Origin of the sequence: Haloplanus salinarum (genome assembly GCF_009762275.1) — an archaeon.
Classification (GTDB): Archaea; Halobacteriota; Halobacteria; order Halobacteriales; family Haloferacaceae; genus Haloplanus; species Haloplanus salinarum.
Genome location: NZ_CP034345.1, coordinates 2,446,238 through 2,671,303 on the forward strand (window position 1 = coordinate 2,446,238; position 225,066 = coordinate 2,671,303).

228 protein-coding genes, 5 tRNA genes and 3 rRNA genes (2 of these 236 only partly in view) are annotated in these 225,066 nt (G+C 67.4%); 127 read left to right on the top strand and 109 right to left on the bottom strand.

From position 1 onward, the window contains the following. From nucS to EI982_RS13990, 4 genes are all read left to right on the top strand, one after another. Nucleotides 1–517, top strand: the 3' portion of a protein-coding gene (gene nucS, locus EI982_RS13975) for an endonuclease NucS (RefSeq protein ID WP_157690275.1). Its footprint begins 230 nt before the window's first position; the window shows 517 of its 747 coding nt (coding positions 231–747); its start codon lies off the left edge, out of view; its stop codon occupies nt 515–517. 100 nt (nt 518–617) lie between these two features. Then, the gene (gene ppc / locus EI982_RS13980; protein WP_157690276.1) at nt 618–3,311 is read left to right on the top strand and encodes a phosphoenolpyruvate carboxylase; all 2,694 of its coding nucleotides are present in this window, start codon (nt 618–620) and stop codon (nt 3,309–3,311) included. A gap of 72 nt (nt 3,312–3,383) precedes the next feature. Next, the gene (locus tag EI982_RS13985) at nt 3,384–3,914 is read left to right on the top strand and encodes a 50S ribosomal protein L16 (protein ID WP_157690277.1); all 531 of its coding nucleotides are present in this window, start codon (nt 3,384–3,386) and stop codon (nt 3,912–3,914) included. Between the two features lie 42 nt (nt 3,915–3,956). After that, a complete protein-coding gene (locus EI982_RS13990; protein WP_157690278.1) occupies nt 3,957–4,820 on the top strand; it encodes an ATP-grasp domain-containing protein in 864 nt (287 codons plus the stop codon). Between the two features lie 12 nt (nt 4,821–4,832). On the opposite strand, the gene EI982_RS13995 is transcribed toward EI982_RS13990, so the two are convergent. After that, nucleotides 4,833–5,213 (bottom strand): Hsp20/alpha crystallin family protein, encoded by a 381-nt coding sequence (locus tag EI982_RS13995; protein WP_157690279.1) that lies wholly within the window; start codon nt 5,211–5,213, stop codon nt 4,833–4,835. Between the two features lie 127 nt (nt 5,214–5,340). Between EI982_RS13995 and EI982_RS14000 the strand changes: the two genes are divergently transcribed. Beyond that, entirely contained in the window at nt 5,341–6,543 is a 1,203-nt protein-coding gene (locus EI982_RS14000) for a phosphoglycerate kinase (RefSeq protein ID WP_157690280.1), read from the top strand. Between the two features lie 13 nt (nt 6,544–6,556). Here EI982_RS14000 and EI982_RS14005 read toward each other — a convergent pair whose 3' ends face one another. The 3 genes from EI982_RS14005 to EI982_RS14015 form a co-directional block, all read right to left on the bottom strand. Beyond that, complete coding sequence (locus tag EI982_RS14005; RefSeq protein WP_199243642.1) at nt 6,557–6,877, bottom strand: hypothetical protein; 321 nt, start codon at nt 6,875–6,877, stop codon at nt 6,557–6,559. 71 nt (nt 6,878–6,948) lie between these two features. After that, nucleotides 6,949–7,968, bottom strand: coding sequence for a type II glyceraldehyde-3-phosphate dehydrogenase (locus EI982_RS14010; protein ID WP_157690281.1), 1,020 nt, complete (start codon nt 7,966–7,968; stop codon nt 6,949–6,951). A gap of 49 nt (nt 7,969–8,017) precedes the next feature. Beyond that, nucleotides 8,018–8,767: a response regulator gene (locus EI982_RS14015; protein ID WP_157690282.1), complete on the bottom strand. Its 750-nt coding sequence runs from the start codon at nt 8,765–8,767 to the stop codon at nt 8,018–8,020. A gap of 105 nt (nt 8,768–8,872) precedes the next feature. On the opposite strand from EI982_RS14015, the gene EI982_RS14020 reads away from it, so the two are divergent. After that, nucleotides 8,873–9,823, top strand: a complete 951-nt coding sequence (locus EI982_RS14020) for an aminopeptidase (protein ID WP_157690283.1) — start codon at nt 8,873–8,875, stop codon at nt 9,821–9,823. A 67-nt stretch (nt 9,824–9,890) separates the two neighbouring features. Here EI982_RS14020 and EI982_RS14025 read toward each other — a convergent pair whose 3' ends face one another. Continuing rightward, nucleotides 9,891–10,385: an Lrp/AsnC family transcriptional regulator gene (locus EI982_RS14025; RefSeq protein ID WP_157690284.1), complete on the bottom strand. Its 495-nt coding sequence runs from the start codon at nt 10,383–10,385 to the stop codon at nt 9,891–9,893. A gap of 224 nt (nt 10,386–10,609) precedes the next feature. Between EI982_RS14025 and EI982_RS14030 the strand changes: the two genes are divergently transcribed. From EI982_RS14030 to EI982_RS14055, 6 genes are all read left to right on the top strand, one after another. Next, nucleotides 10,610–11,065, top strand: coding sequence for an NAD-binding protein (locus EI982_RS14030; protein WP_157690285.1), 456 nt, complete (start codon nt 10,610–10,612; stop codon nt 11,063–11,065). Further along, complete coding sequence (locus tag EI982_RS14035) at nt 11,062–13,236, top strand: amino acid permease (RefSeq protein ID WP_157690286.1); 2,175 nt, start codon at nt 11,062–11,064, stop codon at nt 13,234–13,236. The genes EI982_RS14030 and EI982_RS14035 overlap by 4 nt, the downstream gene beginning before the upstream one ends. 73 nt (nt 13,237–13,309) lie before the next feature. Continuing rightward, nucleotides 13,310–13,972 carry an HVO_0476 family zinc finger protein gene (locus EI982_RS14040; protein ID WP_157690287.1) on the top strand — a complete coding sequence of 221 codons (663 nt, stop codon included), beginning with the start codon at nt 13,310–13,312 and terminating at the stop codon, nt 13,970–13,972. 8 nt (nt 13,973–13,980) lie between these two features. Next, nucleotides 13,981–14,625: a protein-L-isoaspartate(D-aspartate) O-methyltransferase gene (locus tag EI982_RS14045; protein WP_157691232.1), complete on the top strand. Its 645-nt coding sequence runs from the start codon at nt 13,981–13,983 to the stop codon at nt 14,623–14,625. A 104-nt stretch (nt 14,626–14,729) separates the two neighbouring features. Then, nucleotides 14,730–16,199, top strand: coding sequence for a methyl-accepting chemotaxis protein (locus EI982_RS14050; RefSeq protein ID WP_157690288.1), 1,470 nt, complete (start codon nt 14,730–14,732; stop codon nt 16,197–16,199). Nucleotides 16,200–16,278: 79 nt separating this feature from the next. Continuing rightward, a complete protein-coding gene (locus tag EI982_RS14055) occupies nt 16,279–17,052 on the top strand; it encodes a protein-L-isoaspartate O-methyltransferase family protein (protein ID WP_157690289.1) in 774 nt (257 codons plus the stop codon). A gap of 18 nt (nt 17,053–17,070) precedes the next feature. On the opposite strand, the gene EI982_RS14060 is transcribed toward EI982_RS14055, so the two are convergent. Next, nucleotides 17,071–17,514 carry a DUF7382 domain-containing protein gene (locus EI982_RS14060; RefSeq protein ID WP_157690290.1) on the bottom strand — a complete coding sequence of 148 codons (444 nt, stop codon included), beginning with the start codon at nt 17,512–17,514 and terminating at the stop codon, nt 17,071–17,073. Between the two features lie 76 nt (nt 17,515–17,590). Between EI982_RS14060 and EI982_RS14065 the strand changes: the two genes are divergently transcribed. The 4 genes from EI982_RS14065 to EI982_RS14080 all read left to right on the top strand — a co-directional run bounded on the left by EI982_RS14065 (nt 17,591) and on the right by EI982_RS14080 (nt 22,591). Continuing rightward, nucleotides 17,591–18,697, top strand: coding sequence for an ATP-binding protein (locus EI982_RS14065; protein WP_233255239.1), 1,107 nt, complete (start codon nt 17,591–17,593; stop codon nt 18,695–18,697). Between the two features lie 1,236 nt (nt 18,698–19,933). Continuing rightward, nucleotides 19,934–20,494: a hypothetical protein gene (locus EI982_RS14070; RefSeq protein WP_157690291.1), complete on the top strand. Its 561-nt coding sequence runs from the start codon at nt 19,934–19,936 to the stop codon at nt 20,492–20,494. Between the two features lie 211 nt (nt 20,495–20,705). Beyond that, complete coding sequence (locus tag EI982_RS14075; protein WP_157690292.1) at nt 20,706–21,248, top strand: SHOCT domain-containing protein; 543 nt, start codon at nt 20,706–20,708, stop codon at nt 21,246–21,248. Between the two features lie 146 nt (nt 21,249–21,394). After that, nucleotides 21,395–22,591 (top strand): DUF8743 domain-containing protein, encoded by a 1,197-nt coding sequence (locus EI982_RS14080; RefSeq protein ID WP_157690293.1) that lies wholly within the window; start codon nt 21,395–21,397, stop codon nt 22,589–22,591. Nucleotides 22,592–22,612: 21 nt separating this feature from the next. On the opposite strand, the gene EI982_RS14085 is transcribed toward EI982_RS14080, so the two are convergent. After that, on the bottom strand, nt 22,613–22,912 hold the full coding sequence (locus EI982_RS14085) for a hypothetical protein (RefSeq protein ID WP_157690294.1): 300 nt from the start codon (nt 22,910–22,912) through the stop codon (nt 22,613–22,615). Between the two features lie 398 nt (nt 22,913–23,310). Here EI982_RS14085 and EI982_RS14090 point away from each other — a divergent pair, with 398 nt between their 5' ends. Beyond that, a complete protein-coding gene (locus EI982_RS14090) occupies nt 23,311–27,150 on the top strand; it encodes an Eco57I restriction-modification methylase domain-containing protein (protein ID WP_157690295.1) in 3,840 nt (1,279 codons plus the stop codon). Here EI982_RS14090 and EI982_RS14095 read toward each other — a convergent pair whose 3' ends face one another. The 3 genes from EI982_RS14095 to EI982_RS14105 form a co-directional block, all read right to left on the bottom strand. Next, nucleotides 27,151–27,405, bottom strand: a complete 255-nt coding sequence (locus EI982_RS14095) for a DUF8139 family protein (RefSeq protein ID WP_157690296.1) — start codon at nt 27,403–27,405, stop codon at nt 27,151–27,153. Between the two features lie 578 nt (nt 27,406–27,983). Next, entirely contained in the window at nt 27,984–28,127 is a 144-nt protein-coding gene (locus EI982_RS14100) for a hypothetical protein (protein WP_157690297.1), read from the bottom strand. Nucleotides 28,128–28,819: 692 nt separating this feature from the next. Then, nucleotides 28,820–29,413 carry a hypothetical protein gene (locus EI982_RS14105; protein ID WP_157690298.1) on the bottom strand — a complete coding sequence of 198 codons (594 nt, stop codon included), beginning with the start codon at nt 29,411–29,413 and terminating at the stop codon, nt 28,820–28,822. Nucleotides 29,414–29,759: 346 nt separating this feature from the next. Here EI982_RS14105 and EI982_RS14110 point away from each other — a divergent pair, with 346 nt between their 5' ends. Together EI982_RS14110 and EI982_RS14115 are read left to right on the top strand one after the other, a co-directional pair. Beyond that, a complete protein-coding gene (locus EI982_RS14110; protein WP_157690299.1) occupies nt 29,760–29,987 on the top strand; it encodes a helix-turn-helix domain-containing protein in 228 nt (75 codons plus the stop codon). A gap of 176 nt (nt 29,988–30,163) precedes the next feature. Further along, nucleotides 30,164–31,702 (top strand): pentapeptide repeat-containing protein, encoded by a 1,539-nt coding sequence (locus EI982_RS14115; RefSeq protein ID WP_199243643.1) that lies wholly within the window; start codon nt 30,164–30,166, stop codon nt 31,700–31,702. Between the two features lie 63 nt (nt 31,703–31,765). On the opposite strand, the gene EI982_RS14120 is transcribed toward EI982_RS14115, so the two are convergent. Both EI982_RS14120 and EI982_RS14125 read right to left on the bottom strand, forming a co-directional pair. After that, entirely contained in the window at nt 31,766–32,902 is a 1,137-nt protein-coding gene (locus EI982_RS14120) for a tyrosine-type recombinase/integrase (RefSeq protein ID WP_157690301.1), read from the bottom strand. Nucleotides 32,903–33,062: 160 nt separating this feature from the next. Further along, nucleotides 33,063–33,135 (bottom strand) — tRNA-Asp (locus EI982_RS14125). Nucleotides 33,136–33,387: 252 nt separating this feature from the next. On the opposite strand from EI982_RS14125, the gene EI982_RS14130 reads away from it, so the two are divergent. The 6 genes from EI982_RS14130 (at nt 33,388) to EI982_RS14155 (ending at nt 41,707) form a co-directional block, all read left to right on the top strand. Continuing rightward, complete coding sequence (locus tag EI982_RS14130; protein ID WP_157690302.1) at nt 33,388–33,618, top strand: DNA-directed RNA polymerase subunit H; 231 nt, start codon at nt 33,388–33,390, stop codon at nt 33,616–33,618. After that, nucleotides 33,615–35,174 (top strand): DNA-directed RNA polymerase subunit B'', encoded by a 1,560-nt coding sequence (locus tag EI982_RS14135; RefSeq protein ID WP_157690303.1) that lies wholly within the window; start codon nt 33,615–33,617, stop codon nt 35,172–35,174. The genes EI982_RS14130 and EI982_RS14135 overlap by 4 nt, the downstream gene beginning before the upstream one ends. 1 nt (nt 35,175) lies before the next feature. After that, nucleotides 35,176–37,002, top strand: coding sequence for a DNA-directed RNA polymerase subunit B (gene rpoB / locus EI982_RS14140; protein ID WP_157690304.1), 1,827 nt, complete (start codon nt 35,176–35,178; stop codon nt 37,000–37,002). Between the two features lie 8 nt (nt 37,003–37,010). Next, nucleotides 37,011–39,998 (top strand): DNA-directed RNA polymerase subunit A', encoded by a 2,988-nt coding sequence (locus EI982_RS14145; protein ID WP_157691234.1) that lies wholly within the window; start codon nt 37,011–37,013, stop codon nt 39,996–39,998. Continuing rightward, nucleotides 39,991–41,205 carry a DNA-directed RNA polymerase subunit A'' gene (rpoA2, locus tag EI982_RS14150; protein WP_157690305.1) on the top strand — a complete coding sequence of 405 codons (1,215 nt, stop codon included), beginning with the start codon at nt 39,991–39,993 and terminating at the stop codon, nt 41,203–41,205. Before EI982_RS14145 ends, rpoA2 begins: the two co-directional genes overlap by 8 nt. 76 nt (nt 41,206–41,281) lie before the next feature. Further along, nucleotides 41,282–41,707 carry a NusA-like transcription termination signal-binding factor gene (locus tag EI982_RS14155; protein WP_157690306.1) on the top strand — a complete coding sequence of 142 codons (426 nt, stop codon included), beginning with the start codon at nt 41,282–41,284 and terminating at the stop codon, nt 41,705–41,707. Here the strand turns inward: EI982_RS14155 and EI982_RS14160 are convergent, their stop codons facing one another. Further along, nucleotides 41,708–42,898, bottom strand: coding sequence for a PQQ-binding-like beta-propeller repeat protein (locus EI982_RS14160; RefSeq protein ID WP_157690307.1), 1,191 nt, complete (start codon nt 42,896–42,898; stop codon nt 41,708–41,710). It lies immediately after the preceding gene. Nucleotides 42,899–43,114: 216 nt separating this feature from the next. Between EI982_RS14160 and EI982_RS14165 the strand changes: the two genes are divergently transcribed. Genes EI982_RS14165 through EI982_RS14175 form a run of 3 tightly spaced genes read left to right on the top strand, consistent with a single transcriptional unit; the run spans nt 43,115 to nt 45,397 of the window. Continuing rightward, on the top strand, nt 43,115–43,543 hold the full coding sequence (locus EI982_RS14165) for a 30S ribosomal protein S12 (protein WP_092635289.1): 429 nt from the start codon (nt 43,115–43,117) through the stop codon (nt 43,541–43,543). Next, nucleotides 43,543–44,163: a 30S ribosomal protein S7 gene (locus tag EI982_RS14170; RefSeq protein ID WP_157690308.1), complete on the top strand. Its 621-nt coding sequence runs from the start codon at nt 43,543–43,545 to the stop codon at nt 44,161–44,163. Before EI982_RS14165 ends, EI982_RS14170 begins: the two co-directional genes overlap by 1 nt. A 40-nt stretch (nt 44,164–44,203) precedes the next feature. Continuing rightward, nucleotides 44,204–45,397 (top strand): iron-containing alcohol dehydrogenase, encoded by a 1,194-nt coding sequence (locus tag EI982_RS14175; protein WP_157690309.1) that lies wholly within the window; start codon nt 44,204–44,206, stop codon nt 45,395–45,397. Here EI982_RS14175 and EI982_RS14180 read toward each other — a convergent pair. After that, nucleotides 45,394–46,158, bottom strand: coding sequence for a DUF5781 family protein (locus EI982_RS14180; protein ID WP_157690310.1), 765 nt, complete (start codon nt 46,156–46,158; stop codon nt 45,394–45,396). The genes EI982_RS14175 and EI982_RS14180 overlap by 4 nt on opposite strands. A 164-nt stretch (nt 46,159–46,322) precedes the next feature. On the opposite strand from EI982_RS14180, the gene EI982_RS14185 reads away from it, so the two are divergent. From EI982_RS14185 to EI982_RS14215, 7 genes are all read left to right on the top strand, one after another. Continuing rightward, complete coding sequence (locus EI982_RS14185; RefSeq protein WP_157690311.1) at nt 46,323–48,512, top strand: elongation factor EF-2; 2,190 nt, start codon at nt 46,323–46,325, stop codon at nt 48,510–48,512. Nucleotides 48,513–48,610: 98 nt separating this feature from the next. After that, on the top strand, nt 48,611–49,804 hold the full coding sequence (locus EI982_RS14190; protein WP_157690312.1) for a sensor histidine kinase: 1,194 nt from the start codon (nt 48,611–48,613) through the stop codon (nt 49,802–49,804). 169 nt (nt 49,805–49,973) lie between these two features. Continuing rightward, nucleotides 49,974–50,561: an amino acid-binding protein gene (locus tag EI982_RS14195; protein ID WP_199243644.1), complete on the top strand. Its 588-nt coding sequence runs from the start codon at nt 49,974–49,976 to the stop codon at nt 50,559–50,561. Further along, nucleotides 50,558–51,511 carry a homoserine dehydrogenase gene (locus EI982_RS14200; RefSeq protein WP_157690313.1) on the top strand — a complete coding sequence of 318 codons (954 nt, stop codon included), beginning with the start codon at nt 50,558–50,560 and terminating at the stop codon, nt 51,509–51,511. The genes EI982_RS14195 and EI982_RS14200 overlap by 4 nt, the downstream gene beginning before the upstream one ends. A gap of 143 nt (nt 51,512–51,654) precedes the next feature. After that, the gene (gene tuf / locus EI982_RS14205; protein WP_157690314.1) at nt 51,655–52,920 is read left to right on the top strand and encodes a translation elongation factor EF-1 subunit alpha; all 1,266 of its coding nucleotides are present in this window, start codon (nt 51,655–51,657) and stop codon (nt 52,918–52,920) included. Beyond that, nucleotides 52,921–53,229: a 30S ribosomal protein S10 gene (gene rpsJ / locus EI982_RS14210; protein ID WP_157690315.1), complete on the top strand. Its 309-nt coding sequence runs from the start codon at nt 52,921–52,923 to the stop codon at nt 53,227–53,229. A gap of 81 nt (nt 53,230–53,310) precedes the next feature. Next, nucleotides 53,311–53,382 (top strand) — tRNA-Ala (locus EI982_RS14215). A gap of 609 nt (nt 53,383–53,991) precedes the next feature. Here the strand turns inward: EI982_RS14215 and EI982_RS14220 are convergent. The 8 genes from EI982_RS14220 to EI982_RS14255 all read right to left on the bottom strand — a co-directional run bounded on the left by EI982_RS14220 (nt 53,992) and on the right by EI982_RS14255 (nt 63,820). Beyond that, a complete protein-coding gene (locus EI982_RS14220) occupies nt 53,992–54,642 on the bottom strand; it encodes a DUF7344 domain-containing protein (protein WP_157690316.1) in 651 nt (216 codons plus the stop codon). Between the two features lie 68 nt (nt 54,643–54,710). After that, on the bottom strand, nt 54,711–56,900 hold the full coding sequence (locus EI982_RS14225; RefSeq protein ID WP_199243645.1) for a bacterio-opsin activator domain-containing protein: 2,190 nt from the start codon (nt 56,898–56,900) through the stop codon (nt 54,711–54,713). A gap of 168 nt (nt 56,901–57,068) precedes the next feature. Beyond that, entirely contained in the window at nt 57,069–57,380 is a 312-nt protein-coding gene (locus EI982_RS14230; RefSeq protein WP_157690318.1) for an ASCH domain-containing protein, read from the bottom strand. Nucleotides 57,381–57,454: 74 nt separating this feature from the next. Beyond that, nucleotides 57,455–57,940: a peroxiredoxin family protein gene (locus EI982_RS14235; protein ID WP_157690319.1), complete on the bottom strand. Its 486-nt coding sequence runs from the start codon at nt 57,938–57,940 to the stop codon at nt 57,455–57,457. Between the two features lie 88 nt (nt 57,941–58,028). Continuing rightward, nucleotides 58,029–58,373: a hypothetical protein gene (locus tag EI982_RS14240; RefSeq protein ID WP_157690320.1), complete on the bottom strand. Its 345-nt coding sequence runs from the start codon at nt 58,371–58,373 to the stop codon at nt 58,029–58,031. A 121-nt stretch (nt 58,374–58,494) separates the two neighbouring features. Further along, nucleotides 58,495–61,479 carry an HVO_2072 family ArtA-dependent S-layer glycoprotein gene (gene csg / locus EI982_RS14245; protein ID WP_157691238.1) on the bottom strand — a complete coding sequence of 995 codons (2,985 nt, stop codon included), beginning with the start codon at nt 61,477–61,479 and terminating at the stop codon, nt 58,495–58,497. Between the two features lie 173 nt (nt 61,480–61,652). Next, a complete protein-coding gene (locus EI982_RS14250; RefSeq protein ID WP_157690321.1) occupies nt 61,653–63,257 on the bottom strand; it encodes a GTPBP1 family GTP-binding protein in 1,605 nt (534 codons plus the stop codon). Between the two features lie 74 nt (nt 63,258–63,331). Then, nucleotides 63,332–63,820, bottom strand: coding sequence for a J domain-containing protein (locus EI982_RS14255; protein ID WP_157690322.1), 489 nt, complete (start codon nt 63,818–63,820; stop codon nt 63,332–63,334). A 92-nt stretch (nt 63,821–63,912) separates the two neighbouring features. On the opposite strand from EI982_RS14255, the gene EI982_RS14260 reads away from it, so the two are divergent. Continuing rightward, the gene (locus EI982_RS14260; RefSeq protein ID WP_157690323.1) at nt 63,913–64,641 is read left to right on the top strand and encodes a DUF7847 domain-containing protein; all 729 of its coding nucleotides are present in this window, start codon (nt 63,913–63,915) and stop codon (nt 64,639–64,641) included. A 25-nt stretch (nt 64,642–64,666) separates the two neighbouring features. After that, nucleotides 64,667–64,804, top strand: a complete 138-nt coding sequence (locus EI982_RS18495; protein ID WP_199243646.1) for a hypothetical protein — start codon at nt 64,667–64,669, stop codon at nt 64,802–64,804. Here EI982_RS18495 and pyrF read toward each other — a convergent pair whose 3' ends face one another. From pyrF to EI982_RS14280, 5 genes are all read right to left on the bottom strand, one after another. Next, nucleotides 64,805–65,617 carry an orotidine-5'-phosphate decarboxylase gene (gene pyrF, locus EI982_RS14265; protein ID WP_157690324.1) on the bottom strand — a complete coding sequence of 271 codons (813 nt, stop codon included), beginning with the start codon at nt 65,615–65,617 and terminating at the stop codon, nt 64,805–64,807. Nucleotides 65,618–65,654: 37 nt separating this feature from the next. After that, entirely contained in the window at nt 65,655–67,184 is a 1,530-nt protein-coding gene (locus EI982_RS14270) for an amidohydrolase (RefSeq protein ID WP_157690325.1), read from the bottom strand. Nucleotides 67,185–67,221: 37 nt separating this feature from the next. Next, nucleotides 67,222–67,347, bottom strand: coding sequence for a hypothetical protein (locus EI982_RS18950; RefSeq protein WP_257627797.1), 126 nt, complete (start codon nt 67,345–67,347; stop codon nt 67,222–67,224). 64 nt (nt 67,348–67,411) lie between these two features. Beyond that, nucleotides 67,412–69,241 carry a ribosome biogenesis/translation initiation ATPase RLI gene (locus EI982_RS14275; RefSeq protein WP_157690326.1) on the bottom strand — a complete coding sequence of 610 codons (1,830 nt, stop codon included), beginning with the start codon at nt 69,239–69,241 and terminating at the stop codon, nt 67,412–67,414. Nucleotide 69,242: 1 nt separating this feature from the next. Then, a complete protein-coding gene (locus EI982_RS14280) occupies nt 69,243–69,557 on the bottom strand; it encodes an EMC6-like membrane protein (RefSeq protein ID WP_157690327.1) in 315 nt (104 codons plus the stop codon). 117 nt (nt 69,558–69,674) lie between these two features. On the opposite strand from EI982_RS14280, the gene EI982_RS14285 reads away from it, so the two are divergent. Beyond that, complete coding sequence (locus EI982_RS14285; protein WP_157690328.1) at nt 69,675–69,959, top strand: winged helix-turn-helix domain-containing protein; 285 nt, start codon at nt 69,675–69,677, stop codon at nt 69,957–69,959. Here the strand turns inward: EI982_RS14285 and EI982_RS14290 are convergent. Beyond that, nucleotides 69,956–71,830, bottom strand: coding sequence for a PINc/VapC family ATPase (locus EI982_RS14290; RefSeq protein WP_157690329.1), 1,875 nt, complete (start codon nt 71,828–71,830; stop codon nt 69,956–69,958). The genes EI982_RS14285 and EI982_RS14290 overlap by 4 nt on opposite strands. Nucleotides 71,831–71,930: 100 nt before the next feature. Here EI982_RS14290 and EI982_RS14295 point away from each other — a divergent pair, with 100 nt between their 5' ends. Next, nucleotides 71,931–73,007 carry a M20 family metallopeptidase gene (locus EI982_RS14295; RefSeq protein WP_157690330.1) on the top strand — a complete coding sequence of 359 codons (1,077 nt, stop codon included), beginning with the start codon at nt 71,931–71,933 and terminating at the stop codon, nt 73,005–73,007. 95 nt (nt 73,008–73,102) lie between these two features. Continuing rightward, complete coding sequence (locus tag EI982_RS14300; protein WP_157690331.1) at nt 73,103–74,533, top strand: glycosyltransferase; 1,431 nt, start codon at nt 73,103–73,105, stop codon at nt 74,531–74,533. 23 nt (nt 74,534–74,556) lie between these two features. On the opposite strand, the gene EI982_RS14305 is transcribed toward EI982_RS14300, so the two are convergent. Both EI982_RS14305 and EI982_RS14310 read right to left on the bottom strand, forming a co-directional pair. Beyond that, on the bottom strand, nt 74,557–75,126 hold the full coding sequence (locus EI982_RS14305) for a hypothetical protein (protein WP_157690332.1): 570 nt from the start codon (nt 75,124–75,126) through the stop codon (nt 74,557–74,559). A gap of 6 nt (nt 75,127–75,132) precedes the next feature. Continuing rightward, the gene (locus EI982_RS14310; protein WP_157690333.1) at nt 75,133–76,455 is read right to left on the bottom strand and encodes a divalent metal cation transporter; all 1,323 of its coding nucleotides are present in this window, start codon (nt 76,453–76,455) and stop codon (nt 75,133–75,135) included. A 98-nt stretch (nt 76,456–76,553) separates the two neighbouring features. Here EI982_RS14310 and EI982_RS14315 point away from each other — a divergent pair, with 98 nt between their 5' ends. The 4 genes from EI982_RS14315 (at nt 76,554) to EI982_RS14330 (ending at nt 80,877) form a co-directional block, all read left to right on the top strand. Further along, nucleotides 76,554–78,056: a carboxypeptidase M32 gene (locus EI982_RS14315; RefSeq protein WP_157690334.1), complete on the top strand. Its 1,503-nt coding sequence runs from the start codon at nt 76,554–76,556 to the stop codon at nt 78,054–78,056. A gap of 66 nt (nt 78,057–78,122) precedes the next feature. Then, nucleotides 78,123–78,308, top strand: a complete 186-nt coding sequence (locus tag EI982_RS14320; protein ID WP_199243647.1) for an HVO_0416 family zinc finger protein — start codon at nt 78,123–78,125, stop codon at nt 78,306–78,308. 51 nt (nt 78,309–78,359) lie between these two features. Continuing rightward, on the top strand, nt 78,360–80,204 hold the full coding sequence (locus EI982_RS14325) for a UvrD-helicase domain-containing protein (protein WP_157690336.1): 1,845 nt from the start codon (nt 78,360–78,362) through the stop codon (nt 80,202–80,204). A gap of 4 nt (nt 80,205–80,208) precedes the next feature. Continuing rightward, the gene (locus EI982_RS14330) at nt 80,209–80,877 is read left to right on the top strand and encodes a M24 family metallopeptidase (protein WP_157690337.1); all 669 of its coding nucleotides are present in this window, start codon (nt 80,209–80,211) and stop codon (nt 80,875–80,877) included. Here the strand turns inward: EI982_RS14330 and EI982_RS14335 are convergent, their stop codons facing one another. Continuing rightward, nucleotides 80,878–81,123: a DUF7533 family protein gene (locus EI982_RS14335; protein ID WP_157690338.1), complete on the bottom strand. Its 246-nt coding sequence runs from the start codon at nt 81,121–81,123 to the stop codon at nt 80,878–80,880. It lies immediately after the preceding gene. A gap of 83 nt (nt 81,124–81,206) precedes the next feature. Between EI982_RS14335 and EI982_RS14340 the strand changes: the two genes are divergently transcribed. Next, on the top strand, nt 81,207–81,785 hold the full coding sequence (locus tag EI982_RS14340; protein ID WP_157690339.1) for a riboflavin synthase: 579 nt from the start codon (nt 81,207–81,209) through the stop codon (nt 81,783–81,785). Here the strand turns inward: EI982_RS14340 and EI982_RS14345 are convergent. Beyond that, nucleotides 81,782–82,792, bottom strand: a complete 1,011-nt coding sequence (locus EI982_RS14345; RefSeq protein WP_157690340.1) for a PrsW family intramembrane metalloprotease — start codon at nt 82,790–82,792, stop codon at nt 81,782–81,784. The genes EI982_RS14340 and EI982_RS14345 overlap by 4 nt on opposite strands. 112 nt (nt 82,793–82,904) lie before the next feature. Here EI982_RS14345 and EI982_RS14350 point away from each other — a divergent pair, with 112 nt between their 5' ends. The 3 genes from EI982_RS14350 (at nt 82,905) to EI982_RS14360 (ending at nt 86,942) form a co-directional block, all read left to right on the top strand. Continuing rightward, entirely contained in the window at nt 82,905–84,140 is a 1,236-nt protein-coding gene (locus EI982_RS14350; protein ID WP_157691240.1) for an MFS transporter, read from the top strand. A 114-nt stretch (nt 84,141–84,254) separates the two neighbouring features. Continuing rightward, nucleotides 84,255–85,649 carry an FAD-dependent oxidoreductase gene (locus EI982_RS14355; protein ID WP_157690341.1) on the top strand — a complete coding sequence of 465 codons (1,395 nt, stop codon included), beginning with the start codon at nt 84,255–84,257 and terminating at the stop codon, nt 85,647–85,649. A 153-nt stretch (nt 85,650–85,802) separates the two neighbouring features. Further along, nucleotides 85,803–86,942 (top strand): geranylgeranyl reductase family protein, encoded by a 1,140-nt coding sequence (locus tag EI982_RS14360; RefSeq protein WP_157690342.1) that lies wholly within the window; start codon nt 85,803–85,805, stop codon nt 86,940–86,942. Here EI982_RS14360 and ygfZ read toward each other — a convergent pair. Then, nucleotides 86,930–88,018, bottom strand: a complete 1,089-nt coding sequence (ygfZ, locus tag EI982_RS14365) for a CAF17-like 4Fe-4S cluster assembly/insertion protein YgfZ (RefSeq protein ID WP_157690343.1) — start codon at nt 88,016–88,018, stop codon at nt 86,930–86,932. The genes EI982_RS14360 and ygfZ overlap by 13 nt on opposite strands. Before the next feature lie 99 nt (nt 88,019–88,117). Beyond that, a complete protein-coding gene (locus EI982_RS14370; RefSeq protein WP_157690344.1) occupies nt 88,118–88,417 on the bottom strand; it encodes a DUF6432 family protein in 300 nt (99 codons plus the stop codon). Nucleotides 88,418–88,525: 108 nt separating this feature from the next. Between EI982_RS14370 and EI982_RS14375 the strand changes: the two genes are divergently transcribed. Together EI982_RS14375 and EI982_RS14380 are read left to right on the top strand one after the other, a co-directional pair. Next, a complete protein-coding gene (locus EI982_RS14375; protein WP_157690345.1) occupies nt 88,526–89,482 on the top strand; it encodes a DUF7093 family protein in 957 nt (318 codons plus the stop codon). A gap of 52 nt (nt 89,483–89,534) precedes the next feature. Then, a complete protein-coding gene (locus tag EI982_RS14380) occupies nt 89,535–89,927 on the top strand; it encodes a DUF5611 family protein (RefSeq protein WP_157690346.1) in 393 nt (130 codons plus the stop codon). Here the strand turns inward: EI982_RS14380 and EI982_RS14385 are convergent. The 4 genes from EI982_RS14385 to EI982_RS14400 form a co-directional block, all read right to left on the bottom strand. After that, entirely contained in the window at nt 89,924–90,661 is a 738-nt protein-coding gene (locus EI982_RS14385; protein WP_157690347.1) for an SDR family NAD(P)-dependent oxidoreductase, read from the bottom strand. The two genes, EI982_RS14380 and EI982_RS14385, sit on opposite strands and share 4 nt — an antisense overlap. Nucleotides 90,662–90,707: 46 nt before the next feature. Beyond that, nucleotides 90,708–92,108 carry a ribonuclease FAU-1 family protein gene (locus EI982_RS14390; RefSeq protein ID WP_157690348.1) on the bottom strand — a complete coding sequence of 467 codons (1,401 nt, stop codon included), beginning with the start codon at nt 92,106–92,108 and terminating at the stop codon, nt 90,708–90,710. Between the two features lie 100 nt (nt 92,109–92,208). Continuing rightward, nucleotides 92,209–94,887 (bottom strand): hypothetical protein, encoded by a 2,679-nt coding sequence (locus EI982_RS14395; protein ID WP_157690349.1) that lies wholly within the window; start codon nt 94,885–94,887, stop codon nt 92,209–92,211. Beyond that, on the bottom strand, nt 94,884–96,584 hold the full coding sequence (locus EI982_RS14400) for a PGF-CTERM-anchored ABC transporter substrate-binding protein (RefSeq protein ID WP_199243648.1): 1,701 nt from the start codon (nt 96,582–96,584) through the stop codon (nt 94,884–94,886). The genes EI982_RS14395 and EI982_RS14400 overlap by 4 nt, the downstream gene beginning before the upstream one ends. Nucleotides 96,585–96,676: 92 nt before the next feature. Between EI982_RS14400 and EI982_RS14405 the strand changes: the two genes are divergently transcribed. Beyond that, the gene (locus EI982_RS14405) at nt 96,677–97,807 is read left to right on the top strand and encodes a serine hydrolase domain-containing protein (protein WP_157690351.1); all 1,131 of its coding nucleotides are present in this window, start codon (nt 96,677–96,679) and stop codon (nt 97,805–97,807) included. 9 nt (nt 97,808–97,816) lie between these two features. Here EI982_RS14405 and uvrA read toward each other — a convergent pair whose 3' ends face one another. Together uvrA and EI982_RS14415 are read right to left on the bottom strand one after the other, a co-directional pair. Continuing rightward, nucleotides 97,817–100,801 carry an excinuclease ABC subunit UvrA gene (uvrA, locus tag EI982_RS14410; protein ID WP_157690352.1) on the bottom strand — a complete coding sequence of 995 codons (2,985 nt, stop codon included), beginning with the start codon at nt 100,799–100,801 and terminating at the stop codon, nt 97,817–97,819. 197 nt (nt 100,802–100,998) lie between these two features. Continuing rightward, nucleotides 100,999–101,352 carry a cell division protein SepF gene (locus tag EI982_RS14415; RefSeq protein ID WP_157691242.1) on the bottom strand — a complete coding sequence of 118 codons (354 nt, stop codon included), beginning with the start codon at nt 101,350–101,352 and terminating at the stop codon, nt 100,999–101,001. A gap of 89 nt (nt 101,353–101,441) precedes the next feature. Between EI982_RS14415 and EI982_RS14420 the strand changes: the two genes are divergently transcribed. Beyond that, nucleotides 101,442–102,116, top strand: a complete 675-nt coding sequence (locus EI982_RS14420) for a DUF1028 domain-containing protein (protein ID WP_157690353.1) — start codon at nt 101,442–101,444, stop codon at nt 102,114–102,116. Here the strand turns inward: EI982_RS14420 and EI982_RS14425 are convergent. After that, nucleotides 102,098–102,577 carry an RNA-binding protein gene (locus EI982_RS14425; RefSeq protein ID WP_157690354.1) on the bottom strand — a complete coding sequence of 160 codons (480 nt, stop codon included), beginning with the start codon at nt 102,575–102,577 and terminating at the stop codon, nt 102,098–102,100. The two genes, EI982_RS14420 and EI982_RS14425, sit on opposite strands and share 19 nt — an antisense overlap. A gap of 79 nt (nt 102,578–102,656) precedes the next feature. Between EI982_RS14425 and EI982_RS14430 the strand changes: the two genes are divergently transcribed. Next, nucleotides 102,657–102,851 (top strand): YgaP family membrane protein, encoded by a 195-nt coding sequence (locus EI982_RS14430; RefSeq protein WP_157690355.1) that lies wholly within the window; start codon nt 102,657–102,659, stop codon nt 102,849–102,851. Nucleotides 102,852–102,877: 26 nt separating this feature from the next. Here EI982_RS14430 and EI982_RS14435 read toward each other — a convergent pair whose 3' ends face one another. Next, nucleotides 102,878–103,279 carry a DUF302 domain-containing protein gene (locus EI982_RS14435; protein WP_157690356.1) on the bottom strand — a complete coding sequence of 134 codons (402 nt, stop codon included), beginning with the start codon at nt 103,277–103,279 and terminating at the stop codon, nt 102,878–102,880. A 113-nt stretch (nt 103,280–103,392) separates the two neighbouring features. Here EI982_RS14435 and EI982_RS14440 point away from each other — a divergent pair, with 113 nt between their 5' ends. After that, nucleotides 103,393–103,704, top strand: coding sequence for a DUF7562 family protein (locus tag EI982_RS14440; protein ID WP_157690357.1), 312 nt, complete (start codon nt 103,393–103,395; stop codon nt 103,702–103,704). 60 nt (nt 103,705–103,764) lie between these two features. After that, nucleotides 103,765–105,087: a ribonuclease catalytic domain-containing protein gene (locus EI982_RS14445; protein ID WP_157690358.1), complete on the top strand. Its 1,323-nt coding sequence runs from the start codon at nt 103,765–103,767 to the stop codon at nt 105,085–105,087. A 402-nt stretch (nt 105,088–105,489) separates the two neighbouring features. Here the strand turns inward: EI982_RS14445 and EI982_RS14450 are convergent, their stop codons facing one another. From EI982_RS14450 to EI982_RS14460, 3 genes are all read right to left on the bottom strand, one after another. Continuing rightward, entirely contained in the window at nt 105,490–106,323 is an 834-nt protein-coding gene (locus EI982_RS14450) for a DUF7537 family lipoprotein (RefSeq protein ID WP_157690359.1), read from the bottom strand. Between the two features lie 24 nt (nt 106,324–106,347). Then, entirely contained in the window at nt 106,348–106,680 is a 333-nt protein-coding gene (locus tag EI982_RS14455; protein WP_157690360.1) for a hypothetical protein, read from the bottom strand. Between the two features lie 82 nt (nt 106,681–106,762). Continuing rightward, on the bottom strand, nt 106,763–107,521 hold the full coding sequence (locus tag EI982_RS14460) for a hypothetical protein (RefSeq protein ID WP_157690361.1): 759 nt from the start codon (nt 107,519–107,521) through the stop codon (nt 106,763–106,765). Between the two features lie 77 nt (nt 107,522–107,598). Between EI982_RS14460 and EI982_RS14465 the strand changes: the two genes are divergently transcribed. Next, the gene (locus EI982_RS14465; RefSeq protein WP_157690362.1) at nt 107,599–108,924 is read left to right on the top strand and encodes an MFS transporter; all 1,326 of its coding nucleotides are present in this window, start codon (nt 107,599–107,601) and stop codon (nt 108,922–108,924) included. A 63-nt stretch (nt 108,925–108,987) separates the two neighbouring features. After that, a complete protein-coding gene (locus EI982_RS14470; RefSeq protein ID WP_157690363.1) occupies nt 108,988–109,803 on the top strand; it encodes a hypothetical protein in 816 nt (271 codons plus the stop codon). A gap of 6 nt (nt 109,804–109,809) precedes the next feature. Here EI982_RS14470 and EI982_RS14475 read toward each other — a convergent pair whose 3' ends face one another. Further along, complete coding sequence (locus EI982_RS14475) at nt 109,810–109,959, bottom strand: hypothetical protein (RefSeq protein WP_157690364.1); 150 nt, start codon at nt 109,957–109,959, stop codon at nt 109,810–109,812. Nucleotides 109,960–110,049: 90 nt separating this feature from the next. Between EI982_RS14475 and EI982_RS14480 the strand changes: the two genes are divergently transcribed. After that, the gene (locus EI982_RS14480) at nt 110,050–110,289 is read left to right on the top strand and encodes a hypothetical protein (protein ID WP_157690365.1); all 240 of its coding nucleotides are present in this window, start codon (nt 110,050–110,052) and stop codon (nt 110,287–110,289) included. 589 nt (nt 110,290–110,878) lie between these two features. Here EI982_RS14480 and EI982_RS14485 read toward each other — a convergent pair. After that, entirely contained in the window at nt 110,879–111,517 is a 639-nt protein-coding gene (locus EI982_RS14485) for an IS6 family transposase (protein WP_157690366.1), read from the bottom strand. Nucleotides 111,518–111,620: 103 nt separating this feature from the next. Here EI982_RS14485 and EI982_RS14490 point away from each other — a divergent pair, with 103 nt between their 5' ends. Together EI982_RS14490 and EI982_RS14495 are read left to right on the top strand one after the other, a co-directional pair. Next, nucleotides 111,621–111,911: a DUF433 domain-containing protein gene (locus EI982_RS14490; protein WP_157690367.1), complete on the top strand. Its 291-nt coding sequence runs from the start codon at nt 111,621–111,623 to the stop codon at nt 111,909–111,911. A gap of 4 nt (nt 111,912–111,915) precedes the next feature. Next, nucleotides 111,916–112,260, top strand: coding sequence for a DUF5615 family PIN-like protein (locus tag EI982_RS14495; protein WP_157690368.1), 345 nt, complete (start codon nt 111,916–111,918; stop codon nt 112,258–112,260). Here the strand turns inward: EI982_RS14495 and EI982_RS14500 are convergent, their stop codons facing one another. The 8 genes from EI982_RS14500 to EI982_RS14535 form a co-directional block, all read right to left on the bottom strand. Further along, nucleotides 112,261–112,839, bottom strand: a complete 579-nt coding sequence (locus EI982_RS14500) for a tyrosine-type recombinase/integrase (protein ID WP_233255240.1) — start codon at nt 112,837–112,839, stop codon at nt 112,261–112,263. 510 nt (nt 112,840–113,349) lie between these two features. Beyond that, nucleotides 113,350–113,661, bottom strand: coding sequence for a hypothetical protein (locus tag EI982_RS14505; protein ID WP_157690370.1), 312 nt, complete (start codon nt 113,659–113,661; stop codon nt 113,350–113,352). Nucleotides 113,662–113,993: 332 nt separating this feature from the next. After that, nucleotides 113,994–115,034, bottom strand: coding sequence for a tyrosine-type recombinase/integrase (locus tag EI982_RS14510; RefSeq protein ID WP_157690371.1), 1,041 nt, complete (start codon nt 115,032–115,034; stop codon nt 113,994–113,996). Next, on the bottom strand, nt 115,031–115,219 hold the full coding sequence (locus tag EI982_RS14515) for a hypothetical protein (protein ID WP_157690372.1): 189 nt from the start codon (nt 115,217–115,219) through the stop codon (nt 115,031–115,033). Before EI982_RS14515 ends, EI982_RS14510 begins: the two co-directional genes overlap by 4 nt. Further along, the gene (locus EI982_RS14520) at nt 115,213–115,557 is read right to left on the bottom strand and encodes a transcription initiation factor IIB family protein (RefSeq protein WP_157690373.1); all 345 of its coding nucleotides are present in this window, start codon (nt 115,555–115,557) and stop codon (nt 115,213–115,215) included. Before EI982_RS14520 ends, EI982_RS14515 begins: the two co-directional genes overlap by 7 nt. After that, a complete protein-coding gene (locus tag EI982_RS14525; RefSeq protein WP_157690374.1) occupies nt 115,550–116,134 on the bottom strand; it encodes a J domain-containing protein in 585 nt (194 codons plus the stop codon). The genes EI982_RS14520 and EI982_RS14525 overlap by 8 nt, the downstream gene beginning before the upstream one ends. After that, nucleotides 116,131–117,618 (bottom strand): hypothetical protein, encoded by a 1,488-nt coding sequence (locus EI982_RS14530; RefSeq protein WP_157690375.1) that lies wholly within the window; start codon nt 117,616–117,618, stop codon nt 116,131–116,133. Before EI982_RS14530 ends, EI982_RS14525 begins: the two co-directional genes overlap by 4 nt. Beyond that, nucleotides 117,615–117,968, bottom strand: coding sequence for a hypothetical protein (locus EI982_RS14535; protein ID WP_157690376.1), 354 nt, complete (start codon nt 117,966–117,968; stop codon nt 117,615–117,617). Before EI982_RS14535 ends, EI982_RS14530 begins: the two co-directional genes overlap by 4 nt. 264 nt (nt 117,969–118,232) lie before the next feature. Between EI982_RS14535 and EI982_RS14540 the strand changes: the two genes are divergently transcribed. Further along, nucleotides 118,233–118,481, top strand: coding sequence for a winged helix-turn-helix domain-containing protein (locus EI982_RS14540; RefSeq protein ID WP_157690377.1), 249 nt, complete (start codon nt 118,233–118,235; stop codon nt 118,479–118,481). A gap of 105 nt (nt 118,482–118,586) precedes the next feature. Here the strand turns inward: EI982_RS14540 and EI982_RS14545 are convergent, their stop codons facing one another. Continuing rightward, nucleotides 118,587–118,871, bottom strand: coding sequence for a hypothetical protein (locus EI982_RS14545; RefSeq protein WP_199243650.1), 285 nt, complete (start codon nt 118,869–118,871; stop codon nt 118,587–118,589). A 276-nt stretch (nt 118,872–119,147) separates the two neighbouring features. Here EI982_RS14545 and EI982_RS14550 point away from each other — a divergent pair, with 276 nt between their 5' ends. After that, the gene (locus EI982_RS14550) at nt 119,148–119,753 is read left to right on the top strand and encodes a site-specific integrase (protein ID WP_157690378.1); all 606 of its coding nucleotides are present in this window, start codon (nt 119,148–119,150) and stop codon (nt 119,751–119,753) included. A gap of 34 nt (nt 119,754–119,787) precedes the next feature. On the opposite strand, the gene EI982_RS14555 is transcribed toward EI982_RS14550, so the two are convergent. The 4 genes from EI982_RS14555 to EI982_RS14570 form a co-directional block, all read right to left on the bottom strand. Next, nucleotides 119,788–119,928, bottom strand: coding sequence for a hypothetical protein (locus EI982_RS14555; RefSeq protein ID WP_157690379.1), 141 nt, complete (start codon nt 119,926–119,928; stop codon nt 119,788–119,790). Between the two features lie 197 nt (nt 119,929–120,125). Beyond that, nucleotides 120,126–120,959, bottom strand: a complete 834-nt coding sequence (locus EI982_RS14560; RefSeq protein WP_157690380.1) for a hypothetical protein — start codon at nt 120,957–120,959, stop codon at nt 120,126–120,128. Next, on the bottom strand, nt 120,959–121,429 hold the full coding sequence (locus EI982_RS14565; RefSeq protein ID WP_157690381.1) for a hypothetical protein: 471 nt from the start codon (nt 121,427–121,429) through the stop codon (nt 120,959–120,961). Before EI982_RS14565 ends, EI982_RS14560 begins: the two co-directional genes overlap by 1 nt. Before the next feature lie 2 nt (nt 121,430–121,431). Next, nucleotides 121,432–121,644, bottom strand: a complete 213-nt coding sequence (locus EI982_RS14570) for an AbrB/MazE/SpoVT family DNA-binding domain-containing protein (RefSeq protein WP_157690382.1) — start codon at nt 121,642–121,644, stop codon at nt 121,432–121,434. A gap of 173 nt (nt 121,645–121,817) precedes the next feature. Here EI982_RS14570 and EI982_RS14575 point away from each other — a divergent pair, with 173 nt between their 5' ends. The 15 genes from EI982_RS14575 (at nt 121,818) to EI982_RS14645 (ending at nt 134,051) form a co-directional block, all read left to right on the top strand. Further along, nucleotides 121,818–122,159: a hypothetical protein gene (locus EI982_RS14575; protein ID WP_157690383.1), complete on the top strand. Its 342-nt coding sequence runs from the start codon at nt 121,818–121,820 to the stop codon at nt 122,157–122,159. Nucleotides 122,160–122,176: 17 nt separating this feature from the next. Continuing rightward, nucleotides 122,177–122,620 carry a hypothetical protein gene (locus tag EI982_RS14580; RefSeq protein ID WP_157690384.1) on the top strand — a complete coding sequence of 148 codons (444 nt, stop codon included), beginning with the start codon at nt 122,177–122,179 and terminating at the stop codon, nt 122,618–122,620. Continuing rightward, complete coding sequence (locus EI982_RS14585) at nt 122,621–122,980, top strand: hypothetical protein (RefSeq protein ID WP_157690385.1); 360 nt, start codon at nt 122,621–122,623, stop codon at nt 122,978–122,980. Nucleotide 122,981: 1 nt separating this feature from the next. After that, nucleotides 122,982–123,632 carry a hypothetical protein gene (locus tag EI982_RS14590; RefSeq protein WP_157690386.1) on the top strand — a complete coding sequence of 217 codons (651 nt, stop codon included), beginning with the start codon at nt 122,982–122,984 and terminating at the stop codon, nt 123,630–123,632. After that, the gene (locus EI982_RS14595) at nt 123,629–124,297 is read left to right on the top strand and encodes a hypothetical protein (RefSeq protein ID WP_157690387.1); all 669 of its coding nucleotides are present in this window, start codon (nt 123,629–123,631) and stop codon (nt 124,295–124,297) included. The genes EI982_RS14590 and EI982_RS14595 overlap by 4 nt, the downstream gene beginning before the upstream one ends. A gap of 120 nt (nt 124,298–124,417) precedes the next feature. Beyond that, nucleotides 124,418–125,197 carry a hypothetical protein gene (locus tag EI982_RS14600; RefSeq protein ID WP_157690388.1) on the top strand — a complete coding sequence of 260 codons (780 nt, stop codon included), beginning with the start codon at nt 124,418–124,420 and terminating at the stop codon, nt 125,195–125,197. Beyond that, entirely contained in the window at nt 125,198–129,232 is a 4,035-nt protein-coding gene (locus tag EI982_RS14605) for a hypothetical protein (protein WP_157690389.1), read from the top strand. Next, nucleotides 129,229–129,426: a hypothetical protein gene (locus EI982_RS14610; protein WP_157690390.1), complete on the top strand. Its 198-nt coding sequence runs from the start codon at nt 129,229–129,231 to the stop codon at nt 129,424–129,426. The genes EI982_RS14605 and EI982_RS14610 overlap by 4 nt, the downstream gene beginning before the upstream one ends. After that, entirely contained in the window at nt 129,423–129,647 is a 225-nt protein-coding gene (locus tag EI982_RS14615; protein WP_157690391.1) for a hypothetical protein, read from the top strand. Before EI982_RS14610 ends, EI982_RS14615 begins: the two co-directional genes overlap by 4 nt. A 2-nt stretch (nt 129,648–129,649) precedes the next feature. Beyond that, entirely contained in the window at nt 129,650–129,865 is a 216-nt protein-coding gene (locus EI982_RS14620; protein ID WP_157690392.1) for a hypothetical protein, read from the top strand. A 53-nt stretch (nt 129,866–129,918) separates the two neighbouring features. Continuing rightward, complete coding sequence (locus tag EI982_RS14625) at nt 129,919–130,608, top strand: hypothetical protein (RefSeq protein WP_157690393.1); 690 nt, start codon at nt 129,919–129,921, stop codon at nt 130,606–130,608. 84 nt (nt 130,609–130,692) lie between these two features. Further along, nucleotides 130,693–132,738 carry a hypothetical protein gene (locus EI982_RS14630; protein WP_157690394.1) on the top strand — a complete coding sequence of 682 codons (2,046 nt, stop codon included), beginning with the start codon at nt 130,693–130,695 and terminating at the stop codon, nt 132,736–132,738. Further along, entirely contained in the window at nt 132,738–133,112 is a 375-nt protein-coding gene (locus EI982_RS14635; protein ID WP_157690395.1) for a hypothetical protein, read from the top strand. Before EI982_RS14630 ends, EI982_RS14635 begins: the two co-directional genes overlap by 1 nt. Nucleotides 133,113–133,116: 4 nt before the next feature. After that, entirely contained in the window at nt 133,117–133,536 is a 420-nt protein-coding gene (locus EI982_RS14640; RefSeq protein ID WP_157690396.1) for a hypothetical protein, read from the top strand. Further along, the gene (locus EI982_RS14645) at nt 133,536–134,051 is read left to right on the top strand and encodes a hypothetical protein (RefSeq protein ID WP_157690397.1); all 516 of its coding nucleotides are present in this window, start codon (nt 133,536–133,538) and stop codon (nt 134,049–134,051) included. Before EI982_RS14640 ends, EI982_RS14645 begins: the two co-directional genes overlap by 1 nt. A 6-nt stretch (nt 134,052–134,057) precedes the next feature. On the opposite strand, the gene EI982_RS14650 is transcribed toward EI982_RS14645, so the two are convergent. The 18 genes from EI982_RS14650 to EI982_RS14735 all read right to left on the bottom strand — a co-directional run bounded on the left by EI982_RS14650 (nt 134,058) and on the right by EI982_RS14735 (nt 147,920). Then, nucleotides 134,058–135,101, bottom strand: a complete 1,044-nt coding sequence (locus tag EI982_RS14650; protein ID WP_157690398.1) for a CAP domain-containing protein — start codon at nt 135,099–135,101, stop codon at nt 134,058–134,060. A gap of 315 nt (nt 135,102–135,416) precedes the next feature. Next, entirely contained in the window at nt 135,417–137,222 is a 1,806-nt protein-coding gene (locus EI982_RS14655) for a DUF7845 domain-containing protein (protein ID WP_157690399.1), read from the bottom strand. After that, nucleotides 137,219–137,509 carry a hypothetical protein gene (locus tag EI982_RS14660; protein ID WP_157690400.1) on the bottom strand — a complete coding sequence of 97 codons (291 nt, stop codon included), beginning with the start codon at nt 137,507–137,509 and terminating at the stop codon, nt 137,219–137,221. Before EI982_RS14660 ends, EI982_RS14655 begins: the two co-directional genes overlap by 4 nt. Then, the gene (locus tag EI982_RS14665) at nt 137,506–137,769 is read right to left on the bottom strand and encodes a hypothetical protein (RefSeq protein ID WP_157690401.1); all 264 of its coding nucleotides are present in this window, start codon (nt 137,767–137,769) and stop codon (nt 137,506–137,508) included. The genes EI982_RS14660 and EI982_RS14665 overlap by 4 nt, the downstream gene beginning before the upstream one ends. Beyond that, nucleotides 137,766–139,142 (bottom strand): DNA-methyltransferase, encoded by a 1,377-nt coding sequence (locus tag EI982_RS14670; RefSeq protein WP_233255241.1) that lies wholly within the window; start codon nt 139,140–139,142, stop codon nt 137,766–137,768. The genes EI982_RS14665 and EI982_RS14670 overlap by 4 nt, the downstream gene beginning before the upstream one ends. Further along, the gene (locus EI982_RS18500) at nt 139,139–139,576 is read right to left on the bottom strand and encodes a DUF8129 domain-containing protein (RefSeq protein ID WP_199243651.1); all 438 of its coding nucleotides are present in this window, start codon (nt 139,574–139,576) and stop codon (nt 139,139–139,141) included. The genes EI982_RS14670 and EI982_RS18500 overlap by 4 nt, the downstream gene beginning before the upstream one ends. Next, on the bottom strand, nt 139,573–141,129 hold the full coding sequence (locus tag EI982_RS14680) for a DNA cytosine methyltransferase (protein ID WP_157690402.1): 1,557 nt from the start codon (nt 141,127–141,129) through the stop codon (nt 139,573–139,575). Before EI982_RS14680 ends, EI982_RS18500 begins: the two co-directional genes overlap by 4 nt. Then, a complete protein-coding gene (locus EI982_RS14685) occupies nt 141,126–141,785 on the bottom strand; it encodes a PD-(D/E)XK family putative nuclease (RefSeq protein WP_233255242.1) in 660 nt (219 codons plus the stop codon). Before EI982_RS14685 ends, EI982_RS14680 begins: the two co-directional genes overlap by 4 nt. Further along, nucleotides 141,782–142,018, bottom strand: a complete 237-nt coding sequence (locus EI982_RS14690; protein WP_157690403.1) for a hypothetical protein — start codon at nt 142,016–142,018, stop codon at nt 141,782–141,784. Before EI982_RS14690 ends, EI982_RS14685 begins: the two co-directional genes overlap by 4 nt. After that, entirely contained in the window at nt 142,015–142,401 is a 387-nt protein-coding gene (locus EI982_RS14695; protein ID WP_157690404.1) for a hypothetical protein, read from the bottom strand. Before EI982_RS14695 ends, EI982_RS14690 begins: the two co-directional genes overlap by 4 nt. Before the next feature lie 64 nt (nt 142,402–142,465). After that, nucleotides 142,466–142,536, bottom strand: a tRNA-Pro gene (locus EI982_RS14700). 47 nt (nt 142,537–142,583) lie between these two features. Continuing rightward, complete coding sequence (locus EI982_RS14705; protein ID WP_157690405.1) at nt 142,584–143,453, bottom strand: RNA-guided pseudouridylation complex pseudouridine synthase subunit Cbf5; 870 nt, start codon at nt 143,451–143,453, stop codon at nt 142,584–142,586. Then, on the bottom strand, nt 143,450–144,031 hold the full coding sequence (gene cmk / locus EI982_RS14710; protein ID WP_157690406.1) for a (d)CMP kinase: 582 nt from the start codon (nt 144,029–144,031) through the stop codon (nt 143,450–143,452). The genes EI982_RS14705 and cmk overlap by 4 nt, the downstream gene beginning before the upstream one ends. Nucleotides 144,032–144,121: 90 nt before the next feature. Next, nucleotides 144,122–145,018, bottom strand: coding sequence for a DUF106 domain-containing protein (locus EI982_RS14715; protein WP_157690407.1), 897 nt, complete (start codon nt 145,016–145,018; stop codon nt 144,122–144,124). Nucleotides 145,019–145,080: 62 nt separating this feature from the next. Then, nucleotides 145,081–145,509, bottom strand: coding sequence for a DUF7994 family protein (locus EI982_RS14720; RefSeq protein WP_199243652.1), 429 nt, complete (start codon nt 145,507–145,509; stop codon nt 145,081–145,083). 39 nt (nt 145,510–145,548) lie between these two features. After that, a complete protein-coding gene (locus EI982_RS14725; RefSeq protein ID WP_157690408.1) occupies nt 145,549–146,196 on the bottom strand; it encodes an adenylate kinase in 648 nt (215 codons plus the stop codon). Between the two features lie 71 nt (nt 146,197–146,267). After that, nucleotides 146,268–147,527, bottom strand: a complete 1,260-nt coding sequence (gene icd, locus EI982_RS14730; RefSeq protein ID WP_157690409.1) for an isocitrate dehydrogenase (NADP(+)) — start codon at nt 147,525–147,527, stop codon at nt 146,268–146,270. A gap of 111 nt (nt 147,528–147,638) precedes the next feature. Then, the gene (locus tag EI982_RS14735; protein WP_157690410.1) at nt 147,639–147,920 is read right to left on the bottom strand and encodes a hypothetical protein; all 282 of its coding nucleotides are present in this window, start codon (nt 147,918–147,920) and stop codon (nt 147,639–147,641) included. A gap of 31 nt (nt 147,921–147,951) precedes the next feature. On the opposite strand from EI982_RS14735, the gene map reads away from it, so the two are divergent. Next, entirely contained in the window at nt 147,952–148,842 is an 891-nt protein-coding gene (gene map / locus EI982_RS14740) for a type II methionyl aminopeptidase (protein WP_157690411.1), read from the top strand. Here the strand turns inward: map and EI982_RS19255 are convergent. Beyond that, the gene (locus EI982_RS19255; RefSeq protein ID WP_157690412.1) at nt 148,839–149,039 is read right to left on the bottom strand and encodes a DUF7835 family putative zinc beta-ribbon protein; all 201 of its coding nucleotides are present in this window, start codon (nt 149,037–149,039) and stop codon (nt 148,839–148,841) included. The genes map and EI982_RS19255 overlap by 4 nt on opposite strands. A gap of 203 nt (nt 149,040–149,242) precedes the next feature. Between EI982_RS19255 and EI982_RS14750 the strand changes: the two genes are divergently transcribed. Then, complete coding sequence (locus tag EI982_RS14750; protein ID WP_157690413.1) at nt 149,243–149,797, top strand: HIT family protein; 555 nt, start codon at nt 149,243–149,245, stop codon at nt 149,795–149,797. Nucleotides 149,798–149,869: 72 nt separating this feature from the next. Beyond that, nucleotides 149,870–150,787, top strand: a complete 918-nt coding sequence (locus EI982_RS14755) for a cation diffusion facilitator family transporter (protein ID WP_157690414.1) — start codon at nt 149,870–149,872, stop codon at nt 150,785–150,787. Here EI982_RS14755 and EI982_RS14760 read toward each other — a convergent pair. The 3 genes from EI982_RS14760 to deoC form a co-directional block, all read right to left on the bottom strand. Further along, the gene (locus EI982_RS14760) at nt 150,784–151,059 is read right to left on the bottom strand and encodes a helix-turn-helix transcriptional regulator (protein ID WP_157690415.1); all 276 of its coding nucleotides are present in this window, start codon (nt 151,057–151,059) and stop codon (nt 150,784–150,786) included. The two genes, EI982_RS14755 and EI982_RS14760, sit on opposite strands and share 4 nt — an antisense overlap. Continuing rightward, the gene (locus EI982_RS14765) at nt 151,056–152,312 is read right to left on the bottom strand and encodes a tRNA (N(6)-L-threonylcarbamoyladenosine(37)-C(2))-methylthiotransferase (RefSeq protein WP_157690416.1); all 1,257 of its coding nucleotides are present in this window, start codon (nt 152,310–152,312) and stop codon (nt 151,056–151,058) included. Before EI982_RS14765 ends, EI982_RS14760 begins: the two co-directional genes overlap by 4 nt. Nucleotides 152,313–152,398: 86 nt before the next feature. Then, entirely contained in the window at nt 152,399–153,025 is a 627-nt protein-coding gene (gene deoC, locus EI982_RS14770) for a deoxyribose-phosphate aldolase (protein ID WP_157690417.1), read from the bottom strand. A 67-nt stretch (nt 153,026–153,092) separates the two neighbouring features. Here deoC and EI982_RS14775 point away from each other — a divergent pair, with 67 nt between their 5' ends. Continuing rightward, on the top strand, nt 153,093–153,899 hold the full coding sequence (locus EI982_RS14775) for a DUF63 family protein (protein ID WP_157691246.1): 807 nt from the start codon (nt 153,093–153,095) through the stop codon (nt 153,897–153,899). A 6-nt stretch (nt 153,900–153,905) separates the two neighbouring features. Here the strand turns inward: EI982_RS14775 and EI982_RS14780 are convergent, their stop codons facing one another. Beyond that, nucleotides 153,906–154,880, bottom strand: coding sequence for a hypothetical protein (locus tag EI982_RS14780; protein ID WP_157690418.1), 975 nt, complete (start codon nt 154,878–154,880; stop codon nt 153,906–153,908). Between the two features lie 197 nt (nt 154,881–155,077). Here EI982_RS14780 and EI982_RS14785 point away from each other — a divergent pair, with 197 nt between their 5' ends. Beyond that, nucleotides 155,078–155,812, top strand: a complete 735-nt coding sequence (locus EI982_RS14785) for a nucleoside phosphorylase (protein WP_157690419.1) — start codon at nt 155,078–155,080, stop codon at nt 155,810–155,812. Between the two features lie 2 nt (nt 155,813–155,814). Continuing rightward, nucleotides 155,815–157,203, top strand: coding sequence for a universal stress protein (locus tag EI982_RS14790; RefSeq protein ID WP_157690420.1), 1,389 nt, complete (start codon nt 155,815–155,817; stop codon nt 157,201–157,203). Here EI982_RS14790 and EI982_RS14795 read toward each other — a convergent pair. Beyond that, nucleotides 157,200–158,357, bottom strand: coding sequence for an NAD-binding protein (locus EI982_RS14795; RefSeq protein WP_157690421.1), 1,158 nt, complete (start codon nt 158,355–158,357; stop codon nt 157,200–157,202). The two genes, EI982_RS14790 and EI982_RS14795, sit on opposite strands and share 4 nt — an antisense overlap. Before the next feature lie 87 nt (nt 158,358–158,444). Here EI982_RS14795 and EI982_RS14800 point away from each other — a divergent pair, with 87 nt between their 5' ends. From EI982_RS14800 to EI982_RS14810, 3 genes are read left to right on the top strand one after another with little or no spacing between them, the layout of a single operon-like run. Beyond that, a complete protein-coding gene (locus EI982_RS14800) occupies nt 158,445–159,689 on the top strand; it encodes a potassium channel family protein (RefSeq protein WP_157690422.1) in 1,245 nt (414 codons plus the stop codon). After that, nucleotides 159,686–160,861: a DUF8167 domain-containing protein gene (locus tag EI982_RS14805; RefSeq protein WP_157690423.1), complete on the top strand. Its 1,176-nt coding sequence runs from the start codon at nt 159,686–159,688 to the stop codon at nt 160,859–160,861. The genes EI982_RS14800 and EI982_RS14805 overlap by 4 nt, the downstream gene beginning before the upstream one ends. Before the next feature lie 32 nt (nt 160,862–160,893). Then, nucleotides 160,894–161,172, top strand: coding sequence for a ubiquitin-like small modifier protein 1 (locus tag EI982_RS14810; protein WP_157690424.1), 279 nt, complete (start codon nt 160,894–160,896; stop codon nt 161,170–161,172). Here the strand turns inward: EI982_RS14810 and EI982_RS14815 are convergent. Next, complete coding sequence (locus tag EI982_RS14815) at nt 161,169–162,005, bottom strand: Rieske (2Fe-2S) protein (RefSeq protein WP_157690425.1); 837 nt, start codon at nt 162,003–162,005, stop codon at nt 161,169–161,171. The two genes, EI982_RS14810 and EI982_RS14815, sit on opposite strands and share 4 nt — an antisense overlap. A 165-nt stretch (nt 162,006–162,170) precedes the next feature. Between EI982_RS14815 and pyrG the strand changes: the two genes are divergently transcribed. Genes pyrG through EI982_RS14830 form a run of 3 tightly spaced genes read left to right on the top strand, consistent with a single transcriptional unit; the run spans nt 162,171 to nt 165,051 of the window. Then, nucleotides 162,171–163,817, top strand: coding sequence for a glutamine hydrolyzing CTP synthase (gene pyrG / locus EI982_RS14820; RefSeq protein WP_157690426.1), 1,647 nt, complete (start codon nt 162,171–162,173; stop codon nt 163,815–163,817). Next, on the top strand, nt 163,817–164,734 hold the full coding sequence (gene guaA, locus EI982_RS14825) for a glutamine-hydrolyzing GMP synthase (protein ID WP_157690427.1): 918 nt from the start codon (nt 163,817–163,819) through the stop codon (nt 164,732–164,734). The genes pyrG and guaA overlap by 1 nt, the downstream gene beginning before the upstream one ends. Beyond that, nucleotides 164,731–165,051: a DUF7126 family protein gene (locus EI982_RS14830; RefSeq protein ID WP_157690428.1), complete on the top strand. Its 321-nt coding sequence runs from the start codon at nt 164,731–164,733 to the stop codon at nt 165,049–165,051. The genes guaA and EI982_RS14830 overlap by 4 nt, the downstream gene beginning before the upstream one ends. Nucleotides 165,052–165,093: 42 nt before the next feature. Here the strand turns inward: EI982_RS14830 and EI982_RS14835 are convergent, their stop codons facing one another. After that, nucleotides 165,094–167,238, bottom strand: a complete 2,145-nt coding sequence (locus tag EI982_RS14835; RefSeq protein ID WP_199243653.1) for a PAS domain-containing protein — start codon at nt 167,236–167,238, stop codon at nt 165,094–165,096. Between the two features lie 90 nt (nt 167,239–167,328). Between EI982_RS14835 and EI982_RS14840 the strand changes: the two genes are divergently transcribed. Beyond that, nucleotides 167,329–167,652 (top strand): cupin domain-containing protein, encoded by a 324-nt coding sequence (locus EI982_RS14840; protein ID WP_157690430.1) that lies wholly within the window; start codon nt 167,329–167,331, stop codon nt 167,650–167,652. Between the two features lie 27 nt (nt 167,653–167,679). Then, nucleotides 167,680–168,642 (top strand): beta-ribofuranosylaminobenzene 5'-phosphate synthase family protein, encoded by a 963-nt coding sequence (locus tag EI982_RS14845; protein WP_157690431.1) that lies wholly within the window; start codon nt 167,680–167,682, stop codon nt 168,640–168,642. Nucleotides 168,643–168,673: 31 nt separating this feature from the next. On the opposite strand, the gene EI982_RS14850 is transcribed toward EI982_RS14845, so the two are convergent. Then, entirely contained in the window at nt 168,674–169,213 is a 540-nt protein-coding gene (locus EI982_RS14850) for an archaellin/type IV pilin N-terminal domain-containing protein (RefSeq protein WP_157690432.1), read from the bottom strand. 100 nt (nt 169,214–169,313) lie between these two features. Between EI982_RS14850 and EI982_RS14855 the strand changes: the two genes are divergently transcribed. From EI982_RS14855 to EI982_RS14875, 5 genes are all read left to right on the top strand, one after another. Then, nucleotides 169,314–170,150 (top strand): RAD55 family ATPase, encoded by an 837-nt coding sequence (locus tag EI982_RS14855; protein ID WP_157690433.1) that lies wholly within the window; start codon nt 169,314–169,316, stop codon nt 170,148–170,150. A gap of 41 nt (nt 170,151–170,191) precedes the next feature. Next, the gene (locus EI982_RS14860) at nt 170,192–171,058 is read left to right on the top strand and encodes a hypothetical protein (RefSeq protein ID WP_157690434.1); all 867 of its coding nucleotides are present in this window, start codon (nt 170,192–170,194) and stop codon (nt 171,056–171,058) included. Continuing rightward, nucleotides 171,051–171,512, top strand: coding sequence for a DUF8135 domain-containing protein (locus tag EI982_RS14865; RefSeq protein WP_157690435.1), 462 nt, complete (start codon nt 171,051–171,053; stop codon nt 171,510–171,512). The genes EI982_RS14860 and EI982_RS14865 overlap by 8 nt, the downstream gene beginning before the upstream one ends. A 34-nt stretch (nt 171,513–171,546) precedes the next feature. Then, nucleotides 171,547–171,870 carry a transcription factor S gene (locus EI982_RS14870; protein WP_157690436.1) on the top strand — a complete coding sequence of 108 codons (324 nt, stop codon included), beginning with the start codon at nt 171,547–171,549 and terminating at the stop codon, nt 171,868–171,870. A 108-nt stretch (nt 171,871–171,978) separates the two neighbouring features. Then, nucleotides 171,979–172,185, top strand: coding sequence for a hypothetical protein (locus tag EI982_RS14875; protein WP_157691247.1), 207 nt, complete (start codon nt 171,979–171,981; stop codon nt 172,183–172,185). Between the two features lies 1 nt (nt 172,186). Here the strand turns inward: EI982_RS14875 and EI982_RS14880 are convergent, their stop codons facing one another. Both EI982_RS14880 and EI982_RS14885 read right to left on the bottom strand, forming a co-directional pair. After that, nucleotides 172,187–172,720, bottom strand: coding sequence for a hypothetical protein (locus EI982_RS14880; protein ID WP_157690437.1), 534 nt, complete (start codon nt 172,718–172,720; stop codon nt 172,187–172,189). 42 nt (nt 172,721–172,762) lie between these two features. Next, nucleotides 172,763–173,347, bottom strand: coding sequence for a dienelactone hydrolase family protein (locus EI982_RS14885; RefSeq protein WP_157690438.1), 585 nt, complete (start codon nt 173,345–173,347; stop codon nt 172,763–172,765). A gap of 80 nt (nt 173,348–173,427) precedes the next feature. Here EI982_RS14885 and EI982_RS14890 point away from each other — a divergent pair, with 80 nt between their 5' ends. From EI982_RS14890 to EI982_RS14905, 4 genes are all read left to right on the top strand, one after another. Further along, nucleotides 173,428–174,231, top strand: a complete 804-nt coding sequence (locus tag EI982_RS14890; protein ID WP_157690439.1) for a PspA/IM30 family protein — start codon at nt 173,428–173,430, stop codon at nt 174,229–174,231. Continuing rightward, entirely contained in the window at nt 174,231–175,760 is a 1,530-nt protein-coding gene (locus EI982_RS14895; RefSeq protein WP_157690440.1) for a glutamate-cysteine ligase family protein, read from the top strand. Before EI982_RS14890 ends, EI982_RS14895 begins: the two co-directional genes overlap by 1 nt. A 215-nt stretch (nt 175,761–175,975) precedes the next feature. Then, nucleotides 175,976–178,237 (top strand): 4Fe-4S binding protein, encoded by a 2,262-nt coding sequence (locus tag EI982_RS14900; protein WP_157690441.1) that lies wholly within the window; start codon nt 175,976–175,978, stop codon nt 178,235–178,237. Then, a complete protein-coding gene (locus EI982_RS14905) occupies nt 178,230–179,213 on the top strand; it encodes an FAD:protein FMN transferase (protein ID WP_157690442.1) in 984 nt (327 codons plus the stop codon). The genes EI982_RS14900 and EI982_RS14905 overlap by 8 nt, the downstream gene beginning before the upstream one ends. A 228-nt stretch (nt 179,214–179,441) precedes the next feature. Here EI982_RS14905 and EI982_RS14910 read toward each other — a convergent pair whose 3' ends face one another. After that, a complete protein-coding gene (locus tag EI982_RS14910) occupies nt 179,442–180,473 on the bottom strand; it encodes a dipeptide epimerase (RefSeq protein ID WP_157690443.1) in 1,032 nt (343 codons plus the stop codon). Beyond that, nucleotides 180,470–181,516: an N-acetyltransferase DgcN family protein gene (locus tag EI982_RS14915; RefSeq protein ID WP_157690444.1), complete on the bottom strand. Its 1,047-nt coding sequence runs from the start codon at nt 181,514–181,516 to the stop codon at nt 180,470–180,472. Before EI982_RS14915 ends, EI982_RS14910 begins: the two co-directional genes overlap by 4 nt. Nucleotides 181,517–181,631: 115 nt before the next feature. Here EI982_RS14915 and EI982_RS14920 point away from each other — a divergent pair, with 115 nt between their 5' ends. Together EI982_RS14920 and EI982_RS14925 are read left to right on the top strand one after the other, a co-directional pair. Then, nucleotides 181,632–182,111, top strand: a complete 480-nt coding sequence (locus EI982_RS14920) for an SRPBCC family protein (protein ID WP_157690445.1) — start codon at nt 181,632–181,634, stop codon at nt 182,109–182,111. A gap of 73 nt (nt 182,112–182,184) precedes the next feature. Next, a complete protein-coding gene (locus EI982_RS14925) occupies nt 182,185–182,583 on the top strand; it encodes a VOC family protein (RefSeq protein ID WP_157690446.1) in 399 nt (132 codons plus the stop codon). Here EI982_RS14925 and EI982_RS14930 read toward each other — a convergent pair. After that, the gene (locus EI982_RS14930) at nt 182,577–183,509 is read right to left on the bottom strand and encodes a DMT family transporter (protein ID WP_157690447.1); all 933 of its coding nucleotides are present in this window, start codon (nt 183,507–183,509) and stop codon (nt 182,577–182,579) included. The genes EI982_RS14925 and EI982_RS14930 overlap by 7 nt on opposite strands. A 158-nt stretch (nt 183,510–183,667) precedes the next feature. Here EI982_RS14930 and EI982_RS14935 point away from each other — a divergent pair, with 158 nt between their 5' ends. Genes EI982_RS14935 through EI982_RS14945 form a run of 3 tightly spaced genes read left to right on the top strand, consistent with a single transcriptional unit; the run spans nt 183,668 to nt 185,683 of the window. Then, on the top strand, nt 183,668–183,913 hold the full coding sequence (locus tag EI982_RS14935) for a DUF3311 domain-containing protein (RefSeq protein WP_157690448.1): 246 nt from the start codon (nt 183,668–183,670) through the stop codon (nt 183,911–183,913). Then, nucleotides 183,910–185,406 carry a sodium:solute symporter family protein gene (locus EI982_RS14940; protein WP_157690449.1) on the top strand — a complete coding sequence of 499 codons (1,497 nt, stop codon included), beginning with the start codon at nt 183,910–183,912 and terminating at the stop codon, nt 185,404–185,406. Before EI982_RS14935 ends, EI982_RS14940 begins: the two co-directional genes overlap by 4 nt. A 52-nt stretch (nt 185,407–185,458) precedes the next feature. Beyond that, nucleotides 185,459–185,683, top strand: a complete 225-nt coding sequence (locus EI982_RS14945) for a hypothetical protein (RefSeq protein ID WP_157690450.1) — start codon at nt 185,459–185,461, stop codon at nt 185,681–185,683. 356 nt (nt 185,684–186,039) lie between these two features. On the opposite strand, the gene EI982_RS14950 is transcribed toward EI982_RS14945, so the two are convergent. After that, nucleotides 186,040–186,113: transfer RNA gene (locus EI982_RS14950), tRNA-Tyr, on the bottom strand. A gap of 96 nt (nt 186,114–186,209) precedes the next feature. Between EI982_RS14950 and EI982_RS14955 the strand changes: the two genes are divergently transcribed. Then, complete coding sequence (locus EI982_RS14955) at nt 186,210–186,980, top strand: hypothetical protein (RefSeq protein ID WP_157690451.1); 771 nt, start codon at nt 186,210–186,212, stop codon at nt 186,978–186,980. Between the two features lie 37 nt (nt 186,981–187,017). Here the strand turns inward: EI982_RS14955 and EI982_RS14960 are convergent, their stop codons facing one another. After that, a complete protein-coding gene (locus EI982_RS14960) occupies nt 187,018–187,980 on the bottom strand; it encodes an AIR synthase family protein (RefSeq protein WP_157690452.1) in 963 nt (320 codons plus the stop codon). A 101-nt stretch (nt 187,981–188,081) separates the two neighbouring features. Between EI982_RS14960 and EI982_RS14965 the strand changes: the two genes are divergently transcribed. Then, nucleotides 188,082–189,140, top strand: coding sequence for a pyridoxal-phosphate-dependent aminotransferase family protein (locus EI982_RS14965; protein ID WP_157690453.1), 1,059 nt, complete (start codon nt 188,082–188,084; stop codon nt 189,138–189,140). 19 nt (nt 189,141–189,159) lie between these two features. Here the strand turns inward: EI982_RS14965 and EI982_RS14970 are convergent, their stop codons facing one another. Both EI982_RS14970 and EI982_RS14975 read right to left on the bottom strand, forming a co-directional pair. After that, entirely contained in the window at nt 189,160–190,971 is a 1,812-nt protein-coding gene (locus EI982_RS14970) for a DEAD/DEAH box helicase family protein (protein ID WP_157690454.1), read from the bottom strand. Nucleotides 190,972–191,050: 79 nt separating this feature from the next. Then, the gene (locus EI982_RS14975) at nt 191,051–191,611 is read right to left on the bottom strand and encodes a TATA-box-binding protein (RefSeq protein ID WP_157690455.1); all 561 of its coding nucleotides are present in this window, start codon (nt 191,609–191,611) and stop codon (nt 191,051–191,053) included. 463 nt (nt 191,612–192,074) lie between these two features. Between EI982_RS14975 and EI982_RS14980 the strand changes: the two genes are divergently transcribed. The 5 genes from EI982_RS14980 to EI982_RS15000 all read left to right on the top strand — a co-directional run bounded on the left by EI982_RS14980 (nt 192,075) and on the right by EI982_RS15000 (nt 199,283). Further along, a 16S ribosomal RNA gene (locus tag EI982_RS14980) occupies nt 192,075–193,544 on the top strand. A gap of 132 nt (nt 193,545–193,676) precedes the next feature. Next, nucleotides 193,677–193,748 (top strand) — tRNA-Ala (locus EI982_RS14985). Nucleotides 193,749–193,959: 211 nt separating this feature from the next. Continuing rightward, nucleotides 193,960–196,877: ribosomal RNA gene (locus EI982_RS14990) — 23S ribosomal RNA — on the top strand. A 126-nt stretch (nt 196,878–197,003) separates the two neighbouring features. Continuing rightward, a 5S ribosomal RNA gene (rrf, locus tag EI982_RS14995) occupies nt 197,004–197,125 on the top strand. Together the 16S, 23S and 5S rRNA genes with 1 tRNA gene alongside form the textbook arrangement of a ribosomal RNA operon. A gap of 196 nt (nt 197,126–197,321) precedes the next feature. Further along, complete coding sequence (locus EI982_RS15000; protein ID WP_157690456.1) at nt 197,322–199,283, top strand: ICP22 family protein; 1,962 nt, start codon at nt 197,322–197,324, stop codon at nt 199,281–199,283. Between the two features lie 9 nt (nt 199,284–199,292). Here the strand turns inward: EI982_RS15000 and EI982_RS15005 are convergent, their stop codons facing one another. Next, the gene (locus EI982_RS15005; RefSeq protein ID WP_157690457.1) at nt 199,293–199,658 is read right to left on the bottom strand and encodes a hypothetical protein; all 366 of its coding nucleotides are present in this window, start codon (nt 199,656–199,658) and stop codon (nt 199,293–199,295) included. Continuing rightward, nucleotides 199,655–199,948 carry a DUF8124 family protein gene (locus EI982_RS15010; RefSeq protein ID WP_157690458.1) on the bottom strand — a complete coding sequence of 98 codons (294 nt, stop codon included), beginning with the start codon at nt 199,946–199,948 and terminating at the stop codon, nt 199,655–199,657. Before EI982_RS15010 ends, EI982_RS15005 begins: the two co-directional genes overlap by 4 nt. 134 nt (nt 199,949–200,082) lie before the next feature. Between EI982_RS15010 and EI982_RS15015 the strand changes: the two genes are divergently transcribed. Then, nucleotides 200,083–201,273, top strand: coding sequence for a redox-regulated ATPase YchF (locus EI982_RS15015; RefSeq protein WP_157690459.1), 1,191 nt, complete (start codon nt 200,083–200,085; stop codon nt 201,271–201,273). Here the strand turns inward: EI982_RS15015 and EI982_RS15020 are convergent. Next, on the bottom strand, nt 201,270–201,797 hold the full coding sequence (locus tag EI982_RS15020) for a CinA family protein (protein WP_157690460.1): 528 nt from the start codon (nt 201,795–201,797) through the stop codon (nt 201,270–201,272). The genes EI982_RS15015 and EI982_RS15020 overlap by 4 nt on opposite strands. A 94-nt stretch (nt 201,798–201,891) precedes the next feature. On the opposite strand from EI982_RS15020, the gene EI982_RS15025 reads away from it, so the two are divergent. Beyond that, complete coding sequence (locus tag EI982_RS15025; RefSeq protein ID WP_199243654.1) at nt 201,892–202,794, top strand: NAD(P)-dependent oxidoreductase; 903 nt, start codon at nt 201,892–201,894, stop codon at nt 202,792–202,794. A 140-nt stretch (nt 202,795–202,934) separates the two neighbouring features. Here the strand turns inward: EI982_RS15025 and EI982_RS15030 are convergent, their stop codons facing one another. Further along, a complete protein-coding gene (locus EI982_RS15030; RefSeq protein WP_157690461.1) occupies nt 202,935–203,366 on the bottom strand; it encodes a VOC family protein in 432 nt (143 codons plus the stop codon). Between the two features lie 100 nt (nt 203,367–203,466). Here EI982_RS15030 and EI982_RS15035 point away from each other — a divergent pair, with 100 nt between their 5' ends. Further along, nucleotides 203,467–204,102 carry an IS6 family transposase gene (locus tag EI982_RS15035; protein WP_157688811.1) on the top strand — a complete coding sequence of 212 codons (636 nt, stop codon included), beginning with the start codon at nt 203,467–203,469 and terminating at the stop codon, nt 204,100–204,102. 52 nt (nt 204,103–204,154) lie between these two features. Continuing rightward, the gene (gene cofG / locus EI982_RS15040) at nt 204,155–205,294 is read left to right on the top strand and encodes a 7,8-didemethyl-8-hydroxy-5-deazariboflavin synthase subunit CofG (protein WP_157690462.1); all 1,140 of its coding nucleotides are present in this window, start codon (nt 204,155–204,157) and stop codon (nt 205,292–205,294) included. Here cofG and EI982_RS15045 read toward each other — a convergent pair. Both EI982_RS15045 and cofH read right to left on the bottom strand, forming a co-directional pair. Further along, a complete protein-coding gene (locus EI982_RS15045; RefSeq protein WP_394352053.1) occupies nt 205,286–205,870 on the bottom strand; it encodes a metal-dependent hydrolase in 585 nt (194 codons plus the stop codon). The genes cofG and EI982_RS15045 overlap by 9 nt on opposite strands. Next, nucleotides 205,842–207,212, bottom strand: coding sequence for a 7,8-didemethyl-8-hydroxy-5-deazariboflavin synthase subunit CofH (cofH, locus tag EI982_RS15050; RefSeq protein WP_157690463.1), 1,371 nt, complete (start codon nt 207,210–207,212; stop codon nt 205,842–205,844). Before cofH ends, EI982_RS15045 begins: the two co-directional genes overlap by 29 nt. Nucleotides 207,213–207,318: 106 nt before the next feature. Here cofH and uppS point away from each other — a divergent pair, with 106 nt between their 5' ends. Together uppS and EI982_RS15060 are read left to right on the top strand one after the other, a co-directional pair. Further along, entirely contained in the window at nt 207,319–208,245 is a 927-nt protein-coding gene (gene uppS / locus EI982_RS15055; protein ID WP_157690464.1) for a polyprenyl diphosphate synthase, read from the top strand. Nucleotides 208,246–208,340: 95 nt separating this feature from the next. After that, complete coding sequence (locus EI982_RS15060) at nt 208,341–209,222, top strand: mechanosensitive ion channel family protein (RefSeq protein WP_157690465.1); 882 nt, start codon at nt 208,341–208,343, stop codon at nt 209,220–209,222. Between the two features lie 69 nt (nt 209,223–209,291). Here the strand turns inward: EI982_RS15060 and EI982_RS15065 are convergent, their stop codons facing one another. Next, nucleotides 209,292–209,900 carry an undecaprenyl diphosphate synthase family protein gene (locus tag EI982_RS15065; RefSeq protein ID WP_157690466.1) on the bottom strand — a complete coding sequence of 203 codons (609 nt, stop codon included), beginning with the start codon at nt 209,898–209,900 and terminating at the stop codon, nt 209,292–209,294. A 107-nt stretch (nt 209,901–210,007) separates the two neighbouring features. Here EI982_RS15065 and EI982_RS15070 point away from each other — a divergent pair, with 107 nt between their 5' ends. Continuing rightward, nucleotides 210,008–211,327, top strand: a complete 1,320-nt coding sequence (locus EI982_RS15070; RefSeq protein WP_157690467.1) for a DUF92 domain-containing protein — start codon at nt 210,008–210,010, stop codon at nt 211,325–211,327. After that, nucleotides 211,324–211,734: a GNAT family N-acetyltransferase gene (locus tag EI982_RS15075; RefSeq protein ID WP_157690468.1), complete on the top strand. Its 411-nt coding sequence runs from the start codon at nt 211,324–211,326 to the stop codon at nt 211,732–211,734. Before EI982_RS15070 ends, EI982_RS15075 begins: the two co-directional genes overlap by 4 nt. Nucleotides 211,735–211,744: 10 nt before the next feature. Here the strand turns inward: EI982_RS15075 and dnaG are convergent, their stop codons facing one another. Beyond that, nucleotides 211,745–213,079, bottom strand: coding sequence for a DNA primase DnaG (gene dnaG, locus EI982_RS15080; RefSeq protein ID WP_157690469.1), 1,335 nt, complete (start codon nt 213,077–213,079; stop codon nt 211,745–211,747). A gap of 177 nt (nt 213,080–213,256) precedes the next feature. On the opposite strand from dnaG, the gene EI982_RS18810 reads away from it, so the two are divergent. The 4 genes from EI982_RS18810 to EI982_RS15100 all read left to right on the top strand — a co-directional run bounded on the left by EI982_RS18810 (nt 213,257) and on the right by EI982_RS15100 (nt 217,232). Further along, the gene (locus EI982_RS18810; RefSeq protein ID WP_233255244.1) at nt 213,257–214,663 is read left to right on the top strand and encodes a DUF6498-containing protein; all 1,407 of its coding nucleotides are present in this window, start codon (nt 213,257–213,259) and stop codon (nt 214,661–214,663) included. Nucleotides 214,664–214,799: 136 nt separating this feature from the next. Next, a complete protein-coding gene (locus EI982_RS15090; protein WP_157690470.1) occupies nt 214,800–215,633 on the top strand; it encodes an MOSC domain-containing protein in 834 nt (277 codons plus the stop codon). Nucleotides 215,634–215,696: 63 nt separating this feature from the next. After that, on the top strand, nt 215,697–216,254 hold the full coding sequence (locus EI982_RS15095; RefSeq protein ID WP_157690471.1) for a type IV pilin domain-containing protein: 558 nt from the start codon (nt 215,697–215,699) through the stop codon (nt 216,252–216,254). Nucleotides 216,255–216,314: 60 nt separating this feature from the next. Continuing rightward, a complete protein-coding gene (locus tag EI982_RS15100) occupies nt 216,315–217,232 on the top strand; it encodes an HFX_2341 family transcriptional regulator (RefSeq protein ID WP_157690472.1) in 918 nt (305 codons plus the stop codon). A gap of 54 nt (nt 217,233–217,286) precedes the next feature. On the opposite strand, the gene EI982_RS15105 is transcribed toward EI982_RS15100, so the two are convergent. Beyond that, complete coding sequence (locus EI982_RS15105; RefSeq protein WP_157690473.1) at nt 217,287–218,345, bottom strand: enolase-like domain-containing protein; 1,059 nt, start codon at nt 218,343–218,345, stop codon at nt 217,287–217,289. Nucleotides 218,346–218,387: 42 nt separating this feature from the next. Continuing rightward, nucleotides 218,388–219,119, bottom strand: a complete 732-nt coding sequence (locus tag EI982_RS15110) for a DUF1405 domain-containing protein (protein WP_157690474.1) — start codon at nt 219,117–219,119, stop codon at nt 218,388–218,390. 340 nt (nt 219,120–219,459) lie between these two features. Here EI982_RS15110 and pdxS point away from each other — a divergent pair, with 340 nt between their 5' ends. Next, a complete protein-coding gene (gene pdxS / locus EI982_RS15115; RefSeq protein WP_157690475.1) occupies nt 219,460–220,365 on the top strand; it encodes a pyridoxal 5'-phosphate synthase lyase subunit PdxS in 906 nt (301 codons plus the stop codon). Nucleotides 220,366–220,377: 12 nt separating this feature from the next. On the opposite strand, the gene EI982_RS15120 is transcribed toward pdxS, so the two are convergent. From EI982_RS15120 to carA, 3 genes are all read right to left on the bottom strand, one after another. Then, nucleotides 220,378–221,934 carry a PAS domain-containing sensor histidine kinase gene (locus tag EI982_RS15120; RefSeq protein ID WP_199243655.1) on the bottom strand — a complete coding sequence of 519 codons (1,557 nt, stop codon included), beginning with the start codon at nt 221,932–221,934 and terminating at the stop codon, nt 220,378–220,380. A gap of 90 nt (nt 221,935–222,024) precedes the next feature. Next, the gene (locus EI982_RS15125) at nt 222,025–222,906 is read right to left on the bottom strand and encodes a homoserine kinase (RefSeq protein ID WP_157690477.1); all 882 of its coding nucleotides are present in this window, start codon (nt 222,904–222,906) and stop codon (nt 222,025–222,027) included. Nucleotides 222,907–223,313: 407 nt separating this feature from the next. After that, nucleotides 223,314–224,381, bottom strand: a complete 1,068-nt coding sequence (gene carA, locus EI982_RS15130) for a glutamine-hydrolyzing carbamoyl-phosphate synthase small subunit (RefSeq protein WP_157690478.1) — start codon at nt 224,379–224,381, stop codon at nt 223,314–223,316. A gap of 97 nt (nt 224,382–224,478) precedes the next feature. On the opposite strand from carA, the gene EI982_RS15135 reads away from it, so the two are divergent. Both EI982_RS15135 and EI982_RS15140 read left to right on the top strand, forming a co-directional pair. Next, the gene (locus EI982_RS15135; protein WP_157690479.1) at nt 224,479–224,892 is read left to right on the top strand and encodes an Lrp/AsnC family transcriptional regulator; all 414 of its coding nucleotides are present in this window, start codon (nt 224,479–224,481) and stop codon (nt 224,890–224,892) included. A 52-nt stretch (nt 224,893–224,944) separates the two neighbouring features. Continuing rightward, nucleotides 224,945–225,066 carry the start of a DUF5778 family protein gene (locus tag EI982_RS15140; protein ID WP_157690480.1) on the top strand. 301 nt of this gene lie beyond the right edge of the window, so only the first 122 of its 423 coding nucleotides appear in the window; the start codon lies at nt 224,945–224,947; its stop codon lies beyond the right edge, outside the window.

Here is a 225,066-nt window from a genome sequence, read left to right on the forward strand (position 1 = left end):
GGGCTGTGACCACTTCGCGAGCGTTCGGGACGGCGGACTGCGCGTGCGGAGCGTCCGCCGATCGCCCGAGGAACTCCTCGACGTCCGGTTCGATCGGGTCCACCACCTCGCCGCCTACGACGTGACCGACCCCGACGAACTCGACTTGCAGGGGAGCGAGGCCGACCTCAAGGAACACGTCGTCGCCAACCCCGAGCGGATCGACCCCGGGTTCGAGCCGCTGGCGACGGAACGCGAGACCGACGCCGGCCCCGTCGACGTCTTCGGCGAAGACGCGGCGGGGCGGCCGGTGGCCGTCGAGTTGAAGCGCCGGCGGGTGGGGCCGGACGCCGTCGGTCAGCTCCGCCGCTACGTCGACGCGCTCGAACGCGAGTTCGGCGACGAGGCGTCGATCCGCGGCGTCCTCGTCGCGCCCTCCGTGACCGACCGGGCGGCGTCGCTACTGGAACGCGACGGGCTGGAGTTCGTCGCGCTCGATCCGGCGACCGGTCGCCCGCCCGACGACGCGACGTCGTAGCCCGAGCACCGACACGAACGACCGCCACGATACGACGACAGCGCCGTCAACCCTGCACCATCCCGGCGTTTAATGTACGTGGTCACGGAACCAACTGTCGATGGATCTCCACCACCGAACCGTCCGACAGGACGTCCGGGAACTGGGCGAACTCCTCGGCGACGTGCTGGAGGCACAGTCCTCCACGCAGGCGTTCGAAGCGGTCGAGGAGCTCCGCACCGCGGCCATCGACTACCGCGACGGGAGCCTGCCGTCGCGCGAGCCGCTGCGGACGACGCTCGGCTCGCTCGACTCCGACCTCGAAGGGGCGGCCGCACGGGCGTTCACGGCGTATTTCGAGCTCATCAACCTCGCGGAGGAGCGCGAACGGGTACGCGCCATCCGTCGCAGTTCCCAGGAGGGTGGACTGACGGACAGCCAGCGTGCGACGGTCGCCGCGCTCGTCGAAGCGGAGGCCGACGCCGAGACGGTCCAGCGGCTGCTCGACGACGTGCTCATCCAACCCACCTTCACCGCACACCCGACCGAGGCCCACCGGAAGACGATCAAGGCGAAACTCCGGACGATCACGACCCTGATCGAAGAACTCGACGAGCGCCGGCTGACCGACGCCGAGCGCCGACAGTCCTGGGACCGGCTGGAGGCGGAAGTGACGAGCCTGTGGCAGACCCCGCAGGTCCGCGACCGGGCGCCCGAACCCGAAGACGAGGCACGGAACGTCCAGTGGTACCTCGAGAACACCCTCTTCGACGTCGTCGGCGACGTGTACGCCGAACTCGAGGACACCCTCGGTGAGTCGTATCCGGAGGTGGACGTGCCCAAACTCTTCGAGTTCCGGTCGTGGGCGGGGAGCGACCGCGACGGCAACCCCTCGGTGACCGTCGACGTGACGAGCGAGACGCTCGACCGCCAGCGCTCCGTCGTCCTCTCGAATTACCGCGACGAGCTGAAGCGGCTCTCGGGGGTTCTCAGCCAGGACGCCGCCTGGATCACGCCCGGCGAGCGGTTCGAGGAGTCGCTCGTCGCCGACCGCGACCGGCTCCCGACCGTCGCCGCCGAAGCCGAGGAGCGGTACGCCCACGAGTTTTACCGCCAGAAGCTGAAGCTGATGCGCGAGCGACTCGAACGCGTCGGCGACGTGCGCCCCGGCGGCTACGCCGACGCCGACGAACTGGTCGACGACCTCGAAGCCATCGACGCGAGCCTACGGCTGAACGACGCCGAATCCATCGCCGACGCCTACGTCGCGCCGCTGATCCGGAAGGTGGACACCTTCGGGTTCTCGCTCGCGAGCCTGGATCTGCGCGACCACCAGCAGAACCACACCGAGGCGGTCGGCGAGTTGCTTGCCGGCGAGGGTATCGACTACCACGACCGCGACGAGGACGGCCGAGTCGAGGTGCTCACCGAGGCCATCCTCCAGGACGCCGACGTGGTCGACCTCGGCGACCCGGGCGACGTGAGCGACACGACCGAACGTGTCTGCCGGCGGTTCGAGGCGCTCCGGCGCTGGCAGCGGGAGTACGGCGCCGACGCCATCGACACCTACTGCATCAGCATGACCGAGGAGCCGAGTCACGTCCTCGAGGTGCTGTTCCTGGCGGACCAGGCCGACGTGGTCGACCTCCCGGAGTACAGCGGCCTCGACGTGGTGCCACTGCTGGAGACCGAGAGCGCCCTCGAGGGCGCCCGGCGTATCATGGGCACGCTGTTCGAGAACGAGGCGTACGCCGCGGCGCTCGACTGTCGGGGCGACACCCAGGAGATCATGCTCGGCTACTCGGACTCGAACAAGGAGAACGGCTTCCTGGCGGCCAACTGGGACCTCTACCGGAACCAGCGGCGTCTCGCCCGCATCACCGACGAGTTCGACGTGCAGATGCGCCTGTTCCACGGGCGCGGTGGCTCCATCTCCCGCGGCGGCGGCCCGATGCACGAGGCGATGCTCGCCCTGCCCGTCGAGACGGTCACCGGCGAGATCAAGTTCACCGAACAGGGCGAGGCCATCGCCGAGAAGTACGGCAACCCACGGATCGCCGAGCGGAACCTCGAACGGATGCTCGACGCCCAGATGCGCGCCCGTCACCAGTCGATGGACGGGCCGGCCAAGGAGACCCCCGACGCGTGGACCGAGGCGATGGAGACGATGGCTACGGCCGCCAGGGAGGCCTACAAGGACCTCCTCGAAACCGAGGGGTTCATTCCCTACTTCGAGACGGCGACCCCCATCACGGTCATCGAGGACCTCAATCTCGGGTCGCGGCCGGCCTCGCGCTCCGGCGACCGGACCGTCGAGGACCTTCGGGCCATCCCGTGGGTGTTCTCGTGGACGCAGTCCCGGTGTATCATCCCCGGGTGGTACGGCCTCGCGACCGGTATCGACGCCTATCTCGACGATGGCGGATCGATGGAGACGCTCCGGCGGATGTACGACCGCTGGCCGTTCTTCAAGACCACCCTCGACAACGCCGCCCAGTCGATGGCGCGGACGGACATGGAGATCGCGGAAGTGTACGCGGGACTGGCGCCCGCCGAGTTGCGCGACCGCTTCTTCCCGCGCATCAGCGGGGAGTACGAGCGCGCGGTCGAGCTCGCCCTGACGGTCTCGGACCGCGACGACCTGGTGCGCGAGGAGTGGCTCCGGAAGAGCCTCGATCGGCGCAACCCCTACGTCGATCCGCTGAACCTGCTGCAGACGCGACTGCTCGCCCGCGACGACCGCACCCCCTCCGAGGAGCGGACGCTCCGCCTGACGGTCAAGGGGATCGCCGCGGGGATGAAGAGCACCGGATAGGCGCCCGTTGCCGGCGTCGTACGGCATCGAAGGCTTTATTCGCCGCCTCGGCCTCGGCTACGACAAGTAATCATGACGGACAAACCGGCCTCCATGTACCGGGAACTCAGCAAGCGCCCGTACACGCGACGCGAGTACATCACGGGCATCCCGGGCTCCAAGATCGCACAGCACAACATGGGTAACCTCCAGACCGACCCCGACGACTACCCGGTCCACATCAGCCTCGAAGTCGAGGAGGAGTGTCAGATCCGCCACGGCGCGCTCGAAGCCTCCCGGCTGTCGGCCAACCGCCGTCTCCTGAAGGAGGTCGGCCAGGAGAACTACAAGATGGTGCTCCGGAAGTTCCCCCACCACGTCATCCGCGAGAACAAGCAGGCGACGGGCGCGGGCGCGGACCGTGTCTCCGACGGGATGCGACAGGCGTTCGGCAAGCCGGTCGGCACCGCCGCCCGCATCCAAGCGAACGAGACCGTCTTCACCTGTTACTGCGACCCCGAGGACGCCGCCACGGTGAAGGACGCGTTCCGCCGCTCGTACAACAAGATCTCGCCCCCCTGCCGCATCGTCGTCGAGAAGGGCGAGAAACTGCTGGTCGCCTGATCCGACCCTCGGACTTTTCTCCGCGCCACCGTCACTGAGGGTATGCTCCGCCTCGCGGTGACGACCCGCGCCGAGACCTTCGACCGGCTGTGCGACCCGCTCGCCGACCGGGGTATCGAGGTCGCACACCTCCCCGCGGAGGGGCGGACGATCGACCTCTCGGCGCCCCCGGACGAGCGGTTCGACGTCGGCTTCGTCTTCCCCTCGCGCACCCAGGCTGGCGCCGCCCTGTCGGCGCTCCACGACCTCGCGTGGGTGAACGGCCGCGAGGCGGTCCACACCTCGCGGAACAAGGGCGGCGTCCTCGCGACGCTCGGCGCGGCGGGCCTCCCCGTCCCCGAGACGACGATGGTCTCGAGTCCCGTCGACGCCGAGGCCGTCGCCGACGCCGCCGCCGACCTGTCGTGGCCGGTCGTCGTCAAGCCCAACTCCACGACCCGCGGGACGGGCGTGACGAAGGCGACGGACCTCGACTCGCTGCTCGGCGTGATCGACTACCTGGATCTGGTCCACGACTACCGCGCCACCGGCGACAAGACCTTCCTCCTCCAGGAGTACCTCCCCGACGCCCGCGACTACCGGGTGATGGTCGTCGACGGAGCGTACGCGGGGGCGGTGGAGCGGCGACTCCCCGAGACCGACCGGGCGGCGGGGCGGTGGAAACACAACGTCCACCGGGGGGCCGAGGCGGCTGGGGTGGACCTCGATCCGGCCCTCCGGCGGCTGGCCGAGCGGGCGGCCGACGCGCTCGACGTCCACTATCTGGGCGTGGACCTGCTGGTGACCGACGACCGGGCGGTCGTCGCGGAGACGAACGCGCGACCGACGGTCGACGCGGCGACGAAGTACGTCCCGGAGTTCTACGATCGGCTGGCGGCGTTGATCCGGCGGACCGCGGAGGCGTAACGCGGGACCGCGCTACTCGACGTCGATGGCGGCGGAGTCGCCGAGCTTGTCCATGGTGACCTCGAGGATGCCGTTGTTGAAGGTGGCCGAGGCGGAGTGCTCGTCGACGCGGGCGGGAAGGCGGACGCGCTCGTCGTACTCGCGGTGTGGAGACGCGGCGCTGATGGTGAGGGTCTTGCCGTCACACTTCAGCTCGATCCCCTCCTTCTCGACCCCAGGGAGGTCGGCGACGAGCCGCACCTGCCCCGACTCGTCGTAGACGTCGACGTGGGTCTCGGAGGAGAACCCGGAGCCATCGCCGACGGCGCCTCCCGTTCCCGTCATCTCGTTCATCATCCGTTCGATCTCGTCGAAGATGTCGCCGAACGGGTCGTCGCGGTCGTCGCCTCTCATGGACGACCGTAGACCGCTCCCGGTCAAAAACTTTCCGTCGCCGGTACCCACGGGGGGATTTCACACGCTCGTTCGGGCGGAATCGCCCGTTTGAAATACTCGACCTGCCATCCACGAGACGAGGCACATGTTCAAGACGCTCGACGATATCGGGTCCGGGAAACGCGTCCTCGTCCGCTTGGATCTCAACTCGCCGGTCGAGGACGGCATCGTCAAGGACAATCGGCGGTTCGCACGCCACGCCCGGACCGTGCGGGAACTCGTCGAGGCCGGACATCGTGTCGTCGTCATAGCCCACCAGGGCCGACCGGGCCGGGACTCCTTCGTCTCGCTCGACCAGCACGCGGACCTCCTCGCCGAGTACGTCGAGACACCCGTCGCATTCGTCGACGACGTCCACGGCGAGGCGGCCGTCGCGGCCATCCGCGACCTTGGCGCCGGCGAAGTGCTCCTGCTCGAGAACGTGCGGATGTGCGAGGACGAACTCCCGGAGAGATCCCCCACGGAACACGCCGACAGCGAGTTCGTCCGATCGCTCGCCCCCGAGTTCGACTGTTACGTGAACGACGCCTACTCGGCGGCCCACCGCTCGCACGCCTCGCTCGTCGGCTTCCCGCGCCACCTCCCCGCCTACGCCGGACGCGTCATGGAGGCGGAGTACGAGGCCAACACCAGCATCGCCAACCGGGAGTTCGACGGCCCAGTGACGATGGTGCTCGGCGGCGCGAAGGCCACCGACGTCATCGACGTGATGTCGGCCCTCGACGAGGGGGTCGACAACTACCTGCTCGGCGGCATCGTCGGCGAACTCTTCCTCCGGGCGGCCGGCTACGACGTGGGCTACGACGTGGGCGACGGCGAACTCTACGACCACCAGTGGGCGGACAACGAGGACCGCATCCGCGAGCTCCTCGCCGAGCGGGCCGATCGCATCCGTCTCCCCGTCGACTTGGCGTACGAACGCGACGAGGAACGGGCGGAGGTTCCCGTGGAGGGCGTCGAGAAGACCCAACCGCTGCTCGACGTGGGAGCGACCACCGTTGGCGACTACGGCGAGGTCATCGAGGACTCCGCGGCCGTCTTCGTGAAAGGCGCCCTCGGCGTGTTCGAGGACGAACGCTTCGCCGACGGCACCGTCGGCATCCTCGAATCCATCGCCTCGACGGACTGCTTTTCCGTCATCGGCGGTGGCGACACCTCCCGTGCGATCGAACTCTACGGCCTCGACGAGGACTACTTCTCTCACGTCTCCATCGCCGGCGGCGCCTACGTGCGGGCGCTCACCGGGCAGTCGCTTCCCGGCGTCGAGGCGCTGTCACGGGACGACTGATTTCCCGCTCCCGTCACTCTACTTCGACGGGTTTCTCGTCGGCCGCTTCCTCATCGACTGCCCCGTCCACGCCCGTCTCCTCGCGTGCGCCGGGAAGGTGCGCATCGATCGAGTACCCCAGCAACCGAAAGAGGAGGTACGCGCCGACGGCCGTGAGGAGCAGTTCGATCACGTAGAGTTCCAGCAGTTCGACGACCGACAGCTCGCCGAGAACGAGGCCCTCCGCGACCAGGAGGAACGCGAGCGTCGCGACGAGTATCAACACCGGCACGAACAACAACAGCAGGCCGACGACTACTAGCTTCCCCTGACGGATGGACTTCTTTCGTTTCATGTTCCCACGACTAGACACCCGAACGGCAAAAGTCACGCCGTCGTGACCGACGGCACGACCTTCGCCCCGGATCAGTAGTCGATGCCGACGCCCATCGCGTCCTCGGTGGTCGCCCTGCTCTCCGCGGCGTCGGCGCCGCCGGTGAGCGCCCGGACCGCGTCGACGTTCTCGGGCACCACGTCGCTCTCCTGGTGGATCGCCTGGAAGAGGTAGAGGTCGCGGCCCTCGACGGTGATCGACTCCGCCCAGATGCAGTTCTCCCAGAGGTCGCCACGGGGCCGGCCGGCGTCGTTCGCGAACTCCTTGAGCTTGCCCGAGCCGTCGATGTCGGCCGATTCGGGGATCAGGAACAGTCGGGACTCGTCGGCGAACAGCTCACGGACCGCGGCGGCGTCGGCCTCGCTCTCCAGCGTGACGTTGACGCTGTGGGTGTGCATCAGCGTCGCCGGCACCTTCATCCCGAGCGTGTCGATGTCGAGGTCGGGGAAGACGGTGTTCACGTCCGGTCCGTGGTGGGAGGGGATGGTCACCGGGTCGGGGAGGATGTCGTCGATCGGTCCGCGGCCGGTCTGTCCGGGGTCGCCCCCGCGACGGACCAACGTGACACGTGCCTTCCCGACGCCGTAGGCCTCCTCCAGCGGGGCGAGGATGCGGGATAGCCCCGTCGTGTTACAGGAGACCACGCGCGCGGAGTCGGCGCCGACGGCCTCGGCGTAGTTGGCGCGGGCGTTGAAGCTCACCTCGGCCACGTCCGCGTCCTCGCCGCCCTGGAAGACGGCCGGGGTGTCGTGGTCGCGGTAGAGCGAGCGGTTCTCGGCGCCGACGCCGGAGGGCGTACAGTCGACGACGACGTCCGCGGCGTCGACCAAGTCCTCGACTTCGCCGGCGAGGTCGAGTCCCGCCTCGCCGAACCGGTCGGCGCGCTCCGGGACGGCCGCGTAGAGGGGGTACCCCTTGCGCGCGGCCGCCTCCGCTTCGAAGTTCGGCCGCGTCTTGGCGACGCCGACGAGTTCCATGTCCGGCTGTGCCGTCACCGCGTCCGCGACGCGCTTGCCGATGGTTCCGTAGCCGTTGACGCCGACCTGTGTCATAGCGCGGAGTCGCGTAGCGACGGCAATAATCGTTTCGAGCCGCGGCGGGTCACCGGTAGGCCATCGCCTGTGCGACTTTCTCGCCGCGGTAGTACCCGGGAGCGGTCGCGACGGTCGCGGGCTTGATCTCCCCGTCGACCGCCCTGAGTCGGAACTCGACTTCCGGCAGCGGAATCCCCTCCTCCATGAGGCGCTCGAACCGCTCGCTCGCGTGTTCTCGGTCCTCCGGGTGGAGGAAGTCGGTGAACGTCGATCCCTCCAGGCCCGCGTGCGTGTCGGCGTTGAGGAAGTCGACGGCGGCGTCGTTCGAGTAGACCAACACGCCGTCGCGGTCGAAGACGATGATCGGGATGGGGGCCGTATCGACCAGGTTGTGGTACCGCTCCTCGGTGCGGCTCACCGCCGTCTCGGCGCGGAACGCCCGGACGCTGTTCTCGATCCGGTTGGCGAGAACGGTGTACTGGTCGGTGCCGCCTCCCTTCTGGAGGTACTCGGTGACGCCGGCGGAGATGGCTCGACTCGCGATTTCCTCCGAGCCACGGCCCGTGAAGAGGACGAAGGGGAGCTTCGGCCGTCCCGTGCGGACGGTCTCCAGAAACTCGATGCCGTTCCGGCCGGGCATGTCGTAATCGGAGACGATACAGTCCACGTCCGCCCCGTCGAGTTGGGCGAGTGCCTCGTCGACGGCCGTCGCCGTTTCGACCGTGATCCGCTCGTCGGCCCGTTCGAGGAACGTCGCCGTCATTTCCACGAACTCCGGATCGTCGTCGACGTGGAGCACGCGGATCGGGTCGACCATACTCGTGGTATGGTCCGGGAGCGAATAGTGCTTTTGTCCTCCGTCCCCCCGCTCTCACGCGGGCGGAGGGCAAGGGATAACCCCGCCGCGTGCGTCCGTTCTCCCATGTCCGACGCGCTCCGAGAGGCCGCCGAGACGGCGGTCCACCAGTGCATGGCCCTGGAGGCCGGCGAGTCCTGTGCCGTCGTCACCGACGACGAGCGCCGCCACATCGGCGACACCCTCTACGAAGTCGCCCGCGACGTGACCGACGACGCGGTCGTCCTCCGGTACCCGCCGGGCGAGCAACACGGCACCGAACCGCCCGCCCCGGTGGCGGCGGCGATGGCCGACGCGGACGTGGTGCTCGCACCGACGACGAAGAGCCTGAGCCACACCCGGGCCCGGAAGCACGCGGCCGACGCCGGCGCCCGCGTCGCGACCCTTCCGGGGATCACCGAGGACGTGATGATCGCGGGCCTGGACGCCGACTACGCGGCCATCGCCCGGCACTGCCGGGAGGTACACGCCCGCGTCGCGGACGCCGACGAGATCAGGGTGACCACGCCCGCCGGCACCGACCTCACGGTCGAACCCGGCGACCGGGAGTGGCTCACCGACACCGGGATGGTCCACGAGGGCGGCGACTTCTCGAACCTGCCGGCCGGCGAGGTGTTCGTCAGCCCCGAGACGGCCGCGGGGACCTACGTCGTCGACGGGACGATGATGCCCCACGGGCTGATCGAGGAGCCGATCCGGTTCGAGGTCGAGGACGGCTACGTCACTCACATCTCCGACGACGCCGTCCGGGAGCAAGTCGAAGCGGGCCGCGAGCAGGTCGGCCGGGACGCCGCCAACCTCGCGGAACTCGGCATCGGTACCAACGTCGGCGTGACCGACCTCGTCGGCTCCGTCCTCCTGGACGAGAAGGCCGCGGGGACCGTCCACGTCGCCATCGGCGACGACGCGAGCATCGGTGGCGACGTCGAGGCACCGCTTCACCTCGACGGAATCCTTCGGGAGCCGACGGTGTACGCGGACGGGGAGGTCGTAGACCTCCCGGAAACCGAGCGGTGAAACCGCGAGGTGGGACGGAAGCGGAACTTCCGACGGTCGAGTAGGGGGCTGAGACCGTCGCCCGCCGTCAGGGTTCGGCGTCCTCGTCCAGGGTTTCCTCGCCGTCGAGGAACCCGTGGTAGGGGCAGACGTACTCGTCGCGGATGATCTGTTCGTCGACGATTTCGAGGCCGAGTTCGTCGAGTTCGCCGGCGATCCGGTTGAGGTCGTCGTGGGTCTTTCCGATGGCGTTGACGTACACGTTCCGCTTGCCGGTCATGATCTCGCGGACGGCCGTGACCCCGTTGACCTTCCGGGCCGCGTTCGCGAGCGTGTCCCGCTCCGTTACCGGCGCCGTACAGATGATCTTCGTGTACAGTGGGTACCCCGCCAGGTCGTAGTCGATGTCGATGTGATACCCTCGAATGATCCCGCTCTCCTCCAGTTTACCGAGTCGCGTCCGCACGGTGCTCGGGGACAGGTCGAGTTTCTCCGCGATGTCGCTCGACGACGTCCGCCGGGCGTCCTGCTGGAGATAGTAGAGGATGGAGCGATCGATGGCATCCAGTTCCCCGTCTTTCATGACTGTTCCCTCTCGTCACCGCGACTTATGCGTGTCCGTCACACCGGCCGACGGCGACGGCCTCGTCCGTGGCCACCTCCTCCGCAGCCCGGTAACGGTATCGGGAATATTGACGAACTATTTTGACGGATCGTTGATTAGACCGGCTAGTTTATGTGGTTCCGTGATATAATTGGGATGTGACCACGTCGCTGCGACGACCGACGCCTGCCAGCCACGAGCCCATGAAAATACGCTCACTCCGACGTTCGACCGACGAAACGACCGACGACGGCTCCGGGGTCGACTTCTGTGTCCTCGGGGGCGGTCCCGTCGCCGCAGCCATCGCCCGCTCCCTCCACGCGGACGGGCACCTCGTCACGGCCGTCGACGAGGGGTCCGACGGTGCGGCCGACCACCGTGTCGTCCGCGGCGATCCGACGGATCTCCAGCAGTTGGCGGCGGCCGATATCGGCGACGGCTCGACGGTGATCGTCGCGACACCCCGGGACGAACGAAACCTCCTCCTCGCCCAACTCGTCCGGACTCACTTCGGCGTCGCCGACGTCGTCGTCCGGGTGAACGACCCCGACCGTCACGACGTCGTCGCCGCCGCCGGCCACGATCCGTTCTGTGTGTCGACCGCCCTCTCGACCGCCCTCGTGGACGAACTGACGCGACCGGTACGCGAAAACGCATGAAGGAACTCGAACGCGACCTCGGCCTCCCGTCGGTCCTCGCGATCAGCATCGGCGCGATGATCGGCAGCGGCATCTTCATTCTGCCCGCGCTCGCGCTCGAAATCGCCGGCCCCGCCGTCGTCCTCGCGTACCTGCTCGCGGGACTGCTGGTGGTTCCGGCCGCACTCTCGAAATCGGAGATGGCCACCGCGATGCCCGAGGCGGGCGGGACCTACATCTACATCGAGCGCGGCATGGGCCCGCTGCTCGGCACCGTCGCCGGCGTCGGCACCTGGTTCTCGCTCTCGTTCAAGGGTGCGCTCGCGCTCGTCGGCGGCGTCCCCTACCTGCTCCTGCTGTTCGACCTGCCGCTGAAACCGGTCGCACTCGGACTGGCGGCGGTCCTGATCCTGGTGAACCTCGTCGGCGCGAAACAGACCGGCCGCCTCCAGGTCGCCATCGTCGTCGTCATGCTGGCGGCGCTCGGCTGGTTCGCCGCCGGAAGCGCTCCGGCCGTACAGTCGGCCAACTACGTGGACTTCTTCGGCTCCGGGTTCGGGGGTCTGTTGGCCGCGACCGGTCTCGTGTTCGTCTCCTACGCCGGCGTCACCAAGGTGGCGAGCATCGCCGAGGAGGTCGAGGATCCCGGCCGGAACATCCCGCTCGGCATCCTCGGGTCGCTCGCGTTCACGACCGTCCTGTACGTGGCCATCGTCGCCGTCCTCGTCGGGATCACCGACCCCGGAAGCGTCGCCGGGTCGCTGACGCCGGTGGCCGTCGCCGCCGAGGTGACCCTCGGCGAGGCGGGTGTCGTCGCCGTCATCCTCGCGGCCATCCTCGCGCTCGTCTCGACGGCCAACGCCGGCATCCTCTCCTCGTCGCGGTACCCCTTCGCGATGAGCCGGGACAAGTTGGCGCCGCCGTCGCTCTCGGGCGTCAGCGACCGGTTCGGGACGCCGGTCACCTCGATCACGCTCACGGGTGTGGTGTTGCTCGCGCTCATCGCCTTCGTCCCGATACTCGAGATCGCGAAACTGGCGAGCGCCTTCCAGATCATCGTCTTCGCCCTGATCAACGTCGCGGTCGTCGCCTTCCGCGAGGGGAACGCCGACTACGACCCCGAGTTCACGTCGCCGCTGTACCCCTGGATGCAGATCTTCGGCGCCATCACGGGCGTGCTCCTGTTGACACAGATGGGAGCCGTCGCGCTCCTCGGCGCCCTCGTGATCACGGTCGGGAGCGTCGTCTGGTACTTCGTCTACGTCCGCCCGCGGGTGCGCCGCGAGGGCGTCGCGACGGACGCGATCCGGCGACAGGTCGGACGGAACGCGCTCGCCGATGTCGAGTCCGCCGCCACCGAGGACACCCACGAGGTGCTCGTCGCGCTGACGAAGGCCGTCGGCGCGGAGCGGGAACGCTCCCTCGTCGCGCTGGCGGCGGACGTCGTCCGGCCACACGACGGGCGCGTGGTCGTCGTTCGGTTCGAGGAGATCCCCGACCAGGCCCCGCTCACCGAGAACGCCACCGTCCAGTCGGCGGCCGATCGCACCTTCGAGGCCCGGGTCGAAGCCCTCGGCGCGGAGTTCGACGTCGCGGTCGAGGCCGACGAGGTGGTCAGCCACGACACCAAACACGCCGTCGTCAACTTCGCCGATCACCACGGCATGGACGCGATCCTCGCCGAACACGAACCGCTCCGCCTCCGATCACGGCTGCTCGGCGACCCCGTCGACTGGGTCGTCCGGCACGCGTCCTGTGACGTGTTCCTCGTCGACAACGTCGGCTACGACGCCCCGACCCACGTCGCCCTCTCCGGGGACGGCGGGCCGTACGACTCGCGGGCCGTGGCGCTGGCCGACGCCGTCGCCACCGCGAACGACGGTCGGATCTCGCTCTGGTACCCCGACGACGGGGGGACGGACCGACACAGCCGCACGATGGACGACTACCAGTCCGAGCTGTCGTCGCTGCTGTCGGTCCCCGTCCGCTCCGAGACGCTCCGCACCGACGGCGGGAACCTCGCGTCCCCGGACCTGCTCGTGCGCACCGGCGCCGACCACCGGCTCCGGAACGCCCTGTTCGACGACCGGCCGACGGTCCCGAGTCCGGGCTGTACGACCGTCACCGTCTACCCGCAGGCGGACCGCCGACCGCCGTTCGCCCGACGGCTGCTCGAACGGTTCGTCTTCTGATCCCGTCGGCGGGCACGTCGACGGCCGTCGTCGGAAGGGCGGATTTTTACCGCCTGACCGGCTACGTCGAGCCATGAGCCATCCCGGCCCCGACGCGGGTGACCGCGTCGCACTCGCCTGTCCCTCCTGTTCGACGACGGAACCGACCGTCCACGAGGTGTTGAAACCCGGCGGTCACGTCACCGTCCGGTGTACGGCCTGCGACCACGTCCACAAGGAGCGGTACGACCCGCCCCGCGAGGTCGAACTCGACGTGATCGTCTCACAGGACGACGAGTCGCTGTCGACGACCGTCGACGCGCCACCCGCCGATACGGTCGCCGTGGGCGACGAGTTCGTCGTCGACACGGCCGAGGCGATCATGCAGGTGCGGATCACCTCGATCGAAGTCGGCGGCGACACCCGCGCCGAGGAGGCGACGGTCGAGGACGTCGCGACGCTGTGGACCCGCGCCGTCGACAACGTCCGCGTCAACGTGACCGTCCACCCGAACGACGGGCGGCGTGACGACTCCCGAAGCGTCACCGTCTCGGTGCCCGGCGATCACGAGTTCGTCGTCGGCGAGACGGCGGCGTTCGGCGACGAGGAGTTCGAGATCACCGGCGTCCAGGTGCGTGACGACGCCCCCGAGTACCGCTTCGAGAAACTCGACCACGACGGCGACTCCGTGTTCGCGAAGGACACGAAGCGGGTGTACGGCCGTGACGTCACCTCCGCCGCGTGGTCGGCGTGGTGACGGGCGGGATGCCCACCGACTTCGACCGCGCCCGCGACGCCCTCGCCGACCGCCTGATCGAGGCGGGGCGGATCGAGCGCCCCGAGACCGAACGGGCGATGCGAGCCGTCCCCCGCCACGAGTTCGTGCCCGACGAGCGCCGCGACGCGGCCTACCACGACCGGCCCCTCCCGATCGGGGAGGGACAGACGATCAGCGCCCCGCACATGGTGGCGACGATGACGGACCTGCTCGCGCCCGACTCCGGCGACGACGTCCTGGAGATCGGCACCGGCTGTGGCTACCACGCCGCGGTGACGAGCGAGGTCATCGGCGACGGGACCGTCTACAGCGTCGAGTACGAACCCGCCCTCGCCCGCGAGGCGCGCGACCGACTCGACCGCCTGGGCTACGGTGACGACGTTCGCGTCCGCGTGGGCGACGGCCGCGACGGCTGGCCGGAACACGCTCCCTACGACGGGGCGTATCTCACGTGTGCGCCCGCGTCGCTCCCCGAACCCGTCGTCGAGCAGGTGCGTCCCGGCGGCCGGATCGTCGGCCCGGTCGGCCGCGGGCGGCAGGTACTCGTCAGCCTGACCCGGCGGGCCGACGGCGGCGTCGACCGCGAGACCCACGGCGCGGTGCGGTTCGTCTCCATGCAGGGCGACGACTGAGCGGCCGCGACCGTCCGTGAATCCCGACGACAGGCGGGGTAATTCCTATCGGTCGAGAATCACGACCCGCCTTTTATCAACGTTCCGTTGTAGCCAGTGAGGAGATGAGTGGGGCCACGACCCGCCAATCGACTGCCCAGGCGTTCGATCTGCAAAGCGTTCTCGAAGCGTTCAACCTCCCTTCGTTCGCACTCGATGCGTCGGGAACGGTCGTCGCGTGGGATCGACAGATCGCCGATCTGCTCGGCGTCCCCGCGGACGACATCGTCGGCGAACGCGAACTCGGGAGCCAGGTTTACGCGGACGAGACGAAACTGACGCTGGCGGAGAAGGTCCTCGAAGCGCCGGCCGAGACACACGTCGCGTACGAGGACGTCGAACTGGCCGACGAGGAGTACGCGCTCCTCAGTAGCGAGGCCGGTAACGTCTACGAGGACAAGAGTACGCTTCGCGGACGGGACATCTGGTTCATCGCCGCACCGATCTTCGCGGACGACGGCGACGGCCTGACCGGCGTCATCGAGATCGTTCAGGATATCTCCGAGTCGGCCCGCCACCAGCGCGAGCTAGAGGAGTTGTTCGACGCACTCATCGAGACGATGAGTGCCTACGAGACGGGAACGTTCGACGCGACCGTCGAGTTCGACACGGCGGAGACGATCCTCGAAGACGACTTCCTCCGCATCATCGACAACGTCGACCGGATGGGAGCACGGATCGAGGCGTTGATCGAGGAGATCGAGGTGGATATCGCGGAACTCGACCGGGCCGCGGACGACGTCGCGACCTCCGCCCAGCAGATCAACGATCTGACGAGCGAACAGGCCGACGACATCACCCGCATCTCGTCGGAGGTCAGCAATCTGAGTGCGACCGTCGAGGAGGTCGCCTCGACGGCCGAGCAGGTCGCGGAGACGAGCACTCGCGCCGAGCGACTCGCGGATCGCGGGAGCGACTCAGCGCGGGAGGCGATGACTGTCATGGAGACCGTCGGCGACTCGGCCGACGACGTTGCCGAAGACGTCGACGCCCTCCGCGGACGGATGGCCGAGATCGACGAGATCGTCGACGTCATCAACGACCTGGCGGAGCAGACCAACATCCTCGCGCTGAACGCCTCCATCGAGGCGGCGCGGGCCGGCGAGGCCGGCGAGGGGTTCGCCGTCGTCGCCGACGAGGTCAAGAGCCTCGCCGAGCGTTCCCAGAACCACGCCGGCGAGATCGAGGAGATGGTGGCCGAGATTCGCTCCGAGACGGATCGCACGATGTCGAACCTCCAGGAGACGACCGACCGCCTCGACGGCGGCGTCGACCAGGTCGAGGAGGCGATGGCCCGCTTCGAGGACATCGCGGAAGCGGTCACCGAGGCCTCCGACGGCATCACCCAGGTCGCAGACGCGACCGACGAACAGGCCGCGAGCGCCGAGGAGATCGCGAGCATGGTCGATCAGGCTGCGAGCAAGGCCGACACCGTGTCGGACTCGGTCGCGGACATCGTCGCCAGTACCGAGGAGCAAGCCGCGATGGTCTCGGAGATCGACGGGAGCGTCTCGGAACTGACCAGCGACGAGTGAGTCCCCGACCGTCGGCCGTCCCCGTCCCGGTCGTCCCCGGTTTCAATAGATGCATAAGCACCCGTTCCGTTGTCCCGACATGGACCAAACGGTGTTGCGCGAGGACATGGTCGACGGCCTCGACCACGCCCTCGGCGGCCTCGACGAGTCGCTCGGGGTCGCTATGCAATCGGTCCCCCGGCACGCGTTCGTCGAGGACCGACCCTACGACGACCGTCGCGGCGAACACGCCGGGACCGCGGTCCTCGCGCCACGAACCGTCGCCAGGCTCGTCGAGGCGCTCGCCGTCGAGGACGACGACACCGTCCTCGTCGTCGGCGCCGGCGTCGGCTACACGGCCGCCCTCCTCGCGGAACTCGTCGGCGAGCGACGCGTCCACGCGGTCGACATCGTCCGCCGACTCGTCCTCGAAGCGCGCCACAACCTCGGGCAGGCGGGCTACGAGGGCGTCCTCGTCGACCGGCGTGACGGCGCCGACGGCCTCCCCGAGTACGCCCCGTTCGACCGCGTCCTCGTCGAGGCGGCAGCGGTCCGCCCGCCGCGGGCGCTGGTCGACCAGCTCGCCCTGGGTGGCCGCCTCGTGATGCCGATGGGGACGCCCGACCCGACGCTCGTCGCGGTCGAAGCCGACGACTCCGCCGACGGGTACGCGGTCGTCGAGGAGTTCGGCCCCCTGACGCTCGCACCCCTGCTCGTCGACGGCGAACAGGCGGGGGGCGTCACCCGCAACCGCACCGAGCGCGAGGACCGCGAGTTCGCCGAGCAGGGCTACTTCGCGCCGACCGGGTGGGAACAGGAGTGGATCGACTGGGACGAACGGCTCGACGGCGGCCGCGGCCACCACCGTCGCTGAGCGGCGGACACCGGCCGCCTACCCCCGTACCACCAGTACCTTCGCGTTCCCCCGGCGGTCGACGTAGCCGCTCCCGGCCGGCGGTTTCACCTCGATTACCAGCGTCCCCTCGTCCTGATTCGACCGGAGGCTCGGTGTCGCCGTGACCGTCGCCGTCCCGTCCTCGCCGGTGGTCGCCGTCCGGACCCCGTCGAGGTCGGCGCTCCCGGCCTTGACGATCACCGTCGCGTCGGCGACCGACGACCCGTCGGCGCCGACGACGGTCAGTTCGAGCGACCGCTCCCCAGGGTTCACCACCTCCGGCTCCGGCCGCACGTCGAGTTCCGTCGTCGACAGCCCCTGGATCCCGGTCAGCATGTTCATCATGACGCTCAGGCTGGCGACGCCGATGACCAGCGCGATGACCAGCCTGATCGGTAACCCCTCGATGGCCCGTCGATCCGCTCGGAACGATTCGAACACGGCCCGGCATGCTTCCGCCCTCGCATTTGAACCTCCGGGCGGAGCTTTAGGTACGGTCGGGCGGCCACTCCCCGTCGTGCACGTACTCGGACGCGACGAGGGGACGGGACCGGCGGTTCGACTGGGGCGCTACCGTGCGGCGGACGGCAGCGACGGGGCGACGGTCGGACTCGACCTGGACCGTCCGCACGCCGCGTTGATCGTCGGCAAGCGGGGGTACGGCAAGTCACACACGCTCGGCGTCCTCGCCGAGGACGCGGCGCGGGCGGCGGGGGTCGCCCCCGTCGTCGTTGATCCGATGGGCGGCTTCGACGGCCTCGCCGTCGGCGACGCCGTGCCGGCACACGCCGTCGACGCACCCACGGTCCCCGCGGCGACGCTCCCGCCGCCGGCCTGGCCCGCGCTGTTCGACCTCTCGCCGACCGACCCCGTCGGCGCCCTGCTCTGGGACGCGGCGGCGGCGGCCGACTCCCTGGCGGCGATGATCGATCGGGTCGAGACGGCGGCCGTCGACGGCGACGTCCGGCGCGCCGCCCGCAACCACCTCGACCTCGCCGACTCCTGGGGGGTGTTCGCCCCCGACGGCCTCGCGCCGGACGCCCTCCTCTCGGGTGCGGCGACCGTCCTCGACTGCTCGGGGCTCGACGACAGACCGGCCGCGGCGCTGGTCCGTGCCGTCGCTCGCGGCCTGTACGACGTCTGTGTCGAACACTGCCCCGACCGCCTGCCCTGGCTCATGGTCGACGAGGTCCACGCCTTCGCCGACGGCGTGGCGGCGTCGGCGCTGGAGACGGTGGTGACCCGCGGGCGGACCCCCGGCGTCTCGCTGGTCGCGGCCACCCAGCGGCCGAGCGCGCTCCCGTCGGTCGCCGTCTCGCAGGCGGACCTGCTGATCGCCCACCGGCTGACCGCCGCCGCCGACGTGGAGGCCTTGGCGGCCGCCGCCCCGACCTACCTCTCGGGGACGCTCCGCGAGCGTCTGCCGACGACCCCCGGCGGCACCGTCGTCGTCGATGACGCCACCGAGTCGGTCCACGGCGTGCAGGTGCGGCGCCGGGAGACGCCCCACGGCGGCGCCGACCCGCGGGCCAGCGACCGCGCCGGTCAGTCGTCCAGTCCCGTCCCACAGTCGGGACACTCGCCCTCGACGACGGGGACCGGCGCCGAGCAGGTCGGACAGTAGTCGAGATAACAGGCGGGCTCGCCCATACCCCGGCTTCGACCCCGGCGAGGGTAAACGTTCGGCGTCGGACGGATCGCCACCGGGAACGGCGACACACACACGTTTTGCCCACGGAGCACCTACGGTTTCGGCATGAACGGAGCGGACCGAGTCATGCTCCTCGGGGTACTGTTGATCTTTTTGCTGATCCTGCTCGGTCTCGTCGCCGCGTTCGTCGTCGGGTGAGCCGATACCGGCGCTCACTCGTCGCTACGCTCCTCGTTCGTCGTCGGCGTCGGCAGAAAGACGCCCGGAGCGGGATTTGAACCCGGAGGACTTCGCTCGCGGTGCTCGCTCGTCCTCAGGTTCAAATCCGCTGTAGCGTTTCGCGGACGCCAGCACTCACTCGTCGCTACGCTCCTCGTTCGTCGTCGGCGTCGGCAGAAAGACGCCCGGAGCGGGATTTGAACCCGCGTCACGACCGTGACAGGGCGCCGCTCCATTTGGTCCTTCGCAAGTGCCACTTTCAAGTGGCTCATGCACTTCTACGCCGAAAGTTACTGCCTCTGTAACGTACTACGAGAGTGGCACATAAATAGGTGCCCCCGTAGATGGCGGTACAGGCGTGTGGTTTCCACATTTCAGTAATCAATAGAAGAAATAATCCACACAACCGACTGCGCTCATCTTGACGGCCATCTTCAGTACCCCTCCAGTTCCGGTGGAAACGCTTACTGCGTGGTGGGTGGGTGGATAGGAGGAGTGGAATAGGGTGGGGATGGGGGTGGGGTTAGCACACGGGCACGCGCTTCGCTCGCGTATGTTGGTAACTTTGCCCTCGTGACTACCCCTATTTCACCACGGTTTCATCGCGCCGACCGCATGGATACGACCCACAAACTCATGACAAGAACTACGACAAGGCGATGACGAACGAGTAGATTGAGCGACGGAGGACTCTCTCGTGGATGTTTAATTCAGATTATCCTCGCACAGAAGTATTATTTTACTGGTTGTTTATTGAGCGGGTATGGGAGATGACGATGTGAGAAGTACGGTTGACAAAGGATTTGTTACCTGCAATGATTGCGGTAAAAAGAACCCGCCGACTAAAAATAAATGTAAGAATTGTGGGAATTCCTTGTGACTGAAAGAGACGAAGAAGAACTTGGGTGGATCACCTGCGACAATTGCGGTACAAAAAACCCTCCAACGAAAACCAATTGTAAAGATTGTAATCGCTCTCTTTAGATCGGTATGGAAATTCTTTCAACAATTCTCGGCACATGGTCGGGGAGGTTAATCGCACTCTGTTTGTTGGAGATGCTGTTTTTTCTATTCTACAGCCCACAATACTTTCTATCAATTGTTGGTAGAGATCAAGATGCAAAAGAGTTGAGCGGCAAGTACCGGTCAAGTGCCCTTTCAATAGCAGGATTAGTGTTCGCTGGAATTACTTTCGTGTTAGCCAACGCAGAGAGCATACCTAACGTGGAGCCTGCTCTCGAAGTTCTGTATGTTTCTGTTGGTTTCCTCATTTGTTCATTTCTCATAGAAGGTCTAACAAATCATAGATACATTTGGTTAATGTATCAAGAAATAGTATTAGAGTACGGCGTAATTGGGCTATTACTTGGATTGTGGTTGCTGTCTGAATCTGTTGCTCCATCGTCAGCAAGAGTGAGTCTTGCTGTTCTCATTATTGCCAGTCTACTACGTGCGAGAGAGGTTGTTGGCGAAATAGAAGCATACAGCAATCTTGGAGACAAATCCCGAAGACAGTTTTTGTGGGATTTCATTTGGCGAGTAGAGAAGTAACCTCACTAATTCACAGCATGTTCGTTCCGTCAGTAAAGTACGTCCGTTCTTGAGACATAGCCGCTTCGCCGTACATGTGGTACCGCGGGGATAGGTAGAGGAAATTAGCAACGATCATCGGCTTCACTCACGTACATTGGTAGGCAGATCCCTCGAATTCTTGTTAGAATAACCACAATAAAATGATGTTTCCCCGGAAGAAATAACAGATGTGGCACTCTTTCAGAACTGTCCAGAGTGCGAGGGTAACGATTGGGCCACGCCTGTATTTCAATCCGACATCCGATGTAAGCAATGCGGGCTTGAAATTGACCCTGAAGAAGTCAAAAAGGAGCCGAAAAGCATCCTTAATGACATCGTCAGCGACGAGCCGAAAGTATCCAGTCAAAAAAATCGCGAGTATTCCGATGATCTTCGTAGCCGCGTGAACGATAAAAAGACGGAGGGATGGGAAGTGCTGGAATACAAAAGCGACCATGTCGTCATGGGAAAACAAAAGAAAGCAGGTCTGATTCGGCACTTCGTGACGTTTCTCTTGACGGCCCCACTGACGCTTGGGATGGGGAACGCCGCGTACCATGAGTACAAGAAACGCCAGTACGAGAAAATGGTTTTACGCGAAAAAGAAGAACTTGATCCTCGGGAAGAAACACCGTCCGAAGCACTCGAATCCTTGGAAGAATTACGCGAGGATGGCCTTATTTCAGACACCGAGTACGAAGCAAAGAGGAAAGAAATTCTCGAACGGCTCTAACAGAAGCAGTTTGGTGGCTCTACCGACCTGACCAAGTTCTACTATCGCGGCGGATACTAAACTTCGCTCACAGTGATGCGAGCGACGCAGTCTCAAGCGATTGAAGCACGCCACTTTAATTGTAAGTGTCCTCAAAAGAGGAAGACATGGAGCCGGAGGCCGTCGCCGAGTACGTCGAAGAATCTCGGCAACTTATCGAGACTTCTCCTCGGATGGACGAGCAAAACACGAAGGTTCGTCTCATCCAACCCTTCCTTGAACTCCTCGGGTGGAACCTCCGCTCGACCGAAGTAGAACTTGAGTACAGAGTCACGATGGGGTCAAGCACTACCCACGTCGATTACGCCCTCCTCGTTGGGGACGCCCCGGTCGTGTTCGTGGAAGCCAAGCCGATCAACTCCAGTCTGTCCGATAGCGATGTACGGCAGTTGCGGAGTTACATGCGGCAGGAACTCGAAGTCGATTGGGGAATCCTCACCAACGGACAGTCCTTCGAGGTACTGACAAAGAGCCGGAGTACGCGAAACGGCGAGGAAATCTCCGTCGTCCAATTCGACCTCGACGATCTCGATAATAACCCCGACATCCTCGAAATCCTCTCGAAAGAAGCCATCCGCTCGGGGAAGGCAGATGAAATTGCCGAGCAGGTGGCCCGGACGAACGCAGTGATCGGCCACCTCACCGAGGACGAATCACGGGTGGCCGAAAGCGTGGCCGAGGCGATTGAATCGGAAGTGGGTGAGTTTCCGATAGACCTCGAAGAACAGGCCCGCGAGTTCGTTCAAGATTTGGTGACGGTTCTCCGAGAACAGCGGCAGTTCGTCAGCGAAGATCGCCCAACGGAGTCCGAATCCGAGGAATCAGAGATCGGATCTGCGGACGATCCCGACAATCCGGATGATCTCGAACCGCGTCGAAATCTGATTGCGGGAACCATCCGCCGGAGCGAGATCGAGGGAGATCCGGACGCACGAGTCGCAGTCTTCCCAACTCGATCATCCGGACTACCGTTCCTCAAGGAAAATGAGGCGTGGGGATTCGTCAGAGTGGGCCGGGATTTCGACTACGTGGCGATGTACGTCACGGGCGACGTGCGCGAGATCAAATACTTCGCGGAAGTCGATGAGGTGATCGAACCCGAGGAGGCAGGGCTGGAGCGTGATCCACTCGATTACAAAGACCGAGCGAAACTCGCGGAAAACAAGATGGTGGTCAAATTCAAATCCGGGTCGCTCTACGAACTGGAAGATCCGATACCCTACGAATCGAATTACCCGCAGGGTCTACGCTACACGACGCTCGAAAAAATTAGAACGGGGAATACGACGGATGACGTTCTCTGACTCTGTTTCAGAAAAATGTAATTAGAATCCTCGACTTGCCCGAGATCCACGACGCGGCGTGAAAGCGTACCACTTCACCGACGCCACCACTGCACCGAGCATGAGTTGGACCACGATCTGCTCGACAGACGTGGGGGGCAGGTACTTGGTGACGAGGTAATCAACGGTTGCCATGATGAACGAACCGCCGACTGTCTCGACGTAAGCATTCCAGAGCGCGAGGAGTCCGGCTCCGTAGATGTACATGGCAATCGGATTGCCGGTCAGGGACCCCGTGAAATAGTTCACCATGCCGCGCTCGTAGCCGAACGGTTTAGCCATCGTCACCACCTGCGAGTGCCGAGGATGCTATTCGGTACTTGACCATCAGGAGAAGCCGATTTCTCTGTTTCATCGTCTTTCTTGCCTCCTGCTGTTATTTCAGATGGAGGCATCCGACAATTCGTGAACAATTCTAAAAAACGTGGCGGCGAGGATACAGGAACCACGACTGAACACAGATTCTCGGTGTACCGCGAGGACGAGGCGAGTCAGACGGTTTTCAATACCCCCTCAATCACTCCTCACTCCTCGTCATCGAGACTAAAACAAGTGGCAAACACTCCTTTCTGTCCGCCTCCAGCGTACTGTTCACAATCTCAAATTCGAGTCACAAATTCCCGAAGTGTTAACAGAGTCCTCGCCGTCGGTCAACTAACCCCTGCGAGGTTCCTCTCTCAATGCCACCGGAATCACAAGCCACCACACCTACCGAGTTCGTAGAAGAAGCCTTCGACACGTCAATCAGCGATGAATCCGTCTCCGACCTCCTCTCGGTCATCGACCGCACCATCTCGAATCTCCGCGAACAGGTAGACGACGACACGCTCGGGAAGATGCTCCGAGCAGGACCCGGTTCGTACCGCTTCCGCGGAAGCATGACCCGAGACGGCCTCCAGCCCGAGCCGTTCACACAGGATGCCGTCATCGAGCCTCTGCTTGACGCACTCGGTTACGATTACGCGACCGAGGCCGGTGGACTCTCCGGCGGGCGGACGATGGTGGCCGACTACACCGTCTCTCTGCGCGACCACCCCGAGATCGACTCCACGCGACTACTCGTCGAGGCCGAACCCATCAACAAGGACCTCGACAACCGCGACCACGGCGTCGGGCAGGTCAAAGACTGGTTGAGACAACGTGAGTTCGAGTCCGATTTCGGATTCGCTACCGATGGCCTCCGGTGGGTGTTCGTTCGCTACGACTCGGATTCGTACACACACAACATCATTGAGGAGGTGGACCTCCAGCCGGTGTTCGTCGCGCTGTTCGAGAATCAAACGTCCGCCGCGCCGGACCCACTCGACGAGGCCGTTTTCGAGGCCGACCGCGAGGACGTGGCGGCGCTTCAGCAGACGTTCGCGTTCGAGAACTTCCTCACAATCGCTGGTGAGGCCCGCGAGGTCATCGAACGCAAACAGCAGGAGATCACCGACGAGTTCTACGACGACTACATACGGTACGTATTCGGCGTCGTGGAAGGCGACGACGACCGTTCGGGCCGCTCACTCGTCGGGGATGGGGTCGCCAAGCCAGCGGGTGCGGACGAGGAGCAAGCCCGGCTGTTCGCGGTCGAACTGATGAACCGGCTCATCTTCGTGAAGTTCCTCGAAGACAAACACATCGTCGAGCCGGACCTCCTCGAAGCCCTTGTCGAAGCCTACGAGGACGGACTCTACCCGGACTCGCTGTACCAGTCGCTCCTCCAAGACCTGTTCTACGACGTGATGAACACATCGCCAGAGGAGCGTTCTCCCCATGTCCAGAACATCGACCTGTTCGCAGACATCCCGTACCTCAACGGTGGCCTGTTCAGCCCGACCATTGAGGGCGAGGACTTCGACGAGGAAGACTTCGATGTCGCCAACAGCGTCCTGTTCGACATCATCGAACTCTTGAGCGAGTACAGTTTCTCCGCGGCGGGCGCACCGACGGAACTGGACCCGAGCGTCCTCGGCAACGTCTTCGAGAAAACGGTCAACTACATCACCACCGACAACGCGGACACGAACAAGGAACTCGGGGCCTACTACACGCCGAGCGAAATCACGCGCTTCTGCGCGGAGGAGACGGTTCGCCCCGCCCTGCGCGACCGCTTCGAGCGAACCCTCGTGGAGGAGCGCGATTGGCCGGAGGCGGAGGCCACGGGGTTCGACTCGGTGTACGAACTCATCGAGAGCCTGCCCGGTCGGTGGGGGACTATCAGCAGTCTGCTCGCCACGGTGGACGACTTCCGCGTCGTGGACCCGGCGTGTGGGAGCGGACATTTCCTCACGTCGGCACTGGAGGAGATCGTCAGCATCCGCAAGGCGCTGTACTCGCGCCACGAATCCAGTCAGCCGGAGTACAACCTCCGCAAGCAGACGGTGCTGAAGAACATCTACGGCGTGGACATCATGGGACCGGCGGTCGAGATCGGGAAACTCCGCCTGTGGCTATCCATCATCGGGGACCTCGAACGCGAGGATTTGGACGAACTCGACGAGGACGAACTCGCACTCCCAAACATCGTGTTCAACCTCCGGCAGGGCAACAGCCTCGTGGGGTACACCGGCTTCCCCGAGACGACCGACAACGGCGAGTTCACGCTGGAGCGATTCAACGAGGACACTGTTCGGGAGCGGTACGAGGGCATCATCGAGTCGATTCGTCGCCACGAGCAGGGCGGAGAGGAGGCCGACCGTCACCGCCGCGAAGCGTTCGAGCAACTACGTGAGTCCCGCGAGGACCTTCTTGACGACATCCACGCCGACTTCGTGGACGCGGGCATCGACGGCATCACGAAAGAGCAGGTTGCGGACCTTGACCCGTTCAATTGGGTGCTGGAGTTCGCGGAGGTTTACGCAGATGGCGGGTTCGATGTCATCGTTGGCAATCCGCCGTGGGACCGAATCAAACCAAATCGTGATGACTTCTTTAGTCGGTACGATTCGGAATTTCGGACACTCTCAACCAATCAAAAAGACGATAGGATAGGCGAGATTTTGGAAGATGAGGGCATCAGAAAACGGTGGGAAGAATACCAGCGTCAGATTCGTCTTCAGGCGGACTACTTCAACGACGGTGATGCTTTCACCAAACAGCGGTCGAAGATCGCAGGTCGAACGCAGGCGTCGGAGAACGACCTTTCCTCGCTTTTCTTTGAACGCGTCTTCGACATCGCACGCGAGGATGGCTATGTCACGCAAGTTCTCCCCGGTCGCATCTTCCATGGAGCACCAACGAAGACGCTCCGCGAACATCTGCTTAATGAGACTACCGTGTCCTCGCTCGTGAGTTTTGAGAATCACGGCATCTTCAACAACATCGACAATCGATACAATTTCGGCATCGTCACATTCGAGAACCGGGGAGAGACAGATGTTCTCCGTGGTATTTTTGAACAAACTGACCTTGGTATTCTGGAAGACTCGGACGAATTTCTTGTCGAAATTCCGAGAAGGGTATTAACGGGATTCGCGCCCTCCTCACTGCTCTTTCCACGTATTCAATCTGATCAGGACGTAGGAGTTCTCAATACACTGGTTTCGCACCCTTCGGTCGGTGACGAAGGGAGGGACTGGTATGCTAATCCTTTCTACCCGCTCCACAAAACGAGCGACAAAGAGCGGTTCTTTGACACACCCGAAGATTGCCAATACCCCATTTTAACAGGCCGTAATTTTTTCCAATTTTCTTACACACCAGACTTCTATGACGATTTGGAGCCTCCGTTCCAGTGGAGTGTAGATGAGGAGATTGACCCTTCCCGGAGCGCGAAACAGCGAATCCGTGAAAAGAAGGTTCGGTCACTAAAAAAGAGTCTGTACGAGGCGTTTGATGGGTCAGGTTCGATGAAAGGTTTTGTAAACGACCTACTGGAGGAGGAACGTGGGCGACCACTTTCACCCAAGGATGTCCGTCTCCCTTCAACTACGTACAGGGTGGGATTTCGGCGCGTAGCAAGGGGGACAGACGAGCGGAGTATGATTTCAGCAGTTATTCCTCCCGGCCCCGTTTGCGATTACAGTTTCTACGTAATCGAACCGTTTGAGATTAAACCAAGTCAGGAGGACTTGTCCGAATTTCCGCTACACAGCGTGTACGAACAGGTATTCTCCGACAGAGAACTGTTCGCCGCGTTGGGGCTGTTCAACAGTATCTCCTTCGACTTCCTCATCCGGCGGAAAATAGACAATAGCATCCCGATTTACAGTTTCAAAGAGACACAAATTCCTGACCTCACCAAGGGCGACGACTGGTTCGAGTACATCTCGACCCGTGCTGCCCGTCTAAACTGCTACGGCGAGGCGTTCGCGGAAATGCGCGACCGGCTCGGTGGCATCGATCCGGCCACCGACATGGACGAGCGTCGTGAACTCCAAGCCGAACTCGATGCGGCGGCGTTCCACGCCTACGGCCTCAATCACGAGCAGACCGAATTTGTGCTGGAGGACTTCCACCGAGTGCGCGACCCACGCATCATGGACGAGGCGTACTTCGAGATGGTGCTGGAGAAGTACGAGTCGTTGAGCGAGTGACTACTTTGAGGTGTGGAGAAAGCCGCCGTCGTTCAGTGGCGGTCGCAGATCGCGCCATCGAAAATCCGCCGTCTCTCCCGTCTCCAGTTCAACGCGGTAAATCTCTCCCGCTCGTTCCTCGCTGGTCACAATGTCGGCGTCGTCCTCCAGCACCTCAACGACGATCCCGTGGAGGCCGTGGTAGCGGTCGTGGTCCGGGTCAGTCTCGTCGGGGATGTCTACCCGAACAGGGTCGCCTTCGTTGAGTTCGTCCATTTGATTTTGGATTGTGTGCCGCGAGGACGTGCTTTGTTGTGTCAGTCCCGCCTCACCTCGGTCCACTCGGAGTCGCACGTCTCGCAGGTGTACTGCTCTTTGGTTACTGTGGGTTCCTGCTTCTCGTGACGCCAAACGTCGCTGTTGTCGCCGCATCGAGGGCAAGTCGTTTCGGTCTTCTGTGCGATGGGCATAGCGGATGTTCTGACAGTACCAAGTTTTCGGGTGCTGGTTTAGAAGTGACCTGTTCACGAGTTGGGCGACGGTTCAGCCTTGGTCAGTTCTCGTTCTACTGGTACTCGTCGGTGAGTCCCGATTTTGTTACACATCTTACTATCGGAAGACCCACCGCAAGAGTCGCGGCGCACAGAGTCTCGACTGTGAACCTCGGAAGTGTTTACACCGGGGATGGAAGCGGGACCCCAAAGGTTTCGTATCCGACACACTTGCCCAAATAATACGACATTTGTCGAACCATCACTCATTTTCCTGTACCAGTCAGGATAGACCGATGTATCGTTTTCCGTGTGATTATTTTAGAATCAGAACTTTATCGCAGTATCCGAACGAGGTCGCCGCTACTCTGTGAGTGTCTTTTCGGCTTTCGAGCGAATCCGTTGCGCCTCATGACGGACGGACGTGCGGCGAGACTCGTTGGTGACGATCTCGTCCATCTCGTCCAGCAGGAACGCGGCTTCGCGTGGGTTCAGTTCCACTTCCATACACCACCTTTCGTGTATCACAGCATAAACTCAAGCGTCAATTCTTTAATTTCCCCATAGAATCGAACTATGTTAGTGTACTAATGTGGTTTACCTCTACTGTCTACCGCTCTGCGGTTAACCGCGAGGACGGGTTTGCTTTGGTAGAAATTGGTAGTAGACAATTAGACTCTACTGTTTAGTAGTAAGGTACGCCAGTAGGGTACACCAAGTACAACTAAAATAGTGTTAACCACACATGCAAAGCCAAGACCGTCCTCGCGGTTCTCCGGTAGTAGCGAACACTAATAGCGTTATTCAGTAGAACTTATTGGTCTTACTGGTGAACAAGTAAGGACTCCCATACTGGTGCCCCTTCCCGCGTGCCCGGGAAAGTCCAAAATCCACCCTGTGTGTTCCGGTTCTCACAGAGCCGCTGTCAGAGGCCTCTCACTCTGCCGCTGTTGCGTTTCGTTGGTATCCATGAGAGTATGGACATCTCATTTTCAAATCGCTCTTAACACCCCTCATCGTCTTTAGATTTGATTTGATTTTTACTAATTCAATAATTGGGGAGGATTGGACAAATTTCCCTTGCTGACGATACACTCATAAAAGTAAACAAATGTGCTATTCTTTCTCATCAGATCGGCATCAAAAGATTCGACAAATGTCTAAATTATTCTATTAGAAAAAGTCAGTGCAGAGAATTACTACTCTCGGTTACGATGGTCGATGTAGGGACGTTGGAGCATCGTCTTGACTCGCTCGTCTTCTACGCCAGCGTCGCTGATGACTCGGTAAAGATGGTCCATCTGTTCCCGACTGAATGTGGCGAACGCTTCCTTACCGTCACTCTCGTTCATTTCATCCGGGTCACCGGAATAAACCACGGGAGCGTTTTTTACCACGGAGATGACGTTCTCGTCCTCGTCGAGCCGGATCACTGCGAAGTCCTCTGGTTCGTGAAGTTCCGACGCCCCCTCTGGATGATTCTTGCGCCCCGCCAATTGTCCGAGATGTATGAGAACCCCGTTTTTCCCCGAGAAATGTTGTCGGCAGTACGGACATCTTCTTGAGACGGATTCCGAAGCACGGCTCTCGGGGTAGTCCACGTCAACGGATTCCCGTCCAACTTCCTCCAGATTGTCAAGGGTCACGCCATCGGGGTACTCGCCCTGATCGCCGTGAGCCGCGTCGCTCGACCGGAGGATGTGGAGGTGGATTCCGCGGGCCAGTTTCTCGGCATCGCATCCTTCGACGGGGCATCGAACCACGCGCTCCCCGTCGCGGTCGTCGTCGTTCATCTGCTCGCCTCGTCCTCGCGGTTTTCAGAGCATAGGGAGCGGGTGGGGTCGTCACCGTCGGGACCCCGAGAGTCTGAATTGCCGTGAGGACACGTCTCCGGGGTCGTGTCGGTAGTGCCGCGTGTTCGTCGCCGTTCGACAGCGTCAAGTCGCTGGATGGGTGGGTACAGCATGGTCTTTGGGTTGCCCGAAGGCCACCGCTCGCGTGTCTCAAGCACGCGGGCTTTCTCTCGATGAGTCCGCCCCGAGGGAGCGGCGACCTTCTTGGTTCACCTACACAGGCATACCATTTAGTAGTTTGCCCTTGTGGGCAAACCATTTGCCACTGTACCGAGAACGGATGTGCATGACCGATTCGGACAACCCGGGCGCGGACGCTCGCCGGAAGTACGAGGACGCCGCGTTCATTGAAGCCGTGCGCGAATCCCAACCGGCATCGACAGCCGAGGTGGGGGAACTCGTCGGATGCCCTCGACGGACGGCAGACTACCGACTACGGAAACTACGGGACGAGGGTCGAGTGAACTCGAAGATGGCTGGTAACTCGCTCATCTGGTTTCTGACTGACGAGTAGCGATAATAGAGAGCCATACGTGGGATGTGAAAGGGGACGAAATGGAGCCGGGCGGCGTCGGCTGTCACCTCCGTCCTCGCGGTCTACCAGAGACTATTCGCCATCTCACCGCCCTTGTGGGCAGAGAAGTGAGTCCTCCGCGAGGATTTTTACCGATGATGGTCATCTGCCGACACATGTCCGAGGACGCCGAAATGTCGGACGAGAGATGTGGGTTTGAGTTGAGTCCTGACCCGCGTGATACGTGGGAGGACGACGTGGATGGATGGGACGTAGCAGATGATGTAGTCAGATGTTGTCGAGAAATGTGGCGGGAAACGGGCCGATGTGTGTGGCACGCCGAAGTTGAGGGAAAGCCCATCGAAAACTCATTAGAGGCACTTTCAGAGAAGTCTACTCGGGTGGATGGAGCGTATTTCATCGGTGTGGAGAGTGATGAGCCTCTTTCATTTCAGAACATCTCTCTCAACTATGCGGAATTTCAGGACACCTCCCTCAACCGTGCAGAGTTTCAGAACACCTCCCTCAACCGTGCAGAGTTTCAGAACACCTCCCTCAACCGTGCAGAGTTTCAGAACACCTCCCTCAACCGTGCAGAGTTTCAGAACACCTCCCTCAACCGTGCAGAGTTTCAGGATACCTTCCTCATCGGAGCAAAGTTTCAGGATACCCTCCTCAACCGAGCAGAGTTTCAGGACACTTTCCCCGCTGGAGCACAGTTTCACGACACCTCCTTCGTTGAAGCAGAGTTTCAGGACACCCTCTTCGTCGGAGCAGAGTTTCACGACACCTCCCTCAAACGCGCAGAGTTTCATAATAGCGACCTCTCCAGCGCCGACTGTACCGATGTTGACGCCCGAGGGGCGGATTTCACACACACGTCGCTCCACGACACACTCCTCACACGCGCCGACTGCCGTGGGGCGACGTTCACCAGCGCACTTCTGTATGAGACTGTCCTCGCGGACACACAGATTAACTCGCAGACGACGTTCTACGACCCAAACCTGCCTCGCCCAAAATGCGTGTATGAAGAAACTCCCGAGACATCGGAGGATCTTCCAGAGAACACTACTCCATTAGAGGCCGCGGAGTGGGTCTACCGTCGTCTCGAAAAACTCCACGACGAGAACGCACTCTCGGAGGAAGCCCGTGAGTTCCACATCAGTAAGGAGGAAGCGCGGCGGAAACAGCAGAGTAAAAAACGGGATGATGCCTACGAGGAGTTGTGTGAGGACATCAACGAGAGAGATGTAGATGGCGCTCGTGATTCCTTGACGACGGCCCTCTGGTGGGAGGCTCGCCACTTCGTTTCGTGGCTCCAGTGGCACTTGACTCGACATGGCGAAAGCATCAAGCAAATTTTTGTCTCTGCGGCGGCCCTGATTGTCGCTTGCGGGCTTCTCTACCCGTTTGTCGGTGGGTTTGAATCGAATAGTAACGGAACGACATACCGGATTTGGGACTTCTCACTCGGGAGTTTCCGTGGTATTCCTGTCCCCCAAATCAACCTGCTCGTTGAGGGACCGTTTGAGTTCTTGGGGACGCTTCTCCAGAGCATCTACTTCAGTGTCATCACCTTCACCACCATCGGCTACGGCGACCTCTACCCGACCGGAGTGGGGTCAAAAATCCTCGTCGGGTTCGAGTCGCTTTCGGGCGCAATCCTCATCGCGCTGTTCGTGTTCGTGCTTGGGCGACGAGTGGCGCGGTAAGTGGGGTGGACCGAGTGCGGTGTGGGACGGGGCGGCGTCGGCTGTCACCTCCGTCCTCGCGGTCTACCAGAGACTATTCGCCATCTCACCGCGCTCGTCGGCGGAGGAGTGGACGTACCGCATCGTGGTTTCGACCTTCTCGTGGCGGAGTTGTTCGCGTGCGTGTTGAAGCCCCTCCTCGTTGGCCCACGCCGTTGCGACCCCGTGACGAAGGGAGTACCACGTCAAGTCACGCCCGGTCGGTTCGATGCTGGAGTCCTCGATGAGTTGATCGAGCAGGTAATTCAGGGTGCGCGACTCGTAGGGGTTGCCACGCCGGTTGAGCCACAGGGCGTCGGTCCCTGCGTACTTCTCGTACTGCTTTCGTTCGTCCAGCCATCGCCCGAGCGCACGCATCGAACGGTCGGAGAGGCGGCACTTCCAGTCGTTGTCGCTCTTGGTCGCCTCGTCTCCGGGGATGTCCAGCGTATTGTCCCGCTGGTTGACCCATGTTACGACCGCACGGGTCACTTCGATTGGCCGAAGCCCAACGTCGAGGGTGACACCGACGAGTGAGGCGACTTTGTAGGAGTTCGCCCGCTCGAAGTCCGCGGGCGTGATGTTCTTTTTCGGCTTCTCGAACCGCTGTGCGAGGTGGGCTTTGATTCGGTCGCGTTCCTCCGGTGTCACCTGATTGTAGTGGCGAACGCTTCCGTGATCGAGGGCGGCGTTGTAGAGCGGAGCGAACTCGTCGCGTCGGAGGTAGTCGCGCTCCGTGCGCTGTTTCTCCGAGAGTTTCACGTCGCAGTCCCACTCGTACTCTCGCCCTTTCTCGAAGCGGAGGTACTTGAAGTAGCGTTTGATGACCTTGACGAACGTCAACAGGTTGGCGTCGGTGTAGTCGTAGCGGGCGTATTCCGACATCAGATCATCCGCATCCTCGGGTCTGAACTGGAGGGTGTACCGGCCTTCGGTGTCCCACAACCAGCGGAAGATCTGGTCGGTCTTGATGCTGATCTGTTCGAGCGTGGTATCGGCGTACCCCCTTCGGCGGTGGGGGTTCTTACCCATCGCGGCGAGCCAGTCGAGGTAGTCGGTCTTGAACGCGCGGTATTCGTGCGCGGCCTTCGGGGTGAGCGCGTCGAGTGCGTCCTTCGTTGGCTTGGTGACGAGATTGAACGTATGTTCGTCGGGATCGAAGGCTGAACTCGCCGCTGTCATGTGGTTTGCCCTCCATCGAACCTCTCGGCTACCATGACACGTTCGTCAATCGCTGTACGGCGTCGGGGTCGTCGTTCGTGTTTCGTAACGAGCGGATGCGACATTAGTTCACTCTTTGAGACAGTGAACTTTGGCGCGTTAGACCGTGAGAAGCAAAACACGCCCGGAGCGGGATTTGAACCCGCGTCACGACCGTGACAGGGTCGTATGATGGGCCACTACACCATCCGGGCCTTCGCATCTACACCAACCGGGGACTGGGAAATAAGACTTGCCATATCGGGGCGCCGTGTGCCGTCGTGACGTGACCCGCGCCGGAACGGTTTTGTACCGGGAGAGCGTGTGTCACCCCGTACCGAGCGTCGCTCGCCGGCGGGGGGTCGGCGGGTCGAATAGCTTTGCTTCGCCCTCCTTAGCAAGCGTTAAATGGGTGGGCCTACAAAGGCGCCGTAGTATCTCGTGATAACTTCTCCACCCGAACATCCATGGTAGACGTAAGCCAACACGAACTGGTTCCGGAGCATACAGTCCTCGACGACCCGGATCGGGTCGACGAGGTACTGGCGGAGTACAACGTCAGCAAAACCAACCTGCCGAAGATCAAATCGAGCGACCCCGCGTTGCCCGACGAGGCCGAGGTCGGCGACGTGATCGAAATCGTCCGTGACTCGCGAACGACTGATCAGGCGACAGTGTACCGACTGGTGGTCGAATGAACCGAGAGAGTCGACGTACCATCTCACGGGAGTATTTCTCACAGGAACGCCTCGCCGAACACCACTTCCGCTCGTTCAACGCCTTCCTCGACCGGGGGATGCAGGAAGTCGTCGACGAGAAAGAGCGGATCGAGACCGACATCGGCGACAAGGAGGGCCAGGAGCCGGTGTTCGTCGAACTCGGCGACGTGCGCGTCGAGACGCCGCGGGTGCGGGAGGCCGACGGGAGCGAGGAACTCCTCTACCCGCAGGAGGCACGCCTGCGAAACATCACCTACGCCGCGCCGGTGTTCATGGAGATGGCCATCGTCCGGGGCGGCGAGGAGGAGGAGGAAGTCGTCGTCGACTCCACCGAGACGAAGGTCGGCCGGATGCCGATCATGGTCGGCTCCCGCAAATGTAACATCGCGGAGCTGACCCGCGAGGAACTGATCGACATCGGCGAGGACCCCGTCGATCCGGGCGGCTACTTCATCGTCAACGGCTCCGAGCGGGTGCTGATGACGAGCGAGGACCTCGCGCCGAACAAGATCCTCGCGGAGTACGACACGAAGTACGGCGACGAGATCCAGGTCGCCAAGACGTTCAGCCAGCGACGGGGCTACCGCGCGCTGGTGCTCTGTGAGCGCAATCGCGAGGGGATCCTGGAGGTCTCCTTCCCCTCCGTTTCGGGGAGCGTCGACTTCGTGACGCTGGTGCGGGCGCTCGGCCTCGAATCCGACGAGGAGATCGTCCACCGCGTCAGCGACGATCCCGAGATCGTGAAGTTCATGCTGGAGAACCTGGAGATGGCCGAAGTCCAGAGCGAGGAGGAGGCCATCGAGACGCTCGGCAAGCGGGTCGCCGGCGGCCAGGGGAAGAACTACCAGCTCAAACGCGCCAACTACGTGATCGACCGCTACCTCCTGCCGCATCTCCACGAGGAGGGCGTCGACGAGGAGGAGGTCCGGATCAACAAGGCGTACTACCTCTGTCGGATGGCCGAGGCGTGTTTCGAACTCGCCTTGGAGCGCCGCGAGGCCGACGACAAGGACCACTACGCGAACAAGCGCCTGAAGGTCAGCGGCGACCTGATGCGCGACCTGTTCCGGACGGCGCTGAACAAGCTGGCCCGCGACGTGAAATACCAGCTCGAACGCGCGAACATGCGCAACCGGCAGCTGACGGTCAACACGGTCGTCCGGTCGGACGTGCTGACCGAGCGGCTGGAACACCCCATCGCGACGGGCAACTGGGTCGGCGGCCGTTCGGGCGTCTCCCAGCTGGTCGACCGCACCGACTACATGGGCGTCCTCTCCCATCTCAGGCGCCTGCGCTCGCCGCTCTCGCGGTCCCAGCCACACTTCGAGGCGCGGGACCTGCACGCGACCCAGTGGGGTCGCATCTGTCCCTCCGAGACGCCGGAGGGGCCGAACTGCGGACTGGTGAAGAACTTCGCACAGGCGATGGAGCTCTCCCAGAACGTGGAGGACGAACAGGGACTCAAGCGCGAACTGGCGTCGATGGGGGTCGAGGGCATCCCCGGAATCGAAGGCGTCGACTCGATGGCGGATTAACATGGCTCAGGCACGCGAGGCGAAAGTATACGTCAACGGCAGTTTGGTCGGGACCCATCCCGACCCCGAACAGCTCGCAGAACAGATCCGCGAAGCGCGCCGGCGGGGCGACGTCAGCGACATGGTCAACGTCTCCATCAAGGAGCGGACCCGCGAGGTCATCATCAACGCGGACGCGGGTCGGGCCCGCCGGCCCCTGATCGTCGTCGAGGACGGCGAACCGCTGCTCACCGATGCGGAGATCGAGGCCGTCGAGGAGGGCGACCTCGACTTCGAACAGCTCGTCGACCGCGGCTACGTCGAGTTCATCGACGCCGAGGAGGAGGAGGACATCTACGTCGCCGTCGACGAGGACGAGATCACCGAGGAGCACACCCACCTGGAGATCGACCCGCAGCTGATCTTCGGGATCGGTGCCGGGATGATCCCCTACCCCGAACACAACGCCTCGCCCCGGATTACGATGGGTGCGGGGATGATGAAGCAGTCCCTCGGACTGCCGGCGGCCAATTATCGGATTCGGCCGGACACGCGCCAGCACCTGATGCATTACCCCCAGCTGGCCATGGTCAAGACCCAGACCACGGAGCAGATCGGCTTCGACGAGCGGCCGGCGGCCCAGAACTTCGTCGTCGCCGTCATGTCCTACGAGGGGTTCAACATCGAGGACGCGCTGGTCATGAACAAGGGGTCGGTCGACCGGGCCCTGGCCCGCTCGCATTTCTTCCGGACCTACGAGGGCGAGGAGCGCCGGTATCCGGGCGGCCAGGAGGACCGTTTCGAGGTCCCCAGCCAGGACGTCCGCGGTGCCCGCGGCGAGGACGCCTACACCCACCTCGACGAGGACGGCCTCGTCAACCCCGAGACGAAAGTCGACGAGAACTCCGTCCTGCTGGGTAAGACCAGTCCGCCCCGGTTCCTGGAGGAGCCGGACGACATGGGCGGCCTGTCGCCCCAGAAGCGCCGCGAGACGAGCGTCACGATGCGTTCGGGTGAGGACGGCGTCGTCGACACGGTCACGCTGATGGAGGGCGAGGACGGCTCGAAGCTCTCGAAGGTGAGCGTGCGCGACGAGCGGATCCCCGAACTCGGCGACAAGTTCGCGTCCCGCCACGGCCAGAAGGGCGTCGTCGGCCACCTCGCGCCCCAGGAGGACATGCCGTTCACCCAGGAGGGGCTCGTCCCCGACCTGGTGCTCAACCCCCACGCGCTCCCGTCCCGGATGACGGTCGGCCACGTGCTGGAGATGCTGGGCGGCAAGGTCGGTTCCCTGGAGGGTCGCCGCGTCGACGGCACCGCCTTCCAGGGCGAGGACGAGGAGGATCTCCGCGCTGCGCTGGAGGACCACGGCTTCGAGTCCTCCGGGAAGGAGATCATGTACTCCGGTGTGACCGGCGAGAAGATCGAGGCCGAAATCTTCGTCGGCACCATCTTCTATCACAAACTCTACCACATGGTGAGCAACAAGCTGCACGCCCGCTCCCGCGGGCCGGTGCAGGTGCTCACCCGCCAGCCCACCGAGGGTCGCGCCCGCGAGGGCGGCCTGCGCGTGGGCGAGATGGAACGTGAGGTACTGATCGGTCACGGGGCGGCGATGGCGCTCAAGGAGCGCCTACTCGACTCCTCGGACCGCGAGAGCGTCTACATCAGCGCCGAGACCGGAATGGTCGCGGTCGAAGACACCGATCAGCGCCGGGTGTACGACCCCTCCACCGGCGACGAGGACGACATCCACGAACTCGAGGTGAGCTACGCGTTCAAGCTCCTCCTCGACGAGATGATGGCGCTCGGCATCCGACCGCGGCTGGAACTCGAGGACGCAGTGTAAAAATGTCAATGCAAACACCAAAGGAGATCGGCGGTATTCAGTTCGGGCTGATGGACCCGGAGACGTACCGAGACATGTCCGCGACGAAGGTCATCACCGCGGACACCTACGACGACGACGGCTACCCCATCGACATGGGGCTGATGGACCCGCGGCTCGGCGTCATCGATCCCGGGCTGGAGTGTCGGACCTGCGGCCAGCACTCCGGGTCGTGTAACGGTCACTTCGGTCACATCGAACTCGCGGCGCCCGTCATCCACGTCGGCTTCACGAAGCTCATCCGTCGGCTCCTGCGTTCGACGTGCCGGGAGTGCGGTCGACTCGCGCTCACCGAGGAGGAACGCGAGGAGTACCGCGATCAACTCCAGCGTGATCTGGAGCTCGGCGAGGATCCCAACGACGTGCTGAAGTCGGCGGTCCGGCAGGCGCGCAAGCAGAGCTACTGCCCGTTCCCGGACTGCGACGGCGTGATGCACGACATCAAACACGAGAAGCCGACCACCTACTACGAGGTGCAGGACGTCCTCGCGGGGGACTACTCCGAGCGCATCGCGGAGGCGATGCAGCCCGACCCCGACGACGAGGACGACGAGGGGACCAGTCCCCGCGACCTGGCCGAGGCCGTCGGCGTCGACCTCGACCGCATCAACGACATCATGGCGGGCGAGTTCCGCCCCAAGAGCGACACGCGGAAGAAGTTGGAGAAGGTCCTCGACGTCGACCTCACCGAGGAGGACATGAACAAGCTGATGCCCTCCGACATCCGCGACTGGTTCGAGGACATCCCCGACGAGGACATCGAGGTCCTCGGCATCGACCCCGAACGCTCGCGCCCCGAGTGGATGATCCTGACGGTCCTCCCGGTGCCGCCGGTGACGGCCCGGCCGTCGATCACGCTCGACAACGGTCAGCGTTCCGAGGACGACCTCACGCACAAGCTGGTCGACATCATCCGCATCAACCAGCGGTTCATGGAGAACCGCGAGGCGGGTGCCCCCCAGCTCATCATCGAGGACCTCTGGGAGCTGCTCCAGTATCACGTCACCACGTTCGTCGACAACGAGATTTCCGGGACGCCACCGGCCCGGCACCGCTCCGGCCGGCCGCTGAAGACGCTCTCACAGCGCCTGAAGGGGAAGGAAGGCCGGTTCCGCGGGAGCCTCTCGGGCAAGCGCGTCAACTTCTCGGCCCGGACGGTCATCAGTCCGGATCCCACCCTCTCGCTGAACGAGGTCGGGGTGCCCGACCGGGTGGCCAAGGAGATGACCCAGACGCTGAACGTCACCGAGCGCAACGTCGAGGAGGCACGGCAGTACGTCGCCAACGGCCCCGAGGGCCATCCGGGCGCGAACTACGTCCGGCGGCCCGACGGCCGGCGGCTGAAGGTGACCGAGAAGAACTGCGAGGAGCTCGCCACCAAGGTCGAGGAGGGGTGGGAGGTCAACCGCCACCTCGTCGACGGCGACATCGTGATCTTCAACCGGCAGCCGTCGCTCCACCGGATGTCGATCATGGCCCACGAGGTGGTCGTGATGCCGTACAAGACCTTCCGGCTGAACACCACCGTCTGCCCGCCGTACAACGCCGACTTCGACGGCGACGAGATGAACATGCACGCCCTCCAGAACGAGGAGGCGCGGGCCGAAGCGCGCGTGCTGATGCGGGTCCAAGAGCAGATCCTCAGCCCGCGATTCGGCGAGAACATCATCGGGGCCATCCAGGACCACATCAGCGGGACCTACCTGCTGACCCACGACAACCCCCGCTTCACCGAGACGCAGGCGCTCGACCTGCTGCGGGCGACGAGCGTCGACGAACTCCCGCCGGCCGACGGCGTTCGCGAGAGCGGCGCTCTCGCGAGCCAACCAGAAGCAGTCGCTTCTGGTGACGAGGAGGACGGCGAGCCCTACTGGACGGGCCGCACCGTCTTCTCGGAGCTCCTGCCCGACGACCTCAACCTGGAGTTCACGTCGTCGGCGGGCGACACCGTCGAGATCGTCGACGGCCAGCTGGTCTCGGGTACCATCGACGAGGACGCGGTCGGCGCGTTCGGCGGCGAGATCGTCGACACCCTCACCAAGGTGTACTCCGAGACCCGCGCCCGCGTGTTCATCAACGAGGTGGCCGCGCTGGCGATGCGGGCGATCATGCACTTCGGGTTCTCGCTCGGTATCGACGACGAGTCGATCCCGCCGGCGGCCAACGAGCAGGTCGACGATGCCATCGGCAACGCCTACGAGCGCATCGACGAACTGATCGAGCGCTACGAGGCGGGCGATCTGGAGTCCCTTCCGGGTCGGACCATCGACGAGACCCTGGAGATGAAGATCATGCAGACGCTCGGCAAGGCCCGCGACAGCGCGGGCGAGATCGCCGAGGAGCACTTCGACGAGGACAACCCGGCCGTCATCATGGCCCGCTCGGGTGCCCGTGGGTCGATGCTCAACCTGACCCAGATGGCCGGCTGTGTCGGCCAGCAGGCAGTTCGCGGCGAGCGGATCAACCGCGGCTACGAGGACCGCACGCTGAGCCACTACCAGCCCAACGACCTCTCGGCCGAGGCCCACGGTTTCGTCGAGAACTCCTACCGTGACGGGTTGACCCCGCGGGAGTTCTTCTTCCACGCCATGGGCGGCCGCGAGGGGCTGGTCGACACGGCGGTCCGGACCTCGAAGTCCGGCTACCTCCAGCGGCGGCTCATCAACGCGCTGTCGGAACTGGAGTCCCAGTACGACGGCACCGTCCGCGACACCTCCGACACCATCGTCCAGTTCGAGTTCGGCGAGGACGGCACCAGTCCGGTGAAGGTCTCCTCCAACGACGACAACCCGATCGACGTCGAGGGGATCGCGGACCGCGTGATCGAGGCGGAGTTCGACTCCGAGGCCGAGAAAGAGCAGTTCCTCGGCGGGCGCGAGCCGCCGACGAACCTCTCGGAGTACGCCGGCCCCGGGCTGAACAAGGCCCAGGGCATGGAGGTGGAGTCGGATGACTGACGCCGAGTACGAACACGTCACCGAGGACATCGAGGCGGTCGTCGAGGACACTGAGCTCCCTCGGCGGTTGAAAGACCGGATCTACGAGACCGTCGAGGAGCGCGGGCCGATCACGACCGAGCAGGCCAACGAGATCGCACAGGCGACCGAGACGAAGTACATCGACACGCGGGTCGACCCGCTGGACCCGGTCGGGACGGTCTCGGCCCAGTCCATCGGGGAGCCGGGGACCCAGATGACGATGAACACGTTCCACTACGCGGGTGTCGCGGAGATCGACGTCACCCAGGGGCTCCCGCGGCTGATCGAGCTTGTCGACGCCCGGAAGACCCCCGACACGCCGATGATGACGGTGTACCTCGACGAGGAGTACGCCACCGACCGCGAGCGCGCCCACGAGGTGGTGTGGTCCATCGAGTCCACGAAGATCCTCTCGCTGGGGGACGTCTCGACGAACGTCGCGGACATGCTCGTCCAGGTCGACCTCAACGAGGAGACGCTGATCGAGCGGTGGCCGACCGTCGACGACGTCGACGAGGTGGCGGCCCGGATCGCCGAGACCATCGAGGATGCGCTCGGCGTCTCGACCCGCCGCTCGGGGACGCTCATCGAGTTCGGTCCCTCCGAACCCAGCTATCGCGAACTGCTCCAGCTCGTCGAGGAGCTTCGCGACGTCGTGTTCAAGGGGATCGAGGAGGTCTCCCGGGTCGTCATCCGCAAGGAGACCCTCGAAGACGGCGAGGAGTTCGTCCTCTACACCGAGGGGTCGGCCTTCGGCGACGTGATCGAAATCGAGGGCGTCGACGCCTCCCGCACCACGTGTAACAACATCCACGAGATCTACCGGAATCTGGGCGTCGAGGCGGCCCGCGAGGCCATCATCAACGAGACGATGGACACCCTCGAGGAGCAGGGCCTCGACGACGTGAACGTCCGGCACCTGATGCTGGTCGCGGACATCATGACCAACCGCGGCACCATCGAGTCCATCGGCCGCCACGGCATCTCGGGGTCGAAGGAGTCGGTGCTCGCCCGTGCGGCGTTCGAGGTGACGGTGAACCACCTGCTCGACGCCGCCGTCCACGGCGAGCGCGACCGACTCGACGGCGTCATCGAGAACGTCATCGTCGGCAAGCCGGTCGCCATCGGTACCGGCGACGTCGACCTCCGGATGGGCTCGTTCAGCGCACAGCCCTCGGACGACTAGCGATGGAGAACGCACGTCGGTTCCGGCGGCGCGCGGACGCGGGACCCGCCGGTATCCGGACGTCCTTACCCCGATAATGCGGATCACCCTGTCGGATCGCGACCGTCGGTACATCGCCTGCTTCGAGGACGAGACCGGCGCGACAGCCCGCGACTGCCTCGTCTACGAGGACGAGGATCGGGTCGTCTTCCTCGTCGCTGCCGGCGAGATGGCCGACGCGGTCGGCCCCGGCGGCCGGCGGGTACGGGCGGTCGAGGAGACGCTCGGCCGCTCGGTCGAACTCGTCGAGGACGCCGACACGCCGGAGGCGTTTGTCGCCAACACCCTCGCCCCGGCGGCGGTCCAGCACGTCACGATCAGCGAGCAGGGCGACCGGATCGCCTACGCGGAGGTGCCCGAGGCCGACCGCGGCGCCGCCATCGGCCGCGACGGGCGGAACATCGAGACCGCCCGGCGGCTCGCCAGCCGGCATTACGACCTCGACGACGTGCAGTTGACCTGACTACCCGTCGTCGAGAGCGTACACGTCCCCGGCTTGGGTCGCGACGAGGACCGTTCCGTCGACGGCGACCGGCGACCCGGTCACGCCGCCGAGCACGACGTCCGTGTAGCTCCGCTCCCGTGTCTCGACCCGCCAGCGCTCCACCCCGTCCGCCCCGAGTGCGATCACCGCCCGGCCCGCCCCGACGAGGACGGTCCCACCGACCACCACCGGCGCGGTCGGATCGCGGTCGATTTCGGTCCACCACCGCCGTTCGCCGTCTTCGACCCCGAGCCCCGTCACCCCGCCGCCGTGGGCGACGACGGCCGTCCCGTCGCCACGGGCGACCGAGTGTGTGACCCGGTCGTCGACGGCGGTACGCCACCGGCGGTCCCCGGTGGCGGCGTCGAGCGCGCGGACGCGCCCGGACTCGTCGGCGACGAGCACCGCGTCCCCGACGACGGTCGGGGCGGCCACGGCGCGGCCGTCGAGCGACCGGTCCCAGACCGTCTCGCCCGTGTCGGCGTCGAGGGCGACCGCCGAGGCGGACTCGCCGGTCGCGTAGACGACCCGGTCGCCGACGGTCGCCGGCGCGGCCGCGTACGCACCGAGGTCGCGCCGCCACCTGACGGTCCCGTCGTGTTCGACGGCGGCGACCTCGCCGTTCTCGTATCCTCCGCCGACGAAGACGGCGTCGTCCGTCGGGGTCGGCGAGGCGTTCACGTCGTTGTCGGTCAGGGCACGCCAGCGCACCGTGCCGTCGGCGGCGTCGACGGCGACCAGCCCGCGAGGGACGGACTCGCCGCCGTTCCAGACCGTCGTGTAGACGACGTCCCCGTGGACCGCGGGGGTGGCGTCCGAGGCGTGGCCGGCGTCGACCGTCCACGCCACGTCGCCGGTATCGGCCGCGAGTTTCACCAGGTCGCCGTCGAAGCCGACGTAGACCGCGTCGCCGTCGACGACCGGTTGGCTGGCGTCGTAGCGTGCCGGGGTCCGCCGCCAGGCGACCGTCGGGGACGAGGGCGTCGGGCCGTCGAGGCGGCCGCCGTTCCCGGCGTCGACCTGGTACTGCGGGACCGATCCCGCGGCGTCGACGGGCCGGTTCGTCACCGTCGTCGGTTCCGGGTCGTCGGTGTCGTCGCCGAGACAGCCGGACAGCGCGGCGGCCAGGGTTCCTCCGAGGAGGGCGAGGGCGGCACGGCGAGCGGGCATACGCCGTCTCCCCGGGACGGCGGAATAAGCCTTCCGCCGTTCCGTCTCTCACGGGTTCTCGACGCTCTTTCGGTGCTCATCGTCGTTCTCCCGACGCCGATTCCTACTGAAGAACTCCTCAGATCGGAGTAGCGGGTGCCCTAACGCGTTCTGAGACGGTTTCGCCGCGACCGAAAAGGGAGGCTTAAGTAGCTCCGTCGGCAACGAGGTTGCACTATGGCGAACGGCAAATATGCGGCCCGCAAACTCAAGAAGGACCGCCAGACGCGGCGGTGGTCCGACTCGGAGTACGCGCGACGCGAGCGCGGCCTCCGGAAGAAGTCGGACCCGCTCGAGGGGGCGCCCCAGGCACGGGGCATCGTCCTCGAGAAGGTCGGCATCGAGGCGAAACAGCCCAACTCGGCGATCCGGAAGTGCGTCCGGGTCCAGCTGATCAAGAACGGCAAGCAGGTGACGGCGTTCTGTCCCGGCGACGGGGCCATCTCCTTCATCGACGAACACGACGAGGTCACCATCGCCGGCATCGGCGGCGCGAAGGGTCGCGCGATGGGCGACCTCTCCGGCGTGAACTACAAGGTCGAGAAGGTCAACGGCGTCTCGCTCATCGAACTCGTGCGCGGTAACGCGGAGAAACCGGTCCGATAATGTCCGAGAGCGAAGGCGACACCCCCGATCCGGACGCCCCGGCCGGCAGCGACGAGACGGAGACGGACGCCCTGCTGTTCGGCGTCTGGGAGACCGACGACATCGCGTACGCCGATCCGAGTACGAAGCGGTACATCAACGTGACCCCCATCGCCCACACGATGGGTCGGCACGCCTCCAAGCAGTTCCAGAAAAGCGAGATCTCCGTCGTCGAGCGGCTGATCAACCGCCTGATGCAGACCGAGGAGAACACGGGCAAGAAACAACAGGCGATGCGGATCGTCCGCGACGCGTTCGAACTCGTCCACGAGGGCACCGACGAGAATCCGGTACAGGTCCTCGTCACGGCCGTCGAGAACGCCGCGCCGCGCGAGGAGACCGTCCGCCTGAAGTACGGTGGCATCTCCGTCCCGCAGGCCGTCGACGTGGCCCCCCAGCGCCGCGTCGATCAGGCCCTGAAGTTCCTCGCCGAGGGCACCTACCGCGGGTCGTACAAGACGCCGACGAGCGCCGCCGAGGCGCTCGCGAACCAGCTGATGGGCGCCGCCGACTACGACGTCGGCACCTACGCCATCAACCAGAAAGAGGAAGCCGAGCGGGTCGCCGCGGCCGCCCGGTAACGCCCGAAGAGCTACTTACTTCCCGTCCGACGGAGCGGATATGTCGGACATCGGGTCCCTCGATACGTCACACGCGATCCGGAGCCCCGCCCACGTCGAGTACGGGTCGGGGGCGATCGACGCCCTCGAACCGTTCGCGGCCGACCGCGACGCCGACTCGGCCCTGCTGGTCACCGACGAGCACCTGTCGACGACCGGCGTCGTCGACGGGCCCCGCGCCCGCCTCGAGGCCGCGGGCGTCGACGTGACAGTGTACGACGGCGTCGCCCCGGAGCCGAAGCTGTCGATGGTCGAGGCGTCGGCCGAACTGGTGGCCGACCACGACGTCGTCGTCGGCGTCGGCGGCGGGAGTTCCATGGACACCGCGAAGTTCGCGGCGGCGCTCGCGGCCACGGACCGTCCGGTCCGCGAACTGTTGGGGATGGACAACGTCCCGAACCCGACGAAGCCGCTGGCGCTCGTGCCCACGACGGCGGGCACGGGAAGCGAGGTGACCCACATCGGCGTCTTCGCCGACGAGCGCGCGGGCGGGGTGAAGAAGGTCGTCTTCTCCCCACACCTCTTTGCCGACCTCGCGGCAGTCGATCCGGATCTGACGGCGACGCTGCCGCCGGGGGTCGCCGCGGCGACGGGGCTAGACGCCCTGACACACGCCGTCGAGAGCTACGTCACGCTCCTGCGGACGCCGTATACGGACACGCTGGCGCTCCGGGCGGTCGAACTGGTCGCCGAGAACCTCCGGCCCGCGGTCACGCAGGGGACGGCCAACGACGCGGCCCGGGCCAACATGAGCCTCGCGGCCACGCTCGCCGGGCAGGCGTTCGTCAACTCCGGACTGGGGGCGGTCCACGCGCTCACCTACCCGCTCGGCATGGAGTGTGACCTGGGCCACGGACTGGCGAACGGCGTCCTCCTGCCACACGTGATGCGGTACAACGTGCCCGCGGAGGTCGATCGGTTCGCCGACCTGGCGGCGGCACTCGGCGCGGAGCGACGCCCCGGCGAGTCCGAACGGGCGTTCGCCGAGCGGAGCGTCGAGGCGACGTTCGACCTGCTCGAAGACGTGGACGTGCCGACGAGCATCGCGGCGTTCGACGACTTCGACCGGGGGGCCTTCGCCGACTTCGCGGACGTGGCGTTCGAACACTCCGAGCACAACATCGAGCGGAACCCCCGGGCGATGGACCGCGAGGACGTGATCGACGTGTTCGAGGCGGCGGTCGCGGGCCGCTAGTCGGCCGCCCGCCCCGCGTCGAGGGCGTACTCCCGGGTCGCCGTCACCAGGTCGCGACGGAAGTCGCTCTCGCTTGGGTCCTCGCCGAGGGTGCGAAAGAGGCGTTTGAACGTCTCCATCCCGACGGTCGGGGCGTCGGCGGCGGCGGCCCGCGCCAGGTCGTACAGGCGGTGTTCGGCGTCGATCAGGCCGTGGCGCTCGACCAAGGCGAGGGCGAAGGCGGCATTGACGGCGGTGATGTCGGGGTCGGCGCCGACGGAGACGCGACGGGAGTCGGCGGCCGCGCCGGTGGGACCGGGGCCGGGGGCGTCGGCGACGGCGGCCGCGAGCTGTGACTCCAGAAACTGGACGAGTTTGGCCGCCGGCGCCACCGAGAGGGTGATGTCGTCGGCGTAGATGTCGCGCATGTGGTTGGCGATCTGATAGCAGTGGGTCAGCTTCCGGCGTTCGACGTCGCGGCCGGAGAGCGCGAGAAAGAGCGCCTCGTCCGTCGACTGCGTGTGGGAGGCGTGGCCCTGTTCGTACCGAACCATGTGGGCGAGTTCGTGGAGGGCGAGTTCCCGCGCCATGGCGCTCGTGGCGGCCTGCCGGGAGATGTTGAGCACGTGGTGGTCGTCGTAGTGTGCGGTCCAGGTCCGCTCGTCCGGGTCGTCCCGGACGCGGACGCGAACGGGTCGATCCAGGTCGTGTTCGGTGGCGAGCAGGTCGGCGGCGCCGAGAAACGGGTCCGGTGGCGCGCCCGCCCCTACGCGTACGTCCATGCTTACCGTTATCACGGGTCAGACCGGTAAGACGGTTGCGGTCCGGGCGTCCGACGAGCCGACTCGTGGTATCACGTAACACGCGGGGCTAACCGCCGGAAATCGGCGGTTTCGTTGCCGGCAAAGCACTACCCTTTTGACCCTCCTGGCGGTATGGGACTGTAATGGGCCGACGAAAGAAGATCGTACAAGAATGTGAACGGCTGATGGACAAACCGGAGAACATCCGGAACATCGCCATCGCCGCTCACGTCGATCACGGCAAGACGACGCTGACGGACAACCTGCTCGCCGGTGCGGGCATGATCTCCCAGGACACCGCGGGCGAACAGCTCGCGATGGACACGGAGGAAGACGAGCAGGAACGCGGCATCACCATCGACGCCGCGAACGTCTCGATGACCCACGAGTACGAGGGTGACAACCACCTGATCAACCTGATCGACACCCCCGGCCACGTCGACTTCGGTGGCGACGTGACCCGAGCGATGCGCGCCGTCGACGGTGCGCTCGTGGTCGTCGACGCCGTCGAGGGCGCCATGCCCCAGACGGAGACGGTGCTCCGACAGGCGCTCCGCGAGGGCGTCAAGCCGACGCTGTTCATCAACAAGGTCGACCGACTCATCTCCGAACTGCAGGAGGGCCCCCAGGAGATGCAGGACCGACTCCTGTCGGTCATCCACGACGTGAACGAACTCATCCGTGGCATGACCGAGGAGATGGACGACATCACCGAGGACTGGACCGTCGGCGTCGAGGACGGCACGGTCGGGTTCGGCTCCGCGCTGTACAAGTGGGGCGTGTCCATGCCCTCGATGCAGCGGACGGGCATGGACTTCGGCGACATTATCGACCTCGAACGCGCGGACAAGCGGCAGGAACTCCACGAGCGGACGCCGCTCTCCGACGTCGTCCTCGACATGGTGTGTGAGCACTTCCCGAACCCGCTGAACGCCCAGCCCCGTCGTATCCCGCGCATCTGGCGCGGCGACGCGGAGTCCGACCTCGCGGAGACGATGCGGCTGGTCGACGAGGACGGCGAACTCGTCCTGATGGTCACGGACATCGGGATCGACCCCCACGCCGGCGAGATCGCCGCGGGGCGTGTCTTCTCCGGCACTATCGAGAAGGGCCAAGAGCTGTACGTCTCGGGCACCGCTCGGCAGAACCGCGTCCAGAGCGTCGGCATCTACATGGGCGGCGAGCGCGAGGAAGTGGAGCGCGTCCCTGCGGGCAACATCGCCGCCGTCACCGGACTCAAGGACGCTATCGCCGGTTCCACGGTGTCGAGCGTCGAGATGACGCCGTTCGAGTCCATCGAACACATCAGCGAACCGGTCATCACGAAGAGCGTCGAGGCCCGGAACATGGACGACCTGCCGAAGCTCATCGAGACGCTCCAGCAGGTCGCCAAGGAGGACCCGACGATTCAGGTCGAGATCAACGAGGAGACCGGCGAACACCTCATCTCCGGCCAGGGCGAACTCCACCTCGAAGTCATCGGTCAGCGCATCGAGCGCAACCAGGGTATCCCGATCAACACCGGCGAACCGATCGTCGTCTACCGCGAGGCACCCCAGGAGGCCTCCGGCGAGGTCGAGGGCGTCTCGCCGAACCGCCACAACAAGTTCTACATCACGGTCGAGCCCCTGAGCGACGATATCGTCGACGAGATCCAGCTCGGGAACGTCTCGATGGACATGCCCGAACTGGAGCGCCGCGAGGCGCTGCAGGAGGCCGGCATGGACAAGGACACCTCCCAGAACGTGGAGCACATCCACGGGACGAACATCCTCATCGACGACACGAAGGGGATCCAGCACCTCAACGAGACGATGGAACTCGTCGTCGAGGGGCTCGAAGAAGCCCTGGACGACGGCCCGCTCGCGGCCGAACCCGTGCAGGGTGCGCTCATCCGGCTTCACGACGCGAAGCTCCACGAGGACACCATCCACCGCGGTCCGGCACAGGTCATCCCCGCGGTCCGGGAGGCCGTCCACCGCGCGCTCATCGACGGCGAGATCCGCCTGCTCGAACCCATCCAGGACGTCCGCATCGACGTCCCCTCGGAGCACATGGGTGCGGCCTCCGGCGAAATCCAGGGCCGCCGTGGCCGCGTCGACGACATGTATCAGGAGGGTGACCTCATGGTCATCGAGGGTATCGCGCCCGTCGAGGAGATGATCGGCTTCTCCTCGGACATCCGGAGCGCCACCGAGGGTCGCGCGTCGTGGAACACCGAGAACGCCGGCTTCCGCGTGCTCGCCGACAACCTCCAGCCGGACCTGATCGAAGAGATCCGCGAGCGCAAGGGTATGAAGCTGGAACTGCCGCCGTCGGTCGACTACATCTAACGGCGCAGTCGGTCGACTACGCCGTCGGCCGCCCTTCTTCTCTCAACGACGATAACTCGGCGGACAGGTTCATCACCCGTCTCTGCCTTGCTCCGCCGATGACAGGAGTACTCGCCCGCATCGACCGAGCACTCGTTCGACTGTTCGGCCCGGGACCGACCGCCGAGGGGCGGCGCCGGGAACGGCTGGCCCGGCTCGGTTCGTGTGCGGTCGTCGGTCTGACCGGCGTCGCGCTGTTCGTTCCGAACCTGGCGCCGTTTCTGGTGGGATCCCAACCGATCGTCGGGGCCGGGTTAGCGGTCCTGGGGACACTCGTCTGTCTCGGCCTGGTCGCCGCCGGCGTCCTGCTGTATCGGAGTGACTTCTCGACGCCCAACGCGGTTCGGATCGCCACGTGGAACTTCCTCGGGCTCGTGGTCCTCGGGACCGTCCTGCTCGCACACGGCGTCTACCGCGGCGCGCTCGGGACCGTCACGCCGGCCGACGCGCTGGCGGCGGGGAACGTCCTCGCGATCAGCGCCGCCGCCCACGTCATCATCGGCGTCCACGACGCCAGGCGAGTGCGTGCGGAGCAACTGGCGCGCGAACGCGAGAAGTTCGCCGTGTTGAGCCGCGTCCTCCGGCACAACCTCCGGAACGACGCGACCGTGTTGATCGGTCAATCACGTCAGCTGGCGGCCGAGTTGGACGACCCGTCGCTCGCCGAGACCGCCGAGACGCTCAGCCGGCGTTCCCGGGAGGTGGGGGGACTCGCCGACAAGACCAAGGCGATGGTCGAGGCGTTGGATCGGCGGTCGTCGCCGAACGCACGGCTGAACGTCCACGACGTCGCCACGGACGCCGTCGACGACGTCTCGGCGGCCGACGGGGCGGAGGTCGCCGTCGACGTGCCGCGAGACCTGTGGATCTGGGCCGACGACAGCATCGAACGGGCACTCGCCGAACTCGTCGAGAACGCGGTCGAACACGGCGGCTCGGAGGTCCACGTCAGCGCCGACACCGCCGACGACGGGGCCGTTCGGATCGACGTCGCGGACGACGGCCCGGGCGTCCCCGCGGACGAACGCGTCGTCATCTCGGGTGAGGAGGAGATCACACAGCTCAAACACGGGAGCGGGCTCGGCCTCTGGGTCGCCCGATCGGTCGCGGAGGCCGCCGGCGGGGATCTGTGTTTCGACACCGACGGCGAGCGAACCGTCGTTCGGCTCGTCCACGACCGGGCCGCAGTCCCGGCCGCAGTCGAAATGGCGGACGACGATGCCGCGGCCCCCGCACAGTCGTCCACGGTCTGAATCGTCCGCGACCGATGCAATCTTATACCCCACCGGCACAGTGTGTACCATGCCTCGCGGCACGAACACCGGCAGTCGACGTGTCGGCACGGAGCTACCCCGCGGCCCCTCCCCGTCGCCGATTACAATTATTGCGTCGACGGGACGTGCCGCGGGGGTGACGGCCTGAATGGTCGACGCGGGCGACGCGGAGACCGAGGCCGTCACCGACGACGTGGACGGAGAACGGACGGACGGCGGCGAGCGTCCACAGACCCATACGATCCGGTTGGAACTCGTCGACAAGCCCGGCGAACTGCTGTCGGCGCTCCACCCCATCTCCGAGAACGGCGGGAACCTCCTCTCGATATTCCACGAGCGGGGGAACCTCACCCCGCGGGGACACATCCCCGTCGAGGTGGACGTCGAGTGCCCGCCGGATCGGTTCGAGACCATCGTCGACGCCCTCCGCGCGGAGGGGGTCAACGTCATTCAGGCGGGTGCCGAGCGGTACGGTGAGGAACTGACGCTGTTGCTGGTCGGCGACATCGTCGACACCGACCTCTCGGATACGCTCCAGCGGATCGAATCGAGCACCGACGCGGCGCTCGCGGACCTGTCGCTCTCGGCGCCCGAGGGCCGCAGCGGCGCCTCCAGCGCGCGTCTCAGGCTGGCGACCCGGACCGGCAGGTCCGACGAGGTGTTCGAGCACGTCCGGCAGGTCGCCGACGAGAAGGACCTCGACGTGATCGAACCGCTGGTGGGGGTGGCGGAATGAGCCTCCGACTCGCGGTGATCGGCGTCGGCGCCGTCGGCCGCTCGGTGGTCGAACTCGCTCCGGAGTACGGCCACGCCGTGACGGCCGTCGCGGACTCACGGTCGGCGGCGGTCGACCCCGGCGGACTCGACGCGGAGACTGTCTTCGACCGCAAGGAGGCGGAGGGCGTCGTCGGATCGGCCGACCCCGAGGACGCGCTGGCCGCGGAGTACGACGTCCTGGTCGAGGCGACGCCGACGACGCTCGGCGACGCCGAACCCGGCTTCTCGCACGTCGAGGCGGCGCTCGAACGCGACCGACACGCCGTCCTGGCGAACAAGGGTCCCGTCGCGGAGCGGTACGCGGACCTGATGGCACTCGACGCCGAGAGTGCGGGCACGGTCCAGTTCGAGGCGGCGGTCGGCGGCGCCATCCCCATCCTCTCGACCATCGCGGACTTCGGCCCCGGACAGATCACGGCGGCGCGTGGCGTGCTCAACGGCACCGCCAACTTCATCCTCTCGCGGATGGCCGCCGAGGGGCTGGGCTACGAACACGTCCTCGCGGAGGCCCAGGACCTGGGCGTCGCGGAGGCCGACCCCGCCTTCGACGTGGAGGGGACGGACGCGGCGCTGAAGTTCGTCATCTTGGCGAACGTTCTCGGCGGGGGAGACCAGGTGTACAGCCTCGCCGACGCGGACGTCGAGGGCATCCGGGATATCCCGGCGAGCGCGCTCGACCTGGCCGCGGAGGACGGCCGGACGATCCGGTTGATCGGCGAGGCGACGGCCGACGGCGTCCGCGTGGGACCGCGACTCGTCCCCCAGCACGACGCCCTGGCGGTGACGGGGACGCGTAACATCGTCCAGTTCGAGACGGTCAACGCCGGCCAACTCCACCTCAGCGGCCGCGGCGCGGGGGGGCCCGAGACGGCGACGGCTATCCTCTCGGACGTGGGCCGACTGGAGTAAGCCCTCCCGTCACCCCGCAGTCGTGCGGTACGGTGTCACGAACCGCAAGACAGCGGCGGGCTGCTCTGTGGCGTGTATCGAAATGGTTTTAGGTGATTCGCGGCAAATAGTCGTCACCAAGCGCCTTAGCGCGTGATTCCACTATGAGTGACAAACCGCACCAGAACTTGGCCATCATCGGCCACGTCGACCACGGCAAGAGCACGCTCGTCGGGCGACTCCTGTTCGAGACAGGGTCCGTACCCGAGCACGTGATCGAGCAGTACCGCGAGGAAGCAGAGGAGAAGGGCAAGGGCGGCTTCGAGTTCGCCTACGTCATGGACAACCTCGCCGAGGAGCGAGAGCGTGGTGTCACCATCGACATCGCCCACCAGGAGTTCGACACGGACGAGTACTTCTTCACCATCGTCGACTGTCCGGGTCACCGTGACTTCGTGAAGAACATGATCACGGGGGCCTCCCAGGCCGACAACGCGGTGCTCGTCGTCGCGGCCGACGACGGCGTCGCGCCCCAGACACGCGAGCACGTCTTCCTCGCGCGGACGCTCGGGATCAACGAGCTGATCATCGGCGTCAACAAGATGGACATCGTCGACTACAGCGAGGACACCTACAACGAGGTCGTCGAGGAGGTCAAGCAGCTCCTCAAGCAGGTCCGCTTCGGTACGGAGGACGCCTCCTTCATCCCGATCTCCGCCTTCGAGGGCGACAACGTCGCCGAACAGTCCGGCAACATGGACTGGTTCGACGGCCCGACGCTGCTCGAAGCCCTGAACGACCTGCCGGCCACGGAGCCGCCGACGGACGCGCCGCTCCGCCTGCCGATCCAGGACGTCTACACCATCTCGGGCATCGGGACGGTCCCGGTCGGCCGCGTCGAGACGGGGATCATGAACACCGGTGACAACGTGTCGTTCCAGCCCTCGGACGTCGGTGGCGAGGTCAAGACCATCGAGATGCACCACGAAGAGGTGCCCGAGGCGGGCCCCGGCGACAACGTCGGATTCAACGTCCGCGGCATCGGTAAGGACGACATCCGCCGTGGCGACGTCTGTGGCCCGGCCGACGACCCGCCGTCGGTCGCCGAGACGTTCCAGGCGCAGGTCGTCGTCATGCAGCACCCGTCCGTGATCACGGCGGGCTACACGCCGGTCTTCCACGCCCACACGGCGCAGGTCGCGTGTACCATCGAGTCCATCGACCAGAAGCTCGACCCCGCCAGCGGCGAGGTCGCCGAGGAGAACCCGGACTTCATCAAGTCCGGCGACGCTGCCGTCGTGACGGTTCGACCGCAGAAGCCGCTCAGCATCGAGCCGTCGTCCGAGATTCCGGAACTCGGGAGCTTCGCCATCCGCGACATGGGTCAGACCATCGCGGCCGGCAAAGTGCTCTCGGTCAACGAGCGATAGATGCAGCAGGCACGCGTTCGCCTGGCGGGCACGAGCCCCGAGGATCTCGACAGCATCTGCGACGAAGTCCGCGAGATCGCGAGCAAGACGGGCGTCAACCTCAGCGGACCGATCCCGCTGCCCACGAAGACCCTGGAGGTCCCGTCGCGGAAGTCCCCCGACGGCGAGGGGACGGCCACCTGGGAACACTGGGAGATGCGCGTCCACAAGCGGCTGATCGACATCGACGCGGACGAGCGTGCGCTTCGTCAGCTCATGCGCATCCAGGTGCCGAACGACGTCAGCATCGAGATCGTCCTCGAAGACTGATCGCACGGCGCTAAGGCGTTTCATCGCCCTTTCGGTCCGAACAGAAGCTTACAAGTACGCCCGACGGCTGGGTCACAGTGCGGGCTCGTAGATCAGTGGCAGATCGCTTCCTTCGCAAGGAAGAGGCCCCGGGTTCAAATCCCGGCGAGTCCATCTCCGTTCGCTCACTTCGTTCGCTCCAGTCGATGGACTCGCCGTTGTCCCACTCGCTCACTCCGTTCGCTCGCGGGACTCCCGGCGAGTCCACTCCATTCGTCGACGTGCCGTCCGCTTCGCTCGCGGGACTCCCGGCGCGTCCATCGACATTTCACCCGATCGCTGAGGGCACGCCTGGCGTCGGTATCGACAAGGCCCGATCGGCTCCCCCGGACAAAAATGGGGTGTCGAGGACGGGCGGCAGATGTCAGAGGCGCCGGTCCTCCTCCCCACCTTCGCGGCTCGGAGGAAAATATCCCGTCTGTCATTCGAGAAATCAGAAACCGCCACGACGGATCGCGGGGGGTGAGGCGCGAGGTCTCTCTCGGTGTCGTGGGACGGGCCGGTAGGGAACGGTGCCTCGTCACGCCCGTACCGGAGGTGTTTTGTGGTCGCGACACGGATCGTTCGGAGACGGCACGGCGGGTCGACTCCTTTCAGCCCGCGTTTCCACGCGTGGTTCCGTCGGCCGGCCTACCCCGTCTCTCTACCACCCACGAGCGACGGCGCCCGTGGCGGCCGAACTACTACCGACGGGACCGCGACCGAGAATAGTCGCGCCGGCGCTCAGACCTCGAGGTCGATCCGAGCGGCGAACGTCGGCAGACGGGGGGTGGGAGTGACGGTTCGTGCCGGCGGGTCGTACGCGACCAGTCCCGTGGACGCCAGTTTCGGGAGGTCGACGTGATGGAGCGAGACCCGGAGGTCCCGGTCGTCGTCGGGGAGGGGGGACGCGGCGTGGCGCTCGCGGAGGGCGGTGACGAGCTCCGGCAGGCCGGTGTCGCGGCCCCGGTCGGCGAGCAGCGCGAGGACGTCCGCTCGGTACGGGCGCACGAGGAGGGTACTGACGGCGTCCCAGGCAGGGTCCTCGGGTGTTCGCAGGTCCGGCAGTGACAGGGCCGCGAACTCGACGGACGGTCGCTTGTCGATGACGACGCCGTCCGGACGCCGTTCGATCCACCCGACCGCTTCCAGTTGCGGGAGACACCGATGATGGAGGTCGACCCGGATCGGATCGAGGTCTGCCTCGGTGGCGTCCGCGGACGTGAGGCCGCGCTCACGCTCGAGGAGGCGAAGGCCGAGTTCGCGTTCCGTCAGCGGCCGGTCCCGATCCAACAGGAGAGAGAGGATCCGACGCTGGCGCAAGTCGCCGATTATCGACGAGCGAACGAGGTGGTCTCCGTCCTCGTCCCGACGTGGCCGCGGTGCGCCATCCATGACTCGTGTCAGACACTGGAAAACCATAGTTCAGCCACCCAAAATCTGGGATCGGGTGGCCACACCGCTCACAGCTCGGCGAACACGACGTCGAGAAGCTTCTTTTCGGCCTTGCGAACGTGCTGGTGGAAGGTCGAGGCACCGATGTCGAGCGAGTCGGCGACCGCCTCCCCGGAGCGGTGCCGGGGCCACTCGAAGAACCCGCCGAAGTAGCCCGCTTCGAGGGCCGTCCGCTGACGCTCGGTCAGATCCTCGGCGAGGACGCTCAGGATGTGCTGTGACGAGGGGTCCTCCCGGACCACCTGTCGGCGGCTGACGACCCTGACGTCGAGATACGTCTCCCGGATACGGGCGACGACCCGTCGCACGTCCGTTCCCGGCGGGAACTGGATGGTCGCGCTGTACACGCCGTCCTCGATCCGGCCGCGCTTGAAGTTCCCCCCGTAGTCGGCGACGATGGAGGTCATCGGCGGGTTCGAGAGGCGCTGTTCGAACCGCACCTCGTCCTCACGCTCGTCGAACGTCCGTACCTCCTTCCACTCCGACCGGCACTCCCCGAGCGTGTGTATCGTCCCCATGGCGTCGCCGGTCGCGGTCCCGTACATGAGGTACTCGTCGTCGCCCACGGGGGTCACCCGATCGATCGTGATCGTTCCGTCGGTCGAATCCGGAAGCTGTCCGTCGAGCAACCGTGGCATCCGGATCGTGAGTTCGACGACCTCGTTGCTCATGAGGGCTCGCTTGCGGTCGACGGCGGCGATGGCGTGTCCGATCACGTCGCCGAGCTGCCCGATGACCGCCCGCTCCTCCTCGGCGAACGCGTCGGGACGCTCCGAGCAGACTCCGAGAACCCCGTAGAACATCCCCTGGTGGACGACCGGGATCACCGCCAGCGACCGGTAGCCCGACTCTCGTGCCGCCTCGCGAAGCTTCTGTGACGTTGCGTCATCGAGCGCGTTCCGGGTGATCTGCATCTCCCGCGTCCGGACGGCCCGCCGGATCGGACCCTGTCCGGTCATCTCGTTCGGGTCGGTGGCGATCGATCGGTCGCCGAGTCCGCCGTCGACGCCGGCTGCCGCCCGCGTCTCCAGTTCCGGGCCCGCGTCGGCCGCCCCGAACCACGCGAACCGGTACGAGTCGGCGGCCGCCAGCCGATCACACACCACCCGCTCGATCTCCTCGCGGGTCGACTGCTCGATGACCGCCTCGGTGATACCGCGCACGACGCCGTTGAGTTCGTCGAGGGCCGCGAGCTGTTCGCGCTGTCGCTCTAGCTTCCGCTCGTACTGTCGTCGCTCCGAGATATCGGTGGCCATCAGGATCGCCCCGTCGAACTCGCCGTCGCGATAGAGGGGCACGGCCCGTCCCGTGAAGTACGCTTCTTTCCCGTAGATGGATTCGAACGGGAAGTCGAACTCGATCGTCTCCCCTTCCTGCAGTCGGGAGAATATGCCCGCTTGTCCGGTCTCGATGATCGGGGGAAGCTTGCGGATGTCCATGCCCATAGCGTCGGAGCTATCCTTCTCCTCGGGGAGGCCGATGATCTCCTCCGCCCGCGGATTTTCGTAGGTGATCCGGAGGTCCTCGTCGAGGCGATACATCCCGAAGGGGGCGTTCTCGACCAACTCCTCGTTGAACCGCCGGGCGTCCCGGAGCTGTCGTTCCTGTGCTTTCCGCTCGGTGATGTCGCGGACGACACAGATGATTCCGCCGTCGTCGGAAACGGTCAGCGAGAGCTCCTGTGGGAACGTCGTTCCGTCCGCGCGCAGCCCGAACGTCTCGCCACGCCACGATCCCTCGTCGTAGAGCGTGGGAAGGATCTCCGCCTCGAACCGGTCGATCTCCGACTCGTCGTAACACAGGTGCCAGTGCTCACCGAGCAGCGCCTCCGGGTCGTCGTAGCCGTACACGTCGGCGTGGGTCTCGTTGACGTAGACGAACCCCCCGCCCTCGTCGACGACCGCGATTCCGTCGATGACCGACTCCATCGCCCGTGACTGTCGCCGTAACGTCCGCTCGGCGCCGTCGACGTCCGACGCCTCCGGCGGCCGCCACCAGATCCGCGAATGTGACCCCGTCTCCTTCGTCGCGAGTTCGCCCCGATCGACGAGTCGCTGCAACCGCTCGTACACCGCCCGGCGGTTCGCGTCGAGTGCCTCCGCCACCTCGGGCGTGGTGAGCGGTTCGTGCCGGTACTCGTCCCGTTCGAAGACGGCCAGGGTGCGCTCGTAGATATCCCCCGACGAACTGGACGCCATACCGTCGTGTCCGAACGAATACATATAGTTCCGTCGACGGAAGTCCCCGTCCGACGCGATCCCCGTGACCGAGCCCGTCGTGGCCGCCGCCGATGTGGGCGATACGATCGCCGGATGGCGACGCCACTCCGCGCCGACGGAGGTGGACCGCCCGCGACCGAACGCGGATCAGACCCGCTCGAAGCGGTGTCGGACGATCTCCGATTCGTCGTCCCACTCGAAGTTCTCGTGGGCGCGCTCCAGGATCTGCCGGTAGTGTTCGAGGTCCCGTGCGCCCTCCGCGCGGGCGTCGGCGTCGGTCATGTCGCCGAGCGTCCGCTCGTCGACGGCGACGACCTCGAAGGTCGTCCCGTCGATTTCGAAGGTGTCGCCCGACTCCGCGTACCGCTGTCCGCGGTGGATCTGTGTCACTTCGCCGTCGAGGGCCTGCTGGCGCATACGGTCGTTCGGCAACAGCGTTCCGGGGTCGAGTTCGCTCATACCGGAGGACGGGACTGGAGCGTCAAAACCCCTCGGCCGCGGTCACGGGGGCCGGTCGTGACGGTCCGACGGCGTCACGTGTCGCCGAACGGGTCGGCGAAGTCGTTGCGGACGAAATACCGTACGTAGTTGCCGTACGTCCGGTCGGCGGGGTGGTCGGCGACCTGTTCGTACCGGACGACCCCGTCGGTGTCGATCACGTACGTCGCGCCGACCCCCGTCAGCCCGTGGCTCGTCTCTTCTGTCCCGCTGTACTGCGCTGCCACCTCCCCGTCCGGGTCGGCGAGCAACTGGACGTCGAGGTCGTACCGGTCCCGCATCTCCGTCGTCGGCCCGAGCGAGTCGGTCACGACCGGAAGGACGTCCACGTCGTCGTGGAACCAGAGGTCGTACGCCACCTCGCTGAACGTCTGTAGCTGCTCGGCACAGAAGCTGCACCAGTGGCCGCGGTTGATCAGGACGACCGTCGGGCCGTCGTCGAGCGTCTCCGAGAGTGTGACCGGTTCGCCGGCCGTACTCTCGAGCGTGAAGTCGGGTGCCGTCGCGCCTTCGAGTGTCACATCGAATCGTCGATCCCCACGATATTGACCCCGTCGCGGCTGGATTCACGGGCAACACGACCGGAACGGTGGTCCCGTTTCGCTCCCGCTACTCCTCGTCCGCGTCGGGGAAGACGAACCCGTCGTCCTCGGAACCCGCCGAATCCGCCGAGACCCAGACGTCCGTCACCGCCGTCGGCTCGACCGGGATCTCCCGTCTGTTCCCCATTCCACCCACTTCCTTGGTCGGGAAGTCGTCGTCGGGCTCGGCGACCGTGATCTCCGAGTGAGCGAACAGGAACTCTGGCGTGATACAGACGTCTCCCGTGAGTTCGCCCCTGATCACCCCGTCGCCGGTGAACGTGATCGCGCGTCGATACTCCCGCTTGCAGGCCGGACACGTTCCCCCGTAGGGACGCTCGCCGGGGCCACCGGACATGATACGGTCGGGCATCGTTCGTTCCGAGGGGCGGACGGCGACGGTATATCGTTTGCGACCCGGCCGTCGCTGTGTGGGTGAGTTCGATAAAAGAGACCGCGTCGGGTGACCGCTTTCGGCGGTCAGTCGTGATCAGTTAGTCGCGCCGAGTGGCCAGCAGTGCGGCCGCGAGCAGCGCGATGACCGCGACGATGGCGCCGAAGCCGGGGCCGCCGCCCTCGGTGGGCGTCGGCGTGTCGGTCGGTTCGGCGGTCGCCGTGTCCGTCGGCTCGGGCGTTGCCGTGGCCGTCGGTTCGGGCGTTGCCGTCTCAGTCGGCGTCGGTTCCGGCGTCTCCGTCGGTTCCGGCGTCGCCGTCTGGACGTTCTGGACGATCTCTACGGTGACGATGTCCGTGTTCTCACCGTCGTCGGCTTCGAGGTCGTACGTCCCCGTCTGGACGTCCTCGAGCTCGATGGTGGTCGACCACGTGCCGTCGTAGGACCATTCGTCGGTCGTCGACAGCGCGACCGAGTCGCCCTCGGTCGTCAGCAGTTCGGCCGTGATCGAGTTGTCGTCCGGACGGAGGTTCGTCTGGCCTTCGACGACCATCGTGTCGTCGACTCCGACCGGGTTGACGCCCGAGGCTTCCATGCCTTCGGGGTAGACGTTCTGGATCGTCGACTGCGCGTCGGCGTACCGGAACGTCGAGGTGACCATCCGGTCGTCGCTCGCGACTGCTTCAGTCGTGTTGTCCACGATCCGGGCACGGACCTGAGCGCCCGTCAGCGTGCCGTCGCTCGGCACGATGTCGTCGACAACGTCCGTGTCCGTGTTGCCGTAGTTGCCGTCACGACCCGGGAACAGGACGTGGACGCTGACACTCTGGGAGCCCAGGATGTCGCTCCCGATCGTGACCTCGTCCTCCGAGAACGTGTTGTCGTCGTCCACGGAGATGTCCGTGGTGTAGGTGTTGCCACGGTCGCCGACGAAGATCACGTCGACGTTACTGGCACCGAACGCGGTGCCCGAGATGTTGACCGTCGAGTCGGTCGTCGAGACCTGCCCGCCCACGGTCTTGACGTTGGCCGTCAGTTCCGTGTCGGTCACACGCAGGGACATCTGCGTGCTCGTGTTCGTGTTGAACTCCGAGGTCGTCAGGTCGTCGGTCACGGGCTGGTTGAGTCCGTCGACGTCGAGCGCGCCGAAGCGGTAGGTGCCCGGCTGGCTCAGGATATCGCTGTCCTCCGAGAGGACGATGTCTTCCTCTTCGAAGGTGTCGTCAGCGTCGACGGTGAGCGTGTCCTCCCCGTCGATCGGGACGTGTTCGTAGTTGTTGTTCCGGCGGGCGTAGAAGGCGACTTCGTCGATGCCTTCCGAGGCCGTGCCGTTGATGTCGACTTCGCTGCCGACGACGTAGGTGCCGCCGGGCGACTCGATGGTGAGGTCGCCTTCGTTGACGGTGAGGGTCTGCTCGTCGTCCTCACCCTCCTGATCGGTGTTGCTGCCGATCTCGAAGGGAACCTGAGTCGAGGCGTTGTACAGCGTGAGGTCGACGTCCGAGTCGTCGAGGTACTGCGTTTCGACCTGACCGACGCCGACACCGGTGTCGTCGTCGATGGTGATGTTCGCGTACGCGTAGTCGATGGTGCCGGAGACTCCGGTCGAGTCCGCAACCGAGCGGTTGACCGCAGTGTCACCGGAGTTGTTCACGAAGCCGACTTCGCTGGTGTCGCCAACCTGGCGGAAGATGCGCGCGGCGTTCTCCGCAGTCAGGGTGTCGTCACGGAAGTCGTCGGACTCGATGATGACCGTGTGGGTGTCACCGGCGTCCGAACCCTGGATCTCGAAGCGGACGTCCTCGCCGCGAGTGACTTCGTCCGAGTCGAGCACGAGGTTCGCGTCGTCGTCACCGGTGACGGTGATGGTCGTGGACTGGGACGCCTCACCGAAGCCGAGGTCGTCCGTGCCAGCGAGGGAGATCGTGTAGGTGCCGGTACCCGTGTTCGCGAGGTCGATCGGGTAGGCGACTTCGTTGTCGGAGATGTCGCCACCGCGATCGCTACCATCATCGGTCGTGTACTCGGTCCCGCGGTCGCCGGCCGACCGGACGGGACTGTTGGACGGGTTGACGTTGTCGTCGACGACGTCACCGGTCACGTCGAGACCGGAGTCGTCCTCGACGGTCAGTTCGAGGTCCTCGGCGTTCTGGTAGTTCCAGGCGCCGATGACCGTCAGGTTACCAGCACCGCTACCGTCGCTACCGGAGCTCGGACTGGTACCTTCCGCGACCGAGCCGCCGGCGATGTCGTTGAGGTTGCTGTTCAGGACGTCCAGCGTGGTGACACGCGGCGTCTGGACAGTGACGCTGTTGCCGCTGTCGTCAGTGTAGCTACCGGTGGACTGGCTCTGGGGGATGTTCGGCGTTTCGAGCGGAACACCCTCGTCGTTCCCGGCGTCCTTCGTCGGGGTGCCGTCGAAGCTGTCACCCAGGAAGACGTCGGACTCGCCCTGGAAGACCGTCGCACCGGGGAAGATGTAGCCTTCACCGTCCGCGGTGTCGAAGTTGCCAGTGCCGTCCGCGTTACCGGCACGGTTGTTGCTCGGGCTGGCCGCGTTCACGTTGAACGAGGCGCTGCCGGCATCAGTGGTCGACGACGTGTCGATTCCGAGCGTCCGGGAGCCGGTGGAGACCCCCGAGCCGACGTCGACCGTGGCGTCGATGGAGACGCTCGTCTGGTTCGACAGCGCCTTCGTGGTCGTCTCCGAGGTCGCGTTGACGTTGGTGAGACCGACCACGATGTTGTCGCCGGAGACGGTCGTGTTGTTCACACTCGTATCAGCGTCGTCGAGGCTACCGGAGACGGTGACGTCGCTATCAGTGATACTCGCGGCCGTGACGTCGTTCACCCCGGCGTAATCGAGAGTGAAGTTTTCCGTCCCACCGGAGCCGCCGGTGGCGTTGAACGATACTGTCTGCACCTGACCGCTGGAACCAGCGGTCACGTCTGTCGCGTTGGTGTTACCGATGTTACTGACATCGGCCGCAGCCGTCCCCGACAGCGCCACGGTGCCAGCGAAGACGCTGAACACCATGAGTGCCGCGAGAACGACCGCGCGGATCTTGGTACTGTTTCCTGTCATGATTGTTGGTCCCGGGGATGCGACACGTGTTATCGAACGTGTGTCGCGCGCTGGAGGGCGATCCCCGAGGTTCCGGATGAGTGTTCATACCGTCTACGTAAAATGTCTTGTGTTGGACGCCGACCCGCGGCGGCACCGTCGTCGCCCTCCGGAGCGGGACGACGGGGCATTTCCTACCCGCCGATGTCGGTAACCGTCCCGACGCCCTTGCTCCGGCCCTCGCGGAAGACGAACCGCTGACCCTCCTCGATCAGGTAGGGGCGGAACTTGAACTCGACCGTCGTCGTACCGCGGTCGCCGGGGAGGAGGTGGCCACCCTCGGGGCGGAAGACCGCCGCCTCGCTGATCGTCTCCAGGTGGACGACGGGTTCGTAGCCCGTCCCGATTCGGGTCGGGTGGTTGAGGACGACCACCTCGGCCTCGAACTCGCGGACCGGCGTGGGGTCGGCGTCCGCCGGCAGGAGCACCATCCCGCGTTCGACCGCGGGTTCGGTGACGCCCTTGAGCGCGATGCCGACGATCCGCCCCGCCTCCGCGCGGTCGACCCGGTGGTAATGCATCTCGATGGAGCGGACCTCCACCTCGCGGAAGGAGCCGTCGGGCATCGGTCCGAGGAGGAGTTCGTCGCCCGCCTCGACGCTGCCGGCGTTGATCGTCCCGGAGGCGACGGCGCCGACGCCGGTCACCGAGTACGTCCGGTCGATGTACATCCGGAAGTCGCCCTCGCCGCCGTTGGTCTTCGGCAGGCGTTCGAACAGGTCGTCGAGGGCGTCGAGTCCCGCCTCCGAGACGGCGCTGGTCCGCAGGATCGGCACCACGTCGCCGATCTCCTCGGCCGCGGCGCTCACGCCGTGGCGCTCGATCCGGAGCGGCGTCTCCTCGACGTCCCGCAGGAGGCGCTCGACCGCGCGTTCGACCTCCTGTAGCCGTTCCTCGCTCACGAGATCGGCCTTGGTGATCGCAACCATGGTCGGCAGTTCCGTCGCCAACAGGATGCCGAGATGTTCGCGGGTGGTCCTCGTCGGGCCGTCGTCCGCGGCGACCGTCAGGAGCCCGTAGTCGAGTTTCTGCCCGACCAGCCCGCGGATCGTGGTCCGCAGCCACGGCTCGTGACCCACGGTGTCGACGAAGGAGACGAGCCGTTCGGACTCCTCGACGACGCGTGCGCGGTCCGACTTCCGGTGGGGGTTGTCCATCCGCACCGGGCCGTCGCCGTCGAAGCCGTACACCGCATAGGAGAGGTCAGCCGAGAGGCCGCGTTCGACCTCGTGGGGCTGGACGTCGAGATACGACCGGGTCCCTCCCTCCCCGTCGTCGGCCTGCCCGGTGACGAGCGTCCCGACGAGCGTGCTCTTGCCGTGGTCGACGTGCCCGGCGGTGCCGACGACGATGTGGGTGTCGTCCGTGTCGAGGATGGAACCCTCGCGGACCGTGGCGACGCCGACCAGTCCGTCCTCGTCCTCGCGCCCGACCCCCCAAGTCTCCACGTCCTCGATGTGAGTCCCTGCCTCCTCGGCGAGCAAGGAGAGCACGTCCATCGACTCCGAGAACGCCGACGGTTCGATGCCGGCCACGTGGCCGTCGTCCGTGACGCCCACGACGTAGGTTGCCTCGCCGTCGCCCGACAGCACGCGGTGGCGAAGCTGTGCCGCCAGACTCTCCATCCGCCCGTCCACGAGGTGGACGTCCCGGGAGAGCCGTTCCTTGAACTCGATTGGGCCGCCCTCCTCCTCGCCGCGTTCCAGGGCCTGCTCCAGCGCGGCCCGATCGGCGGTCATGGACCGTGGTACGCTATCACCCGGCAAAACCCTTTCCGTCGTGTGGGTACGTTCGACACACGAGCGGTCCGGAGTCAGTCCTGCAGTCGCTCGTACGCGCGGTTCACGCGCTTGAACCGCTCCTCGTCGCCGCCCTCGGTGTCGGGATGGACCTCCTTGACTTTCGCCCGGTAGGCGCGCCGCACCTCGTCGTCGGCGGCGTCCGGGTCGAGGTCGAGCCGCTCGTACGCTTCCCGCCGGGTCGGGCCGGTCTCGGCCGCGGTGTCGGTCCGTCCGCCGGTGGCCCCCCGGCCGGCCGCACCGCGGGCCGTGGCGCCGAAGCCGCCGGGGCCGGGGTTCGACCCGGCCCGTGCCGTCCTCGCTCCCGACGCCCGCCGCGCCCGCCGTCGGGTACGCGCCGCCAGCCGTCCCGTCGCGTGGCTCCACATGATGTACGTCGTCGCCGCGAAGGGGAGCGCCAGAAACAGCAAGAACAGCTGTCTGACGAACGCGAGCACCACCAGTACGGTGGTGACGCCGGCGAACACCGCCGCCAGGCCGAGTACGAGCCGGTCCCTGTCCACGCCCCCTACTCCGTCCGCCACCGTTGTAAGCGTCTCGCCCGTCGCCGGCGACCCGGCGAAAGGTTCAGGTCGGTTCCCCGGCGAGTCGCCGTATGTCCCTCCGTATCGGTGCCGCCCTGCAGAGCGGCGGCTCCCGGCTCGTCAGCCGGACAGGCACCCTCCTCACCGTCAGCTATCTCGTCCTGTACGCCGTCTACCAGACCGGCTTCAACGTCCTGATGAACGCCCTCTACGCCCGGATCGGGCTCCCAGCTGCGATTCCCGCGCCGATCGGCCTCCCCCTGCCGGTCGCGGCCGCCGTCGTCGCGGCCGCCCTCCTCGTGCTCACCTGGGTGAGCCTCGTGGCCATCCGGACCTTCGTCGCCGGCGAACGCGACGCCATCCCGCGTGGCTTCTGGACCGACGGGGTCGGGTGGGCGCTCCCCAACCTCGTCGTCGGCGGCCTCCTGACGTCGGTCCTCGTGACCGTCGGGTTCGTCTTCCTGATCCTTCCCGGCCTGTTCCTGCTCGTCGGGCTGGCGTTCATGGCGATGTATATCGCCGTCGAAGGCGACGACTTCGTCACCGCGATGCGGCGAAGCTGGGGGCTGGCCCGCGGCAACCGCCTGTCGATCCTCGGCCTCGTCGTCGTCGTGGCGGCGCTCGGCGCGGCCGCCGGCGTCGGCTTCGGGCTGGCGAGTCTCGTCCTCGCGCTCGCCGGCCTCGAACCCCTGACACCTCTGCTGACCGCCGTCCTCGTCGCCCCGATGACGATGTACAACGTCGCGGCGGTGTCGGCCGCCTTCGAACAACTGCGCGGGACGGACCGCCCCGAACTCTGAAACCGGCCGCGTCCCTACGCCGGACGTGAGCGTCACGAACCTCTGTCAGATCTGTGAGTCCGCGGCGGCCGTGGACACCTGTGACGGGTGCGGGGCGGCCGTCTGTGGGACCCACTACGACCGCGCGACCGGGCTGTGTGCCGACTGCGCGGCGCGGACGTAATCAGCGGTGGCGGTTGAGACGTCCCTTGAGCCGTTTCGCCGCCTCGCCCGCCGCGCCGAAGTAGGCGTCCGGATCGTCGCGAGGGGCGTCTTCGCCCGAGAAGATGATCCCTCGCGAGGAGTTGACGAGGCCGACGCCGTCGGCGAGGCCGTACTCGACGGCCGCCTCGACGTCGCCCCCCTGTGCCCCGACGCCGGGGACGAGGAAGGGGAGGTCGGGCACCTCGGCCCGCAGCGTCTCCAGTTCCGCCGGCGCCGTCGCGCCGACGACCAGGCCGACGTTCCCGTGTTCGTTCCACAGATCCGCGAGCGCTGCCACCCGCCGGTAGAGCGGTTCGCCGGCGGCGAGTTCGAGGTCCTGCAGGTCGGCCCCGCCGGGGTTCGAGGTGCGACAGAGGACGAACACGCCCGCGTCCGCACGGGAGAGGAAGGGATCGAGCGAGTCCCGTCCCATGTAGGGGTTGACGGTGATCGCGTCGGCGACGTCGAGCAGATCGGCGTACCGCCGGGAGGTGTTGCCGATGTCGGCGCGCTTGGCGTCCAAGAGGACCGGCACGTCCTTCCCGTGGGCGTAGGCGACCGTCTCGCGGAGCGCCCGCCAGCCGTCGGCGTCCTCGTAGAAGGCGGCGTTCGGCTTGTAGCAGGCCGCGTGTTCGTGGGTGGCGTCGATGATCCGGCGGTTGAACGCCCACCGCGGCAGGTCGCGGTCGGCGAGGAAGTCGGGGATCCGGTCGGGGTCGGCGTCGAGGCCGACCGAGACGACGCTGTCGACGCGGTCGATCCGCTCGCTCAGACGGTCGAAGAAGGCGGTCATGGACCGACTCCGCGGGGCGCGGACTAGAAGGTTGCGACTACAGCGCCTCGTGGACGATCCGGCCGTCGACGACGGTCAGCGCCACGTCGACGGCGGCGATATCGTCGGCCGTCCACGGCGAGTCGTCGAGGACCACCAGGTCGGCACGCTTGCCGGGTTCGACCGTCCCCAGTCGGTCCTCGTCGAAGCCGGCGTACGCGCTGCCGAGCGTGTACGCCCGCAGCGCCTCGGTCACGCCGAGCCCTTGGGCGTCGGTCGGCGCGTCGACGGCGTGGGCGACGCCGACCAGCGGGTCGAGGGGCATGCAGTCGCTCCCGAAGGCGAGCGGGACGTCCGCGTCGGCCAGCCGACCCAGCCGGTTCGTCTCGGTCCGCCGGTCGCCCAGGCGGTCGGCGTACAGCCCCGACTCGCCCGCCCACCGGTGGAAGTTCGGCTGGACGGAGGCGACGACGTCCAGGTCGGCCATCCGCTCGATGGCCGCGTCGCTCGCGAGTTCGGCGTGTTCGATCCGGTGGCGGACGGTCGCGGGGTCGGCGTCGGCGTAGGCGTCGACCACGGCCCCGACCGCCACGTCGCCGATGGCGTGGGCGGCGACTTGGAACCCCGCCGCCCCGGCGCTGTCCAGCAGGTCCTGGAACGCCTCGGGGCCGACGGTCCACCCGCCGCGCTCGTCGGGGGCGTCCGCGTACGGCGCCGAGAGTCGCGCCGTCCGCCCGCCGATGCTCCCGTCGGTGAACGTCTTGATCGCGCCCACCCGGACCGGCCCCTCGCCGTGGTTCGTCCGCAGCCCCGTCTCCACGAGGGCGTCGAGGTGGTCCGCCCAGTAGTTGAGCCGGACCCGGAGGGTCAACTCCCCGGCCGCCGCCAGGTCGCGGTAGACCCGCGGCGCGTGGGACCGCCGGACCATGTCGTGGACGCCCGTCACGCCCCGCTCGTTCGCGTGCTCCTGGGCGGCCCGGAGGAGTCGCTCGGTCCCCGATTCGTCGGGCGCGAGGGCGTCGAGGACCGCCTCGGCGGCCGCCTCGACGACCACGCCCGTCGGCTCCCCACCCTCGTGCCGAACCCCCGCCTCGGGCAGGTCGTCGCCGAACCGTTCGATACCCGTCGAGGACAGCGAGACGACGTGGAGGTCCTCGCGGACGGCGACGACGGGCCCCGCGGCGTCGACGGCGTCCAAGTCGCGCCGGGTGAGGTGGCCGGCCGTCTCCCACGTCGACTCGTCGTACCCGAACCCGAGGACCGGGTCGCCGTCCGGGACGGCGTCGGCCCGTTCGCGGAGCGCGTCGAGCGCGTCCGCGCGGCTCCCGGCCGTCGAGAGGTCGGCGTGGACGAGCTTTCGCCCGACAACGTCCAGGTGGGTGTGGGCGTCGACGAACCCGGGCAGGAGGACCCGCCCCCCGAGGTCGAGGGTGCGGGTGTCGACGCCGGCGAGAAAGTTCAGTTCGTAGGCGTCGCCGACGCGAACGATCCGCCCGTCGCGGATGGCGACCGCCTCGTGGGTCTCGTCGGGGCGGGTCAGCGTGTGGACCTCCGCGTTCGTCAGGAGGAGGTCGGCGGCCTCGGTCATGGCGGATGGCCGCGGGCGAGGGACCTAACGCTTGTCCCTACCGCCACAGTGTCCGCGCGCCGTAGGCGAGCCACTCGGCGCTGTAACAGATCACGCAACCCCGGAAGCGGGGTCGCGTGGGTTCCTCGGCTGCCTCGTCGGCGTCGTCGGTCGCGGTGGCCATACCTACGGTTCGGGACGGGAGCGGTAAACCTCTGAAGCGGTCGTGTGCGTGCGGTGCCCGAGCGTCAGGGGGCGTAGTAGTACTCGCCTTGGCGCTTCTGTTTCCGGTCGAGTTGGCTGTCGGGCTTGTTGATGCGGGGACGCCCCGTCCGCTCGTCGCGGCGGAAGGTGATGTCGAGGTCCGCGAGGAAGTCGTTCATCCCCGAGCGCATGCCCTGTGGCGTCGATGCGTGGCCGCGCTCGGCGGGTTCGCCGTCGAACACCATCAGGCGGTCGGCCAGCAGGTCGATCATGTAGATGTCGTGGTCGATGACCATCGCCGTGGCGTCGTGGTTCTCGGCGTACCGGCGGATGGCGGTCGTCGCCTGCACCCGCTGTTCGACGTCGAGGTGCGCCGAGGGCTCGTCGAGCACGTAGAGGTCGGCGTCCTCCGAGAGGCAGGCCGCGATGGCGACCCGCTGGCGCTCCCCGCCCGAGAGGTCCGTCAACTGCTGTTCCATGATCCGCTCCAGCTGGAGGGGACGGGCGATTTCGGTGTTCCAGAAGGAGGTGCCGAAGTCGTCGGTGATCGTCGAGAGGAAGGTGTCGACCCGCATCGGCTGGTCGACCTCGACGTACTGTGGCTTGTAGGCGATGTCGAGACTGAAGGCGAGTTCGCCCGCGTCGGGGTCGATGGCGCCCGCGAACAGCTTCGCGAGCGTCGACTTCCCGATACCGTTCGGCCCGACGATGCCCAGCACCTCGTTCTCGTAGATGGTCCCGCCCTCGACGGCGAGGGAGAACTCCCCCTCGCCGTAGGACTTCCGCAGGTCGGGGTAGTCGACCAGGGGCGTCCCGGTGGTCGACTGGCGGGGGGCGTGTTCCTCGAACGTGATCGCCTCGGGCCGGATACGCATGTTCTCGTTGTCGAGGTAGCCCTGGAGATACTCGTTGATGCCGTTGCGCACCGATTTGGGGTCGGTGACGACGCCGTACGCCCCGGGTTCACCGTAGGCGACGTGGAGGCGGTCGCCGAGCAGGTCGAGGACGGCCAGGTCGTGTTCGACCACGAGCATCGAGCGGTCCTCCTCCTCGGCGAGTTCGCGGACGAGCCTCGCGGCGGTCACCCGCTGGCCGATGTCGAGATAGGGGGTGATCTCGTCGAGGAAGTAGAAGTCGGCGTCGCGGGCCAGCGTCGCGGCGAGGGCCACCCGCTGGAGTTCGCCGCCCGACAGCGTGTCGATGGCCTGGTCCATCACCGGCCGGATCGACAGGCGGTCGACCAGGTCGTCGACGACGCCGCGCTCGTCGGTCCCCGCGAGCAGTTCGCGGGTCTTCCCGTCGAAGCTGTCCGGGATGCGGTCGACGTACTGGGGCTTGCGCGCGATGCTCACCTCGTCGGCCATCAGCCGTTCGAGGTAGTTCTGGAGCGCGGTGCCGCGGTAGCGGTCGAGTACCGTCTCCCACTCCGGCGGGTCGTTGTAGCGACCGAGGTTGGGGACGGTCTCGCCTGCGAGGGCGTGGACCGCCGTGGACTTCCCGATGCCGTTCGGACCGAGCAGCCCCGTGACCGTCCCCGACTCGGGGACCGGCAGGCCGTACAGCGAGAAGGCGTTCTCGCCGTAGCGGTGGACCGGATCGTCGTCGAGTTCCGAGGGCAGGTTGATGATCTCGATGGCGTCGAACGGACACTTCTCGACGCAGATGCCACAGGTCTCGCCGAGACAGAGTTCCTCGGAGATGCTGATCTGGTCGGGCCCGCCGTCGTAGAGGTCCGGGTCGTCGTGGCGCTCCTCCAGCGTGACGATACACTCCTCGCCGGTGCGGTTCGGCGGGCAGAAGTTCGCACACTCGTAGTTACACCGGTCCGGCTGGCACCGGTCGAGGTCGACGACCGCGATGCTGTCGTCGGCCATGTTAGAGCGAGGCGCCAGTGGTGAGCAGGATTGCGAACGTGATGAACCAGAGCGCGAAGGTCATGAACGCCACGTAGAGGTGGTCCTTCGCGCCGAAGTCCGAGACGTCGACGCCGATCGCCTTCAGCACCGGATACTGGACGGCGACGGCGGCCACCAGGAAGGCGAGCGCCCGGGTGTCGCTCGCCGCCTCGGGTCCGGTCCCGACGACGACGCCCGCGACCACCGCGGCGACGAGGCCGCCGAGGCAGGCGAGCGTGGTGACGGTCACCCCACGGATGTGTCCCGTGAGGCCCGTCTGCGTTTCCGTAGCCATACACGCCCCTCCGGCACCGGGCGTCAAAAGGCGTTCGATACGGGGAACCGGTCGGTCGTCCATCGTACCGGCGTCGGTCGTGAAGATTTATGCCGGTGGCTACGCTTCCATCACACGATGGCTGGAACTGAAGAGGAAGGTCTGGACGACCTTCCCCCGAGCGCGAAACTGGTTTTCAAGGTCCTCGAATACAACGGGTCGCTGACCCAGAAGGGGATCGTCGAGGAGTCGATGCTCTCGGCTCGGACGGTTCGGTACGCGCTCGAACGACTCGAAGATATCGGCGTCGTCGACGAGGACGTCTACTTCGCCGACGCCCGACAGAACCTCTATCAACTCAACGAGGCGAAACTGGCCGAGGAGTGCGGCGAGACGGAGGCGGCCTGCGCCGAGTGCGACTAGGCCTGGACGACCGTGATCCGCCGCTTGTCGTCGATGGCCCGCTCGAGTTCGTCGGCGATGGCGCTCCCCCGTGACACCTGAATCTCGCCCCCGCGGCCCACCGTCGCGGTGAACAGGTACTCGCCGTCGGCCCGCACCTCGACCGTCTGGCCCACTTCGGCGGCCGACCCCGCGTCGACGACGACGTGTCGGGAAGTGACCTCGGGCGTGACGACGGTGCCCTCGCGGCCGGCGGCGCTCCCGTCGCTCCCGCTCGATCCGCCCGAGCCGCCGCTCCCGCCCGGCCGCTCGTCGAGGGTCCGCACGTCGATGTCGATGCCGAGGCGGTCCTCCACGTCGCTGATCCGGCCGCCACCCTTGCCGATCACGTAGGAGATGTCGTCCTCCTCGACGTAGACGACGGCCTCGTTTTGCCCCTTCAACTCCACCTCGACGTGGCCGCGGGCGATGGAGCGGATCTCGCGTTCGACCTCCTTGCGGGCGAGTCGGGAGACGCCGGTCTCGCTCCCCTCGTCGTCGCCGAGGGGGACCGTGACGACCTGCCGGTTGAAGGTGTAGATCTCGTAGGCGGGTTTGCCGGTCTCGAAGTCGGCGATCTGGATGACCGGGCGCGCGAGGTCCTCGGCGGTCAGCCCCTCGGGCACCTTTACCTCGGTCGTCACGTCGTAGACGGTGTCGACGCGGCCGGCCTCGATGTAGACCACCGTGTCGACGACCTGCGGGATCATGCCGAGTTCGACCCGGCCCACGAGTCGTTGCAGCGCGTCGATGGCGCGGGTGGCGTGGACGACGCCGACCATGCCGACCCCCGCCAGTCGCATGTCGGCGAAGACCTCGAAGTCGTCGGTCTTGCGCACCTCGTCGTAGATGGTGTAGTCCGGGCGGACCAAGAGGAGCGAATCGGCGGTCTTGGCCATGTCGCCGCCGAGCGCCGTGTACTGGGTGATATCGGACCCGACCTGCAGGTCGCGGGGCTTCTCCATCGTCTTGACCGCGTTGTCGTGGCTCGCGAGGAACTCCGCGACCGCCTGGGCGAACGTGGACTTGCCGGCGCCGGGTGCCCCCGAGATGAGCACGCCCCGCTGGCGTTCGAGCAGGCGCTGCTTGAGGTCGTCGGCGAACTCGTAGTCGTCCAAGTCGGTCTTGACGATCGGCCGGACGGCGGTGATCTCGAAGCCGTCGGCGAAGGGCGGGCGCGCGACCGCGATCCGGTAGGAGCGGTACTGGACGATGGTCATCCCCGGCTCGTCGAGTTCGACGAAGCCGTCCGGACTCGCCCGTGCCGTCTCCATGACGTCGTGGGCGAACTCCTTCATCTCCGCCTCGGTCGTCGCCCCGTCCCGGATGGTCTCGTAATGCATGTCGCCGATGGCGCCGCGCTTGGCCTTGGGCTTCGCCCCTGCCCGGAGGTGGACGCTCATCGTCGTCTCGTCGAAGAACTGCTCGATCTCCAGGCCCTCGTCGCCGCCCTCCTCGCGACCCCGGGGTTCGACGTACTCGACGGTCAGGCCCTTGGCCTTGCTCACCTCGGCCTGCACTACGTCGCTGGTCAGCAGCGTGGCGTCCAGGTCGGCGGCCACGTCGCGGACGATGGCGTCGATCTCGCCCTCGTCGGCGTCGCGCTTCTGTCCGGCGTCGGGCCGCGCGCCGTGGTACTCGACGGTGATCGTGCCGTCCTCGGCCAGGCCGATCAGCCGCTGGAGCTCCTCGATGCCCTCCCAGCCGGTGTCGTGACCCTCGTTGGCCTGCCACTCGAGTTCGCCGACGACGGCCTCGGGAACGGTGATCGTCGCTCCCTCGTAGGCCCCCGACTCGACGCGTTCGGACACGCGGCCGTCGACGACCGCGCTCGTGTCCGGGACGATGTTCATGCCGGAATTCGGGCGGCGAGACGGATAAGCGTATTCAAGCGACGTTCCGGCGACCGCACGACCGACAGGGCCTAAGGGGCCGGCCCCCCTCGGCGGAGCCATGCACGACGCCGTCGATCTGACCCACCGGCTCGCCGAGATACCGAGCCACGAGGACGAACGCGCCGCGGGCGACGCCGTCGAGTCGTGGCTCCGCACGGAGACCGACGCCGCCGTCGAGCGGGACGCCCACGGGAACGTGATCGCCCGCCGCGGCGCGGGCGAGCGCTCGCTCGCGCTCGTCGGCCACCACGACGTGGTGCCGCCCGCCGACGAACAGGTCGCCGACGACGGCTACGTGATCGCGGAGCGCGACGGCCGCCTGTACGGCCGCGGCACCGCCGACATGAAGGGGAGCCTCGCGGCGGCGATGGTGGCCTTCCGCGACGCCGCCCCCGAACACGAACTCGTCTTCGCCTCCTTCGTCGGCGAGGAACGGGGTGGCGTCGGCGCCCGCGCGGCCATCGACGACGGCTTCGCCCCCGACTTCGCCGTCGTCGGCGAGGGGTCGACCGGCTACTCAGCGCCGGGCGTCACCGACGTCGCCGTCGCCCACAAGGGCCGGCGCGGGAGCACGCTCCGCGTCGCCGGCGAGAGCGCCCACGCCAGCGAGCCCGAGGCCGGCGCCAACGCCGTCTACCGTGCCTGCGACGCCGTCGACGTCGTCCGGGACCTCGACGCCCCGGCGACGACGGTGCTCGGTCACGACGTACGCGGGAGCGTCGCGGTCACCGAAATCGAGGGCGGATCGGCCTGGAACGTGATCCCCGAGTCGTGTGCCGTCACCGTCGACGAGCGGACGGTCCCCGGCGACCGGGCGGCGCTGGAACGGACGGAGGCGGTCGACGGCGTCGAGTGGGTCGTCGACCAGGACCTCCCGCCGATGGCCTGCGACGACGCCGGGTTCGCGGACGGGGTGGTCGAGGCAGCCCGAACGGCCCAGGAGGGGGACCCGGAGCGGGTGGTCAAACCACACGCCACCGACGCGGGCTGGCTGGCCGCCGCGGGGACGACCTGCGTGGTCTGTGGCGCGGCCGAACCCGGCGAGGCCCACACCGACGCCGAGAGCGTCTCCGTGGACGTCGTCGAGCGGTGCGTGCGGATCTATCGTGGGGCCGCCGAATCGGATCTCGGCTAACCCGGGGTCGGATCCGTTTGCACGTCCGACGGGGCCGCACGCGGCCTGCAGGGCGACAAACATATTTATCTATTGACTAATCATCGTACGCAGTCATGAGTGTGACAGGCTCTATCGGTATCGCGCTCGTTTCGGGACTTCTCGGTGTCGCCGCCGATCGTTCGGCCCGATATCTGCTCGACCGATACGAGGTTCGTGCTTCCCGCAACTTCTGGGAGCCGTGGCTCGATCACGACTCGATCATCATCTCCGCGACGACCGAAAACAGGCATCCGGGCCGAACTAGGGGTACTGGCCCGTTCGACGCTCGCGCCCTCCAGGAACTGACGTCACATCTGGCGGGAATCTCTTCGCCGGACCGGACGCCGTCGTCAGTGACCGAACAACATCCCGGTGACTGGCGGGACAAGAACGTCATCGCGTTGGGCGGCCCGGTGAACAACACTATCGCCGAACGCGTTCTGAATCCGGAGCGGAATCTGGGGTTGGAGTTTTATTTCGATACCGACCGGAATCGTGTGCTCAGCAATGACTACGTGGTTCATGACCCGCCCGATCCGAATCCCAAAGAGCGGATGGAAGACTACGGAATCGTGTCCCTTCTGCCACATCCGTACGACGGCGACGTCGTCTTTCTAGTCGCCGGCTGCTGGGGTCAGGGGACCCTCGGGGGCGTCGAACTGGTCGTTCGGAACATCGACGAGATCTGGCGCAAAACGAGCGGAGAGTTCTTTCAGTTCACGTATCGAGTGGTGTTCGACGAGAAAGGACAGCTCATGGACGGTGATATCTACTGGGATCACCTGCAATCCATCGAGCCTCGATCCCCGAAAGACGACTGGGTTCTCGACCACCGGCGCCCTCCCGAGAGATACGAAAACGAGGTGACTGTCGTCGTCCCGTGTCGCAACGAAGCGGAGACCGTCCCGAAGATAGTCACGACCTTTCGTGGCCTCGCTCCCGTCGAGGAAGTGATCGTCGTCGACAACGATTCGAACGACTCCACAGCCACCGCCGCCGGCCAGGCAGGTGCCCACGTGATCAAGGAGACGCGAGTGGGCAAAGGACACGCGGTCCTCGCCGGCCTCGACGCGGCCGACACGGACTTCGTCTTTTCGATAGACGGGGATATCGAGAACCCGTCGGCAGACTGGCTGTACGAGGCGATCGACCGACACGACCAGGGGAATGACATCGTTCGCGCGGATCCCGACTACTATCCACCGCTAGTCGTACAGTGTGTCAAACCGCTGTTACGGCGTTTCTTCCCCTCGGTGGCGGGCGCCGATCAGCCGCTCGGGGGAATCGTCTTCTTCCGGCGCTCCTACCGGCGTAGCCTCACGGAGTACACCGGCTGGGAGTTCGACATCGGGCTGACGCTGCTGGTCTCGAAGCGAAACCTGTCGTACGCCGAATTCGACATCGGGTCACTCATTCACGGAGAACGGGCGGAGCACAGGATCGTCGAGATGTCGGAAGAGATACTGGAAACCCTAATCGACGAGACGCCACTCGCCGACGACTAACGGGGTCGACCGAGCGGCGGTCGCTACCGTCGCGACGGTTCGCTCCCCAGCTCCACCACCCGGTCGGCCCGTCGTCGGAAAGTCGAGAGCGTCCGGCGTTCGGCCCGCGAAACGGGGTCCTCGCCGGCGAGGGCGTCGCCGGCGAGGGCGTTCAGGACCGCCGTCTCGGCCCGCGCACAGTAGTCGAGCAGGCGGTTCGGGTCGCCGTCGGCGTGCTGGAAAGGGATGGTGGCGTCGTTGACGAAGACCGCCCGCGGGTCGGCGGGTGCGGCGTCGAACAGCGAGGCGGCCCGCCGGGCGTTGTCGGCCGCCAGTTCGACGGCCTCGGCGTCGGCGTCGGCGGTCGCCCGCGGCGCGTGGGCGTCGAGGACGCCGTGCCAGACGTCGCCGGGGACGGTCGTGAACCGGTCGAGGCGGCCGCCGAGGATCCGCCCGTCCCGTTCGAGTTCCGGGGCGAACTCGAAGACGACCACTCCCTCGGGCCCCTCGCGGTCCAGCCAGGCGTCGAGCGCCGCCGCGGTCCGGCGGGTCTTGCCGGCGTTCGAGGGACCGACGATCAGGGTCGTTCCCGGGCGGGGCAGAGCGTCGGTCACGGCCGGTCAGCCGACCTCCTCGACGGCGTACTTGCCGCCGAGGCCGACGATGGCGACGCCGAGCGCGACGGCGAAGGCCAGCACGAACCCCGACAGCGGCCCGATGCCGCCCGCGACCTGCTCGCGGACGAAGTTGGCCGCGAGCGCGCCGGTGACGAGCAACAGCGCGACGCCGCCGACGTTGGCGAGCCGGGAGTTCCGGTCGCTCACGGCGTCGGAGTTCAGGAGGTAGAGGACGACGGCGATGGCGAAGGGGGTGCCGACGGTGCCGACCGCGAGGACGAGCACGAGCTGGCCGATGACGGCGCCGCCGATGAACGCCCCCGGCGCCGAGAGGAGGGCGGCGGCGACGAGCAGCCAGCGGTAGCGGGCGTCGTCGATGGTGGTCCCCCAGCCGAGTTTGTCCGCGAGGAGGAACGGCGGGACGATGGTGTTGCCGCCGAGCGTCGAGACGGCGGCCCCCCAGAGACCGAGCAGGAACAGCCACTTGGCGTCGGCGCCGACCAGCGGCCCCAGCGCCTGTGCCGCCCCCACCGCCGTCGAGGGGTCCTCGGGCGTGAGGACGCTCGCGGCCACGAGGAAGATGGCGAGGCTGTAGACCCCGAAGGCGACGAGCATCGACGCGCCGACGTCGAAGGCGGCGGTCCCGTAGTCGTCGCGGGTCCAGCCGCGCGAGCGCATCGTGTACGACTGCATCGTGATGAGCGTGATGTGGACCGCGCCGCCGAGGATGCCGGCCGCGACGAGCGCGCCCCCGCTGGGGACGCTCGGCACCAGACCCCCCGCCGCCGCGCCGTAGTCGACGGGGACGACGAAGAGGCTGGCGACGAAGGCGACGACGACCAGCGAGACGAGGAGCTTCGCGGCTAGTTCGAGGAAGCGATACCCCCGCCCGGCCAGCCCGAGCGCGAGCACGAGCGCCCAGACGACGCCCCAGATCCGGGCGTCGACGCCCGTCACCGTCGCCGACACCGTCGCGACGGTCTTCATGATGACCAGTTGGGCGACGCCGGCCGCGAGCACCGCGTCGGCGACGAGGAGCCACGCCCAGGTCGTGCCGAGGTGGTCCTCGACGACGGCGACGATGCCCCGCTCGGTGAGGAGGCCGAGCCGCATCGACAGGTACTGGACGAGCGCGCCCGCGCCCGCCGAGAGGACGACCACCCAGAGGAGGCCGTAGCCGAAGAGCGCCCCCCCGGTCACCAGGCTGGCGATGGTCGCCGGCCCCGCGGCGATGGCTCCGGCGATCCACGACGGTCCCATCTCTCCGGCGTACCCTCGGATCCGTTCGGCCGGTCCGGCCGACTCCACGCCCGCGTTGTCCGTCATGCCACCCGGTCGACGCCTCGCCCGTATAGGTGTTACCACTCCGTGGTATCACCCGGGGCCGGCGGGGGGTTGATTACGACCCGGACCCACGTCCGGACATGAGCGACACGACGCCGGCGGCCTACGACGACCTGCTCGATCGGGTCGGCCGGATCGCGAACGTCTCGCACGCCTCCGACCTGCTCTCCTGGGACCAGCAGGTGATGATGCCCGACGAGGGGACGCCCGCCCGCTCCCGGCAGCTCTCGACGCTCTCGGCGGTCGAACACGACCTGCTCGTCGCCGACGAACTCGGCCGCCTGCTCGACGAACTCGAAACGGCGGATCTCACCCCCGAGCAACGGGCGGTCGTCCGCGAGGTGCGCCGCGAACAGGAACGCGCCGTCCGCGTCCCGACCGACCTCGTCGAACGCATCTCCGCGGCGTCCTCGGAGGCGCTGACCGCGTGGCGCGAGGCCCGGGAGGCGGACGACTTCGGGACCTTCGCGCCCCACCTGCGGGAGCTCCTCGACCTGAAGCAGCGGTACGCGGAGCACGTCGACCCGGACCGCGACCCCTACGCGGTGCTGTTCGAGGAGTACGAACCCTGCCTCCCCCTCGACCACGCCGAGGACGTACTGACGACGCTCCGCGAGGCGGTGGTACCCCTGGTCGACGACATCAGGGGGGCCGACGCCGACCTGGCGACCGACACCTTCGCCGGGACGTTCGACGCCGATCGTCAGGAGGCGCTCGTCCGGGACGCGCTCGACGACCTGGGCTACCCCTGGGAGCGGGGCCGTCTCGACGCCGCGCCGCATCCGTTCTCGACGGGGACGACCTACGACGCCCGGATCACCACCCGGTACGACGAGACCGATCCGATCGGCGCCCTCCTCTCGACGGTCCACGAGTTCGGCCACGCCACCTACACGCTCGGCCTGCCCGACGAGGCCCACGGGACGCCGCTCGGCGAGGCCCGCGACCTCTCGATCCACGAGTCACAGTCCCGGCTGTGGGAGAACCACGTCGGGCGCTCGCGAGCGTTCTGGGAGGGCTTTCTCCCCCGCGTCGTCGAGGCGTTCCCCGCCGTCGGCGACCCGAGCGTCCGCGAGGCCTACGAGGCGGTCAACGCCGTCGACCCCTCCAATCTCATTCGGGTCGAGGCCGACGAACTCACCTACCACCTGCATATCGTCCTGCGGTTCGAAATCGAGCGGGACCTCATCCGGGGCGACCTCGACGTGACGGAGGTGCCCGCCGTCTGGAACGAGAAGATGGAGTCGTACCTGGGCGTCCGGCCGGAGACGGACGCCGAGGGGTGTCTGCAGGACATCCACTGGTCCCACGGCAGTTTCGGCTACTTCCCCACCTACTCGTTGGGGAGCGTGATCGCCGCACAGCTGTTCGACGCCGCCGAGGCGGAGGTCGAGGGCCTCGACGACGCGATCCGGGCGGGCGAGTTCGACCCGCTCCACGACTGGTTGACCGATCGGATCCACCGCCACGGCAAGCGCTTCGAGACGAACGAACTCGTCTCCCGGGCGACCGGCGACGACGTGTCCGCCGACGCCTTCGTCGACTACGCGAGGGAGAAATACGGGTCGCTGTACGGGCTGTAGGTGTCAGCGTGTCACAATTACCCACACCAGTACGACTAAGTAATGGTATGGCGTACCATAGCGTGTATGGCAGCCGAACCCAGCGCACGCGACGACGAACTGTTCGACCAGTTCCTCGCGGACAACGGCCACGAGACCACCCCGGTACGCTGGGAACGATCCTATAACAAGCTGCAGTGCCCGGACTGTGGGGCGCTGCACGACGAGTCGGCCGCCGACTGTTCCGTCTGTGGCTGGGACCCCGCGGCCTGACGGGTCGGCGAGCCACGTCGTTTATCACGACTGGGGGCGTGTGAACGGATTATGAGCGACGACGCCACGGTCACCCGCCTCTTCGGGGGCCCCGGTAGCGGGAAGACGACCGCCCTCCTCGACCGCGTCGACGACCTGTTGGAGGACGACGACGTCGACGTTCGCGACGTGCTCGTGGTCTCCTACACCCGTGCCGCCGCCGCGGAGGTCCGCGAGCGACTCGCCGAACGGCTCGATACGTCGCCCCGGGCGCTCCAGGGCAACGTCTGTACGATGCACGCGAAGGCGTACGAACTGCTCGACCTCTCGCGGGGCGACGTGGTCGGCGAGAGCGACAAACAGGAGTTCTGCGAGGAGTACGGCGTCGAGTACGAGGACGAGTACGGCGGCGCCGGCCGCCGAACCGCCCGGTCGACGACGCTCGGCAACAAGATCATCGCGACGAGCCAGTGGCTCCAGCGCACCCGGCGCGACGTCGCCGACTGGTACGACGTGCCCTTCCAGTGGGACGTCGAGACGGTCCGTCTCCCCCCCGACGTCGACCCCAACGCCCAGGAGGGGAACAAGTACACGCCGACCTGGCCCGCCGACGACGAGCGCATCGACGTGCCGAAGGTGATCCGGGCGTGGCGCTCGTACAAGGGTGAACACGGGCTGGTCGGCTTCGCCGACATGCTGGAACGCGTCGCCGAACGCTCCCTGGTCCCGCACGTCGACTACCTCGTCATCGACGAGTTCCAGGACATCACCACGCTCCAGTACGAGGTGTACGAGGAGTGGAAACCGCACATGGAGGGGGTGTTGATCGCGGGCGACGACGACCAGGTCGTCTACGCGTGGCAGGGCGCCGACCCGAGCATCCTGCTCGACGCCGAGGTCGACGAGGACGTCGTCCTCCCCAACTCCTATCGGCTCCCCTCGCGCATCCTCAACGTCGTCAACCGCGAGATCCGTCACATCACGAAACGCCAGGAGAAGGACCTCAACCCCCGCAAGGAGGGCGGCGTCGTCGAGGGTATCGAGAGCCCCTCGATGTTCGAGGTGGTGCGGAACGTCCAGCACACCGTCGACACCACCGACGAGACGATCATGGTCCTGTTCCGGGCACGCTACCAGATGTTCCAGTTCATCGACGACTTCCTCCCCAAGGGCATCCCCTTCTCGGTCATGACCGACCAGCGGATGTGGACCGACCGCCTCACCCAGTACGTCCGCGCGGTCGAGAAGATCGACGCCGACGAGCCGATCACGGGACTGGAGGCGCGTCGCCTCGCCGACATGCTCCAGGACTCGGCGTTCGGCACCAACGACCGCGACGACTTCTACGACCACCTCGACGACCGGGAGGAGGCCGCCGACACCGACGACATCGCCGAGATCAGTATCGACCCCGACGTCGTGAGCGATCACGCGCCGTTCATGCCCGAACCCGCCGCTGCCGGCGACATGCTCCGCAAGGTGACGAGCTTCCAGCGGAAGGCCGTCGACGCCTACTTCGGCGGCGACTACGCGGGCATGGATCCGAGCCGCGTCCGCGTCGGCACCATCCACTCCGCGAAGGGTCGCGAGGCCGACCACGTGTTCGTCTGTACCGACCTCACGGAGAAGGTGGTCGAGCAGATGGCCGCGAGCGTCGACGATCCGACCGACGTCCCCGGCGTCGAGGAGTTCACCGCCCACACCAGCCCCGTGCCCCTCCTCACCGACAACGAGCGCCGCGTGTTCTACGTCGGGATGAGCCGTGCCCGCGAACGGCTCGTGTTGCTGGAGAACCTGATCGGCGGCGCCCCCACGCTCCCCATCAGCGTCCTCCTGCACGACGAACTCCGCGAGACGGACGCCGAGGAGATGCTGGACGAGGCCCAGGCGACGCCGGTGCCCGAACCGGAGCCCTGAGGCCGTGGTCGACGCCGCCGAGACGGAGCGTGCCCTCTCGACGGTCGCCGCCGGCCACCGCGCCGTGGCGACCCGCCTCGACGGAGCCACGGTAGTCGACGGTCGCCTCCGTGCCGACGGCGACCCCCTCACGGCCGAGCGGCTGGCGACCGCCGCCGAGGCCGCCGTCGCCGAGGCGGGCGGCGACGCCGACACACGGGTCCGTCCGAGCGGCGACCGGATCCGGCCGGGCGAACCGGTCGTCGTGGCGGTCCGTCCGGCGGTCCTCGGTGCCCCCCTCGCCCGCACCTTCGTCGTCGACGGCGGCGGCGGGTGGGACCGCCGTGCGGCCGTGGCCGTCGAGATGGCCCACGACGCCGTCTCCCGCGTCGCCGAACCCGGCCGCCCCGCCGGACGACTCGTCGACGAGGCGGTCGCGGAACTGGGGGCCTACGGGCTGACCCCGACGGAGGACCCCGTGGCCCGCACGGCCGCGGGCGACCCGATCGACCGATCGGACGAGACGCCGCTCGCCGCGGGGCAGGTGTTCGTCCTCGATCCGACGGCGGTCGACCCCGACCCCGCGGCCGACCGCGGCCGGATCCGGATCGGGGCGTTCTACGCCGTCACCGAGTCGGGCTGTCGGGTCCTCGGTGACCTCCCCACGTCGCTGTCGCCGGACGCGTACCGGTAGTCACTCCTCGTCGTCGTCCGGCTCCGTCACCGCGCCCCCGACCACGCGTTCGACGACTGCCGCCGGCAGGTCGGTGGGGGTAGTGAGCCGCTGGGGCAGGAGCACCATCAGCGCCGCGACGACGATCAGTCCGACGCCGAGCATCGGCCGCCCGGCGAGGGCCGTCTCGACCCCGAACACCCCCACCGGGACGGCGAAGATCACGGTCGCCACCAGCCCGAGCGTGTCGAGGATCCCGAGTCGCATCGCCGACGCTACGTGGTGGGGGGTGAAAAAACGGCCGCGACGGATGTCGTAACCACTTACCCCCGCGGCGGCCAAGGGGGAGTATGTTCACCGGTATCGTCGAGGGGACGGGCGACGTGATCGGCGTCGACGACGCCGACGGGGGCCGTCGCCTCCGGATCGGTCACGACTTCGACGGGCTCGCGGCGGGACAGTCGATCAGCGTCTCCGGCGTCTGTCTCACCGTCGAGGGCTACGGCGACGACTGGTTCGAAGTGTTCCTGGCGGCCGAGACGGTCGCGAAGACGTACCTCGGGGCGGTCGAGGTCGGCGACGCCGTCAACCTGGAGCGGGCGATGCCCGCCGACGGGCGCTTCGACGGCCACATCGTGCAGGGACACGTCGACGGCGTGGCGACGGTCGCGGCGGTCGAACGCGTCGGCGACGACTGGCGGTTCGAGTTCGACCTGCCCGCCGATTTGGGGCGGTACGTCGTCGACAAGGGCTCGATCGCGCTCGACGGGATCAGCCTCACCGTCGCCGATCGGGACGGCGACCGGATCGGCGTCGCGGTGATCCCCACGACCTACGACCTGACGACGCTCTCGTCGAAGGCGCCGGGCGATCCGGTCCACGTCGAGGTGGACGTGGTGGCGAAATACGTCGAGCGGCTGGTCGATTAGGGGTCGAACTCCGTCGGCTCGGACGCGAAGGCCGACTCCTCGGCCCGCTCGTCGTCGTGTACCGTGCGGTAGGTGCGGTTGTACCGTCGGATCTTCCGGAAGAGCACGAACCCGAAGACCCCGTCGTAGAGCAGGACGTAGAGCAGGAACGAGGGGAGTTGACCGAGACCGGTCGCGAAGCCGATCAGCCCCGTCCCGATGCCGACGGTGGTGTTGTAGGTGGCGTGGATGAGGGCGGCGACGATGAGGCCCTTGACGATGATCGGGCCGCGGTGTTCGCGGTTGAACTTCGCGAGGCCGAGGTAGTAGCCGGCGAAGGCGGAGTAGATGACGTGGCCGGGGCCGGCGAGCGCGCGGACGGCGGTGATGCCGCCGCCGACGCCGATGAGGCCGAGGCCGGCGGTGGCCGTCGGCGCGTCGAGACTCTGGGTGATGTAGAGGGCGTTCTCGATGGTGGCGAATCCGAGGCCGGCGACGGCCCCGTACACCGTGCCGTCGAGGACGGCCTCGAACCGGTCGTGGCCGTAGGCGTAGAGCCGGACCGCGAGGAGTTTCACCGTCTCCTCGACGGGCCCGACGACGAGATAGAAGAACAGCGCGGTGCCGAGGAAGCCGAACCCGGCGAACAGCCCCTGCGAGTAGGAGTTGAGCACGGCCGCGAAGTTCGCGGTCAACACGCCGAGCAGGAAGGTTGCGACGAGTACGGAGAGCGGTTCGCCGCTGGTCACGTCGGAGCGGCGGACGTAGAGCGCGAGCGCGAGCGCCGGGAGCGCCGAGAGGAGCGTCAGCGCACCGATCTGTGGATCGGTCAGCGCGCTCAGCCCCCCGATCCCGATCAGGATGAGGAGGGCGACGCCGACGACGAACAGCCGAGTCGACGCCACGAAGACGCGATAGATGCCCGACGCCACCCCGTCGAGCACCCCGCGCGGTTCCCACGTGGCGATGTCGTACAGGTCGACGTCGGCGCCGGCGCGCTCCTCGACCGGGTCCCGTCTACGCGACATACCTCCGACTCGGCGTCCAGCGTTTAATTTCTTGGCCCGGACCGCCGTCGGCACGTCGCGCGCGTTCCGAACCGGTTTTGTGTGCTCACCGTGAGGCGGCGTCCGGATGGACATCGCTCGCGACGACCTGCAGTTCTCCTCGCTCTACGTCACCCGGTTCGCCGCCAGTTTCGGCTACATGACGGTCTTGACGCTCCTCCCGGACTACATCGACGCGCTCGGGGCGACGGGGGTGACGGTCGGGCTGTTCATCACGGCCCTCGAACTCGCCCGGACGGCCGGCATCGTCCCGCTGGGGTGGGCGGGGGACCGGTACAGCAAGCGGGCCCTCCTCGTCGGGGCCCTCCTCGTGAGCGTCGTCGCGTACGTCCTGTTCGCCGGCGTGACGACGGTTCAGGGGTTCCTGATCGCGCGGGTGCTCCAGGGGTTCGGCCTCGCCGGCGCCGGGCTGTTGAGCCTCGCGCTCGTGGGCGAACTCGCCCCCGACGACGGCCGAGCCAACCGCATCGGCAGGTACAACGCCTTCCGGATGGCCGCCGGCATCGTGGGCACCCTCGGGGCCGGCGTGCTGTATACGCTCACGGGCTTTCGCGTCGTGTTCGGACTCCTGGCGACGCTCCTGTTCGTCGCCGCGGTGGCCGTTCGTCTGTTCGTCGAGGGCGACCGGACGCGAATCGGCGGGTTCGCGTTCACCGACTTCGCCCTGAACCGCCGCATCCTGACGCTCACGAGTTTCCGCGCCCAGTACGCCGTCGCCGTCTCGCTCGTCCGCCAGTGGGTGCCCATCTTCGTCGGCGTCTCCGCCGCCCAGGGCGGCCTCGCGTACGGGACGGTCGTGGTCGGGGCGGTCCTCGCCGTCGAGAAGTTCACGAACATGCTCTGTCAGCCGGTCGTCGGCCAGCTCTCGGACCGACGGGGGCGGGCCCTCTTTGTTTTCCTCGGCGGCGGCGCCTACGGACTGGTCGCGCTCGCCTTTCCCTTCGCCCCCGCCGTCGCCGGCCTCGTCGACCTCTCCGTCCCGACCGCGGGCCGGGTGACCGGCGCCGTGGTCGCCGCGCTGGTCCTGAACGGGCTGCTCGGGATCGCCGACGCCGTCCGGGAGCCGGCCAGCATGGCTCTCTTCGCCGACGAGGGGAAAGGCGAGGGCATCGCCAGCAGTTTCGGCGTCCGCTCGCTCGTCTGGAAGCCGGGGAGCGTCCTCGCGCCGCTCGCCGGGGGCTGGGTGATGGGCCGGTTCGGGATCGAGTGGGTCTTTTTCCTCGGCGGGTTCGCCGCCCTCGCCGGCGCCGCGACGTTTCTCGGCGTCCTCTCGCGGACCCACGGCTCGCGGGCCCTCCAGCAGTGGTGAGCCGCCGCCGTCTCCCGTCGAGAAGCTGCTTCGTTAATTGTCGATAACGAGACGGAGAAAAAATGAGTTATGAGGCTGGAGCGCAGTCGTGGACGTAGCTACCACGGGGCAACTATGTCTGGTACGTACGATCTGGTCATCGTCGGCGGCGGTATCAGCGGCGCATCGCTCCTCTACACCACCGCGAAGTTCACCGACATCGACTCGATCGCGTTGATCGAGAAGGAGTCGGAGATCGCGGCCATCAACTCACATCACACGAACAACTCCCAGACCCTCCACTTCGGCGACATCGAGACGAACTACACCTTAGAGAAGGCGGAGGAGGTAAAGGAGGGGGCGGAACTCCTCGCTGGCTACCTGGAGCACCACGACGCGGACCGCGAGATGCACGCAAAGCGGAGCAAGATGGTGCTCGCGGTCGGCGACGAGGAGGTGTCAAAGCTCGAACGACGCTACGACGAGGAGGGGTTCGGCGACCTCTTCCCCAAACTGCGGCCGATCGAGCGCGAGGAGATCGCGGAGATCGAACCCGCGGTCGTCGAGGGGCGGGATCCCGAGACCGAACTCCTGGCGCTCCAGACCCCCGACGGCTACGTCGTCGACTACGGCGAGACGGCGAAGTCCTTCGTCGACCGCGCGGACGACGAGCCACACGTCGACGTCTACACGGGGACCGCGGTCACGGACGTCACGCCGACGCTCGACGGCTACACGATCGAGACCGAGGACGGCCGCTTCGACTGTTCGGCGGCCGTCGTCGCCGCCGGCTGTCACAGCCTCCAGATCGCGAAGGAACTCGGCTACGGCCAGGACAAGGTGTTGCTCCCCGTCGCCGGGAGCTTCTTCCTCGCGGACGACCTCCTGAACGGGAAGGTATACACCCTGCAGATGAAGAAACTCCCCTTCGCGGCCGTCCACGGCGACGCCGACGTCCACGATTCGAGCATCACGCGCTTCGGGCCGACCGCGAAGCTCGTGCCCGCGCTCGAACGCGGCCGCCTCTCGACGGTGACCGACTTCCTCGACGTGTTCGGGCTGAACGCCGCCGCGGCGCTCAGCTACGCCAACATCCTCTCCGATCGGGTCCTCCTCCCCTACGTCTTGCGGAACCTCGTGTACGACCTCCCCGAGGTGGGGCGCCGGCAGTTCCTCCCGCACGTCCGGAAGGTCGTCCCGGACGTCGACCTCGACGACATCGAGCGCGCGAAGGGGTACGGGGGTGTCCGTCCACAGATCGTCGACACCTCGGCGAAGTCCCTCGACATGGGCGAGGCGAAGATCGTCGGCGACGACATCGTCTTCAACATCACGCCCTCGCCGGGCGCCTCGACGTGTCTGAAAAACGCCATGCGTGACACGCGGACGGTGCTCGACTTCCTCGACGCGGACTACGAGTTCGACGAGGCGGCGTTCCGCGCGGACACCATCGACAACTTCCCCCGCGGGACCGAGGGCGACGAGTCGACCGGCACCGACCCCGCCGGCGTCCCCGCCGCCGACGACTGATAGTGATTATCGTAAGTCATTGCCGGTGGTTCGCCGACCCGTCCCGGCGAACCACCGGTAAACAGTTACAATAAACACTATGACGACGCGCGGGCGCTCGCCGCGACGACCCGGACCGCCGAGTATTTGTCCCGCCGAGCGGCTAGTACGGCTATGTACGATCTCGTCGTGGTCGGCGTCGGGCCGGCGGGGGCACGCCTCGCCCGCCGGACCGCCGAGGCCGGGTACGACGTCCTCGCCCTCGAGAAGGGGACGGTAGGAACGCCGCTCGCCTGCTCCGGTCACGTCAGCACCGACATCTGGGACTACGTGCCCGAGGGGAGCGCGGCCGACCTCCGACAGAACCGCGTCTTCGGCGCTAACTTCCACCTCGGCGGCCCCGGGTCCCGCGCCTACCCCTTCTACAAGACCGACGAGGTGTCGAACGTGATCGACCGCGTGGCGCTTGATCGCACCCTCGCCGACGCCGCGCGGGCCGCCGGCGCCGACGTGCGCGAGGGCCACACCGTCACCGGCGTGACCGTCGCGGACGACCGCGCGACGGTGACCGCCCGGGCCGACGGGGGGACTGTCACGTTCGAGACGCGACTGGTCGCCGGCTGTGACGGTCCCGCCTCGCGGGTGCGCCGCGAGGCCGGCCTCCCGGAGCCGTCCGAGACGCTCCACGGCGTCCTCGCGTTCGACGAGACGCCGGACCACGGCGACTTCGTCGACGTCCACCTGACGGTGCCGCGCTTCTTCGCGTGGCGTATCCCTCGCGGCGACGCAGGCGTCGAGTACGGCCTCGCGGCGCCGCCCGGCGCCGACGTGACCGAGCGCTTCGAGCGCCTGACCGACGCCTACGGCGTCGAGACGGATCGCCGCTGCTCGGGGGGGATCCCCATCGGTCCGCCCGACACCGTCACGGGCGACCGGGTCTTCCTCGTCGGCGACGCCGCCGCCCAGACCAAACCCTTCACCGGCGGCGGCATCCTCTACGGCATGACGGCGGCGGACCGTGCCGCCGAGACGATCGATCCCGACGACCCCACGACGCTCGCGGCCTACGAGCGAGCGTGGCGGGCCGAACTCGGCCGCGAGATCCGACTCGGGGGGCTGATCCGCCGGGCGTACTCCCTGCCCGATCCGGTCCAGCGGCTCGGACTCGGGGCGCTCGACGGCGAAATCGGGGTCCACATGGATCGGCCGACCTCCTTCTTCTCGGCGGCACACCTCCGCGCGCTCGCGGGCGGTCTCCTCCCCTGGCGGGGGGACGACGATCCGACGCGGACGGACGCGGGTCAGTCGGAGTAACGGGGCAGGCGGGCCGAGCGACCGCTCCCCTCGACGAAGGGGAGGGCCGTCACCGTCACGTCGACGGTCTCGCTGTCGACGGATACTGCGAGGTCGGGGCCGTCCTCGAGGGTTCCGCTGTCGACGTACGCGAGCGCGACCGGGCGATCGAGCGACGGACTCGTGGCGCCGCGGGTCACCGCACCGACGTCGTCGCCGCCCGCCACGACCGTCGCGCCCGCGTCGGGGACGGTATCGAGGGTGAGGCCGACCAGTCGCTCGCTGGGCCGCCCCTGGTTCTCGACGCGGGAGACGACCTCCTGGCCGACGTAACATCCCTTGTCGAAGTCGAGCGCGTTGCGCACGCCGGCGACGTTCGGCACGCGGCCGACGAGTTCGGTGTCGAAACGCGGCGTCCCCGCCTCGAGGGTCAACGTGTTCCAGGTCCGGTGGCCGACCGGCGTCGTCGGCGTGCCGCGGGTGAGGAGGGCGTCGAGGACGTCCTCGGCGTCGTCAGCGGCACAGACGACCTCGTAGCCCGTCTCGCCGGTCTGCTCGTCCGTCGCGACGACGGTCACGCCGGTGCCGGCGAGGGAGCCGCGGACGAACGTCAGGGGCGTCTCGGGGACGCTCGCCCCCGCCAGGAGGGTGGCGACCGTCTCGGTCGCCGACGGGCCGTGGACGCCGAAGACGGCGAACTCGTCGGTGGCGTCGCGGACCGACACGTCCTGGATGAACACCTTGTCGCTCCAGTCCTCGGCGAGGGGCGTCGCACGCTCCGCCGGGGTGAAACAGAGCAGGCGCTCGTCGGCGCTGTAGACGTAACAGTCGGTCTCGATGCCGCCTTGGGGGTCGAGCAGGAGCGCGTAACAGCCCTCGCCGTCGGCCGCGGGGACGCGGTTCGAGACGGTGTTGTCGACGAAGTCGACGGCGTCGGCTCCCTCGACGACGACGACGCCGTAGTCCATCTCGATGACGCCGACCCCGTTGCGGACCGCGAGGTGGGTGCGCTCGGGACGGCCGTAGTGGGCGACGACGGTTCGCCCGTCGCGCGTCTCGAACTCGGCGCCGTAGTCGGCGTGGAGACCCCGTGTCATCGACGACCCGTAGGCGGGCAGGGGGAAAAAGCGCCGCGGTCGGGGGTGCGTCGGGACTGGCCGGTGGCGACGGCGAGGGCGTGGACGGCGGCCGGGGGTTCAGAGTCCCAGCCGGTCGCGGACGGCGTCGAGCAGGCTTTCGTCCTCCGCGGGCGCCTCCCTCGGGTCGGGGACGACGCGGTCGTCCGGGAGCACGACCGTCCGGCCGTCGTTCGATTCGACGACGATGAGCGAGTCCGACTTCAGCTCCGCGAGGGCGTCTTCGAGCGTGTCGATGTCGACTTCGACGGCCGCACGGAGTTCGAAGACGGTCATGCCGTCCTCGCCGCGGTCGACCAGCGCGTCGAGGACCGCCACCTCGACGTCCGCGCGGTCCCGGAACTCCCGTTTGGCCTTCATGAGCGGTGGTAACGGCCGCGGTCGGTTTACCAGTACCGACCGCCGGGCTCACCCGTCGGACGGGCGTCTGACGGAGGCTTTTGGTGGTGCCCCCGCTATCCGTGCCCAATGGGACTCAGGTGCCTACTGGGACACGAATACGCGAACCGCGAGGTGGAGCGTGAGCGGGAGGAGCGCGGCGACGAGGTGGTCGTGACGTACCGGACCGTCGAGACCTGTGAGCGGTGTGGGGAACGCCGGATCGTCAGCGAGAACAAGGAGGTCCGCCCCGTGCGGGACCCGACCGAGGAGGGCGTGACGACGGGACTCGGCGGCGGCGTGACGCCCGATCTGGACGCCGACGACGCCGAGGCGGAGGCGACGACGGACGCGGAGACGCCGGCCACCGGGGGGAAGCCGGCGGACGACGGCGCCGAGGTGGATCCGGACTCGGGGTCGGAGCCGGCCGTCGAGGCCGACGTCGATCCGGTGTCCGCCCACGAGTCGGAGACCGCCGAGGCCGACCCGTCGCCCGCCCACGACCCGGCGACCGCCGAGGCCGATACCGATCCGTCGCCCAGCGCGGAGGAGGACGACGCGGTTATCCTCGACGACGACGGACCGAGTGTCGACCGGGAGCCCGGGGAGTGGCCCGGTGCCGACGACACCACCGCCGACACCGCCGACGACGCGGAGGAGACGGCGGCCGTCCCGGAGGCCGACGACGGCACGACCGTGGTCGAAGGCGAGGGGTGGCCCGACCCCGAGGGCGAGGACGAGGGATTCGACGCGGCGCCCGGCGACGCGGCGCCGGACGACGTCGCTCTCGACGAGGAGGTGGGGCCCGCCGTCGGGGACGGCACCGCCGCGAACGGGACGACCGAGGCGGCCGGCGGCGCCGCGGGCAAGCAGTTCGTCGCCGCCCAGGAGGTCGAACCCGTCGGCGACGACCGAACGACGGCGGCGGAGACGGAGTTCTTCTGTCCCAACTGTGGTCACGCCCGGGGTGCGGGCGGGTCGTCGATGCGCGCCGGCGACATCTGTCCCGAGTGTCACCAGGGCTACATCGCCGAGCGCGAGCGGTGACGGTCGTCGGGAGGACGAAACTGGTAAACCGTCGCCTTCCGAATCGGACGGCATGAAGGAGTACAAGATGCGTCGCGGGGAAACTCTGGACGAGAACGCGCCGGATCTGAAAGGGACGGTCGAGGAGTACTTCGGCTCGGTCACGGGAACCGAGGAGTACGAAGGGAACGACCTCTTCGTGGTCGGCGAGCCCGACAACCCCGTGTTCGAGCGCATCGTCGCCGGTGCGGCGGAGTACAGCGGCAAGAAGGACAAGCTCGCGGTCCACTTCGAGGAGAAGCCGGCCGCACAGGTCATCGAGGAGGGTCACGCCGACGCCGCCGAGGACGCGGTGAACGCGAAAAACGACTTCCTGCTCGAGGTGACGGGGCGGGACGCCAAATCCCGCCGCGACTCGATGAAACGCTCCGTCGAGGACGACCCCGACGACGTCCCGAACGCCTAGAGCGCCTCCGGAATCCAGCCGCCGTCCACCTCCACGTTCTCGCCGCTCACGTAGTCGCTGTCGGCATCGAGGAAGAAAAAGAGCACCTGCCGCAGGTCGGCGAAGGAGGCCCACCGGCCGCGCGGCGCCTCGTCGGGGAACTCGTCGGAGTTCTCGACGACGTACGGCGAGATGCAGTTGACGGTGATGCCGTCCTCGGTGGTGTCGTTGGCGAGCATCCGCGTGAACATGATGACGCCCGTCTTCGCGACGAGGTAGGGGAAGTTCTTCGGGTAGACCAGCGCCCGCTCGGTGCCCGCGTAGCCGACGTTGACGATGCGGCCGAACTCGGCCTCGCGCATCGCCGGGAGCGCCCGTTTCGAACAGAGGTAGGTGCCGTTGAGGTTCGTCTCCAGCACCCGGTTCCACGTCTCGAAGTCGATGTCCTCCCAGTGGCGGGGCGCGAAGTCGCCGACGTTGTTGACGAGGACGTCGACGGTGCCGAGGTCCGTCTCGACGGCGTCGAACATCGCGTCGACGTCGTCGGGGTCGGTCACGTCGCCCTGTACCGTCGTCGCGCGACCGCTCTCCTCCCTGGCCACCGCGGCCGTCGCCCGCGCCGCCTCGGCGCTCGTGTGGTAGTGGACCGCCACCGCCGCCCCCGCCTCGGCCATCGAGAGGGCCAGTTCGCGGCCGACGCCCTTCGCGCTACCCGTCACCAGTGCGACCCGGTCGGAGAGGTCGGTCGTGAGCATACCCGTGGATGGACGGGGACGCGCAAAGAGATGCGGGTCGGCCCGGTCAGATGGCCTCGACCAGTCCCGAGGCCACCGACCGCGCCTTCTCGGCGGCGTCCGCGGAGACCAGCCCGGCGTCGACGGCGGCGTCGAGTTCGTCGTCGTCGACTCGGCGAACCTCGCCGTCCGGTCCTTTCACCACGTCGACGTGGAGGTCGACGTAGCGGACGGCGTCGGGGAAACACTCGACGGGGGTACAGACGTTGACGTACGTCCCCTTGCGCTCCCCGTCCGCGTCGCGGTAGACGGTCGGATACCACCACCGCCCCTCGCGGACCTTCGTGGTCGCCACGTCGCCGGCCTCACGGTCGACGCCGAGGGCGTCGTAGGTGCCGCCGGCGGTCATCTCGCGGCGGAGCGTGAGCGTGCCGTCGGGGTCGCGGTCCGTCACCGCGGCCCGACCGAGGACGATCAGCCGGCCGTCGGGCTTGCCGTGTTCGAGGCGGACGTCGTCGCCGGCGACGGGGCCGAAGGTGTCGGTGACGGCCTCGAAGGGGAACTCCTCGCCCGCCGGTCCCGCGTCGTCGTCCGACAGCGCCTCCACGAGGTCGACCGCGCGGCTCGCGTCCGACGAGGCCGCCTTGACGCGGTGGTGGCCGGTCATGGTCGTCGTCACCGCCCGCCGGTCCGAATCGAGGGCGAAGCGCGCCTCGCGGCCGAACCACACCCACGTCGTCGCCGCGGGTGCGGCCAGCCGACGGACCGGTTCGACCGGGTCGTCCACGGGGAGCGCCTCGGCCCGCTCGACCGCCCGCGAGAGCGCCGCCTCCAGCCGTCCCATGTCGGCGTCGGTCGCCGCGTCGCTCCACCGAAGCCCCCAGCCGTCGGGCGGTTCGATCCCCAGCAGATCCGTCATGCCGGCGAGTTCACGCCCGGCCGCCTCGTCGCGGGTGTCGACGGTCACGCCCGACTCGCCGTGGACGAGCGTCGCCGGTCCCGCCCGCACCCGCAGGTCGGTGTCGAGGACGGGCCGGCGATCGATCCACGGCGCCGCCGGCTCCGCGACGCGGACGCGGCGGTGGTCCCCGACTGCGACGTGGTCGGCGGCGTTCCCGAAGGGGAGAAAGCCCTCCGCGTCGCCGAGGTCACACACGGCACCGCTCCCCAGCGTCTCGGTCACGCGGGCGTCGAAGACGGCCTCCTTCGGGGCCGCGGCGGGCCACGCGAAAGTGTCGCGGGTCGCGTCCAGGTGCTCGACCGCCGTCGCCACCGCGTCGGGGTCTCCCGTCGCCTCGACGCCCTGCCGGTCCCGGGTCGTCCCGACGTGGACGTCGTGGGGGGCCGTCCCGAACGACGCGTCGAACCGGTCGCGGATGGGGTCGGAGGCGTCGACGACGGCGTGATCGGCGTCGAGAAAACGGCGGGTGAGCGCCGTCGTGTAGATGCCACGGATGCGGACGTTCATGCGCGACGCGGTCGGCGGCCGGCCGGCGGCCGGGCGGGGAGTTCGACGTACATCACACCGGCGCTTGGAGCCGTGGGGTTTTGACTGCGACGGAGACGCCTTACCGCCGCCGTCCCGCCGCCACGAGGCACGCCACGACCCACGTGAGGAGCGCGGGGCCGACGCCGAACCCGGCGCCGTCGCCGGTCGTCTCGGCTCGGTTCGCCCGCTCGGTTGCTCCGGCGGTCCCGCCCGTGGCGCCGGCCGGGGTCGCCGTGGGTGTCGACGTCGGTGTCGCCGCTCCCGCCCCAGCCGAGTCGGGCGTCGGGGTTCCGGCTGGCGCCGCCGTTGCCGTGGGTGCCGTCCCGACTTCGACGGTCCGTTCGTCGTTCGCCTCGGGTATCTCGGCATGGAGCGTGTAGCGGCCGGCGTCGAGGGCGGTTGCGTCGACGGCGGTCCGCCACCGGCCGGAGGCGTTCACCGTGGCGTCGGCGGCGGCGACGGTTCGACTCCCGTCTCGGAGGTCGAGGAGGACGACCGTCCCGTTCTCGCGGTTCGAGGTCCCCGATACGACGAGTCCCCCGTCACGTTCGCGCACCGCCGCGATGCCGACTCGGGGGTCGGCCGCGGTGACGTTCAGTGCGACGAGCCGGTCGTCGACGCCGGCGCCACCGTAGGCGTCGCGGAGGATGGCAATCGCCTCGCGTCGTGTCTCGGAGCCGGAGAGTTCCGCCTCGACGGCCGTCGTCGCATCGCCGTCGGCGCCGAACGTGCCGTCGCGGCCGGCCGTCACGACCAGGAGCCGGTAGGTGCCGGTCTCGTCGAATGCGGTGTAGTCGACGTCGAACCCGTCGTCGTCGTCGACGGACACGTCCCGGGAGTCGACCGCGCCGCGTGGTCCGACGACGTGGAGGCGGACGGTCTCGGCCGGCCCGGGTGCCCGGCCCGTGATCCGTACGTCGTCGTCGGTGCCGGTGGCGGCGTACGACCGCGAGGCCGACGCCGACGGCGACGGATCGACCGTCCGGACGGTCGTGGTGCCGCGGTCGTCGACGTCCTCGACCGTCGATTCGGACAGACGGGTGGTCGATCCCAGGCGGTCGTCGCCGGGGTCGGGGAGTGCGACGATCCGGTACCGTCCCGGGACGGTCAGGACCGAACGGGTGTCGAGGTCGACGGTCCACGAGCCGTCGTTGCGGACGCGTGCCTCCGCGAGTTCGTCGTCGTCCTCGTACAGCGGGGCGTACTCGCCGCCGACGGCGGCGTACAGCTTCACATCGTCGGCGCCGCGGGCCGTCCCCGAGACGGTCACCGTCTCGCCGACCGCCAGTGTCGACCGTGCGGGCGTCACCGAGACGTCACGGTCGGCCACCGTGAGCGGCACCGTCGCCTCGTCGTCGGCCGTGGCGTCGCGTGCCACCGCGACGTCGTGGTCGCCCTCGGCGAGTCGGTCCGTCCCGATTTTCACCCGAGCGAAGCCGTCCTCGTCGAGGGAAACGACGGCGTAGATGACGTTGGCCGCGTCGTCGGCGTCGACGAACACCAGTCCTTCGGCCCCGCCGAAGACGGCGTTCGCGGTGGGGACCGTCACCGACTGGCCGTCGCGCAGGGCGTCGCCCGACAGTCGGACGTACCGGGTCGCGCCCGGCGCGCCGCTCACCGTCGCTACCGTCGACTCGCCGTGGACGACGCGCGTCCGACTCAGCGAGACGGTGCGGGCTTCGGGACGAATTCGCACCGTCGTCGATCCGTTTACGTGATCGAGGTCGGTAGCGCCCTCGACCCTGATCGTGTAGGTGCCGGTCGAGAGCTCCGAGACGTCCATGGTGACCGTCCCGTCGTCGCTCGCGACCGTCGGATCGTCGACGAGTTCGCCGGTGAGGTTCAGCCCGTCACCGTCTTCGACGGTCACCCTCGCCTCGTCCGCCGCCGCGAAGTCGAACGTCGGATCGACCGTGAGCGTCCCGACGCTCCGTGGCACGGACGACCCGGACACCTCGGTGCCGGACGCGGTGTCGCCGACGTAGAGTTCGACGGCCGTCACGTTCGGGCGATCGACCGAGAAGGCGCGGGGGCCGCCGGCCGCGAACGCGTAGGTGCCGGCGGTGAACCCGTTGCCCAGGGACACGTCGGCGGTGGCGGCGTCGTCGACGGTCGCGACCCCACCCTCGGCGTCGCCACCGACGCCGTAGAACCGGTCGTCCTCGCCCGCCCGCGCCGCGCCGTCGAGTCCCGTCAGGTCCACGTCCTCTTCCCCAAGGTAGAGCGTCGAGCCCGCGGTCGTGACGCTCCGGTCGCTGTCCGTCGCGGTGGCGGTGACGGTGCCGACCGTCCCGCTGGCGTCGGTGGTCCCGTCGCCGTCGGCGTCGACCGTCGCCGTCACCTCGTGGTCCCCCGTGCGACCGACGGCGACGCCGTCGACGGACACGGAGACGGATACCGTCTCCGTGGCGATTCCGCCGTCGTCGTCCCACGAGACGACGACCGCGTTCGTCCCCGCGTCGACCGTCGCCGTCACGCCGGTCGCGTTCGGCGTCGTCGCCGACGCCGTCGTCGTCGCCCCCGAGAGATCGAGCGCCGCCGGCGCGCTCACGGTGACGTTCGCGCCCGTCGTTCCGTCGCCGGTGTTCACCCCGGTCGCGTTCACGGAGAGGTCGACCGTCGTGGTTGCGCCGGTAGAGACGGCCGTCGGCGAGACGTTCGCCTCCCCGAATCCGACCCCCGCGCCCGCTGCCGGGACCGCCACGAGCACCAGGGCGGTGAGTCCGACGACCGGGAGCGTCCCGCGACGGTCGATCATCGGCGGCACCCGACGGCGAGCAGTATCGAAAGCACCGCGATGAGCGCCCCGAAGCCGGGCGCGCTCCCGGACGTCGATGGCGTATCCGTTCGCGCGGCGGTCGGGCTTCGGGCCGTCGACGCCACGCCGTCGGGTGTCGCCGTCGGGGTCGTCGTCGCCGTCGCCGTCGCCGTCGCCGTCCGGTTCGTCGCCGCCGTGGCGTCCGGGTCGTCGACGGCCAACAGGAGCGTCGGGAAGCCGGTCGTCCGGGCCTCGTAGACGATGGTGTCGTCGGTAGCGTTCGCTGCCGTCTCGTTCGTCGCCGTCCCGTTCACCCGCGTCGTCCGCAAGGGCACCCAGTCGCTTCCGTTCTCGCTCCCGCCCTCACCCTCGCCCGCGCGATAGAGCGTGACCGTCTCCGGATCGGCCCCGTCGAGACGGCTCCGGTTCACGGCTACCCGGAGCCTCAGGTGGTCGACGTCGTTCGCGAAGATGCCGTTCCCGGAGAGACGCATCGACTCCAAGGCGCGGGTGCCGTTCGGCGCCGTGTGGTTCCCGCCGTAGCGCAGTCGGAGTTCGAACGTCGGGTTCACGGTCGCGAGCGTGACGTTCGCCGCGCGCACGTCTGCGGTCACGTTCTCGCGGGCGGGGAGGGCGAACCCCACCTCGTTCGCGCGGCCGACGTTCGACGCCCGCAACTGGACGCTCCCGTCGGCGAGGCGCTCGGCCGTCGTCCCGCGTTCTCCGTCGAGTGCCTCCCGGTCGATCCGCCCGCGGATCTCGGTCTCGTAGGCCTCCGGGTGGAGGACGCGAACGAGGTCGAGGATGGCGTCGACGATCCGTGGCGCCGGCTGGCTGATCTCGTTCGCGTCGAGGACGACCGCGTTGCCCTCCCGGTAGGCCGTCGTGCCTTCGTAGACCCCGCCGGGACCCGACGGTACCGTCGCGCGGTCGTACTCGTCGCTGTTCAGGACGAACCACGCGGGATCGGTCTCGACGACGACCTCGGGGCTGACGTCGAAAAAGCCGGACGTGAGGCCGTCCGCGTTCGCCCCGGCGTTCTCGGCCGCGATGTTGTTCCCGCCGGCGGTTTCGATCACCTCGTGGACGAACGTATCCTCGCCGGCGGTGAATCCGAAGAAGGTGTAGAAGACGTCGGGGCGTTCCACGTCGTCGACCGCCCCCTCGACGACGTCGAGTTGCCGTTCCATCTCGTCGGCGCGGGAGTCGGCACGTTCGCAGGCACCCACCAGATCACCAGTCAAACGCGTCTTCTCGACGATGTCGTCCAAGTCCTCGGCCGCCTCGAACTGGTACACGGTCAGTCCCCCGTTTCGGAGCTGTGACACGACCGAGTCGTCGATGGTGTTCGGCGCGAGAACGAGGTCGGGATCCAGGGCGAGGGTCTGCTCGACCGTCGCGTCGCTGTTGCCGGTTCCGATCGACGCCTTCTCGTCCGCGCCGGGGAGGTAGTCGGCGTACGTCGAGACGCCGACCACTGCGTCCCAGGCGTCGATTTCGTACATCGTCTGGGCGGCGCTGGGGTTCAGCGTCACCACCGTCTCGGGGTCGGCGGACACCGTCACGTCCGTCCCCGTCGCGTCCGTCCGCGTCAGGGGGAACTCGCACTCGTCGGCGGCTGCTGCGGTCCCGACGCCCGCCGGACCGAGTCCCGCGAGGACGACGAGCGCGGCGAGCACACAGCCTCGCGCGTTCATATCCCTTTCCAACGGGTCAACCCTCATTTATCCACCGAAAGTTCGGTTGTTCTCAGCGACGGGCTTTCGGCCGCCGCGCCCGTCACCCTCGTATGGCTTCGACGTTCGACGCCGACCCCCCGACCCGAGTGCGGCGCGTGTTCGAGCGCCACGCGGCGACCGGCCTCCACCACGGCGCGCAGTTGGCGGTGTACGACGGGACGGAACTCGTCCTCGACCTGGCGACCGGGACGGTCGGTCCCGACGGCCCGGAGACGACGCCGGACCGCCGGCACGTCCTCTTCTCGTGCACGAAACCGTACGCCGGGATCTGTCTCCACCACCTCGTCGAGCGCGGCCGCCTGGCCTACGACGACCCCGTTCGCGACCATTGGCCGGGGTTCGCGGACCCCGGCACGGAGAAGGCGACGGCGACGGTTCGGCACGTCCTCAGCCACCAAGCCGGCCTGCCGTACGGTCCCCTCGACGACGACCCGGATCGGTGGACCGACTGGGCGGACGCCGTCGCGGCGATGGAGGCCCTCGACACCCGATTCCGTCCGGGGTCGACCGCCGCGTACCACGCGCTCACCTACGGCTTCCTCGTGGGCGAACTCGTCAGACGTGTCGGCGGCCAGCCGGTCGACGCCTACGCCCGCGAACACGTCTTCGAACCGCTGAGCATGGTCGACACCTCGATCGGTCTGCCGGACGGCGACCCCGACGACGTCGCGACGCTCGCCGGCTTCGAACCGGGCGAGCGCTGCCGGGACGTCGGCGTGGGACTGGAGGGCAGCGCTGCCGAGGCCGCGGCGCTGTTCAACCGCGAGTCGATCCGCCGGGCGGTCGTCCCGGCGGCGACCGGCGTGGGCACCGCCCGCGACATGGCGCGCTTCTACGCCTGCCTCGTCAACGGCGGTACCCTCGACGGGACGCGACTGCTGTCGACCGACACCGTCGAGACGGCGACGAGCGTCCACGCCGACGTCGAGACGGACGGGACGATGGGGGTACCGCGGCGGTACGCGCTCGGCTTCGAGCGGGCCGGGACCGCGTGGGACAAGTACGGCACGCTCGCGCCGGGGACGACGTTCGGCCACGGCGGCCTGGGCAGTATCGTCGGCTGGGGTGACCCCGACTCGGGGGTGGCGATGGCCTACGTCACGAACGGCATCCGCGACGAGGTCGAACACGGCCAGCGGGCGAACGCGATGGCCGACGCGGTGCGCCGGGCGTTCGCCTGATCCTCGGGACTAGTCGTCGCTCGCCGCCTTCGCGGGCTTGCGCCGGTCCGACCGCGGCCCCGTCAGGTCGACGTCGGGGAGCAGGTCGCGCAGGTAACGACCGGTGTGGGACGCGTCGTCGCGGGCGACCGACTCGGGGGTCCCGCGTGCGACCACCTCGCCGCCGCCCTCGCCACCCTCCGGGCCGAGGTCGATCACGTGGTCGGCGTTTTTCACGAGGTCGAGTTCGTGTTCGATGACGACCACCGTGTTGCCGGCGTCGGCGAGGCGGTGGAGCACCTCGACCAGTTTGCGTTCGTCCTCCGAGTGGAGGCCGGTCGTCGGTTCGTCGAGCAGGTAGAGCGTCTCGCCGGAATCCTTCTTCCCCAACTCCTCGGCGAGTTTCACCCGCTGGGCCTCGCCGCCGGAGAGCGTCGTCGACGGCTGGCCCAGTCGCATGTAGCCGAGGCCGACGTCCCGCAGGAGTTCGAGGCGCCGGCGGATGCCGGGGTTGGCCGAGAAGAAGTCGAGGGCCTCGTCGACCTCCATTCCCAGGACGTCGGCGATAGTCTTGCCCTTGTAGGTGACGTCGAGCGTCTCGTCGTTGTACCGGTCGCCGTCACACTCCTCGCAGGGGACGTGGACGTCCGAGAGGAAGTTCATCTCGATTTTGACCGTTCCCTGGCCGCCACACTCCTCGCAGCGGCCGCCCTTGACGTTGAACGAGAACCGGCCCTTGTCGTAGCCTCGCTGGTTCGCCAGGTTCGTCTCCGCGAAGAGTTCACGGACGTGATCGAAGACGCCGGTGTAGGTGGCGGGGTTCGACCGCGGCGTCCGGCCGATGGGCGACTGGTCGATCAGCCGCACCGTCTCGACCGCCTCGTACCCCTCGATTGCGTCGTGGTCGCCGGGGTCGACGGAGGTGTTGTCGTTCATCTCCCGGGCCAGCCCCTTGTAGAGCACGTCGTGCATCAGGGTGGATTTCCCGGATCCGGAGACGCCCGTGATGGCGACGAACTGCCCGAGCGGGACCTCGACGTCCACGTCGGCGAGGTTGTGCTGGCGGGCGCCGCGGATCGTGAGCGTCCCGTCCCCGGGGTCGCGCCGTTCGTCCGGAACCGGAATCTCCCGGCGGCCGGCGAGGTAGTCGCCGGTGATCGACTCCTCGGAGTCGACGACGGTGTCGAAGTCGCCCTGGACGACCACCTCGCCGCCGCGCCGACCCGGTCCCGGACCCATGTCGATGATGGAGTCGGCCCGGCGCATCGTCTCCTCGTCGTGTTCGACGACGAGGAGGGTGTTGCCCAGGTCGCGGAGCCCCTCGAGCGTGTCGAGCAGGCGGTCGTTGTCGCGCTGGTGGAGGCCGATGGAGGGCTCGTCGAGGACGTAGAGTACGCCCACGAGCCCCGAGCCGACCTGGGTGGCGAGGCGGATGCGCTGGGACTCGCCGCCGGAGAGGGTCGACGCCTCGCGGTCCAGCGTGAGGTACTCGAGGCCGACCTCCGCCATGAAGCCGAGGCGGGCCCGGATCTCCTTCAGGATCTCCTCGGCGATGGTGCGCTCGCGCTCGGTCAGGCTCGACTCCAGCCCCTCGAAGTGATCGAGCGCGTCCGCGATGCTCATGCGGTTGACCGCGGTGATGGCCGTCCCGTCGACGAGAACGGCCCGCGAGGAGGGTTTGAGGCGCGTCCCCTCGCACTCGGGGCAGGTGGTGACGGCCATGAACTCCTCGATGTGATCGCGGGTGTTGTCCGAATCCGTCTCCACGTGCCGGCGTTCGAGGTTGCCGATCACGCCCTCGAAGGGTTCCTCCTTCCGGCGGACGCCGTTCTTGGTCGTCCACTTGAAGAGGACGTCCTCGTCGGTGCCGTAGAGGAAGGCGTCCTGGACCGACTCGTCCAACTCCGCGAACGGCGTGTCGACCGAGACGTCGAAGTGGCGGGCCAGCGAGTCGAGCTGTCGGCGGTAGTACGACCGGTTGTAACTCCAGGGCTCGAAGACGTCCTTCAGCGGCTTGCGCTCGTCTTGCACCACGAGATCCGGGTCGACCTCCTTCGTGTTGCCGATCCCCTCGCACTCCGGACAGGCGCCGTGTGGGCTGTTGAAGGAGAAACTCCGGGTTTCGATCTCCGGGATGTCGATGCCGCAGTGGGTGCAGGCCAGGGCCTCGGAGAACTCGACGACGAGCCGATCCGGGACGCCCTCGGCCTCGTCCGTCCCGTCCGCCTCGGCGTCGGCCAGGTCGCCCGTCGACCGCGCCGTCGATCCGCCGAGTTCGACGCCGGCGGGCGGGTCGGGGAGGATCACCTTGAGGACGCCGCCCGCCTCCGCCAGGGCCGTCTCGACCGAGTCGACGATCCGCGAGCGGGCGTCGGGGTCGATCTTCACCCGGTCGACCACCACGTCGATCGTGTGGTCGTAGTTCTCGTCGAGGTCCGGGCGGTCCATCGTGAGGTCGTAGGGCTCGCCGTCGACCTCGACACGGCTGTAGCCCTCGCTCACCAGGTCGTCGAAGCGGTCCTCGAAGGCGCCCTTCTGATCGCGGACGACCGGGGCACAGAGCTTCGCTTTCGTCCCCTCGGGCAGTTCGAGGAGGCGCCGGACCATCTGGCCGGCGCTCTGTTCGCCCACCTCGCGGCCGCACTCCGGACAGTGGGGCGTGCCGACGCGGGCGTACAACAGGCGGAGGTAGTCGTGGAGCTCCGTGACGGTGCCGACCGTCGACCGGGGGTTGTTGGCGGCGTTCTTCTGGTCGATGGAGATGGCCGGCGAGAGCCCCTCGACGCTCTCGACCTGTGGTTTGTCCATCTGGCCCAGGAAGTTGCGCGCGTACGCGGAGAGGGACTCGATGTAGCGGCGTTGCCCTTCGGCGTAGACCGTTTCGAAGGCGAGCGACGACTTGCCCGACCCGGAGAGCCCGGTGACGACGCTGAACTCCTCGCGGGGGATACGGACGTCGAGGTCCTTGAGGTTGTGTTCCTCGGCCCCGCGAACCTCGATGTAGTCCTTGCTCATCTACGCGCGACTGGGGGCCGGACCGCCGAAACCCTGTCGGTTCCGGCGGTCGCGACGGGGGCGGCAGGATCGTCAGCCGGCGTCCGGGCGTCCCCGGCCGGTGGACGGACCTCCCGTCATACTATCGGCTGTAACTGTTTCAAGAGCTGCGCCACTCGGGGGTGGCGCAGCTCTTGATCGACTTACAGCCGGCAGTATCAGGAGAGCTTCTCGCGGCTGATCTTCACACCGGTCGGCGTGACGACCACTTGGTCGTCCTCCTTGACGACCACGTCGCCGTCGACCTCGCGGGCGACCTGCCGGAGGTCCTCCAGCACCCGGTCGACCACGCTGTCGCTCGGGCTCATCCGCGTGATGTCCGCGACGACGAGGTCGCCGTCGTAGACGGCGTCCTTGATCGCCATCGCGTCGCGCTGTTCGCTGATCTCCGCGAAGTGGACGCTCATCCCCGCTTCGGCTCGCGCCGTGTCGAAGTCGTCGAGGCTCAGTTCGACGTAGTCCTCGGTGCTGTGACTCTCGCCCCCGCCGAGGATCTTGCTCATGATGCCCATAGTACGTACAGGCACCACCGCCTCATTAGTTCTTGCGTCAGACGGACGGCGACGGCGGACTTTTCACCGCGGCGCCCACGCCTTGGCCCGTGACCTACAGCATCTGCGTCCGGGAGCGCGTCGAGGGGGGGAGGGACACCCCCCGCTACCGGTTCGGCGTCGCGGCCGCCGCCCGTCTCCCCGCGGTGGGGAGCGTCTGCCCGCACGCCGGCGACCACGGCGCCGTCGCGACGGCCGGCCTGACCGACCCTGGGGTCGGGGAGCGGTGTCTCGCGGCCCTCGCGGCCGGCGACCCCATCGACGCAGCGCTCGCCGACGCGACGGCCGACGGCGCGGGCCGGCAGATCCACGGCGTCGACGCCGCGTCGACCGCCGCCCACACCGGCGCCGACTGCCGGCCGGTCGCGGCCCACCGGACGGCCGACGCCTACACCGCCGGCGGCACGTCGCTCACCGACGAGGCGACACTGGAGGCCATGGTACGGGGATACCGCGAGAACGAACGCGACGCGCCGCTCGTCCGGCGCCTGCTCACCGCGCTCGCGGCGGGGGAGCGGGCGGGCGGCGACCGCCGCGAGGAACTGCCAGTCGGGAGCGCCGCCGTCGTCGTCTCGACGCCCGACGGCGGGGAACCGCTGTATCACGACCTGCGGGTCGACGCCAGCGATTCGCCGGTCGCGGACCTGCGCGAGACCTACCGGCGGGCCAGGCGGGGATACGAGGCCGCGCTGGAGCGATACGATCCTCAGACCGAGAACTCGTAGAGGTCGTCGCCGACGTGGTGGACCGACTCGACGACCTTCCCCGAATCGCCGACCATGTCCGCGCCGGATTCGAGCGCCCGCCCGACGGCGAGCGCCTTGCCGTGGGTCTCCTCGGCGATCACGACCAGGTCGCCGGCCGCGATGGCGTCGTCGGCGTCGACGATGCCCGGGCGCATCACGTCGGCGCCGTCGCTGACGAACTGAACGGCGCCGGCGTCGACGGTGACGACCCGGCGTTCGGGCGGGTAGGCGTTCGCTCCCCGCACCGTCAGGAACGGCTCGTCGTCGACGACGAAGACCGCCGGCTCGCCGTCGACGAGGACGAGGTCGAACTCGGTCCCGACGAGGTCGACACGCTCGAACGCGTCGCCGTCGACTTCGACTCCGAGCGCGTCCTCGATCGTCGCGGTCAGCTCCCCGATCTCGTCGCTCCGCAGGTGGTGGCGGGATTTGACCTCCATGCTGAGGTCTGGGACCGCTCGGTCCATAAGTCGCCCGTTCCGTCGATGAATTTTTATAGTATTGTGTTTTATTCCCAATATGGAACACCAATGTGATCGGTTCGTCCGCAGGTTCGCCGGTGTCGTCGTGCTCATCGGATTCCTGCTCGGCTGGTTCGTCAACGAGTGGTTCTTCCTCATCGACGCGTTCGCGGGAGCGAACCTGATTCAGAGCACGTTCACGGGGATCTGTCCCCCCCGACGAGCGTGTCGGCGCTGGCGTTCGAACGCGTAGATTCCACGTGGTGAGGAGGGTCGGCGCTACTCGTCGGCGACGGACGCGAGGACCCGCTCGAAACGCTCGCGCACGTCGTCGGCGAGGTGATCGAAGTCGGCGTCGTCAACGACGCCGAGAAGGGTCGTCGGATCGACCGCACTGACGCCGACCGTCCCGTCGTCGGTCTCGTAGACGACGACGTTACACGGGAGGAGCGCCCCCAGTTTCGTCTCCTCGCCGAGGGCTTCGTGTGCCAGAGCGGGGTTGCACGCCCCGAGGATCCGGTACTGCCGGAACGTCTCGTCCAAGTCCAGCTTTTCAGCGAACGCCGCCCGGACGTCGATGTCACAGAGGACGCCGAACCCCTCTTCCGAGAGGGCGGCTTCCGTCCTGTCGACGACGTGATCGAAGTCTCCGGACAGCTGGATATCCATAGTATAGGACATAACAATCAATACTGTCTCGGGCGGTTTACCGGTTGTGGTCCGAACACTTCGAACGTCCGCCACGCGTCGGACGTGTAACAAACGCTAAGTGGGCGTGGTGCCTGGCCTCGACTATGTGGCGCTCGGGATCGGACGGCGGCGCGGACGGGAAGACGGTCGTCTGCATCGCGTGTGGATCCTCGCTCCGTCGGTCCGACGCCCGCGAGTACGACAAGGAGGGGGATCGCTGGAGTCGACGGGGCAAGGACTTCGAACACCTCTGTAAGGAGTGCTACCGGAACCTCTGTCACCAGCCGCGGGACGAACTCGAGGCGTTGCTCGTCGACATCGCGGACGACGAGGAGCTCTCGCGAAGCGACTTTCTGGAGCGGTACTACGGTGCCGTCGAGGAGCGATACGGCTCGGCCGAGGGTCCCGAATCCTGACCGCACGGCCCCGATCCCTCGCCCGACACGTCTAACTACCCGTCACGTGTACCTCGGGGCATGACGAACGACGCGCAGGCCGAGGCCGGGACGGCCGAGGGCCAGGGTCCCGTCGAGATCAGCCCGGCCGAGGCCAGGCAGTTACAGGAGAAACGCGAGGAGTTGTTCGAGGAGTTCGAGATCCGGGACGCGTTCCCGCGGGAGGTGCTCCGCGAGGCCGAGGAGCGAACCGACGGCGTCCAGGCGGAGATCGAGGCCGAACTCGACGAGCGGCGCGACCTCCGGGAGCTGACCGCGTGGACGACCGACCCCATCGACGCTCAGGACTTCGACGACGCGATCAGCGTTCGGGAGGAGGAGGACGCCTACCGGCTGTGGGTACACATCGCCGACGTCACCCACTACGTCCACCCCGACTCGGCGATGTGGGAGGAGGCGGTCCAGCGGGGCAACACCGTCTACCTCCCCGCCTACACCGTCCACATGCTCCCGCCGACGCTCGCGGAGACGGTCTGTTCGCTCGTCCCCGACGAGGACCGCCTCGCCCACACCGTGGAGATGGAACTCGATCCCGAGACGCTCTCCTTCGAGGAGATAGACATCTACAAGTCCGTCATCCGGAGCGACGAACGCCTCACCTACGGCGAGTGCGAGACGCGACTGGAGGACCCCGACGCGCCGCTCCACGAGGAGAACGTCCTCGCCTTCGAACTCGCCGACCGGATGCACGAACAGCGCAAGGAGGACGGCTCGCTCGTCCTCAACCCGCGTCGGGACCGCGCGCACACCATCATCGAGGAGTGCATGCTGAAGGCGAACAAGGCCGTCACCCACGAGTTGATGTGGAACCGCGGCGTCGAGGCGATGTATCGCGTCCACCCACAACCGACGCCCGATCAGTGGAACGACGCCCTCCGAGAGATCCAGGAACTCGACGGCGTCTCCATCCCCACCGACAAGTGGGACGACCCGCGCAAGGCCGTCAACGGCGCGCTGGAGACCGCCCCCGATCGGATGCTCTCGAAGATCCAGCGCGCCGTGTTGAAGGTGATGCCCCGCGCGAAGTACATGAACGACCCCTTCGGCGGCCACCACGCGCTCAACTTCGACATCTACGGCCACTTCACCTCGCCCATCCGGCGGCTCTCCGATCTCATCAACCACTGGATCGTCCACGAGAACGACGTCCCCGAGGACCTGATCGCGCTCTGTGACCGCGCCTCCGACCGACAGAAGGACGGCGAGACCGTCGAGCGCCTCTACAAGGGGTTCATGGAGGAGATCGGGCTCGATCCCTACGCGGTGAACAACCGCGGTGTCGTCACCGTCGACGACGACGGCACCGTGGTGGACGAGGAGGGACTGCCCCCCGAGGACGACTGATCGGCCGACGCCCCCAGTTCTCGACGCCGAAAATCGGGGCGGTACCTTTGTATGCCGATCGGCCGTCGCATCGGCCAGCCGTCGAGTCGGATCGACCACGCATCGTCCCGACCCCGACGGCCCCTTTCGTACCATGGTGGGGCGGGTCGCCCCGCCCCGAACGCCACACAGCGTCGCCACTCGGCGTGGATCGGCGGCGCGTCTCCCCGACGACCCCGTCGACGGCGTGAGGGGGAGACTGGGGCGAGGCCCCGAGACTCACGCCGTGATCGCCGCGTGTGGGACACGGGGCGGGCCCCGGCCCCTCGACGGGCGCCGGGAGCCACCGGTGTATGCACCTTCCTGATAATAAATGTACGATTCTGCCGCCGATCGGCACGGATCGTCGGCCGCATCGGCGGCTCAGCCCTCCCGGACCCACCCCGGCGTCTCGACGGCTGTCTCGCCCAGACACGTGTGTTCGTACCGATACCGGAGGGTTCCGCCCGTGTAGGTCACCGTCGTCTCGAGTTCGAGGATTCGCCCGTCCGCCGCGACGACGACGGTTCCGGAGCCGTTCGTCCCGGCGCCGTAGGTGTTCGAGACGGTGTTGTCGTGGACGCCCGTGACGTCGTAGACGAACGCGGTGGTGCCGTTGCGCTCGACGGTCCGCTCGTGTTCGAGTTCGTAGAGGAGGAGCTGCGACAGCAGCACCCGCCGATCGATCGACTGGGCGACCCGGTAGAACTCCGCGTTCGACTGCCCCACGAGCGTCTCGTTCCGGACGCTCCACTGCGAGAACGTGCCGTCCTGCAGGAACACCTCCCGGTGGTCGTCCCTCCCCCGGATCGACGCGTACAGCCGTCCCGTCTCCGTCTCGTACGCCATATCGAGGGTGGTCTCGTTGGCGGGTCCGTCCCCGGTGTCGACCTGTCGGGATCGGTACCGAACCGTCGTCGAGGGCCCGGTGAGGGCGGCCCGGTAGTGCGTGTCGAGGGCGACCGTCGCGTTCTCGACGCCCGCTGCGGACCACCCCTCGGGATAGGACGGCTCGCCGGGTTCCGCGTCGCTTGACGTCGTGGATCCGGGCGTTTCGGTGGTCGCCGGCGTCTGCGTCGGCGCCGGCGACGTCGTCGGCGACGCCGCGTCGCCGCCCGGCCCGAAGCCGGAACACCCCGCGAGGAGGACGAACGCCACGACCGCGAGCGTCCGCAGTGACGTGTGACCCATATCCCACATCGCGTGGGTGACGCTCATCATCCCTGCGGTTCGCCCGATGGGTCACCCTCGGTCGCGCCGAGTGCCCCACCGAACCCCGCCGTAGACGACGAGCGCGGCCGCCGTGACCCCCAGTCCGACGGCGATTCGGAGCATCAGCAGTTCGGCCGGCGACGTGACCACCGGCGCCGACTTCACTCGGACGAGGTACACCCGCGCGAGCGCCCCCTCGGCGAGTGCGGGGGCGAGAAACCCACCGAGGCTGACGGTGCCGACGGCGAGGGCCGCCCACGGATCCGTCGCCCGCGACCGTCCGTGACGCGCGGCATCCCGGTAGACGAGCCACGCGACGATGGGTGCGACGAGTACCCCGAGACCGATCACGAGCGCGGACACGGTCTTCCCTCCGTCCCCCCGGCGATAAACGCCACGATGCCGCCCGTTCCCGCGTCGACGGCGCGGAGACGTCCCCTCCGCGCTATCCGAGCCAGCGGTCGTAGGCGTACAGGCCGCCCCCGGCCAGTAGCAGGACGACACCCAGTGCCGCGACGCCGAGGCCGACGACGAACCCGGCGAATCCGGGGCCGAAGTCGTCGACGTGGCCGACGACGTGGATGCTATAGAGGGTCCCATCCTTCCGGATCGCGGTCGGAAGCCGGTCGACGTAGGGGTCGTTCACCCGCGGCCGGTACTCGCCCTCGTTCAGCACGGCGTCGACGGTGCGTCGCTCGGCGGCCGAGAGCGTCTCGTAGCGGGGCGCCCGCTCGGCCGTGGCGTCGGCGACGACGGAAAGCGGGACGGGATCGGCCGCGACCGTCGAGCCGTCCCCCTCGACGGTCAGGCGGTAGTACCCCTCCGTCCCGGCGTCGCTGTCGCGGACGAAGGCGTACTCGTCGTCGATGGCTCGCAGATCCGCACGGACGCGCTCGTCCGGCGCCGTGGCCGACCCGTTCGCCATCGCCGTCTCCAGCGTGCGGCGCGTGGCGTCGGGCGCGCGGTACTCGTCGCCGTACCGCGTCGTGAGCTGATAGTCGGCGACCGCGACCTCGTGGCCGTACCGGTCGACGAACCGCGTCCGGTCGGACTCGTTCGCGAGGTCGATCGGTTCGGCGGCGTACACCTGTGCGGTCCGTTCGGGCGGGGACGTGGCCTCCGCTGCCCAGCCGAGGTACTGCGGTGCCGGGAGACAGAGCATCCCGACGACGAGCAACAGGAGGGCGACTCGGCGGCGGTCCATCGATGAGGCTTCACCGCGTCGCGCCATGAGTCTTGCGTGGCCGGTCCCGGCGACGCGCCACGCCTTTCGGGACGTTAATGAACGGCGCGTTCGGGGATCCACCGACGCGAGTGACGTACTTCGATTCGATCGGTCTCCTCCGGGACCGCGAGTTCGCCGCCCTGGCCGGCACGGCCTTCGCCCGGAGCCAGGCGTACTCGACGATCCTGATCGCGCTCGCCCTCTACGCCGACCTCTTCGGCACCTCCGGGTTCGTCGAGGGGCTGTTCGGCACGGCCTTCGCCCTCGTCCAGTTGCTCGTCGTGCTCCCCCTCGGGCGGGCGGTCGACACCGGCAACGCGAAGCGGTATCTGCTGGCGGGCTTTCTGATCAACGTCGGCGTCTTCGTCGGGTTCGCACTGGTCGACTCCGCCGTTCACGTCGTCCTCGTGCGCACGCTACAGGGGTTGGGCGCCAGCATCCTCTGGATCACCGGGACGACCGTCGTCGGCGACATCAGCCCCGACGCCCAGCAGGGGCGGTGGCTCGGTTCGTACAACCAGTTCGCCTCCCTCTCGTCGCTGGCCGGCGACCTGCTCGGCGGCTACCTCCTCTATGCCTACGGCTTCACCGCGACGTACGCCGTCCTCTCGCTCATCACGCTCGGCGCCTTCCTCCTCGTCGCGCTCTTCCTCCGCGACGATCCGGGCGGGCGAAAGGACCCCGACGAGTCGACCGGGATCGGCACCTTTCGATCCCTGCTCGGGCTCCCGATGTTGCGCGCGCTCGTCGGGTTCCGCTTCGTGTTCAGCTTCGGCAAGATGGCGGTCATCGTCTTCCTGCCCATCTACGCCCGCACGGGCTTTGGCCTCTCGGCCTTTGCCATCGGCTGGATCATGGCCGGCGGCAAGCTCACCAAGGCGCTCACACAGGGGGTGGTGGGAAACCTCACCGACCGCGTCGGCCGCGAACACCACTTCGTCGTCGTCGGTGCCTTCCTGTACGCGCTCGGGACCGCGATCATCCCGCTCGCGGCCCACTTCGAGGGGCGGATCGACCCCGTCGCCGTCTCGCTTCTCGGGGACACACAGCGCCTCGGCGGTGCCTTCTTCACGCTCTTTGCCGCCTTCTCCGTGCTCGGCCTCGGGGACTCCGTCCGCCTGCCCGCGAGCATGTCGCTGTTCGTCGACGAGGGCGACCGGTTCGACTCCGTCGCCAGCGCCATGTCCCTCCGCTCGCTCTCCTGGAAGACCGGCCAGGTCGTCGGTCCCGTCCTGATCGGGTCGACCATGGACTTCGTCTCCACCGAAGCCGGGTTCGTCCTCGCCGCGGGCTTTCTCGCCGTCGCGACGGCCGTCTTCGCCGTCACCGCGCGGCGAGCCCACCCGCGAGACGAGCCCGGAACGGAGCCACTGCCGGACTGACCCCGACGCCGACGCCCCCCGCCGTGGGACAGACACTTGCCCCTCCCTCCCGTACCGCGGGCGATGACCGACCAGTTGGTGACGGCCGGGATCGATCGCTGTCGACGGGCCGCCCTGTCAGTCACCCGTCCGGCGGACAGCGGGAAGCCACCCGCCATCGCACGGCCGGGCACCGACGGGACCCCGGACTCCGCCGGCCCGGTCGCCGACCTCGCGACCGACGGGCGGCCGGTGGCAGTCGAGCCCATCCGGGACCCCTCGCCGACGCTCGTGCTGTCGCGTCTCTGGAACGACCGTCGACACGGGCGGGCGGCGCTGTTCGTCGTCCCCGACCGCGGGACGGCCGAGCGCGTCGAGGCGCTCCTCGCCGCCCCTGCCGGCGTCCGAACCGTCGACGACTGCGGCCGAACGTTCCACACCGGCCCGGATCGGGTTCCCCTCGCCGAGGGCGGATACGCCGCCGTGCCCACCGGGACCGACCTCCGGTGGCGGGAGTCGACCACCGCCCGGGCGATGAGCGGGATCCGGGTCGACGCCGACCGCCCCGCGCTCCCCGACGAGCCGACGACCGACGCCGGCGGTCCGTGGCTCGAACTGCTCGCCGACGACGACGTGCTGGTCCGTCTCGACGGCGTCGGCGCCCTCGACTGTCCCGCCCGCGAGCGCTTTCCCTACGCCTACGCGCGGGACCGCGACAAACAGATCCGCGTCGTCGACTTCGCCGGGCGTCCCGTCCAGCGCTACCCCGGCATCGGGGCGATGCGTGACGGCGGCTTCCGCCCAGTCCCCGCCCCCCTCGTCCCCGAGCACATGTTCGACGCCCCCGTCGACGACCACTGGGCCGTCGTCGTCGCCGACGAGGAGACGGCCCGGCCGTAACCACGCTCAGTCGTCGACGAAGTACGCGGGCCGCAAAAGCCGATCCGTGATGTCCGTGGGGTCCGCCGCCCCGCACCGCGGACAGGCGTGTGGCACCGTCGGTGTCGCGCTGACGGTGTCACACGCCTCGCAGGCGACGTACCGCAGGCCGAGCATACCGACTCTCGGGCCGCGCCGCGCAAAAGCGTGTCCACCGCGGGGCCACCACCCCGAACCGTGATACGCCTCCCGACCCACGTACGGTCGATGGTCTCGCTTCGCACCCGCCTCCGGTTGCTCTCGGCCCTCGGACTGCTCGCCGGCCTCACCCACCTGCTCCTCGCCGGCCGACTCCTGGCGACGGCCCGCTGGGGGTACGACCGCCTCCTCGCCGTCGACTTCGATCCCCGCCCGAACGCGACGCGGCGCGTGCGACTCGTGGGCGTGCTGTTTCTGGGTGTGGCGGCGCTCCTCCGGTCCCTAGCGCGTCGCGTGGGTGGAGCGTAGGTGGGCGGTGCTTCGCGCCCGCCCGTCTCACGCCGTATCCGAGGTCGATCGAGACGCCGAGAAGTGGTCGCACGAAACGCGACTCCCCGTACCGGTCGATACCGACGGGACTCGTCTCTCCCGACGATCGGTTCTCGCCGTCGCTCATCGTCCGATTCTGCAGCCGCGCCGCTTCGAGCGCGACTCCCTCGGTGAGGTCGAGGGTCTGCACGCCACCGAAGTCCCGGCGGACGCTCTGCACGTCGGTCGATCCCGATCCGAGTTTGCCGGCGATGATCTCGTACACACAGAACGTCGAGGTGAAGAAGGCTTCCCGGCCGTCGAGGTACTCGACGACGCAGTCGATGCCGCCGAGATAGTCGATGATGGTTCGGAATCGGTCGCGTCGGAAGGAGAGTGGGACCGCCGTGATTTCGTTATCTCGGAATATTCGAATATTATATCTAAAAATGAAGAGGCACTTGAAGAAATTGAAGAATACTATAATAAATCATATGAGTCGATTCCGAAGGGGATATGGGCCCTAATGGCTGGCATCGTACTCACACTTGGATTATTTATTTCGGGTGACGCGGTCGTCCTGGTCGCGTTAACTTTGGCATCGATTCCACCAGACGGCGAGGGCTTGGAGCCACGATTCTGCTGTCGTCGGCTCCACGTGGCTGAACGTATTTGAAAACGAAGAGGTTCGTCGTTTTATCTCACGAAAGAGACGTTCGACGGCATTCCGATTGCCATGGTGTTCGTATCTGCAATCGAGGCCGTGTCGATCGAGGGCAGTTTGGAGCCATTGAGCATCGTCGACGAGAAACACGGCGATTTCGACGTCGTGTTTCTCGCGTAATTCGCTCAGGAAGATTTCGGTTAAACCAGTCGTATACGTGCTAAAAAGCCGTATGTGAAGGAATGTGTTTGTTTCAGGATCGATGGCGGCGTACAGCCAGTATTGCTGATCGTTGATTCGAATCACGGTTTCGTCAAGCGTAACGTGATTCGGGCTCGCACCGCCTTCGGGCTGTAGATCGGCCTTCTGCACCCAGTTGTGGACGGCCGTTCGAGAGCGTTCGACACCCAACCTTTCAAGAATCGAGATGGTATTCGAAAGTGATAGTCCAGCCACGTGCATCTGAATACCGAGCCGCATCGCGAACTCGGGTGTCCGCTGACGCTCCACAAAATCTAATTCGATCCAGTCGCTACCGTCGCTGAGGCGTGTGATTTCGGGCATAGACACTCAGAAATCAGCACGCCTCACTCTTCACGCTTAACTTGACACGACCTCGGATGACCGGCGAATCTATTTCAGTATCGACGTCGTAGGTGGGAGCAGAATGGCGACGCAGACATACCGGATCGTGTCGAGCGAGGAGTCGACGGTCCACGGAGAGCCCCACATCGAGGGGAGTCGGATCACCGTCCGGTACGTCCATGAACGCGTCGAGGAGCGAGGGCTTCGCCCGGAGACGGTTGCGGACCGTCACGGCCTCGACGTCGCGGACGTGTACGAGGCGCTGGCCTACTTCCACAACAACCCCGAGGAGATGAAAGAAGTCGAGGAGCGCCACGAGCGGGCCGTGGAAGAAGCCAAGCGCCGGTCGACGCTGACACCGCCCGAGGAGTAACCGGATGGCGTATCGGTTGATTCTCGACGAGAACGTCGAGCACGAGGTACTCCACCGTCTCGAAAACTACGGCCACGACGTCGAACACATCGACTTCGCGACCGAACTTGGAAAGGGGACTGACGACCGACCAATCGCTCGGTACTCCCAAGAGTCCGACCGGATCATCGTCACCTACGACGACGATTTCGCCCTCGAACTCGGTGATGACGACTACCGAGCGGCGTTCTACTTCGCCGACGCGACCCTGTCGGCCAAGCAGGTGGCGGACGTGATTCACCGAGTGTCGCAGGTGTACGCGCAAGAGGAGGTCGACGGTCTCGAATATGTCGGGACGGAGTGGCTGTAGTTAGAGCCAGTCGACTTTCTCGATACCGCGCTGTTGCGCGTCGAGACTGTACGCGCCGAGGTAGTGCTCGCGAAACGTGTCCCAGTCCTCCCAGCCGCCCCACTCCATCACGAGCCCGGGCTCGACTTCGCGCTCGACGAGCAGGGTACCCCAAGTGCGCCGGAGATCGTGGGGACCGAGGAAGGTCCATCCGTCGTCGCCTGTGTCGGCGTAGAGCCGTTCGCCGGCTGTGGTGACCCACCGCCGGATCGTCCGCGGCGAGCGGTCCACGAGCGGCGTGTCGGCAGCCTCGTCGCGCACGTCGGCGAGCGCCCGCATGGACGCCGCGAGATCGGTCGGCACGGGCGTCTCTCGGTACTTCGATCCCTTCCCGTCCTGCACGCGGACGAACGGGCCGACGGGCGTGTCGACGACGTCGGCGGGCGTCACGTCGGCCGCCTCGGCGACGCGGAGTCCGCATCGAGCGAGTAGCCCGAGCGCCACCGTCTGTGTCGTTCCGTCCACCTCGTCGAGCAGGGCGTCGACCTCCTCGGGGCGTAGCCATACCTTCCTACCGTCGTGGTCGTCGTGATCCCCCATCTTCATCGCGTCCGATCACCTCACAAATCAGTCAAAGAACCGTGAGCATCTAGTACTTTCGACCGTGATCGGGCCGGCGTCGAGGGCGATCGTGTCTGACTTTCCGTGCTTCTCGGTCAAAACAAACGGCCGGTCGTTGAGACTGAGTTACTCCTCGGTTTCTTCTTGCGTTACCTGAGCACACCGACTGCAGAAAGTGAGACCACTCCTATTCGCTGCCTCGGGGACAAACACGGTCGCAAGTGCTTCAAAGGGTACATCGCTTCCGCTGTGAATTAACGAGCAGGTCGGATCTTCGTGGTAGATTCTGTTACTGTCCTCTGGTAACTCGTACGTACAAATGAAGTACCGCTTGTGGTTGACTTGATTAGGCCCCATTTCCAGTTCCGCATCCTCAAAGTCCATTCTGCCTAATGTGGCAACAACCGGAGGTAAATATCTAATCCTGATGTCTGACTTCGATTGTGTTCTCGGTCACACTCATCGATTGCTATCGTCATGGATCTCTCGCTATTTCTGATGGAAGTATACAATGCAGTCACTGCCCTCAATTTCGGAATCCGCGACGCAGACACGATCCACATCAATCGTCTCTCCAATTCTCTTCGCGGGTACGATCTCATCAGTCAAATCGCCACAGACAGGGCACTTGTCACCGGCCTCGATATCCGCGGCCTGAGTCACCTCTTCTGGAGTAATCTCCATTTTCCAGTCCGAATCGCCCTCACCAACGAGTACCGTGGGCTCACCCTCATCCACGACATCTGAGAACTCCATCGTGTGTTCTCCCCTGAAGAGGGTGATTTCGAGTTCAATTTCCATTATTTGAGGCATATCCGCCGACAAGTTAGGTATTAGCCTGTGAAAGGCGAATCTATGTGATTCTCGGGAACGGGTACGAGGGAAGACCCCCGTCACCGATTTGGCAGTGACCACCGTGAAATCACTCTGGAATAGAGGGGGCAACTAATCGCCCGTTCACACGAACGGGTACCGCGCTACCAGTCAACGCTGTTCACGCAGTACCAAGTATTAGCTGTTGTTATAGAGGTGATTCGCCTGTAAAACCGAGTGGGACCGCCGTGGAAACGTCTCCTGATCGGAAGTTGCTATGCGCCTTCGTTCGTCGCTCTCGCTGTCGGTCTCGTGTTTGCTCATAGTCCTAAATCCTCCATCGCACGGCGCCGCCGGTCGAGGTCCTGCCCGAGGTCAGGCTTGTCGTAGTACCGCCGGATCGTCTCCGGGATCGCGTCGACCCGGCCCGCGACGTGTGTGATCCGCACACCCTGGTTCCGCAGATCAGTGATCCGGCCGGTCCGGATCGGATGCGGGCTCAGACTCGACGGACACTTGCTCTCGTGACCGTGCTCGCGGAACTGGCAGGTGTCCGGATCCTCATCGTGAGGACACCCGCCGCGGAGACACGGCTGGGTCAGTTCGTAGGTCAGCCGTCGCACGGTCGTCGTCGCGTGCCGTCCGAACTTCGTCGTCAGCAGCGGCTCACGCCCGTAGTCGTCGGTCCGGTCCAAGCGATGCAGCCGCACGTACGCGTCGACGATCTCCACCGTCGCCTCGTCGAGGACGTTGATCCGCTCGCTCGCGGCGCCGTTCTTGAGTCGTGTCCCCGAGTCCGGGCGGGATCGGAATGTCACCGTCCCGTCCTCGGCGTCGAAGTCCCCGACATCAAGCGCCCGAAGTCCGCTGATCCGACACCCAGTATCCCACAGGAGCAAGAAGAGTGCGTGCTCGCGGCTGGCCTTCCGATACTCGTCGAGATACTCGATGATCGCGTGGGCGCGCTCCTGACCGAGCAGCAGGTCGCTGGATTCCTCGCCCTTCGTAAGCGCGGGGATGATTTGGCTCATCGCCTCCGGGAGGACCGGCTCGACGGCTTCCAAGGCCACTCCGAACTGGAGGAACTGCCGCGTGGTCCGGAGTGTGTTCGTCAGCGTCGTCTTACTGAGATCGCTGACCAGGTCGTCACGGAACGCCTTGATGTGTCGGCCGGTCACTTCGTTGATGTTGAGGAGCCCGCGCTCCTCGCACCAGTCGATGAACCGCCCGACTTGGCGCTCGTAGGTGTCGGGAGTCGATCCCTCGGTGTTCTGTCGGACGACGTCCAACCACTCCTCAAGCGCGTCCCGCGGAACCATCGGCCTCAGATCCTCGCGCGCGCCGCCGACGTTCTCTCTCATCGCTCGTGAACCTGCTCGACGCGTTCTCGGGGGATCCAGGTCGGGACGGCCAGGCCACCGGTCCGAACCCAGTCGGGATAGACCGTAATCGGGCCCTCGAACTTGCCCTTCATATCCCGGTCCTCGCCCTCGAAGTACCACACGACGCCGTTCTCGATCTCGACGAGGGGCTCGTCGCTCACCATGACCGAGACCCCCTTCGAGACCGCGTCGTCTCACGGCCGGGCCGAGTCCGGGATGGGATGCCCTCGTGCTCGGCGATCTCTTGGTAGGCGTTGCGGATCGCGACCCGGGAGACGCCCGCCGAGTCGGACAGAACCGCCTGGGTCCGTTTCTCGTTGACCATCCGCGACGCCAGATAGACCGCGCCGGCAGCGACCGCCGACGGCGACCGGTTGATCGGATGCTCGAAATCCGCCCGCTCCGCGTAGCCGGTCGCCTTCGCGATACACTCCTCGCTCAGGCCCAGCCCGTCGACGACATCGTCGATTTGATCGCTGGCGAGCGAGAGACCGCTACTCATCCAGCATCGCCTCCCGGGCCCGCTGGACGCGTTCGAACGCCTCTTGGGAGCCGCCCTTGTCCGGGTGAGTTTCCTGGACCTTTGCACGATATGCGCCCTCGATCACGGCCTCGGGCGCGTCCGGCGAGACATCAAGAACTTCGTGCGGCGGCGGATCCGCGGCGACGGCGTCCTCCTCGCCGCTTGGCAGCCGGAGTTTCTCGTATTCACTCTCGGCTGTGACGGTACCACGCTGCTCCTGCATCCGCGTCTCGTGGAGGTAGTGATAGAGATCCTGTGCGTTATCGCGTGGGTTGTCCCAGCGGTCGCAAGCGGCGGCCATCTGTTCACCGTCCTTCGTGAACCTGACCACGACACTAGGATCGTCGAACGACGCGCGGGCGTAGGGCTTGTTCGGGTTCTGCTTCTGGTGTTCGGCGCCCGAATCCAGCTGGACATCAGTGACGCCGTCCCACCGAGAGAGTTCGTCGAGGACGTTTCCGAAAGCGGTCGACCGCGTAACCTGGAAGCCTCCGGGGTATTCTTCACGATCCTCGGCAGACGTCCGGGCGAATTCGTCGGGCCAGTTGAGGCTCACCGCCGCTCACCTCCGCCATTCTCGACATCGGTCTCAACCCGCGGCTTCCGGGCGACGATGTTCGATCCTTTAGAGACGAGGTAGTGCTCCTCGTCGTTCTTGTGATGGCCCCAGACATCCCCGCAGGACAGGCACATCACGTTGGCATCACCCTGGTTCTGGAGGTCGCCGTCGCAGTTCTCGTGCGGGCAGTCTTCGCCGTCCCACGTCCGGGATGAACCCCACGCGAACGGCGTCGACTCCCGAAGCACAGGCTCGGGATCGTACCGCGAGACCAGCGCCCGGACCTCGGCGACGTCGTCGATGGGCCGGGAACCGCCGTACCCTTCGCGGTAAAACTCACTCGTGAAGCGGAACGCCTCGCCATCGTGGCCGATGTGGATCGCCTGCTGGCCGGTGTCGAAGGCGAGACAGACAGCACCGTCGGTAACTTCGACCGGACGGAGCCAGTCCTCGACTGCCAACGTCTCGCGGTCGCGGTCGCCACGAAGGACGTATTCGAGCGGTTCGACCCGATCACGCGCGTCGCACTCCGCGAGCACGTCGGCGACGGCACACCCGCCGTCGGTTCGCAGATCGGGCTCGCCCTCGGCGACGGCGCCGCGCTCGGAGCGCAGCATCGTCCCGTCGGGCTCCTCGACCCGCTGGGCGTACTCCCAGCCCGACTCCGCGTAGCGGGCGTACAGCACGAGCCACGCCTCACGCTCGGGGACGTAGTCGCCGGCGACCGGGCGCCAGGCCTGGCCGCCGTCGGTGACGATATCACCTGGCTCGGCCTCCCGGAGGATGCGCTGGGGCTCCCAGTCGGGTTCGTGGTTCTCGGCGCCGCCGATAGCGCCCCGGCAGTGCTTGCACTCGGTCGCCTCGGCCGGGACGTGCCGGCGCTTGCGCTCGATGATCTGGGTCGCCTGCTGGAGCGTGTTGCACGCGCGTTCGGTGTGATAGACGTCGATCCCGGAGCCGGTGGCCTGCGAGCGGACGTAGACGATCTCCTCGCCGCCGTCGGTGACGAGATCGTCCGGATCGGCTGCGGCCAACTCCTGCCACGCTCCGCTGTTATCGCCACCACCCTGAGTCGGCCCGCTCTGACACCAGTCACAGATCTTTCGGTCGTCGGGATAGACAGAACGCGGTTTCTCGACGACCTTTCGAGCGCGTCCCAGGCGTGGACAGGACTCCTCAGTATGCAGGATCCCCGCCCCACCAGCCGGCTTCGCGGCGACGTAGACGAGCTCCTCGCCACCGTCGGTGACGAGGTCGTCCGGATCGGCGCGGGCGAGCTTCCCGGCGAGGCCGCTGCGGCCACCGCCCGCGGTGTACCGCTCGCGTTCGACGGGCTCGTCGAACTGCGCGCCACAGGACTCACAGTACCAGTTGGTCGTATGTGCGGGCGGCGACGAGGGCTTCCCGGGATTCCGGGGCTTGATCGTCGCGGCGTCACACGCCGGACAGGCGGTGATCTGGTCGTCGTCGACGTCGGTCATCGGTCATCACGCTCCCGAGCTTCGGCGGCCGCGCGAGCCAGCACGTCCGCGAGATACGCGGCGTCCTCGGCATCGAGGATCATCGCATACTCGCCTCGGGGAGCGTCCGAGTCCGCAACCAGCCAGATCTGGTTGTCGCCGATCGCCAGATCCATCTCGACGTCGATGTCGAATCCATCGACGTCCATGGACGTGTGCTCGGTGTGGATCTCGAACGACGCCTCGCCGGTCAGGCCGGCAACCAGGTCGTTGAGATCGCTGTTCGTCAGCCGTTCCTCGCCGCCGTCGGTACAGAGTCGCTGCGTCGGTCGGTCGGGGGATTCTTGGCCCCGTGATTCGTTGTCTGACATGGGTTCTGCGCTCCTCCGCAGGACCTCACGCGGACCCGATGTCACCAGCATCGGGGTCCGCTTGATTTTCGAAGGGGACCCATCGGCGAGCGACGGGTCCGCGATAGGTTCCTGCTGATAGCCCATCATGACCGAGTGACAATAAGTTTTGATGCCGAACGCTATCATAAACGAAGTAACAACTATCAATCTGTCAGACTTCCTTAACACTATGTCAAAGCCAATCAAGAACCCGATATCATGCGCCGGCCGGTGGTGTCGTGGATGACCAAGTCGGACGACGCTATCCTCGAACTGCTGGGTGATGCAGGAATAGCGATCCCGCCGACTGCGATTGCATTTAACATCGAAAACGTATCCCGGCCGACTGTCGATAGGAGACTCCCCAAACTCGAAGCAGCGGGCTTGGTGAAGCGGTACGATGATCCGAAGGGGTACACAGAGATAACCGAGAAAGGGCGGAAGTACCTTTCTGGAGATCTCAAAGCATCCGATCTTGAAATCGGCGCCTGATGGGCTGCTCGGGCCGACACCTCTTTTTCGGAGCGAGCGATACGACTGTCTACCGCGGCGGCGGTCTCGAATCATTGGAACTGGTGCGGGGGCGTCGTCGCGGTTTTACTTGACGTGGCGGTGCGGTTCGTCCTCGGCGAGCCGGACAGCCGACCACGGGATCGTCTCGTCGGTCGCTTTATCCAGCAGTTCGTAGTGTTCGGGATCGAAGTCCTCGCCGTGCTCGGCGGCGCGGCGACACATCCGACACCAGATGTGGTTGTTCGTGCGGTCCCACGTGGTGTGACCGTTCGGACAGACGTACCGCATCCGATCCACGTCGTCGGTGCGGTCGATCACGACCGGGTCCGGCGCATCAGCTTTCGCACTACCATCAGTTCGAATCGACATACAGGACTGGTCGAAGGGAGCGATTGACATAACTGGTTTTCTGCAATGGAGTGAAAGTGAAAACAGTCGCCAGCAGTCATTTATCGACGGTGTTCGACGTGAGCAAAACGTCTGACGCGTGTCGAGAACTCGAACAGTCGGTGAAAGTGAACGGAGTGTTGTAGAGTGACGACTTCTCACACAAGTCGGAAACGAAACCCACGGATCGCCCCGCTATTCGCCTCGATCACGGCGCACCCGCCGCCTCTAAGTGCATGGTTCTCATAACAACCTTACATGAGGCTCGAAGCGACCGGCGCCGAGGATCAGTACAAGGTCTGGCTCACAGACTCAGAGCTCGAGGACCTGGAGCGCGTCGCCGCGAGCCAGCGCGACCACATCATCATCCGCCTCGGCGGCCGGGTCGGCCTCCGGGCGTTCGAGATCCCGCAGGTGATGCCGAAGCACGTCAAGCGGACCGACGACGGCGACCACTACCGCCTGCGCGTCCCCGAGGGAAAAGACACGACCGGGAACGGTGGGAAGCCCCGCGACGCCTACCTCCCGGCCGACGTCGAGGGCGATCTCCACCGCTTCCAGAACGCCGAAGACATCGATAGAGGTGCGCCGTTCGTGGACCTGACCGAGCGCGGCGTCCGGGATGTGGTAAAGCGGACGGCCGAGCGCGCGGCCGAGGAAACCGGCGACGACGACTTCCGATACGTCTCCAGTCACGATCTCCGGCGCCGGTTTGCGCAGCGACTCCTCGTCGACGAGCAGATCAACCCACGCGTCGTGATGCAGGTCGGTGGCTGGGACTCGTTCGCGGCCATCGAGCCGTATCTGAACGCGCCGACGCCGCAGGTGGTCAACGAAGCGTTCGAGGAATCGGGACTGGCCTGATGTCCGACTTCACACGCAGAACCGGACACACGACTCACGGAAGAAAGAGGCTCAGAGGACCGACCACGAGCAGCGCCAGCAGCGCGCCGTTGACGAGATCGTGGAGTAGCTCGTGCTTGAGTTCGACGAAGATCAGCTGCATGTTCTCGTCGACGTAGGGTCTAACGACCTTCATGATTCACCTCACAAGAGTCTCCGACCGCACGCGACGCTGTGCTCTGACTCACAGCGATCGAGACGAAGATCGACACGGAAACCCGAGCGAAACGGCTGGATCGAGCCGGACCGGGGGTCGCGCGCCCGCCCGCGCGGACGACGCGCAGGGCGCAAATATGGGTCTTTCTGTACTGGGTGTGTGTGGTGTGTCTGTGCTCATGCGTATTGTTCAACATCGACCTCGCGTTCGAGCAGGCTCTTCACCTTCTTCGCCTCACGAATACTAACACCGTAATCGGCTTCGATCAGCCCGGCATCGATGTACGGTTGCTTGTTGCCGCCGTGAATCGAGACGACTCGACCGACGCCTTCAGCGCGAATTTCTTCGGCCAGTTCCCGCGCTGTCAGTTCTGCTTCCTCAGAATCGTCGTCGTCGACCCGCAGCCGCGCCTTCTTGTGCTCGCGATCACGCCGTTTGAACTCGGCCCAGAGGTCGGTCCCGTCGAGATTGGGGAAGGTGTCGATCAGATCGGGTTCTGGCCACTCGTCTTCACCGCAGTTCTTGTACTTCTCGTCGAGTGACGCCCGCGAGTAGCCGTAGATCGTCCCGCGAGTCGGGATTCGCAACACGTTCTTCGCGCGGCGCTTCCGGAGTGTGCGTGGGATGTCGTCCCAGTCCTGATAGCCAAGCAGGATGAAATACTCCTGGGTCCGCACGTCGAGAAGTCCCTTCTCGGCTTCGATCTGCTCGGGGTTCATTTGCTCGCGATTGAAGAGGACGTGGGCGGCGTCCATGACCGGGATCGCCGCCCGGCGCGGGTAGTCTGCCAGTGCCGTCCGGAATTCCGCGCGGTCATCCCAGACGACACGATCGAGCACAGAGTCGATACTTGGCTCGTCACCTTTCAGGTGCTGCCAGCGACCCGTGGACTCGAGCATGAACGTGGACTTGCCCTTCCCTTCATCGGCGACGATTGGGGTGATCTGGTCGTACTCATCTTGAACCCGATTCTCATACACCAGTTCCATCCAGCGATCGATCTTCTCCATTATTCTCGGAACATCGAGTTCGCTTCCTTCTCGACTGGGTCGCCCTGTTCGGCCTTCCGCGAGCGCCCGGCCTGGAGGTAGCCGAGTTCCCACGCAGCCTCTCGAATCTGGACGACGAACTCGAACAGCCAGTCGGGCGGCGGGCTCTGGAAGGACAGCGCTTGGAGCTGGTCGATATGTCCATCGTCGTCGTTGCCGTCACCAGTCCAGTCGGTGTAGATCTCGCCGAGTTCGTCTTTCGTCTCGGCGTCGCGTTTGAGTTCTGGGAGGAGCCGAATCGCAGCGCCGAGAATACGACGATAGGCGCTGGCGGCGTTCGTGGCCCGCACACGCGCACCCTGGGAGTGCCGACCATCGATGTAGGCGTACGCGTCGATCGCGTCGCGGACGGCCTGACCGATGTCCTTCGAGACGGACTGGTAGTCAGAATAGCCCTCGAAGTAAGTCTCGGTGTCGCTGGCTTGCGACATCCTCACTCACTCCCGAAGTGAAGCTCGAGGACGCCATCCTTGTCGCTCTCGTAGACGACGACGTCGTCGCCGATTTCGATGGCCATCGACTCCGCGAGTTCCTGCGGGATCGACACGCCGACAGTCCCCTTGCCGTTCGTGTCGATCACCGTCCGCCGGTAGCCGTTGCCGAAGACGTCGAACACCGATTGACCGTTGACCCCGTTTGAACCCATATGGAAGCGGAGGGATGCGGACTAGATAATACCCCTCACAGTAACACCTATGTGAATCCGTATGCACCGCTCAGAGGCGCTTTTTGAACGGGGTTCAACAGGCCTCGTAGGAGGTGAACACACTGAACTCCACACTCGCAGCCGGGGGCGCACGTCTCCGCGCTGTGTTCGCCATGGTGATCGTGCTCGCCGTCGCAGCCTATTCCGATCTCAAAGCGCGGTTCGTCTCGCGTGTCCGGCTCGGCTACCAGCTGGCCGAGTCGGCCTTCGAGGCTGAGGATCGCCGCTCGCTCCGACGGGCCAACCGCGCGCAGGCGGGGAACCTCGTGAGCGTGGTCGTGGGCGTGGCGGTCGCGGTGATCGTCGGCGTCGGCGTCGCGATCCCGATCGTCAACGACGTGATCCAGCAGTCCAATATGTCGGGGATTACGGCGACCATCGTCGGTTTCATCCCGGTGATGCTGGGCGTGCTGATCTTCGTTGCGACGGTCGGTCCGATCATGCGGCGGTCGTGACTGGAGTTGGATAACCGATGCCGAGCAAAACAGCCAGGATGGTGATGACGCTCGGGGTCTTCGCAGCCATCGGCGTCATCATGCTGACGCCGGTCGTGACTGCGGTAAATGCCAACACTGGCACGGTGTCGGTGACCGACGAAACCGTCACCGCGCAGACCGACGAACGCGTGGATCTGCGTGGCTACGATATCGATCCAGCATCAGTCACCGTCGAGGCGTACAACGACTCCAGCGGGAGCTGGGAGATGACGACCGAGTACACGCTGTACGACCAACCAGGTGAAATCCAGTTCGACGTTCAGAACTCGACACTCATCGACGACGGCGAGGAAGTCCGCGTAACGTACGACTACCAGGCGACAGGCGAACTGACAGCGCTCGTCGCTGGGTTCATCCCGGTCGGCGTCGGGCTGTTCATCTTCGTCGGGATCGCCAGACGCGTCGAGACGATGATGTGAATGCTCCTGGCAACCACCGGGCTCTTGGTGGCGATCGGCTTCGCCGCCTGGCTCATCGGCGAATTTTTCGAATACCGCGGGATCGGCGTCATCGGCGCAGTCCTCATCATCGCCGTCGGCGCCGCGATCACGCTCACCGGACTGGAGTACCGGTCGGGCGTGTCCAAACAGTTCGCATACCAGACGATCAACAACTCCACGGTCGTCGATAACACGACCTCGACGGTCCGCTATCGGACGACGGACGTCGGCGAGGCCTTCGGCGCGACAGTGCTTGCGTCGCTCGGGATCGGCGGCCTGCTGATGCTGTTGGGGACGATGCTGCTCTCGCAGCAACTCATCTCCGAGGAGGTGTACTAACGTGCAGAAACCACGCCAGAACGGCACGACAGGCGGATCGAATAGTGGACAGCCGAACCAGCCACGCGACGAACTCGATGTCGCTGCGGAGTTCGTCAACTCAAGCGGCTACGAAGAGCTACTCCGGGATCTGAACCTCGGCACTGGGAACTACTCCCCGCAGGATCTCGCGATGCAGATGCGATCCTTCCGCAAGGGGATGGTCGCGGCCGTGGCCTTTGACAGCCGCCTCTTCGACCGCGCGGTCTACGAGACGAAGATCAAACTGGCCGACGAGGGCTACCAGTACGAGGACGAAGAGGGACGAATCATCAAGTTCGATTCGTTCGAGGATCTCGACGACGAGACTGTCGACGAGAAGGGTGGTCGCGGGCCGGCACTCCGCGAGCGTGGCGAGAAGCTCTGGTCGCGTCTCGCCGAACCGGGCGTCGCGCTCTCGGACGCCCAGGCCGCCGCGCTCTCCCAGAAGGTCGGGATCGAGCGGTTCAAGCCGGTGTTCTGGCGGCTCATGGCCGTCTATCACGAGGGCTCGAAAAGTCGGAACGCCCGTACGCAGGACAACTTCTTCGGCCGGGTAAAGAAACATCTCGTCGACGACAACTCCGAGGCCGATCTCGGTGGCTCGATCTTCGAGCGTGGGGGGAACCGATGATCGGTGGGCTATCTGCACTCGCCCAGATCCCGGTGAGCGTGCTGGTCGCGATCGTGGTGGTGCCCCTTGGACTCGGCGTCGCGATCGGCGCGTACGTGGTGTCGTGGTGGCGAGATCGACCGACCGTCGAGGACGAACTGGACGAGGAACTCCCCGACGAGACGCCGGACGAACCAGGAGATGTCGCACCGATCGAGTTCGACCCGCCGGAGATCTCGGTCTCGCCGATGGACTGGATTCGTGCCGGGCGCCACCTCCAGAAACAGCGGAAAGCGGCCAAGCGCGGCTGGGTGAAGTGGTACCGTGTCGGTGCAAACTTCTCGCGGCCACAGTGGGTCAAACCCGTCCAAGAGGGAGCTGGCACGCCGAAAGTCACCGACGGCGACCAGCCGTACTACTTCGAGAAGGACGCGATGGTCGTGGACGAACGCACCGGCGCGTGGGTGGCCGTCCACCCCGAAGGAGAGGCCGATCCGATCAACCTCGCCGACCGTGCCTATCCGGGGATCGAGACGGACCTCGTCGAGCGCCTCCTGAACCTCGAAGCCGAGAACGATCCGTCTTCCAGCCTGCTCGGGCTCGGCGGGATGTCCCAACAGCAGCTGATGTGGCTCGGGGTCGGCGTGCTGTTCGTCCTGTTCGCAGCCTACCGATACATGGGGTAATCATGGCAGAATACGAACTTCACCGACGAGACGGGTACAGTCGAAACAAAGTCCTCGCAGCGGAAAGCCTCGAGGAACTCGCCGAAATGGTTGCCGAGAAGACCGGCCAGGAGGTGCGCGATGGCTCGACGTAAGGTCGGGACGCGACAGCGCGCCTCCGACGAGAGCGAATCGCGGCTGGACGCGCTGAAGCGGCGTGTCTCGGAACTCCGATCCGACGATGACGACGGACCAGGAGGCGTCGACGCGCGGACGCGAGGCGACTACCGAACCGCCGTCGACGCCCGGGAGGTGGACGTCGACGACGAGGACGCAGCGGCCGCGAACCAGGGCGAGTTCGACGATGGCGTCCCGACCGCCGAAGCCCCCGAGCAACAGACGACGCTGGAGAAGCTCAAGCGGCGGGCCGCGGACGAACTCAAAGGTCGTGCCGGCGACAAGTCGGCCGAAGAGATCCTACGCGACCTCGCCGACGACGCTCAGTCGCCGCGGCGCGCACCCGGGACGACCGGTACTCAGACCGAAGATATCGCGAAGCGTGCGACCGACGCGGCGGCGATCCGATCACCGATGGGCGGATCACTCCGGACGATCGGCGACGAGAGAGTTGTTACCGACATGGCACGGGCCGCGGCCGCCGAGGGTAACGGGATGCTCACCTCGGACCCAGGCTTGACGTTCCGTGGCGGCGTCTCCGGTCGTTCCCCGAGAGCCGACGACACGGCGTTCGTCGGCGTGGGCGTCGGATTCGGAATGGAGGACCGAGACGAGTCCGCAACTGGTGGAGAACTGAGCGTTGACGATCCGTTCGGGCTCACTGGTGGTGGTGAGCCCGACCGAGACGATGACGACGATGACGATGTGTTCCCGGGGCTGCGGCTGCCGGGGGGTGACGAGTAGATGGTCCACGATGACGACTCGAGCACGTCGTACTCGGGCGGTGGCTCCTCGACAACGGCCGGCTCCGGCGTGACCGGCGACAGCGGGAGCGACACCAGCTACGGTGGCGGTGGGTCCTCGACGGACACGGGAAGCGGATCAACCGGAGATACTGACGGATCGACCGGCGGGTCGACCGGCGGCTCGGACACCGATAGTTCCTCGGACAGTGGCGGGGACTTCGGTGGCGGTGACGATGATGGCGGATATGACGGTGGATCCGACTACGACGGTGGATCCGACTACGACGGTGGATCCGACTACGACGGTGGATCCGACTACGATGGAGGTGGGTCCTCGACCGACGCTGGTAGCGGCGTAACCGGCGACGATGGCTCAGACACGACGTACTCTGGGGGTGGCAGCGACACCGACACCGGTTCGGGCGTGACTGGCGACGACGGGAGTGATTCGACCTTCGACGGTGGCAGTGACACCGATCCGCCGTCCGGATCGACCGGTAGTACCGACACCGATCCGTCGACGGGAGACAACACCGATGACTACGATCCGAATCCCTCGGACCGTGAGACAGGGGGATCGAACAACCAGACGCTCGAGGACATCGACGGCACGACTGACCAACCCCAGTCGACCGGCAACGCACCGGACCAGAACCAGGGCGGTGCCGGCGGGGAGACGACCGACAGCGAGTTCGACGCCACGTTCGATGATGACCTGACGGCGGATCGGGGCATCAGCACCACGACCGTCGCCGGCGCTGATGCGCCGTCACAACTCGACCGCTCGCCGGAGCTTCGCGACGAGCTCGACCAGGAGCAGTCGCGTGCCGAACGGCGCGAGCAGATCGCCATGCAGATCGCGGACGAGTACGGTGTGGAGCGTTCGAACGTTCGGGTCGGCCAGTCGAGCGACGGCGAGTTCGAGGCCGTCGTCGTCGAGGACGAACAGGCCTTCGAGGACCAGACGGCCGTCACTGGGGCACCGGACCCGGGCGAACTGCGTCCGGACGACGCGTTCGATCGGATGCGAGAGGATGGCGATGCGCGTCTCCGCGCGGAGGCAAACGACGGACCGCCGCCGGTCGAAGGCGGCGACGTGCGACTCGCCAACGTCGCCGAAGACGATCAACCGCCGAGACGGCCGGACACGAGTACTGACTCGCCCGCCAACGGCGGCGACGCGCGGCTCCGGACCATCGCCGATGATCAGGAGGTCGACCTTCGGGCGACCCGGAGAACCGCCGACGAGCCGCTCAACTACGGCCGATACGATCGATATGCTGCTGGCCTCGACGTCCTCGCAGGCTCGACCGACGAGGCCGTCGGCCGTGCTGTCGAGGCTGCCCGACGCGGAGACGTCGCCGGTATCGGTGACGCCCTCGCTGGCTCGACGGACGAAGCGATCGGTCGGGCGACCCGAGCCAGCGCGGCCGGCGATCGCGACCGGGCCGCCGACAACCTCGCGGGCGGCCTCGACGATGCCGCCGAGGGAGCCCGGTCGGCGATCCGTGAGACGGAGCTCCCGAGCGCCCCTGGGGATGGCTCCGACAACATCCTCCCGGGGCTGTACGGTGCCGCAACCGCGACCGGCGTGGCGGCCGGTCAAGCCGTCCGGTCTGCCGAGATCGATCAGACCACGACCGATCGCATCACGCGCGGTGGGTTCCTCTCCGAACGCGACGAGCAACGGCTGCGCGAAGCGGCTCAGCAGTACAGCGACGACGCGGAACAGACGGTCGACCAGGCCGCGAGCGTCGCCCCGCTGACGCTCCAAGAGCGAGGGGCTGACGCGATAACTGACGCCATCGGAATCGACACCGAGACCGAGGCGACCGTCGACACGCCGATCGGCGAGGCCACGATCGACACCGAGCGCCGTGGCGAGGGCGCCACCGAACGCACCCAAGAGGGCGCCGCGATGGCGTTGCTGGATGCGGCGAACCCCTTCGCGCTCGCCCAGGCCGGCGAAACCGGCGCCGAACTGGCCGAGAACGTCCCCGAGGAAACGCAAGTCGGCGACGCTGCGACCGTCGCCATCGGTGCGAGCGCCGCGGCCATCGCCCGCGAGACTGGCGAGGCGGCGGCGACCCGGGCGCGAACCGATCCGACTCGGTTCGGTGGCTCACTCATCGGCGAGGCGGCGCTGGGGGCTGGGATCGGTCGTGGTGCCGGATTCGTCGCCCGTCGCGGTGTCGATCGTGTCCGGACGGCCGGCGGCACGCGTGTCGATCTCGAAGACGTTACCAACCCGCAGACGGCTGCCTACTTCAACGACCGTGACGTGGACGGGGACGCACGGTTCCCGGGTGCTGACGATCCGGAACTCTATCGGCGTGATCCGGCCGAAGCGGTCCGCCAGCAGGCCGACGAGTACACGCCGGCGGTGATCGAAGAGGAGTTCGAACAGGCCGGCGTTGAGGAAGGCACTGATCTCAAGAAGGCCATCGAGACCGAGCCCGAAGGTGAGGGTGCATCTTCCGTTCCCTACGACACCGGTCGTGGATTCCGGACGCGAGAGGGGGGCTACGAGAGCCCGGGTGCCTTCGCCGGTCCCGAGCTCTCGCCGAACTTCCTCGAAGTGCAGCCGCGTAGATCGTACAGCCTTCGGCCGGGTCTCCCCAGCCTCGGCGGTCGACCGACCGGCGTGGTCGCCCGGACCGAGGTCGAGAACCCCGACGCCGATACGCTCGAAGAGTTCAACCGCGAACTCGTCGACGAGCGGACTGGTGAGACGACGGCCGTAACCAAACCCGCGGGCGAAGGCAACCCTGGCGAGATCGAGGCGCTGTTCCCGCCAGGAGCGAGTTTCCGTCCGATCGATGGTGTTGCCAGCGGTGGGAACCGCTTCGGAGTCGGAGCGGGATACTACACGACCGTGGCCAGACGGCGCGTCCCGCTACGACTCGTCGCACCCGAGAACGACATCGACGCGGACGCCACGAACGTCGATCCGGATGCAGGCGCCCAACGACTCAGTTACTACACCCGGGAGTTCGGCGAACCGGTCGACCGACCGGCGCCGACGGTCGGACCCTCGACGGACGCCACCAACGAATCGGACTCGACGACCGACGAAGCGTCGCAGTCGGTCACGGAGACCGAGGAGGATCTGGTTGGCGCCCGCCCTCGGGAGAGTAACCCGGACGATGACCTCCTCGGAATTCGCGAGCGTGAGACGGTGGATGCGGATCGTACTGACACCGGTGGCGGCACCGACGACGACCTGCTCGGCGTGCGATCTCGGGACGGAGAGTCAGAGTCGTCTCGCCCTGCTGGCTCGGATGGTAGCGATGACGATCTCCTTGGTGTGCGCTCCAGCGACAGCGACTCGGAGGGGCGTCGCCGTTCGGAGACGTCCCAGCAGGATGATGATCTCCTCGGTATCAGTCCTCGTGAGAGCGAGCGACGGAGCGACAGATCGGACCGGGCGGCGAGTGGAGCGGGCGGCAGTAGTGCGGCGTCGAGCGGGCGACGCGACCGCGAGGATGGCTACCTCAACCCATCGCTCACGCCCGGACGCGGTCCGCCAAGCCGGGTCGACGAGTCGCCGGTCGGATCATGGTTGTCGACCCCGTCGATAACGGAGAGTTCGACGGTTGGAGATAGCCCAGGAAATCCCCCGACATCTCGAACTCCTACGCCAGATCCGTACCCGGATCCCACTCCCGAAACGACCCCCGATCCAGAGCCACAACCCGATCCCGACCCGGATCCGTGGGACTGGAACACGGACATGGGTGTCGACAGGGATCGCTTCCGCGAGCGGACGAGAGAGTACGACCGCCCGTACAGCGTCGGCTACTACAACGAGTTCGTCGCCGACTTCGCGTTCGGTGCGGCGCCGACCCGGGCGCCGAGCCAGGCAACGCTGGCGAGTTTCGAAGGGGCCGAGTCCTACACCGAGCAGCTGCCGACGCTACGCGAACTCGGCGCCGAGGGTGAGGAGCGGGCTGCCCTCGAGGCCGCCTACGATACCTTCGGTGCCAGCGGCCTCAGCGTCACCACCGACGACGGTGGGGGAGGCCTCCTGTGAAGGTCCTCCGGTTTTGGTTCGGCGTGTTCGCCCTGCTCGGGATCGTCGTCGTCGCGCCGGCGTGGATGTACTGGAGCGGCGCAGGGCTCGATAGTAGCCTACCGACCCACGTCGAGTGGCTGGTCGCGACCGTGATGCCGTTCACGATCATGCTCACCATCGCGAGTTGGCTCTCGCCGGGAGGGACGTCATGACGGCGCTGCAAAGCGACGACCGCGGGCGTGTGCAGTACGTCGACGTCGTGTTGACCTTCGCGACGCTCGTCTCCTTTGGCGCCGTCGCACCGTGGGTCTACAACGCGATCTCGATGGGACGGACGGTCCTTGATCCGCTCTCGGGGACGTTGCTCGCCTTGGGACTTCCGATGATGGTGATCGCCCTGATCGTCAGTGTCGGCGTCTCCGGGAGGACCTAAGTATGGACGTGCGCGCCCGTCTCACGCCGATCGATGTCGTCTTCATCGGCGTCGCGATCTTCATCCTCGGCAATCTCGCGCCGCCAGTCTACACGGTGTTGTCGAACAACGCCGGTGAGATGTCGACGGGTGCGGCCTACGTCTGGCAGCTGATATTCCCGGGGATGATCGTGACCATCCTCGTCGTCATCTACGTGACGGGGGTGTCGGGCGCGTGACCCGGATCAACGACTCGACGGACGATCACTGCGATCAAACTCAGACTCAACCCATGACAGACAACCAGACCGAACTCGATGCACTCCGCAACCGCGTTGAACAGATCGAACAGCGTCAAGAACAGCTCGCCCAAGGCGCGGTCGACGCGCAGGGCCGCTCGTGGACTGTGAGCGACTTTCTCTCGCTCGGGCTCACGCGACGACAGGCGGTGCAGGCGCTCGGCCTCATCGCCAGTGGCGTCGCACTCCCAGCCGCGCTGACGCGATCGGCAGCGGCCGCACCTGGCGACGACGGCGACACGGTTCTGGGTTCGTCGTCGAATCGTTGGGATGCATGGATGGATGAAGTCGATGTGAATTTGCTCAGTACAGATAGTGTCAATAGCTCTTTACCGCTCAAGATAGGCGACGCGGTCTTCGCCGCGAGCGGCACACACTCCTTCTATGATATATACGGAGAGGGAGATATAATCGCAGATAATAATTTCGTCGGATTGGTTGAAATAGACGAACTCCGGAATGCGACAGTATCTATTACTGCAACCAGAGCGGGTGATTTTGTTTATTTCCGCGATGTTTTGGAAGTTACTTCAGGATCATCGCACGATATTTCATCACAAATATCGGTTGGCACAGTAAATCGGTCATACCAATCCTCAAGCGCAGTCGTCGAACTCGCTATTGATGATTCGTCATCGACCTATAACATATCGGTCCGGGTCGAAGGCAATGATTTGAGTTAGCGCACCCTGTGAGAGATCGATCCATACCAAATACACTGAAACAATCAAAATACACAAATGAAAACTTGGAGCGGACGCGGCGCCGTGCTCATCATCGTCGTCTTTCTCTCTACCAGTGCCGTCGGGACGGCTACCGCGGGTTCGATCCCGATTTCGCAAAACGACGACGGGCTCGTCCTCACCGAACCGGGAGGTCCGTCGATCACGCTGACGGGCGACACCTCAATGTACACAGCCACCGGTAGCGTCGATTCTTCGACAGTCCAGTGGAACACGACGGCTGGCAACGCTACCTTCTCTGCCCCAGATCCTGCGTCGGCCACGATCGCGGCGACGGATCTCGCCGGGACGTGGACGAACGCGACGGCCGTCGATGTCTCAGGAACTACACTCACGATCGACCCTGCCGACAAGGAGTCGATCTCAGTTTCCGGTAGTGTCACGGCGGTTCGCTACCGGCAGGCAGCCGATATCTCCCTTGACGACGGGGGGATCGACTTCGGGTACGCGGCCACCGGTGACGGGACGATCACGTTGTCGAACCTCCCAGCCAACACGCAGTTCAACGCCGCCAACACGGCCGGTGACCCACTCGGGACCTACACAACTGATGGATCGGGGACGGTGACAATCGATGTCTCGTCAACCGGTGGCTCAGATGTCGGCGTCCATCTTTTCAGCTCGGCGTCCGCACCGCAGGCGTCGAATTTCGTCCCAGCGAACGAGACTGGCCTCTCCCAAGAGAGCACGGAGTTCACGGCAGACATCAGTGACGAGGACTTCGCTCGCGGAGACAGTGTAACCGCAACGCTGTTCACGAAAGCGCCGTCCACGACGTCGTTCTCGCAAACTTATCAGACGACGGTCTCGTCGAACACGACTGTCTCGACGACCGTCGACCTCGGCGAGGGAGGCGGACATGAGTACTACTGGACGCTCTCGGATGGCTACAGTACCAGCGCGGATACGACGACTGACACGCGAACGGTGTTCGTCCCTGACGAACTCCGCATCTTCAACGAGAGTGAAGACCCGACGCTCTTGACAAACGTCAGCGCAACGATCCAGTTCTACAGCGGGGACGAGACGATCGACACCTACATCGAACGAACGACGTCGGATGGCACAGTCAATATGACCGGGCTGCCAGCCAACCAAGAGTTCGTTGCAACTGTTAGCGCGCCGGGCTACGAGAGTCGGCGGATCTTCATCCGATCACTCTACACCCAACAGCGCGTCTACCTCCTCAACAACACGACCGATTCATCCGAGACGATCTTCGAGATGCTGGATTACAGTGGCCGGTTCCCGCCGGATGAAACGGTGTTGGAGATCCGACGAGCGATGAACGGTAGCTGGCAAACCGTCTCGGGAGACTACTTCGGCTCGACGGCAGAGTACCCCACGACCCTCGAAACCGGGGCGCGATACCGGCTCCGACTATTCAATCCCTCAACTGGTGCGGAGCGGCCAATCGGCACCTATCAGCCGATCGCAGCCCAGACCCAAACGATCGAGGTCTCGCCCGACAGCGAGGTCGAGGACCTACAGATCCTCCCTGTGGCGACGATAGAACCACAGACGCGACGTGTGCCGGCACTAAACGACACGCAGATCTCGGCGTCGCTCTCACAAGTCGAGAACGTCTCTGTCGAATCGTGGCGGGTCATCGTCGTCCGAAACTCCACGACGATCATCAACCGGACCTACGACGGAAGTACTCAACGGGCAAACCTTACTGCCGACCTGGGTGGGTTCGGCGGAGAGCAGGTCACCGTCTCGGTCGTCGCCACGCTGAGTGATGGCCGAATTATCTCCGCCGGCGACGCAACGCTGAGCGTCTACGAATCGCCGACCAACAACCTGTCCTTACTCGCGCTGATCGTTGACTTCGTCGGGCTCGCCGCACCGGGGACGGCTGGTGCCCTGACGTCGTTCCTCGCCGCTGTGTTGACGATCTTCGTGATGGGTGGGATCTCGACCCAACTCCCAGTCAGCGGTGAGGCGACCGCACTGGCTGGTGTCCTGACACTGACAGCCTTCTCCGTGATCGGCTGGGTCGGCTACGGCATGGTCTTCATCGCCGGCTCAGCAGTAATCGCGTTCGCGGCGCTACGGAGGGGATTATAATGCAGTTCACCCGGATCATCGTCCTCTATTTTGTCCTCGGGGCGTTGATGTTCGGCGGTGGCGCCGTCTCCTGGGACGATACTGGGCCGACCCAATATTTCGTCTCCCAGGACCAAACGGGCGTCTCGGCAGACACCCAACCCCAGCAGCAACTCGGCGGCGTCGGCGGCGCGATATCATCGCTGCTGGGGCAGTTCGGTGCGCCGCTGGTACTGGTCTGGAATCTCGTCGTCGGCCTGGTCAGCTTCCTGAACTGGCCGATTTTCGTCATGGCCGAGAACTCGGTGCCGCCTCGCGTGACGGTACTGTTCGGGGGGACACTCACCGTGATGTTCTACGGCAGCCTCGTGCGGCTGGTCAAAAGCTCCGCCTAAACCCATGATCCAGACACTGACAACGTGGCTTCGGACGCTCGCACAGTTCGTCGCGGCGAGTTACTACAACAACTCCACCTCGACGCCGGAACCGGAACCCTGGTTCGCCGGCACGGAGGGGAACACGCTGAACGGGCTCGGACGGATGGCCACCCGGACACTCTCCTTTATCATCGGCCCGGGTCAGCAGATCCCCGGCGGCGGCGGGAACGCGGGGCCGATCATCGGCGGGATCGTCGTCGCCGGTGCATTCCTCGGTGGCGTCGCCGGGACGCGACTCGGCGCGCCTGCCGGCGCCGTCGTCGCAATCGTGACGATCTTCGGGCTGGTCTCGGTCGGGCTTGCACCCGTGTGGCTGAAGATCGTCCTGATCGGGTTGGTCGGGCTCGCGGTGACGGCGGCGCTGCTCCGGGTGACAGCGTGATGCAACTCGCACCGGCACCGCCGCCGACACAGGGGCCGCCGTGGTTGGCGAGGCTCCTCTACGCCGCACCGGCATGGGTCCAGACCGCCATCGCCGTCGGCGGCCTCCTCGCCGGCGCCGTTGTCGCATGGCGCCTCCGGACCGATGGTGTTCCGGATACGGAGGCTCAGGAGCAGATGGGGACGATCATGGTGACGGCGGTCGCCGTGGCAACCGCGACGATCTACGTCACGGAGATTGATATCGGCGCCTACGGAATCGAGGTCGCACTCGGGGCGATCATCGGAATCCTCGTGACGATTACTGGTAAGGAGGTCGGCCGGTACCTGCTCCAGAGCTGGATCGATGCCGAGAGACGGTCGGCGTGTGCGTGGATCTGCCTCACGGCGTTACTGTGGACTCCGGCCGCGATCGTCCCGGCGAGCGAGCGGACACTGCTCTTGTGGTCGATTCTGAAATGGGGATTACTCGTGAGCGCCGGGATGGCGCTGCTGACGGCTCACGAGGACTTCTGAAATCATTTAACAGAAGTTGATGGTAGCGTAGAACGTCCCATCCGGAGTGACCGCGATACCGATGCCAGCTTTCGACCACTGGGGATCAAGCATATTCTCTCGATGGCCGTCGGAGTTCATCCATCCCTGGACCAGATACTGGCTCATCCCGGAGACAGTTAGTGTACTGACGACTTCTTGGCTGCCGTAGATACGGTAGGAGTGGCTAATCTCACCCTTGTGTGAGTTTTCTGCACCTCCTGAACACTGAGGGGCAAACCGATCAAAACGGTCGCCGACAGATTCTCCATCTGGTGCGGTGTGAGAATAGTAGCCGGTCCTCGCTTGGTCGTTGACATGATACTGGGCCATCTCAGAAAGATCATCGGTCTGTTCGAGCGGCGGGAGTTCACGTTGCTGGCGGATTCTATTTATCCTGCTCAGTGTTTCTGCTTCAGATGACTCAAGATCTGGAGTACCGGGATACTCGTCACCAACTGCTGGCGTCCTTGTCGGAGTCGATTCTGTCGTCGCCGTCGCGGTCGGCGGCTCGGTCGCCACCGGCGTCGAGGCACCATCGGCAGACGCGGCCGATGTCCCTGACGAGCCCGCCAGCGCCCCGCCCGCGGAGATCGAGATCGGCGTAAGAAGCAACGCCCCGGCGAGCCCGATCACACCGAGGCGCTGCCACGTGATCGATCGGATGACCTGCCGAGCGACCACCGACCGCGTGACCAGCCGCGTCCCCGGCCACCCGGGCTTCCACCCACATTCCTGTTCGGGCTTTGGGCCGTGAGGGTGCTGGTTGATGCGATGATAGCACTTGGTGACCAGGTCGCCCGCACGACGGGAGATCTGGCGTCCACAGCGACGACACTCTCGCGTGTTCCGGCCGGATCGACGGTACCAGTATCGCGAGCGGTAGTACGTCCCGATCAACACGCGGACACCGACGTAGACGAGCAGGGCGACGGCGACGGCAAGGGTGAGGCCGGCATCCCTGAGTGTATAGAGCGCGACGGCGCCTCCGGTGCTGAGGGCGGCGGCGAGGAGGGCCTGTCGCCAGCGCATACGCGAGGCTATTGGTCAGCGCCGTGAAAAGCTACCGCCGATGAACCTCCGTTTCATCTGTTTCAAGTCGAGCGACGCTTCAGGTGCGATTTGAGGTATGCGGTGTATTTTGTGGTCTGTGACCTTCGTCACACGCCCGAAGGGGATTGTCCCGCCTCGCGGGACAAGACCCGCAGCGGGGCGGTCGGCGGTGGGGTGGCTCGACATGGCGTCGTCACTCCGAACACAACCAGACCTTACGGTAATAACTATCGAGAGAAAGCGAAGTTGTGAAAACAAGACCGGACGCTGGTGATGCCTCTCAGCAGTCGGGCGCTACCCGCCGGCGCGATGCGCCAGGTTCTCGGCGTTCTCTCGAACGGTTTCTCCGAACGGCGTCTCGAACGCGACTTTCTCCGGGAAGCGATGCAGCGGGCGCCCGGACTCACGCCAGGCGATGCGGCCGACGCGGATCACTTCGGGCGCCCACGGGTGCGAATCTGACTTCGCCATCGAGAGGGCGCTCCGCAGACGCAGCTGCTCGCCGTCCTCGCGAAGGCCGGTCTCCTCAATCTCGGCGGCGTAGCGGTTCACCCACTTCTGCCAGGCCTTCCCCTTGCGATCGAGATCGCGCGGGTCCATGTCGGCGATGCGAGCGATCGCGGTGGTCGCCGCGTCGACCGAGCGGTTGAGGACGTCGAGGACGTCGCGGATCTCGTCGCGCACCTTCCCGCTGATGAACTTGATCGAGCCGTTGTCGAGTCGAAGGATCTCGTCGAGCTTGTCCAAATGTCGATAGATCGTCGACCGCGACCAGTCGGTTTCGCGGTCAACTTCGTCGACGCTGGTGCCGCCGTCGGTCATCGCGGCCTGCTCGATGATCTCCTCGGCAGCGCTGTCGGCGTCGATCTGCTGGAACAGCGAAACGATCGTCGCCTCCTGGCGCTGCTCGATCTCCGGCGTCGGGTCGTCGATCAGCGCGACCTGCCGATCCGGGTGAGCGTACCGGTCACCGCTGAAGTGCCAGTCGGACACCCACCAGGGACCGGGCGAGACGGCGATGCCGGCCCACGAGGCAACGTTCAGGACGTAGGAGTCAAGCGCCTGGATCAGTTCGTACCGACGGTTCCAGGCGACGGACTCTCCGCCGTTCAGTCCTTTCTTAAACAGCGCCGCGAGCTTCGGATTCGCGAGCGGATCGCCCTCTTCGCGACCGCCAGGATACTCCGGCTCGTAGAGTTTTTCCTGCATCCCGTAGGCGCCGTGGTCGGCGTCGAGATCGTCCTCCTGGCGCTCGGCGTCGGTCGGATCGGGTGCGCCAGCCGAGGTCGAGTAATCGCCAGGATCGAACGCCTTCCGCACCGCGCTCTTGGTAAACTTCAGCTGGTGGTTCCATCCGACGACCTTCCGATTGTCCGCCGAGTAGACGATCTTCGATCCTTCCTCGTCGGCGAGGAGTTCGAAGAGACTCTTGAAGACGCCGTCCGAGCGCGTGATCTTCTCGGCGGCGTCGCTGCTGGGGCGGACGTACCGCTCGTGTTGCGTGATCGCGGAGTACGGATGCACGTCGCCACAGAAGTACGACGCGTCCCAGGACTGGCCGAGACCCTCCGCGATGCCACGGAGGAGCAGCGGGACCAGATACCGGATCTGGTCCAACTCGATATTCACCGAGTTGTTGATATGGACGGTCACCGCCTCGCCGAGATCGTTCGGAACCGACTGCGGGCGACGCTCCGGACAGTCGTCCCAGCCGAGTCGGGGCTTGACCTGGATCGGGAGCTTCCGCTCTTCTTCGGCGTGAGCCGTGATGTCGAACTCGTAGAGCTGGTCGACGCCGTCACTTGGCCGTGGCTCCATCCCGCTCTTGTGGTAGCTGAAGGTCACGCTCCAGGTACGGCTGCCCTCGCCGCGCCAGCGCGGGATGTCGATCTCGAAGCTATTCGATCCCTCATCGAAACTAAAAAACAGCGACGCGAGCGCCCAGTACGGACGGTCGTCGTGCTCGGCGAAGACGAGGTTGCCGCGCGTCTCGTGAGGCACGGGCGCGACGTGGTCAGCGTGCTCGTCGCCGTCGACGCGGAGGTGCCGGTACGGCGAGTCGAGGCCGGGCGTGTCGCGTGTCGGCTCGGTCTCGATCACGCCGAATCACCACCCGTGAACTGCGCCAGCCCGACCTGCCCGGATGGCTCGGGATCCTCGCGATCGCCGTCGTCGACGAACTTCAGGAGCGCGTCACAGCCCCACGCCGAACACGGGAGGAAGGACGGCTCATCGTAGTCGCGCCCGTAGATGCCGATCCGCTCCTCGTCGCCGCACTTGGGGCACTCGTAGGCGCTCTTCTCGTCGAACGTGACCTCGATGGTTGCGACGGCACGTTTCTCCCGACGCCGCAGAGTTTTCAGCCGGTTGGACTCCTCGAAACTCACCGCACCTCACCTCCTCGCAACGCCCAGAGAAGCGCTCGGGAGACGACGATTGAGAACGCAATCCCGCCGAGGGCGAAGACAAGCGATCCGAAATACAACAGCGGTGCGGAAATCGAGTAAACGCGATACAGCGACAGAGCCAACCCGGCACCGATCCCGATCCCGGCGAGGAAGGCGCCGGTGGATCGCGCGTTGTGGATGACGCTGTGCAGCTCCAGCATCGCATGGGCGCCCTCTTCGGAGATCTGACCGTCGGTCACGCGTCCTCACCCCCGTCGGAGAAGGCCAGCAGCGACGTTTCCCCATCATCCAGCAACCGCTCGGGGTCGTCGACGTCGACACCGACACGGCGCTGCGCCATCGCGACGTAGTCCGGATTCAGGTCGATCCCGACGAACCGCCGACCAAGCCGCTTCGCTTCGAGGCAGGTGGTCCCGGCGCCGGCGAACGGATCCAGCACGATCCCCGGTTCAGTCGCGTCGGTATCGCAGTCACAGGCCTGCGACCAACCCACGGTCTCGTGGGCGGTCATCGTAATCTCGCGGAAGTAGCCGCCGAGGATTTCCTTCGCCTCGCTCGCGAGCGCTTCGACATCGTCCGTATTCTGACAAGCGCCGGTCTGCTGTTTCCCGGCGGCCGCATCGGAGAATCCCTTCGCCCGTGCCGCTTCGAGATGCTCGACGGTGAGTTCGCTCTCCTCGAATCGAGCGAGTGCCTTCTGGAGCTGCTCGCGCTCGATCGTCGAGGGATCGCGCTCCCAGACCGGCACGTCGGCGGTCTCGCGCTCGTACGGCGTTCCGCAGTCGGCACAGACCTCTGGCGGACACGACGCCTTGATGGGCGTCTCGCAGAGTTCGGGCGGGTAGACCGCGAAGTGCGCCTCGGGGAACGGCTTCACCGAGACCTCGAACACGTCGCCCGGGTTCTTGCCGTTCGGATGTAGTGCGTCCTCGGGCTCGGTGCCGAGGTACTCGTCCGAGGCGTGATGGTGGTCCGGAAGCGAGTCGGCGTCGGTGCCGGAAGAGTTGAAGTCGTGACGCTCGCGCCGTTCGAGCGACGACTCTTGGTGGGGCTCGCGAACAGCGTCCAGATCGAACCAGTAGTCGGGCTCGGGCGTCAGATGGAAGACGAACTCCTTGTGCTCGTGGAGCCGATCCTTCACCGGGTGCGGCATTGGGTTCGGCTTCACCCACGGACAGTCCGCGCGGACGATCCAGCCCGCGTCCTCGAGGGCGATGGCGACCCGATGCGGGACGAGCATCTTCGACTTTCGCCGGAGCGTCCCGCTTCGTGCCGGGTTCTTGCCGGGATACGCGTCACGATCTCGCTGGTTCGCTTCGTCGCCCTTGGACTGCGCGCCCCACGAACCGGCGAAGGTGTCGCCGAGGTTGAGCCACCACGACCCGTCGTCGCGGAGGACGCGTCTCAGCTCGCTCGCGACGTCGAGGAGGTCAGCGATGTACTCGTCGAGGGAGTCTTCGAGCCCGATCTGTCCGTCGACACCATAGTCCCGGAGCCCGAAGTACGGCGGCGAGGTCATCACGCAGTGGACCGACGACTCTGGGATCTGCTCCAGCGTCTCGGCGGCGTCGCCCTGGTGGATGTCGTTGACCCAGGCGTTGAGGTCGCTCACGCGTCCTCACCCCCATCGGTCGCGGCCCGATACCGATCGGCGTCGACAGTGTTCTCGGTCCGCACCCCATCCTCCCGCTCGGGCCAGCGAACCTGCGAGGCCGTCGACGGCGTCCCTGCGCGCCGAGACTCGATATCGACGTCGGAGAGGCGGTCGTCGCGATCGCCGATCTCCTCCAACTCCGCTTCGCGCTCGTCGAGCCACTCCATGACCTGCTGGCGATGATGCTCGGAGACGACGCCCCGATCCGAAAGGTTCCGCTCGACGGCCTTCCAGGCTCGCAGCGTCGCGAGGAAGTCGATCCCGCGGATCCGCGCCCGTGCGAGTTCGAGATCAGCGACGCGGTCGACGTCCAGGTACCGTGCCGGATCCTCGCCGATGTCTTCTTCGAGCGCGGGAAAGCGCTCGCGGTCGGTACTCGGGCCGCCGATCACTGACCTTCACCTCCATCAGCGACGACCTGCTCGTACGGCGGGATCTCGACGTCCTCCTCGGAGAGCCCGCCGCCGAACGTCGACAGCGACGCCGTCTCGGCCGCGAGGATGTGCTCGCACAGCGCCGTCGCCATCCCGACCGGGACCGCGTTGCCGATCAGAGTTCGCCGGTCGCCCTTGTTGCTCGGCGTCAGTTCGTAGTCCTCCGGGAAGCCCTGGGCCCGCTTGGTCTCCGGTGGGTCGAGCATCCGATAGCGGAGGTCGATCCCGTACGGGTAGACTTCCGGATCACAGAGGGCGAACCGCGCCCGCGTCGAGAGCGTCGGCAGTGGCTCGTCGATTCGCTTCGCGGAGTGCTCCGGCGTCCCGTTGTACTGCACGAGGAACGGCGAAACGAGACGGCCGTCGTGGTTCTGCGCGGTAACCGTGTGGAACGGCCGGTCGTCGGCGTCGTACGCTGGGTTCGAGAACTTCCCGCGCTGGCTCCCGTCGCGGGGGAGCACGAACGCTTGGGCGTCGATCAGGTGGATCGCGCCGGTCGTCGTAATCGTCGGGACCGGCTCCGTCTCGGCATCGCGGGGCATCGCGCCGCTGTGTTGGCCCATGACCAGCGGCGTCGACGACTCGGAGCCGGCACGTAGCTGGCCGCGCACCAGGAAGGGTTCGTCGCGGTTCTCCAGTGCCTCGGGGAGCTCGCCGACCTCGACGACGTCCTCCTGGAGCGCGCGGATGTCGTCCCTGCCGAACCCCTCTAACACGCGCGAGAACGGTTCGAGGAAATCGTTGCAGTAGTCTCGGATGCCGACGGCGATCCGGTCGAGGGTCTTCGTCTTGAGCGGACGGGAGCGCGTGAACAGCGACTCGCCCCGATCCGACCAGTCGATGATCTCGCTCGCGGGGACCCAGTCCTCGAGGTCGTCATCGGGATCGTCGGAGTGGGTCGGTGCCGGCGGCGTCGGCCGTTTCGTGCGACTCGCGATGACGAACAGCCTCTCGCGCGTCGTCGGGTCGCCGAAGTCCGCCGCTCGGAGCTTCACGCCGTAGCGCTCCTTCTCGTCGCGGACGACCGTGTACCCGAGCGCCTGGAGCATGTCGATCCAGCGTTGGTAGATCGAGCCGTCCCGTGTCGGCTGCCCGTCGACGACCGGTCCCCAAGTCCGGAGGCTGCCGACGTTCTCGATCAGGAGGTGCTTCGGGCGCAGAAGTTCGACCCACCGGAGCACGTGCCACGGCGAAGCGCGCTCCTGCTCTTTGACCGGTTGGCCCCCCTTCGCCTTCGAAAAGTCCGTGCAGGACGGCCCGCCCGTAAGGAGGTCGACCTCGTTCGGTGGCGCGACGTCCGGCGGGTGCAGCGCCTCGACCTTGGCGTGGTAGTGGTCGGCCCACGGGTGGTTGGCCGCGTGGGTCTCGATCGCGTCCTCGGAGTGATTGATCGCCGCGAGATGGAAGTCCTCGCCCGGCGTGTAGCCGAGGTTTCGGGCCGCCCCAGCGGCGCCGGTCGAGATACCGCCACCGCCGGCGAAGAGGTCGACGACGTGGAGGTCGTCGCTCACGCCGACCGCCCCCGTTCGACTGCACGCTGAGCGAACAGCTTCGACCACGCCAGCTGCGCGTAGTCGCTACGTCCCTCGCCACCATCCAGCCATGCCGGGATCAGGACCTCGAACGTCGTCGCGGGGACGACTTTCAGCGCGAGCGGGCGGCGGTCCTCGTCGACAACGGCGAAGACGTACACGCCGCCGGCCTCGATGAGGCGGTCGTGTTGCTCGGGCCGGACGTAGAACCGACCGCGACGCTGGGCTGAGAGGCGGCGTTGGGCACTCTTGATCTCGACGGGCACGCCGCGGTCGATGACACAGAGGCCGACCATCGGCAGCGTCGTGCTCGGGAAGATCGCCGTCGTCGCGACGGCGTCGTACCACTCGACGACGTCGTCGGGAACGAGTCCCAGTTCGGGGATCGCCGCCGCGACGTGACGCTCGGTCGCCTCGCCGGCCGCGCGGTTCTCGGCGACCCGGTCGGAACGTACAACGCCACCATCCGCGACCAGTTCCTTGGCGACACCAGCCTCGACGTGGCTCGGTCGAAAGAACTCGGCCGGGATGAAGTGCCCACAGGGCTCGACGTGGGCCGAGACGCCGATGCGCTCGGCCTCGCGGATCGTCGTGCCACACTGCGGACAGTCCGGGAGCGCGCTCGCAGGGATCACCGACCCTCACCTCCGTCAGCGACGACCGGCTGAGAGACCTCGATGTTGTAGTCGGGAGCGTTGTACGGGAAGTGCTCGGGCCGCTCGGGACAGCGAGTCCGATGTCCGTACTCGATGTCCTTCGTCGGCGACCGGGTACAGCGCGCGTTACAGTAATCGCAGCGGAACTCGCGCTCGCCGTCGGTCGGCAGCGGACCGTGCTGGCGACGCCGAAGCTCTGCGGCGTCGATCACGCCGAATCACCACCCGTAACCAGCTGCTCGAACTCGCCAACGACGGCATCCCACCCGCGCTGCTCGTCGACGTGCTCGATCCACAGCGTCAGGACACTCTTGTCGGCGATGGCTTGCTCGTGCTCGGGGTCGGCACCGGGTTCGGAGCGAACCTCAAGGACACGGTCGTCCCGCGGGCTCGACCGGAGCAGATGATACGCCCCGTCGCCGTCGCGCCCGACGAGACGGTCGTAGGGCGTCACGCGGTCGATCCGCAGCGTGTTCGCGTATGTGGGCGTTGGGTAGTCCGGACCGCCGAGCCGCGGACCACGACCGTCGACGGCGACGACGGTCGCGTATGTCAACGCATGGATTTCTCCAATACTGCGGTCGACGACGACCACGTCGCCGGCTGCTAATTCGGCGGTGTCGACACTATCTCGGTCATGAGATGTGTCAGAAGTGGGATGGGACCGCCGTGATTCGAACACGGGTCCAACGCACCCCATGCGCAGAGGATACCACTACCCCACGGTCCCGCGTTTCGAGGCACGGTGGTGTCCGGGTTAAGCGTGTCGTTTCAGCCTCACACCAGCACCCGTTCGAGGTCGACGACGACGCCCGACTCGGCCCCGGGGTCGCCGACGAGTCGGCCGAGACAGACTGCCGACCCGTCGGGGGTGACACAGGCGACGAGGGCGTCCCGCGGCGCGTCGTCGGCGTCGAGGACGCCGGGGGCGTAGACGGGGGCGCCGGTCGCCACCTGTTCGGCGGCGCTGGGGGCGATCGTCACGGCGGGCAGGTCGTCGAGGACGCGCTCCGCGGGGGCGACGACCTCCCGCAGCGGTGTCTCGTCGCCCGCCTCGGCGAAGGCGAGGGCGTCGGCGAGGTCGTGGAGCGTCACGAGGTCGCGGTCGTCGAAGGGATCGGTGGCCGTCCGCCGGAGGTCGCCCATGTGGGCACCGGTGCCGAGCGCGAGGCCGAGGTCGTGACAGAGCTTCCGGACGTAGGTCCCGCTCGCACACTCGATGCGGACGAGGGCCTGTCGGTCCCGGGTTTCGAGGAGGTCGAGGGCGTGGACGCGGCGGGTACGGAGCCGGCGGGAGACGGCGCTCTTGCGCGGCGGTTTCTGGTAGATGTCGCCCTCGAACTCGGCGAGGATATCTTCGAGGTCGGCCGGCGGCGAGCCGTGGAGTTCGAGGACTGCGACGTACTCCTTGCGCCCTTCGAGGAAGACGGGCGCGAGGCGGGTGGCGTCGCCGAGCATCGTCGGCAGACAGCCGGTCACCTTCGGGTCGAGCGTGCCCGCGTGGGCGGCCCGGTCGACGCCCGCCATGTCGCGCACCCACCCGGCCACTTGGTGTGCGGAGGGGCCGGGTGGCTTGTCGAGGTTGACGACGCCGAACGCGAGGCGGTCGTCGAGCGACCGGTCGCCGGGTGGATCGCGGAGGCTCACGGCTGGAAATCGTCGACAACGGCGACTGGGTAGCGTCCCTCGTCGGCCGCCGGGTCGTAACGTTCGATCGCGCTCGTGAGGATCGCGTGTACGTCCTCGGCGGTCCACCGTGCGGTGTTCACGACGAAATCGTAGATCGAGAGGTCGTCGATATCGATGCCGTAGTAGTCGGCGTAGCGCTTGTGCTCGCTTCGCTCGCGTCGTTCCGTCTCCTCGCGGGCGCGCTGGACTGACTTCCCCTCGCGGTCGGCGATGCGGGCGCCCCGGACGTCGATCGGGGCGTCCAGCCAGAGGCGGAAGTCGGCGTGGTCGCCGGCGAGCCACCCCGCGAGCCTGGATTCGAGGACGAGGTCGTCCCGATCCCGGGCGATCTCGTACAGGCGGCGGTCGAGGTCGCGGTCGATCCGTTCGTCCTCCTCGGCGAGCTCGTTGAACTCGACCGGCGAGTACCCCCGTTCGGCCGCCAGGTCGCGGAAGATGTCGCCACCGCTGACGTGCTCCAGATCCAGCGCCTCCGCGAGCCCGGCGGCGGTAGTGCTCTTCCCACTGCCCGCCGGTCCGGACACGGTGAGTAACATATCGCTACTGATGGCGGCCGTCTAAAAGAGTATGTTCACTTCGTTTTGCGGGCGTCCTGTCCGATCGGTGGATCCGACACGGGGACGGTATCAGGTGCCGGTCGGGCTGATGTCGATGTTCAGGCCCTTGCGGATGATCTGGGTGAAGCCCATCGAGCAGACGAAATACCAGACGATCCACACCTGGATCGGCCCGAGGATCTGTTCCTTCCACGCGACGGTCCCCCGGAAAGGGAGGACGATCGTCCCGAACTGCCCGCTGGAGGGGTCACCGATCCCCACCTTCCAGTACATCCAGAGGAAGACGGGGATGGTGAGAAACATGATCCACACCATGGGACGGAACTGCTCTTTGAACATGCCCATCTGATCGCCCATGGCCTCCATCTGCTCGTCCTGGATGCGGTCGAGGGCCTCGTCGTCGCCCCGTTCCTTGGCCGCCTTGCGTCGCTCCTGGATCTCCTGCATCTTCTCCTGGTACTCGCCCATCTTCTCGGAGTCCATCAGGTTCGCCTGCAGGAGCGTCGAGTACAGTCCCGTCACCACCGCGAGGATCATGACGACGGCGTAGAAGGGAAGCGCCGTGTTCAGCGGTCCGAGGGCGACGTCCATGGCGTTGCCGATGATGTTGCGTAGCGGCGACCACGAGTAGCCGGCCATGAGCCCCACGCTGAGCACCGCCGCTCCCTTGTCCCACGTCGACCACGACGAGTCGTCCTCGTCGTCCGTCGAGCCCGTCGCGGTCGTCGATCCGTTCTCGAGTGCCTCGCGGGTCGCCTCGGGATCGGCCAGTCTGAACCCGGACTCGCCGTCGACCAGCACCCCCTTCTCGATCAGGCGGCCCCACTGTCCGCTCGATACGTCGTCGCGGACGTCGACCCACTTGACCTCGCCGTCGTCCGCACGGTCGAGGACCGTCCGGACGACCGACTCCATCCCCGCGTCGTCGGAGACGAGGTCCCGCACCTTCTGCTCGATCCGTGCCATTGCCACCGAGTAACCCCCCACCGGTTATGAACCTTTTACTCCGTCGCCGGCGGCACCCCCCGTCACCGGTCGCCGGAACCCGTGGCGGGATCCGTGTCGGCGTCCAGCGGCCGCTCGTAGACGTGTTTGCCGGCACAACACCACATGTCGACGCCGACGGCGGCGAGCGAGAGCCCGCCGACCGCCGTGACGGCGAGCAGCAGGGTGCCGCCGGCGCCGCCCTCCCAGCCGAGGATCCCGACCGGAAGCGCCAGTCCGAGCGCGACGTTCGCCGCCCCGCTCAGCCGGAACCAGTCGATCCGGGCGGTCACCGGGTTCCCGAACGCGGCGACGACGTCGAGCGCCCCCGCGGCGCCGACGAGGACGACCTGGACGGCGAGCGTCGGCGTGCCGAACGGGGCCGCGCCGACGAGGGCGAGCCCGCCACCGACCACCGTCAGCAGGCCGAGACCGAGGACGCCACACAGCCGTCGGTGCGTGGTCGCGTTCACACGAGCGCCTCCGATCGCCAGCGAGATATAGGCTTCCCGTCAGATCGCGGCGTCGACCTCGTCGCTGATCGACTCGAAGACCTCGTCGGGCGTCCCCTCGCCGTCGACTTCGACCAGGATGCCCGCCTCGCGGTAATGTTCGACGACCGGCGCGGTGTTGTCCTCGTACACTTGGAGGCGTTCGCGGACGGTCTCCTCGGTGTCGTCGTCCCGCTGGATCAGGTCGCCGCCGCAGTCGTCGCAGACGCCCTCGGTCGCCGGCGGGCTGAACTCGACGTGGTAGTTTGCGCCACACTCGTCACAGACCCGCCGTCCGGTGAGCCGGTCGACGAGTTCCGACTCGTTCACGTCGAGGAAGACGACGACGTCGAGGTCGGTGATCTCGGAGAGGTACTCGGCCTGATCGAGGTTGCGCGGGTAGCCGTCGAGGACGTAGCCGTCCGCCTCCTCCAGTGCCGTCTTGACGATCTCGTTGACCACCGCGTCGGGGACGAGTTCGCCCGCCTCCATGTAGGCCCGCGGCGTGTCGTACTCGGTGTCCATGTGGCCGATGTCCATGTCCTTGTTCGCCCGGAGGGCATCGCCCGTGGTGACGTGTTCGATGTCGAACGCCTCGGCGAGGCGCTTGCTCTGCGTTCCCTTGCCCGCACCCGGTGCCCCGAGCAACAGCACGTGTGGCTCGCTCATACGGATAGCACCCCCTCCGAGTATAAATGCGTGCAGGAATCGCCCGCGACGGGGCGGCGCGACCGGGCCGGTTAGGAGAGTTCCTCGATGCGCGCACAGACGGCGTCGGCGTACTCGCTGGTGGCGAGTTTCGTGCCGCCCTCGATCTGCCGGTGGAGGTCGTAGGTGACTTCGCCGGCGGAGATGGTCGTCTCGACGGCGTCACGGATCAGGTCGGCGGCGTCGTCCCAGCCGAGCTGTTCGAGCATGATCCGACCCGAGAGGATCATCGCCGTGGGGTTGACCTTGTCCTCGCCGGCGTACTTCGGCGCGGAGCCGTGGACGGGCTCGGCGAGCACGCGGCCGTCGCCGAGGTTCGCGCCCGGCGCGATGCCGAGGCCACCGATCTGGGCCCCCGCGGCGTCCGAGAGGTAGTCGCCGTTCAGGTTCGGCATCGCCAGCACGTCGTACTGCTCGGTCCGCGTCAGGAGCTGCTGGAGCATGTTGTCCGCGATGCGGTCCTTGACGACGACTGCCCCCTCGGGGGCCTCGCCGTCGTACTCCTCCCAGAGGGTGTCCTCGGTGATGACCTCGTCGCCGTACTCCTCCGCGGCGAGTTCGTAACCCCAGTCGCGGAAGGCCGCCTCGGTGAACTTCATGATGTTGCCCTTGTGGACCAGCGTCACCGAGTCGCGGTCGTTCTCGATGGCGTAGTCGATGGCCTCCCGGATCAGACGCTTGCTCCCGAACTCCGAGATGGGTTTGATCCCGATGCCGACCGGGCCGTCGTGGATGACGCCCGTCTCGCCCATCTCCTCCTCGACGAACTCCCGGACCTGCTCGACCTCGTCGGTGCCGGCCTCCCACTCGATGCCGGCGTACACGTCCTCGGTGTTCTCCCGGAAGTTGACCATATCCATCTTCTCGGGGTTTTTCACCGGCGAGGGGACGCCCTCGAGGTGGTAGGTCGGGCGGACGTTCGCGTACAGGTCGAGTCGCTTCCGGAGGGCGACGTTCAGCGAGCGGAAGCCGGAACCGACGGGCGTCGTCAGCGGCCCCTTGATCGCGACGCGGTGTTCGCGGATGGCCTCGACCGTCTCGTCGGGCAGGTTCTCGTCGTAGCGCTCGCGCGCGGACTCGCCGGCGTAGAGGCGCATCCACTCGATTGAGCGTCCCGTCGCCTCGGCGGCGGCGTCGAGTACCTGCTGGGCGGCCGGGGCGACGTCGGTGCCGATGCCATCCCCGTAGATGATCGGGATGATCGGGTTCGACGGTACGGCGAGTTCGCCGGTGTCCTCGTCGACGGTGATCGCGTTTCCGTCGTCGGGAACCTCGACGTTGTCGTAGCTCATATCGTCGCGCAGTTCACCGACCAGCGTGAAAGAACTGCCGTTATTCCGGAACCCCCCGGTCGGACAGGCGAGGGTAAAATCCGTCTCCCTGCCCTCCATCGACCATGCGCGTCATCCACGGCGGCGCGGGCGTCCCCCCGACGACCCCGCGCGGCGCTCCTCGCCGACGCCGCGGACGGGAGCCGCGTCGACGCCGGCTGTATGACCAGCGACCGCACCGTCGGCGCCGCCGCCGAGCGGACGGCGCCACATCGAGGCGTTCGAGGACGCGACGGGGTCGACGGCGGGGCTGATCGTCCGTGACGACGTCGGCGTCGGGAGCGCGTTCAACAGCGCGTCGATGCAGGTGCGGGTCGCCGAAGCGTGACGGCGCCGCGGCCGCCGATGCCGCAACCTCTTTCCCCGACTCGGGTCAATAGCGGCCATGAGCGTTGGATCCCTCGACGAGGAGACCGTCGAGAAGTATCGCCGAGCCGGCGAGGCGTTGCGTACCGTCCTCGACGAGGCGGCCGAGATGATCGAACCGGGCGTCACCCACCTCGAAGTCGCGGAACACGCCGAGGACCGGATCGACGAGTTGGCCGACGGCCCCGCGTTCCCCGTCAACATCAGCGTCGACGAGGAGGCCAGCCACTCGACGCCCGGCCGCGACGACGACGCGGAGTTCGGCGAGGAGATGGTCTGTCTCGACGTAGGCGTCCACGTCGACGGCTACATCGCCGACGCCGCGACGACGGTCGACCTCTCGGGCAACCCCGAACTCGTGGAGGCCGCCGAGGAGGCGCTCGACGTCGCCGTCGACGCCGTCGCCCCGGGCGTGGACACGGGGACGATCGGCGCCGAGATCGAGGAGGTGATCCGGGGGTACGGCTACACGCCCGTCCTCAACCTCTCCGGCCACGGCGTCGAGCAGTGGGACGCCCACACGGGGCCGAGCGTTCCCAACCGCGGCGTCGACCACGGGGCCGAACTCGCTGTCGGCGACGTGATCGCCATCGAACCGTTCGCCACCGACGGCCGCGGCAAGGTGCGCGAGGGGAACAAGGAGGAGATCTACGGCTTGGAACGGGAGCGGTCGGTCCGCAACCGACAGGCCCGGCAGATCCTCGAGACGATCACCGAGGAGTACCGCACCCTCCCCTTCGCCGCCCGGTGGTTCGACGCCCCCCGCACGGAGATGGCGCTCCGCCGACTCAAACAGCAGGACGTCGTCCACGGCTATCCCGTGTTGAAGGAGGAAGCGGGGCGTCTCGTCAGTCAGGCCGAACACACCCTCGTCGTCACCGAGGACGGGTGCGAAGTAACGACCGCCTAGGCGTCGTTCATCCGCTGGATCGATTCCGCCTCGCAGACCGCACAGACCGCGACCCGATACGGTTCCCGTGAGAACGCGGCGTTCGCCGAGGCTGGGTTCTCCGTTCGTATCTCCACCCTGACCGTGTGTCTGGTCTCTCGGCCGCAGTCAGGACACAGTTCGTGGTTAGTGTCTGGGTCCGGTCGTTTCGCCTTCATCGATACCCCCTTTCGGTGCCGTTCGCATAAGCCCCGCACTCGGTTAACCCGGATTAAACCAGGTTAATCCGGCCTCAGCCGGATTTTCACCCGTGAGAATCAATCGCTGTCGGACGGGCGTCACACGGGGGCACCGTCCCGCGGCGTCCCGGCATCCCGTCGCGTGGCGGGCGGTATATACGGCTGGACGACCCCGCGACCACATGGAGCAACTGTTCGCGCCGTGGCGCATCGAGTGGGTGACCCGCGACGACGCCGACGCCGACGCCGTCGACGGCTGTCCGTTCTGTGTCCTCCCCGAGCGCGACGACCACCGGGAGAACCTGATCGTCGCCCGGAGCGACCACGCCTTCGTCGTCCTGAACAACTACCCGTACAACCCGGGCCACGCCATGGTGGTCCCGGACCGACACGACGGGGACTACCGCGCGCTCGACGCGGACGAACTGCTGGATCACGCCCGCCTCAAACAGCGCACCGTCGACGCCATGGAGGCGGCTTTCGACCCCGACGCGTTCAACATGGGCCTCAACCTCGGCGGCGGCCCGGCCGGCGGCTCCATCGACGACCACGTTCACACACACGTCGTTCCGCGGTGGGACGGTGACACCAACTTCATGCCCGTCGTCGCGGACACGAAGGTTATCGTCGAGGCGGTAGCCGATACCTACGACCGCCTCCACGCGGCCTTCGCCGCGCAGCCCGACGCCACCGTCCCCGGTGACGAGCGGGCGGTCTCGCTCGAACTCGTGGATTAGATCGAGTCGAAAACTCGCTTCTACGTCACTAATGACACCGCTTATGTGGGTCTGGATCCTCGGTGGAGTCACATGCCAGGGGACCGCGCCGCGTTCCTGAAGGCGTCGTGGGTCAACGTCGTCTCGAACGTCCTCAAGATCGTCGTCGAGGGGGTTCTCGGCGTCCTCTCGGGGAGCCTCGCGCTCATGGCCGACGCCGCCCACTCGGTCGCCGACCTCCTGGCGAGCGCCGTCGTCCTCGTCTGGGGCCGATTCGTCTACGACGACCCCGACGCCTCCCATCCGCATGGTCACGAACGGTTCGAACCCCTCTCTGCCCTCTTCGTCGGTGGCGTGCTCGTCCTCCTCGGACTGAAACTCCTCTACGACTCCGGGAACGCCCTCCTCACCGGCCCCAGCGCCGAGTACAGCACCATCCTGGTGGTCGGCCTCCTCTTCGCCCTCGTCGACCGCTACGCCTGCTACTGGTACACCTGCCTAGTGAACCGGGACGTCGAGTCGCCGAGCCTGCGGGCGCTCGCGGCCGACAGCAAGAACGACATCTACACCACGCTCGCCGCCTTCGCCGGCGTCGCCGGCATGGCGCTCGGCTACCCCATCTTCGACCCGCTGGCCGGCGGTCTCGTGAGCCTCCTCGTCATCTATCAGGGGGTCGATATCTCGCGGGAGAACATCCGCTATCTCTCGGACGGCGCGCCCCCGGCCGAGGACCGCGAGCGGATCGAGGAGGCGATCCGTTCACACCCCGAGGTGCGTGGCGTCCACGACTTCGTCGCCTACTACTCCGGGCACGTGATCGAAGTCGAGTTCCACGCCGAGATCGACGGCGACCACTCCCTCGCCGCCGCCCACGACATCGAGACGGAGCTCCGGGACCGGGTCCGCGAGATCGAACCCGTCTCCGACGTGCACGTCCACCTCGACCCCGCCGGCCTCGGCGAGTGGAAAGACGCCTCCGAGCGCTCGTCGGCGTCGACGACTCCTCCCTAGTACGGGAGCGTCTCCGTCACCCAGTCGTAGTGGTCGCGGAGCGACCGTTCGCCCGCCTCGGTGAGTTCGTAGCGGTCGTGAATGCCGTCGACCGTCTTTTCGAGGTGGCCCGTGTCGGTCAGCGTCTCCAGCGCGCCGTAGAAGGTCGAGGGCTCGACCCGTTCGCCGTAGCGCGACTCCAGGGCCGCCTTGCACTCCTGTGCCGTCGGCGACCCCTCTCTCGCGACGATCACACAGATGTCCCGACGGAGGCCGCTCCGGAGCCACTTCATGTCGGTCGACCGAAGACGTACATCGTCTCGTGAGCGGTGATCTCCACCTCGACCCGGTCGCCGGGTTCGATCCCGTACTCGTCGGCGTTCCGGACGATCACCTGTCGGTAGGCGCCGTCGCGGCACTTCACCGAGTCGCCGGTGCCCGGCCGGACCGCGAGCACCTCGTGGCGCTCGCCGACCATCGACGCGTGGATCTCGCCGACCACCTCGCGTTTCAGCTCCGACATCGCCTTCGAACGCTCCTTCTTGATCGTCCCGCCCAGACCCTTCATCTCGGCGGCGTCGGTCCCCGGCCGCTTCGAGAAGCGGGTGACGTTGATCTTCTCCGGGCGGATCCGTGCCAGGAGTTCCATGCTCCGCTCGTGGTCGGTCTCCGTCTCGGTGGGGAAGCCGACGATGAAGTCCGTCGAGAGCGTCCAGCGGTCGAGGCGGTCGTCGAAGGTGTCGACCACTTCGAGGAACTCCTCGACCCGGTGTTGGCGGCGCATGTCCGCGAGCACGTCGTCCGACCCCGACTGGACGGGCGCGTGCAGGAAGTTGTAGAGCTTCTCGTTGTCGGCGAAGACGTCGGCCAGTTCCTCGCGGACGCCGTGGACGCCCTTCGGGTTGGCCATCCCGACCCGAACCCGGAAGTCGCCCTCGATGTCACAGATCCGGTCGAGGAGTTCGGGCAGGAGGCTCTCACCTTGGTTGCGGTCCCAGCCGTAGACGCCGGTGTCCTGGCCGGTGATGCGGAGTTCCGTCGCGCCCGCGTGGACCAGCGCCCGCGCCTTCTCGACGTTCTCCTCGACCGACGGGGAGTCGAGGCGTCCCGTCGCCCGTTTGGTGATGCAGTACGAGCAGTCGCTCATGCAGCCGCGGGCGATGGGGAGGATGCCGATCACCCCGTCGAGGATCGGTTCGGCGTCCGGCGTGGTGGTGGGACACTCGCCGTTCATCGCCGCCTCGGGCACCTCGTCCCAGTGGACGACCTGGGCGTCGACGCCAGCCTCGGCGAACTCCTCGCCCTGTGCCAGCGCCATACAGCCGGTGACCACGAGGTCGCCCGTCTCGGCTTCGAGTTCTTCGGCCCGCCGGAGCATGTTTCGCTCCGTCTTCTCGACGACCGTACAGGTGTTGAGGATGGCCACGTCGGCGTCGGCCGGGCCGTCGGCGGGATGGTGCCCGCCGTCCCGGAGCCGTCGCTCGATCGATCGGCTCTCGCCCCGGTTGGCCGTACACCCGTACGTCTCGATGTGATAGCGGGCCATTCGCTATCCGGGCTTGCGCCCGCGCGGAGAAAAGCGCGACGGTCCCGCCCGCTTCCAGCGGCCCGAGACGGGAACGGCCGGCGGCCTCACTCGAACCCTTCGACGAGGGCGACGCCCGCGGACGCGCCGATCCGTTTCGCCCCCGCATCGAGCATCGCCCGCGCCCGCTCGGTCGTGTCGATTCCGCCGCTGGCCTTCACCGGGAGGTACTCCGCCAGCAGTTCCACGTCCGCGACGGTCGCCGGTCCGGAAAACCCGGTCCCCGTCTTCAGGTAGTCGGCGTCGGCCGCGACGGCCGCCTCGCCCGCCCGGCGCTTCTCCGCGTCGGTCAACAGCGGCGCCTCGACGATGACCTTCACCGGCACCGGCACCGCCGCCACGAGTTCGGCCAACTCCGCGGTCACCGCGTCGTCGTCGCCGGCCTTCAGGCGCCCGACGTTCACCACCACGTCGAGTTCGTCGGCGCCGGCCTCCCAGGCCGCGACCGCCTCCTCGCGTTTGATCGCCGGCGCGTGCTGTCCGTGGGGGAAGCCGACGACCGTCGCGAGCGTCACGTCGGCCTCGCCTCGCACCTCGCTCACGTAACACGGCGGGACGCAGGCGTTAGTGCCGTACTCGGCCGCCGCCGCGACGACCCCTCGGGCGTCGGCCGGCGTCGTCGCCGGCCCGAGGACGGTGTGGTCGATGCGGGCAGCGAACTCGGCTCGGTCCATACCACCCGTCTCGCGGCGGCGGAGCGTAAGGCTTTCCCGGCGACTCCCCGCCTTCCACTGCATGACGCTGGCGCTGCTCCCCGAGGGCTTTTCCCTCCCGCCGCTCCCCTACCTCCTCGCCCTGCTCGCAGGCCTCGGCGTCGTCGCCGGCCTCCTCGCCCGCCGTCGACCCCCGGTGACCGAACGGCTCGTCCTCGCCGCGACGCCGTGGATGGTCCTCGGCGCCGCCGTCCACGTCCTCTACGCGCTCGAAACGCTCCCCGATCCCCTCCGCCCGCTCGCGGGTACGCCCGCGGTGTATCTCACCGCCGCCGTCCTCGCGGGGGCGACGTGGCTCGTCGCCGACGCGACGGCCCGGGGGACGCCCGCGCTCGTCGGCGGCGTCGGCGCCGCCCTCTTCGTGCCCGTCGTCGCCGCCGTCGTCGCCGTCGGCCTCGCCCGCGACACCCTCCGGATCGGTCCCGCGGTCGGCATCCTCGTCGGCGCCGCCGTCGTCGCCGCCGGCGCGTGGACGCTCATCCGGCGGACGTGGCCCGGCGTGGCGGTCACGGGCCGACTCGGCGCCCTCGCCGTCGCCGGCCACGCCCTCGACGGCGTCTCGACCGCCGTCGGTATCGACCTCCTCGGCTTCACGGAGCGCACCCCCCTCTCCGCGCTCGTCATCGAGTTCGCGGCGTCGCTCCCCACCGCCTCCCTCCTCGGGAGCGGGTGGCTGTTCGTCCTCGTGAAACTCGTCGTCGCGGGCGGGGTGGTGGCCCTCCTCGCCGAGACGGTCCGCGAGGCGCCCACCGAGGGTCGTCTCCTCCTCGGATTCGTCGCCGCCGTGGGACTGGGCCCCGGCGTCCACAACGTCCTGCTGTTTGCGGTCGCCTGACCCCGCTCACCCGCCGTCGAGGAACCGCAGCCGGTAGTCGTAGTACACACCGTCGTCCAGCACCACCCCGCTCCCGGGGTCATCGACGTGAGCGTCCTTCTCCACGTTCCCGTCGAGGTAGGCGCGGGCGTGAAGCCCCGTCAGAACCCTCCGGTAGGCCTCGGAGTACGGATGGGTCTCGCCGTAGCCCTCGCCCTGCGCCTCCTGCAGGATCGACCGTGCCTCGTCCGGGAGGTCCCTCCCCGAGAGCCGTGCGGTGACGAACCGTGCCCGGAGGATCGCCTCCATGTGCTCGGGCGTCTCCGCCACCGGCTCGGCCGTCGCGCGGTAGACCGGTTCGTGGAACCGCTCGCGGTCCACCTCGACGGCGTAGACGGCGTCGCGGTAGGCGACGTGGGTCGGCGCGTCCGTGCCGACGAGGCGACTCGCCTCGGCCCGCTCGGCGTCGCGGTAGACGTAGCCGCCGCGGTCGACCAGCCCGACCGGCATTCCGCCCTCGTTGCCCCGCGCCCGGGCGGCCATGTGGGCGACGTGGACGACGCCCCGGTCCCGCTCGGCCAGGTCGGTGGCGGCCACGGCGTCCGGCGCGTCCGGATCGTCGGCGTCGGCGACCCGCGACAGGCGGAGCACCGGATGGGTGACCGCCGCCTCGTCGACGACGACCGATCCCAGACGGTAGTAGGTCCCCTCGTGGCGGGTGTAGACCGGATCGTCGGGCCGGGCGCCGAACGGGCGCCGGTACTGGGTCGTGTACGCTTCGCCGTCGAGTGCGGCCGCGAAGGCGTCCGCGTCGTCCGGGCGCTCGGTCGTCGCGAAGTCGACCACGTACTCCGAGCGGAGCGGCGTCGAGGTCCGCGAGAGTCGGAGCCGGAGGGTCCGTCCCGAATCGTCGCCGTCGCCGCCGCCGGCCGCGTCGAGACACCCCGCCAAGCCGGCGAGTCCGGCCGCCGTGCCCGCTGCGAGGAAGCGTCGCCGGTCCATGCGGACCGACTCGGATCCGACCCACAAGGAACCACCGGTGACTGATACGGATTATTGTAACTGGTTGCCGGTGGTTCGCCGGACCGTCTCGGCGAACCACCGGTAATGACTTACAATAAACAGTATGAAAGGAACGGTTGACCGACCGTTATCGAACGACCCCGAGGTATTTTCTCCACGGCGCGGCGTGCATCGGTATGGCCATCCAGCCGCACCTGCGTGTCGACGAGGGCGACGTTCACGACGTGGCGCTCCTGCCCGGCGATCCGGGCCGGGTCCAGCGGATCGCCGACCGCTGTGGCGCGGTCGAGGAACTCGCCCACAACCGGGAGTACCGCCTCGTCAACGGCGAGTACGCGGGCGTCCCGCTGACGATCTGTTCGACCGGTGTCGGATCGCCCTCGGCGGCCATCGCCCTGGAGGAACTCGCGGCCGTCGGCGTCGACACCGTCATCCGGCCGGGGACGACCGGGGCGCTCCAGGCCGACATCGAAGTCGGCGACATGGTGGTCGCGACCGGCGCCGCCAAGGAGGAGGGGACGACCAAGCGCTACGAGCGGGTCGAGTACCCCGCCGTCCCGGATTTCGAGGTGGTGCGGGCCCTGACCGACGCCGCCGAGTCGAACGACGAGGCCGTCCACGTCGGCCCCGTCGTCACCGACGACGCCTTCTACGCCGAGACCGACGACTACGTCGCCGACTGGGAGGACGCCGGCCTCCTCGCCGTGGAGATGGAGGCGGCCGCGCTCTTCGCCCTCGCCCGCCGGAAGGGACTCCGGGCGGGCGCGATCTGTACCGTCGACGGCAACCTCGTCGCGGGCACACAGAAGGGGAGCGGTGACGTGAGCGAGGACGAACTCCCGCCGAAGGCCCGGGACAACGTCGCGCGGATGATCGAGTTGGCCCTCGACGCCGCCGCGACGCTCGGCTGACGATGCTGGAGGGGGTGCTCGCCCGTGTCGTCGCCGCCGCCCGCCGCCTCCGGCGGTTCGAACGCCGCGAACTCGCGGCCTTCGGCCGCTGGATCCAGCACACCGGCAACCTCCTCCACCTGACGGTGCTGACCGCGGTCCCCCTGATCATCGGGGTCGTGACGCTCATCTCGAACGCGGTCGCCGAACTCTCCTTTCTGCTCTTCCCGCCGCTCGCCTCGGGAACGTACACCCTCTTTGCCGACCCCGAGGGCCGCTACGCCTCGCCCTGGAAGTTCACCGTCGGCCTCGTCGTGGGCGCGTGCTGTGGGTGGGCGGCCCTCGCCCTCTCGGCGCAGGTGTTCGCCGACACCGCCGCCATCTCCCCCGTCAGCGCCGCCCTCTCCATCTTCCTGACCGGCGCCACGACGTGGCTCCTCGACGTGGAGGAGCCCGCGGCCTTCTCGACGGCGCTGCTCGTCCTCGTCACCGACGACGCCTCCCCCGAGGCGTACGTGGCGAGCGTCGCCGCCGTCGGCGCCCTCGTCGCCGTCGTCTTCTCGGTCTGGCGCTCCCGGTTCTACGAGCGCCGGGCGCAGTACCTCTACGACACCGCACAGGGCGACGACCACGTCCTCGTCCCGATGCGCGGCGACCCCGAGGCCGCCGAGACGACGGCGCTGTTCGGCGCCACCCTCGCCGCCGCTCACGACGCGGGGAAGGTGGTGTTGCTGGGGATCCTCGACGGCGACGACGCCCCCGACGACCCGGCCGACGAACCCGTGGCGACCCGCGAGACCGCCGAGCGGTTGGAGGCGACGGCCGGGACGGTCCGGACGCGACTCGGCGTCCCCTGCGAGGTGGTCGTCGCCCGCGGCCCGCCCGTCCCGACGACCGTCGGCGCGGCGGCGGACGCCAACTGCGACCTGGTGGTCACGCCCCACGAGGAGCGACGGGGACTCCTCTCGCCGTACGTCCAGGGGGTGTTCGAGAGCCGGTACGACGCCGTCGCCTTCCGGCCGACGACGGGGCGCCGCCGCTGGAAGCGCGTGCTCGTGACCGTCTCCCGCCCGGGGGACGTCGCCCACGCGATGCTCGATTTCGCCGCGCGACTCGTCGGCCGGAGCGGGAGCCTGAGCGTCTGTACCTGCATCGACAGCGAGGTGGAGCGACGGCGCGCCGAGTCGCAGCTGGCCGACCTCGCCGAAACCGTCGACGTCGACGTGGAGACGCGGGTGGCCCGAAGCGAGGTCACCGCCTTCATCGGCGCCAACGCCGGCGCGTACGACCTGCTGGTGATCGGCTCCTCCGGCGACCGCTCGCGGGCCTCGCGGCTCGTCTCGCCGCCGACCTTCGAGCGGCTACGGGACGTGGACTGCGACGTGGCGATCGTCGACCGGGGGCGGCCCTAGATCTCGTCGAGCAGGCGACCCGCGATCGCCTCGGTGTCGACGTCCTGGCCGCCGAGCGCCGACTCGACGAGCAGGTGGCCGCCGATGCTCGCGGGACTGATGACCGTATCGGCCCCCGCACGCCGGAGCTTGTCGACGTTCTCGCGCTGGGTCGCCGCGGCGACGACGTGAATCTCGGGGGCGAGGTGACGCGCCGTCAGGATGGCGAACGCGTCGGCCGCGTCGTCGTTCGTCGCCGCGACGACGGCGCGGGCGTCCTCGATGTGGGCCCGCCGGAGCGTCGCCTCGTCGCTGGTGTCGCCGGTGAGCGTGTTGATCCCCCGCTCGCCGAGCGCCCGCGCCTTCTCGGCGTCCGGGACGACGACGAGGAAGGGGGCGTTTCCCTGTAGTTCCTGAATAACCGCCTCGGTCAGGTCGCCGTAACCGAGGACGAGCACGTGATCGTCGAGCAAGTCGAGTTCTGATTGTGTCATCTTTCCGAGTGCCTTGACGAGTCGGGCTTCGATGGCGGGGGTCAGCAGGACGCCGAGCGCGATGGCGAAACTCGCCGTGCCGACGACGAGCGCCGAGATGCCGAACAGCCGTGCCACCGCCGTCCGCGGGACGATATCGCCGTAGCCGACGGTGCTGGAGGTGACGACGGCGAAGTAGACGGCGTCGACGAGCGTCTCGATGCCGCCGAACTCCTCGCGGAGCGCGTACGCGCCGGTGGTGATGTACACCTGTGACCCGCCGAGCGCGAGCAGCGCGGCGAGCTGTGTCGCCGAGAAGTCGACCGAGCGGTCGAAGCGCCGACGGTTGAGCGCGACGGCCGGCAGGGCGAGCACCGACAGCACCACGAGCGGGATGGACGTCTCACTCGCCTGGACGAGCCCCTGGCCCGCCGACACGACGAGCAGGCAGAGCGTCGAGTACCACGCGGCCCGTAGGCCGCGGCGCAGGCCGAGCGCGCTTCCGAGGAGGAGAAAGCCGGTGAGCGTGCCCGTGAACCCGGCGGTCGTCCGCGCCACCGGCGGGACGAAGGGGACGAGCGGGCGGCCGGCGGGCGAGCCCATGTGGACGATGCCGGTGACCATCGAGAGCGCGCCCGCGAGGAGCGTCAATCCCACAGCCGCCTGCACGCCGAGGAACCGATCGCTCCGACTCGCGGCCATGCTTACGCCCTCGCGGACGTGCGTCATAAAGGGCTCGTCGCGGTCACCGCCCGTTAGCGGTTTAGGCCTCGCCGTCGAGTCCCGACCATGGCATCGTTCCCCGTCGAGGTTCTCTTCGGCATCTACCTCGGGGTACTGACCGGCATCGTCCCGGCTCTCGTCTCGTGGGCCTTCGGCTTCATCTTCAAGTACGTGACCGGGGTCACCGTCCCCGCTTTCGGTGTGGTCGTCCTCGCGGTGGCCATCGCCGGCGTCAACGGCGGGTTGCTGGCGCTGAACGACCCGACGTTCACCCAGTCGGCGAACCAGGTCCGGCTGACCGTCGCCGTCGTCGTCGTCCTGATGATCTCGCTGTACGCGCACAACGCCGGCGACAAGATGGGCGCGGAGTTCCCCCGGAAGCTGTCGCTTCGCAAGCTGACCGAGCGTACCCTCTCGACGGACGTCATCGAACTCGCCGGCGGTCGAGGGCAGGTTCGCGTCACCGTCTCCGGCGAGGTCGGCGACATGGAGGGGTATCCGCCCGTCCCGACCGAACTCAGACGCGAACTCCGCGAGTGGTCGGCGGCCTTCCCCGCCGACGTCCCCGTCGTCGAACTGGAGACGCGGGTGACCGACCGCCTCCGAACGGAGTTCGACCTCGCGGACGTGGCCGTGACTCTCGACGAGCGGGCGCGGGCGACGGTAAGCGTCGCGCCCCCGCTCGGCGGCCTCTCGAAACGCATCCCCCCGGGCAAGCGCGCCGTCTCCGTCCCCGGGCTCCTGCCGACCGGCACGGCCCGTGGCGACGAGGCGTCGGTCGTGACGCCCGACCGGACCTACCGGGGGAGCGTCGTGAGCCTGCGGAGCGACCGCGCCCGCGACGCGGCCGCCGGGGCGGTGGCCGGACCCCCCCTCACCGACGCGGCCGCCACGCCCGACGGCGCCGCCGCGCCGTCACCCGCTCCCACCCTCCCCGTCGCCGACGGCGGCGACGGCCGGCTGACGGTCGCCGTCGACGCCGCCGGCACGGAGTCGCTGCTCGCGTCGACCGTCGACCACCTCCTCGTCCGCTCTCGCGGCACTCGCCGCGAGTACGAACTCCTCAGCCTGCTCCGGCAGGCGGGCGACCGCATCCGGAAGGTCACGGTCGGCGACGACGGGCCGGTCGCGGGCCGGACCATCGGCGAAGCGGCGGTGCGGGACACCTACGGCGTGACCGTCCTCGCCGTCCGTCACGAGGGGGACTGGCGGTTCGCGCCCCGCGGCTCACACCCGGTCGCGGTCGGCGACGACCTGTTCGTCGTCGGGAAACCCGACGCACTCGCGGCGTTCCGGGAGGCGGTCGCGTGACGCCGCTTCAGGTGTCGGTCCCGGCGGTGGAGCCGGAGCTAGTGGAGACCGTCTCCCGGCTGCTGGCCTTCGGCGTCGGTGCCGCCCTCCTCGCCGGCGCCGCGGCGCTCGGCTACCGGTGGTATACGAAACTCCGCCTGCCGACCTGGCTGTCGGTCCTGCTGGGGCTCTCGGTGGTCGCCCTCTATCTCAACACCGTCGGCGCGTTCTCCGACCTCCTACGCGGCGAGACGTCCGTCTTCTCGCCCTCGGTCGTGGTGTTCAACGTCCTCGCGCTCGCCGTGGGGGCGGCCGCCGCGCCCGTGGGCCGTCTCGTCGGCGACCGGATCGCCACCGACGTCTTCGCCGTCGCGGGCGTCCGCGAACTCGACGTCGAGGTGAGCCGTATCGTCCGCTCGATGAGCCGCATCACCGACGTGACTCTGCCGGACGACCCGGACGCTATCGCCGACCTGGAGGGGTACGATCCCGTCTCGCCGACGATCAAGGAGACGCTCGCGGGCAAGACGCTCATCTTCCCCCGGCGGCTGACGGTCGCCGACCTGGAGGCCCGACTCGGCACCCGCCTGCAGGACGACTACGACGTGGGACACGTCGACGTGGAGCTGTCGGCCGACGGCACCGTCGAGTATCTCGCGCTCGGGAGCCGGGCGACGGGCATCGGCCCGACGCTCGCGCCGGGAACCGTCGCCGTCGCGGTCCGGGCCGACCCCGCCAACGCCGCCAGCCCCGGCGACCGCGTGCAGGTGTGGCGCACGGATCCGGAACCCAAGCGGCTGTTGACGGCGGAGCTGCGGGCTCACGTCGACGACGTCGCGACCCTCGCCGTCGACGAGGAGGACGCCACCCGCCTCGACGCCACGACCACCTACCGGCTGGTGACGCTCCCCTCGGAACCCCAGGCCGAACGGGAGTTCGCCTCCCTCCTGCGGGCGGCCGAGGAGACGATGTACGTCGTCACGGTCGACGCGGGGAGTGACCTGGTTGGCCGGCCCGTCGACGGCCTCGACGCCACCGTCGTCGCGGTCAAGGCCGTCGACGGCGGGATCGACACGCTCGCTCGGGATCGGCCCCTCGCGCCGGGGGACGAGGTCTACCTCGTGAGCCGGCCGGAGACCTTCCGTCGACTGGAGGCCCGGAGTTCCCCGGACGCGTCCCCGACCGAGACGTAATCCTCTTGCCCGACGGGGCGCGAGTGACGCCCATGCAGTGGAAGCTGTTCGCGGATCTCGCGGAGGTGGCCGGGGACCGAGAGATTCGCGTCGACGTCGGGCCGGGTGCGACGGTCGGCGACGCACTCGACGAACTGTTCGAGACGCGACCGGGGCTTCGCGACAGGGTCCTCGACGACTCCGGTGCGGTCGCCGATCACATCAACGTCCTCCGCAACGGCGAGAACGTCGACGCGGACGAAGGACTCGAAACGACGCTCGTCGAGGGCGACGAACTCGCGCTGTTCCCGCCGGTGAGCGGCGGCGCTTAGTCGGGCCGCGGCCGCGCGGTGAACAGCGTCTGGACGATGGAGAAGGGATCGTAGACCGACTGGTGACACTGACAGTAGACGCCGTCGGCGCCGCCGAAGCGCGCCGCGCTGTCGGACTGCTTGTATCCCGGCACACAGCAGAAGTGGGTGCACTTGTTGAGCCAGGCGATGAAGCCCTGGTCGGTGCTCGCCTGGAGCCACTCGTCGTTCTGGGCGGCCTCCTCGATGCGCGGACTCCGGAGCACCTGGACGGGGATCACGTCCTCGGCGTCCTGTGACCGCCACGTTCCCGTGGCGGGCTTGCCGACGCCCGCGGTCCCGATGCCGTTGCCCCACTCGGTGTAGTCGTCGAAGTCGTCGACGTGGAAGCGGTCGCCCTGTTCCTTGCTCGAGGACTGCCAGTCGTACGGCGGCGCCGAGTCCGAGCGAAAGTAGTTGTCGCTCTCGTAGCCCGGCTGGATGCCCTGGTACCCCTCGACGCCGCAGTATTGGAACCACTCCGAGGTGTACGTCGAGCCGCCGAGGTCCATCTCGGCGACCTGGACCTGTCGCCCGCCCTGGCTGACCGTCTCGACGTCGGGCCAGATGCCCTTGACGTAACCCTCGTCGTCGACCTCCAGCGGGATCTGTGGCATCCCTCGGGGTGCCGGGCCGGCGGTGTTCTGGATGGCCCACGCCTGGGTCGTCCCCCCACCGGACCCCGGCGAGGCGGTCGCGCTGTTGACGGTGACCGTCCCGACGGCGCCGACGCCGGCGAGCGCCGAACCGCCGACGACCCCTTTCACGAACCGTCGCCGGCCGCTCTCCTCGGGATACTTGTCGTCCGCGCTCATGTTCGAACCTTGGCGCGGGAAGTGAAAAGCATGACGAAGTACCCGGCCACGGCCGCCGTCGGCCGAAAATACGGGAGCGTCCGCCTGCCGGTCCGTGCGTGCGATTCGCCCCCACGCCGCCGGCCCAGGCGAAACGATTTTCATGCGCGCTCGCGCACGGTCGGTATGCCGACCGAACCCGAGACAGGGTACGACCCGGAACTGGGTCGGAAGTTCGTTTTCGTAACGGGAGGTGTCATGTCCGGGCTCGGCAAGGGGATTACGGCCGCCAGCACCGGCCGCCTCCTGTCGAACGCGGGCTTCGACGTGACCGCGGTAAAGATCGACCCGTACCTCAACGTGGACGCGGGGACGATGAACCCCTACCAGCACGGGGAGGTGTACGTGCTGAAAGACGGGGGCGAGGTCGACCTCGATCTGGGGAACTACGAGCGCTTCCTCGGGACCGACATGACCTTCGACCACAACGTCACGACGGGGAAGACGTACAAGCACGTCATCGAGAAGGAGCGCGCGGGCGACTACCTGGGCAACACGGTCCAGATCATCCCCCACATCACCGACGACATCAAGCGACGCATCCGCGAGGCCGCCGAGGGGACCGACGTGTGTCTCGTGGAGGTCGGGGGGACCGTCGGCGACATCGAGGGGATGCCCTACCTCGAAGCCCTCCGACAGTTCTCCCACGAGGAGGACGACGAGGACGTCCTGTTCACCCACGTGACGCTCGTCCCGTACTCGAAAAACGGCGAGCAGAAGACCAAGCCGACCCAGCACAGCGTGAAGGAACTGCGCTCGATCGGCCTCCAGCCCGACGTCCTGGTCGGTCGGTGCGAGGACCGCCTCGACCCGGAGACCAAAGAGAAGATCGCGCTGTTCTGTGACGTCCCCACCGACGCCGTCTTCTCGAACCCGGACGTCGAGGACATCTACCACGTCCCCCTGATGGTCGAGGAGGAGGGACTGGACGAGTACGTGATGGAGCGGTTGCATATCGCCGACGAGGCACTCCCGCCCGAGGAGCGCGACAGCCGGTGGCGCGAACTCGTCACCCGGGAGCGGACGGGCGAGATTCAGGTCGCCCTCGTCGGCAAGTACGCCCTCGAGGACGCGTACATGTCCATCCACGAGGCGCTGAAACACGCCGGCATCGAGAGGCAGGTCGACGTGGACGTGCTCTGGGTCGACGCCGACGAGATGCACGATCACCACGCCGAGCGCCTCCACGAGGCCGACGCGGTGGTCGTCCCCGGGGGCTTCGGCTCCCGCGGCACCGAGGGGAAGATCGAGGCGATCCGCTACGCCCGCGAGAACGACGTGCCCTTCCTCGGACTCTGTCTGGGCTTCCAGATGGCCGTCGTCGAGTACGCCCGGAACGTCCTCGGGCTGGAGGGCGCCCACTCCGCCGAAATCGACGAGGAGACGCCCTACCCGGTGATCGACCTCCTGCCCGAGCAGTACGACCTCGAGGACCTGGGCGGGACGATGCGCCTCGGCGCCCACGAGACCGATATCGATCCGGGGACGCTCGCCCACGAGGTGTACGACGTCGAGGCCTGCACCGAGCGCCATCGGCACCGCTACGAGGTCAATCCCGAGTACATCGACGACCTCGAAGCCGGCGCCCTCACCTTCTCCGGGCGTGCGGGCAACCGGATGGAGATCGTCGAACTCGACGACCATCCGTACTTCCTCGGGACGCAGTTCCACCCCGAGTTCCGGTCCCGCCCCGACCGCGCGAGTCCGCCGTTCGTCGGCCTCGTCGACGCCGTCCTCGACCGCGTCGCCGAGGAACGGGAGGTGGAGGCCTGATGGTCGACGTCGACGAGTTCATCGAGGAGGCGACCGCGGAGATCGAGTCCGAGATCGGCGACGCGAACGCCATCATCGCGCTCTCCGGCGGCGTCGACTCCTCGGTCGCGGCCGCGCTGGCCTACCGCGCCATCGGCGACCGTCTCACGCCCGTCTACGTCGACACCGGGCTGATGCGGAAAGGCGAGACCGAGGGTATCCGGGAGACGTTCTCCTTCATGGACAGCCTGCGGATCGTCGAGGCACAGGACCGCTTCCTCGACGCCCTCGAAGGCGTGACCGACCCCGAGGAGAAGCGCCACGCCATCGGCGAAGGGTTCATCCGCGAGTTCGAACGCGAGGCCCGGGAGGCCGACGCCGACTACCTCGTCCAGGGGACGATCTACCCCGACCGCATCGAGAGCGAGGGCAACATCAAGTCCCACCACAACGTCGGCGGCCTGCCCGACGTGATCGATTTCGAGGGCATCGTCGAACCCGTCCGCGACCTCTACAAGGACGAGGTGCGGGAGGTGGCCCGCGCCCTCGACCTCGAGGAAGTGGTCTCGGAACGGATGCCCTTCCCCGGGCCGGGACTCGCCGTCCGCATCCTCGGCGAGGTGACCGAGGAGAAACTGAACGTGGCCCGCGAGGCGTGTCACATCGTCGAGGAGGAGGTCGCGGAACACGACCCCTGGCAGGCCTTCGCGGCCGTCATCGGCAAGGCGACCGGCGTCAAGGGCGACAACCGGGTCCACGGCTGGGTGGTCGCCGTCCGGTCGGTCGAGAGCCGCGACGGCATGACTGCCCGCGCCCAGGACCTCCCGTGGGAGACCCTACAACGGATTCAGAGCCGCATCACCGGCGAGAACGACGACGTCGCCCGGGTCGTCTACGACGTGACGCACAAACCCCCGGCGACCATCGAGTACGAATGACCAAAGCCATCCTCGCCGGGCCGGACGACGACGGCCTCGGCACCGCACTGGAGGGGGAGGGGATCGAGGTATCGCGCGTCGAGGGTGTCCTCACCGCCGCCGTCCTCGACGACGCCGGCCTGGCGGACGCCGACCTGTTCGTCCTCACGGACCTCGACGAGGCGACGGCCATCGCCGTCGCCAAGGACCGCAACCCCGACGTTCGGGTCGTCGTCTACAGCCACGACTCCCTGCCGGAGTTCGCCCGCGGGCAGACGGACCTCGCGATGGATCCGACGCTGTTCGGCGTCGAGATGGTCGCCGAGGAGCTAGCCTGATAGCCGCAGTTGCCGCTTCGGTGGCCCGCAGTCGGATCGCGGTCACATGCCGTCACGCTCGAGTTGGATGCGGATGCAGTTTCCACCGCGATCACTCTCCTCGGTGGTGACGGCTCCGCCGGATCGGTTCACGACCAGATACACCATCCATAGCCCGAGCCCGGTCCCGTGATACAGTGGGCCGAGCTCCTCACCGTCGACCAGTAATCGGGCCTCCATCTCCGGGAGCGGATCGTTCCCGTCTTCGACCTCGATCCGCACTCGATCCTCACCGGCTTCGACACGCACCGCGACCTCGCTGTCGCTCCCGTCGCCGTGAACGATGGCGTTGGTTACGAGTTCCTCGACCGCCAGTTCGATCCGTCTCGTCGCGACCGCGACGAGACGGGAGGGGGTGTCGAATTCGACCGCCGCGGCGGGGTATGAGCTGTTGACCCGCTCCGCAACGTCCCGAACCGTCGACGCGATATCGACGCTCCGGCGGTCTCGATCCTCGGACAGCATGGTCGCTACCGTTCGTCCTTTTTGAGACATATCCAGGATCTCGTCGACCCTTCGAACGACCCGCCCGGCGGTGGCCGATTCCTCGCCGTCGGCCCGGGACGCGATGTTCTCGGCGTACCCCCGGATCACGTTCAGGTCGTTACGCAGGTTGTGTCGGAGCATGCGGTCGAGCCGATCCAGATGTCGTTCCCGCTCCTTTCGATTCGAGATGTCGACCTGAAAGGCGGCGAATCGTTCGATCTCTCCGGACGGACCGGCTACGGGGACGATGTACTGCCGGGCGACATACTGGCCGCCGCCTTTCCGCTCGTCGACGATCTCCTCCTCCCAGACCTCCCCGTTCCGGACCGTCTCCCAGAGGCGTTCGAAGTACGCCTCGTCGTGGGTCCCCGAATTCAGGATCGCCGGCGTCTGCCCGACGGCTTCCGCTCGCGTATATCCAGTCAGCTCCTCGAACGCGCTGTTGACGTACGTGATCGTCCCGTCCGGTTTCGTAACGTAGACCGCATGGACTGCACTCTCGACGACGCGCCTGAGCCACCGTAGCTCCCGCGAGCGTTCCCGCCGTGCGGTGACATCCCGAAGCGTCCCAACCGACCCTTCGAATGCCTCCCCGTCGTACGGAAGCACGCCCATGTGGTCCTCACAGACGATCGGATCCCCTTCGCGGGGTTGGACGTCGATCTCGAACGTGATTTCGTCCGGACCGTCGGTGGAGAGCAGACGGGCCAGGTTCCGCTCTGCGCGTTCGACTGCCTCCGGTCCCTTGATGAGCTGTGGCGTACTCCCGAGGATGGTCTCTTGGTCGTAGCCGACCAGGTCGGCGAACGCGTCGTTGACGTAGGTGAAGCGGCCCGTCTCGTCGAGGGCGTAGACGGCGTCGTTCAGCGCCTCGACGATGGTTTCGTAGCGCTGAAGCTCCTCTCTGTGCCGCTTTCGCTCCGTGACGTCCTCGAACTTCGAGAAGACACTCCGGACGTCACCGTCCTCGTCGGTGACGGCACGGTTGTACCACTCGCACGTGATTCGCGTGCCGTCCTTGCGAACGTTCCGATTCCTGATTCGAGTGCCGCCATCCTTCTCGAGGAGCCCGGCGACCGCTTCGGCGACCCGTTCCCGATCGGTGTCGGCGACGATCGTCTCCCAGGATCGGCCCCGCAGTTCCGCCTCCGAGTAGCCCAGTATCTCCTCGGCGGCCCCGTTGACCCGTTCGAACCGGAACTCCTCGTCCCACTGTACCGCGCCCAGCGGCGACTCCTCGAAAAACAGGGAGAGATGCTCCCCGCCCGGGTCGGGCTCTCGTCGGCGACCGTGTTCGGTGACTCGCTCCTCGACCGCCGCCGCCACTGCGGCGGCCCGGTCCGACACCTCGTCCGCCCGAACGTACTCCGAGACGTCGGCGGAGATGGCGCGGCTCGCTACCGCTTCACTCCCCCTGTCGGTACACAGTACGAACGGCAGCGTGGGGTGCTCCTCGCGGACGGTGTCGAGCAGTTCGAGTCCATCGATTCCGGGCAGGTCGTAGGCGGAGACCAGACAGTCGTAGCCGGCGCTGGACAGCCGATCGAGGCAATCCCTTGCCCGAGTGACGTGGTCGACCGTGATGTGAGCGTTCCGGCGGTCGATTCGCGCCGGTACGGTCGTGTCGTAGTCGACGTATCCGACCACGATCTGATCGTGCATGCGTCTCATTCAGACCGCGCACACGTAACACCACCGTCAATAGAATCGTCGAAGCCGCACCGTTAAGACGCCGCCGTACAACCCTCGACCATGACCCTCGACCGACTCGAGACGCTCGATCCGGACCCCGAAGAGGTGCTGACCGCCGAACTCGTCGTCGGCGACGACGTGCTGGTGAAAGCCTTCGCACTCGGCCCCGGCGCGGAACTCGACGCTCACGACCACTCCGATAGTACGAACGTCTTTCACGTGCTCCGTGGAACCGTGACGGTGATGCAGGGCGACGACGAGGAGGCGATCGCGGCGCCGGGTGTCGTCCACCACGAGCGCGGCGTGAGCCACGGCGCCAGAAACGAGGCGAACGAGGTGGCGGTGTTCACCGCCAGCCTCTGTCCGATGCCCGGCTCCGGATGAGCCGCCGGCTCGTCCGGTGAGTCAGCCATGTCACGCACGAGCGTCACCGCCCACGCCCGGCTCCACTTCGGGTTCTGTAACCTGAGCCTCGCACGGGAGCGCCTCTACGGGAGCCTCGGCGTCGCCCTCGACCGCCCGTCGGTGACTGTCACCGCGTCGCCGGCCGACGCCGTCGACTGCGATCACCCGACCGTCCGGAAGTACGCCGAGCGGGCGGTCGACCTCCTCGGCGTCGCCGGAGCCGACGTGACCGTCGAGAGCGCGTTCCCGCGACACGTCGGCCTGGGTAGCGGGACGCAGTTCGCGCTCGCGACGCTCGTCGCCGTCGCCCGCGCCCACGATCGCCACGCCGACGTCCGGGCGTGCGCGCCGGATCTGGGCCGCGGCGGGCGGTCGGGCGTCGGCGTCGCCACTTTCGAGGACGGCGGCTTCGTCCTCGACGCCGGCCACCCGACCGCGCGGTTCACCACGGACCGGCCGGCGGTCGGGCAGTGGTCGGTCCCGCCGGTCGCCGCCCGGCATCCGATCCCCGAGGACTGGCGGTTCCTGGTCGTCGTGCCCGAGGCCCCCGCGGGTCCGAGCGGCGACGCCGAGGATCGGAGCATGCGCTCGGCGGTCGAGTCGGCGTCGCCGGAGCCGAGTGACCGCCTCGCGGGCGTCGTCCTCCGACGGGTGTTGCCGGCGATCACCGAGGGATCGGCCGAACGGTTCGGCGCCGCCGTCGCGGCGGTCGGTCGCCTCAACGGCTCCTGGTACGCGGACGAACAGGGCGGAGTGTATCGGCCGCCGGCCGGCGAACTCGTCGCCGCCCTCGACGACGACCCCGCGGTGTACGGCGCCGGGCAGTCCTCGTGGGGACCGTCGGTGTACGGCGTGACCGACGCCGACCGGGCCGCGGCGGCGCGGGCGGCGGGCCGGGCGGCCCTCGACGCTGCGGGCGTGGACGGACGCGTCCTCGTCGTCGAGGGACGAAACCGGGGCGCCGACTGATACCGGCCCCAACGTGCCTCCGGGGGTGGGCTCAGGTCGTCGAGACGGTGAACTCGGCGAGTTGGTACGCGTCGTCACCCGTGACGGTTCCCGGGTTCACCCCCTGGATCGGCTGGGTGTTCCAGTAGATGCGAACCCGCACGCCGTCGGCGTCCCCCTTCGGGTCCAGATAGACGGTCTCGCCGGCCTCCCACGTCTCGCCGATCCCGACCTGTGGCGGACGACCTCCTGACGATTCGATAACGTTCTCCCGGTCGCTCGCGTACGCCTCGTCTGCCGACTGTGAATCGCCCGGTGGGCCGCCGATATCTAGCGGCTTCGACCCGATCACGTAGAGCCGGTTGGTTCTGACCGCGTCGCCGTCCTCGAGTGTCACCGCGACCGTCGCGTCGCCCCCGTCGTCGACCGTCGTATGCGAGACGCTGATCCTCGGCGACGGCGGCGGAACGTCGCTGCCTTCGCTGAGGACGTATCCCGTGACGGTCGCGCTGAGGACCACGGCGACGGCGACCAGCAAAACCAATCCGATGACCGCCGAGACGGCTCGCTTCTCGCCGAGAACACCTCGCATAGCCGAAACTTCTCACGTACCAAAATAAACGTTCTCGGTCGCCCCCGGTCGCCGGGAGAGGCGCCGCAACGACTAACCCCCGACCGGACCAACGGTGGCCATGGCTCGGGTACCCTTCGGAATCTCCCGGCTCGACTCGATCATCGGCGGGGGTGCGCCGCCGGGGAGCGTCGTCCTCCTGACCGGGGAGGCGGGTGCGGGCGCCCGCGAGTTCCTCCACACCAGCGCCGCGATGAACGGCCTCTACCACGGCGACCGCGAGGCGTTCGAACTCCACTATGGCGACGTGGAGGCGCCCGCCGAGCCCCCGCCCGAAATCCACTACATCTCCTTCACCGCCGGCCGTGAGCACCTCGCCAAGGAACTCACCTACACGATGGACGAGGACCTCGTCCGCTCGGCGGTCGAACACATCCACTTCCGCGACCTCTCGCCGGAGTATTTCCAGTTGAGTCCCATCCCCCGGGAGTGGTACGCCGGCGAGGCCCAGTCGGTGAGCGACTTGGCGACCCGGGAGCGCCTGGAGAGCGCGCTGAGCGCGCTCGCCGACTACTTGGGCGAGCACGCGCCCGGCAACCTCGTTCTCGTCGACTCCATCACCGACCTCGTCGCCGCCGTCAGCGACGAAATGACCTGGAGCGACATCGCCCTGCTCATGAAGGGGATCCAGAAGGCGGCGTACGACTGGGGCGGGCTCATCCTCCTGCTGGTCCAGCGGCAGACGCTCGGGCCGACGGAGCTCGGCCACCTGATGGACGCCGCCTCCGGAACCGTGCAGTTCGAGTGGGAGAGCGGCGGGTCACAGCGCACTCGGACGATGTTCGTCAAGGAGTTCCGGGGTGTTCTCTCCCGACTCGAGGAGGAGAACGTCATCCGCTTCGAGACGGAGGTTCACGAGGCCGGATTCGACGTGAGCGGCGTCCGGAAGATCCGTTAGGCCGACCGATACTTAAGCCGCCACCCGACTAGGCACGTACAATGGCAGGGGAGCAGTCGGAGACCTTCCCGGACGAACTCCGGGACTGGATCGAACGCAAGGCGGCCGAGCGCGACGCAACCCCCGAGACGATTCTCGCCCGCGCCGTGACGATCTATCGGGCGCTCGACGCCGAAGCCGACGCCGACACACCCCTTGCTTCCGATCCGCTCGACGTCGACCCCGAGCGAGTCGCCGAGCTGTCCGACCGGATCGCGGACCTCGACGACCGCGTCGCCGCCGTCGAGGACGACTTGGACACGAAGATTCAGGACGTCCGCGAGCGAGTGATCCAGGTCAAACGCGAGACCGACGCCAAGGCCTCCCGCGACCACGGGCATCCGGGCCTCGACGAGCGGATCGACGCGGCCCGCCGCACCGCCGAGACGACCGAGGATCGGGTCGAGAACCTCGACCAGCGGCTCGACCGCGGCTTCGAGAACTACGAGGAGATCCTGGAACATCTGACCGACGTGACCGACGACCTCGACCGGAAGGTCACCCGCCTGGCCGGCGCCGTCGTCGACGTGCGCTCGGAGCTCCAGCGCGTCACCGCCGCCGAGCACGACCGGACGGCCGTCGACGAACTGCGGACGGCCGCCAACCGTCACGGCGCCCGCACGGCCGCCTGTGCCGACTGCGGCGCGACCGTCGACCTCGGACTGCTCTCCCGTCCCCGGTGTCCCCACTGCGAGGCCACCTACGTCGACTTCGAACCGGCCACCGGCTTCTTCGCCAGCGCCACGCTGGCCACCGGCGACCGACCCGCGCTGACCGACGGGACCGACGACCGGGCGGTGCCCGACGACGCCGCCGATCTGCTCGAATCCGACGCCGACGCCGGCGACGGGGGTGTGGACGGTGACTGACGATGGCGGCGACGACACGGGGACGGAGGCCGGCGACGACGCGCCGCTCGACGACCTCGTCCGCGAGGTCCGCGAGCGGCGGGCGACCCGCGAGGCGGAGGACGATGTCGACCTCGACCCCATCGACGACCCGTTCGAGTCGGTCGAGGTGCCGGAACTCGACGAGGAGGCCGTCTGGGCGGCGTTCGACGAGGACGAAGCCGATCCGGAGGAGCGGATGGGTGTGGGGGTCGGCGCCGACCCCGAGACGACGTCCGGCGACGAGACCGAGGACGCGGAGGCCGTCGTTCCGAAGCGGAAGTTCTGCCAGCGGTGCCCCCACTTCACCGACCCGCCGGCGGTGGCCTGCACCCACGAGGGGACGACTATCGTCGAGGTGGTCGACGCCGACAGCTTCCGCGTCCGGAACTGCCCCATCGTCGCCGAGGACCGCGACTCCGCGCCCCTCGAATGAGCGGACCTTTGTGGACGGACCCGCTACCGCCGGTATGCAGTTCTGCGACGACTGCGGGTCGATGATGGTCACCCGCGACGGCGAGATGGTCTGTACCTCCTGTGGCGCCACCAGCGAACGCGACGAGGAACGCGCCGCCGAGTTCGTCTCCACCGAGGCCCAGAGCGACGACGAGTTGATCGAAACCGAGGAGGGCGCCAACTTCGAGGGGAAACCGACGGCCACCGACGTGACCTGCGACGAGTGTGGCCACGGCGAGGCGTGGTACACGATCAAACAGACCGGCGCCGCCGACGAACCGCCGACGCGCTTTTTCAAGTGCAAGAGCTGTGGCTACCGCTGGCGGGAGTACAACTGAGTCCGCCTCGCGTCCGTCAGGGCCCGTCGACCCAGTCCGACAGTATATGTGTATGTGGATCAACTAGTGTACGTGAGTCAAGCAACCGACGAAGACTCGACGAACGCACTGGCGGACGAACTCGAAGCGAGCGGCCTCGGACCCGCAGGGTTGGCCTCCATCGGCTCGGTCGCCCTCGCGCTCTACTACTACTACGTGCGCGGCGACGAACAGCGCGGTCAGTTCGTCGGCCTCTGGCCGGCCACCATCCTCGGGTTCGCCGCGTACCTCAAACTGTCCCGGCAGGAGCGGACGAGCGGCACCGACGAGGAGTAGCCTACCCGTTCGGACACGCGCGGCCGACCGTCGACTCCCGCTCCGGTCCCTGCGGGACGGCCTCGGTCACCCCCGTCCCGACGTCCACCACCATCGCCCGCCCCCCGTAGCCGTGGGTCCGGTCGTGCCCCCGGACGACGACGCAGGCCGTCCCCTCGGGCACCGAGACGGTGGCCGAGCGCGTGAACGGCCGGGTGCCGTGGGGGTGTGCGAGATCGCGGCGGCCGAGTCGGTCGCCGTCGAGCGTCTCGACCTGCCACCAGTTCGCGTACCCGTCCTCGCCGGCGTCGTCGTGGTGGAGCGTCACGTCGAACCGGTATCCCTCCGCCGTCGACTCGACGGTCACGTCCACGACGTTCGCCTCCCGGAGGTCGCGGTCGGCCGCCGCGGCGGTGGCCGTTTCCGTCGTCGTTCCGGTGTCCGACGGCGATTCGCTGCCGCCGTCGCTCCCGCCGCCGGCACAGCCGGCCGCTCCCCCGACCGCGGCCGCGAGCAGTCCCAGTACGTCCCGTCGGGTGCGACGCGTCGGTGACACGCGACGGCCTACGGTCCCCGACCCAAAGAACCGTCGGTCGGGCTACACGACGTCGGCGAAGAAGGCGGCCACCCGCTCGCCCACGTTCCGTTCCTGCCCGACGAAGAAGTGATCGGCCGGGAACCGCTCGACGGTGCTCCCGCCCGTGGCCGCGTCGGCGACGGCCGCGGCGTCGACGGTGTCGTCCCGGGTGCCGTATCCCACCCACAGCGGGGCGTCGATCCGGGGGACGGTGGCGACGACGTCGCTTCCATCGTCCAGTTCCGCGACCGGCGAGAGGGCGGCGACGGCGGTGGACGTCTCGGCGGCGGTCAGGAGGGCGACGCCGCCGCCGAAACTGTAGCCGAAGAGGCCGATCCGATCGTAGCGGTCGGCGGCCCAGGCGTGAGCCGTCCGGGCGTCGTCGCGTTCGCCCCGACCCCCGTCCCAGGGGCCGTAGTCGAAGCGTAGGCAGTCGATCCGGTCGGGGAGCGCGTCGCTCACGGCCCCGAGGCGGGCGTCGTGACGGTCGCCGCCGTGCCGGGGATGTGGGGGGCAGGCGACGACGAGGGCGTCGGCGTCCGTGTCGGTGTCCAGGCTCGCTCGTCCCGCTCGACCGCCGGGGAGGTGGACGCGTTCGGTCGGCACGGACCGGCGTAAGCGGTCCAGCGCCTCAACTCCTCCGCTCGGCGGGTGAGATTTTAAGGCTCGCGCCCCGAACGGGGGGTATGGGAATACTCTCGCGGGCCTCCTACGTCGTCCGGTCGAAGCTCAACGCCCTCCTGAATCGGGCCGAGGACCCGACGGAGACGCTCGATTACTCCTACGAGCGGATGCGCGACGAGTTACAGCAGGTCAAACAGGGGATCGCGGATCTGACGACCCAGAAAAAGCGCCTCGAGATACAGAAACGGCGGCTGGAGGAGAACGTCGAGAAACACAACGAACAGGCACGCGAGGCCGTCCAACAGGACCGCGACGACCTGGCGCGGCGGGCCCTGGAGAAAAAGAAAGAGAAGATGAGTCAGATCGAGGAGCTGGAGACACAGATCGCGGACCTCCAGTCGACACAGGACGACCTGGTCGAGAAGAAAAACGATCTGCAGAGCCGGATCGAGGAGTTCCGGACGAAAAAGGAGACGATGAAGGCCCGCTACGAGGCCGCGGAGGCGTCGACCCGCGTCTCGGAGGCCATGAGCGGCGTCGGCGACGAGATGAGCGACGTGAGCCGGGCGCTTGAGCGCGCCGAGGAGCGGACCGACGACATGGAGGCCCGCTCGGCCGCGATGGACGAACTCCAAGAGTCGGGGGCCTTCGAGGACGCCCTCTCGGACGAGGACGAGATCGACCGCCAGCTGTCGGCCGGCCGGACGGAAAGCGAGGTGGACGCGGAACTGGAGACGCTCAAGAGCGAACTGGGCGAGAGTGGCGGCGAGTCGGAAGGTTCGGCCGATGTGGACGTCGCCGACGACGAGATCGAGGCCGAACTCGACGAGTTGCGGGACAGCGAGGACGACGAGGGATCGGCCTGATGGATGGCGATTCGTCGCTCGTCGGCGCCGTGGCGGAGTCGACCGATCCCGAGACGCGGGCGACGTTCGAGCGACGGGTCCGCGAGCAGGCCGAGCGCATCCGGGCGGACATCCGATCGGGCCGACTCGACACCGACGAGTTCGCGGTCGGGATGGAACTCGAAGGGTACGTCGTCGACGACGCGCGTCGACTCGCGCGGGTGCCCGAGGCGGTCTTCGACCGGGCCGACTGCGGGAAGGAACTCGGCGTTCACAACTTCGAGGTGAACTCGGCGGCGACGACCTTCGACGCCGCGGGGATCGCCGACCAGGCCGACCGGATCCGGGCGAACGTCGACGCGGCGGCCGCGGCGCTCGACGACGTCGACCTCGCGCCCGTCCTCGACGCCATGTGGACGATTCCGCCGGCCGAGGGGACCGACGCCTACCTCGGTGCGATCGAGGAGCGCGAGGGCGTCGTCGTCGCCGAGAACATGCGTCACCACCCCCGATACGTCGCCCTCGACAACGAGATCCTGGAGCGAAGCGGCGGGACGATCACGCTCGACGTCCCCGGCGCCTCCCTGGCGTACCCGACCATCCTCATGGAGTCGCTCGCGACGTCGATCCAGCCACACCTCCAGATCCCCGATACCGACGCCTTCCCCCGCTATTTCAACCTCGCCATCCGGACGATGGGGCCGGTGCTCTCGCTGACGAGCAACGCCCCCTTCCTCCCCGCGGACTGTTACGACGACGACCCCGCGGTGATCGACGCCACGCCCCACGAACTCCGGATCCCGGTCTTCGAGGGGAGCATCAACGCCGACGCGCCGCGCGGCGAGGGGAAGGTCCGGTTTCCCGAGGATCTGGAGCGGGCGACGGACGTGGTCGACCGCGTCGCCGCCGACGAGACGTACGCGCCGGTGCTCGCGGACGACGACGCGGACCCGGACGCCAGCCCGTACCGGTCGACACTCCGGGAGTACGACCACAAGCGCGGCGTCCACTGGCGGTGGGTCCGGGGCGTCGTCGGCGGCCAACCCGTCGGCACGGAGCCGGACGGCGCGTCGCTTCGCATCGAGTACCGCCCGCTCCCCACGCAGCCGACGGTGCGTGACACCGTGGCCACCCAGGTCCTCGTCGTCGGCCTGCTCCGGGGACTGGGCGTCGCGAACCACCCTCTGACCGAGTTGCCGTGGACGGCGGCCCGCGACTGCTTCTACGACGTCGTCGACGACGGTCCGGACGCGGACCTCGCCTGGGTGACCGCCGACGGCGACCGGACCGCGGATCCCGAGACCGTCTACGACGAACTGTTCGCGTACGCCCGCCGCGGCCTCCGGGACGCCGGCCTCGCTCCCGACGTCGCCGACGCCACCCTCGCCCCCATCGAACGCCGCCGCGACGGGACCGTCCCGAGCACGTGGAAGAAGGCTCGCGTGCGCGAGGCGGTCGACGACGGCGCTACCCTCCCCGACGCCATCGAGCGGATGCAACGCGACTACATCGAGCGGGCGGGCGGAGAGACGGTCTTCGCCGACTGGTAGCCTCGCGGTCCGGGGCCCCTTTCGGGGGATTCGGACGCCGATCGTGTCTGCCGTGTGAACGGTTCCCGTATAATTAATATGAACGACGTGGGGATGGGAATCGTGTCCGAAACACCGACCCTCCACGACGACGGAACCGAACGCGTTCGGGCGGTTTACGGCGGGTTCGGCGAGCCGACCCATCACTGCACCCCGTTCGGGACGTGTCGTCGACCGTGAGCCGGCGCCGCCGGATCGCCGTCGTGTTCGCCCTCCTCCTCGTCCTCGCCGTGCCGGCTCCGGTGGCCGCCGTCGATCGGACCACCATCGACGATCCGTTCTCCGAGCGGAGCCTGACGAAGGTCTACCCCGGCGCCGACGACTTCTCCGAGCCCTCCGGCCAGTATCGAACGGTCGGGGCCTACCGACAGGTCGACGGCGAACGGCAGCTCGCGGGCTACGTCTTCCTCACGAGCAACGTCGTCGACGTCGAGGGATACGGCGACGAACCCATCGAGTTTCTGGTCGCGCTCGACACCAACGGCACCATCCGCGGTGTCGAACTCGTCGAACAGCACGAACCCTTCTTCGACCGCACATCGGCCATCCAGCGCCTGCGGCGGTTCAGCTACCAGATGGTCGGGATGTCGGTCACACAGGACGTCACGCTCCGTGACCCCGACGGGAACGAACACCACGTCGACGCGCTCACCGGCGCGTCCGTGACGACCCGGGCCTCCATCGAGACGGTGACGCGGTCGGCCCGGATCGTGGCCAAAGAGAAGGGCATCGTCTCCGAATCGGCGCTCGACGACGGGTCGACGAACGAGACGGCGACGAACCAGTCGTCGGAACGCCGGATGACGCTCGGCGACCTGGGTCGTGGAGCGCCGCTCGCCCGGTGGGACGCCGGGGCGCCGGACGCGACGGCCGGATCGAACGACTCCCTGACGCTCTATGCGGCGCCCATCGAATCCGACCCCGTCAAGCGGAGCCTGTTCGCCGACCGGGCCGCCGGCCCCCCGGACGCCAACGCGACGGTCCTCTGGGTGGGTCTGAACGCCCCGGGATCGGCGTCCCGGCCGGAGCGGCTCCGACTCCACCAGTGGACCCGGTCGTACGCGCCGCCGGTCCACGAGACGCGGATCGACGGCGTGGACTGGAGCGCCGCTCTGGCGATCGAGGGTACCCTCGACACCGCCAGCCCGTTCGTCCTCGATCTGACCGTGGGCGGGGAGCGCCTCAGCCGGACCTACGGTCCCGGCGGGTTGGCCGTCCGGCGCCCGGTCGACGCCGTGGCCGCCCGGACGGTGCCGGCGTGGGTCGGCACCGTCGAGTCCGCGTGGCAGGACAACTGGCTCGCCGCCGCCGCGCTCGTCGTCTTCCTCACGGGAATCGTCGGCATCTTCACCTTCCGCTCGCGGATCAGCCGCCGAACGGGGTGGACGACCAACCGCCTCCGCATCGGCACGCTGGGGGTGACACTCGCCTTCATCGGCTGGTACCATCCCACCCAGCCCACCACCCAACAGATCGCGATCCTCGTTCGGGAACTCGTCTCGTGGGCGACCGCCGGCGGTTTCCGGTGGGCGCTGTTTTTCTCGGCCCCGCTCGTCGCGATCACGTTCATCTGCATCGCGCTCGTCATCCCGAAGTGGGGCCGTGGCGTCTTCTGTGGGTGGATCTGCCCGTTCGGGGCCCTCTCGGAACTGCTCTACAAGCTGACGCCCTGGGAGTACGAACTCCCGCGGGAGTACCACGTCAAACTCGAGAAGCTCCGTTATCCGCTTTTCGTCGCCATCGTGATCGGGTTCGTAATCTCGACGGACTTCGGCGCGACGTTGGCGAAGGTCGAGCCGTTCAAGGCGGCCTTCTACAGTTCGCTGGTGACCGACCCCGTCTACATCGCGTGGTCGGCGCTGCTCGTCGTCTCGGGCGCGTTCATGTTCCGGCCCTACTGCCGGTACGTCTGTCCGCTCGGTGCCGGGTTGGCGCTCGGCAACGTCCTCCAGCGGGAGCCGATCCAGCGATACGACCTCTGTGGCGACTGCGTGAAATGCCAGAGCGACTGCGAGTTCCAGGCCATCGAGGACGACGGCTCGATCGACCGGTTCCAGTGTTTCCAGTGTTCGGTCTGTGTCGACAACTACTACGACCCCGAGGGGTGTCCGGTCGTCCTCCAGTACGACAACGAACACGGGTTCACGGTCGACGCGTGGCGGGATCCCGCGCTCATCGAGCGGATTCGCCCCGAGGACCGGACGACAGAGCAACAGCGCCTCCTCGCCGAACGCGCCGTGACCGACGGCGGTGAGACGGAGCCGTACGCGGGGAGTTCCGACCTCGTCCCCGACGGCACCGTCGTCGACATGGTCCGCCGGGAGACGGCGGGTGGCGACGCCCCGGGTTCGGACGCGTCGTGTGGCTGTTCGGGGTCGGACGCGTCGTGTGGCTGTTCGGGGACGGCCTGGCTCGACGGGGGTGACGGCGATGCGTGAACTCGACCGCCGATCGTTCCTGACGGCGGCCGCCGGCGGCGTGGCCGGCGCCGGTCTCCTCGGGCGGACGCTCCTGGTCCGCGGGGACCTCACCGAGGTCCGCAGCACCCGGCTCATGATGGGGACGCTCGTGACCGTCACCGCGGTCACGCGAGCGCCCGACCGGGCCGAGATCGGCGTCGAACGCGCGTTCGCCGAGATGTCGCGGCTGGAGTCGGTGTTCACGCGCCACGACCCCGACGGCGAGGTGGCGCGTCTGAACGAGGCGGGCGTCCTCGCCGATCCGTCGCCGGCGCTGGTCTCGCTCCTCCGGCAGTGTCGGCGCGTCTACGACCGCACCGACGGGGCGTTCGATCCGACCGTCCTCCCGGTCGTGACGGCCTACGAGTCGGGACGCGACGCCCCGACCGACGCCCGCCGCCGCGTCGGCGAGGCGACGTTCGACTCGGTCGCAGTCGCGGACGCCGAACTCCGGACGCCAACGCCCATCACCCTCGACGGCGTCGCCAAGGGGGCGGTGGTCGACGCCGGCACGGCCGTCCTCCGGGACTGGGTCGACGCCGGCCTCGTCGAGGCGGGAGGCGACGTCCGCGCCTTCGGCGGGTCCGGTGCCGACTCCCGATGGCGCGTCGGGGTCGAGGACCCCCGCGGCGACGGCACCGTCTCGACCCTCCGTCTCGACCGCGGCGGCGTCGCCACGTCCGGCGACTACCGCATCTTCTACGACGAGGACCGGACGAACCACCACATCGTCACGCCCGGAACCGGCCGGTCGCCCACGGCGGACACCAGCGTCACCGTCGTCGCGCCCGACGCGACGACCGCCGACGCCTACTCCACGGCCGCGTTCGTGATGGACGACGACCGTGCGTCGCCGCTGCTCGACGACCGTGAGGGAGTCGCAGCCCTGTTTCTCACCCGCGACGGCGACCGACGCCGAACCGACGGGTGGGCCGACCGGCTGGCCGACGACTGACCACCGACGGCCCGAACGCGTCGGTCCCGGGACGGCGGCTCCGGTCGGCCGTCCGGCGCCCTGCGTCCCCGTTGTGTGAGGTGTCGAATGAAACGGGGGGTATAGACGTTCGGGGGCCGTCGTGACAGTCGGACACATGACGTTCTCCAGCGATTCGATCGAAGCCGACACCCACTCCGAGGGCGTTCCCGGCCGTGTGGCCGCGGAGGGATGCTCCGGCCCCCGACGCTATTCGATCGACCGGACGCCCGTCCCCGGTCGGTCCGGAAACGCGACAGTCCCGCCGGCGTAGCTCGGCCCCTCGTAGGGATCCTCGGCGAGCAGGAGCGCCCCGTCGAGGTCGACGTAGTCCATCAGCGGCGCCAGGTGACAGGCGGCGGCGATGGAGGCGGTCGACTCGACCATGCAGCCGAGCATGACCTCCAGGCCGTGTGCGCGGGCGGCGTGGACCATCCGGACCGCCTCGCGGATCCCCCCGCATTTCATCAGCTTCAGGTTCACGATGTCGACGCGGTCGGCCACCCGCGGGACGTCCGGGAGCGTCACGCAGGACTCGTCGGCGGCGACGGGGAGGGCGCTCCGCTCGTGGACGCGGCGCAGCCCCTCGGGGTTCTCGGCCGGGACCGGCTGTTCGACGAACTCGACGCCGAGGTCGGCCAGCCACTCGCTTTTCGCGACCGCCTCGGGGGGCGCCCACGCCTCGTTGGCGTCGACCCGGATCGTCGCCTCGGGGGCCGCGGCCCGCACCGCCTCGACGCGCTCGCGGTCGCGGTCGGTCCCCAGTTTCACCTTCAGGATCCCGTATCCCTCCCCGACGGCCGTCTCCGCCGTGTCGGCCATCGCCTCCGGTTCGTCGATGGCGACCGTATAGGAGGTCGGGGGCGCACGCCCGGGATCGAGACCCAGGTGGCGGTAGAGCGGGATCCCCAGCCGACGGGTCGCGAGGTCGTGACAGGCGACGCTGACCGCGGCGCGGGCGGCGGGGTTGTCGCGGATCGTCCCGCGCAGTCGGCGCTCGATCCGCCCCAGCGCCAGCGGGTCGTCGACCCCCTCGACGGCGTCGAGGAGGGTGGGCAGGACCGCGGTCACGGTGTCGGCCGTCTCCCCGTAGTGGGCGGTCGGGGCGGCGGCGCCGATCCCCGTCTGCCCGGCGTCGTCGCACACCCGGACGACGACCGTCTCAACGTCGGTCCGCGCACCCCGCGAGATGGCGAATTCGCCGTCGATCGACAGGCCGAGTCGCTCGAAGTTCGTATTCATAGCAGGTCGTCGAGTATCTCCTCGGCCCCGAAGCGGATGGGGTCGGTCGCGGGCGCGCCGAGGGCGTCGCCGTAGGCCGCGACGGCGTCCCGGGCCGCGTCGTCGTCGTCGAACGCCCGAGTATCGAGCGCGCCGGCGGCCATCTCCGCCGGCGCGACCGGCGCCGCCAGCGACTCGTAGAGGTCGACGTACGTCTCGATCGGCGGCACGGCGAACGACTCGTAGCCGTGGATCGCCTCCGTGCCCGCGCTGTGGGTCAGGACGAGCGAGTCCGGCATCGAGCCGTGGAGCAGGCTACAGGTCACCCCGGAGTAGGCGGGGTGGACGATCGACCCCTGTCCTTCGACGAAGACGACGTCGTGGTCCGCCGCGGCCTCGAGGACCATCCGTTCGGCGGCGCCGGCGGCGAAGTCGGCGATCGTCCGGTCGATCGGGATCCCCCATCCGGCGATCATGATCCCCGTCTGTCCGGTGGGGACGAACCCCGCGTCGATCCCCCGTTCCCGGGCGGCGGCGACGAGTTCGAGCGTCGTCGTCATCTTGCCCGTGTTGCAGTCGGTGCCGACGGTCAACACCACCTCGGCGTCGACCTCGTGGGCACGGCCCTCGCTCACGGTCAGATCCGCGGGCGGGCGGCGGACGTCGATCAGGTCGACCCCGGTTTCGTCGGCGAGGGCGGCGAACTCCGCGTCGTCCGCGAGGAAGTAATGCAGCCCCGAGATCACGTCACAGCCGGCCTCGATGGCGGTCCGGACGTCCGGCCGCCAGGACTCGTCGAACTCGCCACCGATGGGTGAGATTCCGATCACCAGCGCGTCCGGATCGGTGCAGTCGAGCGCCGCGTCCATGTTCTCGACGATCGGCGCGTCGTCCACGTCGGGGACGTGGTCGGTGACCGTCCCGCCCGCGTGGGCGCGGTCGAGCACCGCCGCGACCTCGTAGTCCGCGTATCGGAGGACGCCGACGGCCGTCTTCGCCCGGCCGGGGAACTGCTCGTGGGCGAGCACGATCACCGAGTCGTCCGGATCGAGTGTTACCGACATGTCCCCCCCGACGGAGGGATCGAGAATTAATCCCCGGGTTACGATACGCCGCGGGCGGCGCCCGTTCGTGGGGCCGATCCCTGCGCTTATCCGCCGTTCGTCCGTAGGGACGCCCATGGCCGTGTACCAACGCCGGACGCGCGTCGACGCGTCGCTGGATTCGGTGTGGGATTTCCACTCCCGCGTGAGCGGACTGGAGGCGCTGACCCCGGAGTGGATGCACCTGCGGATCGAGGCGGTCGAGGGTCCGGACGGCGACCCCGACCCGGAGATCCTGGAGCCCGGATCGCGCATCGAGGCCTCGGTCCGACCGTTCGGCGTCGGGCCGCGACAGCGGTGGACTTCCCTCATCACCGAGCGCGAACGCGAGGGCGCGACCGCTCACTTCACCGACGAGATGGCCGACGGGCCTTTTCGCCACTGGGAGCACACCCACCGCTTTTTCGCCGACGGATCCGAGACGGTCGTCGACGATCGGGTGGTCTACGCTCTCCCGCTCGGCGCCCTCGGTGAGGCCGTCGCGCCCCTCGCCCGGGTCGGCTTCGAACCCATGTTTCGGTTCCGTCACCGGCGGACGCGCGACCTCCTCGAGTGACCGGCCGGTCGTGAGACGGGCCGCCGCGAGCGGTGACGACAATCGGTATGAAGCCGGCGCCCCAACGCCCGGTATGGACGTCGTCGACCTGGATCACGCCGCCTTCCGCGTGAGTGACCTCGACCGCGCGCTCGAGTTCTACCACGACCTGCTCGGGATGCCAGTCCGCGACCGCGACCGCTACGAGGCCGGGGAGGTGCCCTACGTCGCCGTCGTCGCCGGCGGCCGCCACCTTCACCTCGTGCCGACCGACGAGCCGTTCGACCCCGACGGCGAACACGTCTGTCTGCTCCTCCGGTCGGACGGCACCGGAACCCGGGCGGAGATCGAGGCCCTGCTCGCAGACCTCCGGGACGCGGGCGTCGAGGTGGAGTCCGGGGAACCCCACGAGCGGTACGGCGCCTACGGCCGCGACTGGGCGGCGTACGTTCGCGACCCCGACGGCCGGCGGATCGAACTCAAACTTCACTGATCCGGGCGGCCGGGCGTTCGCGCGGACGCGGTGACGTAGATCCCGGCGAGGACGACGGCGCCGCCGAGGAGCGTTCCCGGCGGCGGGACCTCCGAGAGGAGGACGACCGCGAGGAGCGTGCTTCCGACCGGTTCGCCGAGAAGCGAGACGCTGACCACGTGGGATTCGAGATGGCCGAGCGCCCAGTTCACGACGGTGTGCCCGAGGACACCCGGACCGAGCGCCATCGCGGCGAACAGCACCCACTCGTGGGGGGCATACGAGACGAGGGGGAGGCCCTGCGCGACGGCGACCCCGAGCAAAACGAGCGCACAGGCCGTGTACACGACCGTCACGTACGGCAACACCCCCAGTCCGCGCCGGAGCGACCGGCCGGCGAGGTAGTACCCCGCCACCGCCACTGCGCCGAGGAGGGCCAGCGCGTTGCCGTACTGGGCCCCCGTCACGTCGGCGGCCGGTTCGGTGGTCGGATCGACGGCGGCCAGCAACGCCGGGCCGAACGAGAGCGCGACCATCCCGGCGAGAGCGATCCCGATCCCGAGCGCGCCGCGTCGGCTCACGCGTTCCCCGAGGAGCACCCACGCCCCGGCGGCGACGAACACCGGCTGGGCCTGGACGATGGTGACGCTCGCGGCGACGGTCGTGTGATCGAGGCTCTCGAACCAGACCACGAAGTGGACCGCGAGGGCGACCCCGGCGGCGACCGCGACGGCGGCGTCGCGACGCCCGATCCGGGCGAGCGAGAGCCGGTCGCCCCCGTCGACGAGCGGAGCGAGCGCGACGACGGTGAAGGTCACCCGATACAGCGCCTTGATGACGTTCGGGGCGTCGCTCCAGCGGACCAGGATCGCGCTCGTGCTGATCGCGAGGACCGCGACTCCCAGCGCGACCAGCGGCGACACGACACGTCCGTCCGTCCCGGACACACGAACCCGCTCGGCGGGCGACGGTTTACCGGTGTCGACGCGAATCGAAGAGTGCTGTTCCCCTCTTTCCCGTTTCGAAGAAAGTTTTTCTTCAATCTATCTGATGGGGGATTATTCGGCATCATTTACGTAGTTGGAGATACGAATACGATCCAACGATGCGTTCGATACGCGATTGGCTGTGGATCGTGACGTTCGTCGTCCTCGTCGTGTTCTCGGTCCCCTGGTTCCTCTGGGGCACGTCGACGGTGGTCGCCGGGTTACCCGTCTGGCTCTGGTGGCATATCGGCTGGATGGGCGTAGCGGCCGTCGTCTTCGCGCTGTTCACCCGAACCGGGTGGGATCGGTTGATGGGCGTCGACACCGAGGCGGCCCCGCGACCCGACGGGGGTGAGAGTCGGTGAGCCTCCAGCCGCTCGGCATCGTCGTCGCGTATCTCGTCCTCGCGCTCGGCGTCGGCCTCGTGGCCTACCGCGTCGGCGGGAACGACGCCGAGGACTTCTATCTCGCCAGCCGCACCCTCGGGACGCTCGTCCTCCTGTTTACCACCTTCGCGACCCTGCTGTCGGCGTTCACCTTCTTCGGCGGCCCGAACCTCGCCTACGCGGCCGGCCCCGAGTGGATCCTCGTCATGGGTGTGATGGACGGCGTCCTCTTCGCCATCCTCTGGTACGTTATCGGCTACCGACAGTGGCTCATCGGGCGCGCACGCGAGTACGTCACCCTTGGGGAGATGCTCGGCGACCGATTTGCCTCCCCGGGTCTCCGGGGGCTGGTCGCGGGCGTTAGCCTCCTGTGGCTCTTCCCCTACGTCATGCTCCAGCAGATGGGTGCCGGCGAGGCGCTCCGCGGACTCACCGGCGGGGCGGTCCCCTACTGGGGCGGCGCCGCGCTCATCACCCTCTTCATGATCGTCTACGTGATGCTCGCCGGCCTGCGGGGCGTCGCCTGGACCGACACCCTCCAGGGGCTGTTCATGCTCTCCGTGCTGTGGATCGCGGTGGTCTGGATCCTCGGCAGCCTCGGCGGCCTCGGCGCGGCCACCCGCGGGATGGTGGCGGCCAACCCCGAGTTCGCGTCCCTCGGGGGCGGCCTCTACACCCCGCAGTTCATCGTCTCGTCGGCGGTCACCATCGCCTTCGGCGTGACCATGTTCCCGCAGATCAACCAGCGCTTCTTCGTCGCGAAGTCCGCGACGGTGCTGAAACGCTCGTTCGCCCTCTGGCCGGTGCTCGTCCTCCTGCTTTTCGTCCCGGCGTTCATGCTCGGGGCGTGGGCGGCCGGCCTCCCCATCGAGGTGCCCGAGGGCGCGAACGTGCTGTCGGTCCTGCTGAGCGAGTACACCCCCGGGTGGTTCGCGGCGCTCGTCGTCGCCGGCGCGATGGCGGCGATGATGTCCTCCTCGGACTCGATGCTCCTCTCGGGGTCGGCCTACTTCACCCGTGACCTCTACCGCCCCTTCGTTCGCCCCGAAGCGAGCGACCGACGCGAGGCGTGGATCGCCCGGATCGGCGTCGCCGTCTTCGCCCTCCTCGCGTTCGTCGCCAGCCTCTCGCGACCCGGCACGCTCATCGAAGTCGGCGACACCGCGTTCTCCGGGTTCGCCCTGCTCGCTCCGCCCGTCATCGTCGCGCTCTACTGGGAGGCGACGACCCGCGACGGCATGCTCGTCGGCGTCGCCGTCCCGCAACTCCTGTATCTCGCCCACGTCCTCGTCCCGGCCACGCCGGTCGAGGTCGGGGGCGCGACCGTCTCCCTCCTCGCGCGCTCCTACGGCGGGTGGGACGTCGCCCTCGCGTTCATGCTGCTCGCCGCCGCCCTCACCGTCGGCGTCTCGCTCGTCTCCTCGCCCTCGATCGACGAGGACGCGACCCGCTTCGCCGTCGGCGGCGACTGACGTCCCGTCCGCCATCCGACACCCTGATTGCCGACCCGACCGAGGTCGACCCATGAGCGACATACTCGACGACGAGGCGGCGGCGAAACTCGTCAAGTACATCCGGGAGAACGACCAGCCGAGCCCGCATTTCCAGGCGACGATGATCAACTTCGTCTGGTCGCTCCACCAAAGCGACGGGAGCCTGGAAGAGATCCCCCTCGCAGACGGCGAGATGGAGGAGATCTTCCACTCCCTGCCGACCGACCCGGAGAAGGAACTCCAGTACACCGAGTGACGCGTCGCCCCGCGAACGACGTGTCGCCCGCTCGTGCGGAGCATTGAAGCCCCCCGGTCCCGTCGTTCGTCGTGGCGTCCGCTTAGGATACGGAGGCCCACGCGGACCCGACGCCCTATCGTCGGGGTCCGTTTCTGATACTCGGCGTCCGATCTCACACGACATCCCCGTCAGCATCGCGGCTACCGTCGGCTACCCCCCCAAGGCGACGAGCCCGTCCCGAAAACGAGTCCGCCCTCCCCGATCTGAAACGCGTGAGACTCCCGCTGGTCGTCTCGCTGTTCCCCGCTCGCTGTGCTCGCGGGGACGGGGGGCAAGCCGATGCCCCGTCGACCCCACATCGACTGCAGGAAAAGTCCGCCCTCCCCGATTTGAACGGGGGGCAAGCCGATCTACAGTCGGCTGCTCTACCAGTCTGAGCTAAGGGCGGGCACGTACATCTACTCCCCAGACTGGACTTAAGGATTCTCATTTATCGGACGGCCGGACCCGAACCCTTTCGTCGGTCGGTCGTCACCCACGCGGCATGGACGAGGAGCGACAGGCCACCTTCGGGCCGGACGGCGAACTGGAGACGGAGGCGCCGGAGGCGACGGGGACGAACGACTTCGGCGAGGAGACGGGTGCCGACGAGACGGACGGCGGGTTCAACCGCTACGCCGTCGTCAGCCTGCTCCAGAAGGCGATCCGCCGGGGCGACGAGGAGGTGGCGGCGTGGTGTGCCTGGGAACTCGCCCGCTCGGGGTTCGGGTGGAATCTCTGGGACCGCCTGCAGACGTTCGTCGTCGAGGACCTCGCGGCGGACACGCGAGCGCCGTCGCTCGTCGCCCGGTACGAGGACCTGGCCGAGCGGTGGGACATGGACTCCCGACGGGGACAGATGGCGGCGGTTCAGGCCGCCCTCGCCGTCGCCCGCGCCCGGAGCGCCCGCGAGGGGGCGAACGCGGTCAACGCCTTCCACGCGGTCGCGAAGCGGCGCGCCGAGGCTCGGGAACGCGGCGAGGAGCCGACACACACCTTCCCGGTCACCGCCGCCGACCTGTCGGCCGACGGCGAGTACGACGTCGCGCTCGACGGTCACACCGGCGAGGGTGCCCGCCTGAACCGTGGCTCTCCCTTCTTCCGGATCCACGGCGCCCGCGTCGGGCCCGAGGGGGAGACGGACGTGAGCGCCCGGTGGAAGCGGCTCTTCCTCGCGCTCGACGAGTACGACTACACCGACGAACGGGTCGCCCACGCGCTCTCGGCGGTCGATCCGGCGGATCGGTGGTCCGAACCGTCGTTCGACGACGGGTGAGCGCGGGGCCGAGCGGCGACACCGGACGGCGGCCCCCTCACTCATCCCAGAGCGCGTACATGTCGTCCCGGATCGGGTCGGTGTAGCGCGCCCCGCCCATCGCCACCGCGGGGTCGCCCGCTTCGACCCGGCCGACGTCGACGGCGTCGATCCCCTCGTCGTGGAGCGCCGCGAGCGCCGTCGACGCGTCGTCGGGGTCGACGGTCGCCAGCAACGCCCCGGAGCCGAGGACTCGGAGCGGGTCGACCCCGACGGCCGCGCAGGCCGCCCGGGTCTCCTCGCGGACGTGGACCGCGTCGCGGTCGACGGCGAGGGTGACCCCGCCGGCGAGTGCCATCTCGATCAGTCCTTCGAGGACGCCCCCTTCGGTGGGGTCGTGCATGGCGGTCGCGGTTGGCGCGAGGACGGCCGCCTCGGGCATCACGCTGAGGTCGTCGAACGCGGCCGTCGCGCGGTCCAGCGCGTCCGCGGACAGGTCCAGACGGTCGCGGAAGTCGGTCGCGAGGACGCCAGTCGCCTCGATGCCCGCGCCCTTCGTGAGGAGGATCCGATCCCCGGGTGCCGCCCCGCCCGTGGTGACGAAGCGGTCGGCCATCCCGAGACAGGTGAGCGAACAGAGCGGCCGCTCCAGGCCGGCGACGACCTCGGTGTGGCCGCCGGCGATGGTCAGCCCGAGGCGGTCGGCCTCGGCGTCGAGTTGCCCGGTGATCGTCTCCAGGCGGTCGACGTCCGCGTCGGGGAGGAGGACGGTGCTCAGGAGGTACTCGGGGCGGCCGCCGGCGGCCGCGACGTCGTTCGAGGCGACGGCGACGGCCAACTGTCCGATTCGTTCGGCCGCGAGCGAGATGGGGTCGGTGCTGGCGATCAGCGTCCCGCCGTCGATCCGGATGGCCGCGGCGTCCTCGCCGAACGCCGGCCCCGCGAGCAGGTTCGGGTTCGACGCCCCCGTCCGCGAGAGGATCAGATCCGACAGGACCGACGGATCGAGTTTGCCGGTCATCGGCGTTCGGTAGGCCCGCCTCTGTCATGTGCCTTCCCGTCTCGCGACAGCCCACCGCGTCGGACCGCACCCTACAAGCCGCCCCGTCGACTACGGGGCGTATGCTCATGACGCCCGGCCCGACGGCGCTTCCGCCGTCGGTCAGGGAGGCGGCCGGCGAGGAACTGCTCAACCCCGACGTCGATCCGGCCTTCGCCGACCGGTACGACGCGCTGAAACGGAAACTCGGACGGGTCTACGGGACCGACGACGAGGTGGTCGTCCTCGGCGGCGAGGGCATCCTCGGCCTGGAGGCGGCCGTCGCCTCGACCGTCGCCCCCGGCGACCGCGTCTGCTGTCTCTCGAACGGCCCCTACGGCGACGGTTTCGCGGACTTCGTCGAGCGCTACGGCGGCGAGGCCGTCCTCGTCGACGCCGACTACGACGATCCCCTCCCGATCGACGCCCTAGAGCGGACCCTCGACGACGGGGACTTCGACCTCGCGACGATGGTCCACTGCGAGACGCCGACGGGGACGCTCAACGACCTGGCCCCCGCGCTCGACCTGTTCGACACCCACGACGTTCCCACCGTCGTCGACGCCGTCTCGTCGCTCGGCGGGGCGCCCGTCCCGACCGACCGCATCGACGTCGCCATCGGCGCGTCCCAGAAGTGTTTCAGCGCGCCGCCCGGACTCGCGGTCTGCACCGTCAGCGACGCGGCGTGGGAGCGGATCCAGGCCCGCGACCCCGATCCGCTCTACACCAACCTGCTCCCGTGGCACGGGGCCGACCAGCCGTACCCCTACACCCATCTGTCGACCCTGGTCGTCGCGCTGGAGGCGGCGCTCGACCTGTTGCTCGACGAGGGTCTCGATGCCGTCTACGACCGCCACCGCGAGGCCGCGCGGCTCTGCCGGGAGCGCGGACGCGAACTCGGGCTGGAGCCGTTCCCCGATCCCGAGCGGAGTTCGCCGACTGTCACCGCCTTCGCGGTGCCGGGGCGGGCGACGGCGCTGCAGGAACGCCTGCGCACGGACCACGACGTGACGCTCTCGACCGGGTTCGGCGACCTCGCGGACGACGTGCTCCGCGTCGGTCACATGGGGTACAACGCCGACGTCGAGAAGGTCGAGCGGACGATGGACGCGCTGGCGGCCGCCCTCGATCGGGTCGACTGACCCGGCCGCTTCGCCCCCCTCACTCCACGCCGCTCTCGGTCACGCGGATGCCCTTCTCCGCGAGGTGACGCATCTGGCGCTGGGCGAAATCCTCCTCGCTCGTCCCCCGCGTCGCCAGTACGTACACCGTCGCGCTCCCCGCGGGGCGCATCGTCCGCCCGGCGCGCTGGGCGCCTTGCCGGCGCGATCCGCCGAGCCCCGAGGCCACCACCGCCAGCTCCGCGTTCGGTAGGTCGATCCCCTCGTCGCCGACGCGGGAGACGACGAGCGTCCGGCGCTCGCCGTCCCGGAACGACGCGAACAGTCGGTCGCGCTCATGGTGTGGCGTCTCGCCGCTCACGAAGGGCGCGTCGATGGCGGCGGCGATCTCGCGACCGTGGTCCAGCCAGTCGACGAACACGAGCGCCTTCGACGTCGGGTGTTCGGCGAGCAGGTGGCGCACCTCGTCGACCTTCGCCGGGTTCTCCGCCGCGATCCGGTGTTTCGCGCGCGGCTCCGCGCTCGCGTACGCGTTCCGTTCCTCGTCGTTCGCCCACGGCAGATACCTGATCTCTACCTCGGGTTCCTGGACGTAGCCGGCGTCGAAGAGCGCGTCCCAGTCGGTGCCGATCGGTGGTCCGACGAGCGTGTAGATATCCGTCTCCCGGTCGTCCTCGCGGACCGGCGTCGCCGAGAGGCCGAGGCGGTGTTTGCTCTGGAGGTCCGCGCTCCGCCGGTACACCTCGCTGGGGATGTGGTGGACCTCGTCGTAGACTATCAGCCCCCACTCCCGCCGGTCGAACAGGGCGCGGTGGCGGTCCATGCCCGCGACCTGGTAGGTGGCGATGGTAACCGGACGGATCTCCTTTTCGCCGCCGTGGTACTCCCCGATGTCGGCGGGATCGAGCGTCGTGTGTTCCAGCAGTTCCGTCCGCCACTGCCCGGCGAGTTCCCGGCTCGGCACGAGGATCAGCGTCTCGCCGCCGACGGCGACCAGCGCGCCGATGGCGGCGACGGTCTTTCCGCTCCCCGACGGCCCGACGAACACCCCCGCCCGCTGGTCGAGGAAGCGATCCACCCAGTCCCGCTGGTAGTCGCGAAGCTCGGTCCGGAGCTCGACGTCGAGGGGGTCGCCCGTTTCGAGATCACGTTCGTCGACGACGGGATAGCCCGACTCGTAGAGGATCCGCTTGATCGCCGCCTCGCTCCCCTCGACGACCCAGCTCTCGGTCTCGGAGATAGGGGCGTGGAGGTGCTCCTCGTCGAGTTTCTGCCTGGCGACGTTGCCCATCAGGCTCTCGCTCGCCGCCTCGAGCACCGTGTAGCCGTCCTCGTGGGTCCGCAGGGTGAACTGGCGCGCGCGGGTCCACTGGCGTTCGATCCACTCCTCCAGGTGTGGGGATCGTCGCGGGAGGACCGACCGGAGGGTGCCCAGGAAATCGTCGAGGTCGTCGAACGGCGCCGCCCACACGTCCTCCCGGCGGATCCGGTAGAGATAGCCCTTGGTTCCGGAGGTGTCGACCAGGTGGGCGACACGGGAGAGCTGGGCGCGGGTGTACTGGCTCGGCTGATCGACGACGAGTTCGCGGCGGTCCGGAAAGAGCACCACCCGTTCGCGGTCGGCTAGTCGGCCCCACTCGGCCGGATACCAGACCACGGGATCGGATTCGACATCGAGACGTTCGACGTCGCCGGCGGCGGCGAGACGGTCGAGTGCCTCGCTCGCGGCCGCCTGTGAACGATCGAGTCGGCGGGCGATCTGCTGGGCCGTCGCGACCGGCCGTCCCTCCGACTGTAACGCGTCGAGAAACGACTCCAGCGTGACGGCTTCGTCGGGTGGGTCCTCGGTCATCGGCCGCCGTAGGACCCCGACGGAGAAACGCGTTGTGACCCGCCGGTGACGACGCCCGCGACGCGGCCACCTACCGGGGCTACCCCAGAAGGCCCAGGTCGTCGATTCGGTCGACGATCACCTCGACCGCCTCGGCCGCGTCGACGGTCCGCTTCCCGCCCGTGATGACGATCTTTCCGCTGCCGAAAAGCAGGATGACCACGTCGGGATCGTCCATCCGATAGACCAGTCCCGGGAACTGCTCGGGTTCGTACTCCACGTCCTCCAGCCCCAGCCCGATGGCCAGCGCGTTGAGGTTGAGGGTATGTCCCAGATCCGCGCTGGAGACGATGTTCTGGACGGTGATCTCCGGGTCCTCTTCGACCGGGATCTGCAGGTCGCGGAGCTTGCCGAAGATGATGCCGAGCGCCTCGTGCACGTCGTCGATGCTCTTCGCGCCCGTGCACACGATCTTGCCCGAGCGGAAGATCAGCGCCGCCGCCTTCGGTTCCTGCGTGCGGTAGACCAGTCCCGGGAAGTTGTCGGGGTTGAAGTCGGCTCCCGGGAGGTCCTCCGCCAAGGCCTCGAGGTCGAGTTCCTGTCCGATGCCCGTCGACGCCACCACGTTCTGAATCTCGATCGAATCTGCCGGATCACTCATCGTATGCGCGACATTGGGTCCCCCATCCTTATAAAGGACCACGGCAGGCCGACGAGCGGCGGGGTCGCCACGCGACCGGCACCCACGAGAGGGATCACCACGCAAATATCAGCGCGTCTGCCGATCTCGGCGGAGATCAGAGGGGTTAAGTATTAACCTCCACTCGGAATGTAATGCGAAGGGCGAGGGCGACGGTGCCCTCGGCCTCACTCGGACCGGTCAGACCGACCGGGCGATTCCCGGGCCCGATCAACGGGCTTATGTGGGTCGCCCTCCTCGGTTCAGGTCCGAACGAAACATGAGGATTCCACCCCTGCGGTCCGCCGTAAGCCGGAATCTGATGTGAGCCTTGGTGGTTCGGTGTCACCCGGTCGATCCGGTGACCCGAACCACGGACCTCAGTGGTCTACACGACGCGGAAACATTACGTTTCCCGCCACCCCTCACTCGCAAGAGTGAGCCCATTCCGGTTGATCCTGCCGGAGGCCATTGCTATCGGGGTCCGATTTAGCCATGCTAGTCGTACGAGTTTACACTCGTGGCGAATAGCTCCGTAACACGTGGCCAAACCACCCTCCAGAGAACCATAACCTCGGGAAACTGAGGCTAATAGTTCATACCCGTCCCACGCTGGAATGCCGGGACGCGCAAACGTTCCGACGCTGGAGGACGTGGCTGCGGCCGATTAGGTTGACGGTGGGGTAACGGCCCACCGTGCCGATAATCGGTACGGGTTGTGAGAGCAAGAACCCGGAGACGGAATCTGAGACAAGATTCCGGGCCCTACGGGGCGCAGCAGGCGCGAAACCTTTACACTGCACGCAAGTGCGATAAGGGGACCCCGAGTGCGAGGGCATACAGTCCTCGCTTTTCAGTACCGTAGGGAGGTACTGGAATAAGAGCTGGGCAAGACCGGTGCCAGCCGCCGCGGTAATACCGGCAGCTCGAGTGATGGCCGATCTTATTGGGCCTAAAGCGTTCGTAGCCGGCCACGCAAGTTCATCGGGAAATCCGCCAGCCCAACTGGCGGGCGTCCGGTGAAAACTGTGTGGCTTGGGACCGGAAGACCCGAAGGGTACGTCTTGGGTAGGAGTGAAATCCCGTAATCCTGGACGGACCGCCGATGGCGAAAGCACTTCGGGAAGACGGATCCGACGGTGAGGGACGAAAGCCAGGGTCTCGAACCGGATTAGATACCCGGGTAGTCCTGGCCGTAAACGATGTCTGCTAGGTGTGACTCCCGCTACGAGCGGGTGTTGTGCCGTAGGGAAGCCGCTAAGCAGACCGCCTGGGAAGTACGTCCGCAAGGATGAAACTTAAAGGAATTGGCGGGGGAGCACTACAACCGGAGGAGCCTGCGGTTTAATTGGACTCAACGCCGGACATCTCACCAGCATCGACAACAGCAATGACGATCAGGTTGATGACCTTGTCAGAGCTGTTGAGAGGAGGTGCATGGCCGCCGTCAGCTCGTACCGTGAGGCGTCCTGTTAAGTCAGGCAACGAGCGAGACCCGCACTCCTAATTGCCAGCACCGGGTTCGCCCGGGTGGGTACATTAGGAGGACTGCCGTGGCCAACACGGAGGAAGGAACGGGCAACGGTAGGTCAGTATGCCCCGAATGTGCTGGGCTACACGCGGGCTACAATGGCCGAGACAATGGGTTCCAACCTCGAAAGAGGACGGTAATCTCCTAAACTCGGTCGTAGTTCGGATTGAGGGCTGAAACCCGCCCTCATGAAGCTGGATTCGGTAGTAATCGCGTGTCAGCAGCGCGCGGTGAATACGTCCCTGCTCCTTGCACACACCGCCCGTCAAAGCACCCGAGTGGGGTCCGGATGAGGCCGAGTTCCTCGGTCGAATCTGGGCTCCGCAAGGGGGCTTAAGTCGTAACAAGGTAGCCGTAGGGGAATCTGCGGCTGGATCACCTCCTACTGATCGGGACCGTCCCTCCGGGACGGCCCACCACGACCACTGCCGTCCACGGTTCGGCCACCGGGCCGACCGGGCGCCGTAGAACCACCAAGGCTCACACATCTCGTCTCGCGTCTCCTCCACGGAGACCGGGCCCGTAGCTCAGCGGTAGAGCACCTCCTTTGCAAGGAGGACGCCCTGGGTTCGAATCCCAGCGGGTCCATGCCGGCTCACCCGACGCCCGAATCGCACGCCTTAAGTGCACGACGGCGCTCGGTTGAGTCACGCAAGACCGATGCACCATCCCGCGAAAGCGCGGATGGGAAGGGTCGAACGCGCTCGCATCCACGAGAGCGTAATGAGACCGTATGTACGTGCGATCCAGGCGTCCACTGGACCCGACAGTCAAACCGGGTCACTAGTGTGACAAACCATCAATCTGGCTACTGTGCCAGCTGGTGAATGGCTCGGCTCGAGAGCCGACGACGGACGTGCCAAGCTGCGATAAGCCTCGGGGACCCGCATGGAGGGAAAGAACCGAGGATTTCCGAATGGGAATCCCCTCGCAATTGCCTCGCGCAATGGGGAACGCTCCGAATTGAAACATCTCAGTAGGAGCAGGAACAGAACGCAAACCGCGATCCCGTCAGTAACCGCGAGTGAACGCGGGCCAGTCCAAACCGAATCTCTTACGAGACATGTGGTGTCGGGCTGATCTTCAACATCCGACCCAACCCGAGAAGTCTCCTGAAACGGAGCGCGATACAGGGTGACAGCCCCGTATCGGGCTGCAGTACGATGGGAATCAGTCCCAGAGTAGCGGGGATTGGATATTCCTCGTGAACGTCCCAGGCATCAACTGGGAAGACTAAACACTCCTCGAGACCGATAGCGAACAAGTAGCGTGAGCGAACGCTGAAAAGTATCCCGAGAAGGGAACTGAAATAGAGCCTGAACTCAGCTGGCGATCGAGCGACGGGGCATACAAGGTCCTTCGACAAACGAACACGGGGCGACCCGTTAGTAGGACTCGAAGGAAGCCGATGTTCCGTCGTGCGTTTTGAAAAACGAACCAGGGAGTGCATTTGCTTGGCGAGCCTAACCCGACCATCGGGGAAGGCACAGGGAAACCGATACGGCCGCAGTCTTACGACCAGGGCCACCGTGTTCAAGCGCGGGGAGTCAAGCGGATGCGACCCGAAACCGGGTGATCTACGCGTGGGCAGGGTGAAGCGTACCGAAAGGCACGTGGAGGCCCGTTAGGGGTGGTGTCCTACAATACCCTCCCGTGACCTATGCGTAGGGGTGAAAGGCCCATCGAACCCGGCAACAGCTGGTTCCAGCCGAAACATGTCGAAGCATGACCTCACCTGAGGTAGTCCGCGAGGTAGAGCGACCGATTGGATGACCCGCCTCCGAGAGGAGTCGGCCATCCTGTCGAACTCCGAACTTGCGGACGCCACAGACGGTGGGAGTCCGGTGTGCGGGGTAAGCCTGTGCACCGTAAGGGAGACAACCCAGCGGTAGGTTAAGGTCCCCAAGTGTGGATTAAGTGCGATCGAAGGTGGTCCCGAGCCCTAGACAGCCGGGAGGTGAGCTTAGAAGCAGCTACCCTCTAAGAAAAGCGTAACAGCTTACCGGCCGAGGTTCGGGGCGCCCAAAATGATCGGGGCTCAAATCCACCACCGAGACCTACCCGTGTCCATCACAGGACAATCGCGTAGGCTGGCACTCCGCTCGGGCGGAAGCACGGGAGAGATTTCGTGTGGACCGAGTGGTGACGATAATCCTGGTCACAGTAGCAGCGATAGTCGGGTGTGACACCCGACGGCCTTACGAGCAAGGGTTCCTCGGCACTGCTAATCAGCCGAGGGTTAGTCGATCCTAAGTCTCGCCGTAACTCGACCGAGACAACAGGGAAGCTGGTTAATATTCCAGCACCGCCACACATTGAAAGTCGACGCTTTGGGGACAACCGAGCCGGGCTTTCGCCCGGTCGAATCGAGTACATCCGTGGAAGCCGTAATGGCAGGAAGCGGACGACCCTCGAGACAGCGCAAGTCGGTCGTACCTAGAGCCCGTGAAAAGACGAGTGTGGTGATCGTACCGAGATCCGACACAGGTGCTCTGCCGGCGAAAGGCAAGGCCCGTCGGGAGCAACCGGCGTTAGGGAATTCGGCAAGTTAGTCCCGTACGTTCGCAATAAGGGATGCCTGCTCTGGAGAAGAGCAGGTCGCAGTGACTCGGGCGCTCCGACTGTCTAGTAACAACATAGGTGACCGCAAATCCGCAAGGACTCGTACGGTCACTGAATCCTGCCCAGTGCGGGTATCTGAACACCGAGTACAATCGGACGAAGGACCCGTCAACGGCGGGGGTAACTATGACCCTCTTAAGGTAGCGTAGTACCTTGCCGCTTCAGTAGCGGCTTGCATGAATGGATCAACGAGAGCGCCACTGTCCCAACGCTGGGCCCGGTGAACTGTACGTTCCAGTGCGGAGTCTGGAGACCCCCAAGGGGAAGCGAAGACCCTATAGAGCTTTACTGCAGGCTGTCGCTGAGACGTGGTCGCTACTGTGCAGCATAGGTAGGAGGCGTTACACAGGTACCCGCGCTAGCGGGCCACCGAGCCAGCATTGAAATACTACCCGGTAGTGACTGCGACTCTCACTCCTGGCGGAGGACACCGGTAGCCGGGCAGTTTGACTGGGGCGGTACGCGCTCGAAAAGATATCGAGCGCGCCCGATGGTCTCCTCATTCGGGTCGGAAACCCGAAAGAGAGCGCAAGAGCACAAGGAGGCCTGACAGTGATCTTCCCAACGAGGATCGCTGACGCGAAAGCGTGGTCTAGCGAACCCACGAGGTTCATTCATGGGACCCGTGGATGACAGAAAAGCTACCTTAGGGATAACAGAGTCGTCACTCGCAAGAGCACATATCGACCGAGTGGCTTGCTACCTCGATGTCGGTTCCCTCCATCCTGCCCGTGCAGAAGCGGGCAAGGGTGAGGTTGTTCGCCTATTAAAGGAGGTCGTGAGCTGGGTTTAGACCGTCGTGAGACAGGTCGGCTGCTATCTATTGGGGGTGTTGAAGGTACCTGACGGGAACAGGCGTATAGTACGAGAGGAACTCCGCCTGGGTGCCACTGGTGTACCGGTTGTCTGAAAAGGCAGTTGCCGGGCAGCCACGCACCACGGGGTAAGAGCTGAACGCATCTAAGCTCGAAACCCACCTGGAAAAGAGGTACCACCGAGGACACTCGTAGAAGACGAGTTAGATAGACTCGGGGTGTACGCGTCAAGGCAACGAGACGTTCAGCCCGCGAGCACTAACAGTCCGAGCCACATTCATTGGATTTCGCACTGTGACCCGATTCGATTTGACCGTCGGGTCCAGGCGCTAACTGGATCGCACGTACGTACGGTTGGACCCTACCGGCATTGGCATCGCGACGGTTCGATTCCGTCGGTCGGCATGAAGGCGGCCAGAGCGGCGGGGAAACACCCGTACCCATCCCGAACACGGACGTTAAGCCCGCCTGCGTATCGGGCAGTACTGGAGTGGGCGACCCTCTGGGAGTGCCGATTCGCCGCCTCACCACTCATACTCACGTTGGCGAGCGACGGCACTGTCGCTCGCCGTCTTTCATACGTCGACCAGCGACCGCCACGCGGTTCGGGTTCCGTCGGACGAATTAAACCCGATTTAATCGGCGTGAAACCGCGTAAACCCGGCCAAACCGGGGTTCAGCGCTGTCCCGATTTAACGGGGTGGGGGTACACCGATCGGACGGAATGAACACGCAACGAACCGGTGCGATACTGATGGCAGTCGTGTTGCTGGTGTCGGCGGTGGCCCCGGCCGCGGTGGCGGCACAGTCGGGGTCGCTGTCCGTCGACGTGACACAGGACGAAGAGACGGGCGACGCGACGGTGACGGTCACGAGTAACGGAACGGCCGTCGAGAACGCGACGGTGAACGTGACGACGGAGAACGAGACGTACGCGGGGACCGGCGAGTACACGACCGACGCGAACGGAACGGTGTCGCTGCCCGAACCGGACGAGTCGGTGACGGTCTCCGTGGAGGCGACCTATGAGGGCGCGAACGCGACGACGACGGCCGATCTCGATCCCGTCCTCGACGTGAGCGTCGCGGAGGCGGACGACGGCTCGTCGGTCGTGACGGTCACGCGCGGGAACGACACGGTCGAGAACGCGACGGTGAACGTGACCGCCGACGGCAACGAGACGTACGCAGGTGCGGGCGAGTACACGACCGACGCGAACGGGACGGTGTCCCTGCCTGCGCCCGAGGAGCCGGTGACGGTCTCCGTGGAGGCGAGGGCCGACGGTGAGACGGCGACGACGGCCGCGACGCTCGATCCTTCCCTCGACGCGTCCGTGACGGGCGCCGACGACGGGTCGGTCCTCGTGACGGTCACGCGCGGGACCGAAACGGTGGAGAACGCGACGGTGAACGTGACTGCGAACGCGACGTACGCCGACGCGGGCGAGTACACGACCGACGCGAACGGGACGGTCGCGCTTGCCAACCCGTCGGAGCCGGTCGAACTGACGATCACGGCGACGGCCGACAACGACACGGCGTCGACGTCGGTGGTCGTCCAGCCGGTCGAGACGCTCGCGGTGGGCGTGAACCAGGCCGACGACGGGACGGTGACCGTGTCGGTCGGTCGGCTCGGCGAACCGGTCGCGAACGCGACGGTCGAGGTGACGGCCACGGATAACGGCACCTACGCCGGCGCCGGCGAGTACGAGACCGGCGAGAGCGGGACCGTCGTGTTGCCCGCGCCGTCGGAGAACGTGACGGTGACGGTCACCGCGACGGAGGGCGGCGAGTCGGCCACGACGACGACCGAACTGTCGCCGCCGGAGTCGACCGGCCCGTTCGGGCAGGTCGTCTCGGCGTTCGTCGACGCGCTGAAGGGGTCGGGCTTCAGCGGCCCGCTCGGACAGCAGGTCTCGGAGTTCGTGACGAACAACAACCCCTCCGACAACGCCAGCGAACGCGGTCCGCCGGAGAGCGCGGGTCCGCCGGCCGACGCTGGCCCGGATCGGGGCGCGGACGAGGATGACGACGGGAACGAGACCGACGACGAGGGCAACGAGTCCCGGATCGTCCCCGCCGGTCCGCCCACCGAGACGCCGGGCAACTCCGGATCAGCCCCGGGTCAGTCCGACGAGAACGAATCGGACGACGCGCCGGGCAACTCCGGATCGGCCCCGGGTCAGTCCGACGAGAACGAATCGGACGACGCGCCGGGCAACTCCGGATCGGCCCCGGGTCAGTCCGACGGGAACGAATCGGACGACGCGCCGGGCAACTCCGGATCGGCCCCGGGTCAGTCCGATGGTGAGGACGACGAGAGCGAAGACGAATCGGACGAAGAGGAGAGCGAAGACGAATCGGACGAAGAGGAGAGCGAAGACGAATCGGACGAAGAGGAGAGCGAAGACGAATCGGACGAAGAGGAGAGCGAAGACGAATCGGACGAAGAGGAGAGCGAAGACGAATCGGACGACCAAGAAGAGAGCGAGAGCGAGGACGAAGAAGAGAGCGAGAGCGAGGACGAAGAAGAGAGCGAGAGCGAGGACGAAGCCAACGAGGCAGACGACGAGGCCGATGACGACGATGACGGCGGTAACGGTAATGGCAACGCTGGCGGGAACGGCAACGCCGGCGGGAACGGCAACGCTGGCGGGAACGGCAACGCCGGCGGGAACGGCCGGTAACTGACGCGATCACTCCTCCGTTCGGTCGTCGAGGGCGGCGTCGAGCGTCGCCGGCGAGCAGTTCGCGAGGTCGGCGGCCCGGTCGAGCGACAGGTTTCGCGAGCGGACGGCGGCGGCCGCGCCGGCGAGGACGAACGGGTCGGCGTCGGTGCCCGGAACCCACGCCCGTTCGTCGAGCGAGCGGTCGCGCTCGGCCGCGAGCGATCCGATGGCCAGGAGTGTAGCGGCGAGTGGATCGACGGGCCGTTCGCTCGTGTCACCGTCGTCGTCGGGGGTTGCGGCGTCGACGACGCCGGCGAGGGCGAGGGCGGGTTCCGGATCGTCGCCGACGAGCGCGCGGTCGATGGCGGCCGTCCGGAGCTCCTCGAAAGTCACGTCTCGGGCAGGGAGAGGTCGTGGTCGACGACGGTTCCGTCGGGCGTCAGCGTCACCGTTCCGAGTTCGACGCGTTCGCCCGCGTCGGCGACCCGACCGACCGCCCCGAGCGTTCGCTCCCGATCGAGTCGCTCCCAGACGGCCTCCTCGACGAGTCGCTGGAAGGCGTCGCGGTCGTCCCAGGGGGCCGTGAGGTTCGAGGGGACGTGGACGAGAAACCGGAGGGCGTCGTCGTCGACGCCGATGCTGACGCCGAAGGTGTCGGCCGGCGCCTCGGAGTCGTCGGTCATACCCGCGTTCGGTGCGCCGGCGACATAACTGGGGCGGTCGTCCGCGCCCGGCGAGTCGTGTGTCGTGTGAGTGACTGACTGTCGGACTGCGGCGGGATGGCGTCGTTTTTGCCCCGCCGTCGCGGACTGGGGGCATGAGCTACGCCATCGGACTCGTCGGCAAGCCCTCCGTGGGCAAGTCGACGTTCTTCAACGCGGCGACGATGAACGACGTGCCCGAGGGGGCGTATCCGTTCACGACAATCGACCCGAGCGTCGGAGAGGCCTACGCCCGCGTCGACTGTGCGGCCCCGGAGTTCGGCGAGACCTGCACCCCGAGCGTCGGCTACTGCGACGACGGCACGCGGTTCGTCCCGGTGCAACTCGTCGACGTCGCCGGCCTCATCCCCGGCGCCCACGAGGGGAAGGGCCTCGGCAACCAGTTCCTGAGCGACCTCAACGAGACGGACGTCCTGGTCCACGTCGTCGACTTCTCGGGGAAGACCGACAGCGAGGGCGAACCCACCGAGGGTCACGACCCGCGCGACGACATCGACTTCCTGGAGGCGGAGCTCGACCAGTGGTACTTGGAGATATTGGAGAAGGGAATCGAGCGGTTCGAGACGAAATACCACGGCGCCGACGCGGCCATCGAGGCGGACCTGGCCGAGCAGATGAGCGCCTTCCGGACGAACGAGGACGAGATCAAGCAAGTGATCCTCTCGTTGGGGCTCGAACTCGACCCCGGGACGTGGGACGGGACGGACCGCGAGTCGCTGGCCCGGGAGATCCGCAAGCGTACCAAACCCATCGTGATCGCGGCGAACAAGATCGACGACCCCGCGGCGGCGGCGAACTTCGAGGCGGTCCGGAACGACCCCGACTACGACCACCTCACCGTCGTGCCGGCGAGCGCCCACGCGGAGAAGGCCCTGAAGGCCGCCGACGAAGCGGGAACGATCGACTACCGGCCGGGCGACGACGACTTCGACGTGACGGGCGAGCCGAGTGACGAACAGGCCGAGGGCTTGGAGCGGATCGGCGACCTGCTCGCCGAGTACGGCGGCACGGGCGTACAGGCGTCGCTGGAGACGGCGCTGTTCGACGCGCTCGACCTCATCGCGGTGTTCCCGGGGAGCGACGACGGGTCGACGAGCGAGAAGGGAACCTTCCGCGACTGTTTCCTCCTGCCCGAGGGGTCGACCACGGCGGATTTCGCCCACCACATCCACTCGGACCTGGGCGACGGGCTGCTCCACGGCATCGACTGCCGCTCGTCGCGGCAGATCGGCGGGAGCCACGAACTCGACGACCGCGACGTGGTCGAGCTGGTGACGACGAACTAGCCCATCGCGGCCAGCGGGGCTAGGAGGGCTCGCCGAGCGCTCTCGGATTTGACCGCCCAGCGGTCGCCGTCGACGACGTGGCGTTCGGCGCGGACGAAGGAGTCGCCGCTCCCCCAGGGGGCGGCGTGGGCGACGCCGACGAAGAGGAGGCCGACGGGTTTCTGGTCGGTGCCGCCGTCGGGGCCGGCGATACCGGTGGTCGAGACACCCCAGTCCGTCCCCGCCGTGTCGCGGACGCCCTGTGCCATCTCGCGGGCGACGGGCGCGGAGACGGCGCCGTGGTCGTCGAGCGACTCCCGGCTCACCCCGAGGTCGGTCAGTTTGGCGTCGTTCGAGTAGGCCACCACGCCCCGGTCGAAGTGCTCGCTCGATCCGGGGACGTCGGTCAGTCGCGAGCCGACGAGCCCGCCGGTGAGGGATTCGGCGACGGCGAGGGTCTCGTCGCGCTCCCGGAGGCGCCGGCCCAGGCGGCGTTCGGGTGCGTCGTCGGCCGGTCCGCAGTCGGTCGGTGTGTCGGCTGTCATACCCTCCGGTTCGACGCCGACGCCCATCAATCGCGTGCCGCGCGGAGTGCTCACATCCGACTCATTTATGTCGGGCGAGGTGAGTGAAACCCACATGGCAGACGAGACGATCGCGTTCGTCGGACTGGGGATCATGGGCGGACCGATGGCGAAGAACCTGCTCGATGCGGGCTACACCGTGATCGGGCACAACCGGTCGCAGGAACCGGTCGACGAACACGTCGCCGCCGGCGGCGAGGCGGCCGAGACGCCGAAGGAAGCGGCCGAACGCGCCGACGTGACGATCATGTGTCTCCCCGACCACGACGTCGTCGCGGAGGTCATGCGCAAGGAGGACGGCGTGCTCGCCGGCCTGAGCGAGGGCGACGTGGTGATCGACAACTCGACCATCTCGCCGATCGTGACGGAGGAACTCGCCGCGGAGGTCCGCGACCGGGGCGCCCGGATGCTCGACGCGCCGATCAGCGGCGGGGAAGAGGGCGCCATCGAGGCGTCGCTCTCGATCATGGTCGGCGGCGACGAGGAAATCCTGGAGGAGTGTCGCCCCATCCTCGAGGTCATGGGCGAGACGATCACCTACTGCGGCGACAACGGCGCCGGACAGGTCACCAAGGCGTGCAACCAGATCGTCGTCGCGGGGACGATGGAGGCCGTCAGCGAGGCGCTCGTGTTCGCCTACAAGGCCGGTGCGGACCTGGAGGCGGTCGTCGACGCCATCAGCGGCGGCGCCGCCGGCTGCTGGACGCTCGACAACCGCGCCCCGAGCATGATTCAGGGCGACTTCGAACCCGGGTTCTTCGCCGACTACCAGTACAAGGACCTCCGGATCGCCACCGACGCCGGCGAGGCGTACGGGGCGCCGATGCCCCAGACCGAACTCGTTCACGAGATGTACAAGTCGATGGTCGAGACCGGGCGCGGCAAGGACGACAACTCCGGCGTGATGCAGGTGATCGAGGATCTGGCGGGTGTCGAAGCGCGTGTCGAAGACGAGTAGTACTCTTCGGGACCGGTTCGACGGAGCGCGTGTCGAAGACGAGTAGTACTCTTCGGGACCGGTTCGACGGAGCGCGTGTCGAAGACGAGTAGTACTCTTCGGGACCGGTTCGACGGAGCGCGTGTCGAAGACGACCGGCCCTATTCGACGTCGTCGTGGTCCATCAGGGACCGCTCCCGGTCCGCGGGCGCGGGGTCGTAAGTGACGATTTCGAGCAGGTTCCCCGACGGATCGAGGAAGTAGAACCCCTCGAACTCGCCCCAGTCGTAGGGACCTTGGTTCGGAAACTGGCCGTCGAGGTGGTCCATCAGCGACGCGTAGGTCTCGCGGTCGGTCTCGAAGGCGACGTGAGCCTTGTCGAGCGGGTGATCGAGTCCCCGGTCGTCCCACCGCTCGCCGCGCCCCGTCTCGACGAGCGTGACGACCGTCCCTCCGTCGGTTTCGAACATGACGTGTTCCCCCTTGAACTCCTCCGGCGGGCGCAGGAGGTCGAGGTCGAGGACGTCGCGGTAGAAGGCGTACGCGGCGTCGAGGTCGTCCACGTCGAGGTTGATGTGATCGACGGCGTCCATGTCGCCACTGGTCGGCCGGTCCCGATATAGGTTTTCCCTCCACACCGCTTCGTGTTTAGTTAACGATGAAGAGTGAGGCGGGAGAATTTCTCGGTGATCTATGCCAGAAATCGCCCGCCTCAGCGGACATAGCGACTGGATCAATTTGGATTTTGTGGAACGAGAGCGGACACCCGAGCCGGCGATGAAGCTCGGTATTCAGATGCACTTGGCTGGACTATCACTTTCGAATACCGTCTCTGCTCTTGGTAGTTTGGGTGTCGAACGCTCTCGGAAAGCGGTCCACGATTGGGTGCAGAAGGCCGATCTACAGCCAGTCAGCGGGAAGGCTCCGAATCAGGTTGCGGTTGACGAAACCGTGATTCGAATCAATGATCAGCAGTTCTGGCTGTACGCCGCCGCGGATCCACAGACGAACGAATTACTCCATCTACGGTTGTTTTCGACCACTACAACCGCTCTTACTGAAATCTTTCTCAACGAACTGCGGGAGAAACACGATGTTGAGTCCGCCCTGTTTCTCGTCGATGGCGCCAAACATCTCCAAACTGCACTTGACCGATCAGGGCTCCGATTTCAGACAGAACGCCACGGAAATCGGAATGCCATCGAACGTATATTTAGAGAAGTAAAACGACGAACCTCTTCGTTTTCAAACTGTTTCAGCCACGTCGACCCAGCAACAGCTGAAAACTGGTTGCAGAGTTTCGCTCGCTGGCACAATGCTCCAAACTAAACACGAAGCCACACCGTGAGGGTTTTTTATCGTCGGGCGACGAGCGGAGGCCATGTCACGGGCTCCCGAGACCGACGACGAGCGGGTTGATCCCGACGCGCTGGTCGACGCCGACGCCGTCGACGACCTGCTCGCCGTGACGCCGGCCGACGTCGACCCGGCGCCGGAACTCACCTTCGCCCGGAACGTCTTCCTGCCGTTGACGACCGCCTGCCGGTACACCTGCACGTACTGTACCTTCTACGACGTGCCCGGCGAGGCCACCCTGATGCCGCCCGAGGCGATCCGTGAGCAACTCCACTTCGGCGCCGAAGCCGGCTGCACCGAGGCACTCTTCACCTTCGGCGACGCCCCGGACGAGCGGTACACGGCCGTCCACGACCAACTCGACGACTGGGGGTACGAAACCGTCCTCGACTACCTCTACGACGCCTGCGAGATGGCCCTCGACGTGGGCTTGCTCCCACACAGCAACCCCGGCGACCTGCGCGCCGACGAACTGGACCGGCTCGCCGAGGTCAACGCCAGCATGGGGGTGATGCTGGAGACGACGGCCGACGTCGACGCCCACGCGGGGGCGCGACGGAAGACCCCCGAGCGCCGCCTGGGGACGATCCGTGCCGCGGGCGAGGTGGCCGTCCCCTTCACCACCGGGATCCTCGTCGGCATCGGCGAGTCGCGGCGCGACCGGGCGGAGAGCCTGCTGGCGATCCGCGAACTCCACGACCGCTACGACCACGTCCAGGAGGTGATCGTCCAGCCGGTCGTGCCCAACGAGCGCTCGGATTTCGACCGGCCGGGCGTCCCGACCATGCGCGAGACGGTGGCGATGGCGCGGGTCGCCCTCCCCCCCGAGGTGTCCGTGCAGGTGCCGCCGAACCTCGCGCCGACCCGCGACCTGCTCGACTGTGGCGTCGACGATCTGGGCGGCGTCTCGCCGGTCACCGACGACTACATCAACCCCGACTACGCGTGGCCGGCGGTCGAGGAACTGTCGGCGCTCGCGGCGGAGGCGGGCGTTCCCCTCCGCGAACGGCTGCCGACACACGACCGGTACCTGCCGGCGGCGTACCGACGCGGGGCGGTCACGCCGGCCGAGAGCGAGGTCGACCGGGAGTGGCTCCGCCCCGCGATCAGGGAGGCGCTCCGTGCGGACGACGACGCCGGCCGCCGGTATCGCGCCCTACAGTAACCGCTCCTCGACGGCCGGCAGGTGCTTTCTGACGAGCGTGTAGGCGCCGCCGACGGCGATGAGCGCGAGGGCGACGCGCCGGACCGTCGGCCCGAAGGTGACGAGGCCGGGCGCGAGCAGGCAGACCGTGAGCAGGTAATCCTCGGGCGCGCCGTCGTAGCGAACCCAGTACCGTGGCGCGATCCACCGACTCCGGGAGTGGAGATAGACCGCCTCCGCGGAGGTTCGCTCCCACGGGCGGGCCTCCGTCCCCGCACCGAAGACGTCGCTGACGGAGTGGACGGCCGCCGAGAGGAGAAACCAGGCGGCCGCGACGGTCGCGGTACCGGGCGCCAGGGCGGCCGCGGCGAGCGCCGGAACCGCGCCGAGCCAGTAGTAGTCGGGGAAATGGAGGGTCCGGCGGTGGATCCCGGCCACGAGGTCCAAATCCGGGAAGATCCCGCCGATCATCGCGGCGAGCGCCGCGGCCGGTGCCAGTTCCGGCGCCAGGACCGTCAGCGGCAACGCGAGCAGGAGGCCGACGGCCGCGTGGGTCGTCGCCATCATGTCAGTCGTCCGCCGTGGGCGCCGATCCACCGAGCATCGGCGTCCCGTCGGCGTGCGGGCCGAGGCGGGGGCCGTGTGGGGCCTCGTCGGGGTCGATCGGCCGCCGTCGCTCGTAGTCGGTCGAGCGCTCGACCGGCCGGCGGCCGATCGCCGTCACCATGTCGACGTAGTCGGCGACCGAGCGGAACTCGCCGTAGTCGCCGCCGGCGCGTTTGGTGATCTCTTCGGAGAGCAGCGTCCCCATGAAGTCGTTGGCACCACAGGAGAGGGTCTTCAGCGACTTCGCGTCGCCGAACTTCACCCACGAAGTCTGGATGTTCTCGACGTTGTCGAGAAAGAGCCTGGAGACCGCGATCATGAGTTCGTCCTCGGCGTCGGTCGCGCCGCCGTCGACGAGCCCCTGCTCGTAGAGCGGCGTCCGCTGGTGAATGAACGAGAGGGGGACGAACTCCGTGATGCCGCCCGTTCGGTCCTGCAGGTCGCGCACCCGCTTCAGGTGCAGGGCGCGGTGCATCTCGTTTTCGACGTGTCCGTACATGATCGTCGCGGTGACAGGGAGGCCGGCGGCCATCGCCCCCTCCATCGCGTCCAGCCACTCCCCCGTGTCCATCTTGCCCGGACAGATCACCTCGCGTACCTCGTCGACGAGGATTTCGGCGGCGGTGCCGGGCGCGCTGTCGAGGCCGGCGTCCCGGAGTCGCCGGTAGACGTCCTCGTAGGACCAGTCCGTGCCGCGGCGGGCGTGGTAGGCCTCTTCAGGGGTTATCGAGTGGACGTGGACGCCGTCGACGGACATCGCGCGGATCTGCTCGGCGTAGGTGCCCGGCGAGGTGGTGTACGCCTCGGGTGGGCGGTAGTTCACCGCCTCGGGATCCGCGGCGGATTCGAGCAGTTCGCGGTGGTCGGCATCGAGGGCGAAGGCGGGGTGGAGGCCGCTGACCGAGCACACCTCGGAGATTCCCAGTTCGACGGCCTCGGCGACCGCCTCCCGGGATTCGGACGGCGTCTTCGTGAACCCGCCGTGGTCCTCGTCTGCGTCGGCTTCGAACGCCGACGCGCGATCCTTGAAGTTACAGAACAGACAGCCCGTGTCACAGGCCGTCGTGACGTTGTTGTTGAGGTTGGCGACGAAGGTGACGTCGTCGCCGACCATCTCGGCGCGTCGGCGGTCGGCCGCCTCCAGAACCGCCTCCTTGCGGGCGGGATCGATCCCTTCACGGTCGGTGCCGGTCGTCAGGAGTTCCACCCCGTCGGCGACGGTGAGTCGGACGCCGTCTCGGGCCTTCGCCAGCGCGTTCTCGAAGTGCTGGTCGGTCGCCGGGACGTGGTCGAACTCGACCCCCTCGACCGCCGGGGCGGACGGGTCGCTCATCGTCGGAGGGGAGGCGCCCGAGGCTAATAGGGGTTGTCGTCACGGGGCCACGCGCCCGACCCGGAATGTCAAAAGATCCATACCGGTCGGCGCCGTCGGACCGACCATGCATTCGCGGGTCCGGAACTGGCTCGACCGCGCTTACGAGCGGCTCCTCCGTCGCGATATCGGCGACGGCCCGGACCACGTCGCCATCATCATGGATGGCAACCGACGGTACGCCCGCGAACGGGGCGACGAGGCCACCGCCGGCCACCGCGAGGGCTCCCGGACGACCGAGCAGGTGCTCCGCTGGTGTCAGGACCTCGGGGTCGAGGAGCTCACGCTCTATGCCTTCTCGACGGAGAACTTCGACCGACCGCAGGCGGAGCGCGAACACCTGTTCGACCTGATCGAGTCGAAACTCCGGGAGTTCGCCGACGCCGAGGGCGTCCACGAGAACCGGGTGTGCATCCGGGCGCTCGGCGAAATCGATCGCCTGCCCGAGCGCGTCCGCGAGGCGGTCGCCTACGCCGAGCGACGGACCGAGGACTACGACCGATTCCGGCTGAACGTCGCGGTGGCGTACGGGGGCCGGGCGGAACTGCTCGGGGCCGCCCGCGACACGCTCGCGGCGGTCGACGAGGGCTGTCTCGATCCCGCCGACGTCGACGTCGCGGAGATCGAACGGCGCCTGTACGCCCGTCCCGTCCGCGACGTCGACCTGATCGTCCGCACGGGCGGTGCCGAGCGCACGAGCAACTTCCTGCCCTGGCACGCCAACGGCAACGAGGCCGCCGTCTTCTTCTGTGCGCCCTACTGGCCGGAGTTCTCGAAGGTGGACTTCCTGCGGGCGATCCGGACCTACGAATCCCGCGAGGCGTCGTGGCGACACACCCGCACCGAGCGGGCGGTCGCGCTGGTCCGTGCGGTCGCCGGCTCCTCGCTCGTCGAGACCCGCGAGGTAGTCGGGCGTCTCCGCGAGAAGCTCCCTCACGGCGGCGCCGAGCAGGTGGCGGCCGAACTCGACCGGCAGGATCGAACCGCCGAGTGACACCGTCCGGAGCGATCCGGTCGCCGGAGCACGGGTCGATCGTGCGGGCGCGACGACGGCGGTAGCTTTGTACCGTCGGCCCGTGATCGCCGCACATGTCCGTCATCGCACAGGTGACGACCACGCCGCCACCGGTCGTCGGGCCGGGAGGACTTGCCGACTACCGTCCACTCCTCGTCCGTGGCGCCTGGTTTCTGGTGGGGTTCGTCGTCGTCACCCTCGTCGGCTGGTTCGTCGTCGAACCGCTGATCGCGCGGTACGTCGAGCGGCGCAACCGGAACAACCCGACGATCAGGGAGGCGGTCTCGCGGTACGTCCGCCTGCTCTCGCTCGTGGTCGCCTTCTTCGCCGCGGCCGGCTTTGCGGGCTACGGCGACCTAGTCGGCGACTCCGCGCTCGTCATCGCCGCCGGGACGCTCGCCGTCGGCGTGGCCGGACAGACGGTCATCGGCTCCATCGTCAGCGGCCTCGTCCTCGTCGCCGACTCCGAGTTCAACGTCGGCAACTACATCGAGTGGACGGACGGGGAAGGGACGGTCCAGTCCATCACGCTCCGCGTGACGCGCGTGCTCACCCCCGACGGCGAACTCATCACGGTGCCGAACACGACCCTCACCGGGCAGGCGATCACCCGCCCGTACGGCCGGAAGCGCCGCCGGATCGTCGAACGCGTCGGCATCGCGTACGAGGCCGACGTGGGCGACGCCCTCGACACCCTCACCGCGGCGACGACGGCCGTCGAAGGGATCGAAGGGGAGCCGACGCCGAAGGCCTACGTCGACGAGTTCGGCGGCGACGCCGTCGTGCTCCGGGTCCACTACTGGCTCGACGACCCGCGACGGCAGGACGTCCTCGCCGTCCGATCGGCCTACGCCCGCGAGATCAAGGCGCGTCTCGACGCGGCCGGCATCGCGATCAGCCCCGCGTCGAAGCGGGAACTGCAGGGACGGATCGAGGTCGGGGACGTGTCGACGTGATTCGGTCTATCGACCGAACGAGGGACTCGCCACCGCTCGTCCCTCGACGTTTGGACGCTTCGCTCGCGCTCAGCGTCCAAACCTCCGCTGGCGGTTCTGGTAATCGATGACCGCCCGGAGGTAGTCGCGCTTTCGCAGGTCCCGCCAGTTCACGTCGGTGAAGTACAGTTCGGAGTAGACGGACTGCCAGATCATGAAATCCGAGAGCCGTTCGGCGCCCGTCTTGATCAGCAGGTCGGGTTCGTCCGGGAAGACGAGTCGGTCCTCGACGTCCGTCTCGTCGACGTCCTCCGGGTCGACGCGACCCTCGTCGACCGCCTCGGCGAGCGACCGGACGGCGGCGGCGAACTCGCCTTTGCCGCCGAGGCCGACGTTCACTTGGACGGGCGCGGCGACGGGTTCCGTGTCGTCGGGGCCGCGGACGGCGAGCGGACGCGGCGCGTCGATGGAACGCAGTTCGCGCTCCAGCGTCGGCACCACCGCCTCGTCGAGGACGCTCACCGAGACGGTGACGCGGTCGGCGCCGTACTCGAAGGCCCAGCGCAGGACGCGTTCGAGTCGGTCGTACGCCCCCTGCTCCAGCAGGTCGCGCTCGGTGAGCACGAGGGCGACGTGGGCGGGCGGGTCGCCGTCGTGGAGCCGCTGCCTGAGCGCGAGATAGCGGTCGTACAGTCCCACGGTGGAGGGAGGAAACGGTCGCTCAAAAGGTCACGGATTCGGCGGACTGCCGGGCGTGAGCGGGGCGTGTCGGGAGCGTTAAGTGGCCGTCGGGGATACCGGTGGGTGTGACGTCCACCCTTCGTCGGGCAGGGGGGTTCGCGGTCGTCGGGACGCTCGCGCTCGCCGCCCCCGAACTCGGGCGGGCGGCCGCCGCCCCCTTCGCGATCGTGGCGCTCCTCGCCGCGTTCGTCGTCGACGAGGGACCGGTGTTCGAACTCTTCGCCCGACCGCAGGACCGACGCGACGGCCGGCTCAACGGCCTCGCGGGGTTCGCGCTCGCGGCGACGGGCCTCGCCCTCCTCTCGACGATCCCCCAGCGGTCGATGCCGACCGACGTCTTCGTCGCCGCCGTCTTCGTCGTCGCCTACGGCAGGGTCGGCGCCCGCGTCGTCGAACGGCTGGACACGACGAAGGACCCGGGACGGACGACCGCCGGATACGGCATCGCCGCCTTCCTCGCCGCGCTCGTCGGCCAACTCGCCGTCGGGTGGAACCTCGGAACGCCTCCCGCGCTCCCCGCCGTCATCTTCCTCGCGGCCGCGGGCGCCCTGGTCGCGGCGCTGCTGCGCTCGATCCTCTACGCGCGCGACGACCCGCTGGTGATGCTCTCGGTCGGCCTCCTACTCTGGCTGTTCGACGCCATCGGCGTCGACGCGGCGCTTCCCGAGGTCGGGGTCGCCCTCGCGGTGACGGTCGCGCTCGGCTACCTCTCCTATCGGACCGGGACCGCGTCGGTCCCCGGGATGGTGACCGGCGTGTTGCTAGCCCTGCTCACCCTCGTCTTCGGCGGCGTGGGGTGGTTCGCCGTCCTCATCGCCTTCTTCGGTATCGGTGGTCTCTCCGCGAAGTACCGCTACGAGGAGAAACGCTCCCGCGGCGTCGCCGAGGACAACGAGGGCGCCCGCGGCAGCGGGAACGTCCTCGGCAACGCCGCCGTGGCGCTGGTGGCCGTCATCGGCTTCGCCGCCAGCGGCAGCATGCCGATGGACGGCGAACTCTTCCGCTTTGCCTTCACCGGATCGCTCGCCGCCGCGATGAGCGACACCCTCTCCAGCGAGATCGGCGTCCTGTTCGACAACCCGCGGCTCATCACGACCCTCAAGCGGGTCGATCCCGGCACCGACGGCGGGATCACCTGGCAGGGCTACGTCGTCGGCGTCGTCGGCGCCGCGGTCGTCTCGGGGGTCGCCGTCGGCTTCTTCGCGTTCGGATCGCCGTGGCTCGCCGCCCTCGCGGTCGTCGCCGGCGGCGTCACGGGAATGACCGTCGACAGCCTCCTCGGGGCGACCCTCGAGGGCGGCCGGGTCGGCAACCAGACCGTCAACTTCCTCGGCACGTTCGCGGGTGCGGTCGCGAGCGCCGCGTTCGCCGCCCTGCTGCTGTGATCCGCCACGCGCGGCCGACCGACGCCCCCACGCTCGCCCGTCTCCAGACTTACCTCCGCGAACCGAGTCCGGGACTGCTCGACGCCGCCCTCGACGCCGACGCGTACTCGCCGGCCACGGTCTTGGTCGCCACGGCCGACGACGACCGCCCGGTCGGGTACCTGCTCGCGGTCCCCGGCGACGGGACGACCTACGTGGCGGAGCTGGTCGTCGACCCCGACCACCGCCGCGAGGGAATCGCGACCGCGTTGCTGTCGGCGTGTGCCGCCCGCTCCGAGCGACTCACTGTCACCGTCGCCCCCGACGACGAAGCGGCGCGGTCGCTGTACCGTCGCTGTGGCTTCGAGGAAGCGCGCCGCCTGCCCGACTTCTTCGCGGACGGCGCGGCGATCCTGTACCGACGGTAGCCCGCCGGGGTCAGTCGGCCGCCGCCAACTGATCGACCGTCCGCACTCGGACGTCGACGGGCGTCTTGACCATCTCGTCCGAGGACCGGGCGACGAACTGCTCGACGCCACGCTGGGCCGCCACGTCGAGCAACCGCTGTGTGAGTTCGCCGTCGAGGACGACGGCGTACGGGACCGGATCCGTCCCCGACACCGCGTCGAAGGCGTCGGCCGCGGGCACCGTCTCGATGATCTCGAAGGTGTCGTCGAGGAGGCGTGCCGACCCCGTCTCGGACTCGATCACCGCCCGCACGTGACCTCGGAGCGTCGACGGGTCGTCCCGGACCGTCCCGTTCGAGTCGGGGGGGTCGTCGTCGACGTCGGGATCGGCGGTCTCGTCCGCGTTCGCCGTGGCGCCCGCGTCGTCGGTTTCGCCGTCCGTCCCCTCCGTCTCGGAGCGAGCCGTCTCGAGCGTCGATGCGGTGGCCGCCGACGCGGCCGCGGTCGGGACCGACTCCACGGTGTCGTCGTTCCCGTCGACGGCGGGTGCCGGTTCCTCGTCATCGAAGAGCTCGCCGTACGGCGTCTTATCGCGGAGCGCGGACATGACCTCGTGGCGTTCGAGGTCCTCGACCGACTGGCCCTCCGGTGCGAAGACGACGTAGTCCACGTCGCCCACCTGCGCGAGTTCGCGCAGGATGAGTTCGCCGCCCCGGTCACCGTCGAGGAAGGCGGTGACGGTCCGCTCCTCGGTCAGGTCTGCCACCGTGTCGGGCACGTTCGTCCCCTCGACGGCCACGGCGTTCTTGACGCCGTACTGCAGGAGCGTGAGCACGTCCGCGCGTCCCTCGACGACGATGACCGCGTCGGCGTCCGCCACCCGCGGCCCGGCGGGGAGGCCGCGATACTCGGTGATGTCGTCGATCCGGACGCTCTCGCGGACCTCCTCCAGGATCTTCGAGGAGTCCATGACGCTCTCGTCGAACGACCCCGCGAGCAGTTCCTTCGCGCGGTCGATGACCTTGCGGCGTTTCGCCTCGCGGACGTCCTCGATGTTCGTCACCTCGACGGAGGCCTGACAGGGACCGACCCGGTCGATGGTTTCGAGCGACGCGGCGAGGATGGCCGTCTCCACCTTGTCGAGGCTGCTGGCGATGGTGATTCGTCCGAACGACTGTCCGTTCTCGCTGTCGATCTGGACGTCGATACGACCGACTTTGGAGGACTGCTGGAGGTCACGGAGGTCGAGTTCGTCGCCGAGCAGACCCTCCGTCTGCCCGAAGACGGCGCCGACGACGTCGCTCCGCTCGACGACGCCGTCGGCCGCGATCGATGCGTGAATGAGATATTTGGCTGTGTCGTCCATTGATGATCCCCTCGGAGGGGCGATGATGGTGATGATGACACATGGGGCGACCCATGTACGCATATATACTTTTCGGGCGGACGGGAAATACCTGTCGTACTCCGTACCGCCCGTCCCCGGTCGATACGACCGCGACCGGTTCGTACATGGCGGTCGCTCCCGATCGGTCCAGTACGGATGGGTTCCCCGCGGACTCGCCCGGACGCCACGACCGTCGTCGCGGCCGGTCTGCTCGCCGTGATCGGTGCCAACCTCCTTCCCCTGGTCGGCGTCCTCGCCTGGGGGTGGGACCTCACGTCGTTGCTGATCGTCTACTGGGTCGAGGCGCTCGCGACGGTCCTCCTGGCCGCCCTGAAGGCGCTCTTCGCCGAACGTGGATCCCCGTCGGTCCCGGGCGGGATCGAGCCGTTACACGAACTCCGGGCGAAACGCGGCGGCTGGCAGCCTCGGGACGGGTGGCCGCCGATCTATCCGCGGAACGTCCCGTTCGCGCTGTCGATACTCGGGTTCTGGGTCGTGACCGTGTGCCCCCTCACCGTCCTCTATCTGTCCTGGGTTTCCCCGACGGCCGCCCTCTCGCCGTCGCTCGGTCTCAGCATCGTGGCCCTGCTCGTGGCCCAAGCGTCGTCGTTCGTCTCCGAGTACGTCGGCGACGAGCGGTACCGGGACGTCTCCGCTCGGGAGGTCCTGCGGACGCCGGGACTGTTAGGGCTGGTGATCGTCACGCTCGGCTGGCTGGGCACCGCCGGCCGCGCGGGCGGCCTCGTCGTCCTCGCCGGGGCCGTCCTCGCGAAGACCGGCGTCTCGGCGTCCCGCTTCTACGCCGACCGCGTCGGGCGACCGATCCTGCACCTCGGCGAGCGATTCGGCGGCGGCGCGGCGTTCAGTGAGCCACCACCGGAACTCGACGTGCCCGAGGCCGCCGTCATCGCGAGGGTCGCCGCCGACCGCCGATCGGTCCTGCTCGGGAGCGTCGGCGCCATCGGTTTCGGTTTCGTGCACCGCCTCGGCCTGTGCACCCTCGCGGCGTTCGGGTTCGCGCTCCTCGTCCGGGACCCCCCGTTGATCGCCGTCACGGGCCTCGCCGTCCTCGCCGTCGTCGCCGCGCGGGTACTCAGCTACTACCTCCGGTACGGCACCGTCGAGTACCGGCGTCGTGGCGACGCGCTCGTCGCCTACGACCGCCTCCTCGATGCGCCACAGTGGATCGTCTCCGTCGAGCCGACGATGGACGTGTCGGTGCGAAACGCCATCGCCGACCGACTGCTCGGGACGGGCACCCTCGTCGTCTCGGGCGTCGACTCGGTCGATCGGGACGAGGTTCGCCTGGGGCCCGTCCGCGACGTCGACCGTGCGGTCGAGCGACTCGACCTCCCGGTCGCGCGGACGGACCGACCGGATCGCGATCCGGCCGCCATCGCCGCTTGCGCGGGCCTGTCCCTCCTCTTTCTCGCCGTCCCCGCCGGCCTGTTTCTCACGCCCCGGGTCGAGACGTCGACGGCGGTCGGGGTCTCCGTCGCCTTCGGTCCCTTCTTCCTGTTGCTGGTCGGCGTCCTCGTCTGGGCTGCGCTCTCGCGGATCTGATACGGAGTATTGTAACTGTTCACCGGTGGTTCGCCGGACCGTTCTGGCGAACCACCGGTACTGACTTACGATACACAGTCTGGGGCGGCGGCGTTCGAACCAACGATTATCCGACCCTCGACCGTATCGGGGCTCGATGGCACACATCGAACGGCTGCGATGCTATCCGGTCAAGGGACTCGACGGGATGTCGATCGAATCGGCGCGGCTCACCGAGGCGGGGACGGTGGCCGGCGACCGCGAGTACGCCATGTGCGACCCCGCCGCGGGCGCCATCGAGACTGGTGAGGGGATACAGACGCTCGCGTACAACGGCAAGCAGACCGACCGCATCCACGCCCTGCGGACGACGTTCGACCCCGAGGCGAGCACGCTGACCGTCGACCCCGCGGACGACGAGCGACGGCGCTTCGACCTCTCGACCGACGACGGCCGGGCGGCCGCGAGCGAGTGGTTCGGCGAGTTCGTCGGCGAACCCGTCGATTTCCGCGGGCGCGAACCGCCGGCGTTCGTCGACCGCCCCGACGCCGGCCCCTCGGTGATCAGCACGGCGACCCTCGAAGCGGTGGCGTCGTGGTTCGACGACATGACCGTCGATGGGGCCCGCCGCCGTCTCCGGGCCAACGTCGAAGTCGGCGGCGTTCCCGCGTTCTGGGAGGACCGGTTCGTCGGTCCGGACGCGCCGGAGTTCGTCGTCGACGGCGGCGACGGCCCGGTCCGCTTCGAGGGCGTCGAACCCTGTGCACGGTGTGTCGTCCCCTCACGCGACCCCGAGACGGGCGACCCGCTCCCCGACTTCCGCGAGCGGTTCGTCGAGCGCCGGGAGGCGACCTTTCCCGAGTGGGCCGACCCCGAGGCCTTCCCCCACTACTACACGCTCATGCTCATCTCGCGGGTGCCGGAGGCGGATCGTGGGGGAGCGATTTCGGTCGGTGACGAGGTTCGCGTCTCCGATCAGGGCGGGCGCTGACGCGGGGGCCGTCGCTCCCGAATCGGGGGGTTATATGTGCTGCTACCCCCGAAATTCACACGTATGAGGGGCCGGAGTCGGTCACGTGCGTCCTCGGCGGTGATCGGAAACGTCCTGTTGATCGCCATCGTGGTCGTCCTCGCGGCGACGGCGTCGGCGTACCTGTTCGGCGCCACCGACGGGTCGCCCGATCCGGCGCCGACGGTCGCCCAGTCGACCGGCGAGTTCGTCCCGCAGGACGGCAACGATGGCGGAGTCGTGCGGATCACGCACCGCGGCGGGGATACGCTCCGTGTCGCCGACCTGGAGATTGTCGTCGACGCGCAGGCGGTCTGTGGGAAGGTCGGTCGCCTGGTGAACCTTCCGGCGTCGGGCGGTGATCCGCGACCCACGAGCGAGTTCGTCAGGGGAGACGACGTCTTCGACAACTCGTTCAACTCGGTCACCGGCCCCATCGGCGAGGATGGCCGTACCGTCGACGGGAGGTGGTCGAGCGGCGAAACGGCGACGTTCCGGCTGGCGGGCACCGAATGCCGGCTCACGTCCGGCGAGTCGATCACGGTTCGGGTCGTTCACACGCCGACGAACGCGGTGGTGATCAAACAGACGCTGACCGCCTGACTGCGACCCGCCGGATTCGGAGACTGGCCGTTTATATGAATACCGACACACGTTCCACGCATGCAGACCCACATCGTCCCGGTCGGCTTCGACTACGACCGGCTGATCGCGCCGCTGATCCGCGACCAGTTCGACGTGGACCGGGTCATCCTGCTCGAGGGGGCCGTGGGGAGCGAAGCGAACGTCGAGTACTCGCGGAACATCTCGGAGAAGCTCGAACAGGACTTCAAGAACCTGCTCGGCGCCGAGACCAGCCGCGTCGTCATCGAGGACGTCTACGACTACGACGCCGCCTTCGAGCGCGCCTACGACCTCATCAACGACCAGTTGGACGAGGGCGCACCCGACGGCGAGGTGTGGGTCAACGTGAGCTCGATGCCCCGCCCGGTGAGTTTCGCCTTCGCCACCGCCGCCCACTCCATCACGCTCGAACGCCAAGCCGACCGGGACCGCATCCACACCTACTACACCGCCCCCGAGAAGTACCTGGAGACGGAGCTGGCCGAGGAGTTGCGGGCCAACCGGGACCTGCTTCGGGGGCTCCTCGACGAGGCGGAGGACGTCGCGGCCGAACGGATCGAGAAACGGCTCGACGGCACCGCTGGCCTCCTCGACGAGTTCGACGAGCGTGGCACCACCATCGGCGCCAAGCGCATCGGCGAGAACCACATCGTGGAACTCCCGGTCGCCTCCTTCTCGAACGTCAAACCCTTCGAGGAGGTGATCCTGTTCGAACTCGGCGAACACGGCGAGTTCGAGTCCGTCTCGGAACTCGCGGAGGCGCTCGCCGCCGAACTCGGCGAGGAGTACACCGACAGTTTCCGGTCGAAGGTCATCTACAACGTCGACCGCCTCGGCCCCGGCGGGAAGGGGTACATCGAACAGGAGGAACACGGCAAGTCCTACCGGACGCGCCTCTCCCGCATCGGCGAACTCTGGGTGCGCGCCCACGCCGACCGGGACTATAGTAGCGATTGAAACTGTTTGCACAGCCGACCGTACGCAGTACTGGGATCGGCTGTGTGATGACTTTCAATCGCTACTATAGAAGTCGAGACCGACCGGGTCGTCGCTCGGGACGAGCGGGCTCCCCGGGGGGTCCGCCGGCAGCGCCGGCAGGTTGTACGCCCCCGGCGCCACGTCGTTCGGCGCGTCGGGGTAGAACGTCGCCGCGAGCGTCTGGACGTGTGCGCGGCCGACGCCGAGTTCGAACTGGCCGCCGCCGTACAGCGTCACGTCGCGCTCGCGGGCGTACTCGATGGTCTCCAAGAGCGACTCGACGGTGCCGAACCGCGACGGTTTCACGTTGAGCCAGCGCGGCTCGAACGGGAGGTCGCGGACGCTCTCGACGTCCGTGATCGGGGCGTCCCACGAGAGGCGGTCGGCGGCGCCCTCGACGAGCGACCGCGTCCCCTCGGTGATCGCGGGGTCCTCGATCACCGCCTCGGGGAACCCCTCGATCACCCGCTCGTAGAGTTCCGGATCGGGCGCCTGGTCCACCGTCGTCCCGACGTAGTGGCCCTTCAGGTCGAGCACCCGGACCGCGTCGGTGGCCGCGAGGTCGGCGACGAGGTCGGCCGTCCAGTCGCTCGTCGGATCGAGTTTCAGTTCGAGGTCGGGGTGTCGGTCGAGGATCGCCTCGACGCGGTCGGTCGTCGGCGGGTCGCCGAGGCGGGTGCTGACGACGAACGTCACCGGCGAGCGCTCGCGGCCGAGCGCCGACGCGAGGTCGGTGTCCGCCTGCCGGAGCGCCAGGTCGAGGGCGGCGCTCTCGAGCGCCCAGCGGCGGTAGTGGCGTGCCGAGGGTCGTTCGGGCTCCTTCGTGGGAAAGAGGTCCGTATCGTCGAGCGCGGCCGAGAACGCGTCGAACGTGAACTCGCCGGTCGGGGCGAGCGCCCCGACGTCGGCGAGGGCGTCGTGATCCTCGGTGTCGTAGGTCACGTCCTCGCCGCGGCCGACACGGCCGTCGCCGTGGAGTTCGAAGACGGTCGTCGCGCGGATGAAGTCGCTGGAGGTGTCGCGCTCGTGGCGGCGGCGGGTCTCGCGGTCGATCCGGAGCGGGAGGTCGGCGAGTCGGTCGTAGAGGGTCACGCCCCACCTACGGGCCACGGGCGCATAACCGTGGGCGGTGGGTCACCGTGCTTCGAGTTTCTTCACCCGCGTCGCGAGCGTGAGAAACGTGGCCGTGAGCGTCAGGACGACGGCGCCCGCGGCGGCGAGTTCGTGGGTCGGCGAGAGGTGGGTGATCGTCCCGTCGACGATGCGCTGGCCGGGGAGCAGGGTGTGGTGGGGCGTCCCCACCACGGGGACGAAGTAGTCGACCAGGTCGTTCAGGCCGTACCACGCGACGGCGACGGCGACGGCGCCCACGGGGAAGTCGCTGTACCGGTGGATGACGAACGCCTCGACGACCATCATGAGGTGACTCCCGAGGAGGAAGGCGTACATCGGGAGCGCGGTGGTCGCGAGGAAGCCGTCGGCGAAGACGAGGAGGACGAAGGGCGTCCAGAGGCCGAGCTTCCAGCAGCCGAAGAAGGCGAGTGCGTCCACCACCTCGTTCGAGCGGCCGAGCGACCAGAGGCCGAGCGAGAGCGCGATGAAGAGCGTCGCGACGGGGCTGTCGGGGACGAGCGGCCACGCCGCGAGCGGTTCGGCCGCGAACTGGAAGCGATAGTACCAGAACCCGAAGACGGTGCCGACGAGGTTGGTGGCGACGACGGCGGGCGCGAGCGAGAGGCCGAGGTTCTCGACGGCCCGCGGAAGCGGGGCGAGCCACCGGGGAAGGGCGTCGGCCTCGGGGAGACCGTCGCCGTCGAAGAGCGCGCGGAGCCGACCGACGGCGGCGGCATCCGGCCCGGAGGACATGCTCGACGGGAGGGACCGGTCCGGTAAATCGGTGGCGGTCCCAGCACGCGGGGCGGTCCGCGGTGTCGGCGGTCAGGGGAGCAACGGGGTGCGGTGGGCGTAGGCCGCCCCGACCAGCAACGTCGCGACGGCCGGGACGCGAACCACGTCCGCCCGTCCCCGGGGACGTCCGGCGTCTCGGACGGGTAGTACGGCGAGAGCGGGCTCCGGCGGTCCGGATCGCGGTCGGTCATGGCCGGGCGTTGGGGCGCTGGACACGTATTCGTCGGGGACGCGTGGTCCCGACCGGCAACGATTACCGGAAGGCCGCCGTTAAGTGGGTCCCACCGTAACGTCAGCCATGACCGAGACGGACCTCGAAGAGCTTCGGCGTGGTACCGAGCTGGTGAAACGTGGATTCGCACGGATGCAGAAAGGCGGCGTCATCATGGACGTCGTCAACGCGGAACAGGCCCGCATCGCGGAGGACTGCGGCGCCGTCGCGGTGATGAGCCTCGAAGCCGTTCCCGCGGACATCCGCAAGCGCGGGGGCGTCGCCCGGATGGCCGACCCCGCGGCACTGACGGAGATCTTGGAGGAGGTGTCTATCCCCGTGATGGGTAAGGCCCGCATCGGCCACACCAAGGAAGCGGAGATCCTCCAGGCGAAGGGTGCCGACATGGTCGACGAGAGCGAGGTGCTCACGCCCGCGGACGACGACTACCACATCGACAAGCGCGATTTCACCGCTCCCTTCGTCTGTGGCGCGCGGAACCTCCCCGAGGCGCTCCGGCGGATCGACGAGGGCGCGGCGATGATCCGAACCAAGGGCGAGGCCGGCACCGGCGACGTGAACCAGGCGGTCACCCACCAGCGGGCGATCAAAGGCGCCATCCGGGAACTCGACGGGATGGCTCACGAGGAGCGCGAGCGGTGGGCACGCGAGCACGGCGCGCCCCGCGACTTGGTCCACGAGACCGCCGAGATGGGGCGGCTTCCGGTCGTCAACTTCGCCGCCGGCGGCATCGCGACGCCGGCCGACGCGGCGCTCATGATGCACCACGGCTGTGACGGCATCTTCGTCGGGTCGGGTATCTTCGGCGCCGAGAACCCCCAGGCGATGGGGACGGCCATCGTCGAGGCGGTCAACAACTGGGACGACCCCGAGCGCCTGGCCGAGATCGCGACGAACGTGGGCAAGGGCATGAAGGGACAGTCGAACGCCGACATGCCCGAAGAGGAGCAACTGCAGGGCCGCGGCGTCTGAGCCGGGACGTCGCTACGTTCGCGCGTCGGACGGTTCCGGACCGTCCGCGCTGGGGCGCCACTTGGCGGCCGGGAACACCATCGAGACGACCGTTCCCTTCGGCTCGTTGTCGGCTATCTCGATCGTTCCGCCGAGGGGGGTCACGAGCCACTTCACGATCCACAGACCCAGCCCGCTCCCGTGTTTGAGCGGTCGCTCCTCGCCGGCTTCGATCACCTCCCGCTCCATCTCGGGGATCCCCTTCCCCCGGTCAGCAACGCTGATTCGGATCGTCCCGTCGGTCCCCTCGGCCACCCGAAGGGTCACCTCGGGGGCGGTCGACGAGTGTTGGATGGCGTTGTCGACGAGTTCTTCGAGCGCGACCCGAACGGCGTATCGATTGGCCAGGACGAACGGATCGGCCCCCTCGACCCGCAGGGTCGCTGCGGGGTGCGCCTCGCGGTAGTCCGCGGCGACCGCCTCCAGTAGCGGCCGTATCCCGACCGGACGCACGTCCCGGATGTGCTGGTAGAGGTCGTCGAACTGTCGGGCCCGCTCCGAGGTGTCGACCAGTTCCTCGGCCGCCGAAACGATCGCCCCGAGATCCGTCCGCGTCTCCTCGAGGGACGCGAGCAGCGAGGGATCCTCGACCGCGTCCTCGACGGCGTCGAGCGTGGTCAGCACCCGCTCGGTGTTGCCGATCACCACGTTGAGCCCGTTCCGGAGGTTGTGCCGGAGGACGCGGTTGAGCACCATCAACTGCTGGCGACGGGCCTTCCGCTCGGTGATGTCCTGGATCGTCCCCCGGAGGACCGTCGTCGGCCCGTCGCCGACCGGCTGGCACGTCGTCCGCACGACCCGGGTCGTCCCGTCGGCGGTGACGAGCTGAGCCTCCACGTCGTACGGGAGGTTCCAGTCGAGTGCGCGCTCGACGAGCCCCCGGATCCTGTCGCGGCTCGTGGGGTGGTAGAACCGCAGAGCGTCTTCGAGCGACGGCTCGTACGACGGATCGACGCCGTGGATCCGGCGGGTGCCCGCCGTCCACCGGAGTTCGCCGGCCTCGACGTCGAGTTCCCACCCGCCGACGTCGGCGGTCTCCTCGGTCCGCGCCGAGAGGTCGCGACTCCGTTCGAGCGCCCGCTCGTGTTCCTTGCGCTCGGTGATGTCCGTCTGGATCGCGACGAAATGTGTGATCGAGCCGTCCTCGTCGTCGACGATGGGGGCGATGGTCTGGTTCGCGATGTAGCTCTCGCCGCCTGCCCGGCGGTTGACGATCTCTTCCTGCCAGACTTCGCCGGCGACGATGGTCTCCCAGAGCCGTCGGAAGTAGTCCGGATCGTGGTGTCCGGAGTTGAGGATGTCCGGCGATCGGCCGACGGCGTCGGCGGCGTCGTACCCGGTCACCGCCTCGAAGGCGGGGTTCACGTAGACGATCCGCCCCTCGAAGTCGGTGATGAAGATCGCGTGCCCGGCGGCCTCGACGGCCCGCTCGAACCACGCCGGGTCCAACTCCCGACACGACGCGTCCGTCCACCCGCCGCCGCGGGCCGAACCGTCGGTGGATCCATCCTCGCCGTCGCCGTCGCTCATGTCCATCGGGTGAACGCCGGGGACGTTTGATAAACCGGCGGGCATCGTCATCGCGTGAGAATCACGACGGCCCGCCACCCCGACCGACGATCAGTCGCGATGCAGCGTGGCGCCGCCGCCGATCTTCGTCTGGTAGGCGCGCGAGTCGACACCCACTTCGGCGAACCCCTCGACCATCGCGGCGGCGATTTCGCGTCGGTCCCCGGGATAACACGCCGCGAGGACACCCGGCCCGGCGCCGCTGACGGTGACGCCCGTGGCGCCGGCGGCGAGGGCGGCCTCCCGCACCTCGTCGTAGCCGGAGATGAGGTCGGCCCGGGCCGGTGTGACCAGGCGGTCGTGCATCCCCTTGCCCACGAGGCGCGGATCGTTCCGACACATCCCGGTCGTCAGCGTGGCGGCCCGACCGACGGTGTAGACGAGCTGTTCCATCGTCGCCCCGGCGGGCACCACGTCCCGCGCGTCGCGCGTCGAGATGGCGATCTCCGGCAAGCAGGCGACGAGCGGGATGTCGGCGTCGACGGTCGTCACGTCCCGGCCCGTGGCGACGGTGAACCCGCCGAGCAGCGCGGGCGCCACGTTGTCGAGGTGGACCTCGCCGGAGACGGTCGCCTCGCCTTTCCCCGCGATGGGGACGAGTTCCTTGCGCGAGAGCCCGCGGTCGTAGAGTTCGTTCAGCGCGAGCGCCGCCGCGGCGGCGCTGGCACCCGACGATCCCAGTCCCGAGGAGGGGCGGATTCCCTTGTCGATGCGGATGTGGGCCGGGGCGTCGAGCGCCTCGGCGACGGCACCGACGGTGTTGTCCGCGGGGTCCTCGGGAATGAACTCGCTCCCGTACCCCCTCACGTCGATGGTCGTCCGGTCGGCCTTCTCGACGCGGATGACGTCCGCCGGCCGGTCGAGGGCCGCGCCGAACACGTCGAACCCGCTACCGAGGTTCGCACTCGTCGCGGGAGCCCTGACCGTGACCATGCCACGGGGTTGCGCGAGTCGGGTCAAAAACCTGCCGAAGGTCGACACTCGTCGCGACCGAACGGGACTTTTCCCTGTCCCGCCCGTCGCCCCGTGTATTGGCGTCCCCGGCGGCGCGACGGGTTCGACGGCTACCGGGCCAGCGCACTCGGCCTCGCCGGCGCCTTCAGCCTCGGGTTCATCGTCGGCCCCACCATCGTCGGCGCTCCCGCCAGCGACTCGGCACTTCCCGGCGGCGCCGCGGGACCCGTGGCTCCGGGGGCTCGCGTTCTTCCACGTCTCCGTCGCCTTCGCCGGCGTGCCGATCACGTTCATCCCCCGTCGCCGGCTCGGTCGTCGCGTTGCTGCTCGGCGTGGTTCGGCGGGGGAACCGGCGGCCCGAGTGGAAGCGACGGTGGGCCGGCCGATCAGTCGGAGGTGGCGACGGGGGTGTCCGTCGACACCAGGTCGAGCACGTCGTCGAAGAAGTCGAGCGAGTCGTTGGGGCCGGGGTGGGCCTCGGGGTGGTACTGGCGCGTGATGACGCCGAGTTCCTCGTTTTCCAGGCCCTCGGCGGTGCCGTCGTTGACGTTCACCTGCGTCACGCTCAGCCGGTCGCCCGGTTCGCCGACGGTGTAGCCGTGGTTCTGGGTCGTCATGACGACCCGGTCGGTCTCCAGGTCGCGGACGGGCTGGTTGACGCCGCGGTGGCCGAAGGCCATCTTCTCGGTGCTGCCGCCGAGGGCGTTGGCGACGACCTGCTGGCCGAGACAGATGCCGGCGACGGGCAGGTCGCCGACGAACTCCTCGACGAGCGCCTCGGCGGCCTCGAAGTTCTCGGGGTCGCCCGGCCCGTTCGAGATGAAGAGGAGGTCGGGATCGACCGCCGCGACGTCCGCGGGGGTCGCGTCGTAGGGGAGGACGTGGACCGTCGCGTCGCGTTCGAGCAGGGACTCGGTGATCGAGCCCTTGGCGCCGCAGTCGATCAGGGCGACCGTCGCGGCCGAGCCGCCCTCGTAGACTGTCGGCTCGTCGACGCTGACCTGCGCCCCGATGTCGACGTGCTCGCTCATGCCCTGGCAGGCGTCGAGCTCCGCCTTCGCGTCCTCGGGCGTCGCGTCGGGACCGACCGCCAGCCCGCACCGCATCGCCCCCTCCTCGCGGATCGAGGTGACCAGCTCTCGGGTGTCGAGGTGGTCGATGGCGGGGACGCCCTCCTCGTTCAGCCACTCGACGACGTCCTCGGTGAACTCGCGGGCGATGGCCGCACGCGGGTGGACGCGGTCGGATTCGAAGCGCTCGGATCGGACGCCGTAGTTGCCGATGAGCGGGTACGAGAACGTGAGCACCTGCTCCTCGTAGGAGGGGTCGGTCAGGCTCTCCTCGTAGCCGGTGTAGGCGGTCGTGAAGACCAGTTCACCACGTGTCCGACCCGGAACGCGGCCACGCGCTTCGACCACGCGACCGTCCTCCAGGGCAAGGTAGGCGTCCGACATTACGAGAAACACAGGCCGTCACCTCAAATAAGCCTTGCTTTCGAAGCTGAGTTACGAAATTCGTAATCGGTAAGTCGGCCCCGGCCGAAGGCGCCGTATGGACGAACTGGACCGTCGGATCCTGGCGATCCTCCGCCGGGATTCGCGGACCCCGTACACCGAAATCGCGGACCGGGTCGGCACCTCCGAGGGGACGGTCCGCAACCGGGTCGAACGTCTCGTCGACGAGGGGATCATCGAGCGGTTCACCGTGGCGACCCGCACCGGCAACGTCAAGGCGATGATCGAGGTGTCGGTGGCCGTCGACGTCGACACCACCGGCGTCTCCGACCGGATGGCCGAGTGGGACGAGGTGGACTTCGTCTGGCAGGTGTCCGGCGAGCGGGACATCGTCATGGTGGTCGACGCCGCCGACACCCGCGCGGTCAACGAACTCATCACGCAGGCGCGGGACCTGGACGAGGTCCAGAACACGAAAACCCGCCTCATCCTGGACGAACGGCTGGGATGACCGCCGGCCGCGAACCGTCACGGGTAACACGCTGGACCGACCATCCGGAGCTATGAGCGACGTAGTCGACGACGACCTCTACCGACGGACGAAGGCGCTGTTGGAGCCCGGCGACATCGAACTCGCGGGGGCCATCGTCCACACCGACCTCACGGGCCAGGAGGACCTCGAGAT

Coding starts and splice junctions, on each gene's coding strand:
- ppc (WP_157690276.1), top strand. CDS start 618: ATGGATCTCCACCACCGAACCGTCCGACAGGACGTCCGGGAACTGGGC.
- EI982_RS13985 (WP_157690277.1), top strand. CDS start 3,384: ATGACGGACAAACCGGCCTCCATGTACCGGGAACTCAGCAAGCGCCCG.
- EI982_RS13990 (WP_157690278.1), top strand. CDS start 3,957: ATGCTCCGCCTCGCGGTGACGACCCGCGCCGAGACCTTCGACCGGCTG.
- EI982_RS13995 (WP_157690279.1), bottom strand. CDS start 5,213: ATGAGAGGCGACGACCGCGACGACCCGTTCGGCGACATCTTCGACGAG.
- EI982_RS14000 (WP_157690280.1), top strand. CDS start 5,341: ATGTTCAAGACGCTCGACGATATCGGGTCCGGGAAACGCGTCCTCGTC.
- EI982_RS14005 (WP_199243642.1), bottom strand. CDS start 6,877: ATGAAACGAAAGAAGTCCATCCGTCAGGGGAAGCTAGTAGTCGTCGGC.
- EI982_RS14010 (WP_157690281.1), bottom strand. CDS start 7,968: ATGACACAGGTCGGCGTCAACGGCTACGGAACCATCGGCAAGCGCGTC.
- EI982_RS14015 (WP_157690282.1), bottom strand. CDS start 8,767: ATGGTCGACCCGATCCGCGTGCTCCACGTCGACGACGATCCGGAGTTC.
- EI982_RS14020 (WP_157690283.1), top strand. CDS start 8,873: ATGTCCGACGCGCTCCGAGAGGCCGCCGAGACGGCGGTCCACCAGTGC.
- EI982_RS14025 (WP_157690284.1), bottom strand. CDS start 10,385: ATGAAAGACGGGGAACTGGATGCCATCGATCGCTCCATCCTCTACTAT.
- EI982_RS14030 (WP_157690285.1), top strand. CDS start 10,610: ATGAAAATACGCTCACTCCGACGTTCGACCGACGAAACGACCGACGAC.
- EI982_RS14035 (WP_157690286.1), top strand. CDS start 11,062: ATGAAGGAACTCGAACGCGACCTCGGCCTCCCGTCGGTCCTCGCGATC.
- EI982_RS14040 (WP_157690287.1), top strand. CDS start 13,310: ATGAGCCATCCCGGCCCCGACGCGGGTGACCGCGTCGCACTCGCCTGT.
- EI982_RS14045 (WP_157691232.1), top strand. CDS start 13,981: ATGCCCACCGACTTCGACCGCGCCCGCGACGCCCTCGCCGACCGCCTG.
- EI982_RS14050 (WP_157690288.1), top strand. CDS start 14,730: ATGAGTGGGGCCACGACCCGCCAATCGACTGCCCAGGCGTTCGATCTG.
- EI982_RS14055 (WP_157690289.1), top strand. CDS start 16,279: ATGGACCAAACGGTGTTGCGCGAGGACATGGTCGACGGCCTCGACCAC.
- EI982_RS14070 (WP_157690291.1), top strand. CDS start 19,934: ATGGAAATTCTTTCAACAATTCTCGGCACATGGTCGGGGAGGTTAATC.
- EI982_RS14080 (WP_157690293.1), top strand. CDS start 21,395: ATGGAGCCGGAGGCCGTCGCCGAGTACGTCGAAGAATCTCGGCAACTT.
- EI982_RS14085 (WP_157690294.1), bottom strand. CDS start 22,912: ATGGCTAAACCGTTCGGCTACGAGCGCGGCATGGTGAACTATTTCACG.
- EI982_RS14090 (WP_157690295.1), top strand. CDS start 23,311: ATGCCACCGGAATCACAAGCCACCACACCTACCGAGTTCGTAGAAGAA.
- EI982_RS14095 (WP_157690296.1), bottom strand. CDS start 27,405: ATGGACGAACTCAACGAAGGCGACCCTGTTCGGGTAGACATCCCCGAC.
- EI982_RS14100 (WP_157690297.1), bottom strand. CDS start 28,127: ATGGAAGTGGAACTGAACCCACGCGAAGCCGCGTTCCTGCTGGACGAG.
- EI982_RS14105 (WP_157690298.1), bottom strand. CDS start 29,413: ATGAACGACGACGACCGCGACGGGGAGCGCGTGGTTCGATGCCCCGTC.
- EI982_RS14110 (WP_157690299.1), top strand. CDS start 29,760: ATGACCGATTCGGACAACCCGGGCGCGGACGCTCGCCGGAAGTACGAG.
- EI982_RS14115 (WP_199243643.1), top strand. CDS start 30,164: ATGTCCGAGGACGCCGAAATGTCGGACGAGAGATGTGGGTTTGAGTTG.
- EI982_RS14120 (WP_157690301.1), bottom strand. CDS start 32,902: ATGACAGCGGCGAGTTCAGCCTTCGATCCCGACGAACATACGTTCAAT.
- EI982_RS14130 (WP_157690302.1), top strand. CDS start 33,388: ATGGTAGACGTAAGCCAACACGAACTGGTTCCGGAGCATACAGTCCTC.
- EI982_RS14135 (WP_157690303.1), top strand. CDS start 33,615: ATGAACCGAGAGAGTCGACGTACCATCTCACGGGAGTATTTCTCACAG.
- rpoB (WP_157690304.1), top strand. CDS start 35,176: ATGGCTCAGGCACGCGAGGCGAAAGTATACGTCAACGGCAGTTTGGTC.
- EI982_RS14145 (WP_157691234.1), top strand. CDS start 37,011: ATGCAAACACCAAAGGAGATCGGCGGTATTCAGTTCGGGCTGATGGAC.
- rpoA2 (WP_157690305.1), top strand. CDS start 39,991: ATGACTGACGCCGAGTACGAACACGTCACCGAGGACATCGAGGCGGTC.
- EI982_RS14155 (WP_157690306.1), top strand. CDS start 41,282: ATGCGGATCACCCTGTCGGATCGCGACCGTCGGTACATCGCCTGCTTC.
- EI982_RS14160 (WP_157690307.1), bottom strand. CDS start 42,898: ATGCCCGCTCGCCGTGCCGCCCTCGCCCTCCTCGGAGGAACCCTGGCC.
- EI982_RS14165 (WP_092635289.1), top strand. CDS start 43,115: ATGGCGAACGGCAAATATGCGGCCCGCAAACTCAAGAAGGACCGCCAG.
- EI982_RS14170 (WP_157690308.1), top strand. CDS start 43,543: ATGTCCGAGAGCGAAGGCGACACCCCCGATCCGGACGCCCCGGCCGGC.
- EI982_RS14175 (WP_157690309.1), top strand. CDS start 44,204: ATGTCGGACATCGGGTCCCTCGATACGTCACACGCGATCCGGAGCCCC.
- EI982_RS14180 (WP_157690310.1), bottom strand. CDS start 46,158: ATGGACGTACGCGTAGGGGCGGGCGCGCCACCGGACCCGTTTCTCGGC.
- EI982_RS14185 (WP_157690311.1), top strand. CDS start 46,323: ATGGGCCGACGAAAGAAGATCGTACAAGAATGTGAACGGCTGATGGAC.
- EI982_RS14190 (WP_157690312.1), top strand. CDS start 48,611: ATGACAGGAGTACTCGCCCGCATCGACCGAGCACTCGTTCGACTGTTC.
- EI982_RS14195 (WP_199243644.1), top strand. CDS start 49,974: ATGGTCGACGCGGGCGACGCGGAGACCGAGGCCGTCACCGACGACGTG.
- EI982_RS14200 (WP_157690313.1), top strand. CDS start 50,558: ATGAGCCTCCGACTCGCGGTGATCGGCGTCGGCGCCGTCGGCCGCTCG.
- tuf (WP_157690314.1), top strand. CDS start 51,655: ATGAGTGACAAACCGCACCAGAACTTGGCCATCATCGGCCACGTCGAC.
- rpsJ (WP_157690315.1), top strand. CDS start 52,921: ATGCAGCAGGCACGCGTTCGCCTGGCGGGCACGAGCCCCGAGGATCTC.
- EI982_RS14220 (WP_157690316.1), bottom strand. CDS start 54,642: ATGGATGGCGCACCGCGGCCACGTCGGGACGAGGACGGAGACCACCTC.
- EI982_RS14225 (WP_199243645.1), bottom strand. CDS start 56,900: ATGGCGTCCAGTTCGTCGGGGGATATCTACGAGCGCACCCTGGCCGTC.
- EI982_RS14230 (WP_157690318.1), bottom strand. CDS start 57,380: ATGAGCGAACTCGACCCCGGAACGCTGTTGCCGAACGACCGTATGCGC.
- EI982_RS14240 (WP_157690320.1), bottom strand. CDS start 58,373: ATGCCCGACCGTATCATGTCCGGTGGCCCCGGCGAGCGTCCCTACGGG.
- csg (WP_157691238.1), bottom strand. CDS start 61,479: ATGACAGGAAACAGTACCAAGATCCGCGCGGTCGTTCTCGCGGCACTC.
- EI982_RS14250 (WP_157690321.1), bottom strand. CDS start 63,257: ATGACCGCCGATCGGGCCGCGCTGGAGCAGGCCCTGGAACGCGGCGAG.
- EI982_RS14260 (WP_157690323.1), top strand. CDS start 63,913: ATGTCCCTCCGTATCGGTGCCGCCCTGCAGAGCGGCGGCTCCCGGCTC.
- pyrF (WP_157690324.1), bottom strand. CDS start 65,617: ATGACCGCCTTCTTCGACCGTCTGAGCGAGCGGATCGACCGCGTCGAC.
- EI982_RS14270 (WP_157690325.1), bottom strand. CDS start 67,184: ATGACCGAGGCCGCCGACCTCCTCCTGACGAACGCGGAGGTCCACACG.
- EI982_RS18950 (WP_257627797.1), bottom strand. CDS start 67,347: ATGGCCACCGCGACCGACGACGCCGACGAGGCAGCCGAGGAACCCACG.
- EI982_RS14275 (WP_157690326.1), bottom strand. CDS start 69,241: ATGGCCGACGACAGCATCGCGGTCGTCGACCTCGACCGGTGCCAGCCG.
- EI982_RS14280 (WP_157690327.1), bottom strand. CDS start 69,557: ATGGCTACGGAAACGCAGACGGGCCTCACGGGACACATCCGTGGGGTG.
- EI982_RS14285 (WP_157690328.1), top strand. CDS start 69,675: ATGGCTGGAACTGAAGAGGAAGGTCTGGACGACCTTCCCCCGAGCGCG.
- EI982_RS14290 (WP_157690329.1), bottom strand. CDS start 71,830: ATGAACATCGTCCCGGACACGAGCGCGGTCGTCGACGGCCGCGTGTCC.
- EI982_RS14295 (WP_157690330.1), top strand. CDS start 71,931: ATGCACGACGCCGTCGATCTGACCCACCGGCTCGCCGAGATACCGAGC.
- EI982_RS14300 (WP_157690331.1), top strand. CDS start 73,103: ATGAGTGTGACAGGCTCTATCGGTATCGCGCTCGTTTCGGGACTTCTC.
- EI982_RS14310 (WP_157690333.1), bottom strand. CDS start 76,455: ATGACGGACAACGCGGGCGTGGAGTCGGCCGGACCGGCCGAACGGATC.
- EI982_RS14315 (WP_157690334.1), top strand. CDS start 76,554: ATGAGCGACACGACGCCGGCGGCCTACGACGACCTGCTCGATCGGGTC.
- EI982_RS14320 (WP_199243647.1), top strand. CDS start 78,123: ATGGCAGCCGAACCCAGCGCACGCGACGACGAACTGTTCGACCAGTTC.
- EI982_RS14325 (WP_157690336.1), top strand. CDS start 78,360: ATGAGCGACGACGCCACGGTCACCCGCCTCTTCGGGGGCCCCGGTAGC.
- EI982_RS14335 (WP_157690338.1), bottom strand. CDS start 81,123: ATGCGACTCGGGATCCTCGACACGCTCGGGCTGGTGGCGACCGTGATC.
- EI982_RS14340 (WP_157690339.1), top strand. CDS start 81,207: ATGTTCACCGGTATCGTCGAGGGGACGGGCGACGTGATCGGCGTCGAC.
- EI982_RS14345 (WP_157690340.1), bottom strand. CDS start 82,792: ATGTCGCGTAGACGGGACCCGGTCGAGGAGCGCGCCGGCGCCGACGTC.
- EI982_RS14355 (WP_157690341.1), top strand. CDS start 84,255: ATGTCTGGTACGTACGATCTGGTCATCGTCGGCGGCGGTATCAGCGGC.
- EI982_RS14360 (WP_157690342.1), top strand. CDS start 85,803: ATGTACGATCTCGTCGTGGTCGGCGTCGGGCCGGCGGGGGCACGCCTC.
- ygfZ (WP_157690343.1), bottom strand. CDS start 88,018: ATGACACGGGGTCTCCACGCCGACTACGGCGCCGAGTTCGAGACGCGC.
- EI982_RS14370 (WP_157690344.1), bottom strand. CDS start 88,417: ATGAAGGCCAAACGGGAGTTCCGGGACCGCGCGGACGTCGAGGTGGCG.
- EI982_RS14375 (WP_157690345.1), top strand. CDS start 88,526: ATGGGACTCAGGTGCCTACTGGGACACGAATACGCGAACCGCGAGGTG.
- EI982_RS14380 (WP_157690346.1), top strand. CDS start 89,535: ATGAAGGAGTACAAGATGCGTCGCGGGGAAACTCTGGACGAGAACGCG.
- EI982_RS14385 (WP_157690347.1), bottom strand. CDS start 90,661: ATGCTCACGACCGACCTCTCCGACCGGGTCGCACTGGTGACGGGTAGC.
- EI982_RS14390 (WP_157690348.1), bottom strand. CDS start 92,108: ATGAACGTCCGCATCCGTGGCATCTACACGACGGCGCTCACCCGCCGT.
- EI982_RS14395 (WP_157690349.1), bottom strand. CDS start 94,887: ATGATCGACCGTCGCGGGACGCTCCCGGTCGTCGGACTCACCGCCCTG.
- EI982_RS14400 (WP_199243648.1), bottom strand. CDS start 96,584: ATGAACGCGCGAGGCTGTGTGCTCGCCGCGCTCGTCGTCCTCGCGGGA.
- EI982_RS14405 (WP_157690351.1), top strand. CDS start 96,677: ATGGCTTCGACGTTCGACGCCGACCCCCCGACCCGAGTGCGGCGCGTG.
- uvrA (WP_157690352.1), bottom strand. CDS start 100,801: ATGAGCAAGGACTACATCGAGGTTCGCGGGGCCGAGGAACACAACCTC.
- EI982_RS14415 (WP_157691242.1), bottom strand. CDS start 101,352: ATGGGCATCATGAGCAAGATCCTCGGCGGGGGCGAGAGTCACAGCACC.
- EI982_RS14425 (WP_157690354.1), bottom strand. CDS start 102,577: ATGGAGGTCAAATCCCGCCACCACCTGCGGAGCGACGAGATCGGGGAG.
- EI982_RS14430 (WP_157690355.1), top strand. CDS start 102,657: ATGGAACACCAATGTGATCGGTTCGTCCGCAGGTTCGCCGGTGTCGTC.
- EI982_RS14435 (WP_157690356.1), bottom strand. CDS start 103,279: ATGTCCTATACTATGGATATCCAGCTGTCCGGAGACTTCGATCACGTC.
- EI982_RS14440 (WP_157690357.1), top strand. CDS start 103,393: ATGTGGCGCTCGGGATCGGACGGCGGCGCGGACGGGAAGACGGTCGTC.
- EI982_RS14445 (WP_157690358.1), top strand. CDS start 103,765: ATGACGAACGACGCGCAGGCCGAGGCCGGGACGGCCGAGGGCCAGGGT.
- EI982_RS14450 (WP_157690359.1), bottom strand. CDS start 106,323: ATGAGCGTCACCCACGCGATGTGGGATATGGGTCACACGTCACTGCGG.
- EI982_RS14460 (WP_157690361.1), bottom strand. CDS start 107,521: ATGGACCGCCGCCGAGTCGCCCTCCTGTTGCTCGTCGTCGGGATGCTC.
- EI982_RS14465 (WP_157690362.1), top strand. CDS start 107,599: ATGAACGGCGCGTTCGGGGATCCACCGACGCGAGTGACGTACTTCGAT.
- EI982_RS14470 (WP_157690363.1), top strand. CDS start 108,988: ATGACCGACCAGTTGGTGACGGCCGGGATCGATCGCTGTCGACGGGCC.
- EI982_RS14475 (WP_157690364.1), bottom strand. CDS start 109,959: ATGCTCGGCCTGCGGTACGTCGCCTGCGAGGCGTGTGACACCGTCAGC.
- EI982_RS14480 (WP_157690365.1), top strand. CDS start 110,050: ATGGTCTCGCTTCGCACCCGCCTCCGGTTGCTCTCGGCCCTCGGACTG.
- EI982_RS14485 (WP_157690366.1), bottom strand. CDS start 111,517: ATGCCCGAAATCACACGCCTCAGCGACGGTAGCGACTGGATCGAATTA.
- EI982_RS14490 (WP_157690367.1), top strand. CDS start 111,621: ATGGCGACGCAGACATACCGGATCGTGTCGAGCGAGGAGTCGACGGTC.
- EI982_RS14495 (WP_157690368.1), top strand. CDS start 111,916: ATGGCGTATCGGTTGATTCTCGACGAGAACGTCGAGCACGAGGTACTC.
- EI982_RS14500 (WP_233255240.1), bottom strand. CDS start 112,839: ATGGGGGATCACGACGACCACGACGGTAGGAAGGTATGGCTACGCCCC.
- EI982_RS14505 (WP_157690370.1), bottom strand. CDS start 113,661: ATGGAAATTGAACTCGAAATCACCCTCTTCAGGGGAGAACACACGATG.
- EI982_RS14510 (WP_157690371.1), bottom strand. CDS start 115,034: ATGAGAGAGAACGTCGGCGGCGCGCGCGAGGATCTGAGGCCGATGGTT.
- EI982_RS14515 (WP_157690372.1), bottom strand. CDS start 115,219: ATGGTGAGCGACGAGCCCCTCGTCGAGATCGAGAACGGCGTCGTGTGG.
- EI982_RS14520 (WP_157690373.1), bottom strand. CDS start 115,557: ATGAGTAGCGGTCTCTCGCTCGCCAGCGATCAAATCGACGATGTCGTC.
- EI982_RS14530 (WP_157690375.1), bottom strand. CDS start 117,618: ATGACCGACGTCGACGACGACCAGATCACCGCCTGTCCGGCGTGTGAC.
- EI982_RS14535 (WP_157690376.1), bottom strand. CDS start 117,968: ATGTCAGACAACGAATCACGGGGCCAAGAATCCCCCGACCGACCGACG.
- EI982_RS14540 (WP_157690377.1), top strand. CDS start 118,233: ATGACCAAGTCGGACGACGCTATCCTCGAACTGCTGGGTGATGCAGGA.
- EI982_RS14545 (WP_199243650.1), bottom strand. CDS start 118,871: ATGTCGATTCGAACTGATGGTAGTGCGAAAGCTGATGCGCCGGACCCG.
- EI982_RS14550 (WP_157690378.1), top strand. CDS start 119,148: ATGAGGCTCGAAGCGACCGGCGCCGAGGATCAGTACAAGGTCTGGCTC.
- EI982_RS14555 (WP_157690379.1), bottom strand. CDS start 119,928: ATGAAGGTCGTTAGACCCTACGTCGACGAGAACATGCAGCTGATCTTC.
- EI982_RS14560 (WP_157690380.1), bottom strand. CDS start 120,959: ATGGAGAAGATCGATCGCTGGATGGAACTGGTGTATGAGAATCGGGTT.
- EI982_RS14565 (WP_157690381.1), bottom strand. CDS start 121,429: ATGTCGCAAGCCAGCGACACCGAGACTTACTTCGAGGGCTATTCTGAC.
- EI982_RS14570 (WP_157690382.1), bottom strand. CDS start 121,644: ATGGGTTCAAACGGGGTCAACGGTCAATCGGTGTTCGACGTCTTCGGC.
- EI982_RS14575 (WP_157690383.1), top strand. CDS start 121,818: ATGGTGATCGTGCTCGCCGTCGCAGCCTATTCCGATCTCAAAGCGCGG.
- EI982_RS14580 (WP_157690384.1), top strand. CDS start 122,177: ATGCCGAGCAAAACAGCCAGGATGGTGATGACGCTCGGGGTCTTCGCA.
- EI982_RS14585 (WP_157690385.1), top strand. CDS start 122,621: ATGCTCCTGGCAACCACCGGGCTCTTGGTGGCGATCGGCTTCGCCGCC.
- EI982_RS14595 (WP_157690387.1), top strand. CDS start 123,629: ATGATCGGTGGGCTATCTGCACTCGCCCAGATCCCGGTGAGCGTGCTG.
- EI982_RS14600 (WP_157690388.1), top strand. CDS start 124,418: ATGGCTCGACGTAAGGTCGGGACGCGACAGCGCGCCTCCGACGAGAGC.
- EI982_RS14605 (WP_157690389.1), top strand. CDS start 125,198: ATGGTCCACGATGACGACTCGAGCACGTCGTACTCGGGCGGTGGCTCC.
- EI982_RS14615 (WP_157690391.1), top strand. CDS start 129,423: ATGACGGCGCTGCAAAGCGACGACCGCGGGCGTGTGCAGTACGTCGAC.
- EI982_RS14620 (WP_157690392.1), top strand. CDS start 129,650: ATGGACGTGCGCGCCCGTCTCACGCCGATCGATGTCGTCTTCATCGGC.
- EI982_RS14625 (WP_157690393.1), top strand. CDS start 129,919: ATGACAGACAACCAGACCGAACTCGATGCACTCCGCAACCGCGTTGAA.
- EI982_RS14635 (WP_157690395.1), top strand. CDS start 132,738: ATGCAGTTCACCCGGATCATCGTCCTCTATTTTGTCCTCGGGGCGTTG.
- EI982_RS14640 (WP_157690396.1), top strand. CDS start 133,117: ATGATCCAGACACTGACAACGTGGCTTCGGACGCTCGCACAGTTCGTC.
- EI982_RS14645 (WP_157690397.1), top strand. CDS start 133,536: ATGCAACTCGCACCGGCACCGCCGCCGACACAGGGGCCGCCGTGGTTG.
- EI982_RS14650 (WP_157690398.1), bottom strand. CDS start 135,101: ATGCGCTGGCGACAGGCCCTCCTCGCCGCCGCCCTCAGCACCGGAGGC.
- cmk (WP_157690406.1), bottom strand. CDS start 144,031: ATGTTACTCACCGTGTCCGGACCGGCGGGCAGTGGGAAGAGCACTACC.
- EI982_RS14715 (WP_157690407.1), bottom strand. CDS start 145,018: ATGGCACGGATCGAGCAGAAGGTGCGGGACCTCGTCTCCGACGACGCG.
- EI982_RS14725 (WP_157690408.1), bottom strand. CDS start 146,196: ATGAGCGAGCCACACGTGCTGTTGCTCGGGGCACCGGGTGCGGGCAAG.
- icd (WP_157690409.1), bottom strand. CDS start 147,527: ATGAGCTACGACAACGTCGAGGTTCCCGACGACGGAAACGCGATCACC.
- map (WP_157690411.1), top strand. CDS start 147,952: ATGAGCGTTGGATCCCTCGACGAGGAGACCGTCGAGAAGTATCGCCGA.
- EI982_RS19255 (WP_157690412.1), bottom strand. CDS start 149,039: ATGAAGGCGAAACGACCGGACCCAGACACTAACCACGAACTGTGTCCT.
- EI982_RS14750 (WP_157690413.1), top strand. CDS start 149,243: ATGGAGCAACTGTTCGCGCCGTGGCGCATCGAGTGGGTGACCCGCGAC.
- EI982_RS14755 (WP_157690414.1), top strand. CDS start 149,870: ATGCCAGGGGACCGCGCCGCGTTCCTGAAGGCGTCGTGGGTCAACGTC.
- EI982_RS14760 (WP_157690415.1), bottom strand. CDS start 151,059: ATGAAGTGGCTCCGGAGCGGCCTCCGTCGGGACATCTGTGTGATCGTC.
- EI982_RS14765 (WP_157690416.1), bottom strand. CDS start 152,312: ATGGCCCGCTATCACATCGAGACGTACGGGTGTACGGCCAACCGGGGC.
- deoC (WP_157690417.1), bottom strand. CDS start 153,025: ATGGACCGAGCCGAGTTCGCTGCCCGCATCGACCACACCGTCCTCGGG.
- EI982_RS14780 (WP_157690418.1), bottom strand. CDS start 154,880: ATGGACCGGCGACGCTTCCTCGCAGCGGGCACGGCGGCCGGACTCGCC.
- EI982_RS14785 (WP_157690419.1), top strand. CDS start 155,078: ATGGCCATCCAGCCGCACCTGCGTGTCGACGAGGGCGACGTTCACGAC.
- EI982_RS14790 (WP_157690420.1), top strand. CDS start 155,815: ATGCTGGAGGGGGTGCTCGCCCGTGTCGTCGCCGCCGCCCGCCGCCTC.
- EI982_RS14795 (WP_157690421.1), bottom strand. CDS start 158,357: ATGGCCGCGAGTCGGAGCGATCGGTTCCTCGGCGTGCAGGCGGCTGTG.
- EI982_RS14800 (WP_157690422.1), top strand. CDS start 158,445: ATGGCATCGTTCCCCGTCGAGGTTCTCTTCGGCATCTACCTCGGGGTA.
- EI982_RS14810 (WP_157690424.1), top strand. CDS start 160,894: ATGCAGTGGAAGCTGTTCGCGGATCTCGCGGAGGTGGCCGGGGACCGA.
- EI982_RS14815 (WP_157690425.1), bottom strand. CDS start 162,005: ATGAGCGCGGACGACAAGTATCCCGAGGAGAGCGGCCGGCGACGGTTC.
- pyrG (WP_157690426.1), top strand. CDS start 162,171: ATGCCGACCGAACCCGAGACAGGGTACGACCCGGAACTGGGTCGGAAG.
- guaA (WP_157690427.1), top strand. CDS start 163,817: ATGGTCGACGTCGACGAGTTCATCGAGGAGGCGACCGCGGAGATCGAG.
- EI982_RS14830 (WP_157690428.1), top strand. CDS start 164,731: ATGACCAAAGCCATCCTCGCCGGGCCGGACGACGACGGCCTCGGCACC.
- EI982_RS14835 (WP_199243653.1), bottom strand. CDS start 167,238: ATGCACGATCAGATCGTGGTCGGATACGTCGACTACGACACGACCGTA.
- EI982_RS14840 (WP_157690430.1), top strand. CDS start 167,329: ATGACCCTCGACCGACTCGAGACGCTCGATCCGGACCCCGAAGAGGTG.
- EI982_RS14845 (WP_157690431.1), top strand. CDS start 167,680: ATGTCACGCACGAGCGTCACCGCCCACGCCCGGCTCCACTTCGGGTTC.
- EI982_RS14850 (WP_157690432.1), bottom strand. CDS start 169,213: ATGCGAGGTGTTCTCGGCGAGAAGCGAGCCGTCTCGGCGGTCATCGGA.
- EI982_RS14855 (WP_157690433.1), top strand. CDS start 169,314: ATGGCTCGGGTACCCTTCGGAATCTCCCGGCTCGACTCGATCATCGGC.
- EI982_RS14860 (WP_157690434.1), top strand. CDS start 170,192: ATGGCAGGGGAGCAGTCGGAGACCTTCCCGGACGAACTCCGGGACTGG.
- EI982_RS14870 (WP_157690436.1), top strand. CDS start 171,547: ATGCAGTTCTGCGACGACTGCGGGTCGATGATGGTCACCCGCGACGGC.
- EI982_RS14890 (WP_157690439.1), top strand. CDS start 173,428: ATGGGAATACTCTCGCGGGCCTCCTACGTCGTCCGGTCGAAGCTCAAC.
- EI982_RS14895 (WP_157690440.1), top strand. CDS start 174,231: ATGGATGGCGATTCGTCGCTCGTCGGCGCCGTGGCGGAGTCGACCGAT.
- EI982_RS14905 (WP_157690442.1), top strand. CDS start 178,230: ATGCGTGAACTCGACCGCCGATCGTTCCTGACGGCGGCCGCCGGCGGC.
- EI982_RS14910 (WP_157690443.1), bottom strand. CDS start 180,473: ATGAATACGAACTTCGAGCGACTCGGCCTGTCGATCGACGGCGAATTC.
- EI982_RS14915 (WP_157690444.1), bottom strand. CDS start 181,516: ATGTCGGTAACACTCGATCCGGACGACTCGGTGATCGTGCTCGCCCAC.
- EI982_RS14920 (WP_157690445.1), top strand. CDS start 181,632: ATGGCCGTGTACCAACGCCGGACGCGCGTCGACGCGTCGCTGGATTCG.
- EI982_RS14925 (WP_157690446.1), top strand. CDS start 182,185: ATGGACGTCGTCGACCTGGATCACGCCGCCTTCCGCGTGAGTGACCTC.
- EI982_RS14935 (WP_157690448.1), top strand. CDS start 183,668: ATGCGTTCGATACGCGATTGGCTGTGGATCGTGACGTTCGTCGTCCTC.
- EI982_RS14945 (WP_157690450.1), top strand. CDS start 185,459: ATGAGCGACATACTCGACGACGAGGCGGCGGCGAAACTCGTCAAGTAC.
- EI982_RS14955 (WP_157690451.1), top strand. CDS start 186,210: ATGGACGAGGAGCGACAGGCCACCTTCGGGCCGGACGGCGAACTGGAG.
- EI982_RS14960 (WP_157690452.1), bottom strand. CDS start 187,980: ATGACCGGCAAACTCGATCCGTCGGTCCTGTCGGATCTGATCCTCTCG.
- EI982_RS14965 (WP_157690453.1), top strand. CDS start 188,082: ATGCTCATGACGCCCGGCCCGACGGCGCTTCCGCCGTCGGTCAGGGAG.
- EI982_RS14970 (WP_157690454.1), bottom strand. CDS start 190,971: ATGACCGAGGACCCACCCGACGAAGCCGTCACGCTGGAGTCGTTTCTC.
- EI982_RS14975 (WP_157690455.1), bottom strand. CDS start 191,611: ATGAGTGATCCGGCAGATTCGATCGAGATTCAGAACGTGGTGGCGTCG.
- EI982_RS15000 (WP_157690456.1), top strand. CDS start 197,322: ATGAACACGCAACGAACCGGTGCGATACTGATGGCAGTCGTGTTGCTG.
- EI982_RS15010 (WP_157690458.1), bottom strand. CDS start 199,948: ATGACCGACGACTCCGAGGCGCCGGCCGACACCTTCGGCGTCAGCATC.
- EI982_RS15015 (WP_157690459.1), top strand. CDS start 200,083: ATGAGCTACGCCATCGGACTCGTCGGCAAGCCCTCCGTGGGCAAGTCG.
- EI982_RS15020 (WP_157690460.1), bottom strand. CDS start 201,797: ATGACAGCCGACACACCGACCGACTGCGGACCGGCCGACGACGCACCC.
- EI982_RS15025 (WP_199243654.1), top strand. CDS start 201,892: ATGGCAGACGAGACGATCGCGTTCGTCGGACTGGGGATCATGGGCGGA.
- EI982_RS15030 (WP_157690461.1), bottom strand. CDS start 203,366: ATGGACGCCGTCGATCACATCAACCTCGACGTGGACGACCTCGACGCC.
- EI982_RS15035 (WP_157688811.1), top strand. CDS start 203,467: ATGCCAGAAATCGCCCGCCTCAGCGGACATAGCGACTGGATCAATTTG.
- cofG (WP_157690462.1), top strand. CDS start 204,155: ATGTCACGGGCTCCCGAGACCGACGACGAGCGGGTTGATCCCGACGCG.
- cofH (WP_157690463.1), bottom strand. CDS start 207,212: ATGAGCGACCCGTCCGCCCCGGCGGTCGAGGGGGTCGAGTTCGACCAC.
- uppS (WP_157690464.1), top strand. CDS start 207,319: ATGCATTCGCGGGTCCGGAACTGGCTCGACCGCGCTTACGAGCGGCTC.
- EI982_RS15060 (WP_157690465.1), top strand. CDS start 208,341: ATGTCCGTCATCGCACAGGTGACGACCACGCCGCCACCGGTCGTCGGG.
- dnaG (WP_157690469.1), bottom strand. CDS start 213,079: ATGGACGACACAGCCAAATATCTCATTCACGCATCGATCGCGGCCGAC.
- EI982_RS18810 (WP_233255244.1), top strand. CDS start 213,257: ATGGGTTCCCCGCGGACTCGCCCGGACGCCACGACCGTCGTCGCGGCC.
- EI982_RS15090 (WP_157690470.1), top strand. CDS start 214,800: ATGGCACACATCGAACGGCTGCGATGCTATCCGGTCAAGGGACTCGAC.
- EI982_RS15095 (WP_157690471.1), top strand. CDS start 215,697: ATGAGGGGCCGGAGTCGGTCACGTGCGTCCTCGGCGGTGATCGGAAAC.
- EI982_RS15100 (WP_157690472.1), top strand. CDS start 216,315: ATGCAGACCCACATCGTCCCGGTCGGCTTCGACTACGACCGGCTGATC.
- EI982_RS15110 (WP_157690474.1), bottom strand. CDS start 219,119: ATGTCCTCCGGGCCGGATGCCGCCGCCGTCGGTCGGCTCCGCGCGCTC.
- pdxS (WP_157690475.1), top strand. CDS start 219,460: ATGACCGAGACGGACCTCGAAGAGCTTCGGCGTGGTACCGAGCTGGTG.
- EI982_RS15120 (WP_199243655.1), bottom strand. CDS start 221,934: ATGAGCGACGGCGACGGCGAGGATGGATCCACCGACGGTTCGGCCCGC.
- EI982_RS15125 (WP_157690477.1), bottom strand. CDS start 222,906: ATGGTCACGGTCAGGGCTCCCGCGACGAGTGCGAACCTCGGTAGCGGG.
- carA (WP_157690478.1), bottom strand. CDS start 224,381: ATGTCGGACGCCTACCTTGCCCTGGAGGACGGTCGCGTGGTCGAAGCG.
- EI982_RS15135 (WP_157690479.1), top strand. CDS start 224,479: ATGGACGAACTGGACCGTCGGATCCTGGCGATCCTCCGCCGGGATTCG.